The following is a 230686-nucleotide window of genomic DNA, read 5'->3' as shown; positions in this document are numbered from 1 at the left end:
AAAACTAATGGCATAACAATCATTTGGAGTAACAAGATATAACCATTCCCAACAATGTTAAACCATTCAACGGATTTCAATAAAGTGACTTCACCTTCTCCATAAATAACCTGCAAAACACCACCAAAAATCAAGCCAAAGATAAGCCCCAACATAACACGGCGTGAAAGACTCCATTGCATTCTTTTACTTTGGGCAATCCACAATAAAAAAATAACAAATAGAAATAAATTGATGAAAAAATTAAATGTCATTGTCTATGCCCAGTCTACATCCACGATTGTTATGATTGATGGTGAATAATATGCATCATTCAAAATCAATGCATAATATTTAAAACTAAGGTATAAAACTTATAAGGATTTTAAAAAATCATTATTTTTTTAATTTATAGATTAAAAGAGAATTTTTTATCTACGAATAACTGTTTAAAGAAAATAAATAAATTTATTTCCCCACTCTTTAAAATTAAAGAGCTTATCAAATAGTTTAAAAAGAGAAATATAAACACCTTTCATTGCATTTTAATATTGAATAATTCCAACCTATCTTATTTTATCAAAGTCCTTATCACTCTCTTTTTCCCTTTAAGTTGAAAAAAGCTTTCTTTAAAAATGATTCATTAACAAAAAAACATTCATGAATTTTCTGAAAAATAAACCATCTTAGCAATTTTATGGACTGCGCTCTCAAAAGCTTTTTAGGAAAACTTTTTTACTTTTTGAAATTCCCTTAGGCATAAAAATATGCCCTCTCAATAACAAAAAAATCGCAAATGTGAAGGCTTGAAAAATCACGATCCTATTGAAAGAAAATACAACCAATAATGAATAGTATTATTTAATACAACCTAAAACATAATACCAACAAAAATACCCTATATCCTATCGATATAGCCAAATTAAGTGATATCAACCGTCATAATAGTCGTATTCAATATCGGTCTATATATCAAAGATAAGGAGTTAAATCACGCATGAAACGTACCATAACATTTATTATTTTATCTTCTCTATTGATACTTTTGTTTGCTGTATTAGTATCACTTGGATATACGAAAGTGAGCGATCTGAATTTGTACGATGAACTTTATCAGTCATATCTCACTAAAAATTCAGGGTATTGCGAAAAAGGGGAAATAGCAAAAGAATATATAAAAATATTTAACAGTAAGATGGAACCTGTCATATCTACAGAATAGGATAAAGGATCGTTTTAGAAATATTGCATAGAACAACAAATTAATCTTCATAATTAGATATTTTAAAACATTACGACACGATATTTATCTTTTGTGGATGCTGTTTGATTTTTAAGTAAAGAACCCCCAATATAAAAATCTGCTAAGTAATCAAATAGGATGCTATTCGATTTATTGAGAAAAGGCTTTTTCCTCAAAAAACTTGGAGCAGACTTTTAGTGATCTGATGTTTGAATACGTAGAAAATTTCTAGATTCTCCAACGAGAATTAACAAAAAAGAACAAATTATCCGTATAGAGAAAATAATACCTTGTAATTTTCTACCCGTTTTAAAAATCCAGCTATTGCCTTCATGATGATTGTATAACGATATCGTAAATGTCACGAAAAAGGTATAGAAATCCCCATGTAATCTTGCTCTTAAAACACGGAAGCAACAAATAGTTAGGAAGTGTACCCTAAATTTTTAAATAATAAAAGAAGTGTGTTTGTGGCTTATCAGCATAACAAAATAAGGTTTTGCATTTTTACTCTCCAGAATAAAACACTTCGTATTTTTATAAGTATAGCATTGAGGCTATTGAATATAAATAATATTTTTTATCTCTTATTTAAAAGTAATAAAATTATTTTCTGTCCCCCGCCATAAGAGAAATAAGCCAAGCAGATAAAAAATGTTTGATAAAAAGCTAAATAGATCAAATCATCTTTAGCACAACGATATAACATGGAGATTACAGAAATATCGTCATCGTTGTCATCTTTAGTATACTTGAGATCTTTGTATTGCATTCCTTATGAGCAATGTTGAAAAAACGGGGATATTTTCTCTAAAACAAATGAATAAATGAACCGCTATAATAATATACAGTTTTAAAAGAATACAAAGTGTCTTTGCTTTCAATTTAATAGGCACATTCTAAAAATATAGGTTCGACGGACTCATTCCAAATAGAAGAGTAATAAAACAAAAGTTTTTCAGCATCTGTTTGCCCTGTTGCCACAACCTCTTCTAAAGGATTAAGAAAATTTGTTTCATCAAAACCATTTGCATCATACTGTTTCCGATTTTTTAAGCCCTTGCGTGCAATCGCAATAGCTTGACGGGCTAATTCTAAAAGAATGGTCTGACGAAAAGAGGTTTTTAAACCTTCTTTGGGAACGCGTTGGCGCATATCTAAAACTTCTTCAAAACTCCAATCTTTTGTCAAAGCCTCTGCCTCGTTAAGCGCTTCTCTATCATAAAGAAGCCCAACCCAAAAAGCCGACAATGCACAGATGCGCTTCCAAGAACCGCAATCAGCGCCTCTCATTTCTAAAAATCTTTTTAAGCGGACTTCAGGAAATAACGTTGATAAGTGATTAATCCAATCTCCCATGTTTGGAATTGAATTTGCAACGTGTCCTCTTAATGCTCCATTCATAAACTGACGAAACGTTATATGTGTACAATCATAATAACGACCATCACGTACAACAAAATACATGGGAACATCGAGGGCCCATTCAACGTAATCGGCAAAACCAAAATGCTCAGAAAATATAAAGGGAAGAACACCTGTCCTGTGATTATCCGTATCACGCCAAATTTCAGAGCGCCATGACAAAAAGCCATTTGGGCGTCCTTCTGTAAAAGGTGAACTTGCAAATAAGGCAGTGGCAACAGACTGTAACTTCATGGATACTTGCATTTTTCGCCGCATATCACTTTCAGATGAAAAATCAAGATTAACCTGAACTGTTGATGTGCGATACATCATATTAAGACCATTATGCCCGACTTTCGGCATATAATCAGTCATAATCTGATAACGTGATTTAGGCATTTTCGGCGTTTCAGCTAATGTCCACTTTGGGCTCGCTCCCATCCCCAAAAAACCAATACCCAATGGTTCTGCAATTTTCTTGAGAAGCGTTAAATGTTCCATTAACTCATGATACGTCTGACCTACTGTTTTTAATGGTGCCCCAGATAATTCAAACTGTCCTCCAGGTTCCAAAGAAATAGCCCCCTGATCAACTGATCCTACGAGTCCTATAATATTCCCGTCATCTAAAATAGGTTTCCATCCTAAAGCGCTTTGCATCCCCTCTAACAGCGCTCTAATTCCCCTCTCACCGTAATAAGGAACAGGATGAAACCCATCTCTATAAAACGGAAATTTCTCATGTTCTGTACCAATACGCCAATCTTCTTCTGCTTTATACCCCCCTTGGAAATAGCTAACCAAGGAATCTAAGTTATAAACTTCACTTTCATCCATTACATCAAGCGCCATAACTTATCGTATCCTATCATTAGTATTATCATCTTAAATAAATTGTTTAGAATGATTTCACAGACATCTCAATCCATTGACCAATCCCCCACGGTAGCATTAAGAAGAGTCAAAGCCGCAACAGCAGCAGTATCAGCGCGTAAAATGCGTGGACCTAATGATATTGAAACCACAAAAGGATGCTTTTTTAAAAAGCTACGCTCTTCTTCACTAAATCCACCTTCTGGTCCAATGAGAACACCAGGTGCTGTAACATCACGCTGTTTAAAAGAAGATAATGGATTATGCGATTGATGCTCTTCATCACAAAAGAACAAAGGCTGCGTCTCATCCCAACGTGCTAAAAGCTCTTCTAACGATAGAGCCGATACGCAATCAGGGAGAGATAAAATGCCACACTGTTCAGAAGCTTCAATAACATTGGCTTTCATACGCGCCATATTGATACGCGTAACCTGTGTATGATGCGTTATAACAGGCTGCAAAACCGATACCCCCATTTCAACAGCTTTCTGCACCATATAATCCAACCGCGCGTTTTTGAGTGGAGCAAAGCAATAAATAAGATTGAAATGCGTCGTTTGTAATCTTTCTTGATGAATAAGTTTAACCACAACGAATTTTTTCTTAACAATGATAAGTTTAGCAAGCCACTCACCATCCTGTCCATTAAAAAGTAGAATTTCTGCCCCTTCTTTCATCCGTAAAACATGCACAAGATAAAAAGCTTGTGCCCCCTCTATCTTTATTTCTTCATTCAAAGACAATGTCTGTCGGATAAATAATCTTTTAAGTTTATAATTTATGCGCATAAAATCTTGCCAATGCTCACTATCGTCATAAAGAAATGAAGAAAAAGATATAACAAAAAGAAAAAATTATATCTATAGAACTATAATATATTAAAGAATTATAGAGTTTTTTTAACTTTATGAGATAATGATAGGAACCAATAGATCGTGAAGTGATTCTGCTTTCATAAAAGTTTAAATAATAAACCATTCATCTTTGCATTCAGTCATTGATGCATCAGTGGAGAGAAAATATGTCTGCTAAAAAAGCTACCATTATTACGATTACAACCCTCTTAGCCTTTATTTTGATTACAGTGGGTATTGGTTCTGTTGGAGCAGATGGAAAGCATACAGTAACCAAAGATGGATATGGTATTTCTTCTCAGATTCAGTAAACACTGGCTGATATGCCCTGAACATTTTAAGGCAACAAAATATTTTGTAGCAATTTTCTAAGATTTGCACGCATATTATGACTCTCCTGTATTTGAAAGATTACAGAGAGAGGTGTTTTTATTCCTCTCTTAAATTTTTTTATCTACATAACAACTGCATTTATGGGACAAAGAGAGAAGATTCTTAGTTTCATCACGAATAGAAAGTATGAGAATCTTATGATCTCTTATTTAAATTTAAAGACGACTTTAAATTGCAAAGAGACGAAGTATTATTATAGAATAGAGTGTTATACAGATGAAAAACAATACTCAATCTGTGTCAATGTCTTTTGTAACCCAAAAATTACCATGATCTTGTCCTTTAGAGCTCAGAGAAAATGTAAAAGGCCATGCAAGGCTGTTAGCAAGACATTGGACATCTTTACATAAAGTTTCTGATCTATAATTTTTGCGCAATTGTGCCTGTAATATCAATTCATTCTGCTGCTCTTGAGCAAGAGCAGGTGTAACAGTCCCCTTTATGGATAAACTCAAGTCTGCTGTACACATCAATGACTCTGTTATTTTCACCACAGCTGCTGAAAGGCTTGTCTGAATATCCCAGTGATCAAAAGTTGTGGAGAGAGAATCATCATTGGTTAAAAGAAATTGTTGTTTGCTTGAAAGTTGTGTTTGTAATTCATTCAAATCATACCCTAAGAGCCGCCCAGAAGACATCTTTAGTGTTAATCCACCCTGCATTTTTGTAAAAACTTCCATCCAAGAACCCGCAAGTGTTTGTATCGTTGCAGTAAAATTTGCTTTGCTCTGTACAAATGGAATAAATCCTAAGGCTTCTAAAGCCTCCTGCGTATCAATGGAAGCCCCTGAAATATTTCCTCCAATACGTATTTTCTGCCCAGTAAGCATAACTTCAATAGTACTTTGAACGGATCCACCCCAAATATTTGCATGTCCAAGATCAAAAATCCCATGCCCCTTTTTTATTTGTATTGCAGCAGCTAAATTTGTGAGTGAAATATTTTCTATTTTGGCTTGTGGTGCAGAAAGTCGTATATCCACCCCAACATGATCAAAAAGCGCCATATCAAAGAATGAATTTTCCTTTTTAACCCCAAAAAACAGTGAACTCAAAAGGTTAAGATCTAGATTATCAAATGCTAAAGAGCCCATGATATTTGGTACATAATCTTGAAAATCAAGTTCCAAAGCCCCACGTGCATTAGCTTTCCCCACCGTAAATGCAACATTGTTCATTTGGATATGCATGGGCCGCGCTAAAAAATGAGATTCCCATACAATAGGGGCCTTTAATCTATATCCCCAAAACTGATTCTCTCCAATCCAAGACAATGTCTGATTCCATCCTGGAGAACGCATCGACACCTTTCCGTCAAAAATATAATATTCAGATAACCTAGCCTGTCCTATAAAAGTTATTCCCCCACGTACAGAATTAAGGCTTGCCTTAATCTGGCTTTTTCCTCCTGCCAAAAGCAACAATGCTTGAGAAGCATCAATTGATAATTTTGTAAATTCTCCACGCCAACGAGCATCTGCACGCAACCGTACTTCCTCTGTCGATTCTGGCCAATCTAAAGTCGCATTTAATCCTGTTATTTTTTCTGCTATTCCTGAAAGACTATCATGATACACAAGAGAACCATTTTCAATGACAACCCGCCCAAAAGGTTGTTTTAAAAGATGCTCTATCTCTGGATGATCAGGGTTGTGTTTTAATATTTCACGCGCCTTGCGTATGGCTAATCCTAATGTGCCTTGTGAGCGAGAAAATCGATCAAAAAAATCTGCCATTGTTTTAACGGGCTTTTCCATAACAAATTGAGGACGCATAATGCGCGTTTCTGAAAAAGAAACACGCCCCCAAAGAAGGTCGACAACAGAAAGATCAACTTCTATGGATTCAGCTTCCATGAGTGGCGCAACATCATCCATTTTTGATGATAAAGTAACACCAGAAAGCCACGCTTTAGGATAAGGAAAAAGATTTAATCGCGGTGGATCACGCAATTGCACATTATAGCCCGTCCATGCACTTAACTCTTGCGCTAAACGAACACGAATCAAATCTGTAGAGATAAGATACGGTAAAACGAGAACCCCCACCCCAAATAAAAAGATAATTGTAATAAAAATTCCGCTCAAAAATTTTACTATTCTGATGCGCACAATATCCCTCTACCCATATTCCCCTAGTAACAGATTAAAAACAAACTTAAATAATCGTTAATAAGACTTCTTATACCCCCATAATTCACCATATCCATTTTGTATTTTCATTATTTTTGTTCTTTATCCAAAGTTTATTTAAACAGCAATATTGTTGCTTCTTCATAAAACAATTATTTAAACGTCTTCTAAAACTATAAATCCACAACATTATCAACCCATTCTTACTGTTCCCCTATGAATATTGCTATAAAACTCTATCGTATTATTAGAAAATGCTTTACAAAAAAACAAACAGCCTTACCGAAAGGATCTCTCTCATGAATAATATTATTGACGGAAAAAAACTTGCTGAAGAGATTATTGTCAAAGTTAAGGCTGAAACAACAAAACTCCGAAATAACTATAATATACAACCTAGTATCGCTGTCATTATCGTTGGAGACGATCCTGCAAGCCAAGTCTATGTCTCCTCAAAAAATAAAAAAGCTGAAGAATGTGGGTTTCTTTCAATTAAACATGTCATTTCCAAAGAAACGCAAGAAAAAGAGCTTCTTCAACTTATTGCAACGTTAAATTCTGACCCCAAAATTCATGGTATTTTGGTACAGCTCCCTCTTCCCGCCCACATCAATACAAATCGCATAACACAAGCCGTTGCTTTTCAAAAAGATGTTGATGGTTTCCATTATGTCAATGTAGGAAAACTCGCAGCAAATGCACTTGATGATGCTATTATTCCCTGTACTCCAGCTGGTGCCATGATGATGATTGAACAACACTGTGGGCGTGATTTATCTGGACTGGATGCTGTTGTTGTGGGACGTTCTAATATTGTTGGAAAACCTATGGCTGCTCTTTTAACAGCAGCCAATGCTACTGTGACAATTGCCCATAGTCGTACCCGTGACCTTGATGATGTATGTCGGAGCGCCGATATTCTCGTAGCGGCTGTAGGCCGTCCTCAAATGATTAAAAAAGACTGGGTGAAAAATGGTGCAATTGTTATTGATGTTGGTATTAACCGCATTGCCGCACCAGAAAAAGGTGTAGGAAAAACGCGTCTTGTTGGAGATGTCGATTTTGAAAATGTAAAAGAAAAAGCTGCTGCAATTACCCCTGTTCCAGGAGGTGTTGGCCCCATGACAATTGCTATGCTTATGGTTAATACACTCAAAACCGCTGCCCGATTACACAATCTTCCTATACCCAAATTCTAAAAATTTTAACAATCATGGTACATGACTTCATTGCGCATGGTTCACTTTGTTTCTTTTTGCATTTCTCATGTCATAAAAACAGATGCTCCTTGATCTGCGCGATTAACCGATTGACGGAAAACACGAAAGAGTTCACGTCCAAAACCTTGTTCATTTTTTGAAAGGTCAGGAGCTGTGATTGTTCGCGCGTTAAATTTTTCTAAATCCTCTAAAAGAGTTAATTTACCCCCATGAACATCGAGAAAAACAATGTCACCATCTTGCAACCGCGCAATGGGACCATTATCCAAAGCTTCTGGCGTCACATGGATGGCAGCAGGAATTTTTCCTGATGCTCCGGACATACGGCCATCGGTTATCAATGCTATCCTTTGACCACGATCTTGTAAAACGCCTAAAATAGTGGTTAATTTATGAAGCTCGGGCATACCATTGGCTTTTGGTCCTTGGTAGCGAATAACAGCGATAAAATCTTTATCATGCAACGCTCCAGATTGAAAAGATTTTTGGAGCTCCTCTTGATCATTAAAGACAAGGACTGGTGCTTTAACCTGCCAATATTCTGGTTTTACAGATGAAACTTTTATAATAGCTGTTCCCAAATCTCCCGATAAAACACGAAGACCACCGTCAGGCTGAAATGGTTTTTTCCACCCTGCTAACACCTTATGATCACCACTTTCCTTGAGAGCTGGTTCACGTACCACACCGCCATCAGCAGAAAGTTTGGCTTCAATGGCATAAGCATTGAGATCTTTACCACAAACTGTAGAAACATCTTCATGCACTAAACCGGCCTCAATAAGCTCACGAATAATAAATCCTATTCCCCCTGCCGCATGAAAATGATTGATATCAGCCAAACCATTCGGATAAATTCGTGCTAAGAGAGGTACATGGCATGAAATTTCTGCAATATCACGCCACGTCAATTGAATACCGCAAGCGGCAGCTATAGCCATCAAATGAATCGTATGATTGGTAGAGCCTCCTGTTGCATTTAACCCTACAATGGCATTTACAAAAGAACGCTCATCAATGATCATACCAAGTGGCTTATAATGATCACCAAGGTCTGTCATTTCAAGTACACGCTTTGTCGCTTCTTTTGTTAGAGCATCACGCAACGGTGTATTCGCATTGACAAAAGAAGCTCCCGGCATATGCAGCCCCATCATCTCCAGTATCACCTGATTTGAGTTAGCAGTTCCGTAAAATGTACATGTTCCTGCTCCATGATAAGAACGGGCTTCTGATTCCAACAAAGTTTGGCGATCTATTTTGTTTTCCGCGTAAAGTTGACGTATTTTTGCCTTTTCATCATTATCTTGCCCCGTTGTCATAGGACCAGCAGGGATAAAAATTCCTGGTAAGTGACCAAATGTGAGTGCACCAATCAATAAACCGGGGACAATTTTATCACACACTCCAAGATACAATGCTGCATCAAAGACATCGTGTGATAAGCTTATCGCTGTCGCCATTGCAATCACTTCACGCGAAAAAAGGGAAAGCTCCATCCCTGTATTCCCCTGCGTAACACCATCGCACATCGCAGGAACACCTCCTGCTACCTGCGCAACACCCCCAACCATACGAGCTGTTTCTTTAATTAAGTGAGGAAACTTTTCAAAAGGTTGATGCGCTGAAAGTATATCGTTATAGGCCGTAATAATACCAATATTTCCAACGATATCTCCCTTCAAACGCTCTTTGTCTATTGCACCACAAGCAGCAAAACCATGTGCTTGATTAGCGCATCCCAAAAAACTTCGCTTGGGACGGTGGGTTTGTGCGTTCGCGATGCGCTCTAAATAAATTTCCCGTGTTGATCGAGAACGTTCATAAATTCTTCGTGTAACTGTGGCAATTGTCTTGGAAAGTGCCATATTTATTTCCCCCCTTTCATTGTTTCTCTCCCTTATTCATTAAAGAGAGATTGCGTTTCTATTCCTCTTGTCTCTCATGTTCTGATTCACTTATTTCATTTTCTGCAGGTGACCAATAAACCTGCACAAGATGAGGGGAATTACGCAAAATTGCCCGAATCGGCATCTCTATTTCAGATCCATCTTGACAAGCTTCTTCAAAACAATCACGTTTCTGAAAACCTTCAAAATGGAGAATAATACAACGCGATTGCATAATAACTGGCAAAGTTAGTGAAAGTCTTGGCTCAAAAGCACTCTTGGCATGAAGTGGTAAAACAAGTGCTTGTGTTCGAAGATCAAGTGCTTGCTTTAAACGATCAGCATCAGGAAAAAAGGAAGCCGTATGTCCATCAATCCCCATTCCTAAAACAATAACATCAAAGGGTTTAGGCAAAGTATTAACACGACTTGCTGCTGAAAAAGCCGCAAGTTCAACGGTGCGTGCCTTATGATAAAGTCCTACAAAACGCGCTTTTGCAGCAAAATTTTGTAACAAATAACGCTGTACCATATGTTCATTTGAACGCTCATGGTGAGCAGGTACAAAACGCTCATCAACCAAAGTAATGATAATATTTTGCCAGTCAATATCAGCCTTTGATAGATAATGAAAAAACAACTCTGGTGTTTTTCCACCAGATACTGCTAAAATTGCACGTTTGCGCTCAAGAACAGCTATACTAAGCTCTGCTGCAACACGATCAGCCAATGCTAAAGCAAGAGTCGTGGGTGTTTCAAAATTTAAACGGTCAATATTCATTCCATGCATACTTATTGTTTATTGCTCTAAACTAAATTGTTCCATATACGTCCATCACGTTCCATTAAAATTGTCGAAGCAATGGGTCCCCATGAGCCCGCACTATATTCATAAATAGGCTGCTTTATTGCTTGCCACCCCTCAAGAACAGGTTCAATCCAACGCCAAGCCGCTTCAACTTCATCACGACGCATAAAGAGTGTTTGATCTCCACGAATAACATCCATTAATAAGCGTTCATAAGCATCAGGATTACGTTGAGAAAATGCAGAAGCAAAACTCATATCCAAGGGGATATGACGAAATCGCATACCACCAGGACCAGGATCCTTAATCATCAACCATTGTTTGACACCTTCATCAGGCTGGAGACGAATAACAAGCCGATTAGAAAAAATCTCATCCGAATCCACATTAAAAATATTATGTGGAATGGATTTGAAAAAAACCACAATTTCAGACATTCGCGTAGGCATACGCTTACCAGTTCGTAAATAAAAAGGCGTATCTGCCCAACGCCAATTATTAATCTTAACCTTCAACGCTACAAATGTTTCGCTCTCACTTGCTCTTCCCAAATCTTCAAGATAAGATCCCACACGAACACCATTCAATGTACCAGCAACATACTGTCCACGCACGGTATGTTGTTCTACATTATGAATATCAAGAGGTGTTAAAGAATGCAAAACTTTCAGTTTTTCATCACGCACAGCATTTGCTCTATTCGTAAATGGTATTTCCATCGCCACCAAACAGAGCAATTGCAACATATGATTTTGCACCATATCGCGTAGCGCACCTGCACTCTCATAATATTCTGCACGCCTTTCCAAACCTAAAGATTCAGCAACGGTTATCTGAACATGATCAATATAATTAGAATTCCATAACGGCTCATAAAGTGTATTCACAAACCGTAATGCCATCAAATTTTGAACAGTTTCCTTGCCAAGATAATGATCAATGCGAAAGATTTGATCTTCATTACAAACGCTTGCAAATGCATCGTTAAGCGAAATAGCTGTTTTTACATCACGGCCAATAGGTTTTTCAATGATAATTCGTGTTTGTGGCGTCACCAAATTGCTTTTCCCCAACTGCATCGCAATATCAGCAAAAAGTGGCGAACCAACAGCCAAATAAAAAGCTCGAATATCTGCTGAATCTTGTGACAATACCAGCGCAAGATCTTGCCACCCTCGGTTTGAGGAAACATCAACAGAAACGTAAGTTAAACGTGCAAGAAAACGATGAAGTTCAGTTGAATTGAGATCTTCCTTATGAACATGTGTTTCTAAAGACGCACGAACAAAATTTTGATATTCTTCATTATTCCATGCAGAACGTGCCACCCCAATAATACGGGTGGGTTCATTAAATTGCCCAACACACTGACAATGATAGAGAGCAGGCATAAGTTTGCGTGCTGCTAGGTCACCGTTACCACCAAAAACAATACAATCAAAGGGAGAAACTGGAATAATTTTACTGGCCATGAACTTATTTTATTTTTCTATTCGATTATTCAATCCTATAACTACTTATAACAGCTTCCATCATTAAAGCAGACAGAACCTAAATAAGCCATTAATTTTCTACATTTCAATCAATGTTTCTGTTAAAGACGATCCATTAAAGAAAACCAACGCATTGCTAAAAATATAAGCGGATAGCGCAAAACGTTTCCTCCTGGAAAGGATGAAATCTTTAAGTTCTGAAAATGGGCAAAACGTTCATGATTCCCAGTCAACCATTCTGCATATAATTTTCCCATAAAAGGAGCAAGCATAACGCCATGCCCTGAATAACCACCACAATAAGTCATCCTTGAGAAAAGCTGGCGAACATAAGGCATACGCTCAACCGTGATGGCAACCGTTGCACCCCAACGATGGGTCAAATTAACAGAGTATAATTGAGGATAAATTTCAACAATTTGCCGTTTTATACGTGCATCTAAATTTATAGGATTCTTATTATTGTAACTTTCTACACCACCAAATAAGAGACGATTATCGATGCTTTTGCGAAAATAACGAACCATAAAACGGGAATCATCAACCGATTCACCGCTCATGAGAATTGAACTGTTCTTTGGTAATGGTTCCGTTGCTCCAATATACGAGCGAATAGAAACAATATTTTTCTGAACAAAATGCTGCAAACCAAGTTTATACCCATTCGTTGCGAGTAAGACATGCTCTGCTGTTATACTCCCTTTTTCTGTTATTACGTTCCAATGAGTTCCCTTGCTCTTCACGGTTGTTACTTGTGTCTTCTCATAAAGCTTAGCACCAGCATCTTTAGTTCTTTTTGCCAACCCAACAATCAATTTTAAGGGATTTATATGGCCGGTATCCGCATCATAAATACCACCACAATAAAAAGACGATCCAAGTCGCCTAGATGTTTCAACACTATCCATAAAAGTAAGCGCGTGATAGCCATAACGCTGCATCGCCTCAATATGCCGTTGATAAGAGAGAAGTTCACGCCTTTTGTGGGTTACAGAAAGCTGTCCTGCCATAAAATCACATTGAAAATCAGGTATCGCACACAAAGATAAAATATCTCTTTTAGCTTCTTCTGCTAAATCAAATAGTACTTTACTGCGCTCAAAACCATATTTTTTCTCTAATGTTTCGACCCATTGCCGTTGCCCTGTTCCCAATTGTCCACCATTGCGCCCTGAAGCACCATCCCCAAAACGTGATGCTTCAAATAAAACAACATCCACTCCAGTGTTCGCTAAATGATAAGCAGCTGAAAGGCCTGTCAATCCACCGCCAATAATGACCACATCACACTGTCTATCTTCACAAAAAGAAGGATAAGAGGGACGCTCTTTTAAAGTATCTTCATACCAAGAAAGTCCTGGAGAAATTGGATTAGTGTCAATCATCGTGATAAACCTCAAACATTAAGCAAGAGATATTCGCGCTCCCACGGACTAATCACTTCCATAAAGGTTTCAAATTCTTGTCGTTTAATTGCAGCATAAGTACTGACAAACACGTCCCCTAAAATAGCACGTATTTCTGTATCTTGTTCAAACAAATTGACAGCCTCAATGAGTCCACGCGGTAACTCAATCTTATCAGCATTCACATTATTTGTCGTTGGCTCATCCGGTTCAATTTTCTGTTTTAAACCAATGAGACCACACGCTAAAGAAGCTGCAAGAGCTAAATAAGGATTCGCATCTGACGAAGGAAGCCTATTCTCGACACGTCGCGCTTGAGGAGCAGAACGAGGAACACGAAATGCTGTGGTCCGGTTATCATAGCCCCATCGTAAATTAACAGGCGCTGAAACATCCGGCATAAGGCGTCGATAAGAATTAACATAAGGCGCAAGCATGACAAGTCCTCCCGCCATATGTTTTTGTAATCCACCGATAAAATGGCGAAAACAAACACTTTCTCTACCATCTTCTTGCGTAAAAATATTTATACCTGTCTTCTTATTAACGACTGATTGGTGAATATGCATCGCAGAACCCGGCTGCCCTTGAATGGGCTTTGCCATAAAAGTTGCATACATATTATGTTTCAGTGCTGCTTCACGAATTGTGCGTTTGAACATAAAAACTTGATCAGCCAATTCAATTGGATCACCATGACGTAAATTGATTTCAAACTGACCAGCACCCTCTTCGTGAATAAGTGTATCAATCTCCAATCCTTGCGCTTCCGAAAAATGATAAATATCATCAATGAACTCATCAAACTCATTCACACCGGCAATCGAATAGCCCTGCCCCCCACCAATCGAACGACCAGAACGACCAACGGGAGGAACTAAAGGATAATCAGGATCAGGATTTTTCTCTACTAAATAAAATTCAATTTCTGGTGAAACAACCGGCTTTAGATCCATTTGCGTATAAAAGTTGACTACTTTTCGCAAAACATTTCGTGGTGTATAATCGACAACTTGGCCATTTTGATAGACAAGATCACAAATCACCTGTGCTGTGGGAGCATCTTCCCATGGTACAATGCTTAATGTAGATAAATCAGGCTCAAGACGTAGATCACCATCAGTTTTAGGATATTCAAACCCATGCCCATCTTCAGGATAATCTCCTGAAATTGTTGCTACAAAAACCGCTGAAGGCAATGCCAATGATGTTTCCGATGTAAATTTTTTAGAAAGCATCATCTTGCCACGCGGCACCCCTGCTTGATCAGGCGTGATACACTCAATATCCTCTACCTTACGGAAAGAAAGCCATTGTAAAACTTGTTCCCAATTTTTTACACCCCTTAAATTTCTAAGGAAATGCGGGACAGGCTTAGAGCCCTTACTTTTTATTTGTTTACCATTTTTCACAGCCATAACACACCAACTTAACAAAACAATCAAGCCCCGCAATTCATGGTACCATCCCATGCATGAATGTCACAAAAAATCTTAATCAACTTAATTTTGATAAAATACATAACTTCTATCAAGATAAAATAACCTTACCCTCATTATAAGCTACTGATTATATCAAACATGATGGAAAAATGGTACTGCAACACATCGCCTGCTAACCTGCACTGTATAAAAATCAGCGCAAACGAGCATAATCATCGTGCCAAGCCTCTTGCCAATATCATCTGACAGCAAACAGAAAATTCGTAACATTCAGCAGCACAAGACACGTTTTAAGAGGATATCAGATACCTCCTAAAAAATTAATTATCCACAATAGCACTGCTGAATTTCTTATTTTCCCTCGTCCGTCAAAAGCTTATAGCAGAGTTATTTAGCGCAGATGTCCGTACAAGCAGCGAACATTTAAAAAATATATTTGAAACTCAAGAATTAGATGAAATTTCAGTTATCCGGATTTTCCGGATAACTGCTTCTGTCCGTAAAAACTATAAGACACAATTTTACAACTTAGGTGCCATTATCGCTGTTGGATATCGGGTCAACTCCAAACGCGCTACACAATTTCGACAATGGGCAACGCAAATACTACGTGACTTTGCAATTAGAGGCTATGTCATAGACAAAAAGCGCCTTGAAAACGGCCAAACTCTTAATGAAGATTATTTCGAACATTTACTCGCTGAAATAAGAGAATTTAGCCTTAGTGAACGGCGTTTTTATCAAAAAATTACGGATATTTATACAACCAGTATAAATCATAATAAAGATGCGCCAACAACACACGAATTTTTCAAAAAATTTCAGAATAAACTGCATTTTGCTGTGCACGGAAACACAGCACCTGAACTGATTGCTAAGCGAGCAGACAGCAACAAAAAACATATGGGCTTAGCAACGTGGGAGAATTCTCCCCATGGTAAAATTGTAAAAACCGATGTCACAATTGCTAAAAACTACCTAACACAAGATGAACTTAAGCAGCTTGGCTTAATTGTTAGTGCTTATCTTGATTTAGCAGAGAGTCGCGCCGAGCGAAAAAACCAATGACTATGGAAGATTGGGCACAACAATTAGATAAGCTCCTCGAGCTAGACAAGCGGATTATTTTACAAAACGCTGGAACAATCACAGCAAAAATTGCTAAAGAACATGCAAAAACTGAATTTGAAAAATACCGCATTATTCAGGATAAATTATTTGAATCTGATTTTGATAAAGAAGTTAAAGCCCTTAAGAAACCTAGGCGCAAAAAAAGTGATGACTAAGCTCACAATGTGCTTCAATAAAGCTGTCTTAAGAACAGTGTATACTGACCAACGCTTTTAAGATGTTAAATCGCAGCACTTTCCACAAATGTGGATATGTATGCGACAACACTGCCAGCATAAGTCAACAATCCTGCATTCATAGCCACCAACACCTAACCCCTATCTCAATCTCATCGTGCCCAATTAAAAGACAATTAACCTTTCTTTTATCAAATTGAATCTCATTAAAGAGTGTGCACCTTCACGTTCATTAATAAAATCTCTATGAACGCAGAAAACCTGAAAGACAAAATTTTAAATTTCATCATAAATAGAAATCTACGTAGAAGGGAATGCAAACGGTAGAAAGTATTCATATGATAGTACACGTTTTTAGGTAGTCCGTCCATGAGAGATAAAACCTACAACTCTATCATATTCTCATTAGCAAGTAAAAAACCAAGGGTATTCTTCATCCCTCTGAATAAGACCCGTAATAAACAAAACTTGCAAGAATAACACCGCCAGAAGCTGCGATTGTTTTGACAAATACATACACTTTAGCAACGCGATTATTATTAGTTATAAAAACAATAATTTTTTTAGATTACCCCCCAACAGCGTATAAATTATAAATATCGACACGCTTGTTCTAATCATTTTTTGCGGTATTAAACTATTCCAATTTACCAAACTTACTCCTCATTGAAGCTGGATGTTTCTCATAAACCCACATGATAAAAAAATCAACAGATCATATTGGAGCTACAATCAAAGGTATGTCTTTTCAAGATTCAGAAAGCTTCGTAACCCCTCTTGTTATCTACAGAAAAATAAAAAACCTCTATGGGCAGTGAGGTGCTATGCCTTTATAATTAATGCTTATAGCGCTTTTATAACGCTCAACCCGCCTCAAATATAGGATTGCGCTTTATTAAATAACCTACGCGCATATAGTTAAAGAGAGAAACGATTAAGCTGGCACCAATCATGCCAAGCCAATAGCCAATAAAGCCATATTCAAAAAAATGTGCCATGAGCGCTCCCCCAAATAAGCCTATCCCCCAATAGCTTATTATGATAACAATGGTTGACCAAAATGTATCAAGCAAGCCCACAAGTATGCCATTGAGCATGGATCCTAAAGTGCCAAAAGTAAAAGATAATAAGATAAACGGAAGCAACTTCCAAGAGAAAACAATAACGCTTTCCTCAGCAATATCAAAGATAGTTGTAAGAATGAATTCATAAGAGAGATAAACAACCCCTGATAAAAACAAGACATAAGCGACAGCAAAAACTGTGACACTCATACGTAACTGTTTTAGAACTATATTATTCCCATCTGCTCTATACAACGCTGCTATAGTTGCCGCTGCGCTGGAAATTCCCAAAGCCACCACAGAAATAAGCATATCGAGGCGCATTCCAATCGTATGCGCAGCCAAAGCTTCGACTCCAAAAGCTGTAATCATGAAGGCAATGACAGAAGGAAAGCCCTCCGCAATAAGAATACGGATACCAATGGGAAGTCCTATGAACAGTAATTGTATTATTCGTGAAATTTCTAACTTTGGTCTTAAATAATTAAAGTGAAAGGAACTAAAAATAGAATTGCAAGCCAGAATTATTGCCGTTGCGATAACAATCAAAATACGGATCAAACTACTCGCAATTCCAGCACCAAAGACACCCAATCCGCTTGCAGGACCTATACCAAAAATAAGCAGCCAAGAGATAAGAAAATTCATAGGGATAGCGGCAAGCATAACAAAAGTTAAGAGCTTTGGATGACCAATTGCTGAAAGTAATCCGCGGTCATTGACATAAAGATAAAAAAACACCACTCCTATCGCAGCGCCCCTGTTATATTCCTGCGCTATATGGGCAATTGCCTCATCTTGGCCAAGAAGACATAAAATATTCCTCGTACTGAATAAAATGATCGCACTCATCATTCCAATCAAAAGGGAAAGCCATATCCCTTGATCAAACCATGCTTTTAATGCATCTCTATCTTGTCTACGAAAACTTTCCGCAAGTTTTGGTGCAACCGCGGTAATAATACCGAGCCCCAACAACATAACAAAACTAAACATACTCAGAGCTAACATTGTACCACTCAAGGCTTGAACACCTAAATACGCCACAAGTACCACATCTGTAAAGGAAATCATCATCTGAGAAATAAAGCCAACAGCCAGTGGCAAGCCAAGAGAGAGCAATTGCTTCATCACAACAAACATTAGGAAAAACCCTTCCATACTAAAGTGCATATTAAGCTTGGATCTTTCAAACAAAACGTATTGATTTTTTTCGGTCAAGTTTTTCCACCGCAAATCTTGTGTAAAGGATACATAATGAGAACGCATTATGCTAAGAGGAAATGCTCAATTCTTAAAAGAGAAGCGCAATGCCCCTTTATTGGTTTTTGGGACTTCATGCCATGCGTTTTTTTATACAACATTATACCCCCAAGCAGTTATAATCGTTGATAAAATGTTCTCAGCAAGCCTTTGTTCATCTTGCACATTCATTTTCAGTATTTTTAATAAAATTTTTTGGTACAAAACTTGATATGCTCCCCCTAAAAAACGAATTCTTGACAATAAAGAACTGTTGAAAAATATAAAAATAAACAAGGGACTAATCGTCCTGTTCGAAGATTTTGTACAATGGAATTAGTTTCAAAATCAATATGCAATTCAAAATGATCTGAACGTCAAACGCTGTCTTTTAACTGGAGAGAACGCACACGCAAAACAGAACGCCATTGGTTTGCTAATTCACGAGCTTTTTTTAAGAGACATGCCTTAAAGCACCCAAGCCCATTTCGTGACGGCGCCCGTGAATGGTGTAACGATAAATCCATTGAGCACCTCCATCTTTACACTTATGAAGTAACAAACCGGCACCATCATTATATTTGCCAGCCCCCAATGTTGCGACAGATCTTGCATTAAGACGGTTCATAAGAGCCATTTTTACTCCTTTCTTATACAAATTTTATCCACACATTCATCCCGCTTGTGATGTGCAAGGGTATGATTTTGATTGATTCAACATAGAGAGGTTTGAAATGAGAGAATCTTACGTTATTTGAGACTCTCACTCAACATACAAAACAGAAAATTATCATTATAAATCAATAGATTGTACAATTTAATCAGGATACCAATTGCAATATCAGACCATAAGATTGCAAGAGAAAGTTCTTTTATAAAGAGACATTTTTTAGCTTTATATTGCCTCTTAAACAAGCTAGCCTGTTCATATAACTAAGTTATATGTATAATACATATAACTTCTACAAAAGGAGGATTCATTATGTTCCGTGAAAGCCTTTGGTAATACACTCGGGCGATTAGATCAGCCATCGCCCATCAATAATATATTGCGAGGTAAGAAATTGGGGGAGGTAACCTATGCAACTCGTGGATCATCCTTTTGTGAAGTTCGATGAACTTAAGCCGATTTACAATTTCATATACCCGCTGTTTCGCACTATTTCAAATGAATTTTATGATTACCTAGATTTTAATAAGCTAGCGCAAAGTAAGCGGATTCCACAAGCGCGTACCATTTCTCTTTATTTGCATATTCCCTTTTGCGAAACCATTTGTTCCTTCTGTCCCTTTCAGAAAGGAGCCTACAAGAACATTAAGCAAATCGAAGCTTATATATCAGCGCTTACCACAGAGATCAGAAACAAAGGAAATTTCATTCGCTCGCTTAAAGGTCCCATCCGTAGCATCTATATAGGGGGTGGCACACCCTCGCTCTTGTCCGCAGATAATATCCGACACATCAGAAAAGTACTGCATGACGAATTTGAGCTTTCTTCCTTAGCCGAGTTTACACTGGAAAGCGAACCGAAGAGCGTCACACGTGATAAACTTTATGCTGCCCGTGAGATCGGCGTTAACCGGATCAGTTTCGGTGTACAGAGTTTTATTGAGCGTTTCCGATCATTGTTTAACCTCACCTCAACACGTGAACAAATCAAAAATACCGTGGCTTGGTCACAAGATATAATTGGACATGTCGGTTTCAACCTACTATATGGCATGCACAACCAGCAAGCCGAAGAACTATTATACGATTTGAAGCAAGCAAGCGAGCTTCACCCTGAAACCATCAACCTCTACGCAATCAACAATCTAGCTATCACGTCGCAACTGCATAAGTCTTACGCACAAAAAGAGCTAAAACCATCCAGCCTAAAGCATCGACAGATGCTTCGCTTATTTAGTGACATCGTTATGCGCAGCTGCGGCTATACACCATGTAATGGGCATTCCTATATCAAAATTTCCAATAACACTCCTCTAACGCTTGCTCAAACGAGTTCAGCTAATTATTTCCGCTATCACAAATATTTGCATGGTTATCATGACGATTATATGGTTGGCTTCGGGGCGTCAGCAATGTCGCTTCTCAGCTCACTCATCACACGAGCCAATCCCAATCGAAGCGGATATATGACCAACATACAACTTAAAGGCAAATCCAAAGTATACTACAATTGGGTATCAGCGGAACAACAAGCCTCCAATGCTTTGTGTATGCGGCTACCTTATAACGGCTATGCCCCAAAAAAAGAATTGACTGGACCGCACTCCCCTCTTTTGTATACAATAACCTACAACAGCTCATAGGCGCAGGTCTCATCGCAGAAAAAGTGATAACGATTTCCAGCTGACTCAGCGTGGTTGGCAATGGTATTCCAACCTCATATATTTCCTTCTACCTCAGGCAGATAGGAATCTCTTGGACGACTATGTCGCAAACATGCTGAATACAACCGCCGTACTTGATGGACCAGTGGAAATCTGTGTGGCATCTTAAGGAGAAAAGAATGTTCACGCTTTTTGCCAATAAGGACATACGCTATTTTTGCCTAACCGTTAGTCTGCTTGCCTTACTCAGCGGTGCTTTGCGCACTGCCATCCCGCTATTAGCAAAACAATCTGGATATAGCGTCGTCGGAGTAAGTTGGGCACAAGGTCTCTTCTCATTAGCGTGGCCAATTTTCGGCATCCTTGCAGGCACTTTACTTGATCGCTGCGACAAGATAAAACTTGCCACCTCGGCTCTCCTCATCTTCATGCTCATACATATTATCCTGTTCGTACTGCTTATGATACAGATTGCTCCAGCAGAACAAATTTTCTTCTATGCAACCATTGCTGGATTCATCGTCGTTTCTGCCGAAGCTTATATAATGACGATTCCACCACTTATCATGGAGGGAGAGCGATTGATGACTTTCTACTCAATTGTCTTGTTTTTAGATTTCGGTGTCTCCTCTTTTCTTGCCCCTATCATAACAAGCAGCATTTTAGCGCATAGCACACTGCTATTTCTTGGCCTATTAATCGCGCTTTTTATCACGTTGATTTTTACCACTCGCCATGCTGTTCCGAAATCGCCAGCACTTGATAAAGAAAACATCTCTTTGCGTTATATCATTGCCGGCTTTCATTTCATTTTTTCAAATCGGCATCTCACCTCCCTTACATTACTCACATTCTTTCTATCGGTGGTATTTGGAGCATTCCTAACCTCGTTCATCTTTTTCGTTACCGACAGTCAGTATCTGGGCCTCCATAGCAGCCAATATGGCCTAATGTTTGCAGCCTACGCGCTTGGTACAATGGCAGGTGCCCTATTTGCATCGCGTATACGCTATGCACCGGTGCGCCTAGCTGTTCTCATTGACGGTTTAGGAACTATTGTCTTGCTGCTGATTCCAGCCTTTTCAAAAAGTGCTATCGTCGTATGGGGCGTCACCTTTATCGCTGGCGTTGGAGCAAGCTTATGGTTTATTGCTGTTACCGCCTTCAGGCAGCGCCTCACACCAAAGCAACTTCTCGGGCGAGCTAATTCTGCTTTTCGGGTGATCGGCTATGCTGGAATGCCGGTCGGAAGCTTTTTGGTCGGCGTCCTTGGTTCTTTTATATCATTGCAGTTTGCTGCCACCTTTATCGCTGGACTACTATTGGTGGCTATCGCGATAACGCTTCCATTTCTTTGGCAAGCTGATCATATAGACACATCCAACCCTGCCACGAGGTAAAGCTGCTTTTTAAAAAAGACACGGTCGGAAAAAGCACACATCCCCTATTCCGCAATCGATTGATCTGTTCTTTGGACGAGAAAATTATCACCATAATGGCTGATAGAGCTAAGGAGCACTATGGAATCAACCAAACAAACGCTAAGAGCAAAACAGACCCTTTACGTTGCATTGGGCGATGATCTCAACGCCTATATCAAGGATGGAGAAAGCTTATAGCGTACGAAGCGCAATTCTTAACCAAAAACTCCGCCCTAACAATGGCACACTTATACTCCAGTTAATCCATCACCCGCTATTATACGCATCTTTGTGCTTCTCTGTTACGCTTAGTATAAAATGTTTACGAATATTTCTTTTGTACGTCGCAATTTCTTTTATCCTATTTATTTCTGTATTCTCTGCAATTTACTTTCATGCAAAGTATCGTATAAGCTGTTCTCTTTATTTTTTTAAGTTTCTTATGCTTGTTTTATTTTTTTTCGCTTACGCAAGTCAGTTTGATCAATCCGCATTACCACATTTTGATCATTTTGCTTTTTTCGCCTTGCTTTGCAAGAGCAATAATTTCGCGCTCTAAATTGGCGTGCTGTTTTGCATAATTAAAGACGGCGATTTTCTATTTCTTCTGGTGCTCTATTATGACACTTACAAATATTATCAGCAAGCTTATCAATTGGCACTAGTCCATCCAAAATATGTATATCTTTTGGCATTGTCATATTTCTGACAAATCGAAGGGCTGAATCTCCAATTTGACGATATATCACCACAGGTAAATTTAAAATTGCTTCACATGCGGCATAGCTAAACACAACCTAGAAAAAAACTCTAATAATGACGGTGTCTGCCGACTATATAAGCTTGTTGTTACTACAAGCCTGCTGCACGCCTAAACTTACGGGTTCGCATCTTATATCTCATCATAAGGTGCACTTGCACACTCAAAAGCAGAAACTCTCTATTCCATTGAAAATAAATCTTAAAAATATCTTTTTAGACAAGATCTCTACTCATTAAGACGCTTCGGCTTTTTTGAACAAAAAAAAAAAATACAAGAGAAAAGTCTTTACTCTGTTATCGCTTAAACCGACCCCAAAAAACCAATAATCGCAGTTTTTTTTAAGAAGAAAGCAAGAAAAATGAAAATAGTTGTACAAAGGAAAATGGTACTGCACGCGATACATCGCATGCTAACGTTCTCTTAAAAAACACACAGATAATTACAACCAGCTTCAAAAAACAGCCTTACCAATGAAGTACTCGCTAGAGGGTTGCGTGCACAATGCAATAATGACACACTGACTCCCGCAAGCGTACTTTACATATTGTACGCGTAGCCTATATGGAGTCTGCCGCTCCTAAATACTCAAACGTAATGCTACTGGGTCGTACAAACCTTAAACACCGGTTTCTACCATATCATAATGCTTGACAAAAGCTTCATGCCATCATAGCAACCGCTTTGCGTATGGGTTCCACAACATAGTTCTACAAATTGTTGACGCATTACCAAACTAAGAGTTTTCTTGCCCACCTACGCCAATGAAACCATCACTATTCTCTTTTTGAATCGTAAAACAAATTAATTTACCATGAGCGATAAACCGTCTGCTCAAAGTCCAGCTAGCTTAAACGCGTAGCATTCTAAGTCTTTAGGCTCTCTCTGCCCCCAAGAGGGCATAGTCAGATATTATTCACTTCCGTCACGTATTCACGCGCTGGAACAAGAATCTGAAACGATGAGCAACGCTGCATTTATATACAGCGTTGTTGTTAGGTATAAGCTTCTATTGAGATAGTTCTGATAGAAAGCCCCCACAGTTAATGGTATAGGGATTAATTTGGATTCTTTCGAAATGCTCTATATAAATTTAATGTGCCTCCCCAAAACACACCATCAGTGAACCCATTTAAAAGACCAAAAAGAAGATTAAAATCAAATGCATGTTTCAAATCAGGTTTAACACTGAGAAAAACAATCAATGTGAATTTGATGACAAAAGCGATAAGAATAAATATCAGCGTCAACGGCGTACCAGGCCGAATAATTAAATCCGTTCCCTCTTTGATTTTTAAACGCGGAGTGGCACGCCAGAGCAACCAACCAACGCCAATGCCGATCATCAGCCCCGCCAACATTGAGATTGCTCCCCAAAGCGGGAACGCCAGCTTGTTAATCACATCGCTTCCGCCCAAAAAAAGAAAGATTAACGGCAATAGAAAAAGGCGGATAACACCCATTTCCCTATCTTTCAATGCGTTTATTCCCAACGCAATGAGAAAAATAAGCAACCCCCAGACCCATAAAGGGGTTCCGGTCAGAATATTAAACAATGACATATTATGCTCCATGATGTTTATGCTCCATGATGTTTGACGCGATAAAAATATTGCATGATGTTAGGAAGATATTTAGAAAAAAGAATACCAGCACAAATTAAACTCATAGTGCCCCACCAAAGCTGGGGGGACCATGTAAAAAAAGCCCCTAGAAGACTATTGGCAAAAAAGATGATTACCCAAATCCATGTAATATATTTATTGATGAGATAAAATAGGATATGTTTGCGTTTTTCTTCAGAAACACCAACACTGGCATAAAAAATGGTAAAGGGTTTCTTTATCAAAAAGCTCATCAATGAAACCAGAGCAAGTGACAGATAGCAAAAAACTGTGGGGTAGCTCAGTAAAAGTGTAGACCATCTAGCGAAATAATTAACAAACAGGACAATAACTGTCAGAATGTTAGTCATTATCATGAGTTCCCCCCGTCGGACAATTTTAATATTCACAGCAATAATGGACAATAAAATCACAGTCAAGATGAGAGAGCGTTCGACCAGACTTAAAACGTTTTCATTGATAACCTAGGAGTAAATACTCCACGGAATAAAAGAGATTATTATGTTAAACATGGTGCTTCCTCCTTGCAATAATGCACTACCGCCGCCTCAAGTTTTCCGGCTTCAATCTCATGGAGGATAATAGGAAGTCGCATGATAGCATATTTGCAGGCTCCCATATGCGCGAGGCCAGTGGCACACCCTCTCCCCAATTAGTGCAGAAATGACGTCGCTCTTGGTACGGTTGGTGGGATTTGAACCTACGACCTCTGGTGCCACAAACCAGCGCTCTAACCAACTGAGCTACAACCGCATAAAAAGCAAATCTATCATAATTGTTCACGATTTTGTAAACATTTATTCTTCGCTTATGTGACATAAGGAAGATCAACAAAGTTTGCAAGCCCCTTTAAAAAAATCTCGCAATTTTTTGTGAAGAAAAAATATTTTTTACGAAGGAAATTTTTACAAGGGAAATTTTGCCCAATGCTCAAGACCATGATCACGATAGTCTTTTATGTTATCAACACCATCTTGTTGCATCATCCGTAAAATCTCTTTCAAAATAGTTACGACAAGATTTGGACCTTCATAAACCATTCCACTATATAATTGAATTAAATCTGCACCTGCTTTTACTTTTTCCAAAGCGGTTTTTGCATCCTTTACACCGCCAACGCCGATAATTGCAATCTCCTTCCCTAACTTTTGACGCATTTTTGCAAGCACAATAGTAGAACGCTCAAAAAGTGGACGTCCAGAAAGCCCCCCCTCTTCATTGCTGAAAGGACTATTGGTAAGACCTTGGCGTGAAAGAGTCGTATTGGAAACAATGAGTCCATCAAAATCAGAAAGTTTTATTTCTTCAGCAATATCATCCAACTCTTTCTCTGATAAATCTGGAGCAATTTTTAAAAAAATGGGAATCGAGAATCCACGCTTTTTCTCCTGCTCTTTTCGCGCTTTTGAGATGGCATTCAACAAAAGATGCAAACTATCACGAGCCTGTAAATCGCGTAAACCTGGTGTATTAGGAGAAGAAATATTAACCGTAAAATAATCCGCAACATCATAAAAATGAGCAATGCCAACAGTATAATCGTCAATCTTATTAACCGTATCCTTATTGGCTCCAATGTTGACTCCTACAACACCATTTTTTTTACATGCCCGCAGTCTGTTGTAAATAACTTGATGCCCGTCATTATTAAAACCCATTCTATTAATAATTGCTTCATCTTCTTTTAAACGAAAAAGCCGTGGTTTAGGATTTCCAACCTGAGGCTTTGGTGTCACTGTTCCAATTTCAGTAAAACCAAATCCTAAACGAAAAATTTCATCAACAACCTCTGCATTTTTATCAAACCCCGCTGCTAGACCAATAAAATTTTTAAACTCAAGCCCTGCAATATTTATACACAATCGCTTATCAACAACCTTTTGACAACCGTTTAATCCACTTTTTAATCCCACAATCGCTAAACGGTGTGCATGCTCTGGATCCAACATAAATAAAGCAGAACGGCCAATACAACGAAAAAAACTCATCAATCCTTCTCCACAACATAAAAATGATCCATCACATCTCACATACATCTTTTAACACAAAAGATCGCCAAGAGAGCATATTACCCAAATAATATTTCCCTTCTAGAAGAAAATTCATTAATCTATCATCATTCTCGTGGATGCTTATAATTCCTGAATAGAAAAAATTATTCTTAAAAAAAAATATTTCTCTTTTTTACAAGTGTTCAGATATTTAAGCATGTATGTAAATCCTAAATCTTATCAAATGCCCGTATGAATTGAGACATCAATGGCTTTTCACCACATCATGTGTCTCTCTTGCAGGCAAGCCAATAATGTCTTTAAAAATGCAAGAAAATTATCTCTATTCCACAGATTCCTTTGTGTTATATTGCGTCCAACAGAAACAAAGCTTGCTCTATAAAGCTGTTTCCTCCTAAACTTATAGAAAACACAGTTCGTAAAATCATCTTACATTCATGCCATTGTTGCGCCATTTGAGCAGTGTGGTATTTAACCGTTTGTACTGTATTAAGAAAGTTTTGAAGAATCTGCGTTATTACCATTGCTGGTGCACAAAATACAATTTTGCATCTATAGGTACTTTGTCTAACATACAGTTTAAGTAATGACAGTTAATCATTAAACGCATACTTATTATACCAGCGGCTCGCAAACTCTATAGTTCTACTATCTATAATCTGATACAATCTTCCAGCCAATGAAAGTGTGGTTCCTTCAGTCAAAATGATGATTACTTTCAACTTATGTAACACAATACAATAGCTCTTAGATAAGCTCTTGCCTATAATTGCGACAACGCTTGTTGAATTAAGAAGAAACATCTGGTCTATAGATTTTATTCCTGCTTCATCGATCTATTTTTTCCATCAGAGCTGGAATATAATTTTTTTACTCTCAATGTTCTTTTTACACCAATATATAATACTTCATTCGCGAAGCTTCCTAAAGCAGAAGCAGTTTTTACCCAAAAAGCTTTTATCTACAAGAGATATGTATATTCAAACAGAATCCATAGAGCTGTTTATTAAGCCTCATAAAGTTCTTGGAAAATAATATTAATGTTGTAGTATAATCCTAAAAATAAAATCTGCCCTTTCCTTTTTCATCAAAAGCGGTAAGTAAATTACCGTATATCGCTTAAATAAAGGGGAAACTGCAATGCTTAAAGAATTCAAAGAATTTGCCCTAAAAGGTAATATGATTGATCTTGCTATTGGTGTGATTATCGGAGGCGCTTTTGGTAGCTTAGTCAACTCAATTGTCAATGATATTTTTATGCCCATCATTGGACTTGTTACAGGTGGAATTGATTTTTCTAATATGTTTATTCAACTTGCTGGCGAAAAACAAGCGACTTTAAGTGCCGCCAAAGCAGCAGGAGCAACCATTAGCTATGGGCACTTTATCACTTTATTGATCAATTTTCTCATTATTGCTTGGGTTCTTTTTTTCTTTGTTAAAGCTATGAATAAAATCCGTAGAAAAGAAGAAGGAGAAAATCCCAAAAAAGCCTCTTCAGAAGAACAACTTCTAACAGAAATTAGAGATCTCTTGGCTAAAAAAAAGTAAATTTATGGGATGATTAACCTCATGGAACACAAGGAAAAAACATTTCCACAGTCGTTCCATGGTTGGGTTTTGAGAACAATAAAAATTCTCCCCCATTTTCTTCCACCATTGCCTTACACATTGGGAGCCCTAAGCCTGTACCCATAAAAGTACTGTCACCAGATCGACCATCTTTTCGCTCTATTTGACCATAAGGTTGTAGGGCCTGTACAATTTCCTCTTCGCTCATTCCTATACCATTATCACTCACTGAAATTTTTACGCGCCCTTTTCTATAAGAAACATGAACAATAATCTGACCACCCAGAGGTGTAAAACGAATGGCGTTGGAAAGAAGATTCCATATAATCTGGCGAAACATTTGTTGTGATACAGGAATAAATGGAACATGCGATGGAGCAACAATGCGCATGATAATGCCATTATGATTGGCTTGATTTTCAAGAAAAGCTATCGTCGCACGTAAACAAGATATCACATCAAATGTTTCAGAAATAAGGGAAGAATCAATCTGATTATTAGAACCAGAGTAATTATTCTTCGAACATTCTAGTAATTGATTAATGAGTGATAATATATGTTTTCCAGAGGAGATAATATCGCGCAAATATCCATGATAACGTTCATTGTCTATCGAACCAAAACGCCCCTCTCTCATAATTTCTGCAAAACCAATAAGAGCATTCAAAGGTGTTCGTATTTCATGAACAACTCCAACGATTTTATTCTCTTCTGCTTTTTTTTCTTCTGATAGAGCTGTTTTTGTCATATCATGCAATATAACAGCATAATTGCCTTGCTGTGCCAAAAATACAATCGTTATAAGAACGGTTCTATTTTTATGACTTTTCGTCATTAAATCAGCTGTTTCATTACACTTTAAAACCTGATTTTTCCTCTTCATACGGATTAATTTAAAATATTTTTCAACCAAAAATCGGCTTTGCAAAGTAAAGAGGGAAGAGAGTGGCTGTCCTCGTAGTTCATTTATTTCATAACCCATTAATGCTAAAGCAGCCTTACTTGCCGATTGAATAAAACCCTGTTCATCTAACCATAAAACACCATCTGTTGCTGTCTCCAACAATGATAAAACTGCAGCGGGTTCTTTTATGAGCACTTGTTCTATCACATTTACTGGCAATGTTTGTGGATGTGATAACTGAATAGCTGTTTCTTCAACAAAATTCTCTTCTTTTACTGATGAATTCAATTCATCTCGTAATTGCTCTGCAATCTCACGAAAAGCTGAGCGTTCTATCTCCGTAAGACGCGGCATTTCCGTCTCCAGCTTTTCGTCTCTTTTTTCTTGAACTCTTTCTTGTATTTTTAAAACACCAAAGCCACGAAACCCCTTAAGTTGCTTTTTAACATCAAAAATTGGTAAAGCCGACAATTCAACATCAAGCCATTGTGAACAACCATCAACAGGCCATTGAACAATCTCTTTACTCCACGGCATAGCTGCTTCAATAAAACGACTGAGAACCTGATATCGATCATCATTAAATTGATGAGCAAGCTCATGAAAACTACATCCTAGAATAGAGGAAGAGAGAGGCCCAACAACTTCAGCTAGCTCTTTTGAAACTTCACAAAATAAACCATTGTGATCGATTTTCCAAGTAAAAGGTCGAGGCAAAAGCTCTGGTGTAAAACAAAAGGCTTCTTGCTTACACTCTAATTCACTTGTACTTAACTCATCTGCTTTTAATGACATAACTAAAACTAAAAAAGTGTTGGATTAACTCTCAAACGAATAATGCTCATTTATTTAAAAAATACCTACTCTCATTAAAATAACTGGATATCTCATTATCAATTATCTGTAGCAAAACTTTGACTGTTTCACCAACAAAACAAGAGTAAAAAGAATCTTCCAATTCACCTATTATTGTAATAAATTTTGTTACAAAGAAAAATGTCCCTCACATAAAATAGTACTCTCAGAAGAATATACTTGCGTATTCATACACTTGTCTTAAAGAGACATCTTGTTCCAAACTTATTTTATTATATCGACATCAGTAAATGTCGTAATGTAAAAGCCCCCATCACGGATATCAAGGGATTATGCTTTACCTTTTTATCCTTCTAAAAGAACTCGCTTGCATTATTATTATACGCGTCTAGTCCATAATATACCCGATGGTTCTTATGTTTGAAAATGTTCATTAAAAGGTATTTTTATTCCTTTTAAATATTTTGTACCCTCCGCCGCTTTTACTATGATGGACAAAAAACAGTTTTGATTGTTTCAATGTAAACAGATTTGAGACGAGAAAATTTTATGATACTTGAAACTTTTATTCAATAGGAATAAAGATAAATTATTATTACAATTCAATATATTATATTATAAAAATCCGAAATTAAAAATTTCTTTTTTCAAATAAAGTTTCCCGTCACAACATCTTATCTTGCGCCAAAACATCAAATGATCATAAATTCAGCGTAGCATTTTAAAGCACCCCAGATCTTTGGGTACTCTTCTTATGATGTTTCCCAGAATACTTCAAAGACCCTTTTTTCATCAAAACCGCTATAGAAAAAAGAACAAAAATCATCTGTTCTCCTATAAAGATTTATTTCATTTCCTTACATTCAAGGCCCTTTAGAAATATTAAAAAAATCTCCGCCCTTTTGTATCAGCCTATTCTTCCCATGAACAGTTAAAAGGTTGCTTTATTATTCTCTACTCAATTTTTTAATAAGTCTCTCAAAAAATAAATAGATGGTCACATCTGACTTGAAAAAATAAAACACATATTTGCTCTTTAAATAATGACTGTCAGATATTTTAAAAATCGCATATTTTTAAATGTGCTCGTTTATTTTCCTTCATTGATTAAAATTTCACGTTTACCAACGTGATTAGCGGCTCCCACAATGCCTTTTTCTTCCATACGCTCAACAAGAGAAGCTGCTTTATTATAGCCGATTGAAAGTCGGCGCTGGATATAAGATGTTGAACATTTTTTATCACGCATAACAATCTTTACAGCTTGGTTATAAAGTCTCTCACTCTCTTCATCAAAATTTTCTTCCTCAGAAACTTCAGCCGTTGAATCAGCAGCAATATCCTCATTGTTTTCGTCTTCATTATCTGTGACCGTTGCTAAATAATCAGGTTTTCCTTGCATTTTAAGATGTGCAACAACCGATTCAACTTCTTCATCAGAGACAAAAGGTCCATGAACGCGCACAATGCGCCCCCCACCTGCCATATGAAGCATATCTCCTTGACCTAAAAGCGTTTCAGCCCCTTGTTCACCTAAAATCGTACGACTATCAATTTTTGATGTGACCTGAAAAGAAATGCGGGTAGGAAAGTTTGCTTTAATTGTCCCCGTAATAACATCAACAGAAGGACGCTGCGTTGCCATAATCAGATGGATACCTGCCGCACGCGCCATTTGCGCTAAACGCTGAATGGCATTCTCAATTTCCTTCCCCGCCACCATCATGAGATCAGCCATCTCATCAACAATCACGACAATATAAGGAAGCTGCGTAAGATCCATAGCTTCTTCATGATAAAGCATTTCCCCTGTTTCTTTATCAAAACCTGACTGTACAGTACACATGATCGTTTCGCCTTTTTGAGCCGCAAGTGCAACGCGTGCATTAAAACCATCAATATTACGCACACCTAATTTCGCCATTTTGCGATAACGCTCTTCCATTTCTCGAACCGCCCATTTTAAAGCGGTGACCGCTTTTTTAGGATCTGTTACAACAGGTGTTAAAAGATGTGGAATGCCATCATAAACAGAAAGCTCTAACATTTTAGGATCAACCATGATCAAACGACACTGCTGGGGCGTCATCCGATAAAGAATCGACAAAATCATTGTATTAATTGCAACAGATTTTCCTGACCCAGTTGTTCCTGCAACCAATAAATGAGGCATTTTTGCTAATTCTGCAATAACAGGTTCCCCATTAATCCCTTTCCCCAAAGCAAGAGCAAGTTTAAATTCACTTTCACGAAAAGAACGCGTTTGGATTAATTCCCGTAAATAAACAGTTTCACGAACCGCATTAGGCAACTCAATCCCAATAACATTGCGTCCAGGAATGACAGCAACGCGTGTGGAAATAGCAGACATAGAACGTGCAATATCATCAGAAAGATTAATAACACGCGATGACTTTACACCCGCAGCGGGCTCAAATTCATACATTGTTACCACGGGTCCCGGATGAACATGGATAACTTCACCCTTAATGCCAAAATCTTCCAAAACACTTTCCAAAAGTCCAGCACCACGTTCTAATGTTTCCTGAGGAATCATCGTCCCTTCATGAAAAACAGGTTTCTGTAATAAACTAATCGGAGGAAATTCATAAACATCACAGTCAATAGATTGAATATTTTTCATAAAAGAAGAATTATGATTGCCTAAGGGTACACGGGTAGATTGTAATGCTTTCATTTTACCGTTTGCTTGCATCACAGACAATTCTTTTGAATTCTTTGTAGCATCCTTTGTTTGACAATCGAAAGTGTTATGGGCGGCAGTATTATGAGTTTCTTCAGTCTCTATGGCATCCCTAGTGTCACTTAGCACTTCAGTATCATTTAACATATGAGCAGAATTTTCAACAGAAAGCTTAGAATGATATTCTGTAGAATCCTTCATAGGATCATTATTCGTATTCATTAAATCAGAAATTTGCTCAACGCCTCTCATCCTTTCCGCTGGAGAGTCTGATGTAATTGAATCATAGAGTTGCGGAAAGCGGTATTCAAGCACACGGTAAAGAGCCGTTATTGACTCATCAAAAACAGAAGGAACATCAGGTATCCTTTCATTTTTCGTATCAATCAGTGTGCCATTCTCTTTTGAAATTTGAGTATCCACAGATTCAAATATCAAAGATCCACACTCAAAAAATGCATCATCAGAAAGATGCAAAGCAGGCTTTATTTTTTGTAGCTCATTTTTCACGTGTAATTCATGCTCTTGTTTATATTCCTCAGGGGGAATATTTGCTGATGGTATGCTAGTCGTTTGCTGTGACAACTGCTTTAAAACCGTTGAATGACAAACTGAGGTTTTATTCTCTATCGATTGGGGATTAATGACTTTTTTTGTCGATGAAACATTTGTTGTTTTCTTTTTAGAATGCACAACATCTGTAATTTTTTTTCGATCTTGCTTCGTAAAAATTTTAAACTGTTTTGCAAAAACTGGATCTGTTTCTATACGACGACGTAAAATCTCAACTTCTGGGGTTCGTGTAAAACGGACATTTTTTCCTAGGGTAAATGCCTTTTTCCACACTTCCGGATAAGGAAATATCTCTGTAATCTTAATAGATAAATCTTCTCTTGATGCATCTTTCGTACCATCATCAGACAAAGAAGACGTAGAAATAGATTTTGTTTTTGAATTATGCATGGGCACCCAACAAATTTATAGCAATGAGAAAAATAACCTTTTCAAAAAGAATTTATAGAAGCTATCATATGAAGGTTAATAACCTTTTGCTAATGGTTACTTTTTAATGAAAAAAAATGATGACCAAATGCATAATATTTTCTTTTAAAGTTTATGACAGAAATTGCTAAGGTTGATAGTGTCTTATCGCACCTATTCCATTTATTTTGAAGAAAACTTCGTGATAAAAAACGTCAAGAAAGTTGTCTATACCTCTCTTCTTCCCCCATTTTATAAAAACGATGTGTCCCCATAATACAAACAGTTATAGAAGCATTGCTCTATTTAACGCTCCATATTTGATGATCATAACACAATCTCATTTCTCGCGTTTTTATAAGATTATCCTTGTTATCTTCGTTTAAAAAGGCTTAGACTAAGATAATCATAATTACATAAACATAAATAGAAAAAAGGGAGTAAATTATGTTTAATAAACGGAAATTTTATATCAATGGTCTATGGGATGATCCAAGTACGCCTCACGATTTTGACGTCATTAATCCATCAACAGAAGAAGCTTGTGCTGTCATTAGCCTTGGAAGCACAAAAGATGCTGATAAAGCAATTAATGCAGCAAAAGAAGCGTTTCCAAAATGGAAAACCACTTCACCAAGCGAACGTCTTGGATTCGTTGAAAAAATTTTAGAGATCTATGAAAAACGTTCCAAAGACATGGCTAAAACCATTTCAATGGAAATGGGTGCACCGATTGATATGGCGTTTAATGCGCAAACCGCAGCCGGTGGTTCCCACATTCGCGATTTTATCGAAGCTTATAAAGAGTTTTCGTTCCAAGAAACTTTAATAAAGGGAAATGAACACGCAATCCTTCACTACGACCCTATCGGCGTCGTAGGATTAATTACGCCATGGAATTGGCCCATGAATCAAGTAACTCTTAAAGTTATCCCAGCTCTCTTGGCGGGCTGTACCATGGTGCTAAAACCCTCTGAAATTGCGCCTCTTTCTGCTATGCTTTTTGCTGAATTTTTAGATGAAGCCGCGCTTCCTGCCGGCGTTTTTAATTTAATCAATGGGGATGGTGCAACTGTTGGTTCTTACCTTTCAGCACATCCAGATCTAGAAATGATCAGCTTTACTGGTTCAACCAGAGCAGGAAAAGATATTTCTAAAAATGCCAGTGCTACTTTAAAAAGAGTCTGTCTGGAACTTGGAGGAAAAGGCGCAAATATCATCTTTGCTGATGCCGACTCAGATGCTATTGAGCGGGGTGTGCGACATTGCTTTTATAATAGTGGACAAAGTTGTAATGCACCGACTCGTATGCTTGTGGAACAGAACATCTATGACAAAGCCATAAAAATAGCCAAAGATATTGCAGAAACCACAAAAGTAGGACCAAACTGTCAAGAAGGTAATCATATTGGACCTGTTGTTTCAAAAAAACAATATGACAAAATTCAAGATCTTATCCAATCGGGCATTGATGAAGGGGCAACTCTTGTTGCAGGGGGAACCGGTTTACCTATAGGGATGGAACGTGGTTATTATGTCCGTCCTACAGTCTTTGCTGATGTAAAACCTCATATGCGTATTTTCAAAGAAGAAATCTTTGGTCCAGTTCTCTCGATTCTTTCCTTTAGGACAGAAGAAGAAGCCATCGCTTTAGCAAATGATACTGAGTATGGTCTTACAAACTATATTCAATCGCAAGATCGCAACAAATGTCGTCGTATTGCGGCACAAGTACGCTCTGGTATGGTAGAAGTTAACGGACATGGATTACCTGATGGGAGCTACTTTGGAGGTGTAAAATTCTCTGGGCGCGCTCGTGAAGGTGGACATTGGGGAATTAAAGAATTTCTCGATAGCAAAGCAATTTCATACTGGTAAAAATCTTATTAAAAACTTAATAGGAATCGTATGGTTATACAGAAAATAACGGATGAAGGTGCTCTTGGACAACGTCTTGATCAGTGGCTTGCAAAACAATATCATACTGTGCTCTCACGTTCGCGTTTGCAAACCCTCATCCGTGAAGGCTGCCTTAAAATTGATGGTCAATTCATAAAGGAACCAAAAACAAAATTAAAATCTAACCAAATAATTGAATTGGCAATGCCTGACCTTCGTGACGCAGAACCTAGCGCTGAAGCCATTGCATTGGACATCCTTTTTGAAGATGATCATGTCATTGTTATTAATAAACCAGCGGGTCTTGTTGTTCATCCTGGCAATGGTAATTGGACTGGTACGTTGGTTAATGCCCTTATTTATCACTGTGGGAATAGTTTATCTGGTATCGGTGGTGTTAAGCGCCCAGGCATTGTCCATCGGCTTGATAAAAATACAAGCGGTGTTATGGTCGTTGCAAAAAATGATCTGGCTCATAAAAGTCTCAGTTCTCAATTTTCTGATCATGGACGAACCTGCGCACTAGATCGACGCTATCACGCTTTGATTTGGGGGACACCTCACCGCAATGTCTGGACAATTGATGCATCACTTAGCCGTTCGCCCCATAACCGAACAAAGCAAGCTGTTGTCCATAACCAAACCCCTCATGCTCGTCATGCCGTTACACATTTTTCACTGCTTGAAAAATATGGTACTCGCGAAGACTCAACCTCTTTTGCTAGTCTTCTGGAATGTCGTCTGGAAACCGGACGTACCCATCAAATCCGTGTTCATATGGCACATATCGGACATCCACTCGTCGGTGATACGGTTTATGGAAATGCTTTTAAAACAAAATCAAACACTCTTAATCCCACTCTGAAAAATGCAATCGACCAATTTAATCGACAAGCACTCCATGCCGCAAGTCTTACTTTTGAACATCCTTCTACCGGTAAAGTTATGTCGTTTTTCGCACCGATGCCTCAAGATATGGCTACACTTATTAAGCACTTTAAAAAAATGAATTGAAACTTTTCTTCGTCTCAAGATTTCACAATAAAATATCTTTTTTTGAACAAAATTGAAAAATATGCTAAAGTGAAGTTACAAGGATAGTTCGCTATCTTAAACGTAGAATTTGCCTTATTAGGGAATTCAGATAAAAGGAGGGTGCTATATGGCCCATATGAATTTGTTATCAGTAATCACAGGTGATGGCGGATTAAACCGTTACTTAGAAGAAGTGCGTCGTTTTCCAATGCTAGAACCAAAAGAAGAGTATATGCTCGCTCAGCGTTATCGTGAGCATAATGATCTAAAAGCTGCACATAGGTTAGTTACCAGTCATTTGCGTCTCGTCGCTAAAATCGCGATGGGATATCGTGGTTATGGCCTCCCCATTGGAGAAGTCATTTCCGAGGGTAATATCGGACTCATGCAAGCTGTTAAGCGTTTTGAGCCAGAGCGTGGTTTTCGTCTTGCAACCTATGCAATATGGTGGATTAAAGCATCAATCCAAGAATATGTATTACGGTCTTGGAGTTTGGTGAAAATGGGGACAACAGCCAATCAAAAGCGCTTGTTTTTCAATCTTCGTAAGTTAAAAAATAAACTTCAAGCATTTGATAGTGGCGATCTTGATACAGAACAAGTAAAGGAAATTGCAACCCAGTTGAATGTCACAGAAGATGAAGTTGTATCAATGAATCGCCGACTTGGTGGTGACACTTCGCTTAACGCACCCCTTCGTACAAAAGAAGGAGAAAACAGCGAATTGCAAGATTGGTTGGTGGATGAATCGAACAACCAGGAACAAATTTTAATTGAAAAAAGTGAATTAGAAAATCGTCGTTCCATGCTTATTAATGCCATGAGCAATCTCAATGAACGGGAAAAGCGTATATTCAAAGCACGTCGTTTAAACGATATACCGTTAACGCTAGAAGAGCTCTCTGGTGAATTTAATATTAGTCGAGAGCGAGTGCGACAGATTGAAATGCGTGCATTTGAAAAAGTACAAAACTCTATCAGAGATTCTGCTTTATCTCAAAGTCAAGTGTAAGACTTTAAAAATTAGCTATAAAGCCAATTGCTTGTACTTTCTTAAATTGGAAATGAGAAAGGCATCTATTGGCTTTATCTTTATCAATGAACCTCTTAAACTCTTTGAGTTATTAATATGTGTACCTTATTGAGTACGTTTAGATATAACGGATAAAAAACAGATGGTAAGAAATAACCTTTTATCTTATTTGTATCTATGTTTTATTTTTTTGATCAAGAACTATTAACTTATCTTGTTGTGCAAGCCATTGTCCAATAACTTCATTAAAAATAGATTCACCTGTCGGACCTTTTGCAAAGGTTAATTCATTTATACGTCCATTTTTATCCGTTAATACCAAACGCATCCAATTTAATTTTCGCATCAATTGTAAATTTCCGTCTATAAATGGATGATTCCTACTCAATGCAACAAGAAAAAAATCATCCTTAATCTTTGCAGAAATAGCCCTTGTTAACCCCTGCCCAATGGATTGTTCACTTGCTTTAAAGGTTAATGCTTGAACATTGCTTATAGCTTTGCCTGAAAATTTATCAGAAAGAATAAAAATAAGATCCATCATATATGCAGCAGGAAATGACCGATCGGTATTACGACGTAAAATTAACCGTAATGATAGCCCTTCATCGGGAATTGTTATATCACCTTGTATAGCCATTTCTTCTGGAGCCCCCTTTACATGCGATTCCCTTATAAGCGTCCAGCGAGCGCTTCCCGTTGCTACCTTTTCTGCATCATAATCTGTCCGTGCCTGATAAAAAACAGCCTCGCCTGATTTTGAAAGTGATTGCAAATTGCTGGCAACAACTGTTGAGATTCCTTCTGTATCGAAAGAATCTGCCGCTTGTTTTAAACCAACATCAATTTCACTCCCATCCTCTAATAAGCGTTGTGTTAACTTTCTCTTAACCGAAAGTTTCTTTGGTAACCCGTGAGAAGCTTCAAGGTTTTCTCCTAAAAATTGATGATCATTTGATACAAATACACGCTCCCCAATAAAAAAAAGACCAACTGTTAAAACAACAAAGCTCACAACAGAAATAACACTTATCACAATACGCCTTTGCACCAATGATTTATTAGCACGACGTAAAGCTTGAGAAAAAATATGTGAAACAATATGCGGATTATCTTCTTGTGAAGGAGAAACCTTTAACGCATAGCGATTAACATGCTCAGACGATACATAAGCCTCCATATTAACAGGTTCTGCCTCTGGCATATCCGATACACAAGAATCATCAAAGACCTTGTTATCCTTTAAACATGTAACAAAATTCTGCTTGCTTTTTATATTTATCCCTGAAAATTCATTATTCTTTGGTAGTATGATCTCTTTTGTGTACTTTTTATCTTCATTTATATTCATGGGATTCCACCCAATAACTGAAGAAAGCAACTTCTTTTCAACTGCTAAATATTCTTCTTCAACCGTTGTAATAGCGCTTTGAAGAATGTCTCTTTGCTTATCTGCTATTGCTTGCGGTATTTTTGCTGTTAAAAATTGATTTTCTAATGTTTCGATAGCCCGTTTATAAATCCGCTTACGCACTTGTGGTGTAACATTATTTTGCGCATTAATCGCCTTTTTTAAGATTCCAACGAAATCTACCATTTCCTCTATAATCTCTCTTAAACTGAGAAAAGAAACCCCAGCCCTAAAGCCAAAAAATTTTTTAGCCTCATAAATTAATTGTCATTTATATTGGTGCAACTATCGTGATAGTGTAAAATGAATATAAAAAATAAACAATGTTATTTTACACCTTCCTCTCTCACGCGCTCTTAAAAACGCTCTTTGTTAAGAGCCACAAAAATGAACAAAGAATCTATATGGAAACCTAAAAACAATCATCAATTTGCAAAGGGATCTGTAATAAGAATAGTATCTTCACGTTCTGGACTTGTGGATAATAAAGCTACTTTTGCATTAATCAGTTCTTCGATATAGCGTATATATTTAACAGCCTGCACTGGTAAATCTTCCCACCTCAATGTATGAGCTGTTTTTTCCTTCCAACCTTCTAATGTTTCATAAATAGGCTTTACACGGGCTTGAGCCCCCATGGAAGAAGGTAAATAATCAATCTTTCTACCATCAAGCTCATAACCAATACAAATTTTTATTTCATCTAAACCATCCAGAACATCAAGTTTTGTCAATGCTACACCTTGAACACCACAAATTGTGACCATCTGACGAACTAGAACTGCATCAAACCAACCACATCGACGCTTTCTACCGGTTACGACACCAAATTCATGCCCACGTGTCCCAAGAAATTCACCAATATCATTTATCTGCTCTGTCGGAAACGGCCCTTCTCCAACACGTGTAGTATAAGCTTTTGCAATACCCAAAACATAATGAATGACTCCAGGTCCCATCCCAGATCCTGTACATGCCTGTCCCGCAACTGTATTTGATGATGTTACATAAGGATAAGTTCCAAAATCGTTATCGAGTAAAGCCCCTTGCGCGCCTTCAAAAAGAATGTGTTTCCCCTCCCGATAACCTTGATCTAAAAGATGCCACGTACAATCCATAAAAGGCAGAATTTTATCTGCAACTTGCATCAATTCATCATAAAGCGCTTGAGAATCAATCTCTGCAACACCCATCCCACGACGCAAAGCATTATGATGCCTCAAAAGCCGCTCAATCTTAGCCATAAGCGTATCTTTTTCTGCCAAATCCATCACTCGGATAGCACGACGCCCCACTTTATCTTCATAAGCCGGTCCAATACCACGCTTTGTTGTTCCAATCTTTAAACCTGATAAACCGCTTTCTCGAATTGCATCAAGATCACGATGCAAAGAAAGAATTAAGGGAGCATTTTCAGCAATCCGTAAAATTTCTGGGGTAATTTTTACACCCTGATCAGTTAATTTTTTTAATTCTGCAACAAAATGATGAGGATCAACAACAACACCATTACCAATGATTGATAACTTCCCACGAACTAAACCAGACGGTAAAAGTGATAATTTATAACTCACTCCATCAATAACCAATGTGTGGCCAGCATTATGCCCCCCCTGATATCTTACCACGATATCTGCGCGCTCAGACAACCAATCTACAATTTTACCTTTGCCTTCATCACCCCATTGTGTACCGACAACAACTACATTGGCCATAACTTTCTCCGTCGTGTTTGGTCAAAAAAACCAGCATCCAAAAACAAATACTTGCTTATAGCGAAACCTTAGAGCAAGTGCGACTCCTCATTTCAGATTTTTCTCAATCTTCAAGGAATTAAATTTTTTTATTTATGATAATAAAGATAAACAAATACCCCAATATTCTAAATCTGTCATTTTTGCTCCCAAAAGTGAAAAATTAGAAATTTCAATTTATGCTTTCCCCTCTGACAAAACATTCATTTTCCCTCTTAATCTTTTACAATTCATGTCAATTATTTAGAAGTTGTTTGTCTAATATAAGGATACGAAAGATCATCATGATCTTTCGTATCCTTTTTCTGTTTAAAAATCTGTTGTGAAAATCACCTGCATTATTTAAAGGTGTGCCTTTTCAACTTGGAATGCCCATTCAAGCCATTGTGTTAAAATTTCAAGATCGGAAGCTTCAATTGTTATACCCGTCCAAATTCGAAGCCCAGGAGGAGCATCACGATAGGAACTGATATCATAAGCAACATCTTCTTCAGCAAGACGATTTACAACCGCTTTTATAAAAGATATTCGTTTTTCAGTTTCTAAAGCAGTGATCACTGGATCCACAATATCTAAACAAATAGATGTGTTAGAACGCACTTCAGGATCTTTTGCCAGATATTCTAACCATGGCGTTTTACGAACAAAAGCATCAAGTACAGAAAAATTTTTTTCAACCCTTGCTCTTAATGCCGCTGCGCCTCCTAGAGATTTTGCCCACTTCAACCCATCAAGAAAATCCTCAACACAAAGCATAGAAGGCGTATTGATTATTTTTCCTTTAAAAATATCTTCGTTCAGTTTTCCATTTTTTGTCATACAGAAAAGTTGAGGCATAGGCCAAGCGGGAACATGATTTTCAAGCCTCTCAACAGCACGAGGACTTAAAATCACCATACCATGTGCTGCTTCACCTCCCAAAACTTTTTGCCACGAAAAGGTAACAACATCTAATTTTGAAAAATCAAGATATTGTGCAAAAGCAGCTGATGTTGCATCACAAATGGTCAATCCTGCCCGCTTGTCCGGAATAAAATCTGCATTCGGAATACGCACACCAGAAGTTGTGCCATTCCATGTAAAAACAACATCACGATCAAAATCAAGTTGCGTTAAGTCTGGTATTTCACCATAAGGGGCTTCAAAACGACGCACATCAGAAAGCTTTAATTGCTCAACAACATCTTTATTCCACCCAAATCCAAAACTTTCCCACGCCGCCATATCAATGCCACGCTCACCTAATAAAGACCATAGAGACGCTTCAACAGCACCGGTATCTGAACCTGGCATAATTCCTATACGATGATCAGAAGGAACTTCAAGAATCTCACGGGTTAAATTAACAACCTCGGCCAGTTTTAATTCTGCCTCCCTTGATCTATGCGAACGCCCAACTAATGCATTTTTAAGAACATCAAAACTCCAACCAGGTCTTTTGCTACAAGGACCTGAAGAAAAATTAGTATTATTGGGACGATTGCTTGGTTTTTGTAACATTATCATTATTTCTCCCCTTTTAAAATATTTTGCTTCCTTTATAAAGAAAAACAAATTGTTATAAAGACTCATCAAGCGTCTTTTTAGAAAAAAAATCAAAAATGTTTTCTATTATTTCGTAGGCTTAAAATTCACGGAAACTTTGTAAAAAAATCTTTCTTAATCATGCCTCTCTCTTGATTCTTTTAATTTTTTTCGTATCCGCACCACGATAATATAGCATTCTGATAACAATAGACTAATGTATCACAACATACCTATCAAGTTTATTTTATGATAAAGATTCATTGATAACTCTCTAGAATAGGCAGATAAACTTATTAAAAAATCAATTATTTTTCTTTTGATGACTGGACAGAGAAAATTTTAATGTTATAACCGCACACGCTCTATATTTTTTTATGCAGCATGCCCAGATAGCTCAGTAGGTAGAGCAGCGGACTGAAAATCCGCGTGTCCGTGGTTCGAATCCGCGTCTGGGCACCACCTTTTCTGTTTAAAATATTGAAATTATACCTTTTTAATTTGATTCTCTATTTTTAGTCCACCTTTTAGACCACCTTCTACGGTTTATATAATTTACCCTAATTTGTTGTTGTTTATTCCGTATTTTTCTTTGGAGTAAAGGCTAGAATCTCTTTTTTTCTCCACCTTACTGCTCTCCCTAGCTTATATGGCTCTGGAAATACCCCTTGAAGCACCCAATTGCGAATCGTTGTTGTGGATACACTAAAAAGCTCTGCACATTCACGGGTTGTTACATATCTATCGCCATCATCAAATATCATCTCTTTGCCTTTCTATTTTTTATGTCATGTAAATGGACGGGGGTGCTAAAAAACACCTCTGTATTTAAAATTTGCAAATTTATTTGTTAGATGTATTTCATTTCATATTTCCAACCTTGTCGTTGTGTAACAGCCTTTGCGATTTGTCCTCGATGACACATACACACGTCAGATTCAAAGAAAGTAATTGCAACACATCTTTTATCCCCCAAAAAAGCTGGTATAATTTTTCTATTGCATGAAGATTACCCTTAAGAGTTGTATTTTGGTAATCTTCAAAAAGATGTTCATAATCTTCTCGTGTTTTCAGGTTGCATCTTTTGTCAGAGGAAATTTGAAGTTCAGGAATTGCATATATTTAATGCCAATGTTGCTTATAGCTTTCTCTAATTGTCTTTTCGAAAAACAATGCTTTCTACTTATTGGATTTTTACGAACATCACACAAAGTTTTAACATTGTTTTCTATGAGGCAATTCAGATAATGGTCTAGTGATTTTCCTTCATAACCAATGGTAAAAAACAAGGCTTCTCATCTTTGGTATTGCACATGTTTAATTTTCTTATATGGGTGGGAGTGCTGGGAGGAGAGAGCCCCCCATACTATCAAGCGGCTTTTGTCAACATCTTTTGCATCTCTTGTTCTATTTCTGCTAAAAAGATTTCGACCGCTTGATTGATTCGTTCGATTTGTTCTTCATCACGATTGATGCGTTTGATCTTCATTCTCAAACCAATGGATTTACCTACAAAGTTTGGTTTATAGCTAACGAAATCACACCATTTACGTCCCGTACACGCCATTTGGAATTGCATCTGCGCGTGATATTCAGGCTTAATATTACTATTGATAAAAAAGCGTAGATGATTTAATGACCGCGGGCGTTTAACCTTTACTAAACCGTCTTCACCAAAAAATCCATCAGGACTTGCACCAGCCATTTGGATTGTGGGATGTTGGACAAATCCACACCTGTTCTCTTAATGACGACGCACTCGTCCACTATCAGACCTATACTGGATAAACAAACAAACATTTTCAATAAATTCAAAGGGGCTGATTTCTGACATTTGTATATTCCTTATTAAAATATCTTTCTTTGTTAGATTTGTAACCTGCAATATCATTGCTATATATGAGGTACCATTTACTTGTCCTAATAGGTCGAAACCTGCTTTGAGATCTAAGAGTGATCTTGAAGCACATAACAAAATTTCAACATGTTGCTTTGACCATTCAGCAAGATCTTTTGTCGATATTGCTTGCTCTTTAAGGGCTATCGTCTGTTCTTGGCTTTCTGCAAATTTCTTGCTTATCCATTCTATATCTTCTTCTCGTTTTTTTGAAGCTTTTTCTAAATCATCTTTGCGGATTTTAGCTGCTTCTTTACGGTCTTTATTTCTTAAAATAACCCCTACAGAAAGCGATACAGCAAATGATATAAAACCTGTAAGAAATATCGTTATCTATTCTTGCATCATAACTCCCCCAACTTTTTTAGAATCGTTGGGGTATTACTTTTTCACAAACATTTTTGCAAGACGGGCAATCATAACACGCTCTGTTATGACGCACACATAAACACACAACAGCCTTAAGGGGGGATTATGATCACTAACGCAACAAATCATTCTCTGTCTTGATCTAGGGACCAAGACTGGGGGCTATCAGAAATAAAGCAGACAGTAGGCAGCATTGATGCCGTGTATTTTGAAGAAGTAGGCCGACATACCGGTACTGATGCAGCCCATGTGTATAGCGGTTTGTTAACAACCTTAACGGCGTGGTGTGAACATCCTCAGATACCGTATGAAGGCATTCCAGTTGGCACAATTAAGAAAGAAATAACCGCCAAAGGAAATGCTTCAAAAGAAGAAATGATTAAAGCGGTGTGTGAAAAAGGGCACGCACCTTGTGATGATAACGAAGCAGATGCTTTGGCAATTTTATATTTAAAGAAAGAAGGGGATACATATGTCTAATGGTATGCCATGAGTAAGATTTTATTTGTATGACTGGATAAGTGGTACAAATGGAAGCACATCCGAACAACGGGGCGTTTATATAACCCTTCTCGTTTGCATGTATGAAAAAAAACTACTTAAAACAGACTTTCAAACGCTTGCACGCGTTTGTCATTGTTCGCAGAAAAAATTTGCAGCTATTGTCGAATATATCATGAAGAATGATAAACTTATTGAGACAGATGGTGGATTGTCGAATAAGCGCGTTGAAGAAGAACTAAAAGATTTTGCTTATAAAAAAGACCACATATCACAAGCTCGTAGTGAAGCTGGTAAAAAAGGTGCGCAAGCAAAAAACATGATAAAACAACATGTTAATAATTTTGCTAAAGCAAACGCTAAGCAAAATCAAGCTATAAAGAACCAGAATAATAATATATATATAAAAACTAAAACTATCGTTTTAGCAAAAAAAGAAATTGGTTCTGAAAATTTAGAAACGAACAATTTGGTTGAAGAGCCAATCAAAGTTCATGATCTCAAAAGCCAATCAGATCAAATCGAACGGGGGTAGAAAACCAACCTCCCATTCACGAGCAAGAAAGCGTTTCTAAAAAAGCAAAACGGGCGAAAGCTAATCGGCGGTTTTCGTATCCCTGCGGACTTCGAACCAGATTACGATTTTGCCATTGCAGAGGGCTTGCCTCCAGAGCGTATCAAAGTAGAGATTGCAAAATTTCCAGACTACTGGCATTCAAAAGCCGGAGCGAATACAACAAAAATCGATTGGCAAGCAACATGGCATAACTGGGTGAAAAATTCAAAAAATTACAAACAAGGAGAAAATTATGGAAGCATTAAAGCTTATAGTTCGCGGACGAAAGCCTTATCCAGATTTTTGTGAAGAGCAAGCTAATGAAAAGTGCTGATGGTTTTGAGATTAGATGTGTGTTTTAAGAGTGACTAAAAAGTTTTTTTAAGGTATAATACTTTTCTAAGTTTGTATGTAGTAACGATTTATAAACTAGGTGAATCCTTTAATACAAATTAAGAAATTTTGGGATGTAGAAATTTCAAAATATTTGTTTAAAAAGCATAAACAGCTAGTATCAATGTAAAAAATATTCCAGCAGTGATTACAACTGGATGCAATAGAAGGCGTTGCTATTAAAAGGAAAGCAAACGCGAAAAAACTAAAGGTAGTTTGTGCCTTCTATCAGAAAATAATTTAAGAAATTAAAATCATAATTTTTTCACAGGAATGAGTATGTTTACAGATAAGCAACTAAGAGCCTTGTTTGGCATTATAGTTTTTATATTTTTATGTTTTTTAGGAATTAAAAAAAATATTGACTTTATTCAGGGTATTTTGACATTCGCGTCTATTTCTTTGATAATAGTAACAACTATTTTTGCAATTTTATGTAATTCTAATATTCCCTCTGAGTTGCAGAACAACCCAAAATATAAAGATGATGATACAACTGGTTGGGTGAAACTAACACGCGATTTACAACAATATATGCACCGACTCTTAAATATAATAATTTTAGCGCTTGTCGTTTTAATTTTTCCAAATAGTTATAAAGAAACTTTTTCTTTGCCTTTCATTTCTAGGTATATGGAACACAAGTTTCCTATTTCATTAGATACCGCACTGTTGTACTCAGATATTGCTATTTGGTATTTAAACATTGTACTTTGGTATTATTTTTTATGCCGTGTACTCTTTCTTATGTTGTATACACGCAGTTTAATAAATATATCCATCCTTACTCTACAATGTTCCATTATAAAGATACAGTGAAATCTTCGATTTCAAGCATTAATTCTTTTTTTACAGAATCTTCATTATATCTTCCATTATCATCTTTAGATGCTTTAATAAGGATTGTATGCTGAAAACTTTCAGTATTAAATACTAAATCGAACTTATTATATGTATTTCCCACAAAATTTAATTTGTGCAATATAGGATTTTTTTTATCTTTTTTTAAAAAATTCCACAAAAACTCACCTAAGTTATTTTCTTCTTTTAATTTGATATCTAAGGTGAGTTCTATTTCAGTAACATCATTAGTGGAAAATCCATCAAGAGCATTTTTAGCCAACTCCGTTAAGTATTTTTCTGATTGCGTTCCAAAAAGTTCTAATTGTTTTTGTTTTTTATATTCTAGTTTTATTTCTTTAATTGAACGCAATTTTTTTTCGAAATCTTCCTTATCAATAAGCTCAGGTAAAATATTAATTTCTTCCTTGAAATTTTCTTTGTAGTGTGACTGCAAGCATTGGTTTAGCTTTTTACTTGAAGAAAAAAGAATGAATTTTGTAGGAATCAAAACTCCAAAATATTGTTTATTTTGTTCAATTTGTTTTTTAGAACGTGGGTTAGGAATGCTTTGAAAGCCATTTTCGGAATCTATAACTTCAGGATTGTAAGGACTTTCTTCTCCTGTTAAAATGTAAACCCAATAGTAGATACTTGATCTCACAGAAAATTTCTCAATTGTTAAGGTAGAACATTGATTCTTAATGGGGAGATTGTACGTTCCTTCCTGTAAAAAGTTATCAATACAGTTTGTATTAACTAATTTTGAATCTGTATTTATTTCATATTTATAAGAAAGGAAGTTAATGGTATTCATAAAGTTAACACAATTACAACGTTTGTAGTCTTATGGGTAGGTGATTTGTATTTAAAATATCTCGTGTCTTCTAGAATCATTTAGCTAAAGGGTCAAAATTATAAAATTTTAATTGTAGAAGCAATACGAGTTTTAGAATAAATCTATTATAAATAGCTGTTTAGTTTTAAGTAAAAACACCCCCTTCCCCATCTTTAAGGTGGGGAAGAAAGTCAAGCAGCGTTTTTGATTGTAATAACGACTTGCTTACCAAGAACAGTCAATGCCTGCTCTAGCGTTTGAAGCTTAGTCGGATAATTTAGATCAAGAATGCGTCTTGCTTCTGTTTCTTTCTTACCCAAACGATTGGCTAACTCTGTTTTTGTAATATTCGCTTCATTAAAAGCTTCTACCACTGCAAGTTTAAGAGCATTCCACGCATCTACCGTTACCTCTACAAGGTCTTTATATTGCTGTGGTGTAGGTAGGGGCAAACCACGCATCGGATAGCTACGTAATGCCAACCCTAATGCTTCAACAGCATTCTCTAGTGCCTCTGCTCTATTTTCTCCAGCTGTTATTGCTTCGGGTACATCTGGAAAAGTTACCACAAAACCACCATCTGGATCAGATTCCAGTTTTGCTTGATAAGTATATTCCATATCTCTAAATCTCCTCGCTATTATGAAAGCGCTTCTGTGATAGGTAAAAAACGTTTAGAAAACTTGATACCCCTAACTGTTTTTTGATTGTTTTCACATAGAGTGGGGTTAATTCACCAGATTTTATAACGGTGGTCTTATCTCCAAAAGTTACCAAATAATGTGAACCTTTCCCTGCATCTGGAGCCTGATCGTAATGAACACCTCTTTTTCTGGCTTCTTTACATAGCTCTCTGAGCAGCGCTTCTCTTTTCATTCACCCTCCCCCACTTTGTAATAAAACTAATATCGCACAAAAAGGTTCGTTAGTCAATAAAAAATCGTACAAAAAAGTTTGATATAGACTTTGCTAATTTAGAGGATGCTTGTTGAAAAACTGAAGGCAAAACGAAAAAGCTATACCATTTGTAAGGCATGGCTTTTTACTTAAATAATTTATCAAGCAACATTATAATCTAAAACTTTAAAAAATGTTATTAATTAACTGAAATAATTGAAAAATAAACAAATTATGATAAGATTTTATATGTATAAAATGCAAATCAAATGGAACTTCCAAACATGTTGAATAAAGTGATCTTAATTGGCTATTTAGGGGATAATCCTGAAAGCAAAACGATGAATTCTGGTGCCGAAGTGGTCAATTTTCGGTTGGCTACTTCTGAGAGCTATACGGATAAAAATACCAATCAAAAAGTAGAGAAAACTGAATGGCATTCCGTGGTGGTTTTTAATCCACATTTGGCAAAAATCGCTCTTCAATATTTAAACAAAGGTTCAAAGGTTTATGTAGAAGGCAAATTACAAACCCGTAAATGACAAGATAAAAACGGTATTGACCGCTTCACAACAGAAATTGTCTTATCACAATACAAAGGTGAATTGCAGTTGCTTGATGCAAAGAAAGAGCAATCTCCCCCCTCACCCGTGACTTCTCAAAATTATGCTATCGCCTTTGGTGCCTCCGATTATAGCGTATCTCTTAATGACAGCATGCCATTCTGATTGAAAAAAATATGACAAAAAGAAAAAAACGAGCAAAATGTGGTCGCCCACGCATTGAAGGATGTATCAGAGAACCCAATGGTCGTATCTCACGGACAAAAATGCCTCGTGATCCTATCGATAAATTGGCAATAGAAATGCGTGCCAAACGCTTCTGTTTGACCATAGAAGAGGCTAAAAATCCGCTTTCCGGTACTTATATCGGGCGGCTTTACTTACAAGGAAATCTCAATCAAGATCAATACGATGCTGCACAAAAATATCTTGAAGTGAGAAATGACTATTCGTGCGCAAAAACATTGCCTAGTGCTGTTTATGACGAAATGCCCTCATCTTCTGATGAGGTAGCAAGAGAGAAATGGGTTGAATTTGCAACAAAACAATTTTTGAATATGCAAGAGGTAATAAAAGAAACACAACACCTTTACAGACAGCACAATTTTTATGCTGCATTACAATACCTTGTTGTAGAAGATCAAGAGTTAGCATACCTTGTACCTTCATTGCGTATCGTTCTTAATACTCTCCAAAAATATTTTGGTTATTAAAAACTTGACTTAAAATAAGAAAAAGTATAGTGTGTAAATATATACACATTATGAGATTGGGTAATGGAACAAAACAGCCGAAAGATAATTGCAAAATTAAAACGCGATGGCTTTGAACTTGTGAAAGTGAAAGGTTCACACCATAAATTTAAAAAAGATGGTAAGGTTGTTATTGTTCCACATCCTAAGAAAAATCTTCCAATCGGTACAGCGCGTTCTATTGCATTACAAGCAGGCTGGTTAAAAAAAGGAGAAGAAGAATGAAAAGATTTTTTGCTCTTGTTCATAAAGATGAAGATTCTGCTTTTGGTGTTCAGTTTCCTGATTTTGAAGGTCTATTCTCTGCTGCTGATGAAGAAGAAAATCTTATTATAAACGCTACCGAAGCCTTACAACTTTATTGTGAAGATATGGATACAGTGCCTGTTCCTTTAAAATTTGAAGAAGTAATACAACAGAAAGCTGTTAAAAAAGCTTTATCAGAAGGAGCTTTTTTAATACAAGTTCCTTTTATTGAAAATGATGCAGAAGTAGTACGTACAAATATATCAATTGAACGAGGGCTTTTACGTGCAATTGATAATTGCGCACAAGAGAGAGGTTTAACAAGATCTGCTTTTTTGGCAACAGCAGCCCGCCATGAGCTTAATATCTAGCTATAATATATTAATGAAAATCAAAAAGCAGCTGGTAAACAAAACGCTACAGTTAAGAGGGATATGACTATCATTGATATCATATACACGGCATCTAATATTTCTGAACCTGTCACTTCTCTTCCCTGCTACAATAACTGTTTAATTAATTTATAACATGTAAAATGTTTTCAGAATTCTACATATTTTGCTTTAAAATAGAAATTATACAATATTTAGATTTTTCTGTTGACAATGTGTGAAAAATTTTATTTAATGTCAGTGCTGTCCCTAGTCGTATTGTATCTAAAATTCAAAAATATCCCCTAAAATTTGTTAAAATATTAAGCTTTAAAAGTAGTTTAACTTACTGTTTTTATTGATAAAATTGGCTTATCTATTTTGCACACATCAAAAGCCATTAATTGACCAATGATGTCATTAATTAATTGCCTCAAAAGGAGTCAAGATGAAAGCAATCATCACCAAACCAATGTGTGTTGTTGGCGATAACAAAAGCACTGTTCGTTTTGAACCATCAACTTCAAGTAATCCATTTGTAGAGATTTCCAATCAAGTCTATGCACGCCTCAAGCGCGCCAATGCCGTAAAACCCTTTGTTGAAAGTAAAACCACAACAAAATCTGAAAAGATAATTGAACAGACTAAGCCAATAGAAAAAGAAGTTATACAAACATCTTCTAAACTAGGAGCAGAAGAAACTTCACTTCAACAGACCGAAACACCTAAAGTTTCCAAGCCATCAACACCTCCTGCTAAAAAGCTTAAAAATTGAAATTAATCATCCATCAAGAATGGTATCTTCAACAGGTAAAAGATACCTTTACCAATCTTCAAGCACCACGCCTTAATTGGGCTTTACGGAATGCTGTTAACACCGCAGCAAAGCAAGTAGAGCGCTTTACTGAGAAGCAAGTTGCCGACCTCTCATCAGCCCAATCAAAGCGCGTTAAAAAAGGCGTTTATATTAAAGACAAGGCTACCGCACAGTTTCTCGAGACAGATATCATTGGTTCTGGAACACCGATACCTCTTAAATTTTTTAAGGCAAAAGAAACAAAACGCGGCGTGACTTACAAATTGTTTGGGAAAAAACAAATCTTGCCCCATGGTTTTATTAAGGGAGGAAGTTTTCCTAAGCGAGTTGATTTAAAAATGGGAGGAAACGTCTTTCAAAAAGATGACGGAGATAAATTTCCCATTGCAAAACAAGAAGGACCATCAATTGCGACAGTTATGTCTAAGCCAGAAATTGCAAATGCTATCGCACAATATGCCAGTGAAAGACTAACCAAAAACATACAGAGACAACTTGCTCGTCAAGAATACGCTACCAATAAAAGAGGCTAGATCATGTTCTTAAACTCTATCTCTATATTACATATCCTTATTGGTTTATGCCTTACTTATTCTTATTGTAATTTCAAAAAGAGATTATCTCTTACACTTTGTTTTTTCCATAAAAAAACCAATAAAATCAATGTAAAAGGTACTTCCCAGCGGGTTGGCTTCGTTGCGGGGCAGGCTAGCGCGAACTATCGCTAGCGACAGAATTTTCAAATCGACTGTACATTGGACACATAACATATTGATAAATAACGAATTTAATGTGCATTAATATACACACTATACAATCTATAATTATTTTAAAAAATGTGAAGTCACCTCTTGACAATATGGTAATAATGTGTCTATTGTCGAATCAGGTGCTTGAAAAACACCTTAAAATACCAAGCGGATTAGTTGCCGAAATAACTAATCTTCTGAACATTAAAGATTTTGACTCATTATATGCAATAGCATATAACGGTCTTGTCGGGTGTGGTTACGCTATACAATACCTTTATAGGAAAGGTGTAACGACGGACTTGGTACCGTGTTTTTCAGCACCCGGCGCTCTTTTTAGAGTGTCAATGAAAAACCTCTATTACCAAGGAGTTCATTATGAACAATCTTATAGAAATTAAAGAAAGCGCTACTAATGGTGCCTCTTCTCAGACTATGTCTAGTCGCGAGATTGCCGAGTTATGTGCTAAGCAACATAAGCATGTTATGCGTGACATTAAGCAAATGTTAGGAGAACTGCACTCTGAAAGTACTGAGCCCAAATTTGGGCTGAGTGAATTTGCAGGATTCTACAAGGATTCAACGGGTCGTATCCTTCCTTGTTATAACCTTCCCAAGCGTGAATGTTTAATTCTCGTTTCTGGTTATAGCACCGCCTTACGTGCTAAAATTATTGATCGTTGGCAAGAATTGGAAAATCAAGTCGCTGTTCCACAAGTTGACTATTCCAAACCCGAAGCATTACTTGGTGTCTTAAATCATCTACAAAGCCAAATTGAGCAAAAAGATCATATGATTGCTGAATTAGCTCCAAAAGCAGAGGCTTTAGAAGGTTTAAAACGCTCTGATGGACTGTTTGGTCTTATTGAAGCAGCAAAGATATTAGAGGTACGACCAAAGGATTTAACCGATTATTTGCGTAAAAATGATTGGGTGTATCGACGTGCTCCAGGGGCGCCTTTGTTGCCTTATCAAGATAAAATCAAGAAAGGCTTTATGGATTGCCCTGCGATTACCATTCAGAGACCAGATGGAACAGAAAAGGTGCTCCCTTCAACAAAAATCACCTCAAGAGGTTTGGCATGTTTAAGAGAACAAATACATGGAGGTGTACAATGAATACCAGTATCGATTTTTTATGTGATTTGTGGATGGCGTTATATCAATTTTCTGATCGTGATGATATTGAAGACAAGGCTTTTAATACTCTTATTGAGACTATGGATGCAATAGAAAAAGCTTTAATATTAAAGCTTCAAGATGAAACCCCAAATGCACTGAAAATTTTGGCAATGATTACAAATTTTGGAACTTTAAGACCACCTCCGATTATAGAGTCTTTGTTGAAAGCTTACGAACCCAATTTAGACAACCCCATTAAAAAGGTTGCTTAAGGTAAAATATGCCCCCTCCTCGTTCTTAAAATGGGGAGGTGGCAGCTTTAGCAACGGCTTGCTTTTTTTAGGACTTCACTCATACGTGTGCGCCAATCTTTTCCTTGTTTTTTAAAAGAGGCAATAACGTTTGGGTCAAGACGTAGAGTAACTGCTTGTTTAGGAGATTCAACTGGTGGACGCCCACGTTTACGGCGTTCTTCTGTTACATAGTTAAAGAAAGAAGAAGGTAAAACATCTTTCGCTGGTTTGAGGTGTACAAGTTCTTCATCTGTTAGTGGTGGAGAATCTACGGCGTCCCAATCTTCTTTTGTATAGTCACAGCCTACCTCAAAGTTTTTTTTGATAGTCATTGAAAACCTCTCTTTCTTTTTTATTAGCTTGACGGAAACTGATAATGGATATCGCTTCAGTACCAAGCTTCGCAAAAACAACAACTGTCGTACCATTAGCAAAACGCCCAATAGCCTTCATGCGGTTTGAATGGGTTGCATCAATAAGAGCATGCTCCCAATCAAAGTAAATAACATCAGCAAAATCAAGCTTATGTTTAACAATGTTTACAGCTCTTTTTGGTTCATCCCACACGATCTTCATATATTTTATGTACACGAAAAATAAAGCTGCGTCAATAATTAAAGTGTACAATAATTCGCATAAACCATTCAAAATGGGGCAATTATGAATAAGAAATCTCGAAAAGGTTTATCGCTTCGTGCCTTTGCAAGAAAGATGCGTGTTTCCCCGAATTCAGTGGTTTCTCGTTTTAAAACAGGAAAATTTGATAAGGCTCTTTTTGAAGATGGTTCTGTTAATGAAGCGCTTGCAACAGCTATCTGGAATGAGAATCCAACAAAGCGCCCTACCCCATTTTTAGCACCAGATGGTCAAGCGCGGACAAAGATCAAACAAGTCTCATCAGAGGGTGCCAATGAATACAAAATTAAACTGGAGCGAATGCAAGTTGCCCTTGAAAGCGAAAAGATTGCCCTTGAACGCTTACGCGAAACAACCGTTGACCGTGAAGAAGTAAAGAGAGCCGCCCGTGAGTTTGGAAGAGCGCACCGTGATGCCATGTTGAATTTTCCTCACCGTTTTGGAGCAAGCATTGCCGCACAGGTTGGATGTGATGCCGCAAGCCTAATCGGTGCCATTGATTATTACATACGAAAGGCTTTGCTTGAAGCTGTTCATATTCCAGTTCCTTATCATGATCCTCAACCTCCAGAATGAGAGAGTTTTGGGGCGAGCAAAGAATGAATAATGGATGAGAATGCTGTTACAGAATTTTTCGCCAATGCTAATGATGCAAGACAACCGGACAAACCATACACGGTTTCCGAATGGGCGGATAAAAATAGATACCTTAGCACCGTAGCAAGTGCTGAACCTGGATTGTGGAGAACAAAACGCACCCCCTATTTGCGCGAAATCATGGATAATCTTTCCTCGTACGTGCCGGTTGAAACAACCATTGTCATGAAAGGGGCGCAAGTTGGCATGTCAGAGGCGGGACTGAACTTTTGTGGTTATGCTATTCATTATAGTCCAGGACCTGCCCTTTATGTCATGCCCACCGTTGAGACAGCTAAGAAGCTTTCAAAGACGCGGCTTGATCCTATGATTATGGCGAGTCCCGTTTTAAGTAAACGCATAGCCCCTGCTCGTGCACGTGATAGTGGCAATACGATGTTTTCTAAAGAGTTTGATGGTGGAGCGCTGATGCTGACAGGAGCCAACAGTGCAGCTGGTTTGCGCTCTATGCCTATTCGTTATCTGATTTTGGATGAGGTTGATGGTTATCCTCTCAGTGTCGATAACGAAGGTGATCCAGTGATGATTGCGGAAAAGCGCACATCAACCTTTGTACAACGAAAGATCTTTAAATTGTCCACGCCCACCCACCGTGACACAAGCCGTATTGCCAAGGATTTTGTGCTAGGAGACCAGCGATATTACAATGTCCCTTGTGATAAGTGTGGTACACTACAGCCGATTGTTTGGTCACAAATTAAATGGCCAAAAGGTGCCCCTGAAAAAGCTGTTTTTGTTTGTGCCCATTGTGATCATGAGCATGCCGAACACCGAAAAACAGATTTGATGTGTGAAGAAAAAGGCGCATGTTGGGTTCCAACGAGTGAGTCAAGCAGACCCAATTTGCGCTCTTATCATATTTCTGCACTCTATTCCCCTTGGCTTACTTGGGGGGAATGTGCAAGAGAGTTTTTAAATGCCAAAGATGATCCAGCCCTTCTACAGCCTTTTGTAAATACTGTTCTTGGAGAACCATGGGAGGACAGAACAGGCGAAGTTATTGATCCAGACAGCCTTTATGCAAAACGCGAAGAATATCCTTTAGCACCAGAACAAGCTGTCGTGTTGACGGCAGGCATTGATGTGCAAAATGACCGTTTAGAGCTTGAAGTGGTGGGATGGGGACGCAGCGAAGAAAGCTGGCATATTGATTATCAAGTTATCCCTGGTGACCCCTCTTCTTTTGAAGTGTGGGACCAATTGGATGAATATCTTGCAAAACGTTGGCCACATCCAGGCTATAAAGAGGGGATTAAGATAACGGCGGCTTGTATTGATACCGGTGGTGGACATACACAGGCTGTTTATAATTATGTGCGCCCCCGTGAAGGGCGGCGCATTTGGGGCATTAAGGGACAAGCTGGCTGGCGCGCGGTATGGCCACGCCGCCCAAGCAGAAACAACAAAGGGCAGATTAATCTCTATATTGTTGGGGTTGATGCGGCGAAAGATATCATTACAGCGCGCTTTAAAAAATCGGGTCCCGAAGCAACGGGGGCTGGTGCAACACATTTTCATAAAAGCCTTGATCGAGAATATTTTGACCAGCTAACCGCTGAAAGAAAAGTGATCAAATTTTTTAAAGGCTTCAAGCGTATTGAATGGCAAAAAAGTGAAAAGGCAAGAAACGAAGCCTTGGATTGTAGGGTCTATGCTTATGCGGCTTTACAAGGTCTGATTTCGGCAGGAATAAACCTTAATCGAGAAGTCGATATCTTAGAAGAGCGTTTGGAAAAACTTAAAATTGAAGGCTCTATAAAGCAGCCAACACCAAGACATCTCCCCTCTCCTGCTCCAAGAAGATCTCAGACGGCACAGCCTCAAAGGAAGCAATCCAGAACGGTGATGAATCCTTATATGCAAGGGGATTGGAGGTAATTTGTGGATGAAACTTTAGGACAAATTAACAGCAAAATTGAAAGACTTGAAAGTTTAAAAAGACGGCGTGAACAAATTGAAGAAGCTCTTTATTCGGGAGCACAATCGGTACGCCATGGCGATAAGCAAGTCAGCAACCGCTCTGTTGAGGAACTGCGCAGAGCGCTTGAGATGCTGAACACACAAATAGCAGACCTTGAAGGACGCAAACGTTCACGCGTGTTCTATTTTAATATATCACGAGGCTATTAATGGCTGGTTTGTTCAATAAAATTACGGACTTTTTTAAAATTTCTCGTCAACACAATCCCCATTTTGAAGCGGCAAGCAAAAGCCGCCGTATGGGTGGTTTTGATCCTGCTAAAAAACATATCAATAAAGCCATTGAAGAATGCGGAGATACCATTGTTGCCCGTTCAAGGTGGCTTTATGACAATGAAGCTCTTTATGGTTCTGCAACAGAGGAATGGGTCTCTGCCGCGGTGAGTGATGGGATTAAACCTTATCCTCGTATTGAAGGTTTTCAAGAAGAAAAGAAAAAGCTTTTAGATTTATGGTGGCAATGGGTTGATGAAGCGGACTATGATGAAGATGCCAGCTTTTATGGGCTGCAGGCAACCATTGCACGAGAGGTCTTTTTAACTGGTGAATGCTTTGTAAGACTGCATTATGTTGACCTTTATGGACGCTCTGGTGTACCTCTTCAATTACAAGTTTATCCAACCGAAATGCTGGATTTAACTTACAATGGACCAGCTGAAATTAAAGGCAATTACATTCGTATGGGGATTGAATTTAATGCCAGTGGTAAGCGTGTTGCTTATCATTTTTGGAAACATCACCCTTATGATGATTGCCCTTCCAATACAGTCTTTGAGAGCCAAGAGCGCGTGCGTATACCTGCTGAAATGGTCATTCATATCAAAGAGCGCCGTATTGCTGGACAATTGCGCGGTTCTCCCAAAATAACGCGCTCTATGACAAAGATCTTTCAACTCGAATCCTATGATGATGCAGAACTTGATCGAAAAAGGACAGCGGCTCTTTTTGCGGCGTTTGTCAAGGACAGTTCCCCAAACGTCGAAAAATTATCCGATAATCGTGATAAAAACAACGTTGAAGAAGAATACAAAGCACCTGTCATTGTGCCCGGTGCATCCCTTTATTTAGGAGAGAATAAAGAGGTTACATTCTCAAATCCTGTTGAGGTTGGTGGCTCTTATGAGGCTTTTCAATTTCGCAATATCTTGAAAATTTGTTCTGCTCTCAATATGCCTTATGCCGTTGTGACAGGGGATGTTACGCGAGGAAACTTTTCCAATGTGCGAACCTCCATTATTCAGTTTAGACGCCATGTTAAACAATGGCGAGAACATATCATTGCCTTTCAGTTTAATCGCATTGTTTGGGAACGCTTTGTCGAAATGGCAGTGCTTGGCAAATGCGTGAATTTACCAGGATGGGAAGAAAATTCCTTGCCATGGCTTCAATGTGAAAGTTTTGCACCACCCCTTGAAATGATTGACCCCATTAAAGACATTTCCGCAGAAAAAGAAGAAATCCGTGCTGGCTTGAAAACACGGCGTATGGCGTTGGCTGAACGGGGCTTTGATATTGATAACATTCATGCCGAACTCGAAGAAGAACGCACAGATGCGCGCACGCGGGGTTTATCTTTTGATACCGATTATGCGCTAGCGCCCTCAACAGCCAATCAACTGATTGATACGGAAGATTCAGAGACTTCTGAAACTTATGAAAGTAACCAAGACAGTAAGGCACATGCAAATGGCGAATAATCTTGATATGCCGTTTTTGGCATCCCGGCTTTTTGGCGTTCCCCTCATGCTTGCCTCCACAAAGCTTGATATTATTCTCAATGCTCTTGCCCCACGGCTTTTTGCAGGAGAAAAGTTTGCTGTGAGAGCATTGTTAGAAAAAGATGGGGCTCGTTTAAAACCACCAGAAACTTACGTCGTGCAAAACAATATTGCCATTATACCGGTTCACGGCACACTTGTACGCCGTGGTGCATAGCTTGGGGCTTTATCGGGTCTAACCTCTTATGAAGGTTTGAGAGCTTCTTTTCGTGAAGCGATTGGGCAGCCTGATGTTCGCGCGATATTGCTGGATATTGACAGTAGCGGTGGAGAAGCTGGTGGTGTGTTTGATCTTGTGGAAGAGTTTCAAGCACTCTCAAAAAAATATAATAAACCCATTTGGGCGCATGCCAATGAAGTTGCTTGTTCGGCAGCTTATGCCATTGCTTGTTCTGCTTCTCAAATCTGGATTGCACGCACGAGTGTTGTGGGCTCCATTGGGGTTGTTTGTGCGCACCTTGACCAATCACGTGCAGATGAAAAACATGGGCTTAAATGGACCTTTGTTTTTGAAGGGGATCACAAAGTTCATGGCAATTCTCACGAACCACTCGCCGATACAGCACAGATAAAAATACAAGCAGATTGCGCCCTGCTCTACGAAATGTTTGTGGATTTGGTTGCGCAAAACAGACCTCTGAATGCGGCTGCAATCCGCGACACCAAAGCAGAAACTTTTATAGGCAATCAAGCTATCACGCTTGGATTAGCAGATGCGCAAGGGACCCTTGCGCAAGCTTTGGAAGCCTTAACGGATTCCATTCACTCACCCCCAACAGCAACAAAAGAAGGAACAAACACATGGCACGCACACTCTATCGCGCCAAAGAAGACGATGATGAAAAGATTATCGACGTCATCCATGAAGACGAAGAAGACACTCTCGACATTGACGAAGATGCCGAAGACTTCGACGATGAAGAAGAAGACGAAGAGGAAAATGAAGACAACGAAGATAAGCAAGAAACCATAAAAGCTGCTCTTGAAAAGGAAAGAAGACGCGCACAGGCACTGACAAACCTTGAAAAGCAAGCAAAGCGTTTAGGTGTTTCTTTTGATGCCGCAAAAGCCATTCAAAGCGGCATGAATGTTGAGAAGGCTAAAAATGTTGTCTTATCTGCTGCTGTCTCGAAAAGTTCCTCTTTAAAACTCTCGACCACAGCGCCCCATAGTGATGGGGCGAGCAAGGCAAAAATTCATACAAAATGGGAAGCAGCTTGGAGGGCAATAAAATGAGTCAAGTTTTTTATGAAGATGTTCGCAATGGCGCTTATCTTGGACGCTATGATACGGATATGTCCAATGAAGAAGTGGTTTTTGCATCAGGGGCATTTGTTGAAGCCGGCACTGTTATGGGAAAAGTAACAGCAACAGGAAAATATGTTCCCCTTAATCCAGCACTATCAGATGGCAGTCAAACGCCGGCAGGGATTTCTTATGCCACTGTTGATGTAACAGAGGCAGAGCAACGCGCGGTGATTACAGCGCGCTTGAGTACCGTAAAAGCTTCTGAACTCCTATGGCCAGATGCCATCACGGATGAACAGAAAAATGCTGCCATTCAGTCTTTAGAAGACAATAACAAAATACTGTTGCGATAGGAGAATGCGCACATGGATATGAACTTTTTTAAACACGACGCTTTCTCTGCCGTTACCATGATGAAAGCGATTGAAAACTATGAGTTTCAACCTGGTCTCATTAGCTCTCTTGATCTTTTTGAAGAAGTGGAAACAAGCACCACAGTGGTTGGCATTGAAAGACGTGACAATACATTGTCCTTGATTCAAACCAGTGAACGGGGCGCCCCTTTGGTTGAAGGAGATAGAGAGGGGCGTAATCTAAGGTTTTTCAAAACAACACGGATTGCCAAAAGTGATACGGTAAAATCAGATGAAATCCAAAACCGTCGTGAATTTGGTACAGAAGATCAGTTAGAGACAGCAATGAAATATATTGCTAGAAAACAAAAGAAGCTGATTTCTGAAATCGAATTGACATGGGAAAATATGCAACTTGGCGCTGTTCAAGGTGTTGTGCTTGATGCTGATGGCTCTGTTATTGTTGATTGGTACAAGGAATGGGAAATTGCACCCCCAAAGCCAATTGATTTTAAACTCAATGTTGAGACAACAAATGTTGCCGACCATGTTGATCAAGTCATTATGAGAATGATTGAAGCTTCAAAGGGAGCATTTTCTGATCGTTCACGGATTATTGGGCTTTGTGGAAATGAATTCTTTTCCAAATTGAAAAACCATAAAACAATTCGTGAGACCTATCTCAACACAGCTCTTGCACAAACACTCAATAGCGCTGGAGGTGTTGCAACACCAAGTGCCATTGGTTCTGGAAGCTTTGGCAGTTTTGACTTTGCGGGTGTTACTTTCATTAATTACCGGAGTATTCATAACTATAATGTGAGTGCAAAAGCTGGGACAAAACGCGCCATAGGGATTAAGCCTGATGAATGCCAATTCTTTCCTGCCAATGCGCCTGGCGTATTCCAAAAAACCTTTGCACCGGGAGAAAGCTTGGATTTTGCCAACACCGTTGGAAAACCTCTCTACACCATGCTGATCGTTGATCACGACCGTAATGCATGGGTAAAACCAGAGGTCTATAGCTATCCGCTTTACATCTGCACACGCCCTGAAATGCTCTTTAAAGCGGTCAGTGGAGGAAAATAACATGCAATGGTACGGGTTGCTTCATAAAATGATTCAAGATGTACGCAATACCTTTGGGCAACCCGTCATCTACACGCGAAAAGACAATCAACAATCGTTTCGGATTACAGCGATTTACGGCATTAAACATTCAGAATCGGACGCTGGTGGGAGAATCCCAACGACACTGCCTCGAAAAGAACTTGATGTCTGTATTCATGATATCAGCGGCTTCCCCCCCAAGCCTCAAGATAGCGTTGTGGTTATTTCTCCTGAAACACTGAAGATATCTCTCAAGAGCACTTCATGATCACAGAGGGACAAGCCTCTGAATCCGGTATGTATAAGCTTATCTTGCGAGAGATAAAAAATAGACATATCTTTATCTTGTGTGTTTAAAATCAATAAGGCTGCCCAAGAGCTCGGATTATTGCTGCAAATCTTGGATTTGGAATAGCCATAAATCTGTAATTCCATGGTGCGCCAGTACGATGACTGATGTGACATCCTTGATATGTTATAGATACTGATGCAATTCTTGCCCAAGTAGTCCTTTCATTATCTTCAGGGCTTTCAAATATAATAGCTTGATTTGTTACTAAAAGACGTCCTAAAAGTGAAGTATTTTCGCCAATATTGAAGGTAACGTGCTCTTGAACTCCCAACAGTTTTTCATTTTGTACTAAACGATAATCATATTCACTTGCGTCAAGTTCTTGAAACATTTCACATGCTTCCTCAAAATTAGAGGGAGGAATATCTGATTGCCACAAAGCAACTTCTTCTTCAAAGCGCTTTTCCTTTTTACTTGCAATATAGACAGGGATAATCAAAGCTAAAACGATAAGTATTGGGACTAATAACCATAGTGTAATACTTATTATTACGACAATGCCTCCAACCAGTAGAATACAAAGGAGAAAGATCTTTACCTTCTTTTCTAAGCGTTTTTTTTCAAGTTCCGGCGACATTGTATTAACAACTGATAAATCAGAAGAAGGATGGATATGGGGGGGAGGTATTAAAACTTGCTCTGAAACTTTTTCTTTAAAACGTTTTTTGCGTTTATCTGGCCAATGAATAAAAATAGATAATGCAATAAACGCAAAGAAAATTAACCCGAACCATCTCCAAAATCCTAGACCATCATTTTCGTCTGACTTTTTATCTTGAGTGGAAATAATTTTCTTATCGGTATTCTCAAGTAGTGCCCGTGTCACGCTTTCATTTTGAGTAGCAATCTTTATTAATAAAGTCGAGGAAGAGGAAAAAAATTCATTATTGTATGCAACTTGATCTGATTCGATTTTATGAAAAAAAACCGCACCTAATACTGCAGAGCCGAGAAATAATAAAACCCCAATGCCAAGGATTTTCAATCCGTTTTTGCGCAATTTTTTGATACACACTAAAATAAGTCCGACAACCATCACCGATAACGACAACGAACATACGATCATTGCAATTACATCAAATATGTCTAACATTATTCTCCCCTCCGCTATAAATAAAAAGCGAGTGGATTTAATGTGAGTCGGCAAACAAAATAAAGACGCTTTCATCATATTTTAAAAAATTTTAAGACACCTCTTAATAAGATGATACCAATGTGTCTAAGAAACACTTACAAACAACTAGCTTATTGATTGCCGAAACGATCTCTTCTCCGCAAATTAAAGGCTTTCACTCATTGTATGTTACACATATATAATGAGTTTGTTGGGTGTGGTTATGCTATACAATGTCCTTGTGGGAAAAGCATAACGACGGACTAAATGACGTGTTTTTGAGCACCCGGCACTTTATAAAAGTGTCCATCAAAAACCTGTAATATCTGGGAGTTCGTTATGAACAACTTATAGAAATTAAAGAATAAATTGTTAGGCAAAAAATTGTTCAAACGGTCAATGCGCGTGAATTACACGCGTTTTTGGAAGTAAAAGCCCGCTTTAATGATCGGATTAAAAATCGCATTAAAGAATTTAACTTTCGAGAAAATATAGATTTTGTAACTGCGGTAAATTTTTACTGGGGTGGAAAAGTAAAAAAATACCATATTACCTTAGGCATGGCGAAACACCTTTCCATGATCAAGCGTAATGATAAAGGACATGAAGCGCGTCAATATTTTATCAAATGTAAACGGCTTTTAAAAAAAGTAGCAATACCACAAATCGATTATTCGACGCCTCAAGCATTGCTGAGTGTCTTAAATCATCTACAAAGTCAAATCGAACAGAAAGATCATGTAATTGCAGAACTAACTCCAAAAGCGGAAACTTTGGATGACTTAAAACGTTTGGATGGTCTTTTCGGCCTTATTGAAGCAGCTAAAATGCTCGAGGTGTGACCAAAGGATTTAACCGATTATTTGCGTAAGCATGATTGGGTCTATCGACGTGCTCCAAGAGTGCCTTTGTTACCTTATCAAGATAAAAAATCAAGAAAGGTTTTATGAAGTGTCCTGCGATTACCATTCAAAGACCAGATGGAACAGAAAAAGTCCTCCCTTCCACGAAAATAACCTCCAAAGGATTGACATGTTTGAGAGAGCAAATCTATGGAGGTATACAATGAATACCAATATAGAATTTTATGCGATTTACGGATGGCGTTGTTTCAGTTTTCTGATCGTGATGATATTGAAGACAAGGCTTTTAATACTCTCATTGAAACCATGGATGCGATAGAAAAATTTAATATTAAAGCTTCAAGATGAAACACCAAATGCACTCAAAATTTTGGCAATGATTACAAATTTTGGAACTTTAAGACCACCTCCGATTATAGAATCTTTATTGTGTGCTTACGAACCCAATTTAGATAACCCCATTAAAAAGGTTGCTTAAAAAAACACCCCTTCCCCATCTTTTAAGGTGGGGAAATAGCAAACTCAGATTAAACATGTGGAACGGGTCGTTCAAGAGGTTGTACAGCCAGGCGAAGCCCCATAGTACGCAGCAAAACATTTAAACTGCGGAGCTCTGGATTACCTTTTTCTGAAAGTGTCCGGTAAAGCTGTGTTGGATTCAAATTAGCTGCTTTAGCGACGGCTTGAACACCACCATAAGCTTTCGCCATTTGACGAAGTGTTACAAGCAATTCCCCTTGGTCACCATCTGCTAAAATGGCATCAAGGGTAGCTGCTGCCAACTCATAGTCATCATGAAATATTTCTGCCATCGCATCATCATGGTTACGGTCTTTCATTCTTGCACTCCTTGTAATCTTCACGGTTTTGCCAATCACGCTAGCAAGCACATGCGCGAGTGATATCGGTGTCTTGTGTTTTTTTGCTACCACCACATAATAACAACAATACGGTTTTTCCAGACTGTGGATAATAAACGCGGTAACCAGGACCAATATTCATACGCAATTCATAGACACCATCACGAAACGGTTTGAAATCGCCAAAGTTTCCTTGCTCTAAACGATTAAGACGGCGAATAATTGCAGCTTTAGCTTGCATATCACGCAGCTTTCGCAGCCAATCAGTTATCAAGTCTTTGCCATCAGAGGTAAGGTAGTGACGTATTTCAAACATAATCTATATTCGTTTATAAACGAATATTTGTCAAGATGGAAAGAAATTTATTTTTAGATTTTCACTCAGCCTCACCTTGTATGGGGCTTTTTTAATGGAGAACTTTATGCGAAAAATATCACAAGAAGGGCTTGCACTCATAAAACAATGGGAAGGCTTGCGCTTAGGCGCCTATAAAGACGCCATCGGTGTGTGGACAATCGGTTATGGACATACAAACAGTGCCGGAAAACCTTTTGTTCACAAGGGCATGACAATTACGGAAAAACAAGCCGAAGATCTTCTTTGTAAAGACTTAAGACAATTTGAAAACACTGTTGCAAAAGCCGTTACAGTCTCTTTAAATTCTTAGCAATTCGCGGCATTGTTTTCCTTTTGCTATAATGTAGGAACAACAGCTTTTTGTAATTCCACCCTGCTAAAAAAGCTTAATAACGGTGAATATGAAGCAGTACCGGCCGAATTACAAAAATGGACCAAAGCGGGTGGTAAACGCTTGCAAGGTCTTGTCCACCGGCGTGTCGCAGAAGCCGGATTATGGGCGAAAGGCACTTATGTTTCCTCCAACTATCAAACCGTAGAAACAAAGGATTCAACAGCTCTCTTTAAAGCAGAAGCATTGGCACCAGTCATTGGCTCTTTTTCAGGTCTTGGCGGCTTATTAGCGGGCAATGGTCCAGTACAATGGGCACTTGCCACCATCATGGTTTTAGCTGCAGGTGTTGGTCTTTTCTTTGTTGCCAAACGCTTTCAGGAGCACCGACTATGATCTTATGGATGAAAAAGAATTTGGCGATAACAAGTGCGGCTTTTGCCGCTTTTTTATGGCTTTAGCCAAAGCTTTCATGTTTGGCAAAAAAGCAGAACAGCAAAAGCAAACAGAAACAACTTTAAAGGCAGCAAAAACACGTCTGGAGGTGGAAAATGAAGTTAATCAAAAAAATGACACTGATGTGCGCACTGCTCTCTCTCGTTGGCTGCGGGGCAAATAAGTATGTCTCTTGTGTTGGTTGGTTACCCATTTATTTAAACAAAAGAGATGTTAACGTCATCAGTTCAAGCTTAGCAAGGGATATCTTAAAACATAACACTCTAGGTGAACGTTTGTGTGGATGGAAACATGGCTAGAAAAAGAATAAAAGACGATATAGAGCTTACAGAAGCGGAAAAAGAAATCCTCCAAGAAATTATCATGATCTATAAAAGCGTGAAAGTAATGTCACGTTATACGAAATGGATTGTACTCATTATACTTTTATTAGCGCTTGATTTTTCACGGATCCTAGATGCTGTAGAAAATATTTTTACACAAAAACCAAATATCCGACTCTAAATACACTCTGAAACGTGCAAAACTGTTTAGCAAATGAATTATCAATTTCGCGCATCTAATGGATCCATAGACAATATCTTTGCACATCTCAAACAGTGGTTTTCAAAAAATTGAAATTTGCTCTATAATAACAAATTATTAATTTAGATGCGTTTAATAGGCATATTTCTTAGTATTATTAGCTAAAAAAGTGGAAATAATTATGAGAAGTGTTTCAGTTCAAAAACAAGAAAAAAATAAAACTGAAAAGTTTTCTATGAAAGAAAATCTTGCTGGACGGGTTTGTCGTTTTCCTAAACCATCCACTGAAATCGAAGCTTTGCAGCCTGTTTTTGAAGCGGTAAGCAACGCTATTCATGCGCTTGAAGATTCTAAGCAAGAGGATTACAGAAGCGCAGGTAATATAGATATAAAAATCAACGATATAGAGGATAATGAATCACTTAAAATTATAATTAAAGACAATGGTATAGGGTTGGATGATGAGCACTTTCAAGCTTTTCGTACTGTGGATACTAATTTTAAATTTAAAAAAGGAGGAAAAGGGGTTGGACGGCTGCTATGGTTGAATGCCTTTCATGAAATACGGGTTAACAGTGTATTCTTCGAAAAAGATCAGCTTTACCAAAGAAGCTTTAAGTTTTGTTTAGATGAAGAAAACCAAATTATTGATCATTCAAAAATACCTCTTATTAATCAAGAGATAACGGGAACAGAAATTATTTTTACTGGTTTAAGAGATTCTGCGTATCAAAAACACTTTCCACGTGAAACTGAAGCAATTATCGATCATATTGGGACACATTTTTTTTCAGATTTAATTTTAGAACAACTTCCTAAAATAACTTTTTGTGATGATCAGATGTCTTTTGATTTAGCACAGAAAGTTAAAAAATATTTAGTAGAAAATAGAGGAGATACTACACTTGAAACCGCAGATTTTGGTTTATTAAAAATTCGTAATTTTATTTGCATGGCAGATGCTAACCGTAACTTTAAAGGGAAGAACCACTATCTGCATCTTTTCGCACATGACCGTACTGTTACTACTGAAAGTATAGATAACCTTATTGGTTTCGGAAAATTTGGAGAGCAGGGGTTGGTGTATCATGGTTGTATAAGTGGTCAGTATTTAGATGATAGAGTTAATCAAGAAAGAACGCATTTTTCCTTTAAGGATAAAATATTGAAAGATATTTTACGTTCCGTTGCTAACAATATTGTAAATAGCGTTCTTGCTCCAGAAAATAAAGAGTACGAAGAAAAACGTTTAAATAAATTAAAAGAATTTTGTAGAACACACCCTTCGTATTGTTTTGATAGTTATGAAAAATTATTAGAAAAACTTCCCAAATCTGCAAAGGATACAGAAGACTTTGTTAAGACACTGGCTATTCATAAGCTTAGAAGAGAAAAAAAGCAAAATTTGAGAATTGAAAAAATATACCGTGAAATTACTGAAGGGAATACCAATACATATAGCTTTTCCGAGAAAGTTTCTGAACTTGCAAAAGAAATTAAAGATGAAGAAACAAGACAATTAGCAGAGTATGTTATCCGTCGTAAAGTTATACTTGATATTTTAGGAGAATTAGTAATAGAGGTTAAGAAAAATGTTAACGGTCAAGACGTACCGCATTTAGAGAAAACGTTGCATGAACTTATTTGTCCAATGCGTGTTAGGGGGGATGATCCTAAATCTCAAGAAAATTTAACGCATGATTTATGGATTATTGATGAGCGATTAACATTTACAAGATACTTCGCTTCGGATATGTCTATCAAAAAAATCGCAAAGAATAGTACAGAAAAAGGTCGTCCTGATTTATTATGTTATGATCAATTATATGCTTTAGGACTTGAAGGTCGTCTTGATGCAGATCTGGATAAGTTAATGTTGGTGGAGTTTAAAAGACCAGGTCAGAAAAAATATAAAGCGGGTTACTCACCCATGAATCAAATAAACAAATATCTCAATGAACTTAAAGGAAAAAGTATAAAGACATTTGATAATAAAAAAATAAATATTTCAGAGCAGTGTGTTTTTTATTGTTATATTATTGCCGATATAGAAGGTGAACTTAAAACGCAAACGTCAACATGGCAGAAAACAGCTAATGGGCGAGGGAGAACTAATCCTCTACAAGGTGATTTTCGAGGATCTGTTGAAATAATAGAGTGGAGTGATTTAGTGGCGGATGCAAAATTAAGGAATGAAGCATTTATTTCTACATTAAAGATTTAAAACAATAGTTTTCAAAAACTTGAAAAATTATCATAAACGCAGTTCAGAATGTGAACCAAGCCGTAAAAGTTCTAAAGTTTCATCATCAGGCTTTCGATAGATCAAAACGAGATCTGGTTTAATATGGCAATCACGACAGTTTCGCCATTGCCCTGTTAGTGCGTGATCTCTCCACTGCATTTTTAAGGGTTCGTTTTCCGCTAATGCTTTGATCACAAGCAGCAAGTCTGTCTCTAATGTATCAGCATATTTCCCCCTATTTTCACGTTTAAGATCATGCCGAAAAGACTTCGTATAAACAATTTCCCGCATAGCTAACCAAAATCACTTTGCAGATTTATATACTTCTGCTTTATCCGCACGAATCATGGCACGCAAATCATCCAATGACGTACGTTCGACACGCCCCATCTCTGCATCTTCAATAGCTTGCAATGTTTCTGGATTGGGTTGAAAGAGATCAAGTGGCAATGCTCTATCTCTAGCAATTCGGGTCATAAACATACGGACCGCATCCGATACAGTCAAACCCGTAGATTTTATCACTGCGCTTGCAACTTCTTGAACTTCATCAGGGATGCGTGCTTGAATTTTACCCATTTGACTCAATCTCCTATCTATTTGTACTACATTTAAGGCTCATGTCAAGAGATTTGTCTCATAATTCCCTCCCCGCTTTTAAAACGGGGAGATAAACCATACTTTTAAAATTAAGCTGCTTTCACAACAGATCTTGCTAAAACCTGCTTTGCTTCTTTAATAAGAGCTTTATATTTTCTGTTCTCTTCATCTACTCTAAAAGCATCAACAAGACGAACATGAATAGGACCTAAAAGATACAAAGCTTTTTCACCAGCATTCATACCTTCCCAATGACTTGGTAAATCAAAGCGTTTATCATTGTCATAATCAACAGATTGGCTTTTTAACTTTTTCTCACACTCAATAAAGTAACGGCGTGCCTGCCTACCTTTCTCATTGCGTTCAACCATTGAGAGTTCTTTCGCCATATCTAAAGTGAGATGGTATTCTATTGCTGTAACAGTTCTAGATTTTGCGCTTCCCAATTTTGGGAACCGCAAATCTTGTGTTTTTATAAAGTCTTTTCCTTCTTCAAATGTATATTGATTAATACGATCCGTAATCCAAGTAGCGAAACGTTTTCCTATTTCCATGAATTCATGTAACTCGCGTGCATTTACCGTCTGAACAGTATCGCCATCAATCGTTTCTTCTGATATTTTTATAAGAACGTTCATAATGAACTCCTATCGATTAGAGGTTTTTGATTGACACTCCATAAGAGTGCCGGGTGCTCAAAAACACGGTCGATAGTCCGTCGCTATGCTTTTCCCAAACGGGTATTGTATGGCATAGCTACACCCGACAGAATCTTTATATGCTACACGCATACAGTGAGTCAAAGTCTTTAGTGTGCGGAGAAAAGATTGTTTCGGCAAAATCTATCCGCTATCGATTTAAGGTGTTTTTGAGGCACCTGATTCGACAATAGACACATTGTTATAACCCTGTCAAGCATCTCCTGTTATAAATGCAGCCCACTGTTCCAAGAGAGCATGTCGTTGTTCTAAAAAATCTGTTCGCATATAAGCTTTTGTCACTAAACTCCCAACTGAATGTGCAAGAACAGTTTCGGCAATTTCAAATGGTGTTGACGTTGTCTCTGCTATCCAGTCACGAAGACTAGATCTGAAACCATGGGGCCTATAATCAAAACCTTTGTCTTTCATGAATTTAGATAGTGTTACATCAGATATAGGCTTTCCAGAACTCCCAGCAAATAAAAAACCTTTTTTCTCAAAAGGGAGAGATTTTTCAATCACTTTCAAAACTTCACGACTTAATGGCACGCGAAAATCTGAAACTTTTCCCACAATACCTTTCATATTTTCTTTCGGTATTGTCCATATATCCTTATTTATTTGTTCAAGACGTAAATATCGCAATGGATATGACCGTACTCCAGTCAAAATCAGAAGCTTCAGTGCTAAATTTGAAAGAATCTTATCATCCAAATTCTGATAAAAAACCGGAACTTCTTGCCATGGGCATAGCAGGAATATTTGTCGGTGTAGCACGAGTTTTTCCTAAAAGGGCGCGCGCTTTCATACAGGCTTGTAGATCAACATCTAAACCAAGAGCTGCAGCATATTTCAAGCAAATGTTAATACGATTAAGTGCTTTTCGCGCTGTATCTGCTTCTTCATGCCAAAGAGGTGCCAGAACATTACGAATGATATTTGCTGTTAATTTTTCTATAGATAGGCTACCTATCTGTGGAATAACATGCAATTCCAGTGGAGAAAACCAACGCCCATTTTTGCCTTCATTTTTTAACTCAGCTTTTTTACTTTCAAAAGCCGCCTACGCAACTTCTTTAAAGCTATTGCTTTACTGTTTTAAGAAAGTTTGTTCTCGAAAGACAATAGGATCATTAACTTCTTTAAGAATATCGCTATAATATCTTGCAAGTTCTCGTGCTTCTTTTAAAGAAAGTCTTGTGACAGAACCAAGCCCCATTTCACGGCGCTTATTGTGATGTGTATAGCGAAAAAACCAAGAACGTGTATTGTCTTTTCGAACATTCAGCCACAGCCCTGCCCCATCACAATATTTATCTTGAGGATATAACTTTACGAATACTGCTGATAACCTATGAATTGCCCTCACTTAATTTACCTTCTCGTCAACCTTTTAGGCCACCTTAAATTTTTGATTTGAAATTTTTTCTTTAATTCTTAATTTTTTTATTGGAACATAAAAAACTATACACATCAATACGCTCTTACACATATTTATATACTTTGAATCTTGTTGCTAAGCCCCTGCTAGCCTCTTCCGGACACCACTCTCTTTTTTATTGCTAATAATTTACTGTTTTTACGAATGTTTTTTAAGTGAGAGAATAGAATTTTCCAACATGTCTCTTAATTATTGTGAGTCAATACTTCTTCTTGAGATATGTTCGTTGATTCCAGCACTTAAAATGCTTTCGTTTTTAATAAGATGAATCTTTAAAGAATCTCTCGGATTTCATTACAATTATCATACTGCAACGTTAATTGGGACCTAAAAATTTTTGATGATATGCGCCATATTGTCAGAACCAAGAGCTATAGCAATCTTGGAACTGGCAAAAATTTATAATGGTATCGACTTGCTCCTTCATAACTGTAAAAAAGCAGGTATCCTCATATATCATTCGTGGGGGCTTTATACCATTCACAAGCATCGTCACGACATAGGTATAACGTGCCTTTAAAATGCCCTTTTGAAAACAAACTCGTAAATTAACAACAATAGGTATTCGCGTTTGAGCTGTTCTCTTTGTGAGTGAGGGACACCACTCTATTAAAAAACATGAAACATAAAAGCATAAAGCAATACGTAATTTCCATTATTAAAAAAATATTGATGTGGGTGCTTTTGAAAGTTGGAAAGCCAAATTAAAAGGAGATGATCAAGCGATTGATCGCTTTGCACCTACCCCCATCATTTTCTTTAAAAACTTTATGAAATTGCTATTCATCCATCTTTTAAAACTTAAAAGACTTATAAATCTTCTTTCAAAAATAAAACTTACAATACTCTTGCAATAAGGTAAAATTTTAAAATAAATTGGTGCAAAATCAAAAATAATGATTGCAAATAAACTCATCACTCTCATTGTTTTCAAAAATATTAGTATTTTTTGAAGCCGATTATAAAATTTATTAATTTGGACTTGAACAATTATATAATGTAACATTGCGACAATACATAAAGAGATTTTACTTTATTTTATTGATGATAAAATTATTTTATTATTAAAAAATTAAATAATCTACCAATTAAATATGGAAAATATTGAAGAATATAAATACATTCCTAAATTAATATACACGCGTTTTACTGTTTGAAAAAGAAATATCATATTTTCCCAAAATACATTATGATTACCAGGATGAGATGGTAAAATAACTTTATTTAATAAAGTATCACTCTTCTTACTAAAAATTAAATTTGATTTAGAAACATTATAAGAAGTATTAAAAGATGTATCTAATTGAAAATCTTTATATTCAGATGCTTTTACAACAGATAAAAAAATTAATAATATAGCAAATGTTAAAAATAAATATTTTATAGTCATTTTGTTATTTAACTCCATTAATAAATATTCGTAATGAAATTAACATAATTATATTTTTTTGTCTATATTATATTTAACATAAAAATTAAAACATGAAAAATATTATTTTTTATATGAAATTTTGTTTAAAATTAATTTATAATTCATTATATTTATATCACTTATTAAAAATAAGTTGTATAATTTTTGAATAATATTTTTTATTATATTATTTCTAAGGTATATGTTATAAAACAAATTTAAATATATAATAAAATTCTCTTTTCTAGATATTCTTTTTTATTAAAATACAAAATTAAGATAAAAAATACTTTGTCTTATTACTATTTGTATTCAAGCTTTTTATGCCATACAATACAGCAGACTACTAAGTTAATGCATTGATTTTTAATGCTAATCTAGCAGCGCTTAACTTGAATTAGCTCCCCCAAATATCGTAAGATTTTCTCTCACTTCCACTCTCTTTTATGTTGAATCAATCAAAATCATTTGCTTGCACACCATAAGCGGGATGAATATGAGGATAAAAACTATACAAGAAAGAACTAAAATGTCTCTTATGAAGGTCTCAAGTGCTAAAGATTGTTGTAATATTTTAGGGCTGAAAAATATAATGATAGTACCTATCCGAATTGCTTCTTCAAAAGCGTAAAGAAGGTGGTGCTCAATGGATTAATCTTTATACCCTTTACTGGTGTCGTTGCGAAATGGGCTTAAGTATCTTGAAAGATATTTCTTTAAAACAAGCTCATGAATTGGCAACGCAATGGCGTTCTATTTTACATCAGGGGCATGACCCCATTCTAAGAATCAGAACTATCCTTTCTTGGGATGAATGAGAGGGACGGTTTTTTTTATGGTAAGCGCGACAAAGGATGCAATGAGCACTTTCAAAAAACCACCAATTAAAAAAGCTAATGAACTTATTAAAACTGTCAGCAAAGGCACTTGTGTCATATAGGCTGTCCATGGAATACCAAAAGCATAGACAACCCCTATACCACCCACAGTATTGATCAAGAATATGAGTATAAAATTTAAGTGCTTCCAAAATAACTCAACCAGTAAGCCAATAAAAAATGCAGCAAAAGGGAAACTAATGAGATAACCACTCGTAACTCCTGAAAAAACACTCATTCCACCACGACCACCAGGTAATAGAGGCAATCCAATCGCAACAAGAGTAAGAAAAAGAAATGATGCGAGAGCTCCCCTCTTAGCCCCAAGTATAGATCCTGCTAACATTGGTCCCATCGACTGAGCTGTAATAGGCACTCCTAGAAGAAAAGGAAGATAAACAGGAGGGAAGAGGCTTAAAACAGCATAAATAGCTGCGAATAAAGCAATATAGACTAAATCTTTTGTATTCATTTGATTCTTCTTTCACTATCAAAAACTTTCATTATTGATGAGATCCTGTATCAATATTATCAGCATCATAAGAACGTGCTTCCAATGCTTCAGCTACTTCTGAAGCCATTCTTATGGTTCGTATAATTAAAGGTATTGCAAGAGCGACAATATTAGTATTAAGTGCCCGCGCTTGCTGTGCTTCATGGACTTCATTAAACTTTTCACTCAAAAGAGGAATAAACCTGATCGCCATAGAGAGAACCATACTTACTTTTGATGGATTTATACCAAAACAACGAAAGGGCTGAAGCCCTACTTCAATTGCATCCACCATATCTGAAACTTTTGTTGTGAATGAAACAAGGGATGATAAAGAAAAGAGAATAACAAGACGTAATATGACCTCAACTCCCGTAAGCCAACCACTACAAATAGTTTGAAATACAAATAGAAGAACTAAAAGCAATCCCATCGATTTAAACTGCTTTATCACAGTGCTAAAAGGAACCTTGGCAACTCTATAGAATAAGGCAACAAATAATAAAAAGAGTCCGAGAAGTGGTATAGATGAAACCATTATTATAAAAGTTCCACATACCGTAAGAAATAATAACTTAACTCCAGGACTTAACCTATGAATAAATGTATCCCTTGGAATATATAAACCGATCATGACATTCTTCTTATATATTCCTTAATAGCAACAAAAGGTACATCATCAATTGCTATTTCCCCCTTATCAAAAACCAGTACTCTATCAAACTTTTTCAAAAACTCCAAATCATGCGATACAACTATTGCCGTTTGTGGTAATTCTTCTATCACTTGCGTAACACGATGCTTATTTCGCAAATCAAGTAATGTTGTTGGCTCATCAAAAATAATGTAATCTGGTTTCATTGCAATGACACTGGAAATAGCAACGAGTTGTTTTTGCCCACCACTTAATAAATGAACAGCGTGATTTCTGAAATCTTGAAGCTCATAGCGCTGTAAAATTTCATCTACACGCTTCTTAATTTCGTCCTTACTAAGCTTCAAATTTTTAAGACCAAAGGATAAATCTTCTTCCACTAGGGGTAAAACAATTTGATTATCAGGATTTTGAAAAACAAATCCTACTTTACGCTTTACCGCCTTTGCATCACGCTTTGTATCAAGGCCATCAACACTTACAAAACCATGAGATGGTAATTGAAGCCCATTGATAAGACGCACAAATGTACTTTTTCCAGAACCATTTGCCCCAATAATGGCGATGCGTCTTTCGGTAAGTTGTACAGTAATATTCCTTAAAACACACAACTCACCAAAGACTTGTGTCACCTTATCAAATTTTATAATTCCCAAGGTTTATTCCAATCAAACCCTTTATATTACCCCTTCTATTGTTATCGCTTAAGCTTATAGCCTAAAAGTAAAAATAAGCACCATAGAGGAATAATAATAACTGCCAAACTCATATCAGGCATCTGTACAGGAATATATGTTTCAAGAAAAGGTATTCTTATTCCTACCATATCCAAAAGTCGAGCCATTAATCCATTTTTCCCAAAACCACTTATAAGCATTATACAAAATAATAAAACAAGAAAGCATAAGCAAAGATAGTTCGCGTAAGGATATAAACCAAACGCATAAATAAAGTTTCCTTTTCTGTTCTTATGTGCCTTTCGAAATTTTAAATGAACAATAACAATAATAGCCCACGTAATAAGTGCCGCAGCAGTTGCGAGAGCCATAATTCGCATAAAACTATTATCAGGAACGAGAGCATTAATAACAACGATTATTGCCGTACAAAACGATGAAAAAAGGATAGCAACATAAGGAACACGAGCAGCATTCAGTTTACTGAAAATATGTGGTGCATTTTTTTGTATCGCTAAACTATAAAGCATACGACCATTCGAATAAATGCCACTATTGTAAACAGAAATAGCCGCCATAATAACCACAAAATTCAAAATATGCCCCGCAGCGGGAATTCCTACAGTTTCAAAAATTGTCACAAAAGGACTACCATTTTTTCCAATCATATCCCACGGACTGATTATCATAATAACACTGATAGAACCAATATAAAAAATTATAATTCTCCACATAACTTGACGAATAGCCGCCGGAATTGTTTTTTGTGGATTAGATGCCTCTCCAGCGGCAACACCAATAAGCTCGGTTCCTCCAAAAGAAAACATGACGACAGAAGTCGCCAAAATAACCCCTATAATTCCATAAGGAAAAAAACCGCCGTGATCCCAAAGATAATGGATACTCGCTTGATTTTCCCCTATTCCAGAAACAATGAGAAAAATCCCAAAAATAATCATACCAACAACAGCAGTAACTTTGATTAAAGCACAACCAAATTCAAATTCTCCATAAAAACGAACATTCGATAAATTAACGAGTGTGACAAACAAAAGTACAATAAAGGATGACTTCCAATGATCAATCAAAATCCAATGATCTAGATAAAATCCAATCACTGTAAGTTCAGTCATACTGACGAGGATATAAAGAAACCAATAATTCCAACCTGTTATGAAACCTGCTAAACTTCCCCAATATTTATAAGCAAAAAAACTAAAAGCACCCGATGTTGGTTCTTCTACAGACATTTCACCAAGCATTCGCATAATGAAATAAATAATAAGTCCCCCGAAAAGATAAGCTAGAATAGCCGAAGGACCAGCCAATTGAATTGCCTCTGTCGATCCATAAAAAAGCCCCGTCCCTATAACGCCACCCAAAGCAATCATTTGAATGTGGCGATTTTGAAGATTACGCTTCAATCCATTATCCGCATTCTTAAGCATTACTCCTCACTCCCCCTCAATATTGATTGTAATTTTTACACGAAGGATCGATGATATCTTCGACATATTTTTTTTTCAACAGAAATTATAAAAGAGAACATAAATCTATTTTTTTGTCATAATGCAACTCCTTATCTTTCTGTGCATTATGCGAATGTTCCATTGAAAATACAGGAGAAATATGCTTCGCTTTTTATTCAAATTAATGGCTTTCATTTTTGTTACACTAACAATTATAGCGTTGGTTATTGATAATGCACACTCCATCATCACATCACATTGGACAATAACCCCCCTTAATAGAATTCTCGTAAATCTTCTGAAAACAGATATCTATAATTTTAATCAATCTCTATGCAAGATAATGCCTGATTTTTTATCCTCAATTTGCATTACTCTCACTTATCTACCAGCATGGATTATCTTTGCTGCTTTAGCAATCATATTTTGTATCTTAACTTACGAAAAACAAAGGCCTTTTCAAAAAAATATCATATACATATAATGGAGAAAACATTTAAACCTGAAAAAGATTTATAGAACTCTCTGTACTATACACAACCGATGTAGCCTAAAGTCCCCTCACCCTATCAACATGACTAAAAATCATTTGATCATAAAAACGGATTAAAACGCTTTATTATAATAAATATATATTCAATTATGATTTTTAAACAATAACATCATTTCATTTATATCAATTTAAAGAAATTAGCGAATAAATTTAGTCCCTGCTGCCTCTAAGAAAACTCTGTACCGAAAAATTGAAATACATTGAAGTCTCTCGATTTTTTTCTGGCTGCTTTTTTATACTCTACAAAAACCTTTCTTAATAAGAGAAGTTTTGAAAAGTTTATAAAAACTGTTTTACATGCTAAAAGATACATTCAATAAAAACTAGTCTGTAAATAACCTAAAATCGTGATAAAGAAATTTTCATAGTTTCCTCCTATTGAAATATATTCACCCTATCACCTCTAAAAAAATCAAGAGGCTATTTATTAATTGTTGAAAAAATATCTCTCAATATGCCCAAGCTCAATTCGCAACGTCAACCATGAATGATATAATGTTCAATCCATTCAGCACCTCCATCTTTATGCTTGTAAAGGAACAAGCAAACACCATCACATACTTTGCCAATCAACCCTAAAATGTTGCAACAGCCCTTGGTACTTGAGATGATTCATAAAAGGTATTTTTAGCCCTTTCTTAATAGTTTTTATCTACACGGGGGGCTCCTTCCGCTTGTAGCGTGCAAAAGACATGGTTTTTACTTAATTAAACATGAGAGAGATTTGAAATGAGAGAATCTTGCGGTATTAAAGATTTCAATTCAAGTTGAATAATGATAAATATTATAGATCAGCCTGTTGCTTTATTGAGAAAATGGCAAAATAACAGCTTCATTAAGGCTGTTCTCTTCTGAATCTGCCAAGCATCTCGCTAAAACATCAACTTTTTAGATATCTTCTCCAAACTTTTCCATTGATCAGTGACCACACAACAAAGCTCCTCAATGAATTTTTCTTGGTAAGCGAACTTCATTTCTAGTTCTACCAGCCGATTTTCATCCGACATGATCCTACTTCCTCTCAAGTAAAAACCGTGATTAAGTTTAATAACCCGCCCTCTTTTTCTTCCTATAAAGTTGAAAAGAACCTTCAACTAATTTTACTCGCCTCATTTTCAAATTATATAAGATTTATGATAAATTTTAGTTTTCTGAGCACTGATTTAACAAATTTCTTCCATGTCTTAGAATTAGAAAATATTTTTATCTTTGCTAAGATCTCTTAACACCATTTTCTATCCTAAAGAGAGAGGTTTCCAGCTTCTTAATTTGAACACTATCATAAAATCGGTAAGCATTTTATAGCGTTACAATCACAAGAATACTGCCTCCATGACTTTTGTGCAGTTCTCTCCTTCAATTATTATCACATCTTATAAATTATTGAAAAAAATGCATACTTGCTTTTATACATACTTTTAGCTATTACCCTCAAATTAGTTTTGTTTCATTGACTTACAAACCTATGCCGCATTAGCTCAGTTGGTAGAGCACATCATTCGTAATGATGGGGTCGCTGGTTCGAATCCGGCATGCGGCACCGATTTGTATGTTTAGAATATTTAAATATATAGATTTTTTCTTTATTTTCTATTTTTAGACCATCTTTTAGTCTACCTCTTGTGGCTTATATAATTACTTAGTTTGTTGTTATTTTCTCCGTATTTTCTGATTAAAAGCTGGCATCTCTTTTTTCTCCATTTCATCACTCTACCTCACTTATATGACTTTAGAAGTAGCGCTTTGAAGCCTCCAAGTATGAATCATTGTTTTGGATATACTAAAAGCAGTGCGCATTCATGGGGAGACATATCTACCACCATTATCACAAAGCATCCCATTTTTATACTCCATAAATGGGTGAAGATTCTGAAAAGAGAAATTTCCCTTTCTAACTTCAAGCAGCTTTTATCAAAATCTTTTATATCCCTTGTGTTATTACCCCTCAAAAGATTTTACAAGCTAAACTGATTTATTTAAGATGCTACTGGAAACGTAGCCAATAAACACTAGACAAGATAATGCCATTGCCAAAACGCTTCATATTAAGAAAACAAGGCGTTATTCATATGAATAAAAAACATAACCAAGACTTCCGCTCAAGTTTTTTACAGTACAATATTCTTTAAAAAATTATTAAATATCATTGATCTATAGATTAAATACGCTCCTCTGATATACTGTTTCAGTTGGAAACAGGCTATAAAAGAAGGATAAAATATCCATTATGTTTTCATGTAAATATAATTTATTTATAAATAAATTTATGTAACAGTTTATTTCAAATCCTTCATAAAGGTATGTTTTTAATGAAATTAAGCAATTAGAGGAAAAAATAAAGAACAGTTAAATTAACTATAGCTTTTTTGATCAAATATGTATAATATGTTATGTATTCTATCTTTTGATTCTAAGATAATTTGGTGGATGGAAATGTTTAATCACAATATCTCTTTTTGTTTTTATAAAAGTTTATATAGTGCAAGTTATGGGTTCTGAAATTATTTAAGAATCAATACATATTATTTTGTTAATTATTATATTTCTTACTTTTTATTGAAAAGATATTTTTCTCTAAAAGTATTGGAGTATTTCAAATAATTTTTATCTAAATCATTCTAGATCAATTGTATTTATAAATGAAATATCTGTTTATAAATTGGTTTATTAAAAATTTTTGTATTTAGGTTCAAAAGGAAGTTAATTACTACAAAATGAATAGTAGTTAACGTGATTTTTCTCTAATAAAAACGATATGGGTTTTAATAAGGTTCATTAAGGTAGTTTTATCTCAATTAAACCCTTTCACTGTTTCGTTCTTTAAAATTGAGTAGATGTAAGTTTTGAATTTATGTCCTGCTTTGTGTAGGTTTTTTATAGGATTAAGAATAATGCGAAAAATATCAACGGAAGGGCTTGCACTGATTAAGCAATGGGAGGGTTTACGTTTAAACGCCTATGAGGATTCTGGTGGAATATGGACAATTGGTTATGGGCATACAAGTGCAGCTGGCGCTCCAAGTGTCAATAAAGACATGCAAATTACCGAAAAAGAAGCTGAAGAAATCCTTTGCCAAGACTTGAGGGAGTGTGAAGTCGTTGTTGAAAAAGCTGTTACCGTTCCTTTAAACGATGAACAATTCGCAGCTTTGGTGTCGTTTTCCTATAATGTAGGAATAACGGCTTTTTGCAAATCTACACTTTTAAAAAAGCTCAATAACGGTGAATATGAAGTGGTACCAACTGAATTGCAAAAATGGACAAGAGTAGGTGGAAAGCGTATCCAAGGTCTTGTCAATCGTCGAGCAGCCGAAGCAGGATTATGGGCAAAGGGAGCTCGTGTTGCGCCTAATTATCATGTCGTAGAATCAGAAGGCGTAACGGGGATTTGCAAAATAGAAGCTCTTGCACCAATTATAGGCTCTTTTTCAGGGCTTGGAGGACTTTTTGCAGGAAATGGTCCCGTTCAGTGGGCTTTAGCAGGCATTATGGTTTTAGCTGCTTGTACAGCTATGGTATGTATTGCTAAACGTTTTCAGGAACACCGCCTATGATCTTATGGATAAAAAAATATCTGACGACGACGTCAGCAATCATAGCAGCTTTTTTTATAGCTTTAGTGAAGGCTTTTTTCCTTGGAAAAAGAGTTGAGAAGCAAAAAAAAAACAAAGGAAGCTTTTAATACAGCGAAAACACGGCTTGAGGTAGAAAATGAAATTAACAAGAAAAGTGATGCTGATGTGCGCAATAAGCTTTCTAACTGGTTGCGCGACGAATGAATGAACTTCTTGTATTGGATGGCTCCCAATTTATTTGAATAGACAAGACATCAGTGTCATTAGTCCAGAGTTGGCAAGAGAGATTCTCAAACATAACGAACAAGGTCAGCGTGTGTGTGGTTGGAAACATACAAGAAAAGTGAAGTAATAAACATGCCATTCCTTTAAAACATTCATCAACGAAAAAATTTGAAAGAGGTGAATACATTTAAATTAAAAACAGAAGCCCTGAAAAGATTAAAAGACTTTTATGCTCTCTTTGATTTACTTGGAGCGATTTAATTTCATTGGAGTGATAAGGGGGAGCTTGACTTAAAATCAAGGGAGTTAACTGGTTATATTTTCGTAAAATGATTGAATGTATTGAGATAGTTTAGGGGTGTTCCTGTTATCCTAACTAAACAAGAGAAGGAAGGATTTCGTAGATTGCCCTTTTATTGCCTTTCAAATATCTGATGATATGTTTTTAGTAAAAATTATTTTGAGAGATCTTTCATATTTAAGAAAATAAATCCACAAAATTATACAGAGATATTAGCTTTTTAGGGGATTTATTAATGAAGTTTTTTCAGCTTTTTACTGTAATTTTCTTGAAGGTAAAGTAAATACTTTCGCATTATATCTGCTATTTATGCTAAAGTAGCGCAAGAATATTGTGAATAATGTTGACTGTTAATTTTTCTATAGGTAAGCTCTCTATGTGTGAAATAACATGCAATTTCAGTGGAGAAAACCAGCCCCTATTTTTGCTTTCATTTTTTTACTCAGCTTTTTTTCTTTCAAAAGCTGCCCGTGCAACTTCTTTAAAAATATTGCTTTGCTGTTTTAAAATAGTTTGTTTTCGAAAGACAAATGGTGGCTTCACGAATATCTGGAAAGATTGCTCAATTCGCAAAACTTTATCCGACATGTATTGTAGAAGTTGGAAGTACTGAATAAAATTTGATAGGTATTGCTGCTGATCTTGCTTCATGTGAAAAAAGTTCTTGGTTGTTTTGCAGGCTTGTTTTTTGATAACACGTGCCCTTAACAAATAAAGGTAGATAGCTGTTTATTGTGAAAATCCTGTTCGATTAATTGATATTAGTGCGGTTATTAGCCATGGATCCTGAAGATAACATTATACTATTTCCGATTTTGCTTCGTTTGGCACCATTCCTAACATACAGTATTGTTGCTTCTGCAGATAATAAAAAAGAAACAAAATCCACAATTCTCTCAACATTAAACAATCCTATGCACGTTTATATCTCTCTAGGAAAGCACCCTGTTATAAATATTCATAAGAATACTGCAAACATCGATATCAGCAAAGCTTCTGTTATCAAAAAGGGAAAAGATATTCTCCTATTTACTATTGGAAAAAACGTCTAGATTTATCTTGATGCGGCTGAAGTACTTCAAAAATATGAAATTATCCCAACAGTTGTCAGTGTACCAACAATCCGATATTTAGATGATGCATCTGTATTAGAATTTTGCAAATCTCACAGATTTATCGTTATTTGTAAAGAGAATTAATGGAGGCTTAGAGAAGAAATAGCAAAATTACTCATGGAACAGAATATCGTCTGTAAATTCGTATCACTATAAATACCGGATGAGCCAATCTATCATGGAAGCCGATGGGTTTGGTTTGGCAAGTTATAAAATAAGTCGAGAAGATATAAAAAAACTGTGTTAGCAATGATATAAGATACAAAAAACATAAAATTGCATCTTAATATGCTCGCACAGTTTAAAATCATCATAAATCATTGAAAGTGCAAAAAAGAAACTGATAAGCACATTAAATCGCGTTGTCTTGCATTCTAATGAAAGCGTTTTTTAAAAGATACTATACTGTTTTTTATTATTTAAAAATATATTCTATACAAAACAATACCATTTCCATATAATATATTATTCATTAAAATCAGCATAAATACTATAGATATTATAGAATATATCTCGATTTTTTATTATAATTTATATATGCTAATAATACATATTGATTTTTTAAATAAAATTAATTATATACTATATGTATTAATTTAATATTAAAAACATGATTAATGTATTATATTTTTTATAAATAGGAGAGGAAAAATGCTCACGGCATTATTTATATCTATTTTTTCTTTTTCAACAGTTGTAATACCTTTACTCTCAGCGCTTATTCCTTTTTATCCTTAAAATGCGTTTTAACAAAGTGAATAACAGATTTATGAAGTGTTATTTGTAATTTTTTTGCTTTGATTGTTATTAAGATTTTTTTATTATTATAGTTATTGGGTATTTATTATTATTTTATAGAAGAGATTTTTGACCTTTTTCTTCATCAACGTTAACTGTCAAACATATCTGTAAAATAGACAATGATGCTCTTCTATAAAAAAATTTCTTTTTCTAAAAGCAGTATAAAAAATAACTTTCATTGCTTAAAAACATCTGTATTCACTAAACTTTTGTGTGTAATCTCTTTGATTGTCTGAGCACCAGTCAGTGTCATAGCGACCCGCATTTCATTGGCAAAAAGATCAAGCAGGTGAGCAACACCTTTCTCACCTGCTGCTGCAAGTGCATAAACAAAAGCACGACCAATCATAACAGCATCCGCACCTTGTGCGATCATCCGTACAACATCAAGACCAGAACGCACACCAGAATCGACTAAAATAGTCAAATGATCCTTTACAGCCTCCACAATTGCGGGTAACGCCCGCACCGTTGATAAGACACCATCGAGTTGGCGTCCGCCATGATTGGAAACAACAATACCATCAGCACCAAATTGTACTGCTTCTCGCGCATCTTCTGGATCAAGAATACCTTTCAGAATCATTTTCCCTTTCCAAAAATCGCGAATCCATTGTAGATCATGCCAACTAATTGATGGATCAAAATTCGCCCCAAGCCAACCAACATAATCATCCAATGCAATCTTCTTTTTGAGATAGGTGGAAACATTTCCAAGATCATGGGGGCGCCCCATAATACCAACGCTCCAAGCCCAATGTGGATGCGTAAAAGCTTGTAAAAAACGGCGTAATCCAGCATAAGGACCAGACATCCCCGAATGTGCATCACGGTAACGTGCACCTGGAACTGGCATATCAACTGTAAAAACCAACGTGCGGACACCAGATGCCCAAGCCCGCTCTAATGCATCACGCATGAAACCGCGATCTTTGAGAACATAAAGTTGAAACCAAAATGCATCTCCAACCGCTTGTTGCACTTCTGCAATAGAACAAACTGAAACAGAAGATAGAGTAAAAGGAATCCCTTTTGCAACGGCTGCACGCGCAGCTTGTACCTCACCACGGCGTGCATACATGCCCGTTAGCCCAACAGGGGCAAGAACAATTGGTAAATCAAGTGTCCGATCAAAGAGCTTTATTGAAAGATCAACACCACCAACTTGCCTTAGAATCCTTTGACGCAGTGCAAGTGCTTGAAGATCGCTACAATTACGTCGCAATGTTTCTTCAGCATAAGCTCCACCATCAATATAGTGAAAAAGAAAGGGAGGAAGACGACGCTTTGCTGCCTTACGATAATCAAATGTTGACGAAATAATCATTGATGGCACCATTGTTTCTAAATGAAAAGAGAAGATATCCTAAAATGCATAAGCCCCCCCTCTGTACCTCCTATTTGATACTCTCCCAAAACGCTCTATTAAATAGATAGAGGTAACAGGGATTGCAACTTTCTAAAAAAACTCATTGATAAAAACAACGTCTTTTTTCTCTTTTCCAAATTTAAAACCCCACAATATGGAGGAGGAGCAATAGCCTATGATTCATACATTTATACATCGTTCATCTACCAATTGACGTGCTAGGCTTTACTGTAAAGAGATGCCCCTTTAAAGCTATTGCGCCACCAGTTTGTTTATTGCTATTCAAAGTTATCTCTCCCTTAAAAGTTTATTTACATTATTTTTTATAAGAATAGAGATTCTCTTATCATGTAAGATAAACTATAATTCTCCCCCAAAAATAGAAGAAGTATATTTATTGGCTCTGAATGATAAATTTTATACAGAATAAAATATACTAGGTATTTAAGCTCTAGAACCATGAAGTTTATAGCAGCATCTCAGTCTTAAATGTTTGTTTTGAAAATCAAATACGTTATTGTTATATCGAGTTTTATTAACTTGTTTATTTATTATCATAATGCATATGCAATGACTTATTGAAATAAGAATTGAATACAGTACAATTCTTTCATTTTAGATCTTTTTACGATGAAACAATTGGGACTATTCTTTTGCTCATGATAAACGAAGCTCTCATGGATAAAAACACTTTAAAAAAAGAAGTAAAAATCCCTCTCATATCCTCAAAATGCAAGGGTAGTCATAACTTTTAAAACTGACAATAGAATGCAAGGAGCCCGTTTTGTGAGGAACAAAATTTCTTACTTAAAAGATATTTCCTGCATAGATTTTATCAAAACTCGTAGTTTTTAGCTCATTTAAAATGCTTGGATAATTTTAAACCCTGAGCTTGATAATGTGACCCGACATCATGCCCATAAAGGGTTGTTGGTCGATTAAGCATATGCTCATAGACCAAACGGCCAATAATTTGACCATGCTCTAAGATAAAAGGAACTTCATGGCTGCGCACTTCTAAAACCGCTCTTGCCCCATTACCACCCGCTTCCATATGCCCAAATCCTGGATCAAAAAAGCCTGCATAATGCACCCTAAACTCACCTACTAAAGGATCAAAAGGAGTCATTTCTGCGGCATAAAGCGGAGGCACATGAACGCACTCTCGTGAGACTAAAATATAAAACTCATCAGGATCAAGAACCAGCTCCCTTTGCCCTCGATCAAAAAGAGGTTCCCAAAAATCTAAAACATGGGCAGAAGAACGTTTATCGATATCAATAATACTTGTGTGATGTTTACCACGATAACCTATAAGCCCGTTTTCGTCTCCTTTTAAATTAATGGAAAGACCAATACCACCAGTGCTAATATTAGGATGATCATCCGATATCAGCGCTTCTTTCCTTTGCAAAGCATGCAGCTCAATTTCATTTAAAGAACTTTGCCCTTTTCTAAATCGAAGCTGTGATAAATGCGAGCCAGTACGCACCAAAATCGGAAATGTTCGTGGGCTAATTTCCAGATAAAGCGGACCATGATAACCAACACAAATCTTATCAAACTCTTGAGCATTATCCGTAATAACCCGTGTAAAAATATCTAATCTTCCTGTAGAGCTTTTTGGATTGGCAATAGCCGATAAAAATTCTGGTAAGGCCAAATTTTCCAAAAGTGGAACAATATAGACACACCCCGTTTCCAAAACAGCACCATCTCGTAAATCAAACTCATGTAACTTTAACCGTTCAAGTTTATCCAAAACTTTTGTCTCAAGACCCGGCATAAAGGACGCTCGTATACGATAAGCTTTCTCTCCTAAACGAAGATCAAGGCTTGCTGGTTGTATTTGAGATCTATTAAACGGATACAGAGCTTTCAGAAAGTTATTATCAATCAAAGCTTGTATATCACTATCTGCTAAAATACCGCTTAGACGCGCCATATATGTTGCCTTCCCTTTTTACACTATTTCTTTTTTGACCTAGATGATAAATTGGTGCAAGTTATTTTAGGATGATAAAAATTATTTTTTCTATTTTTTCCAAGTAATTTATTGATATTTCGAATAATGAAAAACATTTAGTATAATACGCTCTCAAATAATAAGAAGTGTTTAGAAATAATACCTCTTATACCTTCTCATTCTTGAATGTTACACAAATGATGTTATCATAATCTTCTATAACCCCTTAAGAGTCCTGTTAGAATTTATATGATTATACGCCATCTTAGCGAAAATATTATTAACCAAATCGCCGCTGGTGAAGTTATTGAACGGCCGGCAAATGTTGTTAAAGAACTTGTTGAAAATGCTATTGATGCGGGTGCAACGCGCATTGAAATTATGACAGCAAATGGTGGAAAAAATTTTATAAAGGTAAGTGATAATGGTTGTGGAATTCCCGCTGATCAGTTAACTTTAGCCGTTTCTCGCCATTGTACTTCAAAGATTACCGATGACGTACACAATATCTGCTTCCTCGGGTTTAGAGGAGAAGCCCTCCCTTCTATTGGTTCTGTTGCTAAACTTAAACTTATTTCACGGACAAAAGAGGCTGAGAATGCTGCTGAAATTTCCGTTACTGCAGGAAAAATTGTAGGGCCCAAACCTGCTGCTGCAAATCCGGGAACAATTGTTGAAGTTCGTGACCTTTTCTTTGTCACGCCAGCACGATTAAAATTTATGAAAACTGATCGGGCTGAAACAAATGCTATTAGTGATATGATTAAGCGAATTGCTATCGCATTTCCACATATCCGATTTTCTCTTTCAGGACTAGACAGAACACCTATGGAACTGTCTGCGACAGACAATAATACTCAAGGACAATTACAACGTATTACCCAAATTATAGGAAAAGAATTTGCTCCTAACAGCATTGCACTGAATGCTGAACGCGAATCTGTGCGCTTAACGGGGTTTGCTTGTTTGCCATCTTTTAACCGAAATAACAGCCTTCATCAATTTGCTTATGTTAATGGACGTCCTGTGCGTGATAAATTTCTATGGGGTGCAATTCGAGGTGCTTATGCTGATGTCATGACACGGGATCGTTATCCTGTCGCTATTCTTTTTATTGATCTTCCTCCTGCTGAGGTCGATGTTAATGTCCATCCAGCCAAAGCTGATGTCCGATTCCGTGATCCAGGATTAATTCGTGGTTTAATCGTTGGAGCCATTCGTGAAGCATTGCAGCAATCTGGTATTCGCCCGACTTCAACTCGTTCTGAAGCAATGCTCGCAGCTTTTCAAACACAAAAACCTTTGGCACAACAATCATTGGACAATTTTAAAAATGCCCACCAATCCTCTTCTTACAGCCCACAGCCTCATCATTTTGCCACCGCTTCAATGGTGCACAAACCGTTGGATAGTAATGGTTCTTTTGGTTTAAAAGAAAATGCCACGCCTATTATGGAGGGCTTAAATACACCAAGTGGTGCTACCTACATTCCAAGCACTATACCTTCATCAGAAGAGTTATCGTATCCTCTAGGTGCGGCCAGAGCACAAATCCATAAAAACTATATTATTGCCCAAACTCAAGATAGTTTGATCATTGTCGATCAGCATGCTGCGCACGAACGATTGGTTTATGAATCACTCAAAAATGCTCTTTATGCCAAACCACTTCCTTCACAATTATTATTGATTCCTGAAATTGTAGAACTCTCTGAAGAGGATGCAACATGCCTCTTAACGCACAAAGATGCTTTGCAAAAATTTGGATTGAGCATAGAACCATTTGGACCTGGCGCAATTCTTGTACGTGAGGTACCTTCTATGTTAGGAGAGATTAACGTGCAAGCCCTTATTAAAGATCTCGCCGATGAAGCCGCTGAACATGATACAACAAATAATTTAAAAGAAATGCTTGATTATGTTGCAGCAACAATGGCTTGTCACGGCTCAATACGATCAGGGCGCCTTTTACGACCCGAAGAAATGAACACTCTGTTACGACAAATGGAGGCAACGCCCAATACAAGTACATGTAATCATGGACGCCCTACTTATATTGAACTTAAATTAACAGATATAGAACGGCTTTTTGGCAGAAAATAAACGTTTAACTCTTTTAGACCAGAAAAATATTTTTAAATTAACTCTCGACTTTATAATATATCCTATGGCACTTTTTTGAATAATACTGTCAGATAAAAAGGAACTAAAATGTTTTCCAATGGTGAACGCGAAGCAAAAGTTCGTTATTCTAATAATGGATATGACATTGTGGAATATGGAACCTATACCATTTGTGCCGTTAGCGGACAAAAAATCCCTATAGATGATTTAAAATATTGGAATTATCATCGCCAAGAAGCATATGCGAGTTGTGAAATTTCCTATCACCGTGAACTTGAATGCAATCCATATCTTAAGAAACTGTTAAAAACAAAAGAAAAATAGACCCTCGAAAGCTACAAATTTAGCCTTTGCCTTTTTTCGGCGAAGAAAATTCGAGGGAACGTTTTTTAAAGCGGTTCATGACCTCCTCAAGGAGCATATGACAGAAATCTTTTTGAACAAAATCGACATCCACATCAAAAACAATAAGATTTTTCAATTCTTTTTGCCTATGAATCGTCTGTATACGGATATAATCTTTAGCCGTTGTCGCGAGCCATAAATTGTGTATTTGAGCTTTTTGTATAAGATCTGTTAAATTTTTATCAGTGAAAAAATAGTGATCTGGATAGGTATAAGTTTGCACCACATGACCAGATAATTTTTTAATAGATTGAAAAAATTTATCTGGATTGCCAATCCCGGCAAATGCCAAAAATGATTTTCCTGCCACCTCATCAGAGGCACTTGCCTTAAGATGAGCACGATGCAAAGGTTTTCCCGTACGCGCAACAAGAAAAGCAACCTTATCACGCGCATCTTGGTGACCAATCAATAAAACACTATCCATAAAAGAAAATTGCGTTTTTAATGGTACACGCAAAGGCCCTGATGGGAAAACAGCTCCATTCCCAAAACCACGCATCGCATCCACAACAAGTAACGCATAATCCATATAAAGGCGACGGCTTTGAAAACCGTCATCCATTAAAATAAAATTACATCCCTCTTTTTTCAGCCGTTGTGCTGCTGCATAACGATTAGCCGATACAGCGACAAAAGCATGCCGTGCCAATAAAAGGGCCTCATCTCCAACATCACGTGCTGTGTCATATTTCTCATTTACAAGATGCACTCCTTTAATGGCTCCACCATAACCTCGTGATACAACACCAGGAATAAAACCAAGTTCTTTAGCCACTTTAGCAAAAGCGATAACAACCGGCGTTTTACCCGTACCACCACATGTAAAATTTCCAATACATAAAACCGGAAGATCAATCACGGGAGGCTGTCTTGCCATAAAACGATGTGCAAAATAACCATATCCCCATGAAACTGGAGCTAATAAAAAACGCAAAAAGCTTTTATTTTTCCACCAAAAATGGGGAGCATTAATACGCATATCCACCCTGACGCTGACGTAGACCTGTTTGTATGACAAGCGGTTGTAAAAATGGATCTAAAATCTTTAATGTACGCTCAAGTGCGCCTGCCATACCCGTTGCAACCTCATGAGCCTTATCAACCATTTCTTGTCGTAATGTTTCATTTGTTAGAAGTTTATAGACTTGGATTGCAAGCTGTTTTGTATCTTGAACCATGTATGCTGCATCACGCGTTAGAAATTGCTCAAACATCTCTTGAAAATTTGAAACATGAGGTCCCGTTAAAATAGCAGAATCCAGCAAAGCCAATTCCAATGGATTATGACCACCCTTTCCACATAACGACTTACCAACAAAAGAAACTTTCGATAAACGAAGAAAAAGTCCCATTTCTCCAATCGTATCTCCCCATAAAATGTCGGTATTTATATCTGGAATAGCATTTCTGCTTCTCCGGATAAAACGTAAACTCTGATTGTCACATTTTTTGATAAGATCTTCTACACGTTCAGGATGACGCGGCACAATAATTGTCAATAAATTCGGCAAATAATTTTTAACAATCTTATGAACCTCAAAAGCTATCTCTTCTTCCCCTTCATGCGTTGAAATAGCGGCCCAAACTGGACGGTTGTCGATAGCATGACGATAACGTGCAAGCAATGCTTGATCTTCAACCAAAAAAACATCCGCCTTCAGATTACCAGAAAACGTAACAGATTTTACGCCAAGTGTATGGTAATAAACGACATCTCTTTCGTTCTGACTAATCGCCAAATCAATATTCTCAAAAATATGTTTGGCAAGAACGGGCCGTTTTTGCCATGCTTTAAAAGAACGTTCAGACATATGGGCATTAACCAGAATCTGCGGAATATGCATTTTGGCAAGTTCTTTAATACGCAGAGGCCAAATTTCCGATTCACAAACCAAAACGAGATCAGGCCTCCAATGACGAATAAAACGCCGCACAACAAAATCTAGGTCCAAAGGTGCATATTGATGAATCAACCGATTCCCAAAATGTTTTCTCACAAGAGAGGAAGATGTCACCGTCCCCGTTGTCAATAACACATTTATTTTTAATGATAAAATATGATTAATAAGTGGAACAAGTGCAAGTGTTTCTCCTACACTTGCTGCATGCAACCAAACTAATGAACCTTGAGGACGTAGAAGGGAGCTTTTACCTAAACGCTCTTTTTTGCGACACCACTCTTCTTTTCCACGGATAGCACGAAAAAACAAATAAAAAGGGATAACAGGATATAATAAAAAGCCAATCATCCGATAGGTTAAAAGAGCCGCATGTGCCTTTAATTCTACCATTTAAAATCACCTCATCCAGCTATTTTGAGATATCTATAGGCTTATTTTATTAAAAAATTCATCAACACTCTTTGTTTTACATCCATATTTTTTAATATCATCCGTATCTTGGATAAAAAACATTTCTCCCATGAAAAAATTAAAGATACAAAGGGAAAAGGAATACAATTTTACCCTATCTTTTTTAATTTTTTTCTATAAGAATAACATATACACAAAATACAATAGCATAAACAGATCATTGATCTCTATAATATCTCTTCTCCAGCTTTCTCTACTTTTCCGTATAAAATATCTCTATTCATAGCCATATTTTTTCTCAGATTTAAAGGCATTTCAAACGTTAATAATACTCAATTTTTTTTATAAACGTGATAAGCTGTACATCGTTCTATTCCAGTCACAATCATGTTACACTTACACTGTTTTGTAAATTCCATATTTGTCTTTGTACAATCAAGAAAAAATAGAGCAAAAATTTTCTCAATTTGAGAACAAAAAAATTCCAAGACAATACTGCTTATGTAAAAAACGATAACAAATGCGTGATATGCACCTTTGTAATTGTCATCTAAATCTATCTTATAAATAAAGGGATATACCTTATTTCTTTCACAATAAAAACTTGAGCAAACCACCTTGTTATCTTTAAATGCTATATTTTACCAAAGTTACTTAAATGTACCATCTCTTTTTTGAACTCTTTTATGCACTCTGACTTTAAATCCAGAAACTTAATCACACGATATTCGTATAATTAGGCAATATATTGATATATAATGATTTGCCATTGCGTAACTTGTCCCTCAATTACTTACAGCCAAGTTATGTTGAAGCAGTCAAAACCTTTTGCTCACGCACCACAGAGAGGGAGTATAGATAAAAAAATACTGAAAAAAGGAATAACCATACCCCTTATGCCTCATCTCAAGTGCGAAAGTTTATTCTAATATTTTGACAAAGTGTACAATGATGTAAGAAAAGCATTTTTGTTCATATTTAAGCATAAAAGATAGTGATACAATAAATGCGCAAACACCATTATGAAATGGATTTGACGCCTTGAGAAATATTTCCTTAAGGAAGCGTAAGAATTTACAACAATAATGGTATTTTATTCTACAACGTTCTGTTTTTCTTAAAAGATACGCCTCTGAGAGAGCGTGATAAACAAGCGTAAAACAGCGGATATAATGACCAAATATCAAGCTTTATTCTGCATCGCCTGTTTCAGTATCAAGAAACTGATGCAAATCTACGATGTAATAACGTTGTAGTGCATTATCGACACTGCTTTGTGCTTTTGCCTGCCATGCTTCTTTAGCAGATTGATAACTTGAAAAAATACCAACCACATCTAAATCATCAGGATTCTTAAATTGATTACTCTTAAGATTTTTTAATTCACCACCAAATACAAGGTGTAAATATTGTTTTTTTTCGTTGGTTTCGGTCATATGTGCCTCCATATCATTTAGATAATTTTAGCGTGCTTTTATGTGATTAAACTAACTTTGCCTGATGAACAATATCTATCATATCCTGACAGCAATTATTTTTACCAGCAATTAAAAGTCCATATTGATAAGGTTCAATTCCGTAAGATAATAAAGGGGCATCAAGCGATAAAAAACGTCCCCCACACTCCTGCAAAATAAGATCAGCGGCGGCAATATCCCATTCATGACAATTCGGGCGAACTAACACAATATCGATCTCGTCTTGAGCCACGAGAACAATACGATAAGCAAGAGAAGGAAGGTAACGATAAAGACTAAACCGATTGCGAAAATCATCGGGTAATTTTTGTGCGAGCGATTGATCAAGAGAAATTTTATACTTTCCATGAGCCTGAAAGGCTAAACGAGGAAGTTTTATCCCATTTAATGTTGCCCCTCCCCCTGTGACAGCTGCATAGACATCTCCTTGAGCCGGACATTGTAGAACGCCCACAATAGGACGACCATTCTCAATAATAGCAACCGAAATACACCAATAAGGACTGCCAGAAAGAAAACCTCGTGTTCCATCAATAGGATCAACCACAAAGGAGCGTTCATAACTTTGTTGTTCTCGATTATCTTTTGTTTCTTCTGAAATCCATCCATAATTTGGACGCGCCCCAAGAAGCTTCTCTTTCAAAAAATGATCAACAGCAAAGTCTGCCTCACTGACCGGTGAATTACCCTCTTTCATCCAAACATCCAACGTGCATCCAAAATACCGCATTGCTAAATCTCCTGCCTCTCGACAAACCTCACGCAAAAGATTTAAATCAGAAAAATGATGCGTATTATTTTCCTGCAAGTGTCATCCCTTCAATTAACAATGTTGGAGCCGCTGTACTATAACGCCGATCAATATCATTGGCAGGTGTTAAATGTGCTAACATATGAAGCAAATCAGAACCCAGCGTCACTTCACTCACCGGATAAGCAATTTCACCATTTTCAATCCAAAAACCAGAAGCACCCCGACTATACTGACCGGTAACAAAATCAATGCCATGGCCGAATAATTCTGTTACATAAAATCCACTTCCTAAATCTTTTATCATATCGCAAGGTGATACTAAACCCGGTTCAATAGCAAAATTTGTACTTGTCGGCTGCACCAATGACCCCGAACGCACACCGTGTCCATTTGTTTGAAGTCCTAATTCACGTGCTGTGGATGATGAAAGAAGCCAGTTTTTTAAAATACCATTTTCAATAATATTGAGTGTTCTCCCCTCTATCCCTTCTCCATCAAAAGGATGAGAAGCATTTCCCCGTAATCGCAAAGGCTGATCGGTCACCTTAACATTAGGCTTCATCACTGGCTTGCCTAAGAAGTCCTGTAAAAGACTCGTTTTGCGTGCTACAGATGCTCCATTGACCATAGAGGCGATATGCCCTGCAATTCCACGCGCTGTACGCGGACTAAAAATAACATCAACGCCTCCTGTTGCTGCACGAACGGCTCCTAAACGCCGAACAGCACCAAGCCCTGCATTCTTTCCCACAGTTTCTGCATCCTCTAAATCAGAAAAATGTAAAGCTGTTGTGTAATCATAATCCCGCTCCATCTGTGTCCCTTCCCCCGCAAGAGCACTGCAAGAACGTGAAAAGCAACTGGAGCGATAGGCGCCACAAAAACCATCGCTGGTCACCAGAATAAACCCACTACGACCATAAGCTGTTGCAGCGCCGCCAGAATTGCTTACGCCTTTAACATCAAGAGCTGCTGCTTCTGTTTTTAAAGCATCCTCTGTTAAAAAATGACTGCTGGGTACAAAATTATCAAAAAGATCAAGATCTTTAGGATTCTTAACCAAACACTCTTTATCTGCCAACCCCTCAAATAAACTATCGGGAGAAGCTTTAGCCATTGCAACAGCACGTTCTGCAAGTTCTTGCGGATAAGACGCTAAATTAGCAGAAACACTTGCTACTTTTTTTCCAACAAAAACCCTTAAAGTAAAATCATTGCTCTCGGCTGCTTCTGTCGATTCGACTTTCCCAAAACGAACAGATACACTGGTGGAATGTGCATGAATAATAACAGCATCAGCAGCATCCGCCCCAGAACGCCTTGCCGCTTCAACCAATGAAACCGCTTTCTCAATCTGGTTTTTGTCAGTCATTCATAGACTCCCTAAAATATTTTATTATTTACATTGATAAGTACTCTGACAAATTTATACCAATCAGAATATAACTCTTGTGTGTTCATTCATAAAATTATGCATGTCTTATGCATTCTTTTTTTAATGCATTAAATCACTTCCCTGTTAGCTTCTTTATGAAAAGAGGTAATATGTCGTAAAATCTCTTTAGTTTCAAGATTTCTCATGGGCCCTTATCATTTTAAAAGCGAAATCTGCAACTCACAACCAGATCAACAGAAAATCTCGTAAATCAATAGAAGACTCAGCAATAACACTTCAATTTAAGCCAAAATCTTCAAAAATTCAAAAAGCATAAAACAACCTAAACCCCACGCCTTTTGTTCTCTGAAGTGTCAAATAACCTCCCTCATTCCTATAGCATCCTTTAATGTCTCCACAAGAATCAAGAAAATGTTTTATCTTTTTGGATATTGCTTTACTTCTATAAGCTCTCTCGTAATGAAATGACAATCTTGTAACCATAAATAGTGTAAAATACCATGACAATACTGGCTAAAGCTTCACAAGAGCAGAAAAGAGTTTCTACAATTTTCTTATTTTCAATGAAAAAATCATCTTATAAGTTTTTATATAAAAAATAAAATTTTTATGACTTTTATAAGATCTTTAGAGAAAAATTAATTCCGTAAGATAATTTGACACGCTCTATAATAGCTAACTAAAAAACTCATTGGTTTGTGATATACTCATAACTGATTTCATCCTAACAAGGCTATAATTTCTGTATCTTTTTTAAAAGATCAACTTCTTTATGAAGACACATCAGAGAGCTTTATTTTCAGTAAGAGCACGTCTACTCATTTCAATCATTGCATCGCGAAGATGTAACTTAATTTTTGATCCAATAATCATTCCGAAGAAAGGAGAAAGTAAACCAGACATCGTTACGGTATGACGAATTTTGTTATTTGAAGAACCAGATTTGGTTGAACCAATATATTCATGATCAAAACTTATGCGTGTAAGAGGAAGTTTCGCATAATCAGAAAAACAAACATTTTTTATAACTTTATCAAGTGTAAAAGTTACTATTGGTCCTTTTTTAGGTTTCATGCGTCCTACAGCGCTTTCCTTGAAAGCACCAGAAAGTTCTACCCATTCAAGTTCATGATCCCAGCAAGGCCATGTTGCTACATCTTCCCACATAGACCAAATCTGCTCTGCACTTGCTTGTGTACTAATTTCTTCACTATGCGTCCATTTAAACATGATAAGCTCCCCTTTTTTACAAAATCCTATATCTTCAGTGACAACGAGGAATATATTAATTACTCTTAAAGATCCACAACGATAAGATATTTAATCTTCTCAAGCGTCTTTAATAGGTAATGATTAAGTCAACAAGCGATATTAATAAAATAAACACACGAATGTTCAGTATAAATGAACATTATTGTCTCCCTTAAATAAAAATATCTGTTTTTTTAAGTCCATACAATAACAAAGAGAGAATTTACGCACCATTCAAGATATCAACGTCGACGACATAGCTTAAAGCTTTTCACCGTTGATAAAACATTGACGATGAAGATGTAATTGAAAAAAGGAGAAAAAAATGTCACAATTGTTGTCGTGAAATATATCTCCTATTGAAAAAGAGATATTGATCGGTAGTAAAATTCATAATACACGAAAGCTTTGATAATGCGTTTTTCTTTTAATGTCGCTGAAATTAACAAATCAGTCCATAACTTACAAAAATGAGCAGCAGCACATATTGCTAACTCAGGTAAAATACTATTTACATCTCAAAGTAATTTAGATTTGGACAGAAGATTAAAAGGTATCTTTCTACATCATAAAGAGCATATATCATAAAAGGTTGGCTTTTTGAGCTATAAAAAAGCTCCCAAAAATAGAGGGATTAAGATAAAACGCATCAATTTCTTTAACATTAGAATCTTTTATTGATTTTCTGCTTCACCTTGAAAAAAAACATATAAAATAAAAGAAACTGTAAAGAAGTTTTTTGTCCTACTGGATAAAAAAGAATTTTCTCAAGATGCAAGCAATCGTAATTTATAGAGACGTATTGCTGTCTCACCATAAAAACGCTCATCATCTAGATAAAAGACGTCAGGTAAATGAATGATTGTATCTTTCTTTTCTTCAAGTACGAAGAGTGTATCCGCTTTTGCCCACCCCCCTCGCAAAGCTTCTACAAAAGCCTGTTCACCTAAACAACGGCTATAGGGAGGATCAGCAAAGATAACATCAAATGGAAGCATTGTTCCAATCTTGCCAAGTTTTGTTGCATCACGACGCAAAATCCGTCCAATCGACTGTAATTCAAAGGCTTCGATATTTTTTTGAAGCAACCCACGCCCCTCAACCGAATTTTCAACAAAAACAGCAGCCTTTGCTCCACGTGAAAGTGCTTCAATGCCTAAAGCACCAGTACCAGCAAACAGATCAAGAATGCGTTTATTGGTCCAAAATTGTTCTTCACGGCTGGAAAGAATATTAAAAAGGCTTTCTCGCGTACGATCACTCGTTGGGCGAATCGACTGATCAACAGGCGAAAACAAAACACGCCCAGCAAATTTACCGCCGATAATCCGCACGTGGTCCTCCAAATCGCTTCGACGTTTTTGCACCATCTCTATGTGGTTTAGATTTTTTCAGAGCACCACTAAACGATTTTACCTTGTCTTTTCTCTCAAAAGAACGTTCATCAGGACCACCTCTTATCATTTTCTCTTTATCCTTAGAAAAGTGATCTTTCTTACTAAATGCACGCGTCTCATCATAAGGTGTTTTGCCACGTTTTTGAACAAAACTTCCCCCTTTTTCTTTCTGAAAGTGATTGTCTTTTTGTTTTTTCTTGCCTTGATGAAAAGATTTTTTACCAGTCAAATCGCTCTTATGAGCCTGCGATTTCTCCTCATTATAGGAAAGCTTCCTCCTCGCACTCTGCGGACGTGCACCAGGAGCCATCCAAACATTCGCACGACGAGATCGCGGTAGAAAACGCTCTGCTTTTCCTTCCTCACTTTTCCCTTTATTCATATTCTCATGAGACTTTGCATCTAATGGTGTGCGACCATGCTCAATAGAACGATCCCTCGTGCTGCGCCGCATTGCTCTTTCACTTGAAAAGACCCAACCATCATTGGCAACAGAAACATCCTTCTGTCTTTGCTTTTCCGCAGCAACCGCAGAATTTGAAAAGGGTTTCAGAATCGGAGCATCAAAATCAGCATTGGCCTGCATAATCAAACGCTCTCCCAACTGATCTCGTAACATCCGACCTTTTAATTCTTGTACAGCTCCTTCTTCTAAATCAGAGAGATGAAATGGGCCATAAGAGACACGGATTAAACGATTAACGGATAATCCCAATGCCCCTAAAACATTCTTTATTTCACGATTTTTTCCTTCTCGCAAAGCAACAGAAAGCCATATGTTAGACCCTTGTTCCCGTTCAATTGAGGCTTCAATTGAACCATAGAAAATTCCATTAATCGCAATACCATTTTTAAGATTATCGAGCGTGCTCTGTTTTACTTTTCCATGGGCTCGGACGCGATATTTGCGGACCCACCCCGTCACAGGAAGCTCTAATACGCGCGCTAAGCCACCATCATTGGTTAAGAGCAAAAGCCCTTCCGTGTTAATATCAAGTCTTCCAACAGAAAGAACGCGTGGCATTCCTTTTGGTAAATGACTAAATACTGTAGGTCTACCTTCCGGATCACGGTTCGTGGTAACAAGCCCTGCTGGCTTATGGTAAAGCCATAAACGCGTTCGTTCTATAGGAGGTAAAGGTTTGCCATCAACTTTAATAACATCAGAGCGGCTAACATTAAAAGCAGGCGTTGACACAACTGCACCATTCACAGAAACACGACCTGCAACAATCATCATTTCCGCATCTCGACGCGAGGCAACACCAGCACGCGCTAACCTTTTAGCAATCCGTTCACTCTCATTATTTTCATTCATTTGCGTTTCAAACCAATTTTTGCCAGTATGTTCAGAAAATTATTCACATGCACCATACCGCTTACTCTGAAGGGAGGAAGTAGCACAATCATTTATTATTTTCTATCCTTTTACAAAAATAATGTATTCATTAACTTACAAGTTTGTTTTAAAATTAAAAAAATAAAGTTATTCTTTATAAAAGAATAATAAATTATTCATTTTATAGCATTCCTTATCGAGAAATCTTTAAGTTCTCCCCTGCCCTCGTAGAAAGAACATTATGACTTTGACACCCATGGAAATAGCCCTTTTGGAAGCGCAGTGGGCTGCAAAAAAAGATGAAGTTCCCGTAGGCGCTGTCATTACTCGTGGAAAAACTATCATCGCACGTGCTGGGAACTTTATAAAATCTGCCTATGATCCCACAGGACACGCAGAAATGCGCGCAATCCGTATGGCTTGTGAAACATTGCAAAATGAAAGGCTTTCTGATTGCGATCTTTATGTCACACTTGAGCCTTGTGCTATGTGTGCCGCTGCCATTTCATTTGCACGCATACGACGTCTGTATTATGCAACAAACGATCCTAAAGGAGGAGCTATAGAAAATGGCCCACGTTTCTATCAGCAACCAACCTGTCATCACAAACCTGAAATTTATTCTGGTTTTAAAGAAAAAGAAGCTGCTCAATTACTTAAAGATTTTTTTATCCAAAAGCGATGCTAAAAACAATTCTTTATCCATAACTTTCACTCTTTAGAAACTATCCTATTCCTTTAAAAAGAGTATTAACCCTTTAAATAGCGAAAGTTATTTCAAAGATTTTTCCCTCTAACGCTCTTTTAAAACTGCATATTGTTTCTATTAGATTGATTCATTCATTTATGAAGAATAATTCATTGTTTTATCTATAAAAATCTCTTTCTTGCACATCACAAAGTGTGATTACCATCTGGATAAAAAACAATTTAGAAAAGACTAAAAATATCCCTTATAAAGATATTCAAACGCAAAGGCTATCGCAACATTAAAGGCTTGTAAATACAATGATGATACAAACCTATTCTCTTCATAAAGCATATAGATGGCAAAGCACAATGGATTTCACGTTATATCCTCCAAACGAACGATGGTGTGAAATGGTTTTGAAAACCTTGAGAAATATTTCTTATGAGGAAAACACTGCACCACTCTCTTGATGCTATTGCCATATATTTCATGCTCCCCTGCTGCAAAGGGAAAGCTCTGCGCGGATGAGAACTTGATATTATAAGTAATAGGAAGAACACCTTACATACTTTAATATTTTTTCTCTAGCGAGTAATAGGAGCAGTCTTTGCCGGTTGGCGATAACTTAATGGTGGTTCCGTGAGATAGCGACGGTATTTTGGACTCCCAACTTGTGCTCTTTGACGACGTAAATATTCTTGTCGTTGTTTTGCATTCAACTGTGAAGGATTTTCTGAACTAACGCTATTAACTGAGGACCCTTTGTGAGGAAAAGGAGCATTTCCTTGATGCTGTTTTGATGCTACTCCTTTATTGATAGATCTATCCTGTTGTGGCAGCGGCAAAAATCGGCGTGCGCTAGCACTTGGTATCACAAGTTCTGGGCGAGGCTTTATAACAATCTGGCTGCTGTTATTTACTGGTGTTAATGAAGCAATATTAGCAACATCTTCAAAAAACTGTATCGAAACCGGTTTATTTGTCCCATAGGTAGGAGCAGATAAACTACATCCCGTTAAAACAAAGCATATACCTAAAATTCCTGTTGGAAATATTTTTACTTCACGTTTTCTCACTGCTTATTCCATTTCCCAAGCATACGGCTGATCAATATTCCCGCTATTTATGAGAGAACAGTCCATACACAAATTTCCCCCCTGCAGATAAAATAACGGAATTTTCTCCGTACCACAAAAAACAACATTCATCAATACGAGAAATCTGCTTTCACTTCTGTCTCTTGATCTAAAATTTTAAATCTTGCCAAGAATTTTTAATTCTCGCAAAGCAGCTGCATCACGAGCAGAGACATCAGGATAAGCTGGATCACTCCCCACATCTTGTGTATAACGCCATGACCTAGCACATTTTTTTCCCAACGCCTTCTCTGGATATACACCAACACCTTCAACATCATTCAAAGTAAAAGCATCTAAAGGCATTGTATCCTGCACAATTGTGAGAGCACTGGTAATACAGATCTCCGCCATATCCACATTTTCTAGTGCCTCTCGTAAAACCGGATTGGAAATAAAAACAATAGGAGCTGCTTCTAACGAGGATCCAATACGCTTATCAGCGCGTTCAAGTTCTAAAGCTCCTGTCACAACTTTACGGACCTGTCGAATTTTTTTCCAACGCTCAGCCAAAGATTGGTTTTGCCATTCTTCTGGTACAGAGCGAAATTGTTCCAAATGTACCGATTGGCTTTCTGGATAACGCTCTAACCAAGCCTCTTCCATTGTAAAAGGCAACATGGGAGCAAGCCATATCACCATTCGTTCAAAAATCTCACGAACAACCTGCAAAGAAGCTTTACGTTTTTGTGATGAAGGCGCATCGCAATAAAGAGAATCTTTGCGGATATCAAAATAAAATGCCGATAACTCAATGATTGAAAAATCTAATAATGCACGCATAATTTTTTTAAAATCAAATTCATCGTAGGCGTGATTAATCAATTGATCAAGTTCAAAAAGCCGATGTAATATAAATTTTTCAAGATCTGGCAGTGCGCTATAAGATATTTCTTCTCCTTCATCGTAGGCTAAAGTTCCAAGCATCCAACGAATTGCATTGCGTAATTTACGATATGAATCCACATTGGTTTGAAGGATTTTTTTGCCTAAACGCTGATCTTCCCAATAATCAGTTGTCATGACCCAGAGACGAAAAATATCAGCACCAGATGTTTTAATGATCTCTTGCGGAACAACCGTATTGCCTAAGGATTTAGACATTTTCTTACCATTCTCATCCAAAGTAAAACCGTGTGTGATCACTGTCTTATAGGGAGAACAAGCACGCGTACCACTGCTTTCCAAAAGAGAAGATTGGAACCATCCACGATGTTGATCTGAACCTTCAAAATAAACATCTGCAGGCCACTTTAAATCAGCCCGATCTTCTAATACAAAACTATGGCTTGCTCCAGAATCAAACCAAACATCTAGAATATCATAAACCTGCACCCAAGGCTCATGCGCACGATCACCTAAAAAACGTTCACGTGCTCCTTTAGCAAACCATGCATCTGCTCCTTCTGCTTCAAAAGCCTGTAAAATACGCTCGTTGACACCTTCATCTTTCAAAACAACACCATCTTCATTGGCAAAAATACAAATAGGAACACCCCAAGAACGTTGACGAGAAAGAACCCAATCAGGACGATCTTCTATCATAGAAGCTAGGCGGTTTTGTCCAGAAGATGGCACAAAACGCACCTTTGAAATAGCTTCCAAAGCCCGACTGCGTAAAGTTGAACCATCCCCAAGATCTTTATCCATTGAAATAAACCATTGTGGTGTATTGCGAAAAATAACTGGTTTTTTCGAACGCCAGCTATGGGGATAGGAATGCTTTAAACGCCCCCGTGCAAACAAGCGATCTGCTTTAATTAAAGCGTTAATAACCTCTTTATTGGCATCACCCATTTTTCCATTATCATCAATAACACGTGCCGGTCCCCCTTCACGATCCGGTCCCAAACCCGGAACATCTTTCGTATAGAAACCTGCATCATCAACAGGAAACGGTATCGATGTATCAATCCCCGCTTGCTCTAATAAAGATTTATAATCATTCCAAATTTCAAAGTCCTCACGCCCATGGCTTGGTGCTGTATGAACAAAACCTGTCCCCGCACTCTCTGTCACATGGGCGCCCTCAAGCAACGCAATCTTATAATTATACGCTCCAGCCAAACCTTTGAGTGGATGAGAAAGAATAAGAGCTTTCAATTCGTCAGCAGAAACAGTCCGTAAACGTTTCAAAACAAGTTTGGCTTTTTCTGCGCAACCCATAGCGAGAGCATCTGCAAAGAGAAGCTTTTCTCCCACTTGAGGACCAAAATCATTTTCAGCACTTTCAATTTCGTAAAGACCATAAGAAATCTGCGAAGAATAACTCACTGCGCGATTGCCCGGAATTGTCCATGGTGTTGTTGTCCAAATGACGACATAAGCACCATATAAATCATCAGAATTTGCTTCAAAAATAGGAAACTTAACCCAAATCACCTCTGATTCATGATCATGATATTCAATCTCTGCCTCTGCCAAAGCTGTACGCTCCACAACAGACCACATCACCGGCTTAGAACCACGATAAATCTGATCAGACATCGCAAATTTTATCAATTCACTCGCAATGCGTGCTTCCGCTTGAAAAGCCATTGTGGTGTAAGGCGTCTTAAAATCTCCCACGACACCAAGACGTTTAAATTCTTCACTTTGAACAGTTACCCAATATTGTGCAAATTCACGACATTCTTGACGAAATTCATTAAGAGGAATCTCGTCCTTATTTTTTCCTTGCGCACGATATTTTTCCTCAATTTTCCATTCAATTGGAAGCCCATGGCAATCCCAACCAGGAACATAATTTGCATTGAATCCCCGCATCTGGAATGAACGGACAACCACATCTTTTAGAACTTTATTTAAAGCATGCCCGATATGAATATGGCCATTTGCATAAGGTGGGCCGTCATGAAGAATATAAAATGGACGATCTTTTGCTTGTTGGCGCAATTGCGCATAAAGCCCTATATTTTCCCACCGCGCTATTAACTCAAGCTCTTTTTGCGGAAGCCCTGCACGCATGGGAAAATTTGTCTGTGGGAGATAAAGAGTTTTTGAATAATCTATTGTTTCATTTTTCACAGTCATTGTGAAATATTCCTGTCCACTTTTACGATTTCATTTTTGCATAACTTCCCTGAACTCTGCAACTCTGGTTTTTATCTATAGGGAAAGCCGAGCTTATCATTCGTATTAAGCAGCGATCAAGAAAATATTCATCACACTTTATGGGCTTTATCATGAAATTTGCAAAAAAAGAAACCAAAAAATGAGCTTAAAAAAATAAAGGCCCCACCGATAGTGGAGCCTCTTAGAAATTTACTCTTAAAACAGATTAGAATTTATAAGCTACACCAACACGGAAATCATTGGTTTTGTAGCTAATTTCAAGCTTTTCCTTTGCAAACTTCTTTTTACCAAAATCGGAGTAACGATATTCTGCACGCACAATGACATTATCCAAAACCGAGAAATCAACGCCACCACCAAGAGTGTAACCAATCATGGTTTTAGTTTCATCTGTTAAGTTTTTAGAAGAAACAACGCTTCCATCCTCACCCTTAACGGATATTGATACAGTGTCTTGGAACTGCCCATAAGCAATACCACCCGCAAGATAAGGCATAAAGCGATCAGCAGCAAAACCGATACGTACCCGTGTAGCACCACCCCAGTTTTGTTTGAAAGTATGATTTACAGTTTCAACTTCATCCTCAAGACCAAGTTCAGAAGCCATCTTTTTCATTTGTTCTATACCATATACGCTGGTATTACCCTTATCCGCTGCTTGTTGACTTTGCGCTCCATGAGGACGGGAAGCATGTGGATTAGTACCGTTTGAACCGTGTGGGTTAGCACCAGAGCCATGATGCCCACCTGGGTGAGATGCACCATGCGAATTAGAATATCCACTACCATGGGCACTATGATACCCCCCATTTTTCGCTCCACTTGCTCCACTTGCTCCAGAGGAAGCACCTGTCCCTGAGTTAGATGATCCTGACCTCGCCAGTACAAGTGGCCCAGCTGGCACTGTTCTTTCTACTGCTGATGGTTGTGCAGATGCAGACTTTGCTGCGGGTGCGGGTGCTGATGCGGGTGCTGCAAGTTTTTCGGGTGCTGCAGGTGCAGGTTTTGCGGATGCTGCGGCAGCGGATGCTGCTGCTGCTGCAGGTGTAGGTTTTGCAGATGCTGCGGCAGCGGATGCTACTACTGCTGCTGCAGGTGCAGGTTTTGCGGGTGCAGATTTTTCAGGTGCTGCTGATGATGGTTGTGCAGATGCAGATTTTGCGGATGCAGATGTACCTTCTCCTGCTCTGGCTGCAGCTGTTCCTGCTCCAGCTGCTCCGGCTGCAGGTGTTTCTGCTCCAGTTGCTCCGGCTGCAGGTGTTCCCGCTCCAGTTGCTCCGGCTGCAGGTGTTCCTAGCGCAGGTTTTGTTGTTGCTGAATCTGATGCAGCAGGTGCTTTTTGTGCAGATTGTCCTGAAGCGGCTGTTTGTGTTGATGTTGGTGTCCCTGTTTGTGAGTTTGGAAGAGACGTTTCTGCTGATCTACGGGATCTTCCCACTGCATTTTCTACTGTAATGTTATCAGATGAACCTATAGTAATAGTCTTTGTGTGCTTTTTTCCAGACAGTGTTAAATCCGTATCGACACCAAAAATAAAGCTGTCACCGAGATCAATATTAGACCCTCCATAAAAACCACCAGCAAAACCTGAAAGTTTAGGAGAGAACTCTTTATCCAGTGGAAAACTCTTTTCTTGACCGACAAGAGCCATATCAGCCTTGCTCGAAAAGCCACCAGCTTGGACACCTAAATAGAGCCCTGTCCATGAAAAAGTGGGGGCAACAATAGTAGAAGAAGGAGTCGATGGTGCTGTCTGATGAGGAATCAGTACATCAGCAGCTAGCGCTGTGGACGCTGAAATTAAAGAAAAAATAGACGCTGTTATTAAACGTTTTGTATTCATAAAATCTCTCCAAATATCCAAAATGAAATGTATATAGAGCATCTTTTTTGAAAGATCTGTAGCAAAAATGACACACTCACAAAAAAATAAAGAAATTATGAAAATAAGGCTTCTTAATTATTTAATTTTTCATCCAATGAAAATTTATCAACTAAGCCATACTAAAATTATGTGTCTTAAAGTTGGATTCATTTTCCCTAAATTTTCACATAGCTGTTAATGATTATATTTTTTTTGTAAATTTCTTTTACCGAAATCTCAGTAACAATATTCTGTACACAATAGAATTTTGCTTACCATTAGGAAATCAATGTCAGCTAAAATAGTAAAACAGTCACTGACTTTTTTATCCAAATATCATCAAAGTTTCATCTATTTACTAACATGGCCTATTTTTGATATTTTATTTGTATCTTAAATTACGAAAAACAAAAATGCAAAAAACCTGTCTGACTTTTTATGCTTGACGGTGCTATAGAAAATACTGGAATAACTGGCATCAAAAGAAACCATTCCCTCTGCAAGCTTAACACCTGCTATCCAATAGGCAAACTGTTCATTCATAACAATGCGTTGATTTATAATGATAATTTACTGTTTCACATGTTGAATGAGAGTCTCGAATATCGTAAGATTCTCTCATTTCAAATCTGTTTATCTTAAATCAATAAAACCATTTACTTGCACGTCAAAAGCGCAGCTGGCGTGTAGGTAAAACTGTATAAGAAAAAACTAAAACGGCTCTTATGAACCGTCTTAATGCAAGGGCTAGCAACATTGGGGGCTGGCAAATATAACGATGATACCGGCTTGTAAAACCGTACAAAGGTTGTGCAAAAACAAGACCATAGTCCAAACTAACAAAGGGGCGACGTTCTCCAAAAGTCTTTTTAAGAATCCCATTGTTGCACCACGGAACGGTTCTCAGTATCAAATCATTACGGATAAAAACTGTTATTGCCAAAAATCAAACTCTCACGCGTATCACGAACATTGGAGCCCCCCAAAGATATCTGCTCTGCAGCCAATAAATTATGCGCTGAATATTGCCGCTTAAAAGAGTGCTTAATATAAAATTCCACCCGCTCACCTGAAAAGATGTCATGACACTGATCGTACCAGTAAATTTGGCAAATTAAGACTTCGCATCACCTGCTTCTAGAGCATGTTTTTAACTGAATGAAAAAGAGGAAATCCTTGCAAATAAATGACATCAAAAGTTTAGGTTTCCCCTAATATCCTACCGAGAATGCAAAATCCCCAAATTGGTGCCACTATGGCGACACTATATTGACGGACCCCCTCCAACCTTATTGCCAAGAAGGTAATTATTGGTTCTTTTTATATCCTAGTCTGGGATATACGAACTGTGACATAAGCCTTTATCTAAGTAGACTTTAGTTAACTGCTTGATTAAAAGCTGGATATCGACAAGACCTATACATCTTTCAACATAAGGATCTGTCACCGATACTATAGAACGCTTTTTGATATGATAGTAAACCTCAGCAACAATAATATCATAAATTTGAAACCGTATTCACTTCCCCAAAGTTCTCGCTGTTTTCCTTCAAAAGGCGTTGTAATACCTTGAAGCGTCAAGGAATCGAGAATAACGAACATTTCTAATCTTATAAAAAGCAAAAATTAGAAAAAATATCAAAAAAGCCCATAAATAATTGACAATAAAAAAGCATAGTGACGGACTGTATGCCGAATTTTATAGCACCGAGTCCCATTAGAGAAGGTTAATAGAAAATTTAAATAACGATAAGAATTGAACTATGACAACTATATCAAAAAAACACTACAATTTCCTCTAACATTGAAAATAAAACTGTGTCTGTTAATAAACAAGAGCCTGCAAAAAAATACGAATTTACGAATGAAAACCTTACTTTTGATGGCATTACTTTACACCACTTTCATACCTTAAGGGATTTTGATGATATCAAGGATGACTATCTAGGTGGTTATATTAAAAAGGAAAAAACTATCCCATGATGGCGATTGCTGGGTGTATGATTATGCTAGTGTTTATGATAATGTAAAAATACATCTTTATTCCAAAATCTGTGGTCAAATTTATGGCAAAGTTAAGATTTTTAGAAATACCGAGATTTGTGGGTTAACCTATATTTCCGGAAACACGAGCATCCCTGAAGATGTCCCCCCCCCCCTCTTTCTCACAGCAAAAACAATTCTTTGAGAATAAAAGCGTGATTTACGCCATAGGGAAATTGCACGTGAAATAAAGAAACAATAATGATAAATTCATAATTAGCTACTATAGCAAAGAATATGTTTTTTCTTATAACGAACTTCAAAAAATTATGATGAAAACTTGTATTGGTAATAAAAATGCTGAAAATCTCTCTTGAAGAGATTTGCTATTTTTCTTTTTATTGCCAATACGTACGACTTTAATCCTATAACTAAAGAAATCTACAAGCTCTCCCCCACAAAGCGGTAGCATGATCCCTGTCGTCTCTATCGAAAAATGGGGTAAGATCATTAAGATCTAAACCTGAACTTGATAGTATAACCTCTCTAAATGTACCCAAAAATAGAGAGAACTCATTCTGATGTACAATAGGCAATGTTCCATACGAAGCAATTGATAAGAAATATATTATTGGTTGGTATTGAGCATCGTAAAGAAACACAAGCAATAGTTAGAAACTTTCTGAAAGATCTTAATGGATTTTTTAATTAGGCAATTATTTATGAGCGCAATACTATAAGTTTAAACGAAGAGACGCTGTCGTAAAAATAATACAATCATCAAAAATGGAGAATAATCCAAAATAAAATCGCTGCATACTTTCACTTCGTATAAGAAATTACAGGTTATAAATACCGATAAAATGTTGAACTTACAGTGTAATTATTATCTATCGTTTATGAGAAAGTTTTTAAGAAAATCTGAAGAATATCTTTTTACATCCGCAAATAAAATATAGGATGTGTGATAATATAGTAATAGAAAAAAGTAGAGGCTCTGTCTTCGACAGAGCCTCTAAGAAGTTTATTTTATGTTTCTAATTTCAGTTTTATGAAATTAGAACTTGTATGCAACACCAACACGGAAATCATTGGTTTTGTAATTGAACTCACGGGTATCGTTTGCGAATTTCTTTTTACCAAAATCGGAGTAACGGTATTCAGCACGCAACAGAACATTGTCTGTCATTGCAAAGTCAACGCCACCACCAATAGTGAAACCAACCATTGTCTTCGTGTCATCAGCCCAAGTACCACCCGTCAAATCTATAGTTTGCTTATTTCCTTCTGGTAACTCTTCACCCCCATCAGCTTTCTGCTCAACTTTAGCTCTCTCTCCTTTTCCAGCAACGGATTGAATACCCTGCACTTGCGCATAGGCAATACCACCAGCAACATAAGGCATAATGCGGTCAACAGCAGCAAAACCGATACGAACGCGGGTAGCTCCAGACCATTTTTCTTTGTAACTGTGCGTTTCCGTTACTTGGTCATCCTCTATAAATTTTTGCTGTCCTGTTAGTTCAACCTTAGCTTTTTTAAGGGCATCATTAAAAAATGTTGCATCTTTTTTAGTAAGAGTCGATTCACGAGCTGTTTTTGATTCTTCACGGTCTGCCCAAACAGCATCGGTTTCAACACCAAGAATAAGGCCACTTCCAAGGTCTACGTTAGATCCTGCATAAATACCCCCCATGAAACCAGAAGGGCTTGGTGTGTTATCTTTCTTGAAAAGCTCTTTGTCTTCCCCTGGAATAGTTACTTTGGTTTTACTCGAAAAATTGCCGATTTGACCACCCAGATAAAAACCTGTCCAAGAGAATGATGGGGCTGTAACCACTGCTGGTGCAACTTCATGAGGAACTATAACATCAGCTGCATTTGCTGCAGAAACTGAAACCAACGTGACAACAGAAGTTGCCATTAAAAATTTTATATTCATAATTTTGCTCCTAAATTCACTATAAATGATTTTACAAGGTTACAGAGCAAAAATCTGTAGTAAAAATATCACAATTACAAATAAAAAGCCCAGAAAACAGCGGTTTTATAAAAGATAAAAACTTCTTGAAAATTTAATTTTTTATTAATACTTTGTATTCATAATTGCCCTTTTGACGAAATTAGAACTTGTAAGAGCTCTAACACGGAAGTCATTGATTTTGTAGCCTAGTCTTCGATAATCCTTTGCAAATTGCTTCTTACCAAAATCTGAGTGACCGTTTGTGTATGCAGCAAAACATTGTCTGTCATTGCGAAGTTAATGCCACCACCTACAATGTTGTAACAAACTATCGTCATCGTTTCAGTGATTCATATTCTGCTTTAAAGACAGTGTAGACTAATCCGGTCTAAAAATATTCCTGTGATTCATGTGAAGATGTCTCCTATGTCGAGGTGACTCTAGAGGCAAGCTCTACTCAAGAATGTTCATCTCACATAAACACCTCATGTGGGAAGTTTTATATGCACCTATCGCTCTTAATGCTAGAGTTTTTACAATATAATAAGATAAAGGCCTCGTTAAACGAGGCCTTTATATTTTTTGTATTAATTACGTTATTTACGAAATTAGAACTTGTATGCAACACCTACGCGGAAATCGTTGGTTTTGTATTGAAGTTCCGCAGTGTCTTTAAAGTATTTCTTTTTACCATAGTCTGAGTAACGGTATTCAGCACGTAACAGAACATTGTCTGTCATTGCAAAGTCAACACCAGCACCAAGGGTGAAACCAACGAGTGTCTTTGTTTCATCATATACGTTACCAGAAGCAACAAGTTTACCACCATTGTCCTCTGCAGGCAAAAATCTATCTTTTTTCACTTCAAGCGCTGTGATGCCTTGCATCTGCGTATAGGCAACACCACCAGCGATATAAGGCATGATACGATCAGCAGCAAAACCAATGCGAACGCGGGTAGCACCAGACCACTTTTCTTTCATAGTAATACTTTCGACGTATTCATCCCCCTTTGCAACTTTTAGACCATCTTTCCTTTCGATCTTAGCATCATCGAGGAGTTGATTAATCGTGTCAAGATCTTTACTAAGTACACCTCCAACATACTTTGTAAGGGAGTTAATTGTGTCTTTTTTACCAATAAAAGAGACATCTGTATCCAAGCCGAAGATCACACCATTGCCGAGATCAACATTGTAACCTGTGTATAGGCCGCCGAGCATACCGGAAAGCTTAAGATCGTGATAACCTAAAGTGCTAGAACCTTTGTCAGTTTTCATTGAACGGCCACCAATCTGAGCACCAAGATAAAAACCTGTCCAAGAATAGGCAGGGGCTGCTGTAATCACTGCTGGGGCTGTTTCACGAGGGACAATAACATCAGCAGCTTGTGCTGCAGAAGCTGTAGCTATAGCGATAACAGAAGTTGTTACTAAAGATTTTATATTCATAAACTTTGCTCCTAATTTATTATGAACACAGTGCTACAAGATAACACGGAGAAAAGCTGTAGCAAAAATGACACAGTCACAGGAAATGGAGAGTTTGCCGAAGATAAAATTACTTCATAATTTCGTTTTGTACGAGAAACCACAAACTGCGTATGCAAATAACTTATTGATTTTAAATGTGGTTTTTGTTTGTTGTTTATAAAATTTTTTTAATAAAATCTTAATAATGCTTTTCCACATCTACTATAAAATATATAATGTGTGATAATATAGCAACAGAAAATAATAGGGCTCTATCAGAGATAGAGCCTCTTTGTTATTTAATTTACCATCTGTTAGAATTTGTAAGCAACACCAACACGGAAATCATTGGTTTTGTAAGAAGTTTCATATTTATCATTTGAGAATTTCTTTTTACCAAAATCAGAATAACGATATTCCGCACGAACAATAATATTATTGGTCATGGCTAAATCAACACCCGCCCCAAGGGTGTAACCAACAAGGGTCTTTGTTTCATCAGACAGAGTTCCAGAAGCTATGACTTTGTCTGAATCTTTGTCCGTTATTGAGATCGATGCAGTATCTTGGAGCTGTGTATAAGCAATACCGCCAGCAACATAAGGCATAATGCGTTCAGCAGCAAAACCAATACGTACACGTGTTGCACCAGCCCACTTTTCTTTAAAAGTGAAACTGTGTGTTCTTTTAGAACCAGCTTTAAGTGCATTTTCACCAATATTAATTGCAGCGTCTTTTAACATCTTTTTAATATAATCGATGTGACCTGGAGCAATGACATATGTTTTTCCTGTCTTCGTGTCACTTTTATCAGCCCACATGATATCTGTATCGACACCTAGAATAAGGCCATTGCCAAGATCAATATTGGAACCTGCGTAAAGACCTCCCATAAAACCAGATAGTTTAGGCAAAAAATCCTTATCTACCGGAATCTTTTGTCCGTTAGCAAGAATATCCATCTTCGTTTTACCCGAAAAACCACCAATCTGCCCCCCAACGTAAAAACCTGTCCAAGAAAAGGTTGGAGCAACAATAACGGGAGCAACAGGTGTTGGACTCGGGGGAACAATAACATCTGCTGCTTGCGCCGCTGAAACTGAAACAAAAGCGAAAGCAGAAGCTGTTATTAACCATTTCATATTCATATTTTCTCTCCATAGCTGAATATTTATTTGAACACGTCATGTCATATAGAGCCCAAACTTCAGATATCTGTAGCAAAAATGATACACTCATAAAAAAAACAAAAATTCAATCAAAGTGCCCTTCATTGCTTGCTATAGTCAATGAGAATAAAACTTGACCATGCACAAATGAGTTCCTCTCACCATATTTTTCTTCTTTATGAATTAAAAAACTCTTTCATCCCCCATGTAGGACATCTTTTATTAGCTATGGGAAATTAGCCTATTGATTATAATGAAAAAATTATCTTTTTCTCTGTAATATTGAATGCTTTCATCTTAAATCATTTTATTTAAAGTAACTAAAATTACCCACCTCAACGTTACAAACGAGCACGTGTGGATAAAACCGTAAAAAAAGCTAAACATGGCTTCTTATGAAGGCACTTAATATTAAGGACAGCGAGAAAACTATACAATCTTGAGAACAAGCCAAATGCAACTTTACCATTTAAATTCATACAAATCAATTTATATAAACAATGTGTTTAGTTCATTATTTGCAAGACCAAATGCGCATAGCTCTTTGAGAGTTTTTTTACTGTAAAAGATGTGTATCACACATAAACAAAGTTTCGAATACTTCATGGATTGCAATAAAAGTACATTTAATTTACCTGCTCTTTGTTTTTACTTTAAGCACTTGTTGTTTTTGAAAGAATGGCTTTTTTATCACAACCTTATAGAAAATCTTTTTCGAAGCTTCAGTCTTCTTTGTCGGCATTCAATTTCTTACTCTTTATAAACTAAACTGAGAAAAACAATTCATAAACATTGAAATTTATATAAAAACTCTCCTTAAAACTGAAAAAATAAGAAATCTTTCTTAAAGTTTACAAATAAAACCTCGTTTTAAAAATCATGAATTTAGCAAAAAAGAGATTTGATATTTTAAACATAGACAAATGAAAAATATTTTATTTCTAGTCGAAACATGCCAGCAAAGATCAAAAATTTAATATTAAAATAAAGCTTTTTTACACTTCACTCTACGCCTTCTCCTTGATTTGAGGAAGAATTCTCATCACATCCTTTATACAAACAGCCTAGATTCTTGCCAAATGGGTTTTTCTTAGTTTCCTACTCATGTAATTGACTTAATTCAAGGGCATATGAACCAAGTCCTATTCTTGAGATCCACCTCGTATCCTAAAAACACTTAAATAAAGGAGATTTATACGCCTTTATATAACCAAACTTCAAATGAAAATGAGGGAATTTGCGACATTATAGAGTGATCCAAAATCTACACATTATAAATTCAATGAAATTTATAACGAGCGATCACCACTCTACAGTGTGTTCTTTCACCAAAACCTCCCTCCCCTTATCTTTTCCGAACAATACCATTCATTTGCCCGCGCATAATCATGATATCCTTCGCAAATAAATAACTCCCCTCTGTCTTAAAGTGATAAACAATATCTTCTTTATTCAATTCTTAGATATAGACTTTTTGATGTTGTTTTCTTACTTTTTAATAACTCATTGGACTTCGTGCAAATAGGTTTGGTCGTTTGCCTTTTCCTGATCCTTTTTTAGGCTTTTGAAATCTTTTTTTACCAGAATGTGACACAGGTATTAACTGAACTGCTGTCATGCATTGACTGTTCTTTGTGCAAGAAAGTTCCATTTGAACAACTTCAGATAAGATCTTGCTCAACTGTTCGCTAGAAAAAAGATCTTTAGGAAGAAAAACAGTAGATATGCCCTCTGTGAATTTTTGAGAAGACAAAAAGCCAGCCCCCTGAGCGACAGAGATTGAAAAAAAAGTAGCGAAAGCTGCGATAAAATATTTTATATTCATAAATTTAACCTCATAGAAATATTCATAATGGATTTTACCTAGTGCCTTCATTGCCGATTTCCAGAAAAAATAGCATGTTTATAGATAAAAAGTGAAAACCCTCAAAAAACCAAGCCTTGGCATTTTAATTTTAAAATAAATGCAAATTACTCTGTGCGGTCAACATATAGAAAATACGTGTTTGGCAATGAATAAAAGCACGAAGCATTGTCTGTGAGACGATAAAGGGCACAGGTTTCATATCAACATATTGATTTATAATAAAATATAGCGTTATTTATATTGAATTAGTCCCCCGAATACCATAAAACTTTCTCATATTGAATTAACCAAAACCGTTTGTTTTCACATTATAAGTGGAGAAACTTACGTGGAGTGAAACTATACAATAAAAATGCTTCTTATGAAGAGTGCCAAGGATTGTCACAAAATTGGGTGTTGGCAAAATGTGTGAGGGTCGCGGCTTTTTACTCCATAAGCATAAAGATGATAGTTCTCAATAGATTTTATATCATATTGGAGGATTTTATCGTTATACCATTCATAAACGCCACCGTGTCATGGGCTTGGGTATCTTAAGAAAGTTTTTTTAAAAAGCACGTGAATGAGCAACCCATATATTCCGTTTAGGGGAGTATTTTGCCTGAGAGACGTGACTCCGCTAAAGAATGTGAAAAACAAAAGCATGAGGAAATGCATAATCTGCATGCCTTAATAGATATTGCTTTAGATACTTTTGAAAGACGTAAAATAGAATTAGTGATGATAAGGATGGGGTTTGTTTTTACGTCGATGCCTTCATATTCTCCCCAAATTAGACTGTGTACCCGTTTCAAAGATTTCAGTCTCGATCTACCGTATATTCTAGCCTCTCTTCAAAATTGCTTTTATTGCCTAAATTTTAAATCAGAGAGTACTTATGTTACAACTTTTCATGAAAAGATGAGAGGAAAAAGGACAAAATGCCTACATTACCGGCATTTTGTCCTCTTGCATCAATAATTCACTTCTATTAAAAGCCGACTTTTAAAGTTAGCTATGGGCAAAAATATCAACTTCCGACCATCCTAAAAGGTCAAGCTTAGCTCTCATAGGCAAAAATTGAAAGCACGCCTTAGCAACACTTTCTCGCTCCTCGCGTCTTAAACGTTCTTCAAATATAACCTTCAAACGATGCAAATATAACACATCCGATGCAGCATATTCAATTTGTGCCTGTGATAACGTTTCTGCCGCCCAATCCGAAGATTGTTGCTGTTTAGAAATATTTACATTCAGCAATTCATTACAAATTTCTTTCAAGCCATGACGATCCGTATAGGTACGCGTGAGTTTTGAAGCGATCTTTGTACAAAAAACAGCCTCTGGCATAACACCAAATGTATGCGCTAAAATAGCAAGATCAAAACGCCCAAAATGGAATATTTTGGTAACTGCATTATCTTTAAGAAGCTTGGACAAATTAGGAGCACTTTTTTGTCCTTTAGCAATTTGTATAATATCCGCAGTTCCATCTCCAGGAGAAATCTGAACAACACACAAACGATCACGATGTGGTTGTAATCCTAAAGTCTCAGTATCAATCGCAACGGCATCAGTTTTATAATTGTCTAAGTTTGGCAAATCACCTTGATGAACGCGAATCTCAGCCATTCACCCTCCTCTTTGCTAAAGCGGTAAGAATGCGTGCCCAAGATCTCTGCCCCTTATGAAATGATTTTAGATTATACTTTTCATTAGGCGAATGAATACGATCATCAGCCAATCCAAAACCAACCAAAAGAGTTTCCATACCAAGAATGGACCGAAAATCAGCAACAATTGGAATTGACCCTCCCATGGCTGTCAAGACAGCAGGAACTTCCCATTCTTGTGATAAAGCATCCTTTGCATCCTTAATAAAAGGTGAATCATCAGATAACTGAAGCGCTGGAGAAGAACCATGATTCTTAAATTCAACCGCACAGTCAGCAGGAATTGAGCTACGGACATAATCACGCAACGCTTGGCGTATTTTCTCTGGATCTTGCTTATGAACTAGACGACAGGATACTTTTGTGCTCGCTTGAGACGCAATAACCGTTTTCATCCCTTCCCCTTCATACCCCCCACTAATACCATTAAATTCCATGGTAGGACGTGCCCATACAAGCTCTAAAATGCTCCGTCCTTTTTCACCTGCTGGAACGAAAAGACCGATAGGACCAAGCAAATTTTCAGCAGTACAATGAAGCGCATTCCATGATTGTAAAATATGTGGAGGTGTTTCTTCTACGCCATCATAAAAACCAGGAAGCGTCACCTTATTATTTTCATCGTGAAGTCCTGCCAAAATTTTAGCTAAAATACGAATGGGATTAGCGGCGACACCCCCAAAATAACCAGAATGCAAATCACGATTTGCTGCTGTGATAATAATCTCTTCCGCCATAATTCCTCGAAGAGAAAGAGCAATAGAGGGTGTATTCGCATCCCACATCGACGTATCACAAACCAATGCATAATCTGCCTTAAGTTCATCTTTATTTGCTTTTAAAAAAGGAATAAGAGAAGGAGAAGCACATTCTTCCTCACCTTCACATAAAATAGTCACTTTAACAGGAAGCTGTCCTGTTTCTTTCTTATAGGCACGACATGCCTCAATAAATGTCATCAACTGACCTTTGTCATCTGAAGCACCACGGGCACAAATAACTTTCTCTCCATCTCTCTCTTTTAAAGAAGGTGTAAATGGATCATCCTCCCATAAACTCAATGGATCAACAGGTTGAACATCATAATGTCCGTAAAACAACACATGTAAACAATCCTCCGAAGGTCCTGGATGATGCCCAACAACCATTGGATGACCCGGTGTATCACGCCGTGAAGCCTCAAAACCTATGCTTTTTAAATCCTCTACTAACCAATCAGCTGCTTGACGACATGCGTCCTTATAAGCCGAGTCTGTAGAGATCGATTGAAAACGTAAAAGAGAAAAAAGGCGTTCAAGGCTCTTTTCTATATTTCCATCAAGATGTGTTAGTACTTTATTCAGCATAAAAAAACCTCTCAAGCCTCATATATTCGTATAATGTAAGAACCTGACTTTAAGCCTCTTGTAGGATTTTGCAAGACATCTTATTCATTTTTGACACTGTGAGCAGTAAAAACTTGAACGTCCAGCCTGTAAAATACGTAATATAGGCGTTCCGCATTCCAAACATTCCTTGCCTTCTCGTCCATAAACTGAAAAAGCATGTTGAAAATAACCAAGGGAACCATCTATATGCATATAATCACGTAAAGAAGAGCCACCAGATAAAATCGCTTCAGAAATTACATTGCGTATATTCTGTGCTAAAGAATCTGCAAGTTCACGTGCATGTACCGTTTTTGATGCCAATGTAAATGCACCACGCTGTGGAGACAAACGACTCCGCCAAAGTGCCTCGCAAACATAAATATTTCCAAGCCCCGCAACAATAGACTGATCAAGTAAAACACCCTTGAGAGACATTTTTTTATTAACAAAAGCCTTTTGTAAATAACGACCAGAAAATGCATGACTCATAGGTTCAAGCCCTAGCTTATTTAAAAGTGGGTGTTTATAAAGCTTGTCCGTATCAACTAACAGCATAAACCCAAAGCGACGCACATCATTATAAATAAGATGATAAACTTCACCATTCCTTGTCTGAATATCCATGATAAAATGATCATGCTTAACCAATTTATTGGTCGTTGAAAAAGCTTTTCTTAAAAGAGCATTTTCTATACGCCATGACCCCGACATTCCTAAATGGCTTAAAATCGTCTCATCCTGAGAAAGATGAAATAATAAATATTTCGCACGTCGACCAAGCTCTAGAATTTTTCTGCCAATAAGCCGCTCAGAAAAAGCCTCAGGAAAAGGAAAACGCAAATCTCTACGATTAAGTTTGACAGATATTATCTTTGCATCAGTAACAACAGATTCGAGTCCACGACGAACCGTCTCTACTTCAGGAAGCTCAGGCATCACTCCTCTTTAATAATTATGCACTCTCCAAGCATATCCACTGATCAATTGAACTCTTCCCCACACTTAAAGAACAAAAATTTTAATCCCATCTGCTCTGTAAATAACGGTGATTCTTGTCGAGTGGGCTTTACTTGGCTTCATACTCATGTCACTTCATTTAACGAAAGGTATTACACGATCAAGCACTATCTTGAATATTCATCCACGTACTCTAGAAAGACTTGCCCTGTCAAGGAGACTTATCAACCTCAAATGACGTGTTTTACTTTTACGGTATAACAGGATTAAGAAGCCCATTCTCCCTTACGAAAGATAGGAACTCTTACACCATCCTGCGTAAGACCATCTATGTCAATTTCACCAGAGCCAATCATCCAATCAATATGAATAACACTTTTATTACCACCCCGTGCTGCAATCTCTTCTGATGTCAATGATGCCCCATCTAAAAAGCATTTAGAATAACACTGCCCTAAAGCAATATGACAAGCTGCATTTTCATCAAATAAGGTATTATAAAAAAGGAGCTCACTCTTAGAAATTGGTGAAGAATGAGGGACAAGAGCAACTTCACCCAATCGGCTTGCACCTTCATCATTTTGCAAAACTTGCTGAAAAACTGCTTCGCCTGTTGATGCTCTGGCCTCAACAATGCGCCCTGCTTCAAAACGTACTTCAATATTATCAATCAGTGTTCCTTGATAGGAAAGAGGCTTTGTTGAGCGAACAACACCTTCAACCCTATGAGCATGAGGAGTCGTGAAAACTTCTTCTGTCGGAATGTTAGGATTGCAAATAACACCATTTTTTGCAACGGATGCACCCCCATGCCATTCATGGTCATCTGCTAAACCAACGATTAAATCAGTCCCTGGTCCTGTGAAGTGTAAGGCAGAAAAACGCTGCTCATTAAGCCAAGATGACCGTTTCTTCAAATTTGAATTATGAACAGTCCACGCATGGATAGGATCTTCTCCTGTAACACGTGAAGCAGAAAAAATGGCATCAGCTAATTTTTTAACCGCCTCATTAAGCGGCAACGAAGGAAAAATCGCCTCAGCCCATCCCGCTGTTGGATAAGCAACAATCGACCAATTCATAGCAAAGTTCGATATTTGCTTGAGTGCCGGCTGGTAAGCCATTGAAGTGGCTTTATTTAATCGCGCAATCTTATCAAAATCTTGATTGGAAAGGAGTAAAGGATTATCACCAACTATCGCTAAACGTGCCGCCCCATTTTCAAAAGCCTTCGCCATTCCCTCATAGAGCCAAGAAGGAGCACAATCAAAACTAGCTGTATGGGCATTTTCAAAACGTGTAAGCGATAACATATCATCACTAAAAATTGGTGTAATGACACCAGCGCCAACCTTATAAGCATGATACGCAATACGTCGAACAAAGGGTAATGCTGAAACTGGAGCCGTCAAAACAAGATCCTGCCCCTCTTGTAAATTTAGCCCCACTTTTACCGTAACTTCTGCAAGACGATTAAGCATTTCAGGCGAAATTGTCTCATGAATATCAAAATACATTACCTATACCCTTCTTTAAGTAAAATGCGTTCTTTAACGCCACCATATTCTAAATTGCTTTTCCAGATCCTTTCAATTTACTGTCTCTACATCTATTTATATGTAGCACATTACTAAAGAGTTCACTGAATTTATAAACCGCAATGGGGTGTAAAACTCTTCTTCGGTCGCACAAAAACTTACCAGTTTCTGTGTCGTTTTTCTAACATGGCAACAATTGCATTTAACTGATCTGATGAAGGCAATGCCATAATTGTTTTATTTTCCTCTTTCCTCGCTAGATGTTGAGGGGCATAGGTTGGAATGGGAACTTTATCAAGCTGTACCATAGCAAAAGATGTAGGTTGTACAGTCTTGGACTGAGCTACTTCTGTTGGAGGAGATACATTTTTCTCTGCTTTGACTCCCTTACTTTCTAAACTTTCATCAATAAAGCTTGGCGCATAACCAGAACGCTCCTGAGCAAAGGCATAAGCAACATCATAAGGGCGATTATCCGTAGGAATTTGAAGTGATCCATCACGGGATCGCTTTTCATAAAAAGCATTTCCCCCTGCAACATGAACATAGTGCATGTTTTTATAAGGAAAAGACAAACCAGCGGTATGAAAAAACTTAGCGTGTTTAACCTTCTTATCTCGTTCACCCCGTAAAACTGCATCAGCAGCTTCTCTTACACGAGCAACAGACGCTTTCTCCGTCATAGGACGCGTTAAAACACCAGGCGCAAATTGCTTATATTGACCAACAACACCACAAATCGTCTTGGGATAAGCGCTTGAATTAACACGGTTCATAACAACTGTCCCAACGGCAATCATCCCTTCACGGCTCGAACGATTTGACTCAAAATACATCGCACGCATAAGGCATTGGCGCTCTGTCAATGGATACGTAACTGTTTTTGTTTTTTGATTATTTACTTTTTCAGCATCTAAATGATTTACAGCACACCCCACAACAACAAACGGCGCTACGCAACAGGTAACAAAAACATTCCAACGATTTTTTTTCATCTTAGGCAACACATTCCTATAATCTTTGAGCTATTCAAATTTTGAAATGAGCTTTAAATGTATCTCTCAATAAAGTATACAGCTAATTGTTACCACTCAGTAAAATTTTAATACAAATGGTAATCAAAAACTATTTATGCGAAATAAAAAATAAAATACTCTTAAATTTATAGATCAATATTGTCGCTCCTCATGGAACAATATAAGCCTCTAACAACCCACACATTTCAATCGCAATAAAATAATATAATTACTCATTCTACATACGAAAAAAGACTGGGATATTAAAACTCTTTGCATCAATATTGAAAAAATAACACAGAGCCCCCCTTATAATATAAATCTTAACAAAATGATCAGAAAGAAAATCCCCCTCCGACCACAATCCAAGTGATGGTATCATCCAATATATAAAAATGTCAAATTAAGAGTTAACAATCTGTCCTGTTAGCCTAAAAAAACTCTTTGGTGCTTCTGTATGTTTTTTCATCAATGGTTACTATATCCTTTATTATGTTCTTTCTAAAGCTTCTGTATTGTAAGAAAATGCTCAATGTATCTACAAGCAACTTTTAATCTCTTTTCTTCTCACCTACGCCAACTTTATAGGTAAGGTCATCGCGAGGACGATCAGAAGACATATGATAACCCGTTATGATATAATGCAACATTTCAGCAATATTGGTAACATGATCACCAATTCGTTCAATATTCTTTAAACAAAACAACAAGTGCGTACAAACCGTAATATTGCGCATATCTTCCATCATATATGTCAAAAGTTCACGAAAAAGAGAAGTATACAAAGCATCAATTTTCTCATCGCGCTCACGCACAGCGTCAATACGCTCTAATTGGCGACTCGTATAAGCATCTAAGACTTCTTTTAATTGATTGAGCGCTAAGGCTGTAATTGTTTCAAGCCCATGATAAAAGGACGCAGATTGACGTATTTCTGAAAGGGCAACAGTCCTCTTAGCAATATTTTTGGCCATATCCCCAATTCGCTCAAGATCAGAAGAGATACGAATAGCTCCAATAATTTCACGCAAATCTACAGCCATTGGTTGACGCTTGCAAATAATAGCAACCGCTTTTTCATCAATATCACGTTCTGCTTCATCTAAAAATACATCATCGGCAATCACTGCCGTTGCAAGTTGAAGATCACTACAGACAACTGATGAAACAGATCGTTCAATCATTCTTTCCGCATGGTGCCCCATTTCTGCAATCCTTGCTTTTAGATATTTTAGTTCTGCATCATAAGAACGAACAGTATGGTTCATAGACATATCTTACACTCCTCAATTCACCTATCCAAAACGCCCCGTAATATAATCTTGCGTCCGTTGCTCTTTGGGTGAAGTGAAGATCATTTCAGTTACACCAACTTCGACCAAATGCCCTAAATGGAACATGGCCGTATATTGAGAAACACGTGCCGCCTGTTGCATAGAATGTGTTACAATAACAATTGTATAATTTTGCCGTAACGCATCGATAAGTTCTTCAATCCGAGCCGTCGCAATGGGATCAAGAGCTGAGCAAGGCTCATCCATCAAAATAACTTCGGGACTAACCGCAATGGCACGCGCAATACATAAACGCTGTTGTTGTCCTCCCGATAAACTTGTTCCAAGATCATGAAGACGGTCTTTTACTTCTTCAAACAAACCAGCCTGCCTTAAACTCTTTTCAACCACATCATGCAATTCAGAACGCGTTTTCACCAAACCATGAATACGCGGACCATAGGCAACATTTTCAAATATAGATTTTGGAAAAGGACTAGGCTTTTGAAAAACCATTCCAACACGAGCCCGTAATTCTACAACATCAATTCTTTGGTCATAAATATTCTCCCCATCCAAAGTGATAAGACCCGTTATTTTAGCCCCTTCAATCGTATCATTCATACGGTTGAAACAACGCAAAAAAGTCGATTTTCCACATCCTGATGGACCAATCAAAGCAGTGACTTGATGTTCAGGAATATCAAGGGTAATACCATGAAGTGCTTCTTTGTCTCCATAAGAAACCTTCACATCTTGACCACGCATTTTAATCTTCATGACAAAAACTTACCTTACAAAAATCTCATCGAAGTTGTTATTTTATTTAAATTACTGGCGGCGTTCAAATCGTCGACGTAAAAAAACCGCAGAAATATTCATGATCGCAAGAAAAATCATTAAGACAATAATAGCTCCTGATGTCTTTTCAACAAAAGCGCGCTCTGCTTCACCCGCCCACATAAAAATTTGAACAGGCAAAGCTGTTGCCGGATCCATGGGAGTTGTAGGAATATTAACAACAAAAGCAACCATTCCAATCAAAAGCAAAGGTGCTGTTTCTCCTAAAGCCTGAGCGACTCCAATAATCGTACCAGTCAAAATACCAGGCGCGGCTAAAGGAACAACATGATGAAAAATCATTTGTGTTTTTGATGCCCCCAATCCTAAAGCTGCCGCACGAATAGAGAGAGGAACAGCACGCAAAGCAGAACGTGTTGCAATAATGATCGTAGGAAGAGTCATGAGTGCTAAAACAAGACCACCAACAAAAGAAGCTGAACGTGGTAATCCTAAAAAATTAACAAAAACTGCAAGTCCTAAAAGACCAAAGACAATCGAAGGAACAGCGGCAAGGTTATTGATATTTACTTCAATAAAATCTGTAAATTTATTTTTGCGTGCATATTCTTCTAAATAAAGAGCCGTTGCTATACCTATCGGCAGTGAAACCAATAAAACGATGCCGATCATATAAAGAGAACCAATGATCGCAACAGCTAATCCCGCAGTCTCAGGACGACTTGAAGCACCAAATGTAAAAAAACCAATATTAAATGTTTTATAAAGCGTACCATCATGCGCTAAGCGCTTTATCCATTCTACTTGTCGATTAGAAACTTTGCGGTTTTTTTCTGCTACATGCAAATCAATCTGCCCCTTATAAGCAGAATCAATATCCGCGGCTGCCAAAACTTTGATTTTTTGCATTGTGCCAATCAGTTTTGGATTTTTTGTCACCATCTCACGCAGTTGAACACGCACACTATTTGAAAACATACGGTTAATGTCCCGCAGAGAGGTGTGATCATTTTGATTGACTTCAAGTTTTTTTGCTAAAGCATTGCGTACAAGAAGCGGATAATTCGCTGTTATGAGGACTTGTGGTTTTGTTTGACGTTGACCACTTGGATCAATGATCTTTTCATCTAAATAAATTGATAATGTCATTTCACTTTGAAAAAAAGCCGTATAGCCTTGACGCATGATCGACCATAAAAGCGCAAATAAAAAAAACAAACCAATAAAAATAGCAATCAAACCATAGGCTCGAAAACGACGTTCAGCCCTATACCGACGCTTAAGGCTAATATTGCGACGAGGAAAAAAATCTTCATTCATTCATATTGTTCCCGATATCTACGCACAATATAAAGAGCTAGAATATTCATCAAGAGTGTCATCACAAAGAGTGTCATTCCCAAAGCAAAAGCCACCAAAGTTTGTGGAGAATTAAACTCAAAATCACCGGTTAATTGATTAACAATCTTAACTGTCATGGTGGTCATTGCTTCGAAAGGATTAAGGGTTAAGTTTGCTGCAACGCCTGCCGCCAAAACCACAATCATTGTTTCCCCAATTGCACGCGATGCCGTTAACAAAATAGCCCCCATAATCCCTGGAAGTGCTGCGGGTATAACGACTTTTTTAATTGTTTCAGATTGCGTTGCACCTAAACCATAAGAACCTTCACGTAAAATACGTGGAACAGCCGTAATAATATCATCCGACAAAGAAGAAACAAAAGGAATCAACATAATTCCCATCACAACGCCAGCAGTCAAAACACTTTGTGCCATAATAAAACCACCCCCACCTGAGAGAGAAACAGACAAATCTCGTAAAAATGGTCCAACAACCTTTAAAGCAAAAAAACCATAAACAATGGTTGGAATGCCAGCAAGAACTTCTAATAATGGTTTTACAATTGCTCGTAATCGTGCAGAAGCATACTCGGCCATATAAAGAGCTGAAAATAGGCCTATAGGTACAGCAAAAAGCATGGCGACAAAGGCAATATAAAGCGTACCAGCAAGGAGCGGTATTAAACCAAATTGTCCAGCTTCATCACCTGCACCACTCACGGAAAAACGCGGATCCCAAACCGTTCCTAAAAAGAAATTTGAAAAGGATACAGATTGAAAAAAGCTTATTGTCTGAAAGAACAGAGACAATGCAATGGCTATTGTCGTCAAGACTGCAACGATAGAAGCACAAGCCAATCCAATAATAATTAAAGATTCAACTTTATTGCGCGCACGTTGATGAGGCGCAATTTGTATTATTCCACAGATAAAACCAAAAGAGGCAATAGCAAAAAGGAAAACACGACCAATAAATTGAAGCTTTTCAGAAGAAAGCATCCATGACCGCGCTATTTTGAACAAATCATCCGATACTTCATGAGGCAACATCAATCCTTTTGCAAGTAATTGTGTCTGCACTTCCTTATAAGAAGCGGTGGATAGATCCCCTTCAAAGCGATGCATCATTTTGACGAGATTTCGAAGAATCTCCCAAAGGAGATCATGATTGACAGACTCTGTTATATGCGCACTATACGCCCCAAACTCTCGAGAGGCATTATATTCTAGATAAATTGTACTCCCAGCATCCCACAAAATTAAAAAAATAAAAGCTGGAATAACAGTAATCAAAAAAGTCCACCAGCCGTAATAGTAGGCACGAGAATGCATTTTATGTTGTTTATATTCAAGAGTACGTGCTCGCATATAAGAAATACAAAAGCCACAAAATCCAAAAAGAAATAACAAAAAAACAATGAAGGAAATGCGCATTTTATCTTTCAGTTTTTATAAAAAATAGCACCGAAAACTCTTACTCTGGAACGACAATAAATTATTTCAACATCATGACTCGACCAGCAGAAAAAGTAGAACGCTGTGCTTGACGTTCCTGTTCAGGAGCAACAATCAAACCATATTCAGCCAAAGGGCTATCTGGACCAATCATTTGTTCAGAAAGGAAAAAATCAACATACTCTCGCAAACCTGGAATAATATCTAAATGTGCTTTCTTAATATAGAAAAAAAGTGGACGAGAAACTGGATATTGTCCGCTAGAAATTGTCTCAACTGTTGGCGCAAAACCATTAATATCGGCAACCTTTAACCTATCAGCATTATTTTGATAAAAAGATAAACCAAAAATACCAATCCCTGTTTTATTCGAAATTAGACGTGCAAATGTTTCAGAATAATCACCATCAATATCAACCGCTTTTCCATCCTTACGAACCGCAATACAAGCAGCGTGTATCTCCTTATCATCCATCCCTAACGCCTTCATCACTTCAATGGCACCACTCTCTTTACAGCCCACAGCAAGTAATTTTTCCTCAAAAACTTCACGCGTTCCATGCTTCTCTCCAGGAATATAGGCAGCTATCGTCCAATCAGGAAGGGCACTATTGACAGCACTCCATTTCAAAACATGATTGGGCTGCAACTTCCCGTCTATAATAACGCGAGCTGCAAGAGCTTTATAAACATCTACTGGCTTTAATTTCCAATCAGGACCTTTAATATCTGTCGCAAAAACAATGCCATCATACCCAATACGTATTTCCTCAATCTCTTTCACACCAGCCTCAAAACAAGACTGCAATTCACTCGATTTCATTGCCCGCGAAGCATTCACAATATCAACGGTATTCTCCCCAACACCACGGCAAAATTCCTTAATTCCCGCTCCTGTTCCACCCGATTCGATAACAGGAACCTTAAAATGGGGATAAATTTCTCCAAAGGTCTCAGCGACAATCTTTTGATAAGGTAAAACCGTAGATGAGCCAGTAACCTGTATTTGATCGCGTGCATTGCCTATATTTACCGACAGCAGTAACACAAAAAACAATCCCACTCCAATTGATAAGACTCTGCTCATCTATAAACTCCCTAAAAATCGAGGATAAAGCCTCTTAATTTATATCATACGCTCATTTTAGTTCACATTTGCAACATAACAAAATAAAAAACAACATGGATCATTTTTTTAACAAAACCATAATTGAATCCTTGTGTAAATTAATTTGAACGTTTGAACTCAACAACATCCCAAAACAGATGTGCAATATCTGTACCGCAGAAGCGTTTAATTTCACGAATTCCCGTAGGAGATGTTACATTGATTTCTGTTATATAATCTCCAATCACATCAATCCCCACAAACAGAAGACCACGTTCCTTTAAGGCAGGACCAATGCGTTCACAAATTTCATAATCACGTTTTGTTAACGCAACATTTTCCGCACGACCTCCAACATGCATGTTAGAACGCACATCTGTTTTTGTCGGAATTCGATTAATGGCTCCAACAGGCGCACCATCAAGCAAAATAATCCGTTTATCTCCTTTCCGTACTGCCTCTAAATAACGCTGAACAATAAAAGGTTCGCGATAAATGTCCGCAAACATTTCCAACAACGATGCTAAATTGCGATCATCTTGTTTTAAATAAAAAACACCAGCGCCCCCATTCCCATAAAGTGGTTTCACAATAATATCGCCAAATGTCTCTCTAAAAGCAGTTATTTCTTCAATATCTTTGGTAATTAACGTTTCAGGCATTAAATCAGAAAATTCTGTCACAAAAATTTTCTCTGGACTGTTGCGGACACATGCCGGATCATTCACAACAAGTGTTTTTGGATGAATACGTTCTAATAAATGTGTCGTGGTGATATAATTGAGATCAAAAGGCGGATCTTGGCGCAAAAGAACCACATCCATATCTCTTAATTCTGTGCGAACAGGCTTTCCTAATTGATAATGCTTTCCCTCTTCATCATAGACAGTCAATGACTCTAAGCGTGCAATCACACAACCATTGCACAGAGATAAACGATCTGGAGTATAATGGAAAAGAGAGTGTCCACGTTCTTGTGCTGCCAAAGCGAGAGCAAATGTTGTATCTCCTTGAATCCGAACTGTTGAAATATGATCCATCTGAATGGCAATTTTCATAAATAAATCCTCCCTATCCGAAAAGCAGACTGGTCTATGCTCCATAAACTTAGTAAACAATAAAATAACGATGACAAGAGAAAATTCATGACACAAGAAACAGATACAAAATTCAATAACGAAGAAATCGAACGCTATGCACGCCACATCATTTTGCCTGAAATTGGTGGTGCGGGACAACAAAAGCTCAAACAAGCGCGTGTTCTTGTTGTGGGTGCTGGTGGTCTTGGGGCGCCCGTCTTAACTTATTTAGCTGCCGCAGGTGTTGGAACCCTTGGAATTGTCGATGATGACACCGTTTCACTTTCCAATTTACAGCGCCAAATTATTCATAAGACAAAGGCAATCAACCAAAGCAAAACAGACAGTGCTGAAACCACTATAAAAGCCATAAATCCGCATGTTATGGTCGAAAAACACACCCTACGCTTAGATGAAAGGAATGTGGATAAACTGCTCAATGCCTACCATATCATTGTTGATGGAAGTGATAATTTTACCACACGCTATCTTCTTGCTGATCACGCTGCTCAATGCAAAAAGCCTTTAATAAGTGGTGCTGTAGAACGTTTTAATGGCTCATTAACTGTCCTTATGCCGTATAAAGACAATAATCCTCACTATCGCGATTTATTCCCCACCCCTCCTGCTCCCGATACGATCCCAACATGTGCTGAAGCTGGAATCATCGGTGCTTTACCCGGCGTTATTGGAACCCTACAAGCCATGGAAGTCATTAAAATGATCACAAACATCGGAGACCCATTAGTCGGAAAAGTTCTCCTCTATAATGGCTTATTAGCGCAATTTCATGTTATTACCTATAAACGTTCAAATTCCAGAGAAAATACATAATAGTATTAAGAAACTTCGAGAATTATGATTTTATCCCTACTCATTTTTAAAACGCTCGCGGTATATCTTAAACAACCAATTGTCTCTGTCCATAAGAAAAATACAGGAGTATTGATGTCTATAGAAGAATTAAATAAAACCTCATGGAGGGCTTTAACCACACAATGATTTATTATTCAAAAGCAGAAAGCCGTCATCCTGTGAATTGATAATCCTTCAACTATAATTTCACAGACAAGCATATGTGGAAAAAATGACGCAAACAGATCTTGAAAACCAATCTGCAGATGGTAGTGTAAAGAGTGTATTTTCTGACAAAATCTCTTTAAAACAAGCAGATGAATCGGTAACGTTAAGTATCTTCCGTTTTACGTGAGAGGCGTTTTCCCTATCAAACATCAATAAGATCTCTTTCAATAAAACCTTGAAACTAAAATCATAAACAAAAAAACTAATCATCTTTCTTTCTAAAATGAACCATCTATTATAGCATAAGTTAGTTTGGCTGGTTTGCTTTATTATTATCCGTTGGTATGGGAACAGGATGATCGGATAAACTGCGTAAATAAAGCAAAAGATCTGCACGATCTTGGTCATTTTTAATTCCACGGAAAGACATGGTAGTCCCAGGGAATGCTTTACGTGGAGAATGTAGATAGCGATCTAACGTTACGAAATCCCATTTTTGATCAGAATGTGCGCGCAATGCCCGTGAATAGGCAAAACCTGCTGCTGAGGCCAAAGGACGATTAACAATCTCCCAAAGAACAGGACCAACACGCCCTGCTTGATTGCGTCCAGAAGTATGGCATATGGCACATTGGCGAAAAATTTTACGCCCATTTTCAAAATTTCCTTGTTGAAGGCGGCTATTGAGTGATACGGTGATATGAGATTCTTTTTGTTTTTCTTTGAATGTATCATTCTTGGTAGCTGTGTGCTGATATTGGACTGATGGAGAATGGTCGTAAATGATATCGCTCAGTGTGGAAATCCCCACAACGATAACTAGCACACATAAACACGCACAAATAAAATGGATAACTTTCGAGCGATTCATAAAAACTCAAATGTTCATGGTTTCATTACCATTTTTAGTATAAGCTTTTTCTTTGTAACACACAACATCATAAATGCATCACAGACGACATTTGGAATCTTGCAATGGCTCTTGAACCGATTATCCTTATTCCTGCCCGTATAGGCTCAACCCGCCTTCCCCAAAAAGCTCTCGCTGGAATCGGTGGAAAGCCAATGATTGTTCATGTCGCAGAACAAGCCAAAAAAGCAGCAATAGGGCGTACAATCGTTGCAACAGATCACAATGATATTGCCAAAGTCGTTGCAGAGTATGGACATGAATACCTCATAACACGCAGTGATCATAAGTCTGGATCTGATCGTATTCATGAAGCTTTAATGCGTATTGATCCTGAACAACGCTACAATGCTATTTTAAATATACAAGGTGACCTCCCAACGATCATGCCACATGAAATCATCAGTGCACTACACCCTTTAGAAAATAGCTTTACTGATATCGCAACCTTGGGGGCTCAAATCATTGAGGAAGATGAAAAAAGAGATCCCAACGTTGTCAAAATCATTGGAACACCGCTTTCTCAAAATCGCCTTCGTGCTCTTTATTTCACTCGTGCTACAGCTCCTTATGGAGAGGGGCCTCTTTATCATCATATTGGAATATACGCTTATCGGCGCGAAGCACTTGAGAAATTTGTATCATTCAAACCCTCTACACTCGAGATGCGTGAAAAACTTGAACAATTACGGGCTTTAGAGCATAATATGCGTATCGATGTGGAAATAGTCGATACGATTCCTTTAAGTGTAGACACACAACGTGATCTTGATAGAGTACGTAAGATTTTAGCATGAAAACACTCAAAAAAACCAATAAAATCTCTTTCCAAGGAGAATATGGTGCTAATTCCCATATTGCTTGCTCCAATATGTTCCCCAATATGGATGCTGTGCCCTCTGCTACTTTTGAAGACGCCCTTAATTTGGTGGAAAATGGGAAAGCTGATCTTGCTATGATCCCTATTGAAAATACTCTTGCTGGACGCGTTGCGGACATTCATCATCTTTTACCACAATCATCACTTTATATCATTGATGAATATTTTTTGCCTATCCATTTTCAACTTATGGTTTTGCCCGGCGTTACCCATGACGAAATTAAAACCGTCCACAGTCATATACATGCCCTTGCACAATGTCGAAAAATCATACGAAAAAACGGTTGGAAACCTGTTGTTTCTGCTGACACCGCTGGTGCTGCAAAATTTATAAAAAAAAGTGCTCAACGTTCACAAGCAGCCTTAGCCCCTATGATCGCAGCAGAACTCTACGAGCTTGATATCCTTGAAAGAGATGTTGAAGATAACCCTCATAATATTACGCGTTTTGTCATTCTTTCGCGTTCTCAACAGCACGTGCCTATCCCCCAAAATGGCGAAAAAATCATCACAAGTCTTCTTTTTCGAGTGCGCAATGTCCCCGCTGCTCTCTATAAGGCTATGGGAGGATTTGCAACAAATGGTATCAATATGACAAAATTAGAAAGCTATCAAATTGGTGGAAACTTCAATGCAACACAATTCTTTGTTGACCTTGAAGGACATCCTGAAGATCCAATGATGAAACTTGCCTTAGAAGAATTGTCTTTCTTTTCTGAAGAACTTCGTATTATCGGTACTTATCCAGCACAAAACGATCGAACATCGTATATATAAAAGCAACAAAACCACCATCATTTCTCGCTGACATCGAAGAACATCCTAAAAATCCTATAGCAATGTGTCTTGAAGAAACTCGTTTTTTTTACGCTCAACGCACTTCATCATGAAACTAAAGAAAAAAAGAGGAACACCATCCGATAATAGAATATATAAATTGCTTTGATAATAATATCCTTTGGAAATTTACATTATGATAAACAGCAATTCGACATGTACAAAGCTATGAGGAAGCTTCTTAAAACAATCTATCATTTCCTCTAGCCGTTTATTCCCATAAAGATGACGAACTTTTAAATTAGCTCATAAAAACAATTTAACTTATGATTAGAGTATATTAAGATAATAAGTCTTTAAATCTCTTGAATTTAGATAATTTTCAACGTGCTTTTTATAAAGCGAGAAAATGCTTTTTAACCCTGTTTTTTTGAATTCCGTTTGAATTTTCCTATTTATAAAAACTGATTTATGATTCTTTTGTTAAAAAAGGAGAAGATAATGCAAAAAATCTTCACGCAAGGATTATTAGCTGCAAATATTCTCGCCTACTCTAGTATTGCATTTGCTGGACTTGGTGAGTCTGTATGGGATTTTAAGCCAAATGAAACTGTTACAATTGGTGCACCCGATGAAATACAGCAAGGTGCTGAATATGGGTGCAAAGCATTTAAACCCGAAAAAGTATCCTTTACTTTATCATACTCATCTGCTTCTGATGCAAACGGGCTATACATTGCTGCAGATGATGAAAAGAAAATAACACATGATAAAGAACATAAAATCTTTACGATCAAAGATGTAAAATCCCTCGATATAGGTTTCCCTGGATCAGGATATTATACTTTTAAAAATATTACTAAAGAAAGAGTTATTGGTCTAGATTGTGAAGCAGGGGATTTTTAATAATATTTTCAACAATATCTTAGCGTTACGTAGATGTATAAAAAGGCTTAAAGTGAGGTTTTTTCGAAATCGGGCATGTAAATCATTAACGCTCAGTTTTTGAAAAATTCAGCTTTTTGCTTATGGAATAAAAACGATATCATAAAGTTAAACCATCAAGAAAAACAAATTTCAAAAAGGCTGAAGATTGGACAACTTTTGTAAATTATGAAATTGTTTATTATATTTTCATTATCAGAATGACTGGTTTGTATGAGACTATCGTATCTGTCTGCGCCTTGAAACCTCTCAAAATTGCTACACGCTATATCGTATATAAACAGAGAAATAAAAAAGCTTTGTTCATGGCAAATCAGTGGAGGAGTTGTTTCTGAAAATTTAAATCTCCATTACTTTTTGTTGTCTATAATACAAGAATGAAGTTCAAAAGAAAAATTCTTATGTTTGTGTTATATTTTTTGTTTCTGAGCTTGATTTTTCATTTTAAATGGACAATATGAACTTGGGAGGTTGGTGGTGGACGAACTACTCGCCAACTGGGTCAGGTCTGGAAAGAAGCAGCCCCAACGAGTTCTGGTACGGGTCATCGTGCCGGCCTCCTTTTGCTGAAGGGATTATTTTTATGCTATGTTTTAGCAAGGTATTTAATCTTTAGAGCATCATTTGTATGCAGCATGTAAAGGGATGTGGTTATTTTTAAGCAAATATCCCATAAGAAATACATTGATTGAGAAAAAATCCTTTTATATGAGAGTACAGTATTGACCTATGCTTTGTGTATGATCAAAATGTACGCATAAAAAATTTCAAAGTTGGAAACATTCATGGAAAATGTGCCGGCAGAAACAGCCTATCGTGTTCTTGCTCGTAAATATCGACCTCAAAACTTTTCTGATCTCATTGGTCAAGAAGCGATGGTGCGTACTCTTACCAATGCCTTTGAAAAAGGTCGTATTGCGCAAGCATGGATGTTAACAGGGATTCGTGGTGTAGGTAAAACTACAACAGCACGTATTTTAGCACGTGCACTCAATTATAAAACAAAAGATATTGATCAACCAACAACGGCCTTGGAATCTCTTGGTGAGCATTGCACACAAATTATCGAAGGACGTCATATTGATGTTATAGAAATGGATGCCGCTTCTCATACCGGCATTGACGATATTCGTGAAATTATTGAACAAATACGCTATCGTCCTGTTTCTGCGCGCTATAAGGTTTATATCATCGATGAAGTCCATATGCTCTCAACGCAAGCCTTTAATGGTTTGTTGAAAACGCTTGAAGAACCACCATCCCATGTGAAATTTATTTTTGCCACGACAGAAATTCGCAAAGTTCCCATTACAATTCTTTCACGTTGCCAACGTTTTGATTTGCGACGAATTGAATCAAAAGCTTTGAGTGCGCATTTGCGTAAAATTGCGAAGTATGAAAAGGTCGAAGTAGAAGATCAAGCATTCTCTATGATTGTTCGTGCTGCAGAAGGCTCTGCACGTGATGCATTATCCATTTTTGATCAAGCTATTGCCCATAGCAATGGCAATGTTACTGCCACCGCAGTGCGTACAATGTTAGGATTAGCGGATCAAGCACGTATTATTGATCTCTTTGAATTTATCATGAAAGGCGATGTTGTCCATGCTTTACATGAATTACGAAGCCAATATGATGCAGGCGCTGATCCTCTAACGATATTAACAGAATTGGCCGATTTTAATCATCTGGTCACACGTTTACGTTTCACACCAGAAATAGTGGAAGATTTCTCACTAACTGAAGAGCAACGTTTAAGAAGCTTAGACTTTTCAAAAAAACTTTCCGTTCCTGTTTTATCCCGAAACTGGCAAATGTTGCTCAAAGGCATACAAGAAGTTAATCAAACTGCACGTCCACTGCAAGCAACAGAAATGCTTTTAATTCGTCTTGCACACACAGCTGATCTCCCCACTCTTGATGAAGCCTTAAAAAAACTTACGCAGGAAAAAACACCTCTCACGCTTGTTTCAAATTCTTCTCATCAAGAATCGATAAATGCAAATAATACAACAAAAGAAACAACAGCTGATATCCATGCTTCCTCAAGCATTTCACATACATTACCAAATCAGACAGATTTAAAAACATCCTTGCAAGACCAATTAGACCACTCCTTAAAACTAGAAAATTTTGTTAAAAATCAAAAACCTGACAACACCAACACCCAAGAAATAATAGAACCTCTTGAAACGTCTCAATCGACTAAACTTTCTGAAAAGAGTGCAAATTTATCGCAGTCTGTCACGCAAATAATAGGAGAGATTACTGAACCTAAACCCCTCGTGATTAATTCTTTACACGATATTGTTAAATTAGCCGAACAGCATAATGATGTACCTTTCAAACTCCTTGTTAAAGAGTTTGTTCATCCCGTTTCCTTTGAAACTGGGCATATTACTTTAAGACTTTCTGAAAATACCCCACAATTTCTTGCTCATGATATCGAAAAAAAAATCTCTCAATGGGCTAAAAAACGCTATGTGATAACTTTTGTTAATGAAGGCGGCGGTCCAACCTTACAGGAAGAAAGTGTTGCGATTCAAAAGACTCTTTTTTCCAATGCAGAGACAGATCCGGATATCGCAAAAATCCTCAACCATTTTCCAGAAGCAAAAATTGTCGATATACGACTTAATCGAGAAGAAAATGATCTTGATTTACCCCCCGATACCTTTAAAAATACTGATCTATTTGAAAATGAAAACGATAGCAATGATGAATAAGGATACCTATTCCTATGCGTGAAATGATGAGTATGATGAAAAAAGCCAAAGAAATGCAAGAGAAAATGCAGAAAATTCAGGAGGAAATGGCTAATCTGCAAGCTACCGGCACTGCAGGAGGTGATCTCGTCAGGATCACTTTAAATGGCAAAAATGTTATAACAGCCATTCAAATTGATCCTTCATTACTTAAACCTGAGGAAACTGAGATTCTTGAAGATCTCATTATGGCGGCTTATAATGAAGCAAGAACAAAAATTGACAACGCACTAGAAGAAAAAACCAAAAGTATGACAGCAGGGCTACCGCTCCCGTCAGGCTTCAAGCTTCCATTTTAATAAAACGGTTTTTTCCCCACGGGATAAAATACATGTCTAAATACATTGCAGGCCCTGAGATTGAGCGTCTCATTCAGATTTTAGCAAGGTTGCCAGGTCTTGGACCACGTTCAGCGCGTCGTGCTGCGCTTCATCTTATTAAAAAAAAGGAAACTTTGCTGGAGCCTTTAGGAGCAGCAATACAAACAGCGATAGAAAAAGTCGGCATTTGTTCTGTTTGTGGCAATGTCGATACTATTGATCCTTGTTCAATTTGTACAGATCCGCGACGTGATGATACAACAATCATTGTTGTTGAGGATATTGCTGATCTGTGGGCTTTAGAGCGTGCAAAAACTCTCGCCGCACGTTATCATGTATTGGGTGGACGCCTCTCCCCTTTAGATGGAATAGGTCCTGACGAACTCAACATTGCCACCTTAATACAACGTGTTGTACAAAACCCAATCACAGAGATTATTCTTGCTGTTAATGCGACTGTCGAAGGACAAACAACCGCTCACTACATCACCGATCAGCTTTCCAATTTTTCAGTTAAAATTACGCGACTTGCTCATGGTGTTCCTGTAGGAGGAGAGCTTGATTATCTTGATGATGGAACTTTAGCAGCGGCTGTACAAGCAAGAACAAATCTTTAAAACTTTTTACTTTGAACCTTTAGCTCTTTAATGATGGGGAAATATTCAAATGCTAAAGAAAAACCTCTCACTTTTAAACAACTTTGGTCCTGGTATTTTAGTATGTTTACTCATATCAGCTTTGGCGTATGGTTTAGAAGTCCTAGAAAAACAGCTTTTTGGGCAAGCATGGCTTGAAAGTCTTGTCTTAGCAATTCTCTTAGGGTCTGTTACCCGTAGTTGTTTTACGATGCCAACCTATTTTCAAAAAGGTATCACTTTTTGTGCCAAAACACTTCTTGAAGTTGCTATCGTCCTTCTAGGAGCAAGTATTAGTATTCATGCCGTTCTTTCCGCTGGTTGGAGTTTACTTGCAAGCATTGTATTCGTTATATTTGTAACCATTATTCTTAGCTTTATCATCGGGCGAATTTTCGGGCTTTCTAAACATTTGGCAATGCTCGTTGCTTGTGGAAATGCTATTTGTGGGAACTCAGCCATTGTTGCCGTTGCCCCTGTCATTAAAGCAAAACATGAAGAAATTGCTGCATCAATTGCTTTTACAGCTCTTTTGGGAATTCTTATTATTTTATGTCTCCCCTTTGCACATCCACTTCTAAATTTATCCTTTAATCAATATGGTGTGCTTGCTGGCATGGTTGTTTATGCTGTACCACAAGTTTTGGCGGCTACTGCATCTGTCTCTTTTGCCAGTGTTCAAATTGCAACCATTGTTAAATTGGTACGCGTTCTCATGTTAGGCCCTCTTATTTTTGCCCTGTCACTCATCTATCGTCGATCAGAGCAAATCCACTTTCGTTGGCATACTCTCGTTCCATGGTTTATTATTGGTTTTATGATGATGATGTTGGTCCGCTCGAGTAATCTTATCCCCGAAACAGCTCTCAATCCGATCAAATTTATTGCTCAATTGTTCACGGTCATTTCAATGGCCGCATTAGGACTAGGTGTTGATATTCGTTCATTAAAAAAAGCAGGATGGCGCGTTATTTTGGCTTCGACTTGCTCTATCATTATTCTCGGTATTTGTAGCCTCATCATGATACAATTGAATGATTTAAATCATATAACATTTTGAAATATTTTTGTTTCTTTTTTCAACAGAACATGTGATAAACTCAGACAATTGCCAACATTATTAAAACAGCTCTTTCATTTAAATAATCCTTTCTTAAATGATTTTATCTATACACTGACTCTGCTTATGATATGTAAGAGAATGATTTTGATTTATGGGTTTAAAGTGAACATAGAAAAAATAATTTATCATTGTAAATCAAATTGTTAACAATCAAAAAATAAGGATCAAATCAACATTTCGTCTTATTCCATAAAAAGATATTGTTGCTTATTGGCACTAGCAACTTTCATACAAATGAACTATACAACGATAAGAAAGATTAAAAATACCGTAGATTTTTTTGTCTATCGTTTTATTCAATTAAAATATTTTTATGCTTATTCTTGCTATCGATACTGCTTCAATTTATTGTGCTGTTGCGCTCATTCATCATAAGTCTGTTATTGCGCGTATCGATGAGCGCATGAATAAAGGGCATGCTGAAAGACTTATTGGGCAGATTACACAAATAATGACACAAGCCAATATGACGCTTGATCAAGTTGAGCGTATTGCTGTCAATGTTGGTCCTGGATCGTTTACTGGTGTGCGTGTTGGTGTTGCCACAGCACGCGCTTTGGCATTAGCACTTGAAATACCAGCTGTTGGAGTAAGTGCACTTGAAGCGTTAGCCGCACAAGTCACAACCCGTAAAAATACTGCATCAGCAATTACTGTTGTCATTGAAGCAGGGAGAGGGATGTTCTACCATCAAGATTTCCATAAGGATCTCACTCCTTTAGGAGAACCAAAATTACAAACAATTGAAAATATCCTCGAAGATTTGCCCAAAAAAACCCAACTGACTGGCCCAGCGGCTGATATCATTGAGAAACATATTAAAAACCATAAAATAAACGAAAAAATTGTCTTGGAAAAAATCCCTTGTGAAGCAGCAGATATTGTAAACTATGCTTACCTTTCTGCAAACAAACAACCACAAAATTCGCCTCGCCCCCTCTATCTACGCAGCGCTGATGCAAAACAACAAACCAATTTTGCTTTACCACGAAAAAAATAATGTTTAAATTTTCATTAACAAAAAAGCGTTTTGGAATTGCTCCACTAGACGTTAAGGATAGTGCTACTCTTCACCAAATTCATCAACATTGTTTTACCCCAGCTTGGGGGGAAAAAACTTTTGATACCTTTTTAACAGATCACTCTATCTTCGGATACAAAGTCTTTCTTATTAATCAATCTGATCAAATTTTAGGCTTTTGCCTATGCCGTCTCATTCTTGATGAAGCAGAAATCATCACAATTGCTGTCCATCCTTATTATCGTCAACAAGGAATTGGTACCCTACTTATTGATCATACAATTCGCCATCTTCACGATAAGTGCGCTATAAAATTATTTTTGGAAGTAGAATCCACAAACCTTTCTGCTTTAACGCTTTATCAACGCTTTGAATTTCAAAAAATTTCTGAACGTCTTTCCTACTACCCGTCAAAAAATGGTCGTGGTGATGCAATTATCATGCAAAAAACTTTTAAGCAAAGAGATTGAGATTTGTATAAAAAACATTTAGACAAGCACTATGAATAAAGTAAATCCTAAAAATACATCTCCTGCTGCTCCTAAAAAGGTTTTTATCAAAACCTATGGGTGTCAAATGAATGTTTATGATAGCCAGCGGATGACTGATAGTCTTAGTGCGCAAGGCTATGTGACAACACAAACGCCTGATGATGCCGATCTTATTCTTGTCAATACCTGTCATATTCGTGAAAAAGCAGCAGAAAAACTCTACTCTGATCTTGGTCGTTTACGTGTTATGCGTCAAGAGCGAACGCCTGATAAACCCTTGACAGTTGGTGTAACTGGTTGTGTTGCACAAGCTGAGGGAAGTGAAATCTTGCGTCGTGCTCCAACAGTGGATCTCGTTATTGGTCCGCAAATGTATCATCGCTTACCAGAGTTTTTAGAAAAAGCCAAACAAGGTAAAAAAATTATTGAAACAGATTATGCTGTTGAAGATAAATTTGCTCATTTGCCGCCTCATAATAAACGTGCAGTAAGAAAACGGGGTGTTAGCGCATTTTTAACAGTACAGGAAGGGTGCGATAAATTTTGCACTTTTTGTGTTGTTCCTTACACACGCGGTGCTGAAATATCGCGTTCTGTCGAGCAAATTACCGAAGAAGCCCGTCAACTCATTGAAGCGGGTGTTAAAGAAATTACGCTGCTTGGACAAAATGTTAATGGTTGGCATGGACAAAGTGCAGATGGCAAAACTTGGCGTCTTGGTGATCTTCTTTATCATCTTGCAAAACTCGATGGTTTAAAGCGTTTGCGTTACACAACCAGCCACCCCCGTGATATGGATGATAGTCTTATTGCCGCGCATCGAGATCTTGATATGTTAATGCCTTACTTGCATCTTCCCGTTCAGTCAGGTTCAGATCGCATCTTAAAAGCAATGAACCGCCAACATAAAAGCTCTTATTATCTTCATATTATCGAAAAAATTCGGGCTGCACGGCCAGATATTGCCTTTTCAGGTGATTTTATTGTAGGGTTTCCAGGGGAAACAGATGAAGACTTTGAAGAAACCATTAAGCTCATTCAACAAGTGCAATACAGTTCAGCTTATTCTTTTAAATATTCCCCCCGTCCTGGAACAGTAGGAGCTACAATGAAAAATCATGTTGATGAAGCTGTCAAAGATGCCCGACTTCAACATTTACAAGTTCTCCTTCTCGAACAGCAAAATACATTTTTGCGTTCTAAAATTGGTCAAAAAGCGGATGTTCTTATCGAAAAACCTGGACGTCACTCAGGACAAATGGTGGGGCGTTCCCCTTGGCTTTTACCTGTTGTTGTGGATACAGATGCTTCTACAGGCTGTGTGGTAACAACACATATTAAAAATGTAAGCTCAAATAGTTTTGTCGGTGAAGTGACAAATAGATAAATAGGCCTCTACCATCTTGTTAACAATAAAGATTTTGGAAAACTCTTTTATTTTCAAAGAAAATAATTACATCTAAAGCATAAATTTTTATGAAAGAAAATTTGCCTTTTATAAAATTCACTCAAAAAAATGTGTAATATTGATGTCGATATGGAGAATAAGCTGAAAGCTTCAACTGAAAAAATAAATGCTGACATTGAAAAAATTGATCGCTTGGAACGAAAAAGCGCTTCAGATACGAGTCAAGTTGTTTTGATTTTCGAAAACAATCAATATGCAAAAGCGGTTTTTGGTAAATTTGACGAAAATCTTGCTTATATTGAAAAAAAACTTAAACTTAGTATTCATCCGCGTGGTAATGAAATCTTAATCCATGGAAATATTTCTGTTATAAAACGTGCGCAATATGTATTGCAGCAGCTTTATGAGCGTGCCAAAACAGATCAAGAGCTCACTTTATCAGATATAAAAGGAGTGATTGCTATGGCGAATATACCACAGAAGGAGAAAGAAAACACAATAACACACAAATCTGCAACGAAACGTATACCAGCACGGTTGAGTACCCATAAAAAAATAATTCATGCAAGGACTCCAACACAAGATGCTTACATACGCGCGATGGAGCATGCTGAACTTGTATTTGGCGTAGGACCAGCGGGAACAGGAAAAACGTATCTTGCTGTTGCACATGCTGCAATGCTTCTAGAACGTGGTATCATTGAGCGAATTATTCTCTCACGTCCTGCTGTTGAAGCTGGAGAACATCTGGGGTTTCTTCCCGGTGACCTTAAAGAAAAAGTCGACCCCTATTTACGACCACTTTATGATGCTCTTTATGATATGATGCCAGCAGAAAAAATAGAACGCATTTTAGCTTCTGGTGTCATAGAAATCGCTCCTCTTGCTTTTATGCGCGGACGAACACTTGCTCATGCTGCGGTTATTCTTGATGAGGCACAAAATACGACACCGATGCAAATGAAAATGTTCCTCACACGTCTTGGAGAAGGAACACGTATGATTGTTACCGGTGATGTAAGCCAAATTGATTTGCCTATAGGGCAAAAATCAGGTCTCATTGAAGCAATCCGTATTCTTTCAAATGTAGAAAATATTGCCATTGTGCGCTTTGATGAAAAAGATGTTGTACGCCACCCGCTTGTTGCTGCTATCGTTCATGCCTATGATCGTGATTCTGAAATACAAAATAAAAAAAAATCACGCGTATGCAATACATTAAAAAATGAATTTGATTCATCATGATTATTATTGATATAATGGTTAAAAGCGCAGGGTGGAATGATGAGAAAATGCTTTATAATATCACCGAAAAAGCATTAACGATGACGATGCATCATGTTTCATTGGAAAATGTTGTAAGCGAGATTAGTTTGCTTTTTACGGATGATGAACATATGACACAAATCAATGCACAATGGCGGGGTAAAAATAAATCCACCAATGTATTATCCTTTCCGGCGTTCCCAATTAAAGCAGGAAACCCTCCTGGTCCTATGCTGGGTGATATTATTATTGCCCGAGAAACTGTTGTTCTCGAAGCAGAAACACAAGGAAAAACATTTCAAGACCATTTAACGCATATGATTGTTCATGGTATCTTGCATCTTCTTGGCTATGACCATGAAACCGATGATGAAGCACATCAAATGGAAAAGCTCGAAAAAGAAATTCTTCAAAAGCTCTCCATAAAAGATCCTTACGCTGAGTTATCTATAAATGATAAAATTTAACTTTTAAAATCAATATGACGAGCATACCATTTAAAACCTCTCATTCACCTATCATAAAAAGAAAGTTTAGAAGATTTTAAAACCATGGCAAACAAAATAAATGCACAAAATAACAATCAAACATCTTCTAATAATGAAAAAGATCCCTCTCAACAGACCAATCATACAGAAAAATATTCTCTGATGAATCATTTGTTTTCATTCTTACGCGGCCGTAATTGTGCATCTACGTCACTGCGCGATGATCTTACCGTTGCGCTTACAACTAACAATGAAAAAGATACCGCCCTCTTCTCACCTGAAGAACGTACGATGCTGCATAATATTTTACGCTTGCGTGAAGCACGCGTAGATGATGTTATGATACCGCGTTCTGAAATTGAAGCATTGGAAATAAATACCTCGCTTGGAGAAGCCCTTAAATGTTTCGCAAAAATTGGTCATTCTCGCATCCCTGTTTATGCTGAAACTTTAGACGATCCACGCGGCATGATCCATATCCGCGATATTCTTAACTATATGACTCGCTTTATTATTAACTCTACAAAAACCGAACAGAAATCCGATTTGCTTCCATTAAACCATACAGATTTACATACCCCCATCGGTGAATTGGATTTGATCCGAACTGTTCTCTTTGTTCCTAGTTCTATGCTTGCAAGCAAATTATTAACACGGATGCAAACCACACGAACGCAAATGGCTTTAGTTATTGATGAACATGGGGGAACAGATGGTCTCGTTTCAATGGAGGATATTGTTGAATTGGTCGTTGGTGATATCGAAGATGAACATGATCATGTTGACAATGCAATCGTACGCGAACACAATAATAAGTGGCTTGTTGATGCAAGAACCGAATTAGAAGATGTAGAGAAAGCTCTTGGACCTGATTTTATCGTAGGGGAATATGGTGATGAGGTTGATACTATTGGTGGTTTAATTGTCTCCATTCTTGATCGTATTCCTGCAAAAGGTGAAATTGTCGAAGCTGTTCCTGGCTATAAATTCCGTATTTTAGAAGCTGATAAACGCCGAATTAAGCGATTGCGCATTTTTCGCATTCCAGAAAATGAAAATTTTGAAAACAATGCCATCTCTAAAGAATAGTCGAGCGTTTTTAAACAATTTTATCGTTTTTTTGTTCTCTATTACCGGCTGGAAGCGACAAGCATGGATATTTCTATGTGGTGCTCTTACTTCCCTTGCACTGCCACCCTTTTATTTAACACCTCTGTGCTTTCTAACTTTTCCCATTTTTATCGTTTTAATTGACTCAATACAGTCCTCTCCAAACAATAAAAAACATTTTTTTATCTACGCTTTAAGCTGTGGAACTTTTGGTTTTAGTTATTTTATTTGCGGACTTTGGTGGCTCTGCAATGCTTTGTTGACAGATCCAGATTCTTTTGGTTGGGCGATCCCACTAGCCATTTTATTTCCTCCTCTCTACCTTTCTCTGTATTGGTTTTTTTCTGGTTTTATTATCGGTTTATTATGGACAAAAGGAATAGCACGCTTTTTCGTTTTAGCCTTTGCCTTAGGATTGGCCGAGTGGTTGCGTGCGTTCTTATTCACAGGATTTCCGTGGAATGCTCTTGGCTATACAGCCATGCCAACCCCGATGTTCATGCAGTCTGATGCAATCGTAGGACTTTACGGAATGAATATTCTTGCTGTCTTAACCTACAGTTTACCAACAGTTTTACTCACTGATGAAAAAAAGAAAGCAGCACTTTTTCTTTGCTTAGCACTTATATTCATTCACAGTGGTTTTGGATTTTATCGTCTCCATACGATAGAGAATACAACTGAAGATCAAAAGAGCAATTATTGGGTTCGCATTGTTCAACCTTCGATCCAACAAAATATAAAATTGCGCGATAATACACGAGAAGCTATATTGGAAGCGCATATGAATCTGAGTGCAACACCAATAACTGATAAAAATCCAGAACCCGATTTTATCGTATGGCCTGAAGCATCTGTTCCTTACCTTCTCTATGATAACTCATCTGTCACAATGCATATTGCCTCTCTTTTGAAACCTAAACAATGGGCTATTATTGGAGCAATACGCACCAGTGATGATATCCCTCATTCCCAAACACAATATTTTAATACTATTGCAGTCATTAACGCTCAAGGTAACATTTTACACACTTCCGATAAACTTCATTTGGTCCCTTTTGGTGAGTATCTTCCCTATCAGAATTTATTGGAAAAAATTGGATTACGTATTCTCACTGATAATATTGGTGGATATAGTGCTGCGCATGTGCGCAAAACTGTCACAATGCCAAACGGATTTTCTTATCTACCGTTGGTTTGTTATGAAGCAATATTTCCTCATGAAATGACTTTTAAAGGTTCCCCGCCTCAAGCAATCGTTAATGTTACAAATGATGCATGGTTTGGTGTATCACCAGGACCCTATCAACATCTTCAACAAGCACAGCTTCGTGCCGTTGAACTGGGAATTCCCCTCATACGAGCAGCCAATAATGGAATATCAGCTGTTATTGATTCTTATGGACGAATCGTTGTAGCTCTTCAACAAAATGCTGTGGGCATTATTGATTCAAAAATTCCATCAGCCATTACCCCTATAGGAAGCAATGAATACAGAACTTTCGCTACTTTTATCTTATTCATCCTTATGCTATTGTGTCGTATTGGTTTTGGTTTTACAAAACAGCTTAAATGATTCAAGTGCTCCTTGTACGGTATTATGTTGCGTTTACCAGTAATATTGGGAAAAAATATTACATATTATTTTAATTGTATGATAAACCAACTTCGCATAAATCTGATGTTGGTTTAAAAGAAAAGTGCTGGAAATTAAAGAGTTGCATTATGACCGAAACTAGAAAAAAACCTGACCCTATCGATATCTATGTTGGAACTCGTATCCGTTTACGTCGTAATATTTTAGGACTTACTCAAGAAAAACTAGGTGAAAAATTAGGAATTACTTTTCAGCAAATTCAAAAATATGAAAAAGGAACAAACCGTATTGGTGCCAGTCGTCTTCAAGCGATAGCAGAAATTATGGATGTTCCTGTTTCTTACTTTTTTGATAAAGGTCTTACCTCTCAGCAAGTAGAGGGTTTTGCTGAAAGTGATCACAATTTTATGGACTTTTGCTCCAGCAGCGAAGGTATCCAGCTGATGCGGGCTTTTACGAATATATCTGATGCTAAAGTGCGTCGAAAAATCATTGACTTGGCAAAGGCACTGTCTGAGGAAGATTTGACAGATAAGCTATAAAATTAAACTTATATTTTTTCTCTCTTATTCATATAAATTTGCATTGAAGATTTGCTGTGGAATTGGCAAACCGTAGAAGCTTTAGTAGGCAATTAATTGAATGATTGGTTTTCTTTTTTGAAGGAGTTCCTATGCCGCATCAAGATTATCTTTTTACGAGCGAATCGGTATCGGAAGGGCATCCTGATAAAATTTGTGATCGTATTTCCGATGAAATTGTTGATATGGTCTATAAAGAAGCACAAAAAACTGGTACTGATCCTTGGTTAGTGCGCGTTGCTTGTGAAACTCTCGTCAGTGTAAACCGTGTTGTTATTGCTGGTGAAGTCCGTGTTCCCGATACGCTCTTAAAAAAAGATAAAAATAAAGAATTTATCTACGATGAAACTGGCTTTCCACTTATTAATCCTACGCGTTTTCGTACGGCAGCGCGCCGTGCTATTCGTGCCATTGGCTATGAACAAGCAGGTTTCCATTGGAAAACTGTTAAAATTGATGTTCTTTTGCGCCCGCAATCTGCTGACATTGCAAGAGGCGTTGATAATGCGATGGATCGGCATGGTGAAGAAGGAGCAGGTGATCAAGGCATCATGTTTGGATATGCTTGCCGTGAGACACCTGACCTTATGCCTGCGCCAATTTATTATGCGCATAAAATTCTCAAACTTCTTGCCGCAGCCCGTCATAAAGGAGAAGGAGAAACTGGGAAATTAGGACCAGATGCTAAAAGTCAAATCACCATACGCTATAAAGATGGAAAACCCATAGAGGTAACATCCATCGTTCTTTCAACACAGCATCTTGACGAAAGTTGGGATTCCAATAAAGTCCGCACAGTCGTTGAGCCTTATATTCGTCAAGCTTTACATGATATTCCCATTGCAGCTCAATGCAGTTGGTATATTAACCCAACAGGAAAATTTGTCATTGGTGGCCCTCAAAGTGATGCTGGACTGACAGGACGCAAAATTATCGTGGACACTTACGGAGGAGCAGCTCCCCATGGAGGTGGTGCTTTTTCAGGAAAAGATACAACAAAAGTTGATCGTTCTGCAGCCTATGCGGCACGCTATCTGGCTAAGAATATTGTTGCTGCTCATTTGGCAGAACGATGCACAATTCAACTCTCCTATGCAATTGGTATTGCACAACCTTTGTCGATTTATCTTAATCTTCATGGAACCGGAAAAGTCGATGAAAAGGTTATTGAAGCAGCCATTCGAAAAATAATGGATCTTTCCCCCACTGGAATTCGTAAACATCTTGATCTTAATAAACCGATCTACACAAAAACAGCGGCTTATGGTCATTTTGGGCGAAAACCAAAGCATGATGGCTCATTTTCATGGGAAAAAACTGATCTCGTGAAAACATTTCAAACAATGATCAAAATCCCATGATTAAACATAATGCACGCAAGAGTGAAGCCTTTTTTGGACGTCGACAAGGAAAGACACTACGAAACAGTCAGCTTGAACGTATAAAAATGCTTCTCCCCAATTTTAATATTGATTTGAATGTCCCTCCTCCCTCAAATCTTACATCCTTATTTTCAAACAAAGTAAAAGAAATTCGACTTGAAATTGGCTTTGGGGGCGGTGAACATTTACTCCATGAAATGGAACATTTTCCTCAAACGGGTTTTATCGGCATCGAGCCTTTTATCAATGGCATGGCAAAAATATTGTTTTCCCTTGAACAACAGACATGCTACCAAAATCATCTTCGCCTTTATAATGATGATGCTACACGTCTGCTTGATTGGCTCCCTGATAACTCACTTGATGGAATAGATCTTTTCTATCCTGATCCTTGGCCTAAAAAGAAACACTGGAAACGACGTTTCATCAACGTAAAAAATCTTAACCGTTTTGCTCGCGTTCTTAAAACAGGGAAATTTTTTCGCTTTGCGAGCGATATAGACAGTTATGTAAACTGGACCCTCTATCATTGTGCACACCATGATCACTTTGAGTGGAAAGCAGAAAGCCCCCAAGATTGGAAAACCCCTTATCCACTATGGAAAGGAACCCGCTATGAAGCAAAAGCTCTACGCGAAGGACGAACGCCTACCTATCTTACCTTTATCAAGAAATAAATGATCAAGTGCTTTTCTCACAAACATCTTGAAAAGTTTTGAATTTAAGAGTATCAATAACTAAATTCTTGGTCTTATGATGAAGAGTGGGTCGTTGGACCTGCTCTTTTTTAATATCATAAAACTGACGAAAATAACTTGGATAAAATGTATGAACGAAGCTGAAAAAATAAGCAATCTTGATGAACCGCGTCTGTTTGAAGAAGATGGTATCGAGGCGCGGGTTGCTGCTCTTATCATACCGCTGCTTAAGCCTTTAGGTTTTCGTTTGGTTCGTGTGAGGCTTCTTGGACAAAATGGTTTAACACTTCAAATTATGGTTGAACGAGCTGATGGTTCTCTCACCGTAGAAGATTGTGAAACTGTTAGTCGAACTATTTCCCCCCTTCTTGATGTAGAAAATGTTATCGAACGCAAATATCATTTAGAAATCTCATCGCCTGGGATTGATCGTCCATTGGTCAGAAAATCTGATTTTTTTCATTGGCAAGGACATCTTGCAAAAATTGAAACCAAAATAACCATTGATGGGCGCCGGAAATTTCGTGGAATACTTACCAATATCACGCAGGATGGATTTATTTTAAACACTGATAAAGCTGCTTACGGAGAAGCCATGTATACCTCTATTTCATTTTGTGATATCACAAGCGCGCATTTAGTGCTTACCGATGAGCTTATTCGCGATGCATTGAAAAAAAATAAAGACTTAAGTCAACAATTCATTCCTGAAGATAATCCTACCAACTCAACAAAGACGCTCAATTTTAAGAAATAATATCACTGGGAAATCCCCATCGTGTGGCACAAAGAAGGAGAAAATTGATGGCTACAAGCGCTAACAGGCTTGAAATTCTGCAAATTGCAGATGCTGTTGCACGTGAAAAGTCAATCGACCGTGAAATTGTTATTTCTGCGATGGCTGACGCTATTCAGAAAGCAGCACGTTCTCGTTATGGTCAAGAAACCAATATTCGTGCTGAAATCAATTCCAAAACAGGTGAAATTAAATTACAGCGCCTGCTTAAAATTGTTGATGTTGTTGAAGACTATACAACGGAAATTACTTTGTCCGATGCACTCAAACATCAAGAAGAAGCAAAAATCGGTGATTTTTTTGCTGATCCTTTACCTCCTATGGATTTTGGACGCATCGCAGCACAATCGGCTAAACAGGTGATTGTACAAAAAGTACGTGATGCAGAGCGTGATCAGCAATATGAAGAATTCAAAAATAAAGTTGGTGAAATTATTTCTGGGACAGTCAAGCGTGTGGAATATGGCAATGTTATCGTTGATTTAGGACGCGGCGAAGCTATTGTGCGTCGTGATGAATTAATTCCTCGTGAATCCTTCCGCTATGGAGACCGTATCCGAGCTTTTGTTAATGATGTACATCGTGAAACACGTGGACCTCAAATTTTCCTTTCACGCACCCATCCTCAATTTATGGTCAAACTTTTTACGATGGAAGTTCCAGAAATTTATGATGGTATTATAGAAATCAAATCGGTTGCCCGTGATCCAGGTTCACGGGCCAAAATCGCTGTTGTTTCACGCGATGGTTCCATTGATCCTGTTGGAGCCTGTGTGGGAATGCGAGGAAGCCGTGTACAGGCTGTTGTTGCAGAATTACAAGGTGAAAAAATTGATATTATTCCTTGGTCACCTGATGCGGCAACATTTGTCGTTAATGCACTGCAACCTGCTGAAGTTTCTAAAATCATTCTTGATGAAGATGCTGAACGCATTGAAGTTATTGTGCCGGACGACCAACTTAGCCTTGCTATTGGACGACGCGGACAAAATGTTCGCTTAGCTTCGCAATTAACAGGGTGGAACATTGATATTTTAACGGAAAAGGAAGAATCTGAAAATCGTCAAAAAGAATTTACTGAACGCAGTAAATTGTTTATGGAAGCCTTAGAGGTTGATGAAATGATCGGACAGGTTATGGCATCAGAGGGTTTTTCTTCTATCGAAGAAATCGCTTACATTGATCTTGAAGAAATCGCTTCTATTGATGGTTTTGACCATGATACTGCTACGGAAATCCAAAGTCGGGCCCGCGAATATCTTGAGCATCAAGAAAAAGAACTTGATGAAAAACGCAAAAAGCTTGGAGTTTCTGACGAATTGCGTACACTTCCTGGAATGACAAGTGCTATGCTGGTTGCTGTGGGTGAGGATGGTGTAAAAACAATAGAAGACTTTGCTGGCTATGCCGTTGATGATTTAGCTGGTTGGAGAGAACGTAAAGAAGGACAAACAAAAAACTTTTCTGGTATTTTAACCCCTTTTGACATTACACGCGCAGATGCAGAAGCTATGGTTTTAGCCGCACGTGTACAAGCAGGCTGGATAGACCAAGCTGATCTTATTACAGAAAATCCTGTAGAAGATGAAAATTCTGCAGAAAATGAAAAAACAGATGATTTGGATGTGGATACACTTTAAATGAATGAACGGACTTGCATTGTGACCCGACAAAATGCTTCAGCACAAACGCTGATCCGTTTTGTTATTGGTCCCAATAACCAAATTGTTCCTGATCTTAAAGCGAATTTACCAGGGCGTGGCGTTTGGATTTCTGCCCATCACACTGTTATTGATAAAGCAATAAAACAGAAAGCTTTTCATAAAAATTTTAAAACAGAGGTTGAGGTTGCACCAAATCTTGTGCATATTGTTGATACGCTTTTACTCAAGGCTGCTCTGTCAAGCCTTTCTATGGCAAGAAAAGCAGGTGCTGTTGTCATGGGAGCAACCAAGGTTGATGCTGCTATCCGCTCTGGTCAAGTGACTCTTGTACTTCATGCGAAAGAATCAACAGACGATGGAAAACGAAAAATTGCACAGGCCATTCATGCAATACAACAACAAACAAATCGGACGATAAAAACCATATCTTTATTTACAAGTGATGAAATGCGCGTGGCTTTTGGCTCTACTCCTGTCATGCACGCAGCTTTATTGGATACAAAAGCTGCTGAAGGATTTCTTAAAACAACATATAAATTGATCAGCTATCGTGATGACAAGCATAATAAGCACGGTGAGATGACGGCACAAGCCGTGAAGGAAGTACAATGAGTGAAAATAACAACGACAAAACAACAGGCAAGAAGACACTAACTCTCAAGCGGTCTGTCTTGGAGACGAGTACGGTCAAACAAAATTTTAGCCATGGTCGTACGAAGGCTGTCGTTGTCGAAACCAAACGACGTAAAATTACGCGACCTGATGAAAAAGCTGAGACCCTTCAGCCTATTACAAAGCCGCATGTGGCACCTCAGCGCTCTAAACCCCGTTTTGAAGAAAAAAAACCTCAGGAATCTGTGACCAAAAGCAATCTTTCATCGGCTGAAATGGAAGCAAGACTTCGTGCGTTAGAAGAAGCACATATCCAAGAAAGGATAACGAGAGAACAAGCTGAAAAAGAAGCAAGACGCGCTAAAGAACGTGAAGAAATTTTAAAGCAAGAAATCAAAGAAAAAGAAATACTTCAAAAACAAGAAGAAGAAAAATCGCCAGTACAGATTCCACCTGTTTTTTCTGAGCCTCCCCTCATTGAGGAGACAGATATTCCTCTTACGCCTAAAAACACAACTGTAATTGAAAAACGCAAAATAGATGAAAATAAAGAGGAAGAACGGCATAGCCGACGTGCTAATCCTGCTAAATCAGAAATACGTGCACCCAAAATTGTCAAAGGAGCTGATGAACGGCGCCGTGGAAAACTGACTCTTAATAGCGCATTAGACGAAGAAGGGAGTGCACGGGGGCGCTCAATGGCTGCAATGCGACGCAGACAGGAAAAGTTTAAGCGTGCACAAAACCAAGAACCAAGAGAAAAAATTTCTCGCGAGGTTGTTCTTCCTGAAACAATTACCATTCAAGAGCTCGCACAACGTATGACTGAGCGTTCTGTTGATGTCATTAAATTTTTAATGAAACAAGGACAAATGATGAAACCTGGCGATGTTATTGATGCAGATGTTGCTGAACTCATCGCTGTTGAATTTGGTCATACTGTTAAACGTGTTTTAGAATCTGACGTAGAGGAAGGTATCTTTAATATAACGGATAATCCTCAAAATATGCAGCCGCGTCCCCCTGTTGTAACCATTATGGGCCATGTTGATCACGGAAAAACTTCTCTTCTGGATGCAATTCGCAAAGCCAATGTTGTTTCTGGTGAAGCAGGTGGCATTACGCAGCATATTGGGGCCTATCAAGTAGAACAAAACGGTCAAAAAATTACCTTTATTGATACACCAGGGCATGCTGCATTTACTGCTATGCGTGCCCGTGGGGCTCGTGTTACCGATATTGCCGTTCTTGTTGTCGCCGCTGATGATAGTGTTATGCCGCAGACAATTGAATCAATTAATCACGCTAAAGCTGCTGGTGTCCCTATTATTGTTGCTATCAACAAAATTGATAAACCAGCTGCAAATGCACAAAAAGTGCGTACAGAACTTTTACAACACGAAGTGTTTGTTGAAACGATGGGCGGTGAGACTTTGGACGTTGAAGTTTCCGCTAAAACAGGTCAAAATCTTGATAAGCTTCTCGAAGCTATCCTGCTTCAAGCTGAAATGCTTGATCTAAAAGCAGATTCTGAGCGAACTGCAGAGGGCGTTGTCATTGAAGCCAAGCTCGATCGTGGACGTGGATCTGTTGCAACCGTTCTTGTTCAAAAAGGGACATTACATCCTTCTGATATTATTGTTGCGGGAAATGAATGGGGGCGTGTGCGTGCTTTGATTGACGATCATGGTCGCCATGTCAAAGAAGCTGTTCCTTCTACGCCTATTGAAATTCTAGGCATGCAAGGTACTCCACAAGCTGGAGACCGTTTTGCTGTTGTCACGCATGAAGCAAAAGCACGGGAAATTTCTGAATATCGTCAACGATTAGCACGTGACAAAGCTGTTGCTCGACAAACTGGTTCACGTGGTTCTCTTGAACAGATGATGACAAAATTGCAAACGGCTGGTGTTAAGGAGTTTTCCCTTATTATTAAAGGAGATGTGCAAGGATCCATTGAAGCAATCGCTTCAGCATTGGAAAAACTAGGAAATGATGAGGTTCGTGCGCGTGTTGTCCATTCTGGTGCTGGAGGAATTACCGAAAGTGATATTTCTCTTGCGGAAGCTTCTAACTCGGCTGTGATTGGTTTTAATGTTCGAGCCAATAAACAGGCGCGTGATTTTGCTAAAACACAAGGAATTGAAATTCGCTATTATAACATCATTTATGATCTTGTTGATGATATCAAAGCGGCCATGTCTGGTCTCCTCTCACCAGAACAGCGTGAAACATTCCTTGGTAATGCTGAAATTTTAGAAGTCTTTAACATTACAAAAATAGGAAAAGTCGCTGGGTGTCGTGTTACAGAAGGTAAAATAGAACGGGGAGCCGGTGTTCGCCTTATCCGTGATAATATCGTTATTCACGAAGGAAAACTGAAAACACTCAAACGCTTTAAGGATGAAGTCAATGAAGTGCAAAGTGGTCAAGAATGTGGAATAGCCTTTGAAAATTATGAAGATATGCGCGCAGGAGACATCATTGAGACCTTCCGTATCGAACATATTAATCGCACGTTATAAAATAATTCAATAACTTTACTCTGTTTTAAAATGAGAAAAATTATTGCTATTCTATACACAATGCCTCTTTTTTTCCTTATCTGGATGGTCAAAAAAAGAGGTCTTGGAGCAAGGATAAAACTTTGATGAAAAATGCAGGGCCATCGCAACGGCAACTTAGAGTAGCAGAGCAAGTCCGTCATGCAGTAGCGCATATACTACAGCGTAATATTTTGCTTGATGAGGTCTTGAAAGATGTTGTCATTTCTGTCTCTGAAGTGCGCATGTCACCAGATTTAAAAATTGCTACTTGCTTTGTATCACCTCTCAGCACACTGAAAAATTCTTCCCATACCGATGTTGTTGATACCCTCAACAAACATAGTCGTTTTCTCCGTGGAGAGATCAGTCATGCGTTACGACAAATGAAATATATGCCAGAACTGCGTTTCAGACTTGATAATAGTTTTGATAATTTTTCAAAAATTGATGCCCTCCTCCGGTCACCTGAGGTTGCGCGTGATCTTCATAGTGGTAAAGATGAGGATTAAAGAAATGACACGGCAACGCAAAAAAAAAGGGCGTCCTGTTTCTGGCTGGGTCATATTTGATAAACCAAAAGGCATGAAATCAACAGAAGCTGTTTCACAAATCAAATGGCTCTTTCACGCACAAAAAGCAGGACATGCAGGTACGCTTGATCCTCTTGCTTCTGGTCTTCTCCCCATTGCCTTAGGTGAAGCAACCAAAACCGTTCCTTACGTGATGCAAGGCAAAAAAACTTACCGTTTTCATATTGCTTGGGGGCAAGAACGTTCAACAGATGATCGAGAAGGAGAAATAACGAAAACATCTCTCAAACGTCCAACACAAGAAGAAATACTTTCTCTTCTTCCTCAATATACAGGTGTTATTTTGCAAACACCTCCACAATTTTCAGCGATTAAAATTGCTGGAAATCGCGCCTATGATCTAGCCCGAGAAGGAGAAGTCGTTGAAATTGCGCCCCGTGAAGTGGAAATAGAAACTTTCGAATTAATAGAAATGCCTACCAAAGAGTCCTCTGTCTTTGAAATAACCTGCGGAAAAGGAACTTATGTGCGCTCGCTAGCACGCGATATGGGACGAGATCTGGGGTGCTATGGGCATATCGCTGATTTAAGACGTATCGCCGTCGCACCTTTTGATGAAGAGGATCTCATTACATGGGATGAACTAAAAACAGCAATATCGCCCAATAAAAACACCACAGATGAAAATCAGAGTTCTTTTGAAAGAGACTTCTCAACACTCGATGAACTGTTAATTGAAACGGGAGCCGCATTAGATTGTCTCCCTCATTATCCGCTTACCGGAAGCCAAGCGCAGAGAGTTATGAGAGGGCATTCTATTCCTTTATGTGCTGATAAAACGCCTCTTGATGAAGAGGAGGTTTGTCTCCTCTATAAAGAACAACTTCTTGCTATTGGCATTCTCGCCAAAGGTCTATTTAAACCAAAGCGGATTTTCACAATTTAAGTGATTCTTTCTTATAAACATCTCTTGTTGAAAGATCTTATTCCCTATAAGATTAAGAGAACTATGTTGCTTTTTATTTCTCTACACTCACCTTATTCATATCAAAACTTAAAGAAGTGCGACAAGTCAACACCATTATACACTGTGTCATCTCTTAATGTCACACCCCTCGTATTTGAGAAACTTCATAAGGAGCTTTTTTATTTCTTTTTCTATCGTTTTTACCTATACGTTTGCACCCATTTTTAATGTGCAAGAAAACAATTTGGATTGATTCAATATAAATAAGATCAATAACTTTAAAATGAGAGAAGCTTTAATTTTTAAGGGTATAACTTAACATAAAAATGACAAAATATCATTAAATCAATGTATTAACCATTGAAACACTCATTTTTTGTTCTTATGCTAACCAATTGATCTCAAAAATATGATCATATTGAATATTTTACGAAAAAACTGTTCTAACCTTAAGGAAGATGATCAGAAGGAACTTTTAAAAGCATCTCATTGACTTGAGGTATTGTCTGTCGTTCAATCATGCGGTGCACTCTTATACCGTTAGGAGCACAATTTAAATGACGCAAACGCTTATTAACTTCAGCATCCGCTTTTGTACGACGATGATTATGGCGTAAATAATCAACCCATGTTGGCATATGGTAAGCTTCTGTCCAATATTGGGGTCTTTCTAGATCTCGTAAAAGAACCCATTGACGCGCACCATCACGTAAACGAATATGGCGTCGACGCGTCATCACTTTGAGAAACTCTTCCAGATCATTTTCATGAATTTGATAATCGATCATAATCATGATCGGGCCACTTCTTGCTTTTAGGTCAAGTAAGAGTTCTGGCTCTCTAAAATGATCAAGAGGATTCAAATCTATTTGAGGAATTTCTTGAATTCTAAATTTTACCCCCGCAAGAGCCCCAACAATCAAGAATAGAGAACAAACACTCAAAGCAATTGTTGGAGAATAACCATCCGCCAAAGCACCCCAAATTGCACTTCCAACAGCCATCCCCCCATAAGATGCCGTTTGATAAAGTGCTAAAGCACGCGCAACAACCCAGCGTGGTGTAGAGAGTTGGACAGAGGTATTAAACAATGATAATGCCAAAACCCAACTTAGGCCTGCAGGAAATAAAGCAATATGGCTTACAATCAATGAGCGGCTTATTCCCAATAAAAAGCAAGAAACGGCAAAACCAATAAATGCACTTGCAATAATTGTTTCTGAACGAAAATGATGCCGTACAAATGCATTAATAATCCCTGCTGTCATGGCTCCTAACCCAAAACAACCAAGCAATGTACCATAAAGAAGGGCACTTCCTCCGAGAACTTTATGCGCAACAATTGGCAAAAGGGCTAAAATCGAAATCGCCCCTATACCAAAAAGGAACGCTCGGACCATAATATTCAGGAGATTAGGTGACATCGCAACGTAACGCAAACCATCTGAGACAGCCCCTAACAGCCTTTCTCTTGGCAATAAGTTGTTTTCATCATTCGATTTCCAGAAAAATAATGCACCAATAAGAGGGATATAGCTTATAGCATTAAACAAAAAAGCAGCAGAAGCCCCCAAAGTAGCAATGATGGCTCCCCCAATAGCAGGACCTATACTCCGCATCAAATTAAAACCGACACTATTCAGACTAACAGCAGCAGGAATATTTTCCCTGCTCACAATATCTCCTATCGTTGCTTGCCAAGAAGGATTATAAAAGGCTGTGCCACATCCAATCAAAAACGTAAAAAATAACAAAAGCCAAGGTGTTAGAAATCCCATATAGGCTAAAACAGATAAGATCATGGAGATAACCATCATCATAATCTGTGCGCTCAACATAATTTGACGCCGATTAAAATTATCCGCTAATGCCCCTGCCATCAAAGAAAACATAACAAGTGGTAATGTTGTCGCACTCTGAACAAGCCCAACCATGGAATGCGAAGAACTAATTAACGCCATTAACCACCCTGCTCCAACAGCCTGTATCAGCCCCCCTAAATTAGAAATAAGAGTAGATGACCATAAATTTCGAAATACCGAATTACGAAAAAGCTTGAATGTTGAAATGCTCTGCATCTTTTCCCTCCAAATCGGTATTTATTACTTTTGTTACCACACATACGCTCATAATCTTTGTATCAAAAGGATGCATAAATCTTTAAAAAATTTCTCATAAAACCCTATTTAAATCAATATTTCAAAACAAAAGCCTTTATTTAAAGAAAGGCTTCAAAATGCTGTCAAGGACTAGTATTTTAACCTTCTTTCCTATATAAGAGCGAAAATAGGTAAGAGTCTTCGACTCTTCTTATTTCCTCGCAGACCCTAGCTGAACGACATCTCGGCTATGGGTGACTTTGTGTTTCTTCGTTTTTTGAAAGGATAATACGATGTCGATTACAGCTGAACGTAAACAAGCTCTTGTCGCAGAATACGCAAATAAAGTTGGTGATACAGGATCACCAGAAGTACAGATTGCTGTACTTTCTGAACGTATTTCTAATTTAACAAACCACTTTAAATCTCACAAAAAAGATAATCATTCTCGTCGTGGTCTTTTAAAGATGGTGTCTCAACGCCGGCGCCTTCTTGATTATCTTAAAGGAGTTGACCAAAATCGTTATCAGACACTTATCAAAAAGTTAGGTTTGCGTCGCTAAAAGAAAAATGGGGTGGTGTAAAAAAACCACCCATTTTTTCAATATGTTGCTTTTCGTTAAAAATTTTAAAAACTGACACGTTATTATGGGATAGCACTGCTCATCATTTCGCATTTAAGGCGATTTATCTCTCTCTTCTCGCAACAAAGATGGAAGTAGCTTGTTAGTCTACCCCAGAGCTTAAAAATATGCTACGCAAAGCCAGAATGTGAGCAATCAAAGATTTAAACACTGGTCATTAAGGATAAAAAATGTTCAAAACGCACAAGATAGAAATTGAATGGGCCGGGCGTCCGCTCACCCTTGAAACAGGGAAAATAGCACGTCAAGCTGATGGTGCCGTGATTGCTACCTATGGTGAAACGATTGTCTTAGCAACCGTTGTATCGGCAAAAAGCCCAAAACCAGACCAGGACTTTTTTCCACTCACCGTTAATTATCAAGAAAAATCCTATGCTGTTGGTCGAATACCTGGGGGCTATTTAAAACGTGAAAGTCGGCCAAGTGAAAATGAAACTTTGGTTTCACGCTTAATTGATCGTCCAATTCGTCCTCTCTTCGTTGAGGGGTACAAAAATGATACACAAGTCATTGTTTCCGTTATACAGCATGATCTTGAAAATAATCCCGATATTCTTGCGATGATTGCCGCCTCTGCAGCTTTGACCCTGTCAGGGGTTCCTTTCATGGGACCTATAGCAGGTGCCCGCGTTGGCTATTGTAATGGACAATATGTTCTCAATCCTCATATTGATGAAATGCCTGAATCAAAACTTGATCTTGTGGTTGCTGGAACAGAAAGTGCTGTTTTGATGGTCGAATCAGAAGCACAAGAATTACCAGAAGATATTATGTTGGGTGCTGTGATGTTCGGTCACAAAGGTCTTCAACCTGTCATTGATGCTATTATCAAGCTTGCTGAGGTAGCTGCAAAAGATCCGCGTGATTTTGTTCCTGAAGATCTTTCTGACCTTGAAAAAGCAATGCAAGAAATGGCTGAACAGGGTATACGAAAGGCCTACACAATTACTGATAAGCAAGAACGTTATGCCGCAATTGATGCCTTAAAAACTGAAGTCGTTCATAAGTTTATACCAGAAACAGAAGATGACTGTCAATTTAGTGCTGACCAAATTGCAACCGTCTTTAAACAGTTGCAAGCAAAAATTGTTCGCGGAAACATTCTTGATACAGAAAGGCGTATTGATGGACGCGATCTTTCTACCGTGCGCCCTATCCAATCAGAAGTGGGTATTTTACCCCGCACACATGGTTCTGCGCTCTTTACCCGTGGAGAAACACAAGCGATTGTCGTTGCAACATTGGGGACTGGTGAAGATGAACAATATGTTGATGCCTTAACAGGGATGTACAAGGAAACGTTCCTTCTTCATTACAATTTTCCCCCATTTTCAGTAGGGGAAACAGGACGCCTTGGTTCTCCTGGTCGTCGTGAAATTGGACATGGGAAATTAGCATGGCGAGCAATTCACCCCATGTTGCCAACGAAAGAATCTTTTCCTTATACCATTCGTGCTGTCTCAGAAATTACTGAATCTAACGGATCTTCTTCTATGGCAACGGTTTGTGGAACATCGCTTGCTCTTATGGATGCTGGTGTTCCGCTCGCGCGCCCCGTTGCAGGTATTGCCATGGGATTGATTAAAGAAGGAGAACGCTTTGCTGTTCTGTCTGATATCTTAGGGGATGAAGATCATCTTGGAGATATGGATTTTAAAGTTGCAGGAACAGAAAATGGTATTACTGCTTTGCAAATGGATATCAAAATTGATGGTATTACCGAAGAGATTATGAAAATCGCACTTGAACAAGCTAAAGACGGTCGGATTCATATCCTTCATGAAATGGGCAAAGCTTTAACCAGTGCACGGACTGAACTCAGCGAATTTTCGCCACGTATTGAAGTGATGAATATTGCTGTTGATAAAATTCGCGATGTGATCGGCTCTGGTGGTAAAGTTATTCGAGAAATTGTGGAACAAACTGGAGCAAAAATTAATATTGAAGATGATGGGACCATTAAAATTGCTTCTGCTGATGCTAAAACCATTGAAGCAGCAAAACGCTGGATCCATTCTATTGTCGATGAGCCTGAAGTTGGTGCTATCTACCAAGGAACAGTTGTAAAAACTGCAGACTTTGGTGCATTTATAAACTTTTTTGGTTCTCGTGATGGGCTCGTTCATATCTCTCAACTTGCATCAGAACGCGTCACCAAAACAACGGATATTGTTAAGGAGGGTGATAAGGTTTGGGTTAAACTCATGGGTTTTGATGAGCGTGGAAAAGTTCGGTTATCTATGAAGGTCGTTGATCAAGAAACCGGAAAGGAAATGACCGATGATCAATCGGTGAAAGAAGAAAAATGCGTGGATGAAAAAAAGCAACCTGAAAATAAGCGCCGCCGGAAGAAAAAAGAAGAGTAAGTTTTTCTTCTTATCGTAATCATGAAATGCCATCCCAACATTGGAATGGCATTTTTCTGTGAAAGAGCCACATGTGTTATCATTGTTACCTTTTGAAAATCATGCACTCCCTTATCCAGATCCAAACCAATGCTGGCTAAGTTTCGGTTTAACAGAAATCCCCTCTTCAGAATGGGCTAAAAATTTAAAAGTTATCACGCCTTGGCGACCAGATTTTTTAAAATTTGTCGATACTCAATTTCACTGCTCTCCTCAAATTGATAAAACTCGCATCTATGATGGTGCGCTTTTGCACCTAAGCAAATATCGTGGTTTTAACCAAAATTGTTTTCTTGATTTATTAGAATGCGTTAAACCAAGTGGATGGATTGTAATCAGTGGGAATAAAACGGCTGGTGCTGCTTCAATGATGAAATGGGTCAAAAAAATTGTTCCCATCACCCATAAACTCTCTAAAAATCATGGTCTTGTATTTTGGATGCAAGTTCCTCCAAAAATAGAGAAACAAAATATTGCACAATTGCGCTCACCACCGCTTTCTTTTGATAAATTTCAAACCACTTCTGGTATGTTCTCACATGGTCGTATTGATCTAGGATCTGCGGCGCTTGCTTCTTATATGCCCAAAGTTATTTCTGGAAAAACAGCTGATTTTGGAGCTGGCTGGGGCTATCTTTCTCACGTTGCACTTGAAAGCAATGTAAAACTGACAACTCTTGATCTTTATGAAGCAGATTACAACGCTTTGAAAGCAGCAAAACAGCACCTTAACCTCACAAAAGCCCCTTTTCCAATTCATTTTTATTGGCATGATCTTGTGCATGAGCCTGTCTCAAATCTGTATGACACAATCATTTCAAATCCACCGTTTCACACACAACAAACGACAGATATCTCCTTGGGAAAATATTTTATTATAAATGCTGCAAAATGCTTGAAGTCAGGTGGCAGTCTGCTACTTGTTGCAAACCGCCACTTACCCTATGAAACATTGTTAAAAGATATTTTCCGCACAGTGTTGATTCATGAACAAGCTCATGGTTTCAAAATTATCGAAGCACGAAAATAAACAAAACAAGCAATATCTCTAAAGAATAAAACGAGAAAGATCGATATCAGCAGCAAGCTCGCCAATAGATTGTCTCACATAAGCAGCATCAATCTTAAACGATGTTCCAGCTTTATCGGGCGCTGTAAAAGAAATCTCATCCAAAACACGCTCCATCACAGTTTGCAAACGACGTGCCCCTATATTTTCAATCCTTGCATTTAAATCGACAGCAATATCTGCTAAAGCATCAATCGCATCATCGGTTATTTCCAAATGAACCTCTTCCGTTGCCATAAGAGCAATATATTGTTTAATCAAGCTCGCTTCTGGTTCTGTTAGAATGCGTCGTAAATCCTCCCTTGTTAAAGGGTTGAGCTCCACGCGGATAGGCAAACGTCCTTGAAGTTCTGGTAATAAATCAGATGGCTTAGAAACATGAAATGCACCTGAGGCAATAAAAAGAATATGATCTGTTTTAATTTGCCCATATTTTGTAGCAATTGTTGTTCCTTCCACCAAAGGTAAAAGATCACGTTGGACGCCCTCACGCGAAATCGCAGCACTGGCTCCACCATCCCTCGTTGCGATTTTATCAATCTCGTCGATAAAAACAATACCGTCATTTTCAGCGACACGAAGTGCTTCTTGAATAATTTGTTCTTGATCAAGAAGTTTTTCAGATTCGTCATCAATGAGCGGTTTAAAAGCATCCCGTACTGTCGTTTTACGGACTTTTGTACGACTGCCCATTTTGCCCAAAATATCGGATAAATTCATAATCCCCATTTGCGCCCCAGGCATACCAGGAATATCAAAGGTTGAAGCACTATTGCTATTATTATCAGCTACTTCAATTTCAATCTCTTTCTCATCTAATTCACCTTCACGCAATTTTTTACGAAAACTATCACGGGTAGCCGGACTTGCTGTTTTACCAACAAGGGCATCTAAAACGCGCTCTTCAGCATTCACATGAGCCTTTTCTTTTATTTCATCGCGTTTCTTTTCACGTACAAGAGAAATGGCAATCTCAACAAGGTCTCGAATAATTTGCTCAACATCACGCCCCACATAACCAACTTCAGTAAATTTAGTCGCTTCTACTTTCACGAAGGGGGCTCCAGAAAGTTTTGCTAATCGACGTGCGATCCCTGTCTTACCAACACCTGTTGGTCCTATCATTAAAATATTTTTTGGCATCACTTCTTCACGCATCGGCTCATCAAGCTGTTGTCTACGCCACCGATTACGCAGTGCAATAGCTACAGAACGTTTAGCATCATTTTGGCCAATAATAAAACGATCAAGTTCAGAAACAGTCTCACGAGGGGAAAATACAACACACATTTAAATAGCTTTCTCTAAAGAAGATAATTCTGCATCCAATGTTTCAATCGTAAAATGATCATTGGTGTAAACACAAATTTTAGCGGCAATAGCCATAGCCCTACGGGCAATCGTTTCGGCATCCAAATCCAAGTCCATGAGTGCTCGCGCTGCTGAAAGAGCAAAATTTCCTCCAGAACCAATGGCCATAACCCCATCTTCTGGTTCTAAAACATCACCAAGCCCTGTTAGAGCTAAAGTTACTTTCTTATCCGCCACGAGCATCATTGCTTCTAGACGACGCAAATAACGATCTGTTCGCCAATCCTTTGCAAGTTCTACACATGCACGCATAAGCTGATCAGGATATTGCTCAAGCTTTGTTTCCAATCTTTCCAATAATGTAAAAGCATCTGCCGTAGCACCTGCAAAACCAGCAATAACCACTCCGCTCTTCCCAAGTCGACGGACTTTACGCGCATTACCCTTCATAATCGTTTGTCCAAGAGAGACCTGACCGTCACCAGCCATCACGACTTTGCCACCTTTTCGTACTGTAATAATCGTTGTACCATACATTATGTCTGGCTTATGTTCTGTCATAAGGACACTCCTTAAATATTACTTTTCTTTTTAATATTATCTTTTCATCCAATGTAAAACTCAATAACTATTGTCCTATTTAAGAACATATATAGCAAAACACAATGATTCAGCATCACTCAATTTGTTTAAATTGAAAAAATGATATTATTGTTGTCAATGTAAATTACTGCTAAATAGTTTTATGTAAACAGTTTGTGCCTTTATAGAGGGAAATTATGAAAAAAATAGCTATAGGAACCTTAGGTGGAACAATTGCAATGACTGCTGATCGTTTTGGTCACATGCAACCGACTTTAACCTCAGATAACCTCATAAAAAGTGTTCCTGATTTAAATAACATTGCTGATATTCATGCACAAACATTAATACAAATGCCAAGTGGATCTTTATCTTTTAAAATTCTTTTTGAAATAATCAAGTGGGCAAAACAACAAATAAACGCTGGTGCAGAAGGAATTGTTTTAACGCAAGGGACTGATACTTTGGAAGAAACAGCTTTTTTCCTTTCTCTTTATTGGAAGGAAGCTGAACCACTCATCATAACCGGTGCTATGCGTACCCCTCACGAAGCAGGCGCTGATGGACCCGCTAATATTTTAGCAGCAACGCGTGTCGCAGCCGCCCCACAAAGCCGTAATAGAGGCGTTCTCGTTGTCATTAATGATACGATTCATTCACCTTATTGGCTCTATAAAAGCCATACCGTCAAGGTTGAAACATTTCAATCAGGACTTGTCGGTATTCTAGGGACTATTTTAGAAGGAAAACTCATTTATTTCAATGACCGAAAATTTTTTCCAATGACGTTTGATCTTCCCCAAAACTGCGATCATCAAATTGCACTTCTCTATTCCTCTTTATCTTCTGATGCACATTTAATGAAACTCTGTCTTGAAAGTGGGTATTATGCTGGACTTGTTATCGCTGGTTTTGGTTCAGGACACTGTAGTTTTCAAGAGGCAGATCTTGTAAAACAATACGCACAAAAAATACCAATTATTATTGCGAGTCGTTGTTGTAATGGCTCAACAACTCGTATAACCTATGGTTATAAAGGTTCAGAAATCGATATGATTGCTTCAGGTGCTCTCATGTCGGGTTATTTATCAGCCGTAAAAGCACGTCTTCTTTTATGGACTTTTTTAGCACAAGAGTACTCATTGGCACAAATCCGCGCACACTGGAATGACTGGACGATAAGTTAATAAAAATGATCTGTTATCTTAAAGAAGAGAGCATGCAAAACAAAATTTATTTAAATACAAAGCAATTCGTCCTCCGCTCTTCATCGATTGCTGCGGCAAAAAAATTTCGATAAATAAAAATGATTAATACGACTATACAAAAAATTAACCAAGAAGATAATTTAGTCAAATCCATTTCTGACCGATATTCACCTTATCGTGTTTTTACAGCGCAAGAATGGTCAGAGTTTCGTGCGGACACACCTCTTACTTTGACTTTTGATGAAATTAAACGTTTACGCTCTATCGATGATCCTATCGACCTTGAAGAAGTCCAACGCATTTATCTTTCTTTATCGCGTCTACTCTCATGCCATGTTGAAGCAGTCCAGGAACTTTTTCACAAACGTCAGCAGTTTCTCCATCAAGAAGAGAATCAAAAAACACCCTTTATTATTGGAATTGCTGGTTCTGTCGCAGTAGGAAAATCAACCACCGCTCGTATCCTTCAAGAACTATTGAAACGTTGGACATCTAGCCTTAAAGTTGATCTGATCACAACGGATGGTTTTCTCTATCCTAATGCGATCTTAGAGCAAAAAAATCGTATGAATCGTAAAGGATTTCCTGATTCCTACGACATTAAAAAATTGCTGTGCTTTCTTTCAGCTATAAAAGCAGGTATTGGAAATGTCCCTGCTCCTCTTTATTCTCATATGACTTATGATGTTCTAGAAAATCAGACAATTACCATTGACCGTCCTGATATTTTGATTGTTGAAGGGATTAATGTACTACAGGTTAGTGATCTTCCTAAAGATGGGAAAGCCATTCCTTTCGTGTCGGACTTTTTTGATTTTTCAATCTATGTCGATGCCGAAACAGAAGTCATTCGTCACTGGTATTTAGAGCGTTTTAAACGTTTACGTAAAACAGCTTTTCAAAATCCTGAATCCTATTTTCACCGTTATGCCCTGCTTAATGAAAAAGAAGCCTCAAAAATCGCTGAGGATCTTTGGCAAACGATTAATTTAAAAAATTTACAAGAAAACATATTGCCAACACGACCACGATCCAATCTCATTCTACGAAAGGGAAAAAATCATTTGGTCGAGTATGTCGCACTTAGACGACTATAAGGATTTCATAAACTATGCACCAGCACCCCATTCATTTTAGCTCAGTACGTATCGATACCAGTTGCCCTATCATCTTGGTAAACCAAAGAAATCTTGCCAACTTATCACTTGATGCCTCAACAAAAGCATGGATAAAAGTTAATGATTTTACTGGCAAAGCAGGACAAATACTCTTTGTTCCTCACGAAACTGGGCACTTAAAAAAAGTTTTATTTGGAATTGGCGACGGGAGCGATCCCTTTATCACAGGACTGCTTGCTCAAAAACTTCCTGCTGGTTACTGGCATTTAGAAGGTGAAACCTCTGATGAAATAAATGCCTATCTTGGATTGGCACTGGGAAGCTATCAATTTAAGCGTTATCGCCAAAACTTTTCCTCCAAAACATTGTCGGTCTATGTCAATGAGTCCGTTGATTTTGATGAGCTCCAACGTATTTATGAAGCTGTCTTCTTCGTCCGTGATCTTATCAATCTTCCAGCTAATGATATGACCCCTGATACTCTCGAAGAAGAAACACGGCAACTAGGGAAAATATACGGTGCTCATGTCAAAAGTATTTGTGGAGATGATCTCTTAAGCCATAATTTTCCGATGATCCACGCCGTAGGACGAGCAGGCAGCACTGCACCGCGACTTATTGAGTTACACTGGGGTCAAGAACATCATCCTACAATAACGTTGGTAGGTAAAGGCGTAACTTTTGATACAGGGGGACTGGATATTAAATCAGCCAATAATATGTTGCTTATGAAAAAAGACATGGGGGGTGGAGCACATGTTTTGGGATTGGCTAAACTGATCATGGATGCAAAATTGCCTTTCCGTCTACGTGTTTTGATTCCAGCTGTAGAAAATGCAATTTCTGCCAATGCTTACCGACCAGGTGATATTCTTAAAAGTCGTAAAGGTTTAAGTGTTGAAGTGGGCAATACAGACGCTGAAGGACGACTTGTCCTTGCTGATGCTCTCGCCTATGGTGATGAAGAAAGTCCAAAATTCATGCTTTGTATGGCTACTTTAACGGGGGCAGCACGTATCGCATTAGGACCAGATCTTCCCGCATTTTATTGTAATGATTCAATATGGGCACAACAAATTTCTGAATCGGCTCACGCTGTTTTCGATCCTCTTTGGCAAATGCCCCTTTGGAAACCTTACCAAGAGATGTTATCATCCCCCATTGCTGACCTGAACAATGTAACTGGAAATAGCTTTGCTGGCTCTATAACAGCTGCTTTATTTCTTAATTCTTTTGTTGAAAAAGCTGAACATTTTGCACATTTCGACCTTTATGGATGGGTTCCAAAAGAAAAACCAGGATACCCCGTAGGGGGATCCGCACAAACGATTCGTGCCCTTTATAATATTTTAAAAAAATGACGTTTGACACAAAATATCCATAAAGATAGACAATTTTGCTGCTTCAAAAGAATTATCTTATGGTCTTAAAGTATGCTCTTGGCTTTATTTAAAGATGAGGCGTTGTGTTTGTGTAGTTGTCGTGAATTCTATTTCAAAATAAAATGAAGAGAAACAAATGGTCTCTAAAGATCCAAGATTACATGCATTTAGAGAAGATCTAGCAGATAAATGTCTCGAAACAGAAATTACAGCGCAGCGCTTTGTGCAAGGTGAAAAAAGACGTGTTAATGTCCCTGTTGCTGGACTGTTTAAAGAAAACAATAAAAAAAGTGAAATGCAGACAGAGTGCTTATTCGGGGAAGAGCTTCTTATCTTTGAACATGGCGAAACAATGTCTTGGGGACAATCCCTCAAAGATAATTATGTTGGCTATATTGATACAACAGCACTTTGTACATCAACCGTAAAGCAAACACATATCGTTTCAGTTCCACGTACTTTTCAGTATTTCCAAGCTGATTTGTGTGGGCCAATGGAGTATCCTTTATCCATGGGAAGTAAAGTAAGTGTCATTGATGAAGTTGAAGTCCGTGAAACCATGTATTCTATACTTGAAAATGGGAAAGCAATTATTAGCAATCATCTTAGTCCCATTGAACAAGTTTATAAAGATTATGTTACTGTCGCTGAGATGTTTATCCGCACGCCTTACCTTTGGGGTGGGACCAGTGGCTTTGGACTTGATTGCTCAGGAATCATCCAACTTTCTATGATAATGACTGGTCAAATGGTTTTACGCGATACTGACATGCAACAGAAAACTATAGGAAATCTAATCTCAGACAGTGATAAACTTCAACGAGGTGATTTAATTTTTTGGCAAGGCCATGCTGCCATTATGGTTGATCATGAGAATATCGTTCATGCAAATGGCTTCTCTATGGACGTTAAGATCGAACCATTAGAGGAAGTCATTACACGTATTGCTCAAACATATCAACGGTATCCCATAGAAAAACGCCGACCAATTCGAGAAACTTAATCCCTTTCCTATAAAAAACAAATCATTGAATGTTTTTTATATTTAATCGTTCATTAGTCGTATGTTTTATGTGTTTTAAAATTGTTTTTCAAATTACACACCACTCTTTGTACATTCAAGAGAAAAAGGGTAATTTATGATGATAAAACAATATGTTATTATATTAAATGTATTACGATAATACTTAAAGTCTTGAACATGTAAAATAATCTCTCATGACAAGCTCAAAGAATTTTCTTCTAAAGAGTCTTTTGATTTTTCCTATCATCGATATCTTATGAAATAAATACCCCTGATATCTCTTAGCACCCCAAAGCTCAACTCACAACAATACGCATAAAAAGTATAAATCCATTATCTGGCACCATTTTATGCTTCTGAAGCATGCAAAGCGATCATTATAAGCTTTTCCATCTAATATGAAAAATTATAAATAAATACTTATATTTAAACAATATTTTCTTCTTATACTCATTAAAGAAGATGATTTTTTAATACCTGAACCAATGGTTTATCAGCATCAGGCATAGGATATCTCTCAAGATCATTCATAAAAACCCATTTTAAATTTTGCCCTTCTCGTCCTTGAGCAACACCTTCATAATGACGACAAAGATACAACGGCATTAGGAGATGAAATGTCGCATAGCTATGGCTCGCAAACGTTAAAGGGTGTAAATTATCCACCCGAACATACACGCCAATCTCTTCTTCTAGTTCACGAATCAATGAGATTTCTGGAGTTTCACCATGTTCAACCTTTCCACCAGGAAACTCCCATAAACCAGCCAGCGATTTTCCTTCAGGACGCTTGGTAAGCAAAACACGATTATTTTGATCTAACAATGCGCAAGCAACAACAAGAAGAAGGGAATTTTTTATACCCATATCGCTCTCCAATGAGAATATAATTATCTCTTTATCATATTCACTTACCTCAAAAAGAATTCATATATCTCATTCTCTTTTTTTTAATAATAGGCCGTTATATGTAAAGAACGTGCATCCATTAACTTCTGTAATCGCCATTGATCATAACGTATTCCTTGGTCAAATCGCAAGACCAAACCGTCGCCTTACCAGCGCCCAAACCAATATCAACACGAATTGTGATGTGTTTACCTCGCATATAAGCGGCTATTGCTTCTTCGCAATAGTTAGGGTCTCGTTCACCATTGACAGCTAAGCGATATTCCCCAAACCAAATCGTCAACAGATCACGATCCACTTCAACACCGGCCTTTCCAACCGCCATAACGACTCGCCCCCAGTTGGCATCTTCACCGGCAATAGCCGTTTTTACAAGCGGTGAATTTGCAATGGATAAAGCAATCGTTTTCGCTGCATTGTTTGTTGTAGCACCACTCACATTCACTTCAATTAAATGACGCGCACCTTCTCCATCACAAACAACTTGGAGTGCAAGTTCATGCAGAAGTTCACTCAATTGTTTCACAAAAACACCATAACGTGGATCAGCCCTCTGGGTAAGAGGAGGAAAGTTTTCTTTTCCTGTCGCAAACAACATAAGCGTATCTGATGTCGAAGTATCGCTATCGACAGTAATCGAATTGAAAGAACCCTCAACAGCCTCTGATAACATGGATTGAAGCATCTCGGAAGAAATAGTCGCATCACTGACCACAAACGAGAGCATTGTTGCCATATCGGGGGCAATCATCCCAGCACCTTTTGCAATTCCATGAATGGTAACATTCGCCCCCCCACAATCAAAGGTATGCGTCGCAAGTTTTGGAAATGTATCGGTTGTCATGATGGCTTTTGCAGCTTCCAACCAATTTCCCTCTTCTGCTGTCTCTGCCATACCTGGTAAAAGATTTACAATACCTGAAGCATCCATTGGCTCACCAATAACACCTGTAGAAGCTATAAAAATTTCATTTTCTCTTACCTTTAAAGTGTCAGCTGCTGCACAGATGATTTCATTGGTTGTGTTCTTTCCTTTACTCCCCGTAAAAGCATTTGCATTTCCAGAATTCACAACAACACCCCTCGCAACCCCATGGGGAAGCGATGCACGACAATGCTCTACAGGGGCAGATGGACATTTTGAACGTGTGAAAACACCTGCCACACTCACTGGTTTATCGAATACAATAAAAAGGAGATCTGTACGATCTTTATATTTAATCCCAGCTTTAGCTGTTGCTATCCGTACACCAGATAATGGGGAAAGCTCTTGGATATTTTGGGGTTTCAAAGGAGATATTTTAAAAACCACACTATGCTTTCTATAAAAACAAATAAAATGACTACAGATTAATAACCTCTTATAGAAAACTGCTAGGTTTTTTTGAAAAAACGAACCTAGCGAACTCTCTATTAAAGAGGCTATCTATTTATTTTTTCTCGTTATTCGGTATCTTCTTCGTCGGATGTCTCATCGGGAAGCAGCGTTCCATTTTGATTAAGCGATTCCATGATTTTTGTAACATTAGGATCAGGATATTTCACATCTATCTTGCTACGCAAATCAACAATGAGTTCTTGATAGCGCTTTTTTATCAACTGTGTGCGCAACATCTCTTTAACATCATCAAATGCAGGAGGCTGTTTTACACGACGATCTTCTAATTTAATAATATGCCAACCAAAAGGACTTTCAACGGGTTGTTTCGTGTATTCGCCAACTTTCAAACCAAATGCTGCATCTTCAAAAGGCTTAACCATTTGACCATGACTAAAATAACCAAGATCACCCCCAACAGCAGCGGAACCATCTGTTGAACTTTTCTTGGCAATCTCTTCAAAATCTTCTCCTTTATTTAAATGCTTAATGATAGCTTCTGCTTCTTTTCTGGTTTTGACCAAAATATGACGAGCTTTAACTTCATCTTCTTTAGGTAAAGCAGCGATTTCTTGCTTATAAAGAACTTCCAAATCAGTATCCGAGATTTTGTCAACAATCGCCTGTTTAAAATAAAGCTGTTGGAGCACATTGTCACGCATAACTGCCATTCGTTTATCGTAAGCTTCTGTCTTATCAAGACCTTTGCTTTTGGCTGCTTTTGCAAGTGCCTGCATATCCAAATAAGCTTTTAAGACCATAACACGGCGTTGTTCATCAGGAAAACGGGCTAAATTAGGATTTATTTCAAGTGCTAACTCATCCAATTGTCCTGCTGTAATATCCTTTCCATCAATAACAGCCATAACATGAGAAGGAGAAACGGCTTTTTCAGAAGCTTTCTCCAAAGTCTTTAAATCATTCGACGATGAATTCGCACCTTCTTGGGCCCTCACCCCTAAACTTGTACTTGCCAATAAAGTTGATGCTAAAAACAGCGTGATAAAGTTAAATTTCATAAATATACTCCTTAAAAATGCAAGGCAGGTTCAAGATTCCAATTTTCTTTACCATAACACTTTAATCTTTAAACAGAGAGAAATAAATCAGTAATTTTATTTTAAAAAGTATAAAATTGCCCTTCTATCTCGGTTTCTTCAACCCTATCTAACACAAATAAAAAACATGATAATGGAAAAAATGGCATATTGTATATTAAATTACTTTGTATTGTATCTGTTAAATAACATACCTAAAGTTGACATAGCGCCCTTGGCCTCTTATCTCTACTCTACAATTTAAAGTGAAAAATTGCACACCGGCAAGTATAATGGTACCATCTGCATTTCATGATATCAGAAGACTTAAAGAAAATGTGGAACATGGGGAGATCATATGAATTTCCCAATAAGAGTGACAACAATTAAAAGAAAGGGCCAGAGATGGTCAGTTTAAGTGTTTTTGCACGTAAATTTTTTGGTTCAGCTCATGAGAGACGTCTCAAAGCACTCCGCCAAAAAGTTGCACAAATTAATGCTTTGGAAGAACAATTTGTAAAATTAAGCGATGAGCAGCTTTGCCAAAAGACAGAAGTCTTTCGTAAACGTCTTAGTGAAGGTGAAAGTGTTGATTTACTCTTACCAGAAGCGTTTGCAACGGTTCGTGAAGCCGCAAAACGTGTTTATGATATGCGTCCTTTTGACGTACAACTTATTGGTGGAATGGTCCTTCACAACTGTGGCATAGCTGAAATGCGTACCGGTGAAGGTAAAACATTAATGGCCACTCTACCAATTTATCTCAATGCATTGGAAGGTAAAGGCGTTCATGTTGTGACAGTAAACGATTATCTTGCCAGTCGTGATGCTGAAACAATGGGAAAAATTTTTAGTTTTCTTGGGCTTACAACGGGTGTCATTCTTCATGATCTTGATAGCGATGCCCGTAGAGCAGCCTATGCATGTGACATCACCTATGCGACAAATAATGAACTAGGTTTTGATTATTTACGTGATAATATGGCTTTCGATCATAGTCAAATGGTTCAACGTGGGCACCACTATGCAATTGTCGATGAAGTGGATTCTATCCTCATTGATGAAGCGCGTACACCCCTTATTATTTCTGGTCCTCTAGAAGATCGTACAGACTTTTATAACCTTATTGACACATTTATTCCTGCCTTAACGCCAGAAGACTATGAAATAGATGAAAAACAAAAAACAACAACCTTTACCGAAGTTGGTACTGAAAAAATTGAAAAAATGCTCGAACAAGCTGGGTATCTTAAAGGTGAAAGTCTTTACGACATAGAAAATGTCGCTATCGTTCATCATGTTAATAATGCTCTAAAAGCCCATAAACTCTTTGTTCGCGATAAAGATTACATTGTTCGCAATGATGAAATTGTGATCATTGATGAATTTACAGGTCGTATGATGCCTGGACGACGTTATTCTGAGGGACTGCATCAAGCGTTGGAAGCTAAAGAACATGTTGCTATTCAACCAGAAAATCAGACACTTGCTTCCATCACTTTCCAAAATTATTTCCGCATGTATAGAAAATTATCTGGAATGACTGGAACTGCAACAACAGAAGCCGAAGAATTCAGAAATATTTATGGTCTTGACGTTGTTGAAGTTCCAACCAATTTGCCAGTACAACGTCTTGATGAAGACGATGAAATTTATCGAACAGCAGAAGAGAAATATCGGGCGATTGTACGTAATATCCGTCAAGCGCACGAAAAAAAACAGCCTATTCTTGTTGGAACAACCTCTATTGAAAAGTCAGAACAATTGGCAGAACGTTTGCGAAAAGAGGGTATTACCGATTTTAGAGTCTTAAATGCTCGCTATCACGAGCAAGAAGCATACATCATAGCGCAAGCAGGTGTTCCTGGTGCTCTTACCATCGCAACCAACATGGCAGGACGCGGTACAGATATACAGCTTGGTGGTAATGTTGAAATGCGCATCCGACAAGAATTACACGATATCCCCGAAGGGCCAGAGCGAACCGCTAAAATTGAAGAAATCAAAAAAGATGTCAAACAACTTAAAGAAGAGGCTTTAGCGGCTGGGGGACTTTACGTTATTGCGACTGAACGCCATGAAAGCCGTCGTATTGATAATCAGCTTCGTGGGCGTTCTGGTCGCCAAGGCGATCCTGGTCGCTCAAAATTCTTTCTTTCTCTTCAAGATGATCTTATGCGTATCTTCGGCTCCAACCGTATGGATAGCATGCTACAGAAACTTGGATTGAAAGAAAATGAAGCTATTATCCATCCGTGGATTAATAAAGCTCTTGAAAAAGCACAAAAAAAGGTTGAAGCACGAAACTTTGAAATTCGTAAAAATCTGCTAAAATATGATGATGTCATGAATGATCAACGCAAGGTTATTTTTGAACAGCGTATGGAGATCATGAATGCGGACGATTTATCAGAAATGATCCATGAAATGCGCGATGAAGTTGTGGAAGATCTGGTAGAGACTTATATTCCATCAGGAACATATTCTGAAAAATGGGATGTAAAAACTCTCGAAGAGGAGATTCAAGAGCTCTTTAATCTTGAACTTCCTGTGCAAGAATGGGCAAAAGAAGATGGAATTGCCGAAGAACAAATTTTAGAGCGTATCTCAGATGCTGTTACAAAACTCGAAAATGAGCGTACTGAACGCTACTCTCCAGAGGTTATGGCTTATTTTCACAAAGCAGTATTGCTCGAAACCATTGACACGTTATGGCGTGAACATCTGGTCAGTTTAGATCATTTACGTTCTGTTGTGGGTTTTCGTGGTTATGCGCAGCGAGATCCACTCAATGAATATAAAACAGAATCTTTTGAGCTCTTTCAAGGTATGTTGAGAAATTTGCGCCGGATTGTCACTTCTAAACTTATGCGCTTTGAAATTATTCAACAACCTACCGAACCGGTCATGCCTGAACAAACTGGTGCTGATTCTTCTGTCTTTAATGATCAAAATCAAGGAAATGGTTCCCCCTTATGGGCACGAGCACAAGAAAATAGGTTTGTTAATCCACAAGACCGTGACCCCAATGATGTAACAACATGGGGAAAAGTTGGACGCAATGAACGTTGCCCTTGCGGTTCAGAGAAAAAATACAAACACTGTCATGGAGCCTTTGTTTGAAAAGCAAACAATGAAGATGAATAAAAAGCGAAACTATGAACAAGAATTACGCGCAGCTGGTCTAAGAGTAACGCGCCAGCGGCGTGTTATTCTTGATATTTTGGCTGATACAAACGATCATCCCAATGCATGTGAAATTTTTCAGCGTGCAAACAAAATAGATTCGAGTATTTCGCTCTCAACAGTTTATCGAACCATGAAAACGTTGGAAGTAAATGGAACAATTCACCGTCATACCTTTAGTGGTGGACCTTCTCGTTTTGAGCAAGCCGATGGGCAACATCATGATCATCTCATTGATATAGAAACAGGACAAGTTATTGAATTTCATTCTGATGTTATTGAAAAATTGCAAGAGGAAATTGCAAAATCCCTTGGCTATGATATTATTCATCACCGTCTTGAACTTTACGGAAAAAAACTCTTAAAGAAATGATCCTATATCATGAGATGGAGATATCTCAAACAAATCGGGTTTTATAAAAATTTCACTTGAAAATAGAATAGTTTTCATTGGCAAAAAAGTTTTTCTACTTTATTACCGCTTTTTGTATGATGCTATACTACGGTAATTCGTTGCCAGTGTTCTAACAAAAAAGCATTGCAATAAGATATTATAAAAAATTGTATTATGAAAAATTAGGCCAATATTATCATGGTTTCTTTGCCACAAGATCGCATAAAACAACTTGAAAAGCGCTTTGAAATAATTGAAAGCCAAATGACAGCCAATCCAAATGCTGAAACATATGTCAAATTAGCTTCTGAATATGCAGAACTACAACCTGTTATTGCCTCTATACGCGCATTAAATGCTCTTTACGCAGAGATTAGAGAATTAGAAACGATTATCAACGATAAACAAACAGATATAGAGATGCGTCATCTGGCCCAAGAAGAACTCCCATCGTTATATAAAAAGGTAGAACACCTAGAAAAAGAACTCCAGATTCTTCTTTTGCCTAAAGATGTTGCTGATGAAAAAAGCGCTATTGTTGAAATTCGAGCAGGAACGGGTGGATCAGAAGCAGCACTTTTTTCCGGTGATCTTTTCCGTATGTATGAACGTTATGCTCATGCTCATCATTGGAAAGTAGAGGTTATTTCACTCAGTGAGGGGGAAGTTGGCGGATATAAAGAGATTATTGCGACCATCTCAGGCAAAGGTGTCTTTTCTAAATTGAAATATGAATCAGGTGTCCATCGTGTGCAACGCATTCCTGAAACAGAGACCGGAGGACGTATCCATACATCAGCTGCTACTGTTGCAGTGCTTCCAGAAGCTGAGGAAATTGATATTAATATTCGTCCTGAAGATATTCGTATTGATACAATGCGTGCATCTGGAGCAGGAGGACAGCATGTCAATACAACGGATTCAGCTGTTCGTATCACGCATATTCCAACAGGAATTATGGTGGTACAAGCAGAAAAATCACAACATCAAAACCGAGCACGAGCCCTTCAAATTTTACGGGCACGTTTGTTCGACATCGAACGACAAAAAGTGGAAAGTGAACGTTCAGCTTCTCGTAAAAACCAAGTTGGTTCCGGTGATCGTTCAGAACGTATTCGTACCTATAATTTTCCACAAGGACGCGTCACGGATCACCGTATTAATCTAACCCTTTATAAGCTTGATCGAATTTTGGAAGGAGATCTTGATGAGCTTATTCATGCACTCATCTCAGATCATCAAACAACACTTCTCATGGAAATGGATAATCATTGAACAAATATTCTTTCAAGAATGTCATCCAACAAACGCGAGAAAAATTGCGCACGAAAGGAATTTTAGAAGCCGATCTCGATGCGAAAATACTCGTTGAATGGATAACAGGAATAAATGCTGCTGAAAGAATTTCTAGACCAGATATGCATGTATCTTCTGAGCAGATTATACAAATAGAACAGGCTGTACAACGGCGTATTGCAGGCGAACCGGTTTACCGCATTATAGGAATAAGAGAATTTTATGGCATACCTCTCAAATTGTCTCAAGAGACGTTAGAGCCCCGTCCGGATACAGAAACGCTCATCGATCTTGTTCTCCCTTTCCTAAAAAAACAGGTCGAAAATTCGAAAAAAATAACACTCCTTGATATGGGTACGGGAAGTGGTGCTATTGCGATTGCCATTCTAAAACAAATTCCCCAGTCCTATGCAGTGGCGGTCGATATTTCTGAAGATGCCCTTAAAACAGCGATAAAAAATGCAAAAAATGCTGAAGTCATACATCGCTTCACACCTCTCCTTAGTGATTGGTTTGATGCGATCACAGATCACTTTGATTTTATTGTTTCCAATCCACCCTATATCCCTGCAAAAGATATCAAAAAACTTGCAAAAGAAGTGCGCTTATATGATCCATTGCGTGCTCTGATCGGTGGAGAAGATGGGCTTGATTTTTATCGAAAGCTCGCCCATGAAGCAGCTAACCACTTAAAAGAAAATGGCTATGTTGCCGTTGAAATCGGTTACTCTCAAGAAAAAGACGTCTGCGATTTATTTGAAAAAAATGGTTTTCAATGTTTAGAAATACGCAAAGACCTCAGTGGGATACCCCGCGCACTTCTGTTTGCGTGCAAGCCTTAAAATTCCCAATCATCATCCGTGGTCGCAACCGCCTTGCCAATGACATAGGAAGAACCAGCCCCTGAAAAAAAGTCATGATTCTCATCAGAGTTTGGTGATAAAGCCGCTAAAATAGCAGGATTAACACGACAAACCTCAGGGGGGAAAAGGGCTTCAAAACCTAAATTCATTAAAGCTTTGTTGGCATTATAATGAAGAAAAATTTTTACATCTTCTGTCAATCCAAGGGTATCATAAAGATCTTCAGTATATTTGCACTCAATGTTATAAAGATCAAAGAGCAAGTTAAAAGCAAAATCTTTAATTTCTTGTCTTTTTGTTTCATCAAGCTTTGCATAGCCCAATTGAAATTTATAGCCTATATAATAACCATGGACTGCTTCATCACGAATGATAAGCCGAATGAGATCTGCTGTATTGGTCAGCTTAGCGCGACTAGCCCAATACATGGGCAAGTAAAAACCAGAATAAAATAAAAAGCTTTCCAGCAAGGTCGACGCAATTTTTTTCTTGAGTGGATCATTTGCTTCATAACGCTCAAGGACTAATCTAGCCTTTTTCTGCAAATGACTATTTTCTTCTGACCATCTAAATGCATCATCAACTTCTACCGTCGAACAAAGGGTTGAAAAAATAGAGGAATAAGAACGTGCATGAACCGCTTCCATGAAGGCAATATTCGTCAAAACCGCCTCCTCATGCTCTGTTATCGCATCAGCAAGCAATGAAATGGCACCCACGGTGTTTTGAATGGTATCTAGAAGCGTTAATCCTGTAAAAACACGAATCGTCAATTGACGCTCTTCATCCGTTAAACTTGACCATGAGGGAATATCATTGGAAAGTGGAACCTTCTCAGGCAACCAAAAATTTCCAGTTAAGCGGTTCCATACTTCAAGATCTTTCTCATCATGCAATCTATTCCAATTAACAGCAGACACAACAGGATTTTTGGTTGTAATCTTTGTCATATGATGACCTCCTATAAACTGCACGAAACACAGCCATCGACCTCTGTCCCACTCAATGCAACTTGCCGCAGTCGTACGTAGTAAATACTCTTTATACCCTTTTTCCAAGCATAAATTTGTGCGCGGTTAATATCACGTGTGGTCGCGGTATCAGGAAAAAATAGTGTTAATGAAAGACCTTGATCGACATGCTGGGTCGCAGCAGCATAGGTATCTATAATTTTTTCAGGACCAATCTCATAAGCATCTTGGTAAAAATTTAAATTCGTATTATCCATATAAGGAGCGGGATAGTAAACACGCCCAATTTTTCCCTCTTTGCGAATCTCAATTTTTGAAGCAATTGGATGAATAGAAGAAGTGGCATGATTAATATAGGAAATCGATCCCGTAGGAGGAACTGCCTGCAAATTACGGTTATAAAGTCCATACTCAATAACGTTTTTCTTGAGCTCCTGCCAATCCTTTTGATCTGGGATAACAATATTATTCCGTGTAAAAAGATCTTGTACAAGTGCAAATTGTGGTTTCCATTCTTTTTCAATATATTTTTCGAAAAAACGTCCATCGGCATAAGCTGATTTTTCAAATCCTGCAAACATTTCTTGACGTTCGCGCGCAATTAAGTTGGAAGCCCGTATAGCGTGATATGTCACAATATAAAAATAGATATTGGTAAAATCAATCGCTTCTGGAGACCCATAATAGATTTGTTCACGCGCGAGAAATCCATGCAAATTCATTTGTCCCAAACCAATCGCATGACTTTCAGCATTGCCTTTCGCAATGGAAGGAACGCAAGCAATATTACTCATATCCGAAACCGCAGTGAGAGCACGAACAGCAGATTCTACGGTCTGTCCGAAATCAGGACTTTCCATTGCTTTGGCAATATTCATAGAACCAAGATTACAGGATATATCACTTCCAATCGTGCGATAGGTTAAATCTGTCTCCAGTTCACTGGCCTCACTCACCTGCAAAATTTCTGAACATAAATTGCTCATACTTATGCGCCCAGCAATCGGATTGGTTCGATTAGCAGTGTCCTCAAATAAAATATAAGGATAACCAGATTCAAATTGAATTTCCGCTAATGTCTGAAAAAAAACGCGTGCACTTATTTTCTTCTTACGAATTTTTGCATTATCAACAAAAGAGCGATAATGCTCCGTTAAAGAAATATCGCTAAAAGGTTTGCCTGTTACACGCTCAATATCATAAGATGAGAAGAGATACATGTCCTCATTATTGCGTGCAAGCTCAAAAGTAATATCAGGAATAACCACACCAAGCGAAAGTGTCTTGATTCTAACTTTTTCATCCGCATTTTCACGCTTTGTATCCAAAAACTTCATAATATCTAAATGATGAGCATGCAAATAAACAGCTCCAGCCCCCTGTCGCGCCCCAAGCTGATTGGCATAAGAAAAAGAATCTTCTAAAAGTTTCATCACCGGTAAAACACCAGATGATTGATTTTCTATTTGCTTAATTGGCGCTCCAGCCTCCCGCAAATTGGTTAAACAAAGAGCCACACCTCCACCGCGTTTTGAAAGCTGTAAAGCCGAATTAACTGCACGACCTATCGATTCCATATTATCTTCAACACGGAGCAAAAAACACGAAACCAATTCACCGCGTTGTTTTTTTCCCGCATTTAAAAATGTTGGCGTTGCTGGTTGAAAACGCCCTGTAATAATCTCGTCCACAAAACTTTCAGCAAGAGCTTTATTCCCTTGTGCCAAATATAAAGCCACAAGACAGACACGATCTTCATAACGTTCAAGATAACGCTTCCCATCAAAAGTCTTTAGCGTATAACTGGTGTAGTATTTAAATGCACCCAGAAAAGTAGGAAAACGAAATTTAAATGCATAAGCACGTTTAAAAAGCTTTTTAATAAAAGAAAAATCATAAAGCTCAAATAAAGCTTTTTCATAATAACCTTCTTCTATTAAGTAATCTATTTTTTCCTTCAGGTTATGAAAAAAAACTGTATTTTGATTAACATGCTGAAGGAAATATTGCCGCGCAGCAAGCCGATCCATATCAAATTGGATATGACCATTTTCATCATAAAGATTAAGCATCGCATTCAGCGCATGATAATCAGTAATCTGATCGGACTTCTGCGACTGTTTTATACCAATTGTTTCCAAAATCTTTCCAATCCCTTTTTTACACAAAGAACGTCTTCATCCGTTCCACGCAGCTCAAAACGATAAAGGCAAGGGACACAACATTTTTCAGCAATGATCTTACTGGCTAAATTATAATAGCGACCAAAATTACGATTCCCACCGCCAATGACACCACGAATTAACTTGCGATTCTCAACTTCATTAAGAAAATGAATCACGGCTTTCGGCACCGCCCCTCTTCCTTCTCCATCTGCATATGTAGGAACAACTAGGATATAAGGCTCACCAACTAATGCAGAGGGTTTCCTTTTATCAATTTTGAAGAGTCGTTGACCAAGCTGCGAGACAAAATGTTCTGTATTACCCGTTGCACTCGAATAATAAACAATAAGCCCCATTAAGCACAAAGACCACTAATCATATCTGGTCTAAAACCAGACCAATGATTCTCACCACAAACAACGACAGGAACTTGGCGATACCCAAGAGATTGAACAAAACTGTATGCTTGTTCATCACAGGAAATATCAACAACCCGATAATGAATGCCTTTTGCGTCAAAAGCGCGGCGTGTAGCATCACACTGGACACAAGATGGTTTGCTATAAATAGTGATCGACATTTTCTTCAACTTTCACAATTCAAAACAATCAACTCTAAAAGAGTTAATCTAATAATTTTAAATACTCAAGAATAACAAACAACAGAAATTGTACGCAAAATGTGTGGTTATTTTCAAACAGCACACAGATTTCTGAACATAACAGAATCTCTCATCAAATAAATTCAAAGACTATGATGAAAATAAGCAATTATTCCACAACTTAAATGGGATTCCCCCAGTTATAAAACAATCTTTTGCTTAGAAAACAATTCCCTCCTGCTGTCTAAAAACTAACGTTCTAAACCACCGTTTTCAAGAGTTCTGTTTTACTCTTTTACGGCAAAAATCAATTACAAAAATGAAAGGGAATCATTCCAAAAGAGACATCTTGGCAAGAATATATATCGCTACACCCTTGCTCAATAAACTTTTACAATAACATTGGAAATAACTTAGATACCAAACGAAACACACTAACACCCTCTCTTGTGCTTATTTAGAATCACCAATCATTTTGATACTATATATAGTATATACTCTCTCTCTTTCGTCAAGGAGAATTCGACGATTATTTTGAATTGTCCACGATCTTCCCACTAAAATATTCAACTCTCAAAATGATGTAATAATATAACACTTTATTGACAAATGTTATATTATTACATAGTTTCTAAAATAATTAAGTAAAGATGGTATAAGTTATGGATCTGCACTTTAAAAAGACAACATTAGGCTATGGGAATAGAATAGCGATCAAAGATTTTTCAGCAAAGTTAAAAGCGGGTTCATTGGTCGCAATCACGGGTGATAACGGTGCTGGAAAATCAACATTGCTAAAAGCCATTGCTGGATTGATTAAACCTCTTAAGGGAAAAATTACGAAACCGAAAAAAAGCCGCATTGCTTATCTTTCTCAGCAATGTGATATTGATCAAACATTTCCAATTGATGTGAAAACACTTGTAAAAACAGGACTATGGTCTTTTTGTGGATTATGGAAAAACCAGCGCCCTTATGATTCTAAGATTCAGAGTGCGCTTGAAATGGTTGGGCTCACAGCACTTACCAACCGTTCGCTTGAAACATTATCAGGTGGGCAATTACAACGCGCCCTTTTTGCACGTATCATTGTACAAGATGCCGATATTATCTTGCTTGACGAACCTTTCAATGGTATCGATCGCAATACTCAAAAAGACCTTCTTGCACTGATCACGGACTGGCAACAACAAGGACGCACAGTTCTCACAGCACTCCATGATCCTCTCGTCGTGCAAAAGTTTTTTCCTCAAGTGATTCAAATTAATCAACAAAACGCCTTTTATGGAGAAACAACACAGTTTCTCGATAATACCATTTATTCCATTATACCTCCTCTCAGCTCCAACTCTTTGTGTATTAATACACGACAGCTCCTGCCTCCTATTAATGATTCTCTCTTTCTTCGGTTATAAGACGTGTATGCATTTTTTCTTGCCCCCTTTATTGATTTCCACTTTATGCAAAATGCTCTTATCGGCTCTATTCTGCTCTCTATGAGCGCTTGTCCTGTTGGTGTCTTTTTGATGCTCCGTGGAATGAGTTTAACAGGAGATGCTATCTCTCATGCCATTCTTCCTGGTGTTGCAACTGCTTTTCTCATTTGTGGCTTCTCCCTCATATCTATGACACTTGGTGGTATTTTCGCTGGCATTATTGTGGCTTTAGCAACCGTTTTAATTTCACGAAATAGCCTTCAGAAAGAAGATGCATCCATGACCGTTTTTTATCTTATTGCACTCGCAGCAGGTGTCATTATTATCTCAATGAAAGATTCAACCATTGAACTGCTTCATCTCTTATTCGGATCAGTTCTTGCAATTGATACACAGACTCTCTGGTTGATCACCACCATAATGTTGATCACACTCTGCAGTCTTTTTATTTTTTGGCGTGCCCTCGTCTTAGAAAGCTTTGATCCCCTCTTTTTTAAATCACTCTCTCCATTGAGTAAATATATTCACATTTCATTGCTTGGACTTGTGGTGTTGAATCTGGTTGGAGGCTTTCAATCACTAGGAACATTACTTTCCGTTGGCATTATGATGATTCCCGCGATTACAGCCCGTTTTTGGTTTTCACGGCTAGGTCCCATTTGCCTACTTTCTACTCTTTTTGGAATCATTTCTAGCGTATGTGGTCTTTTGCTTTCTTTTCATCTCTCCCTGCCTTCTGGCCCTGCTATTATCATTGCCGCAGGATTGATTTACCTTATTTCCTGCTTTATCAGTCCACGCGGTTTTATTGTAACATGGTTTCCCAACCTTTTTTATACTTCCTCACTTTAAAGAAAAAACAATGCCTAAATTTACTCAAAAATTTGTTCTTCTCAGTGCTTTATTGTTTGCCCTTTCTCTCTTTCCTGCTTCTGCACACAATAAAATAAAAGTTGTTGCAAGCTTCTCTATTCTTGCAGACCTCGTAAAAAATATAGGAGGCAACAATATCTCTATGACTACTTTTGTAGGACCCAATGCGAATACCCACACTTATGAACCTACCCCCCTTGACGCTCAAGCTCTTAGAAATGCTCAGATTATTTTTATCAACGGACTTCATTTAGAGGGGTTCATTGACCGCCTCATCACTGCAAGCGATACAAAAGCACTTCTTGTCGAGGTTAGTGCTAACATTCCCACTCTCGAAATGAAAAATCAAGAACATGATGCCCATCACCATCATCACAGCGTTATTGATCCACACGCTTGGCAAACAATTCCCAATGTCGAAATCTATGTGAAGAATATCGCTGTTGCTTTTTGTAAAATTGATCCACAATATTGTCCGCTTTACAATAAAAATGCCGAAACCTACATAAAAAAGCTTAAAACAGCACAAGAGACCTTAAAAACAAAAATTGCCACTATCCCTGAAGATAAACGTATCATTATCACATCTCATGACGCTTTTGGCTATTTTGCCAAAGAATATGGCTTTACTATCCTTGCCCTCCAAAGCGCTTCAACAGAAGCTGAAGCAACCGCAGCTGATGTTGCTAAACTTATAAAACAAATTAAAGCGAATAAGGCAGCAGCATTGTTCGTTGAAAATATCTCCAATCCCCGTCTCATAAAACAAATTTCAAAAGAAACAGGTTTAAAAATTGGTGGAACCCTTTATTCTGATGCATTGTCAAACGAAAATGGTCCTGCTGCAACTTATCTCGATATGATGAAGCATAATGTGAATACCATCATTGATGCCATCAAAAAACATTAAAAAATCTTTTTATAGAAGAAAAAAGTTCATAAAATCATAGGTCTATGATTATGTTATCAATGATAACCAATATCCATAATTAATAACAATAATATGAAACAAAGTTAATTTTATAGAAAAAACTTATATCCTATAAATGCTCAGATAGATAAAGTCATCAATAAATTTATTCCCTCATTGAGCCCAAATCACAAGCATTATTATTCTATTTTCCAACGTTTCTTTTGTGATAATTCTTAACACTTGAAACAGTTCATAAGAAGCATTTTAAATCCTTTCTTAATAGTTTTTTATTCATACGACTCTTCCCGCTTATAACAGCAAGCGAATGGTTTTTATGATTCAACATGGAACAAAGGTGGAATTAAAAAAATTTACGGTATTAGGGCTGTTCCTTAATACACAAAACAGTAAACTATCATTACAAATCAATCTATTGCTGTTAAGTAGAACGTACCTATTTTTGTACAAGATACTCAGAATAGCGTCCTGTTTTTATAGATAAAACGGACTTTTTATATCACCAATTAAAGCTAAGATATGGGGACCTAATGTCACTATTTGAGAATAATTTTCTCTCTTTATTTTTCTTATTCATTCTTTATAAGATAGATCAATTATCTCATCAGAAAAGATGATGATAAGATACTGTTTTTTTTATGAAAAAACGCTTTTCTAAATCCACGAAAATATGGTTAATAAATTGTTATCTCTATTCATTTCAATGAAAAGAACTTATTATTTTTAATGTTCTTCTTATAGAGCGTAAAAAGATAGAATTTCTTCATATGAGTATTTTGACATTCTCTGTGTCATGGGGCAATGGGTCATTGCAAAAACTTTTAATCTCATCGTTACACTTTTATTTTGTGAATATAATCAAGAGAGTCAAAACACAACATTATCATGATGCAACATAAAAGAAAGCTTTGTCACATCAATGAATGTTTACTTATTCCTTGTGCGCTTTCCAGTGTTTTTGTTAAAGGTATGAAAATCTTGATGAGCAACAGTGAAACTTAATTTTTGACCATAGTCGTGTGTCAAGCGTTCTTTTATTTCAATCGTAAAAATGATATCATTCCAACGTGTTAAAACATGGCAACCTGTTCCGATCGGCTTGATAAGCTCAATTTGTGTGTGAAAGACAGGTCCTTTATCGGGGTGTTCACCCAATAAGATTATTTCAGGTCTGAAAGCTAAAAGATCCGTTTCTTCGCTGTAAGAACATGAATGGCCTAAATGTTGTTCTAGGACACGACGGTCAAGAAAATTCATAGGAGGAGAACCAATAAAATCAGCAACAAATGTGGTTGCTGGCGTATCATAAATTTCCATTGGTGTTCCAATTTGCTCGATCGCTCCTTTATTCAAAACGACTATCCTATCGGCTAATGTCATGGCTTCTAGTTGATCATGAGTAACGTAGAGGCTGGTTGTTCCTAATGAACGCTGTAGCGTTTTTATCTCAATACACATTTGCGCCCGTAATTTTGCATCAAGATTTGAAAGAGGTTCATCAAAGAGAAAAACACGGGGTTGACGTACAATAACACGTCCCATCGCAACACGCTGGCGTTGTCCCCCTGATAATTGTCGTGGTTTACGATCAAGAAATGGCTCTATCTCCAAAAGCTTTGCAGCATGTGCGATACGTTTTTTTATTTCTTCTTTCGGAGTTTTTCGATTTTTAAGACCATATTCTAGGTTTCCGCGAACTGTCATATGGGGATAAAGGGCATAATTTTGAAAAACCATCGCAATATCACGATCAGCTGGTTCACGATCATTGATCCGTTCGTTATCAATACATAGTTCACCTGAGGTAACTTGTTCAAGCCCTGCAATAATACGCAACAAGGTTGATTTTCCGCATCCTGAAGGCCCTACAAGAACAAGAAGTTCTTTATCAGCAACAGTCAAGTTTAAATCATCAATGACCAGAATGCCGTTGTCATACTGTTTTTTTATATTTGATAACTGGATTGTGGCCACAATTACTTCTCCGTTTCAATAAGGCCTTTGATAAAAAGCCGCTGCATAAAAACAACAACAAGAACAGGTGGTATCATGGCAACAACCGATACTGCCATAAGGATATTCCATTGAGGATCATGTTGTAGTGATTCGACAATAAGCTGTTTTAAAATAATAAGAATTGTTTGATGATTTTGATCCGTTGTGATGATAAGAGGCCAGAGATATTGTATCCACCCATAAATGAACATAATGATAAATAAAGCAGCAATATTACTTTTGCTGAGCGGAAGGAGAATATCCTTAAAAAATTTAAATGGTCCTGCACCATCAACACGTGCTGCCTCTAAGAGTTCATCAGGAACAGTCAAAAAAAACTGGCGAAATAAAAATGTAGCGGTTGCGGATGCAATCAGAGGGATAATCATTCCACTATAAGTGTCAATCATCCCCAATTTTGCAACAACCGCATAGGTTGGAAGAATACGAACTTCAACAGGAAGCATCAATGTAACAAAAATAAGAATAAAAGCCGTTTTTCGGAAGGGAAAACGCATATAAACAATTGCATAAGCAGACAAAAGTGAAATAATAATTTTTCCAATGCTAATCCCTAAAGCCATAATGAGTGAATTCAGTAAGAGTGGCCAGAGGTTAGGGAGACCAAGCCTTGCAAGACCATCACCAAAAATTGTTTTATAGTTTTCTAGAGCATATTCCCCAGGTAAAAGAGGAAGTGTTCCCGTATTAAATGCTGCTGAACTATGGGTTGATGCAATGATAGCAACATAAACTGGAAAACAAATAATGATAATACCAACAATGAGAGTAATATGCGTTAGAAATTTCAAAAGAGGGCGATTTTCAACCATAATTTGTTTCCTAATATTGTACACGACGCTCAATCCAGCGAAACTGGATAAACGTTAAGACAATAACCATCAACATCAATATTGTTGATTGTGCTGCTGATGTACCGATTATTTGATTTCTAAAGCCATCGTCGTATACTTTATAGACGAGAGTGCTCGTTGCACGCGCTGGGCCTCCAGAAGTTGTGTTATCAATAATACCAAAAGTATCAAACATAACATAATTGATATTGACGATAAAAAGGAAAAATGTCGTTGGTGAAATTTGCGGAAAGACCACAGTCCAAAATCGTTTAAAGGGACCAGCACCATCAATGGCTGCTGCTTCTATTTGAGAACGCGGAACAGACTGAAGAGCTGTAAGAAAAAAGAGAAAATTGTAAGAAATTTGTTTCCAGCTAGCGGCAATGACAATCAGAATCATCGCTTGAGTGCCATTAATACGATAATTCCAGAGAACCCCTATTTTCTCAAGAAGAAAAGGAATAATCCCGATGGTAGGATGAAAGATAAACAACCATAATATACCTGCCAATACTGGAGCAACAGCATAGGGCCAGAGCAAAAGTATTGTATAAGCTTTTTTTGCACAAATAACACGGTCAACACAGACCGCCAAAAGAAGTGATATAGTCATTGAAACGACAGTAACTGAAATAGAAAATACTGCTGTTGTAAGAAGTGATTGCAAATAAGTAGGATCAGAAAGAACAGTTAGATAATTTTCAAAACCAATAAAGGTTGTTGTAAAGCCAAAAGGGTCTTCACGCTCAAAGGACGATTTTATGGCTTGAGCAGCAGGCCAAAAGAAAAATAAAAAAGTTATAAGAAGCTGAGGGAAAAGCAGTCCATAAGAAAGCAGACTCTTTTTAAAATATGCTTGTTTTTCTTGCATTCGCAGGGCTCTTTAAATGTAGAGACTTTAAAAAGATAAACAAAAAGGACTCAACTGTTTTTGTTGAGTCTTTTATATTTAACAAAAAAACGAAATTAATGATTAGATTTTTCAAATTCACGCAAGAGTTTATTTCCACGTTCAACGGTCTCATCTAAACCATCTTTCGGTGTTTTTGAACCACTAAGAACAGCTTCCAACTCCTGATCAAGAATGGTACGAATTTGTGGTAAATTACCAAATCTTATCCCCTTCGAGTTAACTGTCGGTGGATTAAGGTTGATCTGTTTGATAGCAATATCAGCCCCTGGCGTTTTTTCATAGAAATGTTGTTTTTTGCTCAATTCATAAGTCGCTTTTGTGGTTGGAAGATAACCTGTTCCTTGATGCCATTTTGCTTGATTTTCCGTTTTTGAGAGAAACTTAAGAAAAGCTGCTGCTCCAGCATATTCCTTTGGAGTATGACCCTTAAACGCCCAAATAGAAGCTCCCCCAATAACTGAATTTTGTGGTGCGCCTTCCGCATCCTTATAATACGGTAACATACCAACACCCACATTAAACTGAGCTTCAGAAACAATTCCAGCATGTGATCCTGAAGATTGCATAAAAATTGCACAGTTTTGTGCCATAAACATTGGTGTTGAATCTAATGCGCCTGCAGGACCACCATAGCGGAAAATACCTTGATCAGACCACCTTTTCAGGTCTGTCCACATACGTACTTGTAAAGGTCCATTAAATGTAAGCTCTGAATCAAGTCCTTTAAAGCCATTTTCTTTCGTTCCAAAAGGAACATTATGCAACGCTGAAAAATTTTCTATACCAATCCATTGTGCTGCATAAGCCATGGTAAAACCGCACGTTGCTGCTTTAGCCTCAAGGATTTTTTTAGAAAAATCTTCTATATCTTGCCATGTTTTAGGAGGCTGTTCTGGATCAAGTCCGGCTTTTTTAAAAATATCCTTGTTGTAATAAAGGATTGGTGTTGAAATATTGAAGGGCATAGAGATTATATGCCCCTGTTCATCAGAGTAATAGCCGCTAATAGCAGGAAAATAATCGGTAGGATCGAATTCTTGTTTTGTATCAGCCATAAGTTGATAAAATGGATAGATAGCGCCTTTTGCTGCCATCATCGTCCCAGTACCAACGTCATAAATTTGAGCGAGCACTGGCTGTTTTTTTCCACGAAATGCTGCAATCAGTGCGACCAAACCTTCTTCATACTCACCGCGAAATGAAGGCACAACTTTGTACTCAGATTGACTCGCATTAAAATCGTTAATGAGACTTTCTGTTTGCTTGCCTAACTCACCACTCATAGAATGCCAAAAGCTGATTTTGGTCTGCGCAAAACTCGCTGTTATTCCCGCTAAAGATATTATAATAGCAACCGTGGCCGCTATGAAAAGATAAAAACGACTCATGGTTCACCCTTTCTGAAGTGATGGAATACAAACTACCCCTGAATTTATAGTATTACACATGAACATGCTATGACAGTTTTATTTCAGAAATACATTCTCCCATTTAAACAGGAACCACCAAAAGGTCAAATGAATTTCTTTAGGTTTATTCGTTTTCTTTTATAAACTTTCCTATGGTTTAACGAAATACACGTTTGTAACGGGCTGAAAAAAGTGAGATGACTTCAATTAAGTAAGGGAATAGGTAAAAAGATATAGATCGTTAATGTCATTTAATGACTTTTGTAATATCTATAATATCTGAATTTCCTTTTTTCAAAAAAGAATTGTTTATTCTTTTATTATTTGTCTTATAATTTTTGCCTCATAACCTTAACACAGTGTTACGACTGAATTTAACGAAAAGACAAGTAGAATTTTTCTTAAAATGAAGAAAATAATTTTGAAACGTTTAAGTGTTTCCTTCCCTGTAATGGAATCACACCCCCCTCATTCAAAATAAAATGATATTGTACGATTAATTTCCATTGTGTTAAAAAAAATCTTTTAATAGATCTACATTTCATGATGGCTCCTATAAAATAAGCCATAAAGCCTCCCTGTTAAAGTATATAAAAATTTTTTATGACATCATTTTTATACTTTTATAAAAGTGCAAAACGGAATCATATAATGATGCCGTTAGTGCTTCAATAAAGCCTTTTTAACGAGAGTTTAAAGAATGTTTTTTTTCAATAGCTTTTTATCATCCCACCACCACCCACTCGTAATATGCAAGCAAATGATTTTAGCTGATTCATTGTAAAAAAATTTGAAGTGAGAAAATTTCTTGATATTAAGCGCTATCACTTAATATAAAAAGTGTTTAATTATCATTAAAATCAACGTGTTATTATTTCCCAAAAGAAAATACCTCCTGCTTTCTTCCATTACACTGGCTTTATAAAGGTACAGGGATTTTATAGAAATATATTTTTTACCTTTGTTCACGCAATTGCAATGCAAGATCAGGTTGATCTGTCGTAATATAATGTACAGGCATATTAAGCCAATGTGATAATCGAGCTTTTCCGTTGATTGTCCATACCCCCACAGTAAAACCAGCTTCAAGAGCTGCTTCAATAAAATCCTGTGAGACAGTGGAACCATCTAAACTTAAATCAGAATAACCCAATTGTTTCCATTCAGAAAAATGACGATACATATCACCTTCAAAATGATCAACACATGGACCAGATGGTATTCCTGCTTCAATAAAAGGGCGAAGAATCAAAGGATCAAAACTAATGGCAGAAACCCGTTCTGTTAAATTTCGACTTTTTATGAGTGCAAGCGCTTTTTGAGATAAGATTGTTTCACGCTCCACTTCACCACAGGTTTTGATTTCAAGATGCAAACCAACATTGGTTGGTGCTAAAAGATCAAGCACCTCTTCTAGTAAAGGAGGTGCTTCTTGGCTTCCTTTTACGCAGAGTTGTTTGCGTGTTTCATTATCAATATCGTGAATAGATCCCTTTTTGCCAATCAATTGGTCTAAACGAAAATCATGAAAGACAACTACTTCACCGCTTTTCAACAAATGAACGTCGCATTCAACTTCATCAACACCTAACGCTATAGCGTTACTAAATGCCGAAAAAGTATTTTCAGGATAAAGATGCGCTCCACCACGGTGTGCAACAATTTTTTTCTTAGACATGCAAAATTTCACACTTCCCAATTTTAAATGACAATAGTTTAAACAATATTGGCTCTCAATGATATTAGCGTATAGATTTTTAAAGGCTTATATCCTATAAACAAGCACACTTACTTTTTAAGACTTTTTCTACATTTTTCTCAATATTAAGTCCTCAATCACATTTTTTGGGCCTATTCTTTATTTCAGTTATTCCCATTCAATGGTTCCAGGAGGCTTTGAGGTTACATCATAAACAACACGATTAATCCCTCTAACTTCATTAATAATGCGTGATGCTGTCTTACTTAAAAAAGTCATATCATAGGGATAAAAATCAGCGGTCATTCCATCGACAGAGGTGACAGCGCGAAGCGCACAAACAAATTCATATGTGCGACCATCCCCCATCACTCCAACTGTTTGAACAGGAAGAAGGACAGCAAAGGCTTGCCAAATTTCATCATAAAGACCGGCTTTACGAATTTCCTCAAGATAGATAGCATCTGCCTCACGTAAAATTTCTAATTTTTCACGGGTCACAGCCCCTGGACACCGAATTGCAAGACCGGGACCTGGAAAAGGATGACGACCAATAAACTGTTCTGGCAATCCTAATTCTCGCCCTAGCAAGCGGACCTCATCCTTAAAGAGCTCACGCAACGGTTCTACAAGTTTCATACTCATCTTTTCTGGTAACCCACCTACATTATGGTGGCTTTTAATGGTGACCGATTCACCAATAGCAGAGACACTCTCAATAACATCTGGATAGAGTGTTCCTTGTGCTAAAAACTCTGCACCTCCTATTTTTTTAGTCTCTTCTTCAAAAACTTCAATAAAAAGGCGACCTATCGTTTTACGCTTTTTTTCTGGATCTATCTCACCTTCTAAAGCATGAAGAAATATATCCGCAGCATCAACATGAATAAGCTCTATATTATAGTGATCGCGGAATAATGTAACAACTTCCTGCGCCTCATTCTTACGCATTAATCCATGATCGACCAAAATGCATGTCAGTTGATCTCCTATAGCTTCATGAAGAAGCACCGCTACAACAGAAGAATCCACTCCCCCTGAAAGACCACAAATCACACGACTTTTTCCAACCTTTTGTCGTATTGTCGCAATGGCCTGCTCACGATAAGAAGCCATTGACCAATTGCCTTTAATCGCAGAAATCTTATGAATAAAATTTTGCAAAAGTTTTGTACCATCCGGTGTATGAACAACTTCAGGATGAAATTGTACCGCATAAAAATGTCTTTTCTCATCAGCAATAGCCGCATAGGGGGCGCCTTTTGAGGTTCCTATAACATGGAAACCTTCTGGTAAAGCTGTCACACGGTCACCGTGACTCATCCACACTTGATAACGAGAACCTTTTTCCCATACTCCATCAAAAAGAGCACTCTCCTCTTGGATTTCCAAAAAAGCACGACCAAATTCACGCTCATGTCCAGCTTCAACCGTTCCTCCAAGCTGAACACACATGACTTGCTCCCCATAACAAATACCAAGAATTGGAATACCAACCTCAAAAATTTCCCTTGGAGCACGGGGGGAACCTTCATCAATAACAGAATAAGGACTACCTGATAAAATAATCGCTTGAGGATTTATGCGGCGCACTGCTTCTAAAGCCAATTGAAAAGGAACAATTTCACAGTATACCCCCATTGCTCTTACCCGTCGTGCAATAAGTTGTGTAACCTGTGAACCAAAGTCAATAATAAGAACAGTGTCTGGATGGGATATGCTCATAGAAAACCAATCAACAATTGTAAAAGAGAACTCATGAGAGTTATGATTTAATCTTTCTCTTTTCACAAGCCTGTTTTCTTAAGAAAAGGAATATTCTTGTAAAATTTATGATAAAAAATGCAAAAATATAGATCAATGTTTTTTTTGCAACACAGATAAAAAAAATCCATCTGTTTTTGTTGTTGCAGGCGATAAAGTCAGGCCATAATTTGAAAAAACGGGTTGCACAGGTGAAGAACTGAAATATTTCTGCCAAAGTGCCTGCATATCTATTGGAGAAAAATGAGAATGCTGTTGAAGGAAATGGAAAATTTGTTCCTCATTTTCATCTGCAAAAAGAGAACAGGTAATATAGACTAAGCGCCCATTTGGCTTAAGATAATCTATCGCCTCATTCAAAATCGTCCTCTGTTCTGTTTGGCGTTGTTTTACCTGCTCTAGTGTTAAACGCCATTTCGCATCTGGACGACGACGCCATGTTCCTGTCCCGCTACAGGGTGCATCTAACAAAACTCTATCCATCTGACCTATTAAAGACTTCAATTCTTCTTTTTGTACTCGCGTTTGTACATTACGAACACCAGCGCGTCGAAGACGATCAAAAATAGGCGCTAGGCGTGCTTTATCAAAATCATAAGCATAAATTTGCCCACGATTGTTCATATCGGAAGCTAAAGCTAATGTTTTGCCACCAGCACCTGCACAATAATCTAATACCTGCATACTTTCTTGCGCTTCCACAAGATGAGCAACAATTTGAGACCCTAAATCCTGTATTTCAAAGTACCCTTTTTGAAAAGCTGGCTCTACTTGAACATTGGGATGACGATCAAATTTTTCAATCGGCGCAACTCTTAAAGCTTGCCGAAACCATGAAAACGATTGAAGTTTTGTTTTTGCTAATTCTTTTAGTACCTTTTCTGGTGTTGCCTTTAGGCTATTGACCCGTAGGTCTAAAGAAGGACGCGTTGCTAGTGCAGCAGCTTCCACGATCCAGTTATCACCAAATAAAGGACAAAGATGTGCTTGACACCATTGAGGAATATCACCACGAATATAGTCTGGTGCATCCACTAATTGCCGCTTTTGCCACGATTTGCGCTGTTGATCCTCTAATAACTGCGGTGCAAACCGATCTCCTTCTAACGCATTGTCAATTTGCTCCAGCGTCATTTTTCCCGTATCTAATAAGGTAGCAAAAACAATATCCCGAATATCATCACTCTCCATTCGCCATTGTAAAGAATATCGTCGTCTTAAAACATCATAAACGATTGTACCAATAGCTGCACGATCACCTGCTCCAGCAAAACGATGAGAAAGCCCCCAATCCTTTAAAGCTTCTCCTACAGGACGATGCCTCATTTCTATCTCTTTGAGAACATCTATTGCGGCTTGCAAACGCCCACCTAATCGCATTCACTTCTCCCATTAAAATAATAAAATTCTAAACTGTTTTAAAAATAATATTATCGTCCTATTGCCAATGAACTCTTCTCAAAGCCATCAAAAATTTACATTTACTTTTAAAAAATAATCTGAGCATACTTCTTTATAAGAACCCATTTAGTGTATCTAGATTTTTCCTTTCATTTTCTGACCATTAGCTTTTTATCCTTCTAAAATACATAAAACCCTCTTACGCTAAAAGATAGGTTGCCATCCATAAAGAACTTCTTTCCACCATACATTACGAAAAAACAAACTCCTTGTTATTGTGTAAAATGAAATTTTCTCAACTTATCTAAATAACTGAAAAAATCCGATATCTTCCATCTTGAAAATATAATCCTTCTGAAAAAGGAGAAAAAATCTTCTAACAAGATGAGATAGGCTCATCTTATTCTCAACAAAAAATTAACTTTTTAGAAAATGCTTGGAACCACTATTTGGCACGACCGTTTTGATTATACTGGTAACTGCCAGATAATTTAAAAGGAGAAAATAATGACTTATAATAATGGAAAAACAACTTCATCTAAAAGCCGTCATAATACAATGCCCTCAAACAATGGAAAGAAATCCGTCGAAAGTGATCAGACAAACACTCGCCAACGTGCGTCAAAGACGGGACGCAAGACAACAAAAAGTTAATTATAACTTTATATAATTGACTTCACATAGTCGTAACAGAAAGAATTAGAGTTTTAGCCTCTAATTCTTTCCTTTTGTGGATTATGATACCAAATCACAAACAGGAAGAAAAACCATCTCTCTTTCTTGTTCCCAGAAGATTTTACATCTATGTGACATGATACCAGGTTCTTATATCTTCAAACTGGTCCCCGATAGTTTGGACTCTCCCGTGTGATCGAAACATCATGCGTATGGCTTTCATGGAGTCCCGCATTGGTAATACGAACAAACGTTGCTTTTTTACGAAACTCTACGAGATCTTTTGCCCCAACGTAGCCCATCGAAGCACGCAGTCCACCAGCAAGCTGATGGAGAACTGATGCTATAGGACCTTTATAGGCTACTTGACCCTCTACACCTTCAGGAACTAACTTCAATTCATCACGAACGTCATCTTGAAAATAACGATCTGCTGATCCTCGTGCCATAGCACCAACAGATCCCATACCCCGATAGGCTTTAAAAGATCGACCTTGATAAAGATAAACTTCACCAGGGCTTTCTTCTGTTCCCGCTAAAAGAGAACCGATCATTGCTGCACAAGCCCCACCCGCTAAAGCTTTAGCAAAATCACCCGATGCTTTAATCCCACCATCTGCAATGATGGGAATGCTTGCTTTTTCAGCAACTTCTGCAGCATTCATAATAGCGGCAAGTTGAGGAACACCAACACCAGCAACAATACGTGTTGTACAAATAGAGCCAGGACCAATACCAACTTTTACCGCATCTGCACCACTGTCAATCAATGCTTGCGTTGCTTGAGCGGTCGCGACATTCCCAGCAATAACAGCTGGCGAAGAAGCCATTTTTTTAATCCGTTCAACAGTTTCTAGAACACGCTGAGAATGTCCATGCGCTGTATCAATGACCAACACATCAACACCTGCGTCAATGAGGCGTTCAGCACGTTCAATCCCATCATTCCCAACACTACTCGCCGCTGCGACACGCAAGCGTCCTTGAGAATCTTTAGCCGCATTTGGATTTAATTTTGCTTTTTCAATATCCTTTACTGTTATCAGACCGACACAACGATTTTGTTCATCCACAACCAATAATTTTTCAATACGGTGATGATGTAAAAGATATTTTGCCTCACTCAGTTGAACATTTTCACGCACTGTGATCAAATTCTCATGGGTCATTAATTCATAAATTTTTTGTTTTGGATCCGATGCAAAACGGACATCTCTATTGGTCAAAATGCCAACAAGCCGTCCAGCAGTCTCTCCTTTAACACTATTTTCGACAACCGGAATACCTGAAATACCATGAAAGCGCATCAAAGCTTTCGCTTCATCAAGGGTTGCATCGGGTCCAATTGTGACTGGATTAACAACCATACCAGATTCAAACTTTTTTACCTGGCGAACTTCTTCTGCCTGCTCTGCAGGAGACATATTCCGATGAATAACCCCAAGACCACCTGCTTGAGCCATAGCAATTGCCAAACGCGATTCTGTTACCGTATCCATTGCAGCGGAAAGCAATGGCAAATTGAGCTGAATATCGGCTGCAATGCGCGTCCTAAGATCCACTTGACTAGGCATAACAAGAGAATGACCTGGCTGTAAAAGTACATCATCAAAAGTCAGTGCCAATGCCCCTGTCCCCGTTTCAACAATTTTTGCCATAGCAAAATTCCTTTTATAATAAAATATTATAACAAAACACCGCAAGAAGCTTTAAAATACAACTGCGGTCCTCATAGGGTAGATTGGCGAAAAATTATGCCATGCTACAAACAAAATGAAAAGAAAAATAAATATTTTTTTAAAAGTGTGGTTTATAAAAATTTACAATTGCGATTCAATCGGTAACCAACTTATTATTTTTGCAAATGCGCGACGCCAAAAATTGCTTTCTGGCTCATAATCAATGCTATATTTTTTTTCATTTTCAATAAAATCCCAATAAATACGATTATTCTTACCAAGACGAAGATGATAACTCATTTCGCCCGTCGTTTCTTCGCAAAACAACAAATCTAGCCTTGCTGTAATGGGAGCACATTCAAAAAGAATGCCCATTTCTGTATTGAGTGCTGCTGATCTAGGATCAAAGTTTAAAGATCCAATAAAAGCTGTTTTACGATCAACTAAAAAAGCTTTGGCATGTAAACTTGCCTTACTCGATCGAAACAATCGTAATCCATGGGGATTGCCTTCTGCTTTTAATTCATAAAGCTTAACACCACTTTTCAACAGCGCCTTACGATACGGTACATAACCACCATGCACTAATGCTACATCGGTCGCCGCCAAAGAATTTGTGAGAATTTTGACATCAACACCTTTTGAAACCAAATGACTTAAATTCTGCGTCCCTACCTTACCAGGAACAAAATAAGGGGATGTAATTTGAACCGTTTTTTGGGCATTGCCAATAACCTTTGAGAGTGCCTTCATAAGCCAATTGCTCGCTTTTTTACGCAATGCTTTTTCTGGAGGGTCAGAAAGAACGACAACTTTATCGGCTAAAAATAACCGCTTGCCTGCCTGGATAAAACACTCGAAGTTAATGTGCTCTTTAACATAATCTAAATAAACTTTTGCAACCTTGGAATCCCGAAACTTTCGTAATTTATCTTTCCAATAGCTAAGATCGCTTGCGCTTTTAGGAAGAACCAAAGTATGAATTGGCAAAACAACAGCACTATTCCAAAAATCATCAAAGATACTTTCCACCTTTTTAACAGACGGACCGATTAACATCAAATCTAAATCTCGAAAATGAGATTCTTCAGCTGCATCAAAATAAGAATCTGCAAGATTACGTCCTCCTACAAAAGCGACCCTGCCATCAACAATAAAAGCTTTATTATGCATTCTCCGTGTTACAGTAATTGCCCGTAATATAATCTCTAAACCACGGCGTAAACCACCTTTTCGTGATCGCCCTGGATTAAACATTCTCACCTCAATATGCGGATGTTTATCAAGCGCAATATAAGCTGGATCACGTGCCTGAGCGTTAATATCATCCAAAAGAAGCCGTACCCGAACACCTCTATCAGCTGCCTCAACTATTTCACTTAATAATAAACGCCCCGTTAAATCATCGTCCCAAATATAATACATTAGATCAAGGCTACGCCCAGCCTCTGCTGCGCCTATTGCACGAACGCAAAACGCATCCAAATTGCTGATGATGAGGGAAAGAGCATCTTTATCAACCCCCAGTCCATCTTCTTCCTTAGCCAATTGATTGACGATACGATCAAGCTTAGTTTCATCCTTCTGAAGAGGCAACGCATAAGAACAATGCCCCCTAGCATTTTCAACGAAACGCCCATAGGTGTAGATTGCCAACATAGACGCAATAAAAAAAAAGAGGATAAAACCAATAACAATCTGTAAAAGAGTCAAAGAAGGTAAACTTTCTATTTTTACGCTATCGCATCATCGGTGATACGAACCACAATACTAAATTAATCATTTCATCTTAATCGTGTAGCAGATAAAATGCCATTTCTTGCTTAAGAGAGTATAAATTTAATATTGATGATGCAAAATTTAGTCACAATATTTAAAAGCTTAAAAAAATATCTCTTGGCTTTAATAAATATATATAAAATGAAACAAACGCTAAAACAGTCCAATAAAATTTATAATACATGACTGTTTTTTTGTAAGTAGCCCCAATAGCTTTATCAAAAACCCCTCTCTTTTTTTGAAACTCATACCTGTCATCAAAAAAGATTTGTTATGAATTTTACTTTCGTTCTTGATTTCTTATCGTTCTCAATTCTTCCATTTTTCGATAAAGTGTAGAGCGACCAATATGAAGGCGGCGCGCAATCTCACTCATATGCCCTTTATAATGTTTAACTGCTTTCTCGATAATATCATGTTCCATCTCTGCAAAAGTACGTACATGCCCATCATTATTCAAAAATTGTATTGAATCTTGTTCATTATCTTCTTGCATATTACCCTCAATGATATTGGGAACACTCATTAATGAATTTCCCATCAATTGGGGAAAATCTCGAACTGTTAATAAAGGCCCCTCACTGAGTAAAATCGCACGAAATAAAAAATTTTCAAGTTCATTTCTATTACCAGGCCAATCATACTGCATAAGCAAAGAAAGCGCTGATCCTGCTAAACCATGGACATGTGATCGCCCTGTTTCTGTTATGATGCGATCGATCAAACGTTGTGTGATCTCTGGAAAGTCATCCCTTAATTCTCGTAAAGCAGGAACGCTAATAGAAAGATGAGAAAATTGTTCAAACAAACTATGCAAAAAAAAGTTTTCTTTAACTAAGTCCTTTAAACGCGATGTTGAAATAGCAATGATCCGAAAAGGAAAAAGTTCTCCTTTTGTATCCCTTTCCCTTTCTTTAAGATACTGAGCAAACCGTTTTTGCTGTATGGGCTCAAGTCGATCAATATCACAAAGGCAAAGTGTCCCGTTTTCAAGTGAAGAAACCAATGGAAGAAATTCTTTAAACCAATGCTGATTTTCTTCTTCTGGATCAACAATCGCCGAACATTGAAAGCGAATAAAAGAGCCCTGCGCGAATAAACCTTCATGATGAATAATCCGTGCTAAGGTCTCACGACCTGTTCCAACTTCACCTTCTATTAAAAGATTTTGTGAAGATGTTGCTGCTGTTCTCGATTGCTCTAAAACAATCTGCATCACTCTGCTTTTTATGCAAAGATCTGAAAACCGTAAATGATTCTCTTTCTTTCTCCGAATATCTTGAACCTCATGCTCCAAAGCAGAAATAAGAGCAAGGATATCCAACGTAACTCTTACGCGTAATAATGTTACTGGATGAATCCAATAATCAATGGCTCCAGCTGTTAAAGCTTTCTGGAGTAAATCTTGATTCTCTTGTTGTGCTATCACAACAAGAGGAACAGAAACACCAGCAACTCTAATCATTTTAATCAAATCGCTTACACTCAAATCACTCATAACGACATCAAGGAGTGCAAGCACAATGTTTTTACGTCTTTGTAAAAGATCAATCGTACGGAGGCCATTTTCTGCTTCAATGACACGGTAACCAAAACCTCGGAGCATAGCAGAAAGCTCTATACGTCTTCCATAATCTTCACTCGCAACAAGAATGGGACCAACCATAATGTTAATAATCTCCTTTGAGATTACTCATGAGACTATTCAGCGGCTTAATGTAAAAATTGTTGTAAACCATAAGAAATATTTCACCTCTTGTGTTTCACTTGCACATTTCATCAAGCTGTTAATTAAATACAACATTAAGGCATTTTTTTCTATTTTTTTTGCTTTTTCATTGATTTTTATAAAATTTTTCATATTGACTCATGGCATAATTTAATAATTTTATAGAGAATAGAGAGCAAAATAATCTAAATTAGAGTGAAATAAATGAAACATACCTATCATATTTTATGTCTTACAATCACCGCCTTGCTATTAAGTGCCTGTGGCTTTTCGCAATATTATAACCCCAATATGTCAACTGGAATTGATGGAAAATGGGTTGATGAGAATGGTATTATTTCTTCTTTCCACAATGGTGTTTTTGAAACGCGTGCAGCAGATACAGAAGAAAAACTATCAGAAGGAGTCTATAGTTACCTCAATGCCCAAAATATAGAAATTGAAATACGCTCTATTCTCCGTGGAACAATTTCTAGAGTCAATTGTACAATGTCATATGATGCCACACAACTTCTCTGCACCTCACATACAGGAGCACAGTTTTTCCTTAAGCGGAAATCTTCAACAGAGTAAAAGGTAAGCTTCTCTCAGTTAAGAACAGAGGGAGCACATACATCGAACAGGAGGTGATCCTTTCTCCTCCTGATAGAAAATCCTCTCTAAAATACGCAGAGAGACTGATATAATCTCTGTATCCGTGGGATTTTCTAAACATGATAAAATGCGTAAAATAATTATTTTTTCCCACAAAAGATCAGCGAAAAGTCCCTTCACAATAAAAACTTGTGACTTTGTATTGTTCCGTCTATTTTCGCCTAAAATAACATTTATCTGAATAGAGAGCTTTAATCTAAGCAGCTCCGATGCGCAAAAGATCGTGAAAATGAACAATTCCTATCGGTTTTTTATCTTCAACCACGAAGAATGCACCAATATGATGATCATTAATAAAAGCCATTGCTGCACCAACAAGTGTATTTGGCTTTACAACTTTAGGATCCTTGGTCATCACCTCATCAACATTAAATTTTGATAAATTAAAATGAATGTTCCGTGCCAGATCACCATCGGTCACAATTCCAATGAGTTCACCTCTGGGGTTAATAACACCAACACAACCAAAATGTTTTTCTACCAAAACATTCATCGCTTCAGTCATAGCTGTTCCCTGCATAACCAAAGGAATACGATCCCCCTCATGCATTATATCACACACGTATTTAAGGCTTGCACCAAGAGAACCACCAGGATGATATATTTTGAAATCCGTTGCGGTAAAACCACGCATTTCTAAAAGAGAAACTGCTAATGCATCTCCCATTGCCAATTGCATAATTGTTGAAGTTGTAGGCGCTAAACCATGGGGACACGCCTCTTCTACCTTGGGTAATAAGAGAACAATATCCGCTTGTCGACCTAATACAGAGTGCTCACTTGATGTCATTGCAATAAGGGGGATACGAAAACGTGCCGCATAACTCATAATGCCACTTAATTCTTGCGTTTCACCAGACCATGATAAAGCAAGGATAACATCATCAGATCCAATCATACCAAGATCACCGTGATTGGCTTCTGCAGCGTGAACAAAAAAAGCAGGCGTTCCAGTTGAAGCTAAGGTTGCTGCAATTTTTGTCCCGATATGACCACTTTTCCCAAGGCCCGTAATGACCACATGTCCGAGGGCATTTCTAATGGTTTGAACAGCCGCTTCAAAAGAAGAGGAAAGACTTCCAAGAAAAGCTGCTTCAAGCGCTTCAAGCCCTTGCTTTTCACTGGCAAGTGTTTTAAGCGCCGATGCAACAGCCCCCTGCAAAGCCCTATGAGGAAATGGTATTGTCATAATCAAATTCAATCAATAAAATTACATGGGAGATCTACATCATTGTTCGACTTTAATGGTTTCTAGTAAATTTTTCAATGAGGCAGAAACATGGCTGTGCATATCAGCACGTGCCAAAGAAAAAGCAACGTTAGCTTCAATAAAACCAGCTTTAGAACCGCAATCAAAAGTGCGCCCTTCTAATTGCAAACCCCAAAAATTCTGTTCGTTTGAAAGCCTTATCATCGCATCTGTTAGCTGAACTTCATTTCCTGCTCCTCGTTCTTGGTTGGAAAGAATATTAAAAATTTCTGGCTGTAAAATATAACGTCCATTGATGTACAAATTTGATGGTGCCGTTCCAAGCGCTGGTTTTTCTACCATTTTTGTGATTTCAAAACCATTGGCAATCTGTTTGCCTTTCCCCACAATACCATATTTATGGGTTTCTCTAGGATCGCATTCCTGAACTGCTATAATATTTCCGCCCCCCGTTCTTTCATAAAGACTCATCATTTCAGAAAGACACCCCTTTTTTGCTTGTATCAACATATCAGGTAACAACAAAGCAAAAGGTTCACCTGCAACTAATTCACGCGCGCACCAAACCGCATGCCCTAACCCCAAAGGGTGCTGTTGTCGTGTGAAAGAAGTTGTCCCTGGCAACGGCTGTAAACGGTATAAATGCGCCAAATCTTCTTTTTTCCCACATTCAGCAAGTGTTGTATATAATTCAACTTGCGCATCAAAATAGTCCTCAATGACTGCTTTGTTGCGTCCAGTCACAAAAATAAAATGCTCAATGCCAGCCTCCCGCGCCTCATCTACAACATATTGAATAACAGGCTTATCAACAACTGTTAGCATTTCTTTAGGTATCGTTTTTGTCGCAGGAAGAAAACGCGTACCAAGACCTGCTACGGGAAATACTGCTTTCCGGATTTTACGCAAACCCACCCTCCTCAATGAATTCATATAACCTTTTTGTTTATCACATGTTTTTATGAAATAATAAAAAAGATATCTTATTATTTTAATTATCCTTATAATGGGCAATCACAAATGTAAAAGAGAATATGAGAATTTATTGAAAGGATTAAACAAATTATTTGTTGCAGTTTTTTCCTCTTCTTGATCATATTATCGATTAAACTAAATACAAAATAAAGTTATTGCACATCTAATAAATTGAACATTAATGGGGATTTCAAAATGCAAAAAACAGAATTGAAGACTTTCTCTTTTTTAGAGAAGTCAATAAATCGCAGAATGCTTATCACTGGCTTTCTCGTTCTTTTATCTGCTTTTTTAATGTTTTTTGTATCCTTTGCATATGCTGATAGCGGATTTAAACACTGGATTAAAGAATTTAAAAAGACAGCTATTGCTCACAATATTACCCCCTCTACGTTTCATATGGCTTTTAAAGGTGTTAATGCCATTGATCCAGAAGTTTTAAAAAGTGCCACATATCAACCGGAATTTGTTGCTCCCTCATGGAATTATTTCGATAATCGTGTCCATGATATTGCAATTGTGGAAGGACGGCGCCAAGCAAAAAAATGGAATCAATGGCTTCTTCAGATTGAAGAACGTTTTGGTGTTGACCGCAATATTCTGCTTGCTATTTGGTCAATGGAAAGCAATTATGGGAAAATTTTATCCAATAAAAGTGTCATGCGTGATACCATTCGCTCGCTTGCAACCCTAGCCTATGCTGATAAAAAACGTACAAAATATGCCCATACACAACTGATTGCGGCTATGAAAATTCTACAAAGTGGTGAGATTAAACGCTCTCAACTCACTGGATCTTGGGCCGGCGCTTTGGGACATACCCAATTTATTCCAAGTAGTTATCTCACCTATGCCGTTGATATGGACAAAGACGGACGGCGTGATATCTGGAACTCTGTTCCAGATGCTCTGGCTACTGCTGCTAATCTTCTCCACAAAAATGGCTGGCAATCACACCTTATTTGGGGAGTAGAGGTGAGAGTTCCCCAAGGAAAAAATCTTCCCAGTGGGTGGTATTCCTTTGAACAATGGAAAAAATTAGGTGTAAAATACGCCAATGGGCATTCTCTTCCCCCATTAACTGAACAAGCAATATTAAAATATCCAGATGGAGCCAAAGGACCTATATTCTTAGTCACAAAAAATTTCTTTGTTCTAAAACGTTATAATAATGCAGATCGTTATGCTTTTGCTGTTGCGCTTCTTGCTGATCGTATTGCTGGACATCCTGGATTAGTGCATGATTGGCAAAGACCTTTTCAACCCCTTACCTTCCAAGAATGCAAAGAATTGCAATCTCGCTTAAGTGCACTGGGCTATTATAAAGGAAATATTGATGGGAAAATCGGAACAGCCTCCCGCAAAGCAATTAAAGCTTTTCAGTTGCGTCACGGTTTAAAAGCAAATGGATATCCATCGTCTCAAGTGCTTTTTCTTCTTCGTAAACAATAATGGAGCGTTAAGATTTTGTCTCTTTTTCGTCTGATATATTTGATGTTCTTGCTGTTTTCACTTTCTATTGTGGGGATCATACAACCCTCCTCAAGTCACGCAACCAACTTCTTCAAATGGTTGTCACAACAAAACAAACAGACACAACAATCACCGCAAATTATAGAACAAAAAATAAACAAGCCGCAAAGAAAAATCATAACACAAAAAAACATACAAAAGCCAAAAAACGAGAATGCAAAGCGCATTCTGGTCATAGGGGATTTTGCAGCTTCTGCTGTTGCAGATGTCCTTAAGAAGTTTTTTTCGGATAAGAGCGATATCGTTATCATAAACCATACAATGCCCGCTTCCGGTCTCGTGCGAACAGATTATTATTCTTGGCAAAGCAATATTTCTAAACTTATTGATCAAAATACCCCTGATGTTATTATCATGATGATCGGTGCAAATGACAATCAACCCATTAAAGACTCTTATAGCATCATTAACACAGATCAATCAGAATGGATGCGCATCTACAAACAAAGAATTATCGAAATTACTGAAAGTCTTCACGCCTCTGGAAAATCATGGATATGGATAGGTCAGCCTGCTTTTGGAAATGACCTTTTGACACAAAAAATAAAATTTTTTAATGCGCTCTACAAACAAGAAACAGAAAAAGCAGGAGGATATTTTCTTGATATCTGGAGTGGTTTTATTGATGAAGAAGGAAGCTTTTCTTTTTCAGGCTATGATATTCATGGAAAAATAGCCAAATTACGCACCAATAATGGTATTCATTTCACCTCTGAGGGAAAGGAAAAACTTGCCTCTTATTTAGAAAAACCATTGGAAAATATTTTAAATTTTCGTGCCTTTTCTCATGACGATCCATACTCAACCGATCAAACACTTCAAAAACTTATACAAGAATCAGAGAAACAAGAGACAAGTAAGATGATGCGTCAACCTCCGATGAGCCTCGATGATATGGCACAACAAAATACCCACCTTTTAGGCAGAAGGAAATCAAGTTTTATAAAAAAATCATGGTTTCCACCAAATGGGCATCAAAAAGATCGCGCTGATAATTTTTCTTCCCCATAATGTCTGTTTAAAATACAAAATCTCATTTTCCCCATAAAACGAAAAGCGAATAAGATAAAAACGGCATGGTGTTAACCATACCGTTATAGCTTATAATCCACGTTTGTTCATCATTGCCTCTGGTAAAGGCATCCGTCCCCGAAAAGCTTTATAAAGTTCCTCTGGATCGCGACTTCCCCCAGCAGAATAAATAAAACGCTTTAAAAGATCAGCAAGCTCTGAATTAAAGACATCACCTGTTTCTTCAAATGCTTGAAAAGCATCAGCATCAAGTACCTCCGACCACATATAAGAATAGTATCCAGCAGCATAACCATCCCCTGCAAACACATGCATAAAATGTGAGGGACGATGACGCATAATAATTGTATCAGGCATGTGCAACTTTTCTAATTCTTTATGTTCAAAAATTGTTGGATCCGTGACTGTTTCTCCTTGGTGAAAAGCCATATCCACGAGAGCCGATGAGATAAATTCAACCGCAGAAAATCCCGCATTAAATGTCTGCGCCGCTAAAACTTTATCGATTAACTCTTGAGAGATTGGATGCCCTGTTTTTGTATGTATAGCATAAGATTTTAAGACCTGTGGTACGGTTAACCAATGTTCATAAAGTTGGGAGGGAAGTTCAACAAAATCACGCGAAACAGATGTTCCCGCTATAGAAGGCCATGTAACATCCGAAAGCAAACCATGCAATGCATGCCCAAATTCATGGAAAAGTGTCCGTGCATCATCAAGTGATAAAAGTGCCACCTCACCTTTAGAAGGTTTAGCAAAATTACAAATATTGTAGATAATCGGTTTTTGACCACCATCCAATTTATGTTGCGATTGCAATTGGCTCATCCAGGCACCAGAACGTTTTGAAGAGCGTGCAAAATAATCACCAATGAAATGCCCTAGTAAACTTCCATCAGATTTCTTTACTTCCCACAAACGAGCATCAGGATGCCAAAGTGCAACAGCATTTTTTTCTTCAAAAGTAATGCCAAAGAGTTTTTCTGCTACCCCAAAAGCCGCTTTAATCATACGATCAAGTTGAAAATAATATTTAATTTCAGCGCTATCGAAAGAAAATTTTTCAGTGCGAAGCTTTTCAGCATAATAACGCCAATCCCAAGCAGCTAAAGATTCATTGCTTCCCTGACTGTTGGCAAAATTTTGTAATTCAATTTGCTCAGCAGAAGCCTTCGCTCTTGCGCGCTCCCATACAGGCATCAGCAAATCCATAACGGAAGCAACACTTTTAGCCATGGTATTATCGAGTTTCAAATCTGCGAAAGATTTATATCCCAATAATTTAGCCTGCTCATCTCGAAGCGCAACAATCTCTAAAATAAGGGAGCGATTATCATTCTTGTTATTATTTTCACCACGTTTAGCCCAAGCTTGGAATGCAACCTCACGCAAATCACGACGATTTGAGAACTTTAAAAAAGGTTCAACAATCGAGCGTGCTAATGTTAACGCATAGGCTTCTTTATTGCCTCTTTCACATGCAATTTCCTTCATTGAAGCAATGAGATCTTCCGGTAAACCAGATAAATCTGTTTGTTTTAAAAATAGAATCCATTCAGCTTCATCGTTTAAGACATTCTGTCCAAAAGTAGCATTTAAAAAAGCAAGTCTTTCATTAATTTCCACCAGCCGTTTCTGAGCTTTACTGTCTAGTTTTGCACCATGACAAACGAACTTTTTCCACCATAATTCAAGAACACGTGTTGTTTCACTCTCAAATATGCCCTGCTGCGACTGTTTATAAAGTGCATCTATTTTTGCAAATATCCGCGCATCCATCATCATTTTTGAAGAATAACGGGAAAGTTTTACAACGAACTCTTGTTCGAGCTGTTGAATCAACGCATTCGTATGAGCACTGGCGCGCAAGAAAAATATTGAACAGACACGATCAAGCGCCTTGCCACAAAGCTCAAAAGGTTGCAAAAAATTCTCAAGCGTTGGTGGTTCTTGCACCATCGCAATCGCCTCTAATTCTTCTTCGGCTTCTTGAAGTCCCTGTTCAAAAGCGGGTTTGAAATCTTCATCTCTTATAGAAGAAAAATCAGGAAGACCTGAAAATCCTTTCCAATCCAGCACTGCTGATTTTGTCATAATATTTTATGTCTCCATTATAAATTTTAGCTGCAACAATTATCTTTACGACACAAATTGATAATATACTAAGACTATTTCATGCCTTTCAAAATTACCTTTCAAAGCTCTATTGAATAAGGAATATCTTTAGCTTCATGAAATCAATAAAAATAAGAATTTCTACAATTATCAAACAAAATCTTTGATTTATAATGATAATTTATTGTTTTTTATATTGAATGAAAAAATCGAATGTCATAGGATTCTTTCATTTTAAACCATATTATATTGAAGCAATAAAGATTATTCGCTCGCACATCATAATCAAATTGCCTATTGATAAAAAAATTTGAAGAAAGGCTTCATCTCTACTGTTTACAAAACATTTCTGTAGATTCTTTTAAAAATTGTTTATAATTTGCAATTTATCCTTGACTTTACTTAAAATATTAACAATTGGAGGTATCGTTGGGGAGGTTTTTTTCCGAATCTTCCATAAACTTTTATTATTTTTTATCTCATCATCTTATCTAGATTTATAACTCTCCAATTTTTCAGGAGGTATTTTATCATGACTGAAATCAAAACGGCCTTCGACTTCAAAAATTTTTCTCCTGAAGCTCTCGCTGAAAAATTAACAAGTCTGCATTTTGCTGACTCTATTGATATTATCAATGACCTTGATATCATGGAACGTGTCGCTATTCTCAGTCTTCTGCCTCTTGAGTATGTTATCGAACTTTTTGATAAACCAGAGCTTGAACAACCTGTTGCGATTTTAGAACTTCTCCCCATAAATCGTGCAGTTGAAATTCTTGATGGCATGTCTGCAGATGCTGCTGCAGACGTCTTTCAAGAAATGGATAAAGAAACCCGCACGCGGCTTTATGCCTTGCTTAAACCCTTAACGCGCGCTGAACTTAAAAAACTCACCAGTTATCCTGATCATACAGCAGGGGCACTGATGACAACGGAGTTTATAGCAGTTCCTTCAAACTGGACCATACAAAAAACTTTGGATCACATTCGTGAAGTCGAGCGAACACGTGAAACAGTTTATACCAGCTATGTGATTGACCCCAAAAAAGGGACTCTTCTTAAAGCTGTTTCACTGCGTAACCTTATTCTTGCCTCACCTGATGAACAAATTCTTAATGTCCCTACCCATGACTCGCCCGTTACGATATCGCCTTTCACACATCATGAAGATATTGCACGCCTTTTCCAGCGCCATGACCTTCTCTCTGTACCCGTCGTTGATGAAAATAATCATGTTATTGGCATTGTAACCGTTGACGATGTGCTTGATACTATGGTCGATGAGATGAATGAAGATGCCTATAAATTTGGGGGTATGGAAGCGCTTCATAAGCCCTATATGCAAATCAAGTTTCCTGAAATGATGAAAAAACGCGGCGGCTGGCTCGCTTTACTTTTTATCGGTGAAATGCTGACCGCAAGCGCTATGCAACATTTCGAAACAGAACTTGAAAAAGCAATTATTCTTACACTGTTTATTCCCCTCATTATGAGTTCAGGAGGGAATTCCGGTTCACAAGCGACATCCCTTATTATCCGCGCATTGGCTTTACGTGAACTCACACTGAAAGACTGGTGGAAAGTTATTATTCGTGAAATTCCAACAGGCCTATCCCTTGGTCTCTTACTTGGAATTATTGGTGTTACGCGCATCGCTCTTTGGCAAAAACTCGGTATCTATGACTATGGACAACATTGGATTGCTGTTTCAACAACAGTAGGTGCAGCTTTAGTCGGCATCGTTACCTTCGGTTCTCTCTCTGGCTCTATGTTGCCCTTTATCCTTAAAGGTTTAAAATTTGATCCAGCAAGCGCTTCTGCCCCTTTTGTGGCAACTCTAGTCGATGTCATGGGCATTATCATCTATTTTTCTGTAGCGTCCCTCATTTTGTCAGGAACTCTTCTTTAAACATGTGAAGTAAAAACATCCCCTTATGGAAAGATCTCGTCATATCGTTTCAGATTTTTCCATAAGAAAACAAGCCCATTCTTTGTTTTCTTGCACACCATTTTATAGATAATAAATTGATTTATAATGATAATTTATCATTTTGATATCGAATAATAGCGCAGAATGCCATAAAACTCCCTCATCATAAATCTTCTCATTCTCATATTTTATCAATTAAAGTCATCCTCTTGCCTGTCACAAACGTAATGAGTGTGTGGATGGAAAATTATTCAAGAAAGGAGTAAAAGACTTCTTATGTCCTCTCTCAAAATATAAAAGCTGTCGCAATATTGACAGCTGAGAAAGAATAATTATAGGGGGCATCAATGAGCTTTATACGCTTCACAAGAACATTTATAATACACCATTCACGTATATTATAGCATTCATTGGTCTTATCATGAAATGGATGAGTGATATTAAGGTATCCCTCTTTAAAAGAAGATAATAAGTGTAAGCAAGACACCAATCTTAATGGTTTAAACTGTATTTTTTGAGATGCTTTTGAAAGCATAACTGTAAATTAAAAATAACGGTAAAGAGAAGAATTTTCCTTTGGTGTCTTCATACTTCTTTATAAATCGGGCTGTATTTGCATTTCAGCAATCAAGATCATAAATCTTTCTCTAAACTATCCTAGAAAGGTTAGTGCTTCTTATAATATTCTTAATTATCTCTATATTTATCTCAAATATGCAGTTGCATTGAATCTGGATGTTGATAAAAAACTCCAGCAATTGAGCCTTTATAGAGCCTTAAAGACTTGAAGGAATCATTTTGCCATAAAAATATGGCCTCTATCTTCCAAAATTATAAAAAAACATGTAAAAGGTCTTTTTAATAGTCAGGCACAGAACGTAAAGACTTTGCCTCAAATGAAATTTCATTAAACGAAAAGAAGAAAATTTATGCAATTGCGTAACATTGCCATCATTGCCCACGTTGACCATGGGAAAACAACGCTTGTAGATGGGCTTCTCAAGCAATCAGGAAACTTTCGAGATAATCAGCGTACAAGCGAACGTATGATGGATTCAAACGATATTGAAAAAGAGCGTGGAATTACGATTCTAGCGAAAGTGACATCTGTCGTTTGGAAAGATACCCGAATTAATATTGTTGATACACCAGGACATGCCGATTTTGGTGGAGAAGTTGAGCGTATTCTAAACATGGTTGATGGAGCCATCGTACTTGTTGATGCTGCTGAAGGACCCATGCCACAAACAAAATTTGTCGTTGGTAAAGCATTAAAAGTAGGATTGCGCCCTATTGTTGCTATTAATAAAATTGACCGACCTGATGCACGCGTTGATGAAGTCATTAATGAAGTTTTTGACCTTTTTGCCGCTCTTGATGCAACCGACGAACAGCTTGATTTTCCCATTCTTTATGGGTCTGGGCGCGATGGATGGATGGCTGAAGCCCCAGAGGGACCAAAAGATCAGGGATTGGGTCCTTTATTTGATCTCGTGACGCGGCATGTTCCTTCTCCTCGTGTCGCAGAAGGACCATTTCGCATGATTGGAACTATTCTTGAAGCAGATCCATTTTTGGGACGAATTATTACAGGTCGTATCCATTCCAGCTCTCTAAAACCCAATCAAAATGTTAAGGTTCTTGGGCAAGATGGAAAACTTTTAGAAACTGGACGTATTTCAAAAATTTTAGCATTTCGTGGTCTAGAACGGCAACCTATTGAAGAAGGAAGTGCTGGTGATATCGTTGCGATTGCAGGTCTACAAAAAGGTACCGTTGCAGATACCTTTTGTGATCCAGCTGTCAATGAACCCTTGACTGCCCAACCCATTGATCCTCCTACTGTTACGATGAGTTTTCTCGTCAATGATAGTCCCCTTGCCGGAACAGAAGGAGATAAAGTAACAAGCCGTGTCATCCGTGACCGTTTGTTAAAAGAAGCAGAAGGCAATGTCGCGCTTAAAATTGAAGAATCAGCGGATAAGGATTCTTTCTACGTCTCAGGACGAGGAGAATTACAACTTGCAGTTCTCATTGAAAATATGCGCCGTGAAGGATTTGAACTTAGTGTTTCACGTCCACGTGTTGTGATGCAAAAGGGTGAAAATGGAATAACTCTTGAACCAATAGAAGAAGTTGTTATCGATGTTGATGAAGAATATTCCGGTACTGTTGTACAAAAAATGTCTGAACGTAAAGGTGAAATGGTGGAATTACGCCCTTCTGGAGGTAATCGTGTCCGCCTTGTTTTTTATGCGCCAACCCGAGGACTCATTGGTTATCAATCTGAACTTTTAACGGATACCCGTGGTACAGCCATTATGAATCGCCTTTTCCATGCTTATGAACCTTATAAAGGCGACATTGCTGGTCGTGTGAATGGTGTTATGATTTCAAACGACAACGGTGAATCTGTCGCTTATGCTCTTTTTAATCTTGAAGATCGTGGACCTATGATCATTGATGCCGGTGTGAAAGTCTATCAGGGTATGATTATTGGTATCCACTCACGCGATAACGACTTAGAAGTCAATGTGTTAAAAGGAAAAAAACTCACCAATATGCGTGCTTCTGGAAAAGATGAAGCCGTAAAGTTAACGCCTCCCATTAAAATGACATTAGAACGTGCCCTATCGTGGATACAAGATGATGAACTTGTGGAGGTTACTCCTAAAAATATTCGTCTCCGCAAGCTTTATCTTGATCCTAATGAACGTAAACGTTTTGAAAAAACACGGGCATCAATTTCAAGCTAATTTCATAATCTCTTTGATCAAATATTTGATTGTAAGCCCCACTTTATCCCAGAAAGGATGTCTCTAATGAATATTAAGGAAATACCCGTAGGCAAAAATCCACCAGAAGATATTAATGTTATTGTGGAGGTCTCCCTTGGTGGTCAACCAATAAAATATGAGATGGATAAAAAGTCGGGCGCATTATTCGTTGATCGTTTTCTTCATACCTCAATGGTTTATCCTGGAAATTATGGTTTTGTCCCTCATACGCTTTCAGATGATGGTGACCCTATTGATGTGCTTATCTGTAATACCCGTCCACTTATGCCTGGTTGTGTGATTAATGTTCGCCCCATCGGGGCTCTGATGATGGAAGATGATGGTGGTAAAGATGAAAAAATTATTGCCATTCCCACGCCAAAATTAACAAAACGTTATATCAATATTCATGACTATACAGATCTGCCTGAGATTACACTCAAACAAATTGAACATTTCTTCAAGCATTATAAAGATTTGGAACCTGGGAAATGGGCTAAAATTGAAGGGTGGCGTGATAAGAACTTCGCGCATGAACTCATTAAGCAAGCCGTTGAACGCAATAAAGAAATATAACAATTTTAATATAATAAAGCCTATTTTTTAATAGGCTTTATTATTTATTTTTCTACGAGATACAACCTCTAAAGGATTGCCATATTTGCTTTAGCTCTTCTAAATGTGTTGAAAAGTGAAGCTGTTTGTAGCGAGATGTTGCACCGCTTTTCAGAGAAATAGAAGAAGATGGAATTTTCCATTGCTTAGAAAGAAATTTAATGAGAGCTTTATTTGCTTTTCCATCTTCAGGAACAGCACGAAGGCGTATAACCAGATATTGTTTCTCACCATCCTTACTTTCAATCCCTATTATTTTGTCAACGGATGATTTGGGAATGAGATATACAAACAAAATCAAGTTATTTTTATCAACTTGATAAAACATGTATTTACCTCAAATTATATTTCTATAAATACATATTTACGTAAGCGCGCCACATGAAATTACGAATAAAATAAATAATAATGAACACCACAATAGGCGAAATATCGATTGTTCCCAAATTCGGTAAAATCTGCCGGATAGGGCTTAGAACGGGATTTGTAAGGCGATATAGAAAATTTCCTATCAAAACAACAAAGCGATTGCGTACATTTATGATATTAAAGACATAAAGCCAAGAAAAAATGACACTAGCGATTAAAATATAAATATAAAGATCAAAAATCCAATCCAGTGTTTGAAGCAATGCATAAACCATGCGTTATCCCTTTCAATCAAGGAAACAGAAAGCGTATAGAAAACCTTTATTAAAATGAATCTGTATATTGAATAATCGTTTTATATTTCAAAATCTCATGAATAAAAAACTAAATAGTCCAAATTCTTTATCTCTCTATTTAATGATCATGAAGCTAGAAAACAAATATCAAAATTAAAAATAGTGCAATGAAAATAGAAGAAACAGAAAATAATCTGAAAACTTTAAAAGCACGCAATTATAGGATTAATTTTAAATCTTATCGTTTTAATGTTCAGACTATACGCACAAAATAAAAGCGGACTTTTAAAGCCGCTTTTATTTTATTTTTTAAATTATTTCTGCAAAGCAGTCAAACGGTTAAGGGCATTACTAAAACCATTTAGCTGAACAAATAAATCATTCAAAGGTGGTTCACCTGCTGCAGCAATTGTCATCGCTAACTTTAATTGTTTTCCAGCACGTAAAGCTGCTACGTGATTTTTATCAAAAACGACCGGAACCATACAACCTGCTGGTACACAAGTCCGGATACCGGTTTCAATAACAGCTTTTCCTTCATCAACTTGTAAACGAACAGGCTTAGAAACCAAAATGCCAAAAGGAACTGTTAAATTACCCGATACAACACCCTCAGCATTGAGAATAAGAGTCATAGCCACAACAACACGCCCCTGCTCATTCACTTCTTGACGGTGCATAAAGCAAACTTTTTTTCCTTCTTGTAACCCGCAGTTAATGGTCCACAAGCCATAGGTTTCAGTTAAAGAAGAAGCTCCATTTGGCAATGTCGCTGCTGCCTCTTTTGCTGTAGAAGGCTTTGAATTTGTTGCAAATGCAACAGATGAAATACTCAAGAGAGTACAAACTATCAGTAAATTAAATAACTTTTTCATTTTTATATTCCTGTTCTTTACATAAAAGAGAAACATGTCTATCATCTATAAATAATATACATCATATAAAGCATCTTTATAAAAAAAGCTTTCTAATATCCATATAGCTTTTATAATAACCTAAGGCTACCTCGAAATTCGCTGACAACACTCATATAAACATGCTTTTTAAAAGGAACCGCAATCGAAGGAAGAGCTTCTAGATCTATCCATTTCCATTGATCGAATTCCGCTTTATTGCCATCTGGTGGTGGATTAATTGCAATTTCAGAAAGCTCTCCCGTAAACTGAAAAGCAAACCATTTTTGCGTTTGCCCACGATATTTATTGCTTAATGTGCATGCAATAAGTTCTTGTGGAAAATCATAATGGAACCAATTTTGTGCTTCTTTAATCAACTTTACAGATCGAATACCCGTTTCTTCATAAAGTTCTCGATAGGCCGCATCTAATGGCTTTTCATCTTCATCAATTCCTCCTTGAGGAAGCTGCCAACGATGAGATCCGTCAATATCGGCATGAGCTGGCACCATTAAACGACGCCCAACCCAAACTTTACCCTCATGATTAAAGACAACAATTCCAACACATTTGCGATAAGGAAGAGTCTTCAAGTTAACATCTGCATCCATTTATATTCCTCAAAAGCGCAAGCTATCGATAGCATTTCTCACTTCAATATATCCTTATTGGGATCTGGTGGAAATGCTGCATTTGCCATCTCACCCCGTAACAGTTTATAAGCCTCATTCAATTGAATATCATCCTTAGGGTCTTTCGGAACAAAAGCAGCTGAACCAGATCCTTTATTGCTTTCTCGTTTCCCTTTGATATGCCCTTTTAATGCAGACTCACCAACTTTTACATCATAGCCCTTATATTTTTCAGGAAGTGGTTGCTCTACAATAATATCAGGCGTGATCCCTGTTCCTTGAATAGAAGTGCCAGAGGGCGTGTAATAAAGTGCTGTTGTTAAGCGTAAAGCGCCATTTTCGCCCAAAGGAATAATCGTTTGAACAGACCCTTTACCAAAAGACTGCGTCCCTAAAATTGTTGCACGACGGTGATCTTGTAGAGCACCTGCAACGATTTCAGAAGCACTTGCTGAACCACCATTAATCAGCACAATGAGTGGTTTTCCATTGGTGACATCTCCAGGCTTAGCATCAAATCTCGTCACATCACTCTTTTTGCGTCCACGAGTCGACACAATCTCACCTTTATTGAGAAAAGCACTCGAAACATTAACCGCTTGATCTAAAAGTCCACCCGGATTAAGCCTCAAATCAAGGACGTAACCTTTTAGTTTATCTTCAGGAATTTTAGATTGAATATCTTTAATTGCTGCCAGAAGATTACCCAATGTCTGCTCAGAAAATTGGATAACTCTTAAATATCCAATATCACCCTCAACGCGATATTTCACTGCTTTTACCTTGATAATATCACGAATAATCTTAACTTCAAATGGCTTATCAACGCCAGAACGAATAATTGTCAAGGTTATTGGCGTTCCAGGAGCCCCGCGCATCTTATTAACAGCTTCATTCAATGTTTGACCATTCGTTTGTACATCGTCAATTTTTGAAATCAAATCTCCTGCGAGAATACCTGCTTTTGAAGCGGGGGTATCATCCATCGGCGAAACAACTTTGATTAAGTTTTTTTCCATGGTGACTTCAATACCAAGACCTCCAAATTCTCCTTTCGTGGAATCCCGCATATCTTTAGCTTCTTCAGCATTCAAATAAGATGAATGGGGGTCCAGTGATGTGAGCATACCATTGATAGCGTTTTCAATAAGCTTTTTATCGTCTGGAACTGTAACGTATTGCTTACGCACACGCTCAAAAACATCGCCAAATATGGCCAACTTTTTATATGCGTTATCTTCATTATTCGCAGCAACAGACTGCACCATAACCATTGAACAGGCGCCGAGCAATACCCCAGCGACCAAAAGAATAACTTTACGAATCATTTTGGCTCCTTCTCATTTTTTCAGTCTGCCACCAAGGAGTTGGATTTACAGGCTTTCCCTGCTTTCTAAACTCAATGTAAAGCATTGGAGCAGCTTTTCCTATATCCAATGCGACACTATTTGCAATAAATTGCATCCCCATCATACCCAGAGGCTCGCCTGAAAGAACAAACTGCCCCTGTTTTACATTAATTTTCGACATTCCAGTCAGAATGATATGATAACCATTTCCAACATTGAGAATGATTAACTGTCCGTAAGAACGAAATGGCCCAGCAAAAGCAACAAAAGCATCCGCAGGCGCTATAACAATAGCCCCTGACTCTGTTTCTATTGTCTCACCAAAACGCCTTATCTGCGAGTTGTTATGAGAATATCGAATCCTTTTTCCTGAAACAGGAAAAAGTAAAGAACCTTTTCGGCTCTCAAAATTGGACTGCTCTAGCAATTGTAAACTTTTCCGTATCTGTATTGATGAATCAGAGCTAAGTTTTGACTGACGGTCAAGCTCTAAAATTAATTCTTCCAAAGACTGCGCTTTTTTAGCAAGAGCAATATTTCTTTGTTGCTGTTCTGTAAGTTCTTTTTCTGATTTTTTTTGTAGTTTGTTTTTTTGGGCTAATAAAAGCTCTAGGTGTTTTCGCTGCTCTGCTTGATTTTGCAGTTTTGTCTTTAACACCGTATATTCCGTAGTAATGGAATTGCTTAAATTGGTCAATTCTTTGAGTTTCTCTGTTAAATCTCGTGTTTTCTCTTGCATCTGAGGAATGACAGTCCCTAATAACACAGAACTGCGTATAGAAGCCAACACATCCTCTGGCTGTATCATAAGAGCTGGAGGTGGATTCAATCCCATACGTTCTAAAATGGCAAGAACTTCCGCAAATTCAGCGCGACGACTTTTTAAACTTTGATAGACTTCTACCCGCTTTTCTATCATTTTCTTAAGCTTTTCTTCCCTTTCAGCAATATCATCTGCCACTTTACGTTCTTCTTTCGCTGCTTTTATAAGTGCATCATTCAAAACACTTTGATCTTTTTTTAAAAGTTCAACTTGACGCGTAAGAAAAGCAACACGCTCACGCGAAAGTGAAATATTTTGGCGAATTTCTCCCAATTCTTTATGTACTTCTGTACTCCTCATTGTATCTTCCGCATGCGATACAGAAAAGCCAAAAAACATACTCAAGAATAGGATGACAAATATCACGCATTCCCCATATAAATATCGCATCTTTCTATGAAGAAACTTTTTCATTTGCAAAAATCATGATACCTCATCGTATACACGAGAGATGTTTTAAGTGGTGTCAGCTAAAACTATATTAATAAATATATAAATAAGTGCTAAAAATTGAACAAAAATATTTAAAAACGGTGATATGGATGATGATTTGCAATTGTTACAGCACGATAAAGTTGTTCTGTAAGAAGAATACGTGCAATTTGATGTGGCCACGTCATAAGACCAAAAGATAAAAGAAAATCAGCACGATTCCTTATTTGTTCACTATGCCCATCAGGCCCTCCTAAGGCAATGACAACATCGCGAACACCCTCATCACGATAACATCCTAATTTTTCAGCAAAAGCAGCTGAAGAGATCGACTCTCCACGCTCATCCAACACAATTAATCGACATTTTTCAGGTAAAAATTCAATAAGTCTCCTTCCCTCTTCCTCCATACGTTGACATGCTGTTTGAGCGCGACTTTCTGGTATCTCCTGTAATTTTTTTAAATGAAATCCTACAGCTCCAGAACTTTTAGAAAAACGATCCAAATAATGCTGAATCAATTTTTGCTCTGCTCCACTTTTCATACGACCAACTGCAAAAATAGAAATTTGCATTTTAATGATCTCCGAAGAGAACCGATGTTGTATTATTTAAATCTGGAGCCATCCATATTTTTTCTAAATTATAAAAAAGACGAATTTCCGGACGAAAAAGGTGAATGATAATATCACCCGTATCAATCAATACCCAATCACCTCCAGAAAGCCCTTCTACACGCGCAAAGCCCTGCCCACTGTCTTTCAAAGTGCGGAACAAATGATCGGCAATAGACGATACATGACGCTGCGAATTTGCCGAAGCTATGACCATATAATCAGCTAAAGATGTCTTTCCTTGAATATCGATAGTAACAATATCTTCTGCTTTTGTAGCTTCCAGACTCTTGAGAATAATTTCTAGACTCTCACTCACAGAAAAAACTTTTTTTTCTGTTAAGGGGATAAGATCGTAAGAGTGGTTTTGTACAACGTTTTTCAGATCCATATTCCTTTCTTATTTTTGTAGTATGTAAAAAAAGCTTTCTCTAAAGAGAAGCAGAATCTTATAAATTGTTCAAGAAAAATCATTCTTCTTCAAACGAAGGTTTGTTGAAGATTGAAAAGATAAAGGGCCATGCAAATAAGTCCAAACGGGTGGCTTTATAAAAGGTAATCGTTCGCTTTCTTTTTCATCCAAACGAAACTGGTGATAAATGTGTGCCATAGGAGAAGAGAGGGCTGCCTTATTGCCTAAAGGACGATCAATAATTGCAATAGGAAGCATTGAGACAATATCACGCCATCGATACCAATGATGTATCGTTGTAAAACTATCTGCCCCTATAATCCATACAAAATTTACCCCACTGTGATGGGTCAGAATATGAAAAATTGTATCGATTGATACTTTGCTTCCTATAGCCTGCTCAAAACCTGTTAAGCGGATTTTCGGATGATCAATAAGCTTAAAACTTAATCGCATTCTCTCCTCTAAAGGAAGTAACTGTGTACAATCCTTTAAAGGATTTCCTGGACTAACCATCCACCATAACTGATCAAGACATAAACGCCGAATAGCAACTTTTGCGACAAGAAGATGCCCCGCATGTGGCGGATTAAAAGAACCACCAAAAAGACCCACAACATTGGATCTTTCAACATGTGGCATACGATCTTTCCATGGAAAAAATGGTTTTTTCAAGCTCTAACCTGACCATTTCCTCTAACATGATATTGAAATGATGTTAGTTGTTCAACACCTATGGGACCACGTGCATGCATTTTTCCTGTTGCGATACCAATTTCCATTCCAAAACCAAATTCACCTCCATCTGCAAATTGTGTGGACGCATTGTGCAATAAAATAGCTGAATCCAAATGATTAAAAAAATTCTCCACCACTTCCATATCCTCAGCAATAATCGATTCCGTATGTCCTGAGGAATAACGCTTAATATGAGCAATGGCTCCCTCAACTCCCTCAACCGTTTTAACAGAAAGAATAGCATCAAGATATTCATGTGACCAGTCTTCTTCAGAAGCTAGTTTTATATCTGGCAGAAGAAACGCAATATCTTCTGTGGCACGTATTTCACACCCCCTCTCCTGTAAAGCAGTCAAAACAGGAAGAAATTTTTTTAATGCCTCCTGGTCAATGAGAACTGTCTCAACAGCACCGCATATCCCTGTCCGCCGCAACTTCGCATTTAAAACAATATTGCGTGCCATCTCTAAATCGGCCGATTGATCAATATAAATATGACAAAGACCCTCTAAATGGGCAAAAATTGGAACACGCGCATCAGACTGAACACGCGCAACAAGACTCTTTCCACCACGTGGCACGATCACATCAATCGCTCCATCCAATCCTTTGAGCATTTCCCCAACAGCAGCACGATCTGTCGTTTCAACCATTTGAATTGCATCTTTTGGTAAACCAGAGCGCTCTAAACCTTGTACCAACGCGCAATGAAGAGCATGTGAAGAATGAAAACTATCCGAACCACCACGCAAAATCGCAGCATTGCCCGCTTTTAAGCACAAAGCACTCGCATCAATTGTAACATTCGGGCGACTTTCATAAATAATGCCAATCACACCAAGCGAAGTCCGTACACGACTTATATGAAGCCCATTGGGGCGTGTCCACGCACTCATAACCTGCCCAACAGGATCAGATAAACAAACAACTTCGCGAACGCTATCTATCATTGCACCCAAACGCAACTCATCTAATTTGAGCCGATCAATCATTGCGGCTTTCAAATTATTCTGAACAGCCTTCTCTAAATCCAGACAATTTGCCCGTAAAATTTCATCTGAATGAGCCTCTAAGCTTAAAGCAATCATTTCCAACGCATTGTTCTTTTGCTCAGAAGAAGCAACAGCCATCGCTGCAGCGGCAGAGCGTGCTTTTTTCCCCATATCTTTCATTTGTTCTTCTAAAGTCATCGTACCATTTTTCCCCATATCTTTTATTTTCTCTTCTAAAGTCGTCGTATCATTCACTCTACCAAAACAATAAAACAAAAGTAACTTTTTAAACAGAATTGATCAAGAAGCGTACAATCATATCATTACGATGTACCATAGCAGAACGTGCCTCATACCCAAGAATAGATTCTATTTCTTCGCTTTTACGCCCTATAATACGTACAGCTTCATCTTTGCCATAACTTACAAGTCCACGCGCAATCTCAACCCCATTTGTATCAACAATAGCAACCGTATCTCCACGATGGAAATTTCCCTCAACAGCAATAACCCCTGCTGCTAATAATGATTTTCCTGATTCAAGAGCCTTAATGGCTCCTTGATCAATCGTCAAAATACCAGACGGATCTAAATGACCAGAAATCCATGTTTTCCAAGCACTAACAGATTTCTCACCGGCCGCAAAAAAACTCTTGCGTTCGCCTCTATCAATTGCCGCCAGAGGATTCATACGTTTACCTGAAGTAATAATCATTGCCGTTCCAGCAGCATTCGCTATCTTTCCAGCATCAAGCTTAGTTTTCATTCCTCCTCGTGAAAACTCTGAAGCAGCAACATCTGCCATTTTCTCGATATCATGCGTAATGGATGCAACAAAGGGTATAAATTCAGCCGTCGGATCATTATGAGGAGACTTTGTATAAAGACCATCAATATCAGATAAAAGTATTAAAAGATCTGCTCCCATCATTGTTGCCACACGTGCAGCTAAACGATCATTATCACCATAACGAATTTCATTTGTCGCAACAGTATCATTCTCATTAATAACAGGCACTGCTCCAAAACGTAAAAGCACATTAATCGTCGCACGTGCATTGAGGTAACGCCTTCGCTCTTCCGTATCAAATAAAGTGAGCAAAATTTGACCTGTTTTGAGCCCATGTTGAGCAAGCGCATCCCCATAGGTTTTTGCTAATTCAATTTGACCTAAAGCAGCACATGCCTGACTTTCTTCCAATTTCAAAGTGCCCTTAGGAAGCTGTAGCAATGTCCTTCCTAAAGCAATAGCGCCTGAAGACACCAATAATATCTCTACGCCTCCTTTGTGCAATTCAACAACATCATTGATCAAGCTTTTAAGCCATTCAACGCGTAAACCCATCTGAGGATCAACCAAAAGTGCAGATCCAATCTTGACCACGATACGTTTATAGTGTGTGAGTTTTTGCAATCCAACAGTCATCTCAATCAATCCAGCTATCCTCACCCCTCTCCTCTTTGCGTGACATCTCAATAATATGTGCACCAGCACGCAGTACATTTTCTAAACCTTCACGACTCACAGCAGAAAACATCATAACAGGTTGTCCCGCTACTCTTTGCAAAGCTTCCTGTTTAACTTCACGCTCTTCAATCGTGAGAGTATCTATCTGGCTTAAAGCAACAATTTCAGTTTTATCACTTAGATTATTTCCATATGCCTCAAGTTCATGACGCACAATTTGATATGCTTTTGCAACATCTTCTTCTTGAGCAGAAATCAAATGGAGGAGTACTCGACAACGCTCCACATGTCCTAAAAAACGGTCTCCAATTCCAACCCCTTCATGGGCCCCTTCAATTAACCCCGGAATATCAGCCAAAACAAATTCACGACCATCAATTCGTACAACACCAAGATGAGGATGGAGAGTGGTAAAAGGATAATCTGCAACTTTTGGTTTTGCAGCCGTTACAGAAGCTAAAAAAGTTGATTTTCCGGCATTGGGTAAACCAACAAGCCCCGCATCAGCAATTAACTTCAAACGAAGCCATATTGCACGCTCTTCTCCAGCCAAACCTGGATTTGCACGACGTGGTGCCCGATTTGTCGATGTTGTAAAATGAAGATTGCCAAAACCGCCATTGCCTCCCTTTGCAAGACGATAGCGCTGCCCTACTTCTGTCAAATCACAGATTAACGTTGTATTATCTTCTTCAAAAATTTGCGTCCCAACCGGAACTTTAAGGATGACATCATCACCCTTCTCACCCGTCATATTACGCCCTTTGCCATGGCCTCCTGTTTTTGCTTTAAAATGCTGTTGGTAGCGATAATCAATCAACGTGTTAAGTCCATCAACAACAAGAGCCCAAACATCACCACCCCGTCCTCCATTCCCTCCATCAGGCCCTCCAAATTCTATGAATTTTTCACGGCGAAATGATACTGCTCCAGAACCTCCATTCCCAGAACGAATATAAACTTTAGCTTGATCAAGAAATTTCATTGGAAGCACTCACTGAGGAATCAATTTCTCTACCTCTATAGGCAATATATTAATTTTACCAGTTTTTCATCATTGATAACAGAAAAACTGTCACGATCGCTGATAACTCTTTGAGAAAAAAATCATCCCATTTAAAGAAATTAAGTAAAGTTTAAGTCTTCTCAAAAGAAAGTGCTATTCTTATATTTTTGTTTTTCCCTTAAATTCAAGCGCTAGAAGATAAAGCTCCACTGATTCTGATCGACTTGCGGGTGGTTTAACATGATAGACTTTTTTAAAATGCTGTTTTAATGTTGCAAGAAGAGTGTTTTCTGCCCCTCCTTGAAAAGCCTTTGCTAAAAAATGTCCACCAGGTTTCAAAACCGAAAGAGCAAAATCAGCTGCAACTTCACATAAATAAATCGTTCTTAAATGATCTGTCTGACGATGACCTGTTGTTGGTGCTGCCATATCAGAAAGAACCACATCCGGTTTTGTCCCTAAAGTTTCAATTAATTTCTGCGGTGCATCTGCATGTAAAAAATCCATTTCCAACATTGCAACTCTAGGCAATGGATCCACATGCAAATAATCAATACCAACGACACTAGGTTTTTCATCACTTGACCCTACGATACGCTCAGCTACCTGACACCATCCCCCCGGTGCCGCCCCTAGATCAATAACCTTTTGACCTTTTTTCAGAAATTTATAACGCTCATTCATCTCAATAAGTTTATAAGCCGCACGCGAACGATAACCATCTACTTTTGATTGGTGAACATAAGGATCATTCAAATGCCTCTCTAACCATCGCCGTGATGAAGCTTTAATGGTTCCAGCTTTCTTTTTTACGCGCTGATATAATTCATGTGACCCTGAACCTCCATAGCCACCCGTTGGGGTTTTTGTTGTTTTTTTCATCGTTATTCATTGTCTCCACATTTAATTGTCTAACGCTTGAAATCTCTGCTCTTTCTACGACGACACCATACGCCATCGCGTAACATCAGCTCTATCAAAATTCCTTCTCTTAATCCACGATCAGCAACTCTTAAACGCTGACTTGGCCAAACTTCTCGAATAACATCTAAAATTGCACAACCAGCTAAAACTAGATCTGCTCTCTCTCGTCCAATAAAAGGATTTATGACACGTTTTTCTATATCCCATGACAATAAGCGTTTTGTCATAAGAGTAATGTCTGCATCATCCATCCAAATGCCATCCACTTTTCTCCTATCATAGCGCTCTAAATTCAGATACATCCCTGCTAAAGTCGTAACCGTACCAGAGGTTCCCAAAAGATGAAATTTTGATCCTTGCGCTAACGCGCCTAATTTATGACGATCTGAAAAATTATTTAACAACCCTCGCACATAACTTTTCATTTTTTCAAAATCATCTAAACTAATATTATTCCCTCCAAAACGTTCAGCAAGCGTAACAACGCCAACAGGAAGAGAAGTCCAAGCGGTAATTTGTCCCGCTAAACGAAAAGAACGCTTTTGAGAAACATCAAGAAGGACAATTTCCGATGATCCTCCTCCAATATCAAAGAGCACAATTGCCTCAGTATTTGGTTCAACAAGTGTACTACATCCTGTAACAGCAAAACGTGCTTCTGTTTGCCGATCAACAATTTCCAATTCAAGACCTGTCTCATCCAAAACACGCTGAATAAAATGTCTACCATTTTCTGCTGAACGGCAAGCTTCCGTTGCAATCAAACGATATCGCTTAATATGCCTTTGTTTTAGCTTTAAACGACAAATCTTTAAGGCTTCAATCGCACGATCCATAGCTTGTGTATTAAGAAAACCATTATTTATTAAACCTTCTCCCAATCGTACAATACGAGAAAAAGCATCAACAACACGAAAATATCCAGGTTTACTAGGAGATGCGATAAGAAGACGACAATTATTCGTTCCCAAATCAAGAGCCGCATAAAGAGGTGGAGATTTCACTTGAGAGAACCGTCGCAGAAAAGGTGCTTTGAGTTTTTTTGTTTTTTGAGCACCTATCATTGTCTGATGATGAAACTCAAAAGCTGTCTCCGATTGAATCAAAATCTGTTTCTGTTCACAGAGTCTCTGTTGTCTCTTTATATCAACAAGGATAGAGCATGCCTCTGTTCGCGACAATGCAGAGCGATTATTTTTATTACTCCCACACTGCTCATACAACTGATTTGATTTGGTATCGTGTGTTTCTCCTTGCTTTAACTCTTTTGAACCATAATGTAACGGGGTCATTTCTCTTATCCCTTGAGCGTTTCCCCCAATAAATAAACGCGAAAACTCTTCTGCTCATTCCTAAATAAAGCAACAATGCAGCATCAAATGATAAAATACAAGAAACCATTCTCTTTTTTCTTATCATCGAAACTTTCTACGCTCGTATCATTCAGACTTTGTATAATCGTTTGGTTATTTCCATGAAGTCATACTTCTCTTTATGAACTTAAAAATATAAAGTAAACGTTTATATTCACAGCAATTTTGTAAATTATGTTCTTTTATATCATTCACACGCAATAACCTCTATTGTAACAAACCAGCACTATCATACTCTTTGCTAACGCTTAAGGCTGCAAAAATCTATACATTGGCGTGATTTATCAGAAAAAATTTTTCTTTTTTCAATTACATTATCCAAACATAAGCTTCATTTATTATATGCAACGAAATAGCTGTGATTATGCTAGAATAAAAGCTTCATGATCAGACAAAATACAATTATGGTAGCGTTATCTCATGAATACAAAGAGCAACTATCGTTCAAAAAATTCTCTAGGATTATAAATTTACTTATTATTATAACATGTCAGTTGAAAAATATTATGCTTAATCAGTCCACGCTAAAAAGCCATATTTCCATTTATTTTAAATTGAGTATTTCTAATAACTTTCTATTGCTAAGAACTAACACAATAACTCTCTAAGATTCGTGAAAAACTTTAACCTAACCCTCTATTATATAAAGTATTCACGGTGACTTTAACTTCATAAAACACCTATTTTTTTGAATAAATCATCTTTCCCTTATATTACATAAAACTTCTCACTTATTTCACCTTATAATTTGTATTCAAAAATATAACACAATGATTTATAAAAAATAATTCTTGTTAAAAATTTCGATGAATTTTTAAGGACGCAAAGAATTAAGTGCTGCATTTAACCCTTTAAATGGTACAGTAAAAGAAAATATCTTTCCCTCTTTAAGCTTATAGGAAATACGTACTTTATTGTCCTCTTCTATTTGTTTAGTAATAACTGGCCCTACAGGTGATTGTGCCAAACAAACCGTTTCATTACACTGCGTATAATGAATAAGAACAGGTTTTTTCTCACCTTTCACAAACATTTGAATCGGAACATTTATATCAGAATTTGGCAATGTTCTAAAAAGCATCACTGCTTGACCATTTGTCGTAGAAACAAGAGACCAACTAAAAATAGTATTTCCTTCCTGATCATGAACAGTTTGTGTCACATTACATATACCTTGCTTAAGCTTCAGCTTTTGTTTTTCATCACAAATTAAAGTCCAGTCATAAAACTGCATAATAATTCGACGTGTTTCACCTGGTTCTCCCTTAGGTATCGATAAGTGCGGTGGATGAATTGTATAAACACTATTGTTCTCATTAGCAAAGCCTTCGCCCTTGCCTATTAAGGAAAGAGCAAACAGAATTTTCACGAACAAACTTCTCTTTTTTATCATAATAATCATTTTTTCTATTATCATCTCAACCTCAGAGTAATCCCAGCGCCTATGCCCCAATGGCCTCCAGCACTTGTAATAGATACATTCGAGCGAATATTTCCATCTTCAGACGTATAACCAGCCCCAATAGCAAAGGCAGATTGGCTGCGCCACAAACCACTACCAAATGAGACACTTACAGATCCTGGTATGTCATAGTAACGCAAATTAGATACCGCTAAACCAATAGCTGCAGCCTGTCTTGCTTCCTTGCGGACATCCTCAACGGCATAATTTAACGTCTCAAACTTCATATCTGTATATGCTTTGGACTCACTAACACCATTGTTGACTATATCAGTAATATGTTCATCCGTATACTTCTTCGCATCTTCAAGAACTAGCTTCATCTGCTGTTCCGTATAATCATGCAATTGACCGCCATTGATAGCTTCCTTCGAACCACTTTCAATCCGACCTTCCGCTACATTATCTATCAATACAGGATCACTTTCATTGCCTCCAACTAATGTGATTTTGTTCGTCTTATTACCAGCCTCGTCCTTATCATACTTAACTGAACCATCCGTTGCTAGCGCAATATCTTGTACCTGCTTGTCAATACCATCTACACGCTGTTCAACCGCTGAGACTTTCTGCTCCGTCTTCCAAAGCTGACCGCCATTCACAACTTCCTTCGAGCCTTCCGATACATCTCCATCCGCTACATGCGTAATCTTACTGTCCTTACCATCATGACGACCATCATAGCCTCCTAAATCATCATTCCAGTTCAAACTGTTCGAGCTAACATTCTGCGCTACATTATTAATCCGATCGTTAATACCTGACAAACTTCCATTAACCCCTTCAAATGCACCTGCTACATTATCATAGCTCTTACTCTCTGAAGAACTGCCATCACTCTTGAACTGTGTTATTTGGAATTGAGGTGCTGTCCATTGTCCTCCCTGATAACTCGCGCCTCCTCCTAAATAAGCCGCTAACGTCTGATTCAACTGATACAATTGGTTACCCGTAATCGCTTCTGTCGAACCCGCAGAAATATCTCCATCAACAAGATGGCTAAGCTTGCTGTTGTGCTTCTCTGAACCTTTGCCATGAAGGGCAACAAAGGATTCATCCGCATCACTCCACAACAACGCATTCTGCTCAACAGTCTCTGAAAGTTCATGATGAAGCTTCGTGAATGATTGGTTCACACCCGCAAAAGCTGCAGCAACATTATTATAACTCGTTTCTTCAGAACTTCCATCATCGTTAAAGCTCAATATCTTAAAGCTTGGAGCAATCCACTGACCATTCTCAAACTTAGCACCGCCACCAAAATAGCTCGCAAGCGTATTGTTCATCGAATATAGCTGTGATCCATTTACGGCTTCTGTTGAATCTGCTGAAAGGGTCCCTGCCTTTACACCAGAGAGACTACGTACTGCACCATCACTATTGGCTATGGTGATTTCTGTTCCCTCTTTTTCTGCACCGATCTTGATGACCTTACTCTCTTCATCCTGCTTAACAAGACTATCACTGACAACTTGGCTGATTTCATTCTTAAGCTCATTATGAAGATTCGTGAAAGACGTACCAACACTCGCAAAGGCTTTTGCTACATTATCATAGCTCTTCTCTTCAACCTTGCTACCATCCTCGCTGACAGTGTTAACCTTAAAGCTTGGAGAAATCCACTGACCATTCTCAAACTTAGCACCACCACCAAAATAGGTCGCAAGTGTATTGTTCATCGAATATAGCTGTGATCCATTGATCGCATCCGTGGAGTTTGCAGTAATATCTCCATTCGCAAGAGATGTGATCTTGCTATTCTTCTTCTCAGCATCAGTGCCATGGGTCGCTACAAATGCCTCTTTATCTTCACTCCATAACAACGCATCACCTTTAACTTCCTCAGTAATATCCGTGATTTGTTGAGTAAAGTCTTGCACAACATTCGTGAGATGATTGTTCACATTCTTGATATTCGTATCAAGACCAGTAAACGCAGAACCTACATCTTTAAACTCTGCCTGCTTCGCTTCTCCCTTTTCATCAACCTGAGATAACTTATAGGTTGGACCTGTAAAGGTACCATCTTTAAAGGATGTTTCTCCACCTAAGAACTTTGCAACATCTTGAGAGATCCGGTTAATCTGACCGCCTGTAACCGCATCATGCGAATTCTCAGCAATCTGACCGTCTGCAACATTATGCAATGCAACAGGGGCTGCATTTGAGCCTTTTCCAAGAGTTACACTCGTATAATCAGTCTCACCATTTTCCTTCTTATCGTAAAGAACAACCGCTGAATCATCTGACTGAAGACTGTTAGAAAGCTGCTCCAAACTTTGATCAAGCTGAGCTTTATTAACAGCTTCATTATCATTTACTGCTGCCTTAACACCAGAAAGTGTACGATCCTCACTATCCTTGTTGGCAATATTGATTTCAGTACCGGCTACTTCTTTACCAATGTTGATGAGGTTCGTTGTAGCATCCTGCTTAACAAGACTATCACTGACAACTTGGCTAATCTGATTGTTAATATTCGTAACAGCATTCGTCATCTCATTATGAAGATTGCTGAAAGATGTACCAACACTCGCAAAGGCTTTTGCTACATCATCATAGCTCTTCTCTTCAACCTTGCTACCATCCTCGCTGACAGTGTTAACCTTAAAGCTTGGAGCAATCCACTGACCATTCTCAAACTTAGCTCCACCACCAAAATAGCTCGCAAGCGTCTGATTCATAGAATATAGCTGAGAACCATTCACCGCATCCGTGGAGTTTGCAGTAATATCTCCATTCGCAAGAGATGTGATCTTGCTAGAGGTTCTGTCTTTGCCTTCTCCATGCTGAGCGCTAAAGGCTTTCTCAGATTCACTCCATAACAACGCATTCTGCTTAATATTTTCACTAACCTCATTCGTATTCTTTGAAATCTCTTCATGAAGCTGTGTGAATGAACGATCAACACCACCAAATGCTTCCGCTACACTCTGATAACTCTTATCCTGAACCGTATAAGTCGGTGCAACACCTTTTAATACATCGGCTCCACCTCCTAAGTACTTCGAAGTATTCTCAGAAACTGTTTTAAGATCATTCCTTACTGTCGTAACATTCTGATTGGTCGCAAAAAGCTGACTACCATTTACGGCTTCTGTCGATGTTTCGGTGAGCGATCCGGCTTTTACACCTGTGAGGCTCCGTGACGCTCCATCGGTATTCGCAAACGTAACTTCAGTTCCGCTCTTTTCACCTCCAACCGCAATAACATGGGTCTTCTCATCTTGCTTAACAAGACTGTCTCCCACAACTTGGTTAATCTCATTCTTAAGCTCTTTATGAATATTCGTGAAAGAACTTCCAACTCCAGCAAACGCTTCCGCTACTGTCTTATAGCTCTGCTCTTCAACCTTGCTACCATCAGAACTTACTGTATGAACCTTGAAGCTTGGAGCTACCCAGTTGCCTTCTTTATATTCAGCACCGCCACCTAAATAGCTCGCTAACGTATTATTCATCGAATAAAGCTGAGAGCCATTCACGGCATCGGTCGATGCTTCTGTAAGCGATCCAGCTTTCACGCCTGTGAGGGTCCGAGCGGCATCACCACTGTTGGCAATGTTAATGCTGGTACCACCTTTTTCCGCACCGATCTTGATCACCTTGCTCTCAGCATCCTGCTTAACAAGACTATCACTCACAACATTGTTAATATGATTGTTAATATTCGTAACAGCATTCGTCACTTCATTATGAAGATTCGTGAAAGAACTTCCTACTCCTTCAAAAGCTGCTGCAACATTATCATAGCTCTTCTCTTCAACCTTATCACCAGCAGTATTAACTGTATTAACTTTGAAGCTTGGAGCTACCCAGTTGCCTTCTTTGTATGCAGCTCCACCACCCAAATAGCTCGCCAATGTATTGTTCATCGAATAAAGTTGGGAACCATTAACTGCATCCGTAGAGCCCTTAGTAACATTACCATCCAAAATGTGGGTAATCTTGCTAGCTGTTCTCTCTTTGCCTTCTCCATGTTGTGCACTAAAGGCATTATCATCCTTACTCCACGATAAAGAATCCTGAGCAACACCCTCTGAGACTTCCTTAATACGATCATTTACATTCTTAATATTCTTATCAAGACCAGTAAACGCTGAACCAACATCGGTAAACTCTGTCGATTTTACCTGACCATATGTATCAACACTCGATAATTTATAGCTTGGTCCTGTAAAGACACCTTTCTCAAAACTTGTATCTCCACCTAAGAACTTTGCAACATCTTGAGAGATCCGGTTAATCTGACCTCCGGTAACCGCATCATGGGAACCATTGGCAATCTGACCATCTGCAACATTATGAAGACCAACAGCTGTAGAATTCTTACCCTTACCTAAAGTTACACTCGTATAATCAATTTCATCTTTTTCTTTTTTATCATAATGAACAACCGCTGAATCATCTGATTGAAGATGATTAATCTGGTTGGTTATTTCATTTTTTATATTTGTGAAAGAACTACCGACGCCAGTTAAAGCTTCTGCTACATTCTTATACTCTTGTTCTTCAGATTCACCATTATCCTTAACTGTTTTAACCTTAAAGCTTGGTGCTTTCAAATTGCCTTCCTTATCATATCCAGCGCCACCACCTAATGACTTTGCAACACTGCTACCCAAAGCAT

186 protein-coding genes, 3 tRNA genes, 1 other RNA gene and 16 pseudogenes (1 of these 206 cut by a window edge) are annotated in these 230686 nt (G+C 37.8%); 94 read left to right on the top strand and 112 right to left on the bottom strand.

The features are described from left to right. On the bottom strand, positions 1 to 254 hold the start of the coding sequence (locus T429_RS0101120) for an L-cystine transporter (protein WP_005773985.1). The gene continues 1102 nt to the left of window position 1, outside the view; 254 of the gene's 1356 nt are visible here — the first part of the coding sequence; it begins with the start codon at positions 252 to 254; its stop codon lies beyond the left edge, outside the window. Positions 255 to 976: 722 nt separating this feature from the next. Here T429_RS0101120 and T429_RS0101115 point away from each other — a divergent pair. Beyond that, positions 977 to 1201 carry a hypothetical protein gene (locus T429_RS0101115; protein WP_005773986.1) on the top strand — a complete coding sequence of 75 codons (225 nt, stop codon included), beginning with the start codon at positions 977 to 979 and terminating at the stop codon, positions 1199 to 1201. A gap of 906 nt (positions 1202 to 2107) precedes the next feature. Here the strand turns inward: T429_RS0101115 and T429_RS0101110 are convergent. Together T429_RS0101110 and T429_RS0101105 are read right to left on the bottom strand one after the other, a co-directional pair. Further along, positions 2108 to 3481 carry a glutamate--cysteine ligase gene (locus T429_RS0101110; RefSeq protein ID WP_005773987.1) on the bottom strand — a complete coding sequence of 458 codons (1374 nt, stop codon included), beginning with the start codon at positions 3479 to 3481 and terminating at the stop codon, positions 2108 to 2110. Between the two features lie 68 nt (positions 3482 to 3549). Then, positions 3550 to 4293 carry a 16S rRNA (uracil(1498)-N(3))-methyltransferase gene (locus tag T429_RS0101105; RefSeq protein ID WP_005773988.1) on the bottom strand — a complete coding sequence of 248 codons (744 nt, stop codon included), beginning with the start codon at positions 4291 to 4293 and terminating at the stop codon, positions 3550 to 3552. Between the two features lie 233 nt (positions 4294 to 4526). Between T429_RS0101105 and T429_RS10740 the strand changes: the two genes are divergently transcribed. Continuing rightward, on the top strand, positions 4527 to 4670 hold the full coding sequence (locus T429_RS10740; RefSeq protein WP_005773989.1) for a hypothetical protein: 144 nt from the start codon (positions 4527 to 4529) through the stop codon (positions 4668 to 4670). Between the two features lie 312 nt (positions 4671 to 4982). Here T429_RS10740 and T429_RS0101095 read toward each other — a convergent pair whose 3' ends face one another. Continuing rightward, a complete protein-coding gene (locus T429_RS0101095; protein WP_005773990.1) occupies positions 4983 to 6863 on the bottom strand; it encodes an AsmA family protein in 1881 nt (626 codons plus the stop codon). Between the two features lie 320 nt (positions 6864 to 7183). Here T429_RS0101095 and folD point away from each other — a divergent pair, with 320 nt between their 5' ends. After that, positions 7184 to 8083: a bifunctional methylenetetrahydrofolate dehydrogenase/methenyltetrahydrofolate cyclohydrolase FolD gene (gene folD, locus T429_RS0101090; RefSeq protein ID WP_005773991.1), complete on the top strand. Its 900-nt coding sequence runs from the start codon at positions 7184 to 7186 to the stop codon at positions 8081 to 8083. A gap of 65 nt (positions 8084 to 8148) precedes the next feature. Here the strand turns inward: folD and edd are convergent, their stop codons facing one another. From edd to T429_RS0101065, 5 genes are all read right to left on the bottom strand, one after another. After that, positions 8149 to 9972, bottom strand: coding sequence for a phosphogluconate dehydratase (gene edd / locus T429_RS0101085; RefSeq protein WP_005775021.1), 1824 nt, complete (start codon positions 9970 to 9972; stop codon positions 8149 to 8151). Between the two features lie 58 nt (positions 9973 to 10030). Continuing rightward, positions 10031 to 10783 (bottom strand): 6-phosphogluconolactonase, encoded by a 753-nt coding sequence (gene pgl / locus T429_RS0101080; protein WP_005773994.1) that lies wholly within the window; start codon positions 10781 to 10783, stop codon positions 10031 to 10033. Positions 10784 to 10800: 17 nt separating this feature from the next. Next, positions 10801 to 12273, bottom strand: a complete 1473-nt coding sequence (zwf, locus tag T429_RS0101075; RefSeq protein ID WP_005775020.1) for a glucose-6-phosphate dehydrogenase — start codon at positions 12271 to 12273, stop codon at positions 10801 to 10803. A 122-nt stretch (positions 12274 to 12395) separates the two neighbouring features. After that, on the bottom strand, positions 12396 to 13679 hold the full coding sequence (locus T429_RS0101070) for an NAD(P)/FAD-dependent oxidoreductase (RefSeq protein ID WP_005775019.1): 1284 nt from the start codon (positions 13677 to 13679) through the stop codon (positions 12396 to 12398). Positions 13680 to 13690: 11 nt separating this feature from the next. After that, complete coding sequence (locus tag T429_RS0101065) at positions 13691 to 15118, bottom strand: glutamine synthetase family protein (RefSeq protein ID WP_026500819.1); 1428 nt, start codon at positions 15116 to 15118, stop codon at positions 13691 to 13693. 357 nt (positions 15119 to 15475) lie between these two features. Between T429_RS0101065 and T429_RS10215 the strand changes: the two are divergent. Continuing rightward, positions 15476 to 16428 (top strand): annotated as a pseudogene (locus T429_RS10215) (virulence RhuM family protein). Positions 16429 to 17312: 884 nt separating this feature from the next. On the opposite strand, the gene T429_RS0101045 reads toward T429_RS10215, so the two are convergent. Beyond that, positions 17313 to 18656, bottom strand: coding sequence for an MATE family efflux transporter (locus T429_RS0101045; RefSeq protein WP_005775015.1), 1344 nt, complete (start codon positions 18654 to 18656; stop codon positions 17313 to 17315). 509 nt (positions 18657 to 19165) lie between these two features. Next, positions 19166 to 19392, bottom strand: a pseudogene (locus T429_RS0101040) (Arm DNA-binding domain-containing protein); the annotation flags it as partial. A gap of 443 nt (positions 19393 to 19835) precedes the next feature. Between T429_RS0101040 and T429_RS0101035 the strand changes: the two are divergent. Together T429_RS0101035 and T429_RS0101030 are read left to right on the top strand one after the other, a co-directional pair. Then, positions 19836 to 21068, top strand: coding sequence for a coproporphyrinogen-III oxidase family protein (locus tag T429_RS0101035; protein WP_005774001.1), 1233 nt, complete (start codon positions 19836 to 19838; stop codon positions 21066 to 21068). A 200-nt stretch (positions 21069 to 21268) separates the two neighbouring features. Beyond that, entirely contained in the window at positions 21269 to 22489 is a 1221-nt protein-coding gene (locus tag T429_RS0101030; protein ID WP_005774002.1) for an MFS transporter, read from the top strand. Between the two features lie 1839 nt (positions 22490 to 24328). On the opposite strand, the gene T429_RS0101015 is transcribed toward T429_RS0101030, so the two are convergent. The 4 genes from T429_RS0101015 to T429_RS0101000 form a co-directional block, all read right to left on the bottom strand. Beyond that, complete coding sequence (locus tag T429_RS0101015; protein WP_026500817.1) at positions 24329 to 24832, bottom strand: DUF6622 family protein; 504 nt, start codon at positions 24830 to 24832, stop codon at positions 24329 to 24331. A gap of 17 nt (positions 24833 to 24849) precedes the next feature. Next, on the bottom strand, positions 24850 to 25245 hold the full coding sequence (locus T429_RS0101010; protein ID WP_005774008.1) for a hypothetical protein: 396 nt from the start codon (positions 25243 to 25245) through the stop codon (positions 24850 to 24852). 326 nt (positions 25246 to 25571) lie between these two features. Further along, positions 25572 to 25648 (bottom strand) — tRNA-His (locus T429_RS0101005). A gap of 152 nt (positions 25649 to 25800) precedes the next feature. Next, positions 25801 to 26883 (bottom strand): quinone-dependent dihydroorotate dehydrogenase, encoded by a 1083-nt coding sequence (locus T429_RS0101000; RefSeq protein ID WP_005774009.1) that lies wholly within the window; start codon positions 26881 to 26883, stop codon positions 25801 to 25803. 1164 nt (positions 26884 to 28047) lie between these two features. Between T429_RS0101000 and mscL the strand changes: the two genes are divergently transcribed. Next, positions 28048 to 28458: a large conductance mechanosensitive channel protein MscL gene (gene mscL / locus T429_RS0100990; RefSeq protein WP_005774010.1), complete on the top strand. Its 411-nt coding sequence runs from the start codon at positions 28048 to 28050 to the stop codon at positions 28456 to 28458. Positions 28459 to 28477: 19 nt separating this feature from the next. Here the strand turns inward: mscL and T429_RS0100985 are convergent, their stop codons facing one another. Next, entirely contained in the window at positions 28478 to 30178 is a 1701-nt protein-coding gene (locus T429_RS0100985) for a PAS domain-containing sensor histidine kinase (RefSeq protein ID WP_005774011.1), read from the bottom strand. A 1111-nt stretch (positions 30179 to 31289) separates the two neighbouring features. After that, positions 31290 to 33866 carry a DNA translocase FtsK gene (locus T429_RS0100975; protein ID WP_005774013.1) on the bottom strand — a complete coding sequence of 859 codons (2577 nt, stop codon included), beginning with the start codon at positions 33864 to 33866 and terminating at the stop codon, positions 31290 to 31292. 465 nt (positions 33867 to 34331) lie between these two features. Between T429_RS0100975 and T429_RS0100970 the strand changes: the two genes are divergently transcribed. The 3 genes from T429_RS0100970 to rpoH all read left to right on the top strand — a co-directional run bounded on the left by T429_RS0100970 (position 34332) and on the right by rpoH (position 37830). Continuing rightward, on the top strand, positions 34332 to 35762 hold the full coding sequence (locus tag T429_RS0100970; protein ID WP_005774014.1) for an aldehyde dehydrogenase family protein: 1431 nt from the start codon (positions 34332 to 34334) through the stop codon (positions 35760 to 35762). 30 nt (positions 35763 to 35792) lie between these two features. Further along, a complete protein-coding gene (locus T429_RS0100965) occupies positions 35793 to 36797 on the top strand; it encodes an RluA family pseudouridine synthase (protein ID WP_005774015.1) in 1005 nt (334 codons plus the stop codon). A gap of 148 nt (positions 36798 to 36945) precedes the next feature. Beyond that, positions 36946 to 37830: an RNA polymerase sigma factor RpoH gene (gene rpoH / locus T429_RS0100960; protein ID WP_005774016.1), complete on the top strand. Its 885-nt coding sequence runs from the start codon at positions 36946 to 36948 to the stop codon at positions 37828 to 37830. 196 nt (positions 37831 to 38026) lie between these two features. Here the strand turns inward: rpoH and T429_RS0100955 are convergent, their stop codons facing one another. The 3 genes from T429_RS0100955 to T429_RS0100945 all read right to left on the bottom strand — a co-directional run bounded on the left by T429_RS0100955 (position 38027) and on the right by T429_RS0100945 (position 42522). Further along, positions 38027 to 39448, bottom strand: coding sequence for a hypothetical protein (locus T429_RS0100955; RefSeq protein WP_005774017.1), 1422 nt, complete (start codon positions 39446 to 39448; stop codon positions 38027 to 38029). Between the two features lie 239 nt (positions 39449 to 39687). Continuing rightward, the gene (locus tag T429_RS0100950) at positions 39688 to 40977 is read right to left on the bottom strand and encodes an adenylosuccinate synthase (RefSeq protein WP_005774018.1); all 1290 of its coding nucleotides are present in this window, start codon (positions 40975 to 40977) and stop codon (positions 39688 to 39690) included. A 381-nt stretch (positions 40978 to 41358) separates the two neighbouring features. Continuing rightward, positions 41359 to 42522: a phosphoserine transaminase gene (locus T429_RS0100945; protein WP_005774019.1), complete on the bottom strand. Its 1164-nt coding sequence runs from the start codon at positions 42520 to 42522 to the stop codon at positions 41359 to 41361. Between the two features lie 404 nt (positions 42523 to 42926). Here T429_RS0100945 and T429_RS0100940 point away from each other — a divergent pair. Beyond that, a tRNA-Phe gene (locus T429_RS0100940) sits at positions 42927 to 43002 on the top strand. A gap of 113 nt (positions 43003 to 43115) precedes the next feature. On the opposite strand, the gene T429_RS0100935 is transcribed toward T429_RS0100940, so the two are convergent. The 3 genes and pseudogenes from T429_RS0100935 to T429_RS09690 form a co-directional block, all read right to left on the bottom strand. After that, positions 43116 to 43304 carry a helix-turn-helix transcriptional regulator gene (locus tag T429_RS0100935; RefSeq protein ID WP_005775014.1) on the bottom strand — a complete coding sequence of 63 codons (189 nt, stop codon included), beginning with the start codon at positions 43302 to 43304 and terminating at the stop codon, positions 43116 to 43118. Positions 43305 to 43610: 306 nt separating this feature from the next. Next, positions 43611 to 43751 (bottom strand): DUF488 family protein, encoded by a 141-nt coding sequence (locus T429_RS10945; RefSeq protein ID WP_244548674.1) that lies wholly within the window; start codon positions 43749 to 43751, stop codon positions 43611 to 43613. 158 nt (positions 43752 to 43909) lie between these two features. Further along, a pseudogene (locus T429_RS09690) lies at positions 43910 to 44278 on the bottom strand (YqaJ viral recombinase family protein); the annotation flags it as partial. Positions 44279 to 44968: 690 nt separating this feature from the next. Here T429_RS09690 and T429_RS09685 point away from each other — a divergent pair. The 3 genes and pseudogenes from T429_RS09685 to T429_RS0100905 form a co-directional block, all read left to right on the top strand. Then, a pseudogene (locus tag T429_RS09685) lies at positions 44969 to 45286 on the top strand (hypothetical protein); the annotation flags it as partial. A gap of 25 nt (positions 45287 to 45311) precedes the next feature. After that, positions 45312 to 46124: pseudogene (locus T429_RS0100915) on the top strand (DUF1376 domain-containing protein); the annotation flags it as partial. 411 nt (positions 46125 to 46535) lie between these two features. Next, a complete protein-coding gene (locus tag T429_RS0100905; RefSeq protein ID WP_005774025.1) occupies positions 46536 to 47075 on the top strand; it encodes a hypothetical protein in 540 nt (179 codons plus the stop codon). On the opposite strand, the gene T429_RS0100900 is transcribed toward T429_RS0100905, so the two are convergent. From T429_RS0100900 to T429_RS0100890, 3 genes are all read right to left on the bottom strand, one after another. Continuing rightward, complete coding sequence (locus T429_RS0100900; RefSeq protein ID WP_005774026.1) at positions 47059 to 47913, bottom strand: hypothetical protein; 855 nt, start codon at positions 47911 to 47913, stop codon at positions 47059 to 47061. The genes T429_RS0100905 and T429_RS0100900 overlap by 17 nt on opposite strands. Before the next feature lie 212 nt (positions 47914 to 48125). Continuing rightward, the gene (locus T429_RS0100895; RefSeq protein ID WP_005774027.1) at positions 48126 to 48554 is read right to left on the bottom strand and encodes a type II toxin-antitoxin system HicB family antitoxin; all 429 of its coding nucleotides are present in this window, start codon (positions 48552 to 48554) and stop codon (positions 48126 to 48128) included. Between the two features lie 4 nt (positions 48555 to 48558). Then, entirely contained in the window at positions 48559 to 48810 is a 252-nt protein-coding gene (locus T429_RS0100890; protein ID WP_005774028.1) for a hypothetical protein, read from the bottom strand. Between the two features lie 305 nt (positions 48811 to 49115). On the opposite strand from T429_RS0100890, the pseudogene ssb reads away from it, so the two are divergent. The 8 genes and pseudogenes from ssb to T429_RS0100845 all read left to right on the top strand — a co-directional run bounded on the left by ssb (position 49116) and on the right by T429_RS0100845 (position 53723). Next, positions 49116 to 49559: pseudogene (gene ssb / locus T429_RS09680) on the top strand (single-stranded DNA-binding protein). 11 nt (positions 49560 to 49570) lie between these two features. Beyond that, positions 49571 to 50107 carry a hypothetical protein gene (locus T429_RS0100880; RefSeq protein WP_005774030.1) on the top strand — a complete coding sequence of 179 codons (537 nt, stop codon included), beginning with the start codon at positions 49571 to 49573 and terminating at the stop codon, positions 50105 to 50107. A gap of 63 nt (positions 50108 to 50170) precedes the next feature. Beyond that, positions 50171 to 50371 carry a type II toxin-antitoxin system HicA family toxin gene (locus tag T429_RS0100875; protein ID WP_005774031.1) on the top strand — a complete coding sequence of 67 codons (201 nt, stop codon included), beginning with the start codon at positions 50171 to 50173 and terminating at the stop codon, positions 50369 to 50371. Next, on the top strand, positions 50368 to 50763 hold the full coding sequence (locus T429_RS0100870; protein WP_005774032.1) for a type II toxin-antitoxin system HicB family antitoxin: 396 nt from the start codon (positions 50368 to 50370) through the stop codon (positions 50761 to 50763). Before T429_RS0100875 ends, T429_RS0100870 begins: the two co-directional genes overlap by 4 nt. 448 nt (positions 50764 to 51211) lie before the next feature. Next, a complete protein-coding gene (locus tag T429_RS0100865) occupies positions 51212 to 51538 on the top strand; it encodes a hypothetical protein (protein ID WP_005774033.1) in 327 nt (108 codons plus the stop codon). Further along, positions 51535 to 52113, top strand: a complete 579-nt coding sequence (locus T429_RS0100860) for a hypothetical protein (protein ID WP_005774034.1) — start codon at positions 51535 to 51537, stop codon at positions 52111 to 52113. The genes T429_RS0100865 and T429_RS0100860 overlap by 4 nt, the downstream gene beginning before the upstream one ends. A 594-nt stretch (positions 52114 to 52707) precedes the next feature. Beyond that, positions 52708 to 53448 (top strand): Rha family transcriptional regulator, encoded by a 741-nt coding sequence (locus T429_RS0100850; protein WP_005774037.1) that lies wholly within the window; start codon positions 52708 to 52710, stop codon positions 53446 to 53448. Continuing rightward, a complete protein-coding gene (locus T429_RS0100845; RefSeq protein ID WP_005774038.1) occupies positions 53445 to 53723 on the top strand; it encodes a hypothetical protein in 279 nt (92 codons plus the stop codon). The genes T429_RS0100850 and T429_RS0100845 overlap by 4 nt, the downstream gene beginning before the upstream one ends. Positions 53724 to 53770: 47 nt before the next feature. On the opposite strand, the gene T429_RS0100840 is transcribed toward T429_RS0100845, so the two are convergent. After that, positions 53771 to 54076: a BrnA antitoxin family protein gene (locus T429_RS0100840; protein ID WP_005774039.1), complete on the bottom strand. Its 306-nt coding sequence runs from the start codon at positions 54074 to 54076 to the stop codon at positions 53771 to 53773. Continuing rightward, positions 54054 to 54320 carry a BrnT family toxin gene (locus T429_RS0100835; protein ID WP_005774040.1) on the bottom strand — a complete coding sequence of 89 codons (267 nt, stop codon included), beginning with the start codon at positions 54318 to 54320 and terminating at the stop codon, positions 54054 to 54056. The genes T429_RS0100840 and T429_RS0100835 overlap by 23 nt, the downstream gene beginning before the upstream one ends. A gap of 84 nt (positions 54321 to 54404) precedes the next feature. On the opposite strand from T429_RS0100835, the gene T429_RS0100830 reads away from it, so the two are divergent. The 9 genes and pseudogenes from T429_RS0100830 (at position 54405) to T429_RS09670 (ending at position 61863) form a co-directional block, all read left to right on the top strand. Continuing rightward, positions 54405 to 54956 (top strand): hypothetical protein, encoded by a 552-nt coding sequence (locus T429_RS0100830; RefSeq protein WP_005774041.1) that lies wholly within the window; start codon positions 54405 to 54407, stop codon positions 54954 to 54956. Between the two features lie 30 nt (positions 54957 to 54986). Beyond that, positions 54987 to 56915, top strand: a complete 1929-nt coding sequence (locus tag T429_RS0100825) for a phage terminase large subunit family protein (protein ID WP_005774042.1) — start codon at positions 54987 to 54989, stop codon at positions 56913 to 56915. A 3-nt stretch (positions 56916 to 56918) separates the two neighbouring features. Continuing rightward, the gene (locus T429_RS0100820; protein WP_005774043.1) at positions 56919 to 57167 is read left to right on the top strand and encodes a phage head-tail joining protein; all 249 of its coding nucleotides are present in this window, start codon (positions 56919 to 56921) and stop codon (positions 57165 to 57167) included. Further along, positions 57167 to 58714 carry a phage portal protein gene (locus T429_RS0100815; RefSeq protein ID WP_005774044.1) on the top strand — a complete coding sequence of 516 codons (1548 nt, stop codon included), beginning with the start codon at positions 57167 to 57169 and terminating at the stop codon, positions 58712 to 58714. The genes T429_RS0100820 and T429_RS0100815 overlap by 1 nt, the downstream gene beginning before the upstream one ends. After that, positions 58704 to 59768 (top strand): annotated as a pseudogene (locus T429_RS10190) (S49 family peptidase). Before T429_RS0100815 ends, T429_RS10190 begins: the two are co-directional and overlap by 11 nt. After that, the gene (locus T429_RS10185) at positions 59654 to 60031 is read left to right on the top strand and encodes a hypothetical protein (protein WP_244925518.1); all 378 of its coding nucleotides are present in this window, start codon (positions 59654 to 59656) and stop codon (positions 60029 to 60031) included. The pseudogene T429_RS10190 and the gene T429_RS10185 overlap by 115 nt, the downstream one beginning before the upstream one ends. Further along, positions 60028 to 60396, top strand: coding sequence for a head decoration protein (locus T429_RS0100795; RefSeq protein WP_005774048.1), 369 nt, complete (start codon positions 60028 to 60030; stop codon positions 60394 to 60396). Before T429_RS10185 ends, T429_RS0100795 begins: the two co-directional genes overlap by 4 nt. Positions 60397 to 60408: 12 nt before the next feature. After that, positions 60409 to 61485, top strand: a complete 1077-nt coding sequence (locus T429_RS0100790) for a major capsid protein (protein ID WP_005774049.1) — start codon at positions 60409 to 60411, stop codon at positions 61483 to 61485. A gap of 1 nt (position 61486) precedes the next feature. Further along, positions 61487 to 61863: pseudogene (locus T429_RS09670) on the top strand (head-tail joining protein). 2 nt (positions 61864 to 61865) lie between these two features. Here T429_RS09670 and T429_RS0100780 read toward each other — a convergent pair. Then, a complete protein-coding gene (locus tag T429_RS0100780; RefSeq protein WP_005774051.1) occupies positions 61866 to 62951 on the bottom strand; it encodes a hypothetical protein in 1086 nt (361 codons plus the stop codon). Positions 62952 to 63340: 389 nt separating this feature from the next. Between T429_RS0100780 and T429_RS0100775 the strand changes: the two are divergent. Beyond that, positions 63341 to 64041: pseudogene (locus T429_RS0100775) on the top strand (phage antirepressor KilAC domain-containing protein). Beyond that, positions 64025 to 64183, top strand: a complete 159-nt coding sequence (locus T429_RS11250) for a hypothetical protein (RefSeq protein WP_005774053.1) — start codon at positions 64025 to 64027, stop codon at positions 64181 to 64183. Before T429_RS0100775 ends, T429_RS11250 begins: the two are co-directional and overlap by 17 nt. A 179-nt stretch (positions 64184 to 64362) precedes the next feature. Here T429_RS11250 and T429_RS0100765 read toward each other — a convergent pair whose 3' ends face one another. Next, positions 64363 to 64674, bottom strand: coding sequence for a helix-turn-helix domain-containing transcriptional regulator (locus T429_RS0100765; RefSeq protein WP_005774054.1), 312 nt, complete (start codon positions 64672 to 64674; stop codon positions 64363 to 64365). Positions 64675 to 64714: 40 nt separating this feature from the next. Beyond that, positions 64715 to 65011 (bottom strand): type II toxin-antitoxin system RelE/ParE family toxin, encoded by a 297-nt coding sequence (locus tag T429_RS0100760; RefSeq protein ID WP_005774055.1) that lies wholly within the window; start codon positions 65009 to 65011, stop codon positions 64715 to 64717. A gap of 106 nt (positions 65012 to 65117) precedes the next feature. Here T429_RS0100760 and T429_RS10940 point away from each other — a divergent pair. From T429_RS10940 to T429_RS0100730, 5 genes and pseudogenes are all read left to right on the top strand, one after another. Beyond that, positions 65118 to 65780: pseudogene (locus T429_RS10940) on the top strand (lysozyme). Beyond that, positions 65777 to 66003: pseudogene (locus T429_RS0100745) on the top strand (hypothetical protein). The pseudogenes T429_RS10940 and T429_RS0100745 overlap by 4 nt, the downstream one beginning before the upstream one ends. Continuing rightward, positions 65936 to 66139, top strand: coding sequence for a hypothetical protein (locus tag T429_RS11245; protein ID WP_005775011.1), 204 nt, complete (start codon positions 65936 to 65938; stop codon positions 66137 to 66139). Before T429_RS0100745 ends, T429_RS11245 begins: the two are co-directional and overlap by 68 nt. After that, positions 66132 to 66344, top strand: a complete 213-nt coding sequence (locus tag T429_RS0100735) for a hypothetical protein (protein WP_005774059.1) — start codon at positions 66132 to 66134, stop codon at positions 66342 to 66344. The genes T429_RS11245 and T429_RS0100735 overlap by 8 nt, the downstream gene beginning before the upstream one ends. 202 nt (positions 66345 to 66546) lie before the next feature. Then, positions 66547 to 68589, top strand: coding sequence for an ATP-binding protein (locus T429_RS0100730; protein ID WP_005774061.1), 2043 nt, complete (start codon positions 66547 to 66549; stop codon positions 68587 to 68589). Positions 68590 to 68619: 30 nt separating this feature from the next. Here T429_RS0100730 and T429_RS0100725 read toward each other — a convergent pair whose 3' ends face one another. The 5 genes and pseudogenes from T429_RS0100725 to T429_RS0100690 form a co-directional block, all read right to left on the bottom strand. Next, on the bottom strand, positions 68620 to 68901 hold the full coding sequence (locus T429_RS0100725) for a type II toxin-antitoxin system YafQ family toxin (protein WP_005774062.1): 282 nt from the start codon (positions 68899 to 68901) through the stop codon (positions 68620 to 68622). A gap of 12 nt (positions 68902 to 68913) precedes the next feature. Further along, a complete protein-coding gene (locus T429_RS0100720; RefSeq protein ID WP_005774063.1) occupies positions 68914 to 69189 on the bottom strand; it encodes a type II toxin-antitoxin system RelB/DinJ family antitoxin in 276 nt (91 codons plus the stop codon). Between the two features lie 110 nt (positions 69190 to 69299). Then, positions 69300 to 69848, bottom strand: coding sequence for an antA/AntB antirepressor family protein (locus T429_RS0100715; protein ID WP_005774064.1), 549 nt, complete (start codon positions 69846 to 69848; stop codon positions 69300 to 69302). Positions 69849 to 70121: 273 nt separating this feature from the next. Next, positions 70122 to 71280, bottom strand: a pseudogene (locus T429_RS10930) (tyrosine-type recombinase/integrase). Between the two features lie 1153 nt (positions 71281 to 72433). After that, positions 72434 to 72742, bottom strand: coding sequence for a hypothetical protein (locus T429_RS0100690; RefSeq protein WP_005774068.1), 309 nt, complete (start codon positions 72740 to 72742; stop codon positions 72434 to 72436). A gap of 632 nt (positions 72743 to 73374) precedes the next feature. Here T429_RS0100690 and T429_RS11240 point away from each other — a divergent pair. After that, positions 73375 to 73545 (top strand): annotated as a pseudogene (locus T429_RS11240) (integrase); the annotation flags it as partial. A gap of 13 nt (positions 73546 to 73558) precedes the next feature. Here T429_RS11240 and T429_RS0100680 read toward each other — a convergent pair. The 5 genes from T429_RS0100680 to T429_RS10160 form a co-directional block, all read right to left on the bottom strand. Beyond that, a complete protein-coding gene (locus T429_RS0100680; RefSeq protein ID WP_005774069.1) occupies positions 73559 to 74113 on the bottom strand; it encodes a biotin transporter BioY in 555 nt (184 codons plus the stop codon). Positions 74114 to 74144: 31 nt separating this feature from the next. Beyond that, positions 74145 to 74768 (bottom strand): energy-coupling factor transporter transmembrane component T family protein, encoded by a 624-nt coding sequence (locus T429_RS0100675; protein WP_005774070.1) that lies wholly within the window; start codon positions 74766 to 74768, stop codon positions 74145 to 74147. Further along, complete coding sequence (locus T429_RS0100670; protein ID WP_005774071.1) at positions 74765 to 75445, bottom strand: energy-coupling factor ABC transporter ATP-binding protein; 681 nt, start codon at positions 75443 to 75445, stop codon at positions 74765 to 74767. Before T429_RS0100670 ends, T429_RS0100675 begins: the two co-directional genes overlap by 4 nt. A 41-nt stretch (positions 75446 to 75486) precedes the next feature. Further along, positions 75487 to 76914 carry an amino acid permease gene (locus tag T429_RS0100665; protein WP_005774073.1) on the bottom strand — a complete coding sequence of 476 codons (1428 nt, stop codon included), beginning with the start codon at positions 76912 to 76914 and terminating at the stop codon, positions 75487 to 75489. 1446 nt (positions 76915 to 78360) lie between these two features. Beyond that, positions 78361 to 78495 (bottom strand): SlyX family protein, encoded by a 135-nt coding sequence (locus tag T429_RS10160; protein ID WP_005774075.1) that lies wholly within the window; start codon positions 78493 to 78495, stop codon positions 78361 to 78363. Between the two features lie 460 nt (positions 78496 to 78955). On the opposite strand from T429_RS10160, the gene T429_RS0100655 reads away from it, so the two are divergent. The 3 genes and pseudogenes from T429_RS0100655 (at position 78956) to T429_RS09660 (ending at position 81267) form a co-directional block, all read left to right on the top strand. Further along, positions 78956 to 79028, top strand: a tRNA-Thr gene (locus T429_RS0100655). Positions 79029 to 80379: 1351 nt separating this feature from the next. Further along, positions 80380 to 81042 carry a lysozyme gene (locus T429_RS0100650; protein WP_005774076.1) on the top strand — a complete coding sequence of 221 codons (663 nt, stop codon included), beginning with the start codon at positions 80380 to 80382 and terminating at the stop codon, positions 81040 to 81042. After that, positions 81039 to 81267, top strand: a pseudogene (locus T429_RS09660) (hypothetical protein). Before T429_RS0100650 ends, T429_RS09660 begins: the two are co-directional and overlap by 4 nt. Positions 81268 to 81904: 637 nt before the next feature. Here T429_RS09660 and T429_RS10915 read toward each other — a convergent pair. Further along, a pseudogene (locus T429_RS10915) lies at positions 81905 to 82123 on the bottom strand (integrase); the annotation flags it as partial. 245 nt (positions 82124 to 82368) lie between these two features. Here T429_RS10915 and T429_RS10910 point away from each other — a divergent pair. Both T429_RS10910 and T429_RS10905 read left to right on the top strand, forming a co-directional pair. Continuing rightward, on the top strand, positions 82369 to 82641 hold the full coding sequence (locus T429_RS10910) for a hypothetical protein (RefSeq protein ID WP_005774077.1): 273 nt from the start codon (positions 82369 to 82371) through the stop codon (positions 82639 to 82641). Next, the gene (locus tag T429_RS10905; protein ID WP_280173529.1) at positions 82642 to 82788 is read left to right on the top strand and encodes a transketolase C-terminal domain-containing protein; all 147 of its coding nucleotides are present in this window, start codon (positions 82642 to 82644) and stop codon (positions 82786 to 82788) included. Between the two features lie 892 nt (positions 82789 to 83680). On the opposite strand, the gene lldD is transcribed toward T429_RS10905, so the two are convergent. Together lldD and T429_RS0100620 are read right to left on the bottom strand one after the other, a co-directional pair. Then, positions 83681 to 84832, bottom strand: a complete 1152-nt coding sequence (gene lldD, locus T429_RS0100625) for an FMN-dependent L-lactate dehydrogenase LldD (RefSeq protein WP_005774079.1) — start codon at positions 84830 to 84832, stop codon at positions 83681 to 83683. 898 nt (positions 84833 to 85730) lie between these two features. Beyond that, entirely contained in the window at positions 85731 to 86819 is a 1089-nt protein-coding gene (locus T429_RS0100620; protein ID WP_005774080.1) for a 2'-deoxycytidine 5'-triphosphate deaminase, read from the bottom strand. Between the two features lie 270 nt (positions 86820 to 87089). On the opposite strand from T429_RS0100620, the gene mutL reads away from it, so the two are divergent. Then, on the top strand, positions 87090 to 88943 hold the full coding sequence (mutL, locus tag T429_RS0100615; RefSeq protein ID WP_005774081.1) for a DNA mismatch repair endonuclease MutL: 1854 nt from the start codon (positions 87090 to 87092) through the stop codon (positions 88941 to 88943). 108 nt (positions 88944 to 89051) lie between these two features. Then, complete coding sequence (locus T429_RS0100610; protein WP_005774082.1) at positions 89052 to 89288, top strand: DUF2093 domain-containing protein; 237 nt, start codon at positions 89052 to 89054, stop codon at positions 89286 to 89288. Between the two features lie 19 nt (positions 89289 to 89307). Here T429_RS0100610 and lpxK read toward each other — a convergent pair whose 3' ends face one another. From lpxK to T429_RS0100570, 8 genes are all read right to left on the bottom strand, one after another. Then, positions 89308 to 90351 carry a tetraacyldisaccharide 4'-kinase gene (gene lpxK, locus T429_RS0100605; protein WP_005774083.1) on the bottom strand — a complete coding sequence of 348 codons (1044 nt, stop codon included), beginning with the start codon at positions 90349 to 90351 and terminating at the stop codon, positions 89308 to 89310. Next, positions 90341 to 91663 (bottom strand): lipid IV(A) 3-deoxy-D-manno-octulosonic acid transferase, encoded by a 1323-nt coding sequence (gene waaA, locus T429_RS0100600; protein ID WP_005774084.1) that lies wholly within the window; start codon positions 91661 to 91663, stop codon positions 90341 to 90343. The genes lpxK and waaA overlap by 11 nt, the downstream gene beginning before the upstream one ends. A 1211-nt stretch (positions 91664 to 92874) precedes the next feature. Beyond that, positions 92875 to 93120: a DUF4170 domain-containing protein gene (locus T429_RS0100595; RefSeq protein WP_005774085.1), complete on the bottom strand. Its 246-nt coding sequence runs from the start codon at positions 93118 to 93120 to the stop codon at positions 92875 to 92877. Between the two features lie 46 nt (positions 93121 to 93166). After that, positions 93167 to 93970: a 3'(2'),5'-bisphosphate nucleotidase CysQ gene (locus tag T429_RS0100590; protein ID WP_005774086.1), complete on the bottom strand. Its 804-nt coding sequence runs from the start codon at positions 93968 to 93970 to the stop codon at positions 93167 to 93169. Then, on the bottom strand, positions 93957 to 95288 hold the full coding sequence (locus tag T429_RS0100585) for a TldD/PmbA family protein (protein WP_005774088.1): 1332 nt from the start codon (positions 95286 to 95288) through the stop codon (positions 93957 to 93959). The genes T429_RS0100590 and T429_RS0100585 overlap by 14 nt, the downstream gene beginning before the upstream one ends. 807 nt (positions 95289 to 96095) lie before the next feature. Next, entirely contained in the window at positions 96096 to 96542 is a 447-nt protein-coding gene (locus T429_RS0100580) for an SRPBCC family protein (protein ID WP_005774089.1), read from the bottom strand. Between the two features lie 788 nt (positions 96543 to 97330). Then, positions 97331 to 97897, bottom strand: a complete 567-nt coding sequence (gene rsmD, locus T429_RS0100575; protein ID WP_005774090.1) for a 16S rRNA (guanine(966)-N(2))-methyltransferase RsmD — start codon at positions 97895 to 97897, stop codon at positions 97331 to 97333. After that, entirely contained in the window at positions 97878 to 99278 is a 1401-nt protein-coding gene (locus T429_RS0100570) for a pseudouridine synthase (protein WP_005775005.1), read from the bottom strand. The genes rsmD and T429_RS0100570 overlap by 20 nt, the downstream gene beginning before the upstream one ends. Before the next feature lie 262 nt (positions 99279 to 99540). On the opposite strand from T429_RS0100570, the gene T429_RS0100560 reads away from it, so the two are divergent. Beyond that, the gene (locus T429_RS0100560) at positions 99541 to 99987 is read left to right on the top strand and encodes a nucleoside deaminase (protein ID WP_005774092.1); all 447 of its coding nucleotides are present in this window, start codon (positions 99541 to 99543) and stop codon (positions 99985 to 99987) included. A gap of 587 nt (positions 99988 to 100574) precedes the next feature. Here T429_RS0100560 and T429_RS0100555 read toward each other — a convergent pair. From T429_RS0100555 to gshB, 20 genes and pseudogenes are all read right to left on the bottom strand, one after another. Further along, positions 100575 to 101066, bottom strand: a complete 492-nt coding sequence (locus T429_RS0100555; RefSeq protein ID WP_005774093.1) for a hypothetical protein — start codon at positions 101064 to 101066, stop codon at positions 100575 to 100577. A gap of 177 nt (positions 101067 to 101243) precedes the next feature. Beyond that, positions 101244 to 104159 (bottom strand): isoleucine--tRNA ligase, encoded by a 2916-nt coding sequence (gene ileS / locus T429_RS0100550; RefSeq protein WP_005774094.1) that lies wholly within the window; start codon positions 104157 to 104159, stop codon positions 101244 to 101246. 247 nt (positions 104160 to 104406) lie between these two features. Further along, a complete protein-coding gene (locus T429_RS0100545; protein WP_005775004.1) occupies positions 104407 to 106044 on the bottom strand; it encodes an outer membrane protein in 1638 nt (545 codons plus the stop codon). 811 nt (positions 106045 to 106855) lie between these two features. After that, positions 106856 to 107386, bottom strand: a pseudogene (locus T429_RS10150) (ShlB/FhaC/HecB family hemolysin secretion/activation protein); the annotation flags it as partial. Positions 107387 to 107392: 6 nt separating this feature from the next. Continuing rightward, on the bottom strand, positions 107393 to 107512 hold the full coding sequence (locus tag T429_RS11235) for a POTRA domain-containing protein (RefSeq protein ID WP_161629903.1): 120 nt from the start codon (positions 107510 to 107512) through the stop codon (positions 107393 to 107395). A gap of 1593 nt (positions 107513 to 109105) precedes the next feature. Beyond that, on the bottom strand, positions 109106 to 109990 hold the full coding sequence (locus tag T429_RS0100525; protein ID WP_005774097.1) for an outer membrane protein: 885 nt from the start codon (positions 109988 to 109990) through the stop codon (positions 109106 to 109108). A gap of 629 nt (positions 109991 to 110619) precedes the next feature. Further along, a complete protein-coding gene (locus T429_RS0100520) occupies positions 110620 to 111462 on the bottom strand; it encodes an outer membrane protein (protein WP_005774098.1) in 843 nt (280 codons plus the stop codon). 335 nt (positions 111463 to 111797) lie between these two features. Continuing rightward, positions 111798 to 112631, bottom strand: a complete 834-nt coding sequence (locus T429_RS0100515; RefSeq protein ID WP_005774100.1) for an outer membrane protein — start codon at positions 112629 to 112631, stop codon at positions 111798 to 111800. A gap of 1516 nt (positions 112632 to 114147) precedes the next feature. Further along, a complete protein-coding gene (locus T429_RS0100505; RefSeq protein ID WP_026500807.1) occupies positions 114148 to 114477 on the bottom strand; it encodes a hypothetical protein in 330 nt (109 codons plus the stop codon). A 1032-nt stretch (positions 114478 to 115509) separates the two neighbouring features. After that, positions 115510 to 116130: a ribonuclease D gene (locus T429_RS0100495; RefSeq protein ID WP_005774102.1), complete on the bottom strand. Its 621-nt coding sequence runs from the start codon at positions 116128 to 116130 to the stop codon at positions 115510 to 115512. Then, on the bottom strand, positions 116123 to 117517 hold the full coding sequence (locus T429_RS0100490; protein WP_005774103.1) for a M20/M25/M40 family metallo-hydrolase: 1395 nt from the start codon (positions 117515 to 117517) through the stop codon (positions 116123 to 116125). Before T429_RS0100490 ends, T429_RS0100495 begins: the two co-directional genes overlap by 8 nt. 84 nt (positions 117518 to 117601) lie before the next feature. Next, on the bottom strand, positions 117602 to 118477 hold the full coding sequence (gene mutM / locus T429_RS0100485) for a bifunctional DNA-formamidopyrimidine glycosylase/DNA-(apurinic or apyrimidinic site) lyase (protein ID WP_005774104.1): 876 nt from the start codon (positions 118475 to 118477) through the stop codon (positions 117602 to 117604). Positions 118478 to 118764: 287 nt separating this feature from the next. After that, positions 118765 to 120015: an aminopeptidase gene (locus tag T429_RS0100480; RefSeq protein ID WP_005774105.1), complete on the bottom strand. Its 1251-nt coding sequence runs from the start codon at positions 120013 to 120015 to the stop codon at positions 118765 to 118767. Positions 120016 to 120194: 179 nt separating this feature from the next. After that, a complete protein-coding gene (locus T429_RS0100475; protein ID WP_005774106.1) occupies positions 120195 to 121031 on the bottom strand; it encodes a cell wall hydrolase in 837 nt (278 codons plus the stop codon). A 572-nt stretch (positions 121032 to 121603) separates the two neighbouring features. After that, positions 121604 to 122326: a phosphate signaling complex protein PhoU gene (phoU, locus tag T429_RS0100470; protein WP_005774107.1), complete on the bottom strand. Its 723-nt coding sequence runs from the start codon at positions 122324 to 122326 to the stop codon at positions 121604 to 121606. Between the two features lie 21 nt (positions 122327 to 122347). Then, positions 122348 to 123106: a phosphate ABC transporter ATP-binding protein PstB gene (pstB, locus tag T429_RS0100465; RefSeq protein WP_005774108.1), complete on the bottom strand. Its 759-nt coding sequence runs from the start codon at positions 123104 to 123106 to the stop codon at positions 122348 to 122350. Positions 123107 to 123157: 51 nt separating this feature from the next. Continuing rightward, complete coding sequence (pstA, locus tag T429_RS0100460; RefSeq protein ID WP_005774109.1) at positions 123158 to 124447, bottom strand: phosphate ABC transporter permease PstA; 1290 nt, start codon at positions 124445 to 124447, stop codon at positions 123158 to 123160. Then, complete coding sequence (gene pstC, locus T429_RS0100455) at positions 124444 to 125904, bottom strand: phosphate ABC transporter permease subunit PstC (protein ID WP_005774110.1); 1461 nt, start codon at positions 125902 to 125904, stop codon at positions 124444 to 124446. Before pstC ends, pstA begins: the two co-directional genes overlap by 4 nt. Before the next feature lie 61 nt (positions 125905 to 125965). Further along, positions 125966 to 127012: a PstS family phosphate ABC transporter substrate-binding protein gene (locus tag T429_RS0100450; protein ID WP_005774111.1), complete on the bottom strand. Its 1047-nt coding sequence runs from the start codon at positions 127010 to 127012 to the stop codon at positions 125966 to 125968. A gap of 140 nt (positions 127013 to 127152) precedes the next feature. After that, on the bottom strand, positions 127153 to 128091 hold the full coding sequence (gene gshB, locus T429_RS0100445) for a glutathione synthase (protein ID WP_005774112.1): 939 nt from the start codon (positions 128089 to 128091) through the stop codon (positions 127153 to 127155). Between the two features lie 87 nt (positions 128092 to 128178). On the opposite strand from gshB, the gene T429_RS0100440 reads away from it, so the two are divergent. Both T429_RS0100440 and T429_RS11150 read left to right on the top strand, forming a co-directional pair. Beyond that, positions 128179 to 128946: a molybdopterin-synthase adenylyltransferase MoeB gene (locus T429_RS0100440; protein WP_005774113.1), complete on the top strand. Its 768-nt coding sequence runs from the start codon at positions 128179 to 128181 to the stop codon at positions 128944 to 128946. A gap of 253 nt (positions 128947 to 129199) precedes the next feature. After that, on the top strand, positions 129200 to 129322 hold the full coding sequence (locus T429_RS11150; protein ID WP_280173525.1) for a hypothetical protein: 123 nt from the start codon (positions 129200 to 129202) through the stop codon (positions 129320 to 129322). 120 nt (positions 129323 to 129442) lie between these two features. Here the strand turns inward: T429_RS11150 and T429_RS0100430 are convergent, their stop codons facing one another. Then, the gene (locus tag T429_RS0100430; RefSeq protein ID WP_005774114.1) at positions 129443 to 130006 is read right to left on the bottom strand and encodes a c-type cytochrome; all 564 of its coding nucleotides are present in this window, start codon (positions 130004 to 130006) and stop codon (positions 129443 to 129445) included. Between the two features lie 104 nt (positions 130007 to 130110). Here T429_RS0100430 and T429_RS0100425 point away from each other — a divergent pair, with 104 nt between their 5' ends. From T429_RS0100425 to truB, 24 genes are all read left to right on the top strand, one after another. Further along, positions 130111 to 130842, top strand: a complete 732-nt coding sequence (locus tag T429_RS0100425; protein ID WP_005774115.1) for a 3-deoxy-manno-octulosonate cytidylyltransferase — start codon at positions 130111 to 130113, stop codon at positions 130840 to 130842. Continuing rightward, positions 130839 to 131702 carry a prephenate dehydratase gene (locus T429_RS0100420; RefSeq protein WP_005774116.1) on the top strand — a complete coding sequence of 288 codons (864 nt, stop codon included), beginning with the start codon at positions 130839 to 130841 and terminating at the stop codon, positions 131700 to 131702. Before T429_RS0100425 ends, T429_RS0100420 begins: the two co-directional genes overlap by 4 nt. Before the next feature lie 501 nt (positions 131703 to 132203). Next, a complete protein-coding gene (locus tag T429_RS0100415) occupies positions 132204 to 132608 on the top strand; it encodes a hypothetical protein (RefSeq protein ID WP_005774117.1) in 405 nt (134 codons plus the stop codon). A gap of 505 nt (positions 132609 to 133113) precedes the next feature. After that, an RNA gene (gene ffs / locus T429_RS10140) (signal recognition particle sRNA small type) lies at positions 133114 to 133211 on the top strand. Between the two features lie 221 nt (positions 133212 to 133432). Further along, positions 133433 to 135373: a DNA polymerase III subunit gamma/tau gene (locus tag T429_RS0100410; RefSeq protein ID WP_005774118.1), complete on the top strand. Its 1941-nt coding sequence runs from the start codon at positions 133433 to 133435 to the stop codon at positions 135371 to 135373. 14 nt (positions 135374 to 135387) lie between these two features. Beyond that, positions 135388 to 135711, top strand: coding sequence for a YbaB/EbfC family nucleoid-associated protein (locus T429_RS0100405; protein ID WP_005774120.1), 324 nt, complete (start codon positions 135388 to 135390; stop codon positions 135709 to 135711). Positions 135712 to 135743: 32 nt separating this feature from the next. After that, the gene (gene recR / locus T429_RS0100400; RefSeq protein ID WP_005774121.1) at positions 135744 to 136349 is read left to right on the top strand and encodes a recombination mediator RecR; all 606 of its coding nucleotides are present in this window, start codon (positions 135744 to 135746) and stop codon (positions 136347 to 136349) included. 49 nt (positions 136350 to 136398) lie between these two features. Next, on the top strand, positions 136399 to 137427 hold the full coding sequence (locus T429_RS0100395; RefSeq protein WP_005774122.1) for a YeiH family protein: 1029 nt from the start codon (positions 136399 to 136401) through the stop codon (positions 137425 to 137427). Between the two features lie 376 nt (positions 137428 to 137803). Further along, positions 137804 to 138490 (top strand): tRNA (adenosine(37)-N6)-threonylcarbamoyltransferase complex dimerization subunit type 1 TsaB, encoded by a 687-nt coding sequence (tsaB, locus tag T429_RS0100390; RefSeq protein WP_005774123.1) that lies wholly within the window; start codon positions 137804 to 137806, stop codon positions 138488 to 138490. Further along, positions 138490 to 138981, top strand: a complete 492-nt coding sequence (gene rimI / locus T429_RS0100385) for a ribosomal protein S18-alanine N-acetyltransferase (RefSeq protein ID WP_005774124.1) — start codon at positions 138490 to 138492, stop codon at positions 138979 to 138981. Before tsaB ends, rimI begins: the two co-directional genes overlap by 1 nt. A 31-nt stretch (positions 138982 to 139012) precedes the next feature. Continuing rightward, the gene (gene miaB / locus T429_RS0100380; RefSeq protein ID WP_005774125.1) at positions 139013 to 140389 is read left to right on the top strand and encodes a tRNA (N6-isopentenyl adenosine(37)-C2)-methylthiotransferase MiaB; all 1377 of its coding nucleotides are present in this window, start codon (positions 139013 to 139015) and stop codon (positions 140387 to 140389) included. Positions 140390 to 140518: 129 nt separating this feature from the next. Beyond that, on the top strand, positions 140519 to 141655 hold the full coding sequence (locus tag T429_RS0100375) for a PhoH family protein (protein ID WP_005774126.1): 1137 nt from the start codon (positions 140519 to 140521) through the stop codon (positions 141653 to 141655). Further along, positions 141652 to 142143, top strand: a complete 492-nt coding sequence (gene ybeY, locus T429_RS0100370) for an rRNA maturation RNase YbeY (protein WP_005774127.1) — start codon at positions 141652 to 141654, stop codon at positions 142141 to 142143. The genes T429_RS0100375 and ybeY overlap by 4 nt, the downstream gene beginning before the upstream one ends. A gap of 84 nt (positions 142144 to 142227) precedes the next feature. Then, the gene (locus T429_RS0100365) at positions 142228 to 143253 is read left to right on the top strand and encodes a hemolysin family protein (protein ID WP_005774128.1); all 1026 of its coding nucleotides are present in this window, start codon (positions 142228 to 142230) and stop codon (positions 143251 to 143253) included. After that, positions 143216 to 144850, top strand: a complete 1635-nt coding sequence (gene lnt / locus T429_RS0100360; protein ID WP_078674178.1) for an apolipoprotein N-acyltransferase — start codon at positions 143216 to 143218, stop codon at positions 144848 to 144850. The genes T429_RS0100365 and lnt overlap by 38 nt, the downstream gene beginning before the upstream one ends. A 149-nt stretch (positions 144851 to 144999) precedes the next feature. Continuing rightward, positions 145000 to 145413 carry a helix-turn-helix domain-containing protein gene (locus T429_RS0100355; protein WP_005774131.1) on the top strand — a complete coding sequence of 138 codons (414 nt, stop codon included), beginning with the start codon at positions 145000 to 145002 and terminating at the stop codon, positions 145411 to 145413. A gap of 131 nt (positions 145414 to 145544) precedes the next feature. Continuing rightward, positions 145545 to 146813 carry a methionine adenosyltransferase gene (gene metK, locus T429_RS0100350; RefSeq protein ID WP_005774132.1) on the top strand — a complete coding sequence of 423 codons (1269 nt, stop codon included), beginning with the start codon at positions 145545 to 145547 and terminating at the stop codon, positions 146811 to 146813. Continuing rightward, positions 146810 to 147511, top strand: a complete 702-nt coding sequence (locus T429_RS0100345) for a tRNA (guanine(46)-N(7))-methyltransferase TrmB (RefSeq protein WP_005774133.1) — start codon at positions 146810 to 146812, stop codon at positions 147509 to 147511. The genes metK and T429_RS0100345 overlap by 4 nt, the downstream gene beginning before the upstream one ends. 151 nt (positions 147512 to 147662) lie before the next feature. Then, positions 147663 to 148289: a ribosome maturation factor RimP gene (gene rimP, locus T429_RS0100340; protein ID WP_005774134.1), complete on the top strand. Its 627-nt coding sequence runs from the start codon at positions 147663 to 147665 to the stop codon at positions 148287 to 148289. Between the two features lie 47 nt (positions 148290 to 148336). Next, the gene (gene nusA / locus T429_RS0100335) at positions 148337 to 149968 is read left to right on the top strand and encodes a transcription termination factor NusA (RefSeq protein WP_005774135.1); all 1632 of its coding nucleotides are present in this window, start codon (positions 148337 to 148339) and stop codon (positions 149966 to 149968) included. Beyond that, a complete protein-coding gene (locus tag T429_RS0100330; protein WP_005774136.1) occupies positions 149969 to 150604 on the top strand; it encodes an RNA-binding protein in 636 nt (211 codons plus the stop codon). After that, entirely contained in the window at positions 150601 to 153129 is a 2529-nt protein-coding gene (gene infB / locus T429_RS0100325; RefSeq protein WP_005774137.1) for a translation initiation factor IF-2, read from the top strand. The genes T429_RS0100330 and infB overlap by 4 nt, the downstream gene beginning before the upstream one ends. 125 nt (positions 153130 to 153254) lie before the next feature. Continuing rightward, a complete protein-coding gene (gene rbfA, locus T429_RS0100320) occupies positions 153255 to 153659 on the top strand; it encodes a 30S ribosome-binding factor RbfA (protein ID WP_005774138.1) in 405 nt (134 codons plus the stop codon). 4 nt (positions 153660 to 153663) lie between these two features. Next, positions 153664 to 154626, top strand: coding sequence for a tRNA pseudouridine(55) synthase TruB (gene truB, locus T429_RS0100315; RefSeq protein WP_005774139.1), 963 nt, complete (start codon positions 153664 to 153666; stop codon positions 154624 to 154626). Positions 154627 to 155096: 470 nt separating this feature from the next. Here truB and T429_RS0100310 read toward each other — a convergent pair whose 3' ends face one another. Beyond that, complete coding sequence (locus T429_RS0100310) at positions 155097 to 156725, bottom strand: MFS transporter (protein WP_005774140.1); 1629 nt, start codon at positions 156723 to 156725, stop codon at positions 155097 to 155099. Positions 156726 to 157039: 314 nt separating this feature from the next. Here T429_RS0100310 and rpsO point away from each other — a divergent pair, with 314 nt between their 5' ends. From rpsO to T429_RS0100295, 3 genes are all read left to right on the top strand, one after another. Then, positions 157040 to 157309 (top strand): 30S ribosomal protein S15, encoded by a 270-nt coding sequence (gene rpsO, locus T429_RS0100305; RefSeq protein WP_005774142.1) that lies wholly within the window; start codon positions 157040 to 157042, stop codon positions 157307 to 157309. A 251-nt stretch (positions 157310 to 157560) separates the two neighbouring features. Beyond that, entirely contained in the window at positions 157561 to 159756 is a 2196-nt protein-coding gene (gene pnp / locus T429_RS0100300) for a polyribonucleotide nucleotidyltransferase (RefSeq protein ID WP_005774143.1), read from the top strand. 73 nt (positions 159757 to 159829) lie between these two features. Beyond that, positions 159830 to 160825: a class I SAM-dependent methyltransferase gene (locus T429_RS0100295; RefSeq protein ID WP_005774144.1), complete on the top strand. Its 996-nt coding sequence runs from the start codon at positions 159830 to 159832 to the stop codon at positions 160823 to 160825. Positions 160826 to 160843: 18 nt separating this feature from the next. Here T429_RS0100295 and hslU read toward each other — a convergent pair whose 3' ends face one another. Continuing rightward, positions 160844 to 162154: an ATP-dependent protease ATPase subunit HslU gene (gene hslU / locus T429_RS0100290; protein WP_005774145.1), complete on the bottom strand. Its 1311-nt coding sequence runs from the start codon at positions 162152 to 162154 to the stop codon at positions 160844 to 160846. Next, the gene (gene hslV / locus T429_RS0100285; protein WP_005774146.1) at positions 162155 to 162736 is read right to left on the bottom strand and encodes an ATP-dependent protease subunit HslV; all 582 of its coding nucleotides are present in this window, start codon (positions 162734 to 162736) and stop codon (positions 162155 to 162157) included. 218 nt (positions 162737 to 162954) lie between these two features. Here hslV and T429_RS0100280 point away from each other — a divergent pair, with 218 nt between their 5' ends. The 4 genes from T429_RS0100280 (at position 162955) to T429_RS0100265 (ending at position 167468) form a co-directional block, all read left to right on the top strand. Then, positions 162955 to 163944, top strand: a complete 990-nt coding sequence (locus T429_RS0100280; RefSeq protein WP_005774147.1) for an asparaginase — start codon at positions 162955 to 162957, stop codon at positions 163942 to 163944. 173 nt (positions 163945 to 164117) lie between these two features. Beyond that, on the top strand, positions 164118 to 165062 hold the full coding sequence (coaA, locus tag T429_RS0100275; protein WP_244548676.1) for a type I pantothenate kinase: 945 nt from the start codon (positions 164118 to 164120) through the stop codon (positions 165060 to 165062). A gap of 14 nt (positions 165063 to 165076) precedes the next feature. Then, positions 165077 to 166444 (top strand): leucyl aminopeptidase family protein, encoded by a 1368-nt coding sequence (locus tag T429_RS0100270; RefSeq protein WP_005774149.1) that lies wholly within the window; start codon positions 165077 to 165079, stop codon positions 166442 to 166444. Between the two features lie 157 nt (positions 166445 to 166601). After that, complete coding sequence (locus tag T429_RS0100265) at positions 166602 to 167468, top strand: C40 family peptidase (RefSeq protein ID WP_005774151.1); 867 nt, start codon at positions 166602 to 166604, stop codon at positions 167466 to 167468. Between the two features lie 474 nt (positions 167469 to 167942). Here the strand turns inward: T429_RS0100265 and mutT are convergent, their stop codons facing one another. From mutT to T429_RS0100250, 3 genes are all read right to left on the bottom strand, one after another. Further along, on the bottom strand, positions 167943 to 168356 hold the full coding sequence (mutT, locus tag T429_RS0100260) for an 8-oxo-dGTP diphosphatase MutT (RefSeq protein ID WP_005774152.1): 414 nt from the start codon (positions 168354 to 168356) through the stop codon (positions 167943 to 167945). 121 nt (positions 168357 to 168477) lie between these two features. Beyond that, positions 168478 to 169710 (bottom strand): bifunctional glutamate N-acetyltransferase/amino-acid acetyltransferase ArgJ, encoded by a 1233-nt coding sequence (argJ, locus tag T429_RS0100255; RefSeq protein WP_005774153.1) that lies wholly within the window; start codon positions 169708 to 169710, stop codon positions 168478 to 168480. 131 nt (positions 169711 to 169841) lie between these two features. Further along, positions 169842 to 170795, bottom strand: a complete 954-nt coding sequence (locus T429_RS0100250) for a peptidylprolyl isomerase (RefSeq protein ID WP_005774154.1) — start codon at positions 170793 to 170795, stop codon at positions 169842 to 169844. 423 nt (positions 170796 to 171218) lie between these two features. Here T429_RS0100250 and secA point away from each other — a divergent pair, with 423 nt between their 5' ends. From secA to prmC, 4 genes are all read left to right on the top strand, one after another. Then, a complete protein-coding gene (gene secA, locus T429_RS0100245; RefSeq protein WP_005774155.1) occupies positions 171219 to 173936 on the top strand; it encodes a preprotein translocase subunit SecA in 2718 nt (905 codons plus the stop codon). After that, positions 173875 to 174372 carry a Fur family transcriptional regulator gene (locus T429_RS0100240; RefSeq protein WP_005774156.1) on the top strand — a complete coding sequence of 166 codons (498 nt, stop codon included), beginning with the start codon at positions 173875 to 173877 and terminating at the stop codon, positions 174370 to 174372. Before secA ends, T429_RS0100240 begins: the two co-directional genes overlap by 62 nt. Before the next feature lie 219 nt (positions 174373 to 174591). Beyond that, positions 174592 to 175668, top strand: a complete 1077-nt coding sequence (gene prfA / locus T429_RS0100235; protein ID WP_005774157.1) for a peptide chain release factor 1 — start codon at positions 174592 to 174594, stop codon at positions 175666 to 175668. Then, on the top strand, positions 175665 to 176531 hold the full coding sequence (gene prmC / locus T429_RS0100230; protein ID WP_005774158.1) for a peptide chain release factor N(5)-glutamine methyltransferase: 867 nt from the start codon (positions 175665 to 175667) through the stop codon (positions 176529 to 176531). Before prfA ends, prmC begins: the two co-directional genes overlap by 4 nt. Here the strand turns inward: prmC and nrdF are convergent. From nrdF to nrdH, 4 genes are read right to left on the bottom strand one after another with little or no spacing between them, the layout of a single operon-like run. After that, positions 176528 to 177502: a class 1b ribonucleoside-diphosphate reductase subunit beta gene (gene nrdF / locus T429_RS0100225; RefSeq protein ID WP_005774159.1), complete on the bottom strand. Its 975-nt coding sequence runs from the start codon at positions 177500 to 177502 to the stop codon at positions 176528 to 176530. The genes prmC and nrdF overlap by 4 nt on opposite strands. An 11-nt stretch (positions 177503 to 177513) precedes the next feature. Beyond that, positions 177514 to 179664: a class 1b ribonucleoside-diphosphate reductase subunit alpha gene (gene nrdE, locus T429_RS0100220; protein WP_005774160.1), complete on the bottom strand. Its 2151-nt coding sequence runs from the start codon at positions 179662 to 179664 to the stop codon at positions 177514 to 177516. Then, a complete protein-coding gene (gene nrdI, locus T429_RS0100215; RefSeq protein ID WP_005774161.1) occupies positions 179646 to 180044 on the bottom strand; it encodes a class Ib ribonucleoside-diphosphate reductase assembly flavoprotein NrdI in 399 nt (132 codons plus the stop codon). Before nrdI ends, nrdE begins: the two co-directional genes overlap by 19 nt. Continuing rightward, positions 180044 to 180268 (bottom strand): glutaredoxin-like protein NrdH, encoded by a 225-nt coding sequence (nrdH, locus tag T429_RS0100210; RefSeq protein WP_005774163.1) that lies wholly within the window; start codon positions 180266 to 180268, stop codon positions 180044 to 180046. The genes nrdI and nrdH overlap by 1 nt, the downstream gene beginning before the upstream one ends. Positions 180269 to 180951: 683 nt before the next feature. On the opposite strand from nrdH, the gene T429_RS0100205 reads away from it, so the two are divergent. From T429_RS0100205 to T429_RS0100195, 3 genes are read left to right on the top strand one after another with little or no spacing between them, the layout of a single operon-like run. Then, positions 180952 to 181704 (top strand): ABC transporter ATP-binding protein, encoded by a 753-nt coding sequence (locus T429_RS0100205; protein ID WP_005774164.1) that lies wholly within the window; start codon positions 180952 to 180954, stop codon positions 181702 to 181704. A 3-nt stretch (positions 181705 to 181707) separates the two neighbouring features. Continuing rightward, the gene (locus tag T429_RS0100200) at positions 181708 to 182577 is read left to right on the top strand and encodes a metal ABC transporter permease (protein ID WP_026500805.1); all 870 of its coding nucleotides are present in this window, start codon (positions 181708 to 181710) and stop codon (positions 182575 to 182577) included. A 10-nt stretch (positions 182578 to 182587) separates the two neighbouring features. Continuing rightward, on the top strand, positions 182588 to 183508 hold the full coding sequence (locus T429_RS0100195) for a metal ABC transporter solute-binding protein, Zn/Mn family (RefSeq protein ID WP_005774166.1): 921 nt from the start codon (positions 182588 to 182590) through the stop codon (positions 183506 to 183508). A gap of 948 nt (positions 183509 to 184456) precedes the next feature. Here T429_RS0100195 and T429_RS0100190 read toward each other — a convergent pair. The 7 genes from T429_RS0100190 to T429_RS0100160 all read right to left on the bottom strand — a co-directional run bounded on the left by T429_RS0100190 (position 184457) and on the right by T429_RS0100160 (position 193546). Next, a complete protein-coding gene (locus T429_RS0100190; RefSeq protein ID WP_005774167.1) occupies positions 184457 to 185503 on the bottom strand; it encodes a sn-glycerol-3-phosphate import ATP-binding protein UgpC in 1047 nt (348 codons plus the stop codon). A gap of 2 nt (positions 185504 to 185505) precedes the next feature. Next, entirely contained in the window at positions 185506 to 186357 is an 852-nt protein-coding gene (gene ugpE / locus T429_RS0100185; protein WP_005774168.1) for a sn-glycerol-3-phosphate ABC transporter permease UgpE, read from the bottom strand. Between the two features lie 10 nt (positions 186358 to 186367). Next, positions 186368 to 187252 (bottom strand): sn-glycerol-3-phosphate ABC transporter permease UgpA, encoded by an 885-nt coding sequence (ugpA, locus tag T429_RS0100180; RefSeq protein WP_005774169.1) that lies wholly within the window; start codon positions 187250 to 187252, stop codon positions 186368 to 186370. A 95-nt stretch (positions 187253 to 187347) separates the two neighbouring features. Further along, positions 187348 to 188682, bottom strand: a complete 1335-nt coding sequence (gene ugpB, locus T429_RS0100175) for a sn-glycerol-3-phosphate ABC transporter substrate-binding protein UgpB (protein ID WP_005774170.1) — start codon at positions 188680 to 188682, stop codon at positions 187348 to 187350. Positions 188683 to 189658: 976 nt separating this feature from the next. Beyond that, positions 189659 to 190381, bottom strand: coding sequence for a glycerophosphodiester phosphodiesterase (locus tag T429_RS0100170; RefSeq protein WP_005774172.1), 723 nt, complete (start codon positions 190379 to 190381; stop codon positions 189659 to 189661). A gap of 189 nt (positions 190382 to 190570) precedes the next feature. Then, the gene (gene guaA / locus T429_RS0100165) at positions 190571 to 192127 is read right to left on the bottom strand and encodes a glutamine-hydrolyzing GMP synthase (RefSeq protein WP_005774173.1); all 1557 of its coding nucleotides are present in this window, start codon (positions 192125 to 192127) and stop codon (positions 190571 to 190573) included. Between the two features lie 132 nt (positions 192128 to 192259). Continuing rightward, positions 192260 to 193546, bottom strand: coding sequence for an RsmB/NOP family class I SAM-dependent RNA methyltransferase (locus T429_RS0100160; protein ID WP_005774174.1), 1287 nt, complete (start codon positions 193544 to 193546; stop codon positions 192260 to 192262). A 528-nt stretch (positions 193547 to 194074) separates the two neighbouring features. Here T429_RS0100160 and T429_RS10735 point away from each other — a divergent pair. After that, positions 194075 to 194221 carry a hypothetical protein gene (locus T429_RS10735; RefSeq protein WP_005774175.1) on the top strand — a complete coding sequence of 49 codons (147 nt, stop codon included), beginning with the start codon at positions 194075 to 194077 and terminating at the stop codon, positions 194219 to 194221. 179 nt (positions 194222 to 194400) lie between these two features. Here T429_RS10735 and guaB read toward each other — a convergent pair whose 3' ends face one another. The 3 genes from guaB to T429_RS0100140 all read right to left on the bottom strand — a co-directional run bounded on the left by guaB (position 194401) and on the right by T429_RS0100140 (position 199366). Continuing rightward, positions 194401 to 195900, bottom strand: a complete 1500-nt coding sequence (gene guaB / locus T429_RS0100150) for an IMP dehydrogenase (protein ID WP_005774177.1) — start codon at positions 195898 to 195900, stop codon at positions 194401 to 194403. 162 nt (positions 195901 to 196062) lie between these two features. Further along, entirely contained in the window at positions 196063 to 197634 is a 1572-nt protein-coding gene (locus T429_RS0100145; protein ID WP_005774178.1) for a phospholipase D family protein, read from the bottom strand. Positions 197635 to 197980: 346 nt separating this feature from the next. Then, on the bottom strand, positions 197981 to 199366 hold the full coding sequence (locus tag T429_RS0100140) for a sigma-54-dependent transcriptional regulator (RefSeq protein ID WP_005774179.1): 1386 nt from the start codon (positions 199364 to 199366) through the stop codon (positions 197981 to 197983). 267 nt (positions 199367 to 199633) lie between these two features. Between T429_RS0100140 and T429_RS0100130 the strand changes: the two genes are divergently transcribed. Beyond that, positions 199634 to 200002, top strand: a complete 369-nt coding sequence (locus tag T429_RS0100130; protein WP_005774181.1) for a hypothetical protein — start codon at positions 199634 to 199636, stop codon at positions 200000 to 200002. Positions 200003 to 200279: 277 nt separating this feature from the next. On the opposite strand, the gene T429_RS0100125 is transcribed toward T429_RS0100130, so the two are convergent. Beyond that, positions 200280 to 201272, bottom strand: coding sequence for a KpsF/GutQ family sugar-phosphate isomerase (locus T429_RS0100125; RefSeq protein WP_005774182.1), 993 nt, complete (start codon positions 201270 to 201272; stop codon positions 200280 to 200282). Between the two features lie 39 nt (positions 201273 to 201311). Further along, the gene (locus tag T429_RS0100120) at positions 201312 to 202202 is read right to left on the bottom strand and encodes a UTP--glucose-1-phosphate uridylyltransferase (protein WP_005774997.1); all 891 of its coding nucleotides are present in this window, start codon (positions 202200 to 202202) and stop codon (positions 201312 to 201314) included. A gap of 261 nt (positions 202203 to 202463) precedes the next feature. Between T429_RS0100120 and T429_RS0100115 the strand changes: the two genes are divergently transcribed. Then, positions 202464 to 203720 carry a lytic murein transglycosylase gene (locus T429_RS0100115; RefSeq protein ID WP_005774996.1) on the top strand — a complete coding sequence of 419 codons (1257 nt, stop codon included), beginning with the start codon at positions 202464 to 202466 and terminating at the stop codon, positions 203718 to 203720. Between the two features lie 15 nt (positions 203721 to 203735). Then, entirely contained in the window at positions 203736 to 204812 is a 1077-nt protein-coding gene (locus tag T429_RS0100110; RefSeq protein ID WP_005774995.1) for an SGNH/GDSL hydrolase family protein, read from the top strand. Positions 204813 to 204902: 90 nt separating this feature from the next. Here T429_RS0100110 and T429_RS0100105 read toward each other — a convergent pair whose 3' ends face one another. Continuing rightward, positions 204903 to 206927, bottom strand: a complete 2025-nt coding sequence (locus tag T429_RS0100105) for a M3 family metallopeptidase (protein WP_005774187.1) — start codon at positions 206925 to 206927, stop codon at positions 204903 to 204905. 553 nt (positions 206928 to 207480) lie between these two features. On the opposite strand from T429_RS0100105, the gene mgtE reads away from it, so the two are divergent. The 3 genes from mgtE (at position 207481) to ppa (ending at position 212231) form a co-directional block, all read left to right on the top strand. Then, entirely contained in the window at positions 207481 to 208857 is a 1377-nt protein-coding gene (mgtE, locus tag T429_RS0100100) for a magnesium transporter (RefSeq protein ID WP_005774188.1), read from the top strand. Between the two features lie 950 nt (positions 208858 to 209807). Next, on the top strand, positions 209808 to 211634 hold the full coding sequence (typA, locus tag T429_RS0100090) for a translational GTPase TypA (protein WP_005774189.1): 1827 nt from the start codon (positions 209808 to 209810) through the stop codon (positions 211632 to 211634). A 66-nt stretch (positions 211635 to 211700) separates the two neighbouring features. Next, positions 211701 to 212231 carry an inorganic diphosphatase gene (gene ppa / locus T429_RS0100085; protein WP_005774190.1) on the top strand — a complete coding sequence of 177 codons (531 nt, stop codon included), beginning with the start codon at positions 211701 to 211703 and terminating at the stop codon, positions 212229 to 212231. A gap of 52 nt (positions 212232 to 212283) precedes the next feature. Here ppa and T429_RS0100080 read toward each other — a convergent pair whose 3' ends face one another. The 16 genes from T429_RS0100080 to T429_RS10050 form a co-directional block, all read right to left on the bottom strand. Continuing rightward, entirely contained in the window at positions 212284 to 212598 is a 315-nt protein-coding gene (locus T429_RS0100080) for a DUF167 domain-containing protein (RefSeq protein ID WP_005774191.1), read from the bottom strand. A gap of 22 nt (positions 212599 to 212620) precedes the next feature. Next, a complete protein-coding gene (locus T429_RS0100075; RefSeq protein ID WP_005774193.1) occupies positions 212621 to 212914 on the bottom strand; it encodes a YggT family protein in 294 nt (97 codons plus the stop codon). Between the two features lie 335 nt (positions 212915 to 213249). Next, positions 213250 to 213810 carry an invasion associated locus B family protein gene (locus T429_RS0100070; protein WP_005774194.1) on the bottom strand — a complete coding sequence of 187 codons (561 nt, stop codon included), beginning with the start codon at positions 213808 to 213810 and terminating at the stop codon, positions 213250 to 213252. A 110-nt stretch (positions 213811 to 213920) separates the two neighbouring features. After that, on the bottom strand, positions 213921 to 214442 hold the full coding sequence (locus tag T429_RS0100065; protein ID WP_005774195.1) for an RNA pyrophosphohydrolase: 522 nt from the start codon (positions 214440 to 214442) through the stop codon (positions 213921 to 213923). A 38-nt stretch (positions 214443 to 214480) separates the two neighbouring features. Further along, positions 214481 to 215791: a S41 family peptidase gene (locus tag T429_RS0100060; protein ID WP_005774196.1), complete on the bottom strand. Its 1311-nt coding sequence runs from the start codon at positions 215789 to 215791 to the stop codon at positions 214481 to 214483. Next, a complete protein-coding gene (locus T429_RS0100055) occupies positions 215781 to 217025 on the bottom strand; it encodes a murein hydrolase activator EnvC family protein (RefSeq protein WP_005774197.1) in 1245 nt (414 codons plus the stop codon). The genes T429_RS0100060 and T429_RS0100055 overlap by 11 nt, the downstream gene beginning before the upstream one ends. A gap of 134 nt (positions 217026 to 217159) precedes the next feature. Further along, positions 217160 to 217642 (bottom strand): 23S rRNA (pseudouridine(1915)-N(3))-methyltransferase RlmH, encoded by a 483-nt coding sequence (rlmH, locus tag T429_RS0100050; RefSeq protein WP_005774198.1) that lies wholly within the window; start codon positions 217640 to 217642, stop codon positions 217160 to 217162. A gap of 1 nt (position 217643) precedes the next feature. Further along, positions 217644 to 218072 (bottom strand): ribosome silencing factor, encoded by a 429-nt coding sequence (gene rsfS / locus T429_RS0100045; RefSeq protein ID WP_005774199.1) that lies wholly within the window; start codon positions 218070 to 218072, stop codon positions 217644 to 217646. A gap of 69 nt (positions 218073 to 218141) precedes the next feature. Continuing rightward, positions 218142 to 218735: a nicotinate-nucleotide adenylyltransferase gene (locus tag T429_RS0100040; protein WP_005774200.1), complete on the bottom strand. Its 594-nt coding sequence runs from the start codon at positions 218733 to 218735 to the stop codon at positions 218142 to 218144. A gap of 29 nt (positions 218736 to 218764) precedes the next feature. After that, complete coding sequence (locus T429_RS0100035) at positions 218765 to 220021, bottom strand: glutamate-5-semialdehyde dehydrogenase (RefSeq protein ID WP_026500802.1); 1257 nt, start codon at positions 220019 to 220021, stop codon at positions 218765 to 218767. 88 nt (positions 220022 to 220109) lie between these two features. Further along, on the bottom strand, positions 220110 to 221249 hold the full coding sequence (gene proB / locus T429_RS0100030) for a glutamate 5-kinase (protein WP_026500801.1): 1140 nt from the start codon (positions 221247 to 221249) through the stop codon (positions 220110 to 220112). A gap of 1 nt (position 221250) precedes the next feature. After that, positions 221251 to 222276 carry a GTPase ObgE gene (obgE, locus tag T429_RS0100025; protein ID WP_005774203.1) on the bottom strand — a complete coding sequence of 342 codons (1026 nt, stop codon included), beginning with the start codon at positions 222274 to 222276 and terminating at the stop codon, positions 221251 to 221253. Between the two features lie 180 nt (positions 222277 to 222456). Further along, on the bottom strand, positions 222457 to 223179 hold the full coding sequence (locus T429_RS0100020; protein WP_005774205.1) for an RlmE family RNA methyltransferase: 723 nt from the start codon (positions 223177 to 223179) through the stop codon (positions 222457 to 222459). A gap of 29 nt (positions 223180 to 223208) precedes the next feature. After that, positions 223209 to 224513, bottom strand: coding sequence for a Ppx/GppA phosphatase family protein (locus tag T429_RS09645; RefSeq protein ID WP_005774206.1), 1305 nt, complete (start codon positions 224511 to 224513; stop codon positions 223209 to 223211). 895 nt (positions 224514 to 225408) lie between these two features. After that, on the bottom strand, positions 225409 to 226011 hold the full coding sequence (locus T429_RS0100010; protein WP_005774993.1) for an invasion associated locus B family protein: 603 nt from the start codon (positions 226009 to 226011) through the stop codon (positions 225409 to 225411). Continuing rightward, a partial coding sequence (locus tag T429_RS10050) for a Vomp family autotransporter (RefSeq protein WP_051410878.1) occupies positions 226008 to 230686 on the bottom strand: 4679 nt, incomplete at its 5' end. The genes T429_RS10050 and T429_RS0100010, both read right to left, overlap by 4 nt.

Origin of the sequence: Bartonella elizabethae F9251 = ATCC 49927, assembly GCF_000518165.1 — a bacterium.
Taxonomy (GTDB): domain Bacteria; phylum Pseudomonadota; class Alphaproteobacteria; order Rhizobiales; family Rhizobiaceae; genus Bartonella; species Bartonella elizabethae.
This window is presented reverse-complemented; position numbering and strand designations above follow the sequence as displayed.

What these genes read in the sequence shown, in the direction of transcription:
- T429_RS0100850 (WP_005774037.1), top strand. Translation starts at nt 52,708, where the DNA reads ATGAACAATCTTATAGAAATTAAAGAAAGCGCTACTAATGGTGCCTCT.
- miaB (WP_005774125.1), top strand. Translation starts at nt 139,013, where the DNA reads ATGAATAAAGTAAATCCTAAAAATACATCTCCTGCTGCTCCTAAAAAG.
- T429_RS0100440 (WP_005774113.1), top strand. Translation starts at nt 128,179, where the DNA reads ATGACACAAGAAACAGATACAAAATTCAATAACGAAGAAATCGAACGC.
- T429_RS11245 (WP_005775011.1), top strand. Translation starts at nt 65,936, where the DNA reads ATGAAGTTAATCAAAAAAATGACACTGATGTGCGCACTGCTCTCTCTC.
- ugpB (WP_005774170.1), bottom strand. Translation starts at nt 188,682, where the DNA reads ATGAGTCGTTTTTATCTTTTCATAGCGGCCACGGTTGCTATTATAATA.
- T429_RS0100265 (WP_005774151.1), top strand. Translation starts at nt 166,602, where the DNA reads ATGGTCTCTAAAGATCCAAGATTACATGCATTTAGAGAAGATCTAGCA.
- recR (WP_005774121.1), top strand. Translation starts at nt 135,744, where the DNA reads ATGTCTAAATACATTGCAGGCCCTGAGATTGAGCGTCTCATTCAGATT.
- T429_RS0100125 (WP_005774182.1), bottom strand. Translation starts at nt 201,272, where the DNA reads ATGACAATACCATTTCCTCATAGGGCTTTGCAGGGGGCTGTTGCATCG.
- T429_RS0100945 (WP_005774019.1), bottom strand. Translation starts at nt 42,522, where the DNA reads ATGATAATGTTACAAAAACCAAGCAATCGTCCCAATAATACTAATTTT.
- T429_RS0100765 (WP_005774054.1), bottom strand. Translation starts at nt 64,674, where the DNA reads ATGAAAGACCGTAACCATGATGATGCGATGGCAGAAATATTTCATGAT.
- ugpA (WP_005774169.1), bottom strand. Translation starts at nt 187,252, where the DNA reads ATGCAAGAAAAACAAGCATATTTTAAAAAGAGTCTGCTTTCTTATGGA.
- T429_RS0100415 (WP_005774117.1), top strand. Translation starts at nt 132,204, where the DNA reads ATGCAAAAAATCTTCACGCAAGGATTATTAGCTGCAAATATTCTCGCC.
- phoU (WP_005774107.1), bottom strand. Translation starts at nt 122,326, where the DNA reads ATGTCTATGAACCATACTGTTCGTTCTTATGATGCAGAACTAAAATAT.
- guaB (WP_005774177.1), bottom strand. Translation starts at nt 195,900, where the DNA reads ATGGCAAAAATTGTTGAAACGGGGACAGGGGCATTGGCACTGACTTTT.
- T429_RS0100935 (WP_005775014.1), bottom strand. Translation starts at nt 43,304, where the DNA reads ATGATATTTGATGATGGCGATAGATATGTAACAACCCGTGAATGTGCA.
- T429_RS0100890 (WP_005774028.1), bottom strand. Translation starts at nt 48,810, where the DNA reads ATGAAAAGAGAAGCGCTGCTCAGAGAGCTATGTAAAGAAGCCAGAAAA.
- T429_RS0101110 (WP_005773987.1), bottom strand. Translation starts at nt 3,481, where the DNA reads ATGGCGCTTGATGTAATGGATGAAAGTGAAGTTTATAACTTAGATTCC.
- T429_RS0100395 (WP_005774122.1), top strand. Translation starts at nt 136,399, where the DNA reads ATGCTAAAGAAAAACCTCTCACTTTTAAACAACTTTGGTCCTGGTATT.
- T429_RS0101105 (WP_005773988.1), bottom strand. Translation starts at nt 4,293, where the DNA reads ATGCGCATAAATTATAAACTTAAAAGATTATTTATCCGACAGACATTG.
- pstB (WP_005774108.1), bottom strand. Translation starts at nt 123,106, where the DNA reads ATGAAGATTAAAATGCGTGGTCAAGATGTGAAGGTTTCTTATGGAGAC.
- T429_RS10160 (WP_005774075.1), bottom strand. Translation starts at nt 78,495, where the DNA reads ATGTCGGATGAAAATCGGCTGGTAGAACTAGAAATGAAGTTCGCTTAC.
- T429_RS0100905 (WP_005774025.1), top strand. Translation starts at nt 46,536, where the DNA reads ATGTTTACAGATAAGCAACTAAGAGCCTTGTTTGGCATTATAGTTTTT.
- T429_RS0100060 (WP_005774196.1), bottom strand. Translation starts at nt 215,791, where the DNA reads ATGATTCGTAAAGTTATTCTTTTGGTCGCTGGGGTATTGCTCGGCGCC.
- obgE (WP_005774203.1), bottom strand. Translation starts at nt 222,276, where the DNA reads ATGAAATTTCTTGATCAAGCTAAAGTTTATATTCGTTCTGGGAATGGA.
- T429_RS0100490 (WP_005774103.1), bottom strand. Translation starts at nt 117,517, where the DNA reads ATGCTGAATAAAGTACTAACACATCTTGATGGAAATATAGAAAAGAGC.
- T429_RS0101015 (WP_026500817.1), bottom strand. Translation starts at nt 24,832, where the DNA reads ATGTCATTGTTTAATATTCTGACCGGAACCCCTTTATGGGTCTGGGGG.
- lpxK (WP_005774083.1), bottom strand. Translation starts at nt 90,351, where the DNA reads ATGCGTATTAATGCTCCCCATTTTTGGTGGAAAAATAAAAGCTTTTTG.
- T429_RS0100580 (WP_005774089.1), bottom strand. Translation starts at nt 96,542, where the DNA reads ATGTTTAAATGGACGCATAGTGAAGAAATTAGTACACAAGCAAGTGCA.
- truB (WP_005774139.1), top strand. Translation starts at nt 153,664, where the DNA reads ATGACACGGCAACGCAAAAAAAAAGGGCGTCCTGTTTCTGGCTGGGTC.
- hslV (WP_005774146.1), bottom strand. Translation starts at nt 162,736, where the DNA reads ATGACAGAACATAAGCCAGACATAATGTATGGTACAACGATTATTACA.
- typA (WP_005774189.1), top strand. Translation starts at nt 209,808, where the DNA reads ATGCAATTGCGTAACATTGCCATCATTGCCCACGTTGACCATGGGAAA.
- pnp (WP_005774143.1), top strand. Translation starts at nt 157,561, where the DNA reads ATGTTCAAAACGCACAAGATAGAAATTGAATGGGCCGGGCGTCCGCTC.
- ileS (WP_005774094.1), bottom strand. Translation starts at nt 104,159, where the DNA reads ATGACTGTGAAAAATGAAACAATAGATTATTCAAAAACTCTTTATCTC.
- T429_RS0100595 (WP_005774085.1), bottom strand. Translation starts at nt 93,120, where the DNA reads ATGACCGAAACCAACGAAAAAAAACAATATTTACACCTTGTATTTGGT.
- T429_RS0100900 (WP_005774026.1), bottom strand. Translation starts at nt 47,913, where the DNA reads ATGAATACCATTAACTTCCTTTCTTATAAATATGAAATAAATACAGAT.
- T429_RS0100835 (WP_005774040.1), bottom strand. Translation starts at nt 54,320, where the DNA reads ATGAAGATCGTGTGGGATGAACCAAAAAGAGCTGTAAACATTGTTAAA.
- T429_RS0100955 (WP_005774017.1), bottom strand. Translation starts at nt 39,448, where the DNA reads ATGGTAGATTTCGTTGGAATCTTAAAAAAGGCGATTAATGCGCAAAAT.
- T429_RS0100250 (WP_005774154.1), bottom strand. Translation starts at nt 170,795, where the DNA reads ATGAAATTTAACTTTATCACGCTGTTTTTAGCATCAACTTTATTGGCA.
- T429_RS0100080 (WP_005774191.1), bottom strand. Translation starts at nt 212,598, where the DNA reads ATGTTTTATCAAGTTGATAAAAATAACTTGATTTTGTTTGTATATCTC.
- rpoH (WP_005774016.1), top strand. Translation starts at nt 36,946, where the DNA reads ATGGCCCATATGAATTTGTTATCAGTAATCACAGGTGATGGCGGATTA.
- T429_RS0100520 (WP_005774098.1), bottom strand. Translation starts at nt 111,462, where the DNA reads ATGAATATAAAATCTTTAGTAACAACTTCTGTTATCGCTATAGCTACA.
- T429_RS09645 (WP_005774206.1), bottom strand. Translation starts at nt 224,513, where the DNA reads ATGACCCCGTTACATTATGGTTCAAAAGAGTTAAAGCAAGGAGAAACA.
- T429_RS0100725 (WP_005774062.1), bottom strand. Translation starts at nt 68,901, where the DNA reads ATGCGGGAAATTGTTTATACGAAGTCTTTTCGGCATGATCTTAAACGT.
- prfA (WP_005774157.1), top strand. Translation starts at nt 174,592, where the DNA reads ATGGTTTCTTTGCCACAAGATCGCATAAAACAACTTGAAAAGCGCTTT.
- T429_RS0100355 (WP_005774131.1), top strand. Translation starts at nt 145,000, where the DNA reads ATGACCGAAACTAGAAAAAAACCTGACCCTATCGATATCTATGTTGGA.
- nusA (WP_005774135.1), top strand. Translation starts at nt 148,337, where the DNA reads ATGGCTACAAGCGCTAACAGGCTTGAAATTCTGCAAATTGCAGATGCT.
- T429_RS0100010 (WP_005774993.1), bottom strand. Translation starts at nt 226,011, where the DNA reads ATGATAATAGAAAAAATGATTATTATGATAAAAAAGAGAAGTTTGTTC.
- pstA (WP_005774109.1), bottom strand. Translation starts at nt 124,447, where the DNA reads ATGAATGAAGATTTTTTTCCTCGTCGCAATATTAGCCTTAAGCGTCGG.
- T429_RS0100985 (WP_005774011.1), bottom strand. Translation starts at nt 30,178, where the DNA reads ATGTCATTAAAAGCAGATGAGTTAAGTACAAGTGAATTAGAGTGTAAG.
- T429_RS0100720 (WP_005774063.1), bottom strand. Translation starts at nt 69,189, where the DNA reads ATGGGTAAAATTCAAGCACGCATCCCTGATGAAGTTCAAGAAGTTGCA.
- T429_RS0100505 (WP_026500807.1), bottom strand. Translation starts at nt 114,477, where the DNA reads ATGAATATAAAATATTTTATCGCAGCTTTCGCTACTTTTTTTTCAATC.
- lldD (WP_005774079.1), bottom strand. Translation starts at nt 84,832, where the DNA reads ATGATTATTTCGTCAACATTTGATTATCGTAAGGCAGCAAAGCGTCGT.
- mscL (WP_005774010.1), top strand. Translation starts at nt 28,048, where the DNA reads ATGCTTAAAGAATTCAAAGAATTTGCCCTAAAAGGTAATATGATTGAT.
- T429_RS0100065 (WP_005774195.1), bottom strand. Translation starts at nt 214,442, where the DNA reads ATGGATGCAGATGTTAACTTGAAGACTCTTCCTTATCGCAAATGTGTT.
- rpsO (WP_005774142.1), top strand. Translation starts at nt 157,040, where the DNA reads ATGTCGATTACAGCTGAACGTAAACAAGCTCTTGTCGCAGAATACGCA.
- T429_RS0100475 (WP_005774106.1), bottom strand. Translation starts at nt 121,031, where the DNA reads ATGAAAAAAAATCGTTGGAATGTTTTTGTTACCTGTTGCGTAGCGCCG.
- T429_RS0100345 (WP_005774133.1), top strand. Translation starts at nt 146,810, where the DNA reads ATGATTAAACATAATGCACGCAAGAGTGAAGCCTTTTTTGGACGTCGA.
- T429_RS0100620 (WP_005774080.1), bottom strand. Translation starts at nt 86,819, where the DNA reads ATGGCGCGTCTAAGCGGTATTTTAGCAGATAGTGATATACAAGCTTTG.
- T429_RS0100195 (WP_005774166.1), top strand. Translation starts at nt 182,588, where the DNA reads ATGCCTAAATTTACTCAAAAATTTGTTCTTCTCAGTGCTTTATTGTTT.
- T429_RS0100365 (WP_005774128.1), top strand. Translation starts at nt 142,228, where the DNA reads ATGGCAAACAAAATAAATGCACAAAATAACAATCAAACATCTTCTAAT.
- pgl (WP_005773994.1), bottom strand. Translation starts at nt 10,783, where the DNA reads ATGCATGGAATGAATATTGACCGTTTAAATTTTGAAACACCCACGACT.
- mgtE (WP_005774188.1), top strand. Translation starts at nt 207,481, where the DNA reads ATGACTGAAATCAAAACGGCCTTCGACTTCAAAAATTTTTCTCCTGAA.
- T429_RS0100795 (WP_005774048.1), top strand. Translation starts at nt 60,028, where the DNA reads ATGAGTCAAGTTTTTTATGAAGATGTTCGCAATGGCGCTTATCTTGGA.
- T429_RS0100585 (WP_005774088.1), bottom strand. Translation starts at nt 95,288, where the DNA reads ATGACTGACAAAAACCAGATTGAGAAAGCGGTTTCATTGGTTGAAGCG.
- metK (WP_005774132.1), top strand. Translation starts at nt 145,545, where the DNA reads ATGCCGCATCAAGATTATCTTTTTACGAGCGAATCGGTATCGGAAGGG.
- hslU (WP_005774145.1), bottom strand. Translation starts at nt 162,154, where the DNA reads ATGTGTGTTGTATTTTCCCCTCGTGAGACTGTTTCTGAACTTGATCGT.
- T429_RS0100715 (WP_005774064.1), bottom strand. Translation starts at nt 69,848, where the DNA reads ATGAACGTTCTTATAAAAATATCAGAAGAAACGATTGATGGCGATACT.
- T429_RS0100895 (WP_005774027.1), bottom strand. Translation starts at nt 48,554, where the DNA reads ATGGAATATACTTATCAAGCAAAACTGGAATCTGATCCAGATGGTGGT.
- ugpE (WP_005774168.1), bottom strand. Translation starts at nt 186,357, where the DNA reads ATGGTTGAAAATCGCCCTCTTTTGAAATTTCTAACGCATATTACTCTC.
- mutL (WP_005774081.1), top strand. Translation starts at nt 87,090, where the DNA reads ATGATTATACGCCATCTTAGCGAAAATATTATTAACCAAATCGCCGCT.
- T429_RS0101115 (WP_005773986.1), top strand. Translation starts at nt 977, where the DNA reads ATGAAACGTACCATAACATTTATTATTTTATCTTCTCTATTGATACTT.
- ybeY (WP_005774127.1), top strand. Translation starts at nt 141,652, where the DNA reads ATGATTATTATTGATATAATGGTTAAAAGCGCAGGGTGGAATGATGAG.
- proB (WP_026500801.1), bottom strand. Translation starts at nt 221,249, where the DNA reads ATGACTGTTGGATTGCAAAAACTCACACACTATAAACGTATCGTGGTC.
- rimI (WP_005774124.1), top strand. Translation starts at nt 138,490, where the DNA reads ATGTTTAAATTTTCATTAACAAAAAAGCGTTTTGGAATTGCTCCACTA.
- lnt (WP_078674178.1), top strand. Translation starts at nt 143,216, where the DNA reads ATGAAAATTTTGAAAACAATGCCATCTCTAAAGAATAGTCGAGCGTTT.
- T429_RS0100075 (WP_005774193.1), bottom strand. Translation starts at nt 212,914, where the DNA reads ATGGTTTATGCATTGCTTCAAACACTGGATTGGATTTTTGATCTTTAT.
- T429_RS0100130 (WP_005774181.1), top strand. Translation starts at nt 199,634, where the DNA reads ATGAAACATACCTATCATATTTTATGTCTTACAATCACCGCCTTGCTA.
- T429_RS0100035 (WP_026500802.1), bottom strand. Translation starts at nt 220,021, where the DNA reads ATGACTTTAGAAGAACAAATGAAAGATATGGGGAAAAAAGCACGCTCT.
- T429_RS0100240 (WP_005774156.1), top strand. Translation starts at nt 173,875, where the DNA reads ATGAACGTTGCCCTTGCGGTTCAGAGAAAAAATACAAACACTGTCATG.
- guaA (WP_005774173.1), bottom strand. Translation starts at nt 192,127, where the DNA reads ATGAGCATATCCCATCCAGACACTGTTCTTATTATTGACTTTGGTTCA.
- T429_RS0100880 (WP_005774030.1), top strand. Translation starts at nt 49,571, where the DNA reads ATGACAAAAAGAAAAAAACGAGCAAAATGTGGTCGCCCACGCATTGAA.
- T429_RS0100950 (WP_005774018.1), bottom strand. Translation starts at nt 40,977, where the DNA reads ATGGCCAATGTAGTTGTTGTCGGTACACAATGGGGTGATGAAGGCAAA.
- T429_RS0100570 (WP_005775005.1), bottom strand. Translation starts at nt 99,278, where the DNA reads ATGAATGAAAATAATGAGAGTGAACGGATTGCTAAAAGGTTAGCGCGT.
- T429_RS0100545 (WP_005775004.1), bottom strand. Translation starts at nt 106,044, where the DNA reads ATGAATACAAAACGTTTAATAACAGCGTCTATTTTTTCTTTAATTTCA.
- T429_RS0100425 (WP_005774115.1), top strand. Translation starts at nt 130,111, where the DNA reads ATGGCTCTTGAACCGATTATCCTTATTCCTGCCCGTATAGGCTCAACC.
- T429_RS0100825 (WP_005774042.1), top strand. Translation starts at nt 54,987, where the DNA reads ATGGATGAGAATGCTGTTACAGAATTTTTCGCCAATGCTAATGATGCA.
- T429_RS0100105 (WP_005774187.1), bottom strand. Translation starts at nt 206,927, where the DNA reads ATGACAAAATCAGCAGTGCTGGATTGGAAAGGATTTTCAGGTCTTCCT.
- T429_RS10735 (WP_005774175.1), top strand. Translation starts at nt 194,075, where the DNA reads ATGACTTATAATAATGGAAAAACAACTTCATCTAAAAGCCGTCATAAT.
- T429_RS0100070 (WP_005774194.1), bottom strand. Translation starts at nt 213,810, where the DNA reads ATGAAAAAGTTATTTAATTTACTGATAGTTTGTACTCTCTTGAGTATT.
- T429_RS0100975 (WP_005774013.1), bottom strand. Translation starts at nt 33,866, where the DNA reads ATGCATAATTCAAAAACAAAATCTATTTCTACGTCTTCTTTGTCTGAT.
- T429_RS0100665 (WP_005774073.1), bottom strand. Translation starts at nt 76,914, where the DNA reads ATGCTTAAGAATGCGGATAATGGATTGAAGCGTAATCTTCAAAATCGC.
- T429_RS0100410 (WP_005774118.1), top strand. Translation starts at nt 133,433, where the DNA reads ATGGAAAATGTGCCGGCAGAAACAGCCTATCGTGTTCTTGCTCGTAAA.
- zwf (WP_005775020.1), bottom strand. Translation starts at nt 12,273, where the DNA reads ATGGCCAGTAAAATTATTCCAGTTTCTCCCTTTGATTGTATTGTTTTT.
- T429_RS0101035 (WP_005774001.1), top strand. Translation starts at nt 19,836, where the DNA reads ATGCAACTCGTGGATCATCCTTTTGTGAAGTTCGATGAACTTAAGCCG.
- T429_RS0100760 (WP_005774055.1), bottom strand. Translation starts at nt 65,011, where the DNA reads ATGTTTGAAATACGTCACTACCTTACCTCTGATGGCAAAGACTTGATA.
- T429_RS0100280 (WP_005774147.1), top strand. Translation starts at nt 162,955, where the DNA reads ATGAAAAAAATAGCTATAGGAACCTTAGGTGGAACAATTGCAATGACT.
- T429_RS0100735 (WP_005774059.1), top strand. Translation starts at nt 66,132, where the DNA reads ATGGCTAGAAAAAGAATAAAAGACGATATAGAGCTTACAGAAGCGGAA.
- T429_RS0100270 (WP_005774149.1), top strand. Translation starts at nt 165,077, where the DNA reads ATGCACCAGCACCCCATTCATTTTAGCTCAGTACGTATCGATACCAGT.
- T429_RS0100650 (WP_005774076.1), top strand. Translation starts at nt 80,380, where the DNA reads ATGCGAAAAATATCAACGGAAGGGCTTGCACTGATTAAGCAATGGGAG.
- T429_RS11150 (WP_280173525.1), top strand. Translation starts at nt 129,200, where the DNA reads ATGACGCAAACAGATCTTGAAAACCAATCTGCAGATGGTAGTGTAAAG.
- T429_RS0100790 (WP_005774049.1), top strand. Translation starts at nt 60,409, where the DNA reads ATGGATATGAACTTTTTTAAACACGACGCTTTCTCTGCCGTTACCATG.
- tsaB (WP_005774123.1), top strand. Translation starts at nt 137,804, where the DNA reads ATGCTTATTCTTGCTATCGATACTGCTTCAATTTATTGTGCTGTTGCG.
- T429_RS0100675 (WP_005774070.1), bottom strand. Translation starts at nt 74,768, where the DNA reads ATGATCGGTTTATATATTCCAAGGGATACATTTATTCATAGGTTAAGT.
- mutM (WP_005774104.1), bottom strand. Translation starts at nt 118,477, where the DNA reads ATGCCTGAGCTTCCTGAAGTAGAGACGGTTCGTCGTGGACTCGAATCT.
- nrdH (WP_005774163.1), bottom strand. Translation starts at nt 180,268, where the DNA reads ATGTCGATCACTATTTATAGCAAACCATCTTGTGTCCAGTGTGATGCT.
- T429_RS0100495 (WP_005774102.1), bottom strand. Translation starts at nt 116,130, where the DNA reads ATGGCTGAGATTCGCGTTCATCAAGGTGATTTGCCAAACTTAGACAAT.
- T429_RS0100970 (WP_005774014.1), top strand. Translation starts at nt 34,332, where the DNA reads ATGTTTAATAAACGGAAATTTTATATCAATGGTCTATGGGATGATCCA.
- T429_RS11250 (WP_005774053.1), top strand. Translation starts at nt 64,025, where the DNA reads ATGGAGGTATACAATGAATACCAATATAGAATTTTATGCGATTTACGG.
- rlmH (WP_005774198.1), bottom strand. Translation starts at nt 217,642, where the DNA reads ATGCAAATTTCTATTTTTGCAGTTGGTCGTATGAAAAGTGGAGCAGAG.
- T429_RS0101045 (WP_005775015.1), bottom strand. Translation starts at nt 18,656, where the DNA reads ATGTTTGTTGTGATGAAGCAATTGCTCTCTCTTGGCTTGCCACTGGCT.
- T429_RS0101065 (WP_026500819.1), bottom strand. Translation starts at nt 15,118, where the DNA reads ATGGCTGTGAAAAATGGTAAACAAATAAAAAGTAAGGGCTCTAAGCCT.
- T429_RS0100525 (WP_005774097.1), bottom strand. Translation starts at nt 109,990, where the DNA reads ATGAATATAAAATTTTTAATGGCAACTTCTGTTGTCACGTTGGTTTCA.
- T429_RS0100170 (WP_005774172.1), bottom strand. Translation starts at nt 190,381, where the DNA reads ATGTCTAAGAAAAAAATTGTTGCACACCGTGGTGGAGCGCATCTTTAT.
- T429_RS10740 (WP_005773989.1), top strand. Translation starts at nt 4,527, where the DNA reads ATGTCTGCTAAAAAAGCTACCATTATTACGATTACAACCCTCTTAGCC.
- T429_RS0100690 (WP_005774068.1), bottom strand. Translation starts at nt 72,742, where the DNA reads ATGACTATAAAATATTTATTTTTAACATTTGCTATATTATTAATTTTT.
- T429_RS0100865 (WP_005774033.1), top strand. Translation starts at nt 51,212, where the DNA reads ATGAAAGCAATCATCACCAAACCAATGTGTGTTGTTGGCGATAACAAA.
- T429_RS0100450 (WP_005774111.1), bottom strand. Translation starts at nt 127,012, where the DNA reads ATGAGCAGAGTCTTATCAATTGGAGTGGGATTGTTTTTTGTGTTACTG.
- T429_RS0100330 (WP_005774136.1), top strand. Translation starts at nt 149,969, where the DNA reads ATGAATGAACGGACTTGCATTGTGACCCGACAAAATGCTTCAGCACAA.
- T429_RS0100160 (WP_005774174.1), bottom strand. Translation starts at nt 193,546, where the DNA reads ATGCGATTAGGTGGGCGTTTGCAAGCCGCAATAGATGTTCTCAAAGAG.
- T429_RS0100140 (WP_005774179.1), bottom strand. Translation starts at nt 199,366, where the DNA reads ATGGTTGGTCCCATTCTTGTTGCGAGTGAAGATTATGGAAGACGTATA.
- T429_RS0100515 (WP_005774100.1), bottom strand. Translation starts at nt 112,631, where the DNA reads ATGAATATGAAATGGTTAATAACAGCTTCTGCTTTCGCTTTTGTTTCA.
- T429_RS0100780 (WP_005774051.1), bottom strand. Translation starts at nt 62,951, where the DNA reads ATGTTAGACATATTTGATGTAATTGCAATGATCGTATGTTCGTTGTCG.
- T429_RS10910 (WP_005774077.1), top strand. Translation starts at nt 82,369, where the DNA reads ATGGATCCTGAAGATAACATTATACTATTTCCGATTTTGCTTCGTTTG.
- secA (WP_005774155.1), top strand. Translation starts at nt 171,219, where the DNA reads ATGGTCAGTTTAAGTGTTTTTGCACGTAAATTTTTTGGTTCAGCTCAT.
- rsfS (WP_005774199.1), bottom strand. Translation starts at nt 218,072, where the DNA reads ATGGATCTGAAAAACGTTGTACAAAACCACTCTTACGATCTTATCCCC.
- T429_RS0100845 (WP_005774038.1), top strand. Translation starts at nt 53,445, where the DNA reads ATGAATACCAGTATCGATTTTTTATGTGATTTGTGGATGGCGTTATAT.
- T429_RS0101030 (WP_005774002.1), top strand. Translation starts at nt 21,269, where the DNA reads ATGTTCACGCTTTTTGCCAATAAGGACATACGCTATTTTTGCCTAACC.
- T429_RS0100480 (WP_005774105.1), bottom strand. Translation starts at nt 120,015, where the DNA reads ATGTATTTTGATATTCATGAGACAATTTCGCCTGAAATGCTTAATCGT.
- nrdF (WP_005774159.1), bottom strand. Translation starts at nt 177,502, where the DNA reads ATGACAAAGATTACAACCAAAAATCCTGTTGTGTCTGCTGTTAATTGG.
- gshB (WP_005774112.1), bottom strand. Translation starts at nt 128,091, where the DNA reads ATGAAAATTGCCATTCAGATGGATCATATTTCAACAGTTCGGATTCAA.
- T429_RS0100430 (WP_005774114.1), bottom strand. Translation starts at nt 130,006, where the DNA reads ATGAATCGCTCGAAAGTTATCCATTTTATTTGTGCGTGTTTATGTGTG.
- T429_RS0101010 (WP_005774008.1), bottom strand. Translation starts at nt 25,245, where the DNA reads ATGACTAACATTCTGACAGTTATTGTCCTGTTTGTTAATTATTTCGCT.
- mutT (WP_005774152.1), bottom strand. Translation starts at nt 168,356, where the DNA reads ATGGGTATAAAAAATTCCCTTCTTCTTGTTGTTGCTTGCGCATTGTTA.
- T429_RS0100965 (WP_005774015.1), top strand. Translation starts at nt 35,793, where the DNA reads ATGGTTATACAGAAAATAACGGATGAAGGTGCTCTTGGACAACGTCTT.
- T429_RS0100205 (WP_005774164.1), top strand. Translation starts at nt 180,952, where the DNA reads ATGGATCTGCACTTTAAAAAGACAACATTAGGCTATGGGAATAGAATA.
- ppa (WP_005774190.1), top strand. Translation starts at nt 211,701, where the DNA reads ATGAATATTAAGGAAATACCCGTAGGCAAAAATCCACCAGAAGATATT.
- nrdI (WP_005774161.1), bottom strand. Translation starts at nt 180,044, where the DNA reads ATGGGGCTTATTGTTTATTATTCGAGTGCAACGGGTAATACAGAACAT.
- T429_RS0100840 (WP_005774039.1), bottom strand. Translation starts at nt 54,076, where the DNA reads ATGACTATCAAAAAAAACTTTGAGGTAGGCTGTGACTATACAAAAGAA.
- T429_RS0100020 (WP_005774205.1), bottom strand. Translation starts at nt 223,179, where the DNA reads ATGAAAAAAACAACAAAAACCCCAACGGGTGGCTATGGAGGTTCAGGG.
- edd (WP_005775021.1), bottom strand. Translation starts at nt 9,972, where the DNA reads ATGGCACTTTCCAAGACAATTGCCACAGTTACACGAAGAATTTATGAA.
- T429_RS0101000 (WP_005774009.1), bottom strand. Translation starts at nt 26,883, where the DNA reads ATGAGTTTTTTTCGTTGTATTGGCCGTTCTGCTTTATTTATGTTGGAT.
- rimP (WP_005774134.1), top strand. Translation starts at nt 147,663, where the DNA reads ATGAACGAAGCTGAAAAAATAAGCAATCTTGATGAACCGCGTCTGTTT.
- T429_RS0100115 (WP_005774996.1), top strand. Translation starts at nt 202,464, where the DNA reads ATGCAAAAAACAGAATTGAAGACTTTCTCTTTTTTAGAGAAGTCAATA.
- rbfA (WP_005774138.1), top strand. Translation starts at nt 153,255, where the DNA reads ATGAAAAATGCAGGGCCATCGCAACGGCAACTTAGAGTAGCAGAGCAA.
- T429_RS0100420 (WP_005774116.1), top strand. Translation starts at nt 130,839, where the DNA reads ATGAAAACACTCAAAAAAACCAATAAAATCTCTTTCCAAGGAGAATAT.
- T429_RS0100680 (WP_005774069.1), bottom strand. Translation starts at nt 74,113, where the DNA reads ATGAATACAAAAGATTTAGTCTATATTGCTTTATTCGCAGCTATTTAT.
- T429_RS0100875 (WP_005774031.1), top strand. Translation starts at nt 50,171, where the DNA reads ATGGAACAAAACAGCCGAAAGATAATTGCAAAATTAAAACGCGATGGC.
- T429_RS0100405 (WP_005774120.1), top strand. Translation starts at nt 135,388, where the DNA reads ATGCGTGAAATGATGAGTATGATGAAAAAAGCCAAAGAAATGCAAGAG.
- pstC (WP_005774110.1), bottom strand. Translation starts at nt 125,904, where the DNA reads ATGCGCATTTCCTTCATTGTTTTTTTGTTATTTCTTTTTGGATTTTGT.
- T429_RS0100310 (WP_005774140.1), bottom strand. Translation starts at nt 156,725, where the DNA reads ATGCAGAGCATTTCAACATTCAAGCTTTTTCGTAATTCGGTATTTCGA.
- folD (WP_005773991.1), top strand. Translation starts at nt 7,184, where the DNA reads ATGAATAATATTATTGACGGAAAAAAACTTGCTGAAGAGATTATTGTC.
- T429_RS0100730 (WP_005774061.1), top strand. Translation starts at nt 66,547, where the DNA reads ATGAGAAGTGTTTCAGTTCAAAAACAAGAAAAAAATAAAACTGAAAAG.
- T429_RS0100055 (WP_005774197.1), bottom strand. Translation starts at nt 217,025, where the DNA reads ATGCGATATTTATATGGGGAATGCGTGATATTTGTCATCCTATTCTTG.
- T429_RS0101070 (WP_005775019.1), bottom strand. Translation starts at nt 13,679, where the DNA reads ATGATTGACACTAATCCAATTTCTCCAGGACTTTCTTGGTATGAAGAT.
- T429_RS0100040 (WP_005774200.1), bottom strand. Translation starts at nt 218,735, where the DNA reads ATGCCACATGTTGAAAGATCCAATGTTGTGGGTCTTTTTGGTGGTTCT.
- infB (WP_005774137.1), top strand. Translation starts at nt 150,601, where the DNA reads ATGAGTGAAAATAACAACGACAAAACAACAGGCAAGAAGACACTAACT.
- T429_RS0100830 (WP_005774041.1), top strand. Translation starts at nt 54,405, where the DNA reads ATGAATAAGAAATCTCGAAAAGGTTTATCGCTTCGTGCCTTTGCAAGA.
- T429_RS0100560 (WP_005774092.1), top strand. Translation starts at nt 99,541, where the DNA reads ATGACTTTGACACCCATGGAAATAGCCCTTTTGGAAGCGCAGTGGGCT.
- T429_RS0100375 (WP_005774126.1), top strand. Translation starts at nt 140,519, where the DNA reads ATGTGTAATATTGATGTCGATATGGAGAATAAGCTGAAAGCTTCAACT.
- waaA (WP_005774084.1), bottom strand. Translation starts at nt 91,663, where the DNA reads ATGGTAGAATTAAAGGCACATGCGGCTCTTTTAACCTATCGGATGATT.
- T429_RS0100870 (WP_005774032.1), top strand. Translation starts at nt 50,368, where the DNA reads ATGAAAAGATTTTTTGCTCTTGTTCATAAAGATGAAGATTCTGCTTTT.
- T429_RS0100610 (WP_005774082.1), top strand. Translation starts at nt 89,052, where the DNA reads ATGTTTTCCAATGGTGAACGCGAAGCAAAAGTTCGTTATTCTAATAAT.
- T429_RS0100815 (WP_005774044.1), top strand. Translation starts at nt 57,167, where the DNA reads ATGGCTGGTTTGTTCAATAAAATTACGGACTTTTTTAAAATTTCTCGT.